Below are 220650 nucleotides of genomic sequence, written 5' to 3' on the forward strand. Positions count from 1 at the left end.
GCCAGATCGCGGTGGTGCCCAGGCCCTTGATGTAGTCGAGCCGCTGGGTGAGTCCCTTGAGGTCGCCGCCCTGGTAGAAACCCTTGTCCGTGGGGTCGTAGCCGGTCTCCAGCCGCGAGCCGGTGAGGCCGCCCCGGTCGTTGGAGGTGTCGCCGTTGGCGAAGCGGTCCGGCAGCACGAAGTAGAACTGCTCGCGGGTCAGGTCGTTCCTGGCCGGTTCCCGGGCGAGTTCCGCGTCCGAGGGCGGAGAGGGCGGTCTGGGCGCGGCGGACGCGGAGGCCGCCGGCACGACGGGCAGCAGCGCCGCGCACAGGGCGGCGACGGCTCCCCGCCGGAGGGTGGTTCGGGACACGGGCGGGTACTCCTCTTTCGGGGATCGGGCGGTGTGGAGCGGTGCGGGCCGGGGACGCTCACCCTCGCGTCCCCGGCCCGCCCGGTGTGGTTCAGCTGCGCCAGACGTCGGCGGTCAGGGCGACCTTGCCGGAGGCGGGCACCGTGGCGGTGCGGTTGGCGCCGCTCTCCCAGGTGACGTTGCCGCTCGCGTCCTTGCGGATGTACTTGTACTCGAACGACGTCCCGGCGGGCAGGCTGACGTCGAGCTTCCAGACGGGGTACGTCGCCGGGTCGAGCTTCAGGGCGCTGCCCGGGTTCCAGTTGCCGAGGGCGGACTGGTTGCCGGTGACGTAGATGTTCTGGCCGAGCTGGGTGGTGGCGTTGACGCCGAAGGAGGCACCGGCCTGACCGGTCCCCGGGTCCGGGGTGGTCCCCCCGCCGGAGCAGGTGCGGGCGTTGACGTGCAGGGCGACGGCGGTGTTCGCGCCCAGGGTGGCGGTGAACTGCCCCGACCCGTTGACGGTGACACCGTTGCCGGACTGGACGTCGCAGTAGTCACCCGCGGGCAGCGAGGTCTGGAACGTACGGCTCAGCGAGGAGCCCTCGTGGTTGATGGCGACGTACGCCTTGGAGCCCCGGCCGAAGGCGATCTGGTCGCCGCCGTTGTCCCACCAGTTCGACACGGCCTGGCCTCGGGCGGCGTTGCGGAAGCCGACCATCGAGGAGATCTCGCGCCAGGCGTGCTGGCACTTCCAGCCGTCGCTGTAACAGGCGTTGACCTGGCCGCCGTTGGGCGGGCCCGCGTCATGGCTGCTGAACTCGTAGCCGGAGTGGACGTCCGGGGAGCCGTAGGGGTAGGCGAGCATGAAGACGCTCGCCAGGGTGTAGTTGGCGCCGTCCTTGTAGCTCAGGGTGTCGCCGCCGCGCTCGGTGTCGTGGTTGTCGACGAAGACCGCCGACTTGCCCGACTCCATGAAGCCCCAGCCCTCGCCGTAGTTCTTCAGGTAGGCGAGGTTCTCGTTGTTGAAGACCTGCTTGAGGCCGCGGCCGTAGCGGAATTCCTGGACGTCGCCGCTGCCGAGGTACTCGGTGGGCGAGACGGCCTCGCCGGCCCCGTAGATGGCCTCGTGCTTCCAGTGCACGCCGGGGTTGCTGAGCCGGGACTTGATGTTGGCGAGGTCGCCGGCCGGGATGTGCTTGGCGGCGTCGATGCGGAAGCCGTCGACACCGAGGGAGAGCAGGTCGTTGAGGTAGCCCGCGATCTTGCCGCGTACGTAGTCCTCGCCGGTGTCCAGGTCGGCGAGCCCGACCAGTTCACAGTTCTGTACGTTGCCACGGTCGCCGTAGTTGTTGATCTGCGACTGGCAGTCGTTCATGTCGTTGACGGAGTAGGTGCCCGGGTAGTCGTACTTGCTGTACGAGGACCCGCCGGTGCCGGTGCCCGATCCGGCCGACATGTGGTTGATGACCGCGTCGGCGATGACCTTGACGCCCGCGCCGTGGCAGGTGTTGACCATGTTCGCGAAGGAGTTGCGGTCACCGAGCCTGCCGGCGATCTTGTAACTGACGGGCTGGTAGGACGTCCACCACTGGCCGCCCTGGATGTGCTCCTGGGGCGGCGAGACCTGGACGAATCCGTAGCCGGCCGGACCGAGACTGTCGGTGCATGCCTTGGCCACCGAGTCGAATTTCCACTCGAACATCACCGCGGTGACGTCCTTCTCGCCGGGCGGCGCGGCTTGGGCGGTCCCGGCGCCGAACCCGGCGGGGACAGCGAGGAGTGCGGCGCCCGTGGCGAGGGCGAGTGTGGCAGACAAGGGTCTGCGTGCCATGACGTTCCTCCTGCGGTGGGGGAAGTGCGGGGATGGCGGAGCAGCCTCACGTGGCAACGCGCCGTGCCGTCAAGGCTCATGAAGGTTCTTGCAGCAAGGATGCAAAACTGCGTGTGCGGCAGACCGTACGAGCCTGACCTGCCCCGGTCAACCCCCTGGACACGACGCGATTACGTCCCGGTCACATCCTCGAAATCCTGGAAAAAGAGTCCTGCAAGGTCTTACGCAAAATATTGCGGGGCTGTTAAGTTCGTCCCGACTCCGGCCCGGCCGGCCGGGGGTCCGGCACCCCGGGCCCCACGCGCCCGGCCGACCGGGCCGGTCACTGCGTGGAGAGGTCCGGAGGTCGCTTCCCCGCCGGCCCATCCCGGGCCGACTTCCGGACCTCTCCCGCGCGTTGCCCGTGCCGGACACCGGCGTCGGGAAGCTGCGGACACCCGGACACTCCCATATCGGGCCACTTCCTGCCCGTAACCTCCCGACGACGCCTCGGTGCGGGCGTCTCGTACGCTCTTCCGGTGCGTCGAGAGTGGGAGGCGAATGTGCGCGATGCTGTGGTGACCCCCGGAGGGGACCGGATCCGATGGGTGGAGCTGCCCGGACAGGAGCCCGCCCGTGTCCATGTGCACGGCCTCGGCGCCACCTCCCCCGCCTACTTCGCACAGGCCGCCGCCCACCCGCTGCTCACCGGCCGCCGGTCTCTGCTGGTCGACCTGCTGGGGCACGGCATCAGTGACCGGCCGACGGACTTCGACTACCGCCTCGAATCACACGCCGACGCGCTGGCAGCCGCCCTGACGCATGCGGGTGTCACCGGCGCGGAGTTGGTGGCGCACAGCATGGGCGGCTCCGTCGCCGTGGTCCTGGCGGCCCGCCACCCGCGGTTGGCGTCGCGGCTGGTCCTGGTGGACGCGAATCTCGACCCCGTGACGCCCGTACCCGGCGCCCCGGGGAGCAGCGGGATCGCCGCGCTCTCCGAGGCCGACTTCGTGGCGGGCGGGTGGCGGCAGATCCGCGACCTGGCGGGTCCGCACTGGTGGTCCACGATGCGTCTGGCCGGCCTGGAGGGCCTCCACCGCAGCGCCGTGCACCTCACCCGCGGCACCACTCCCACGATGCGTGAGCTGCTGCTGGAGCTGACCGTCCCCCGTACCTACCTGTACCCGGAGGCCGACGGCGCGCCCGCCGGGGCCGGGGCGCTCGCCCAGGCCGGTGTGCGGGTGGTCCCGGTCCCGGACTGCGGGCACAACATCATGCTGGACAACCCGGACGCGTTCGCACGGGAGACCGCCGCCGCGCTCTCGGCTTCGGCCTGAGGCCGCGGGGGCCGAGGTGGCGCCGCTCAGGCCCCGCCGGTCCGGAAGCGGCGCCGGTACTCGGTCGGTGTCGTGTCGAGCCGGCGGCGGAACGCCCTGACGAGGGTGTCCACGGTCCCGAATCCGCATGCGGACGCGACGCGTTCGAGGGTGGCGTCGGTGGATTCGAGCCGGCTCCGCGCCGCCTCGACACGGGCCGATTCGATGTAGGCGTGCGGAGTGGTGCCGAGGTCGGTCTTGAAGATCCGGGTGAGCTGCCGGTCACTGATGTGGGCGTATCCGGCGAGGTCCGCGACGGTGAGCGGCTCGCCGATGTTGCGCATGATGTGGTGGCGGAGGTCCTCGATACGCCGCGTCGTGGACAGCTGCTCCAGGGGAACGCTGAACTGACTCTGCCCGCTCGGCCGTTTCAGGTACATCACCAGTTGCCGCGCGACACTCAGCGCGACGGCTTCGCCGAGGTCGTCGGCGACGAGGGCGAGTGAGAGATCGAGGCAGGCGCTGATTCCCGCGCCGGTCCACACATCGCCCTCGCGGATGAAGATCGGATCGGCGTCGACCTCGACGGCCGGGTGGTCGGCGGCGAGCTGCTGGGCGGTCGACCAGTGGGTGGTCGCGCGCTTCCCGTCGAGCAGGCCGGCGGCCGCCAGGATGTGCGCTCCGACACAGACGGACGTGACCCTCCGGGTGCGGTCGGCGAGGCGCTTCACCCGCGCCACCACGTGGGGGTCGGTGAGCGGGTGCACGCGGCGGCGGCTGTCGATCTCGACCGCGCCGGGCACGATCAGGGTGTCGATGCGCTTCGTGGACAGCTCGTCGAACGTGACGTCCGGGAGGACGCGTACCCCGGCGCCGGTGGTGACCGGATCCAGGGTCTCGGCGGCGAGGACCACCTCGTAGGCCGCCGCTTCGTCCGACTCGCGTCGAGCGAGGGAGAACACCTCCGGGGGGCCTGTGACGTCGAGCAGGTCGACGCCGGGGAAGAGGACGACGACGATCAGCCGTCTGACGGTGCTCATGAGACTCCCGGGTCCGGTGAGGCCGATGTCGGTTTCTGCAGGTTAGACGACATTGCCGACACACGGTGAGGGCCCTAGCGTCGTAGGCACAGGTCATCGCACCGGTGAGCTGTTCTCCGACGTTCGACCCCAAGGTGGTTCCCCATGCCCAGAACGACGCTGCGCCGGCTCAACGGTCTCGACGACACCCCCGCGAAGCTCGCCGGGTCGACCCTGATCCTGATCGACTACCAGAACACCTACACGACCGGTGTGATGGAGCTGGACGGCTGGCAGGCCGCACTGGACGCCGCGGCCGAGCTGCTGGCGCGGGCCCGCCAGGAGGGCACGAAGGTCATCCATGTCATCAACGACGGCGGCGAGGGCACCCCGTACGACATCCGGGCCGAGATCGGCGGGATCCACCCCCAGGTCGCACCGGTCGACGGTGAGCCCGTCGTCGTGAAGCGGGCGCCGGACGCCTTCGTCGGTACGGACCTGGGCCGGCACGTCGACGCGGCGGGCAGCACCGATCTGGTCATCGCGGGGTTCATGACGCACATGTGCGTGGCCTTCACCGCCCAGGGCGCCTTCCTGCGCGGCAACCGTCCCACCGTCGTGGCCGACGCGGGCGCCACCCGGGCGCTGCCGATCGCCGGCACCGAACTGGACGCCCACCAGGTGCACTACAGCGCGCTCGCCACCATCGCCGACCTGTACGGGGTCGTCGTGCCGTCACATAAGGAGCTCACCTGAAGCGGCAGGTGGGGGGCCAGGGCGGAGCCACACAGGCGCCTGGGCGTGCTCAGTGGTCGCCGGTGTGCGGGCGCACGGGGCGTGGCAGTGGCTGACGCCAGTCGCCCAGCGTCGTAAGGAGGACCTGGCGGGCGAGATCGCGTATCTCGCTCCACGCCGGATCCGCGGACAGCGCGTCGGCCCAGAGGCCGGTCCGGCGGGCGGTATCGATCTCGCCGAGGCGGCGGCCCATGGCCCGGAAGGAGCGCAGGTCCTGGGGCGCGAAGGCTCCGCGCTCCGCCAGTCCTTCGGAGATGCGGCAGAGGAGCTCCAGCTCGTCGACGACGTCCTTAGTCTCCAGCTCACGCTCGCGCAGCCAGGCAAGCTGATCCGGGGCGTCGGCAGCGAGGAGCGCGGTGAAGCGCAGCACCCAGGTGCGCAGGTTCGCGTCACCGAGGTGGTTCATCCGTGCACGACCACGGTTATCGGACCGGTCCTTGCATGCAGATCGGCGGAGGGCTCCTCACCGAAGATCTCTTCGGCGGTGGTGGCATGGATGGCGCGGATCAACCACTGGCTCAGAAGTTCCGGATCGGTGCAGGCCGTGACCTTCTCGCGGGTTCCGTCGCTGATCTCGATGCCCCGCACGCCAAGGACGAGCAGGACGTCCTCAGCTCGGCCCTGCGCGCGGCCCTGTGCGCGGCCTTCGTCGCGGATTTCCTCGGAGAGCGGCGAGGTGTAGAAGGAGAGATGCACGGCCACCAGGTTCCTCCACTGTTGCACGGCAGGGCGGTTGCCCAGCCCTTGTGCGATGAATTCGACGAGTGGTTCGACGATCGATTCCGGTGCGTCGCGCAGGGCGACGGACATCGTCTTCAGTATGGCATCGACGTCCGGATTGTCGGCGTGTGTGATCGCCGAGAGCGTGGCGAGCGCCAGGTCCTTCCGGGCTTCCGCCACATTCGTGATGACGGGCATGTTGTGCGGCCCCGCCACGAGGGGGCGGGTGGTGACGGTCGGCCATTGAGGCCTTATGTCACCTGAGTGAGTGACGAAGCACGCATGGGGGCGGGTTGGGTCGGGAAGGGTCATTTCCCCGAGTTCTTTCGGAGGAGCGCCTCGCGGTGAACCGCGAGGCCAACTCGAAGTCCCGGCCCGGTAGGCGGCCGGTTCCGCCACGATGTTCGACGCCGGTTCCGGTCCTTTTGCTCACCGTGGGGGGTGCGGCAGCCGCACCGTGGCGGTCAGCCCGCCGGTGGGGCGGGGCGCGAGGTCGAGGGTCCCGTCGTGGGCGCGGACGATGCTGTGCACGATGGCCAGGCCGAGGCCGGCGCCGGCGTGCTCGTCGGTGCGTACGCGTTCCGTTCCGCGCCGAAAGGGTTCGGTGAGGGTCGGTACCAGTTCCGGTGGGAGCCGACGGCCCGTGTTCTCGACCCGCAGCACGCTCGTGTCGCCGTGCGCCTCGGTGTGGACCCTCACGGTGCCGCCGGTGGGCAGGTTGTGGACGACGGCGTTTTGGACGAGGTTCGTCACCATCCGCAGCAGGAGCTCCGCGGAGCCGCTGGTGCGGGCCGCTCCCCCGGTGACGTCCAGCGTGATGCGGCGGTGTTCGGCGAGGGGGAGCAGGGTCTCCGCCGCTTCTTCGGCGGTGAGGGAGAGGTCGACGCTCTCGCGGGTGAAGTTTCCGCGGTCGCTGCGGCCGAGCAGCAGGAGGGCCTCGGTGAGGTCGATCGCGCGCGTATTGACAGCCTGCAGGCGTTCGAGGAGTTCGCCGCGGTCCCGGGTGGGGTCCCTGCGGGCGACGTCGAGCAGTGCCTGCGAGATGGCCAGCGGGGTGCGCAGTTCGTGGGAGGCGTTCGCGGCGAACCGCTGCTGCTCGGCTACATGCGACTCGAGCTGTTCGAGCATGGTGTCGAACGCGTCGGCGAGTTCACGGAATTCGTCCTGGCGGCCTTCCATGCGGATCCGGTGGGCCAGTGATCCGTCCGCGGCCAGCCGCGCCGCGGCGGTGATCCGGTTGAGCGGTGCCAGCATCCGGCCGGCGAGGACCCATCCCCCGGCGAGGCCGATCACGAGCAGGAGGCCCATGGCCACGGCCGCGGCGGGGGCGAACATGCGCACGAGGAGGTAGCGGTTGGGTGAGATCCCGAGGAGGCCCTGGGAGTTGTCGGGGACGTAGCGGAGCAGGAACACCCACACCACGGCGAGCAGGAGCGCGCCGGCGACGGCGAGGAACCCGGCGTAGCTGAGGGTGAGTTTCAGCCGGGCGCTGAGACCTGGGCGTCTACGCATGCGGACTGCCGGGGGCGGTGGCGGCCGTACCGGTGTCGATCCGGTAGCCGACACCGGGCACCGTGGAGATGATCCCCGGTTCGCCGAGCCGTTTGCGCAGTGCGGAGACGGTGATGCGGACGGCGTTGGTGAAGGGGTCGGTGTTCTCGTCCCAGGCCCGTTCCAGCAGCTCCTCGGCGCTGACGACCCCGCCCTCGGCCGCGACGAGGACCTCCAGCACGGCGAACTGTTTGCGGGTGAGCGCGACATAGCGTCCGTCGCGGAAGACCTCACGGCGGAAGGCGTCGAGCCGCAGGCCCGCGATCTCGCGGACCGGGGGCCGGGCGTACGCGCGTCTGCGGTCGAGTGCCCTCAGCCGGAGGACGAGCTCCCGCAGCTCGAACGGTTTGGTGAGGTAGTCGTCGGCGCCGAGCTCGAACCCGGAGGCCTTGTCGTCGATCCGGTCGGCGGCGGTGAGCATGAGGATCGGGATGCCGCTGCCCGAGGCCACGATGCGCCGGGCGACCTCGTCGCCTGAGGGGCCGGGGATGTCGCGGTCGAGGACCGCGAGGTCGTACGAGTGGACGCTGAGCAGTTCCAGGGCGGAGTCACCGTCGCCGGCGATGTCGGCGGCGATCGCCTCCAGCCTCAGACCGTCACGGACGGCTTCGGCCAGGTAGGGCTCGTCCTCCACGATCAGTACGCGCATGTCCGAAGCCTAGGCAACGCACCGTATCGCCGACGTATGCGTGGAGGTGTGCACACCGGAAGTGTGCTTCAGCCCGCCCGGGTGGCCGCCGGCACGGGGCGGGGCCGGTCCGACGGCGCCTGCGCCGTGGTGCGCCACCAGCGGCGCGACGCCAGTCCGGCCAGCACGGCGCCGGTGGCGTTGACGAGTACGTCGTCCACGGAGGACACCCGGTCCAGCCGCAGCACGTACTGCGCGGTTTCGACGAGGACCGAGCAGCCCGCCCCGAGCGCGAGGATCCGCGGGACGGACGCCAGTGCGGCGAAACGCATCGGCGCGAAGAATCCCAGCGAGGCGAAGACCAGCAGGTTGCCGACGATCCCACCCGGACCCATCGTGACCAGGTCCCGCAGGGGAATCAGGCTCGTCCGTCCGGGGACGACGCCGGCTCCGGCGCCCGGCATCATGGTCAGCCAGACGAACGGCACCGTCCCGTGGACCATGCCGACCTCGGCCAGCGACATCCGCCACGCCGGCGTGCCGTCGGCTCCGCGCCGAAGCCGTGCCAGAGCCCGGACCACGAGCGCGGAGAGCGGCAGTGCGACCAGCGTCATGAGCACCACTCCGTTGAACGTGTCGAAGCAGCCGTGCCACCGTCCGGACATGCACGCCGGGGCGGACATCATGAGCGGCCGCCGCACGACGAACAGAGCGCTCGCCAGGCCGAGAGCCGCCAGCCCCAGGAGCACGACCGTGCGCGTGCGGCGGGGCGGTGGTGCCGGCAGGGATGCGTTGTCGTTCATGACCCCATTGGAGCGGGAGGGCCGTCGCGCCGGCGTATGCGGTTCTCGATACGCCCGCGATATACGCCCGTTCCCGGCACCGGGGAGCGCGAAGGGCCGGGTCCCCCCTCCGGACCCGGCCCCGCTTTCCGCGCCCGTTCAGGCGGCGCGCGCCGCCGCGGTGGACCCCCGGACCACCAGCTCCGGCTGGAACACGTACTCCGTGCGCTGCACGGGGCTTCCCGCGATCTCCTCCAGCAGCGCGCCGACCGCCGCCGCCGCCATCGCCTGCACCGGCTGGCGCACCGTGGTCAGTGGCGGGTCGGTGAAGGCGATGAGCTGGGAGTCGTCGAACCCGACGACGGAGACGTCGCGGGGTACGTCGAGGCCCCGCCCCCGGGCCGCCCTGACCACGCCGAGCGCCATCAGGTCGCTGCCGCAGACGATGCCGGTGCAGCCCGCGTCGAGCAGTGCGCCCGCTGCGACCTGGCCGCCCTCGACGCTGAACAGGGTGGAGCAGACGAGGAGTTCGGCATCGTCGCGGTCCAGGCCCAGCAGGGTGACGGCCGCGTCGACGAAGCCGTCACGCTTGCGGCGCGAGGGCACGTAGCGCTGCGGCCCGATCGCCAGGCCGACCCGCCGGTGGCCGAGCTCGGCGAGATGGCCGACGGCCATGCGTACGGCGGCCTGGTCGTCGGGCGAGACGAACGGGGCGCTGATGCGCTCGTTGTAGCCGTTGATCAGGACGAACGGCACACCCCGGTCGGTGAGCGCCGCGTAGCGCGCCGGGTCGGCCGAGGTGTCGGCGTGCAGCCCGGACAGGAAGACGATGCCGCCCACGCCACGCTCGACGAGCTGTTCGACGAGCTCGTCCTCGGTGGCGCCGCCGGGCAGCTGGGTGCAGAGCACGGGCGTGTAGCCGTGCCCCGCGAGCACCTGCTCCACGGACTGCGCGAACGCCGGGAAGATCGGGTTGGTGAGCTCGGGTGTCACCAGCCCGATCAGTCCGGCACTGCGCTGCCGCAGCCGTACGGGCCGTTCGTAGCCGAGGATGTCGAGCGCCGCGAGCACCCGCTGACGCGTGGTGTCCGCGACGCCCTGCTTCCCGTTCAGCACCCGGCTGACGGTGGCCTCGCTGACCGCGGCCTGACCGGCGATGTCGGAGAGCCGCAACGCCGGTCCGGTCCTGGGTGCGGGGACGGTCACACCGTCCACCACACCGTGGTGTCGGCGGGCAGCTCGGCCGTGTCGCCGTCGGCGGTCACCGGGCCGCTGGCGAGCAGCAGGGTGCCGGGGGCGGGGATCCGCACCGGCTCGCCCGTCGTGTTGACGGTGCAGACGAAGCCGGGACGGCCGAGGGCGAGCACGCCCTCGGGGGCGTCCAGCCACTCGACGTCCGTGCCGGCGCCGAGGCCCGGGTGCTCGCGCCGGGACGCGATCGCGGCGCGGTACAGCTCCAGCGTGGAGCCCTCCGTGCCGGTCTGCGCCTCGACGGAGAGCTCGCCCCAGCTGTCGGGCTGCGGCAGCCAGCTGCCTCCGTCGCCGAATCCGTACGAGCTGCCCTCGCGGGTCCACGGGATCGGCACCCGGCAGCCGTCGCGGAAGCCGTCCTGGCCCTCGGCGCGGAAGAAGGACGGGTCCTGGCGGGCCTCGTCGGGCAGGTCGGTGACGTCGGGCAGGCCGAGCTCCTCGCCCTGGTAGACGTAGGCGGAGCCGGGCAGGGCCAGCATCAGCAGGGTCGCGGCGCGTGCCCTGCGCAGGCCGAGCTCACGGTCGCCGGGGGTGCGGATCTGGGTGCCCAGGCCCGGCGGGTTGCCGAAGCGGGTGGTGTGCCGGGTGACGTCGTGGTTGGAGAGCACCCAGGTGGTGGGGGCGCCCACCGGACGCATCGCGTCGAGCGAGGAGTCGATGACGGTGCGCAGCTCGGCGGCGTCCCAGGCGGTCGACAGGTACTGGAAGTTGAAGGCCTGGTGCATCTCGTCGGGACGCACGTAGTTGGCGGTGCGCTCGACGGTGGGGGTCCACGCCTCGGCGACGAGAATGCGGTCGCCGGGGTACTCGTCGAGGATCGTGCGCCAGCTGCGGTAGATCTCGTGCACACCGTCCTGGTCGAAGAACGGCATGACATCGTTGCCCAGGAGCTTCAGCTGGTCGTGCGATCCGAGGTCCGGCAGGCCCTCCGCCTTGACGAGGCCGTGGGCGACGTCGACGCGGAAGCCGTCGGCGCCCATGTCGAGCCAGAAGCGCAGGATGGAGCGGAACTCGTCGGCGACGGCCGGGTGTTCCCAGTTGAAGTCGGGCTGCTCCGGCGCGAAGAGGTGCAGATACCAGTCGCCGGGGGCGCCGTCCGGGTCGGTGGTCCGGGTCCAGGCGGGGCCGCCGAAGATGGACTCCCAGTCGTTGGGCGGGAGTTCGCCGTCGGTGCCCTTGCCGGGGCGGAAGTGGTAGCGCTCGCGCAGGGCGGAGCCGGGGCCCTCGGCGAGGGCCCGCTTGAACCACTCGTGCTGGTCGGAGGAGTGGTTGGGGACCAGGTCGACGATGACGCGCAGGTCCAGGCCGTGAGCCTCGCGGATCAGCGCGTCGGCGTCGAGGAGCGTGCCGAACATCGGGTCGATCGCCCGGTAGTCGGCGACGTCGTAGCCCGCGTCGGCCTGCGGCGAGGCGTAGAAGGGGCTGAGCCAGACGGCGTCCACACCGAGGTCCCGGAGGTACGGGAGCCGCGCGGTGACACCCGCGAGGTCCCCCATGCCGTCGCCGTTGCCGTCGGCGAAGCTGCGCGGGTACACCTGGTAGATCACCGCGTCCTGCCACCAGCCGGTGCGGTGGCCCGGGGCGTCGTCGGACGTGCCGGTGGAGGGGGCAGCGAGGTGCTGGGTCATGTCGTCCCTGGGGTGTCTGGGGTGGGGGGCGGCGCCGGGACCGGGTCGGGGGGCCGGCGCCGCCGTGACGGGTGCGGTCGTACGGTCGTGCGGGACTGTGCGTCAGCCCTTCACGGCTCCGGCGGACATGCCGGTGACCAGGTGCTTCTGCGCGAAGAGGAAGACCAGCGCGGCCGGGATCGCGATGAGCACGGACGCCGCGGTCATCGGGCCCCACTGGGCTCCGTACTGGTTGACGAACTTCTGCAGTCCGCCGGCGAGAGTGAGGTTCTCGTCACCGACCATGAACGCGGAGGCGTACGCCACTTCGCCCCAGGCGGTGATGAAGGAGTAGAACGCCGTGACGGCGAGGCCGGGCTTGGCAAGCGGCAGGATGAGCCGCCAGAACGTGCCGAACGGGGTGAGTCCGTCGACCTGGCCCGACTCGTCGATCTCGCGCGGGATCGTGTCGAAGAAGCCCTTCATCATCCAGGCGCAGAACGGCACCGAGATGGTGAGGTAGGTGATGACGAGTCCGGCCGGCTGGTTGAGCAGGCCCATCGTCGACATGATGTTGTAGATCGGCACGATGAGGACGGCCACCGGGAACATCTGGGTGACCAGCAGGGTCCACATCAGCCCGCGCTTGCCGGGGAAGCGGAAGCGGCTGACGGCGTAGCCGGTGGTGGCGGAGACGAAGACACCGATGACGGTGGAGAGCCCCGCGACGATCACGGAGTTGGCGAACCAGCTCAGGAACTCGGTGTCCTTGATCAGGTTCGTGTAGTTCTCGAAGGTCGTCTCTTTGAAGAAGTCCGTGGTCGAGGCGAACTTCGCGGGCTTCAGCGAGGTCAGCAGGACCCACAGCACCGGGAAGACCGCGATCACCGACGTGACGATCAGGGTGAGGTGCAGGGCCAGGGAGGCGGCCGGCGAGCGGTCGCCGCGCTTGCGGGGCTTGCGGGCGCTGTGCCGGGCGGTGGTTGCCGTAGCGGTGGTCACCAGTTGTCTCCCTGCGTGCGGAGCACTCGCCGGTACACCATGGCGAAGAGCATCAGGAGTACGAGGATCAGCACGCCCCAGGTGGAGGACTGCGCGAAGTCGCGCGGGCTGATCTCGAAGGAGAATTTGTACGCCTGGGTCACCAGGATCTGGGTGGCCTCACCGGGTCCGCCGCGGGTCAGCAGGAAGATCACCGGGAACATGTTGAAGGTCCAGATGGTGGAGAGCAGGACCACCGTGGTGGAGACCGGGCGCAGTCCGGGCAGTGTGACGTGGCGGAAGCGCTGCCAGGCGGTGGCACCGTCCATCTCCGCGGCCTCGTACTGCTCCGAGGGGATCGACTGGAGCCCGCCGAGCAGGGCGACCATCATGAACGGCACACCGAGCCAGACGTTGACGGCGATGACGGAGAACTTGGCCCAGGTGGGGTCGTTGAGCCAGGGTATGCCGTCGATCCCGGCGCCGCCGAGGATCTTGTTGAGCAGCCCGTTGTTCTCGTTGTAGAGGAAGCGCCAGGCGAAGACCGACACGAAGCCGGGGATGGCCCAGGGCAGGATCAGCGCCATGCGGTAGGCGGAGCGGCCGACGATCCTGCGGTTGAGGATGTTGGCCAGGGCCATGCCCAGGCAGAAGGTGATGGCCACACAGGAGACCGTCCACACCAGCGTCCAGCCCAGCGTCCCGAGGAACTGGCTGCCGGTCAGGGCGTCGGCGTAGTTGTCCAGGCCCACGAACTCGTAGGTGGCGGGCATCTCGTTGACGCCGATGGACCGGGCGACGTTGCGCTCGTTGGCGTCGGTCAGCGACAGCCAGATACCGCGGACCAGCGGGTAGCCGATGATCACGCCGATCACGAGCACGACCGGGGCGACCATGGTCCAGGCGTACCAGTGGACCGAGAGGGCGCGCCGGAGCCTGCTCGGCGGCGGGGGGTTGCCAGTACCGCGGCTCCGGCCGCGGGCGACGTCGTCGCCCGCGGCCTTCGCCACCGACTGGCTGGTGTGGACAGCCATCAGTCGGCCTGCCTTCCTGAGTTACTTCCAGCCCTTGAGGAGCTTGCGGTAGGAGTCGCCGGTGGCCTTGGCCGCCTTCTCCGGCGTGGTCTGGCCGGTGAGGACCTTGGTGTACTCGACGTTCAGCGGGGCGAAGAGGCTGCCGGTCTCCGGGATCCAGGGACGCTCGACCGCGGTCTCGACGACCGGCTTGAAGAACTGGACGATCTCGCTGTCCACGGCCTCCTTCTTGGCGTACGCGGAGGTGCGGGTCGGCAGCAGGTTCAGCTCACCGGCGGTCTGGGCCTGGGACTCGACCGAGGTCATGTACTCGACGAAGGCGTAGGAGGCGTCCAGGTTCTCGGAGCCCGCGTAGACGCCCAGGTTGTGGCCGCCCTGCGGCGCACCCTGCCCGGCGGAGCCGGCCGGGACCGTGGAGATGCCGAGGTTCGCCTTGTCGGTGAACTCCTTGCCGGTCAGCGTGTCGGCCACGGCCCAGGGGCCGTTGATCATCATCGCGACCTCGCCGTTCTTGAACGACGACATCATGTTCTCCCAGCCGTCCGTGGCGTCGGTCTTGGCCGCCCCGGAGTCGACGAGGTCCTTCACGACGCCGAACGCCTTGGTGCCTTCGGCGTTGTCCACGGTGACGGTCTTCGAGTCGGCGTCGACCAGGTCGCCGCCCTCGCCGTAGAGGAAGGAGAGGAAGTAGTACGAGTCGTCGCCGCGCAGGTAGAGACCGGTCTTGCCGGTCTTCTCCTTGATCTTCTTGGCGATGCTCTTCAGGTCGGCGATCTTCGCGGGCGGCTCGACGCCGGCGTCCTTGAACATCTTCTTGTTGTAGAAGATGCCCATGGAGTCGATCACCTGCGGGACGGCGTACGTCTTGCCCTTGTACTTCGTCGACGCGGCGGCCTGCTCGAGGAAGTCGCCCTCGTCCTTCAGCGCCGCGGTGCCGTCCAGCGGGGCCAGGTAGCCGAGGTCGGCGAACTCGGGGGTCCAGGCGACCTCGGAGCGGATGACGTCGGGGGCGCCGGAGTTGGCCTGGGCCGCGTTCTTGAACTTGTTCTGCGCCTCGCCGAAGGGGACGTTGACGTACTTGACGTCGACCTTCGGGTGCTTCTTCTCGAAGCCCTCGGCGATCTTCTTGAAGACCTTGTCCTCGCTGCCGACGTTCGAGGTGTCCCACCACGTCACCGTGCCGGAGAGCTCACCCGAGCTCTTGCTGCCGCCGGTCTCGTCGTCGCTTCCGCAAGCGGTCGCCGCGAGCGCCAGGGTCGCGACCAGGGCGGTGGCCGTTATGCCACGTCGCATCTGAACTCCTTCAACTGCCGTACCGCTCCGTCGCGGCGCCGGGTCGACGTGAACGTAACAAGGATGAAAGACGACCGAAAGACTTTGCGGAAGATTTCTGCAAGCGCTGCTGATCGTTACATTGGCGTGTCCGCAAGGTTGCCGTCAACCCTCTTGACGGGAGCTCCTTCAGCCTGCCCACGCCTGGCCAGGCCCGTTGCGGCGGCTGTACGACGATCCGACCGGGTGGCCGGGACGGGCCCGCAAGGCCTTGCAAGATGTTGCCGCGGGGAGGGCTCCGACCGGTGACCGCCGGGGCGGATGGCCCGAATCCCGCGCATGGTGGGCAATCCGACACGCGCCCGGTACAGTCCATTGCCATGACCGCACGGCTTGCCGATATCGCAACTCAGGCGGGGGTCAGCGAAGCGACGGTCAGCCGCGTTCTGAACGGCAAGCCCGGTGTCGCTGCGGCCACCCGTGAATCCGTCCTCGCGGCGCTCGACGTCCTCGGGTACGAACGCCCCGTCCGGCTGCGCCGGCGCAGCGCCGGTCTCGTCGGGCTGATCACGCCCGAGCTGGAGAACCCGATCTTCCCCGCGCTGGCCCAGGTCATCGGCCAGGCGCTCACCAGGCAGGGCTACACGCCGGTGCTGGCGACGCAGACGCCGGGCGGCTCCACCGAGGACGAGCTCACCGAGATGCTGGTCGACCGCGGCGTCTCGGGGATCATCTTCGTCTCCGGACTGCACGCCGACACCTCCGCCGACATGCAGCGTTACGAGCAACTGCGCGCGCAGGGCGTCCCCTTCGTGCTGGTCAACGGCTTCTCCCCCAAGGTGCAGGCCCCTTTCATCTCCCCCGACGACCGGGCGGCAATGCGGCTGGCGGTGACACATCTGGTGGCGCTGGGGCATCAGCGCATCGGTCTGGCGGTCGGGCCCAAGCGCTTCGTGCCGGTGCTCCGCAAGATAGAGGGATTCCACGCCACGATGCAGGAGCAGCTGGACCTCACGGCCGATGCCGTGGAGGAGCTGATCCAGCACTCCCTGTACACGCTGGAGGGCGGCCAGGCGGCGGCCTCGGCGCTGATGGAACGCGGCTGCACCGCGGTGGTGTGCGCGAGCGACATGATGGCGCTCGGCGCGATCCGGGCGGCCCGCCGGCTGTCGAAGGAGGTTCCGCGCGACCTCTCGGTGGTCGGGTACGACGACTCGCCCCTCATAGCGTTCACCGATCCGCCGCTGACCACGATCCGGCAGCCGGTGACGGCGATGGGCCAGGCCGCGGTCCGCACCCTGCTGGAGGAGATCGGCGGCACGCCCGCACCGCACAGCGAGTTCGTGTTCATGCCCGAACTGGTCGTGCGCGGCTCGACCGCGTCGGGCCCGGGCCCCTCCCCGGCACGCCGGGCGGTCTAAAGTACTGGATGTGCGACCGGAACCCGACCGGAGGATCATCGGGCAGAGGGGGACGTATCTGGCAGACTCTGCGCCTATGGGTGAATCGCACGTGACCACACAGGAAGACCGCACGGCGGCCACCCCGTCACCCGTCGCGGACGGAACGACGGCGTCCGGTTCGACGCGGGCGATCATTCCCTCACGTTTGCGCCACCCCCGCCTCTCCCTCCGTGCGCTGCGCGCGCCGCGCCGCCCGCGTCTCTGGTTCGAGATCCTGCTGATCGCGGTGAGTTACTGGCTCTACTCGCTGGTGCGCAACGCCGTTCCGGAGCAGAAGGCCGCGGCCCTGCGGAACGCCGACTGGATCTGGTCGCTGGAGCACACCGTCGGCCTCGCCTTCGAGGAGACGGTCAACCAGGCCGTCAATTCGGTGACATGGCTGATCGTGTCGATGAACTACTACTACGCGACCCTGCACTTCGTCGTGACCATCGGTGTGCTCGTCTGGCTCTTCCGCCGCCATCCGGGCCGCTACGCCGCCACCCGTCTGGTTCTCTTCGCCACCACGGCGGTGGCCCTGCTCGGCTATTACGTCTTCCCGCTGGCGCCGCCCCGGCTGATGACGGGCGGCGGCTTCATCGACACGGTGATGCTGCACCAGACGTGGGGCTCGATGGCCTCGGGCAACTTCAAGCACATGTCCAACCAGTACGCGGCGATGCCGTCCATGCACATCGGCTGGTCCCTGTGGTGCGGTCTGACCATATGCGTCCTGGCGAAGGCCCCCTGGGCGCGCATCCTGGGCGCCCTCTACCCCGTGGCCACGCTGGTCGTCATCGTGGCCACGGCGAACCACTTCTGGCTGGACGCGGTGGGCGGGATGGCCTGCCTGGCGTTCGGTATCTCCCTCTCCTACGCCTGGTACGGCTCGCTGCCGCACCGGCTGCCCAAGCGGGTGGGGCGGCGTCCCTCCGCGAGCCGTCTGCGCGCCCTGCGGAGGCCGCCGTCGCGGGCGCCCGAGCTGAGCCCCCGGGCCGGCACCGGCACGGAAGCCGCAGGGCCCGGGGCCAGGGTGACGAGCCAGGCCGGCGACTGAGGGCCTGTGCCGGCCGTCGCGGGATGAGCGCCCCGGGCTCAGCCTTCCGGGGTCATCCCCCGGCGCCGTAGAACCGCTCCTCCACGACGGCCCGGGCCCGCCGGGTGATCCGCCGGTAGTCCTCCAGCATGTCCCCCACGTGCCCCGGCTCGTAGCCGAGATACCGGCCCACCGCCGCCAGCTCACGCGGGTTCGAGGGGAACGTGTCGCCGGGCCGCCCCCGCACCAGCATCACCGCGTTGCGCACCCGCGAGGCCAGCACCCACGCCTCGTCCAGCGTCTGGGCCTCCTCCGCCGGGATCAGCTCCGCCGCGCACGCCGCCGCCAGCGCCTCCCGCGTACGCGGGGTCCGCAGGCCGGGCTCCGACCAGCCGTGCTGCATCTGCATCAGCTGGACCGTCCACTCGACGTCGCTCAGGCCACCGCGCCCCAGCTTGGTGTGCAGCGTCGGATCGGCGCCGCGCGGCATGCGTTCGGACTCCATCCGCGCCTTGAGCCGCCGGATCTCCCGGACCGCGTCGTCCCCCAGCCCTTCCATCGGGTACCGCAGGGGGTCTATGAGGTCGACGAACGCGCGGCCCAGCTCCTCGTCCCCGGCCACCGGGTCGGCGCGCAGGAGCGCCTGGCTCTCCCAGATCAGCGACCAGCGCCGATAGTAGGCCTCGTACGACTTCAGGGTGCGGGCAAGGGGCCCGGTCTTCCCCTCCGGGCGGAGGTCGACGTCGATGAGGAGCGGCGGGTCGGCGGTCGGCAGCTCCAGCAGCCTGCGCATCTCCGTGACGACGGCGTTCGCGGCCCGGGCCGCCTCCTCGTCGCTCACGCCCTCCCGGGGTTCGTGCACGAAGAGGACGTCCGCGTCCGATCCGTAGCCCAGTTCGTGCCCGCCGAATCGGCCCATGCCGATGACGGCGAACCGGGTCGGCAGGGTGTCGCCCCACTTGTCACGGACGGCGGCGCGCAGCGCACCGGACAGCGTGGCGGCGTTGAGGTCGGTGACCGCCGATCCGACCCGGTCGACGAGGGCGCCCGGGTCGGGTTCGGCGGGGTTGTCCTCGGTGCCGTACGAGCCGATGATGTCGGCCGCCGTCGTACGGAACAGCTCCCTGCGCCGTACCCCGCGCGCCACGGCGACAGCCGCTTCGGCCCCGGGCGCCCGGCCGACCGCGGCCAGCACCTCCTGTTCCAGGTGGTCCCGGCCGCGCGGCTTCAGGCCTTCCGGGTCGCCGAGGATGGCGACGGCCTCGGGGGCGCGCATCAGCAGGTCGGGGGCGAGGCGGCCGGCGGAGAGGACCCGGGCGAGGTTCTCGGCCGCGGCCCCCTCGTCACGCAGCAGCCGCAGGTACCAGGGGGTCTTGCCGAGGGCGTCGGACACCTGGCGGAAGCCGAGGAGCCCGGCGTCCGGGTCGGCGGAGTCCGCGAACCAGCCGAGCAGCACCGGCAGCAGCGTGCGCTGGATCGCCGCCTTGCGGGAGACGCCCGACGAGAGGGCCTCCAGGTGCCGCAGCGCGGCCGCGGGATCGGCGTAACCGAGGGCCTCCAGGCGGACGACGGCGGCCTTGGCGCTGAGCCTGCTCTCGCCGGGGGCGAGCTGGGCGACGGCGTCCAGGAGCGGCCGGTAGAAGAGCTTCTCGTGCAGGCGGCGTACGACGGAGGCGTGCCGCCGCCACGCCCGGTTGAGCTCGGCGACCGGGTCCGTACGCAGTCCGAGGGAGCGCCCGAGCCTGCGCAGGTCGGCGTCTTCCTCGGGGACCAGGTGGGTGCGGCGCAGCCGGTAGAGCTGGATGCGGTGTTCCATGGCGCGCAGGAAGCGGTAGGCCTCGTCCAGCTGCGCGGCGTCGGCGCGCCCGACGTATCCGCCGTCGGCGAGGGCCCGCAGGGCCTCCAGCGTGGAGCCGGCGTGCAGGGTGCTGTCGCTGCGGCCGTGGACGAGCTGGAGCAGCTGGACGGCGAATTCGACGTCCCGGAGCCCGCCGGGGCCGAGCTTGAGCTCCCGGTCGACGCGGTCGACGGGGATGTTGTCGACGACGCGGCGGCGCATCTTCTGTACGTCGCCGACGAAGTTCTCCCGGTCGGCCGCCTGCCACACCAGCGGGGACACGGCCTCGACGTAGGCCGTGCCGAGTTCGGGGTCCCCCGCGACCGGCCGGGCCTTGAGCAGGGCCTGGAACTCCCAGGTCTTGGCCCAGCGCTGGTAGTACGCGAGGTGCGAGGTCAGGGTGCGCACCAGTGGCCCGTTGCGGCCCTCGGGGCGGAGGTTGGCGTCGACGGGCCAGATCGTGCCTTCGACGGTGGTGTCGGAGCAGATCCGCATCAGGTGGGCGGCGAGCCGGGTGGCGGCCTGCATGGCGCCGCTCTCCTCCGCGCCGTCGACGGGCTCGGCGACGAAGATGACGTCGACGTCGGACACGTAGTTCAGCTCGTGTCCGCCGCATTTACCCATCGCGATGACGGCGAGCCGGCACTGCGCGGCGTCGGAGGGCGCGGCGGCGCGGGCGATGTCGAGCGCCGCCCGCAGCGTGGCCGTCGCCAGGTCGGCGAGCTCGGCGGCGACCTCGGCGACATCGGTCGTCCCGCACACGTCGCGGGCCGCGATGGACAGGAGGGACCTGCGGTAGGCGACCCGCAGCGAGTCCGGGTCGACGGCGTCGGCGAGCATCTGCTCGAACTCGGGGATCCCGGGGTGCAGGTCGGTGGCCTCGTAGGTGACCAGCACCTGCCAGTCACGCGGGTGCCGTGCCAGGTGGTCCCCGAGCGCCTCGGAGGCTCCGAGGGCGCCGAGGAGCCGGTCCCGCAGCGGCTTGGCCGTGACGAGCGTGTCCAGCAGGATCTGCCGCTCGTCGGCCTCCTCGGCCTCGACGAGCCGTACGAGGCCGTTGAGGGCCAGATCGGGGTCGGCGGTCGCGCCGAGCGCCTCGAAGAGGACGGGATCGGCCCGTACGGACGAGAGCTCGGGCAGGTCGAGCAGCCGTTCGGCGGCGGACGGATCCGTGAAACCGTGCCGCAGCAGTCTGGTGAACGTACTGCTCCTGCGTCCCGGCAACGTCGTCATCCCGTGTCTCCTGCCGCCGATCCCACATGTCCGCCCTTCGAGCCTAAGGCCTTTCGTGTGGATCAGGCCGGGCGCGCGTGCCCTGGCACGCGCGTCTGCCGCGTTACCTCCGTCCTCCGCCTTGCGGCTGCACTCACCAGACCTCGCTCCCCCACCCCGCCTGATCCGAACGAAAGGCCTGACCCCGCACCGATGAATCCGGAGTGCGGGCGGAGTCCCCTGTACAGAGGCACGATCGACGAGAAGACCGCGCACACCGCCCTATCGCTCCTGGAGACCCGCAATGCCGGAGAAGGACACCACTGCCCCCGACACCGCCCTGGACCCGCACTACAGCAGCGAGGGCGCCACCGCCCGCCCCTGGGCGGAGGCGGTCGCGCTGCTGGAGGGCGCGGAGCTGTACTGGCTCTCCACGGTCCGGCCCGACGGCCGTCCGCACGTCACCCCGCTGATCGGCCTCTGGTCGGACGGCGCGCTGCATTTCTGCACGGGGCCCTCGGAACGCAAGGCGCGCAATCTGGACGCCAACCCGGAGGTCGTCCTGACCACGGGCGCGAACACGCTGAACGAGGGGTTCGACGTGGTGGTCGAGGGCCGGGCCGCCCGGGTGACGGACGAGCAGCGGCTCATCGCGCTGGCGGAGGCCTGGGAGGCGAAGTACGGCGCCGAGTGGCACTTCGGCGTCACGGACGGCATGTTCTCCAACGGGGCGGGCGGCCGTGCGGAGGTCTTCGCGGTGGCCCCCCGCACGGCCTTCGGCTTCGCCAAGGGCGACCCGTACGGCCAGACGCGCTGGCGCTTCGCCTGAGCCGGGCACGCTGCCCTGCTGGCGCCGCCTGGTCCTGCCCGCTAGCGGGGCCTGGTTCCGATGACGACGGTCGCGTACAGCTCCTCGGAGACGACGACGCGCGCGACGAGTCCGCCGCTCCCCACCGTCTCCTCGGCGCGCGCCGCCTGCCGCTCGCTCGTCTCCATCAGCAGACTGCCGCCCGGGGCCAGCCAGTCGGTGGCCTCGGCGACGACGCGCCGCATCACGTCGAGCCCGTCGCCGCCTCCGTCGAGCGCGACGCGCGGCTCGTGGATCCGCGCCTCGGCGGGCAGCAGCCCGACGTCGTCGGTCGGCACGTACGGCACGTTGGCGAGCAGGACGTCGACCCGTCCGCGCAGTGACCGGGGCAGGGGTTCGAAGAGGTCGCCCTCGTGGACGGTCCCGTGTCCGTCCACGTTGCGGCGGGCACAGCTCACGGCGGCGGGTTCGACGTCCGCGGCGTGGAGTTCGACCTCGCGCAGCGATGACGCGAGCGCCCTGCCGAGCGCACCGGTACCGCAGCAGAGGTCGACGACGACCGCCCGGTCGGGCGCGAGTGCCGCGGCCTGCCGTACGAGGAACTCCGTACGCCTGCGGGGCACGAAGACCCCGGGGTCCACGGCGATCCGCAGCCCGCAGAACTCGGCCCAGCCGAGCACGTGTTCAAGCGGCAGACCGGCTACGCGGCGTTCCAGCATGGTGGCGAGCTCGGCGGGGCCGGCCGCCGTGGAGAGGAGGAGTTCCGCCTCGTCCTCGGCGAAGACACAGCCGGCGGCGCGGAGCGTGGTGACGAGGGTGGAGAAGGTGAGCGGCGGAGCGAATTCCTGCATGGGGCGGAGCCTTTCGGGGTGACCGATGGGCGCTCCGCGATCGCTCAGGCCCGGTGGGCCACGCGACGGCGAGGGGTGAGCGCCCAGCCTGCTGAAGCGGTAATGGGTCTCACCTCCTGGGTCGGTCCAGTTCTCGGGAGGGGTCACACTACCGGAACGGCGCCGCGTGGCTCACCGTCCGCCCGCTCCTCTCGGGGGCAGGTGGGCACCGGGCGTGTGCCCGTAGGCACGGCGGAAGACGTCGATGAAGGCGCTGGCGGACGACCAGCCGCAGGAGTGCGCCACGGTGGTGACGGGGGTGCCTTCGGCGAGCAGCACCAGGGCACGGTACAGGCGTAGCTGTGTGCGCCACTGGGGGAAGGTCATGCCGAGGTCGCTCCTGAAGAGCCGGGACAGGGTGCGGTCGCTCGCGCCGATCTCCCGGCCGAGCGCGGCGAGTGTGCGCGGGTCCCCGGGGTCGGCGTGCAGGATCGCGCACAGGGCCAGCAGCGCGGGCGCGGTGGGGGTGGGCAGGTGCACGGGCGTCTGGGGCGAGGCGCGCAACTGGTCGAGCAGCACCGCCCGTAGGCGCCCGCGGGCCTGGCTCTCGTCATCGGGGGCACGGGTGTAGGCGAGGATCAGTTCGCGCAGCAGGGGAGCGACGGTCAGCACCGCGGGCCCGTCCAGGCCGAGCGGGTTCTCCGTCGCGGGCAGCCCGACCAGGTGGAGTTCGAGCCTCCCGTGGGCCTGATGGGCGTGGACGGCGCCGGCCGGCACCCAGACCGCCCGGTTGGCCGGCGCGACCCACGTTCCCGCTCCGGTGGTGACGGCCAGCACTCCTCGGGCCGCGTAGACGATCTGGTGGTCGTCGTGGCGGTGGGCGCCGATGGCGGCCCCTGGGGCGACCCACTGGCTGCGGGTGGGCGCGGTCGACTGGTGGCGGAATTCCTGCATCGGTCGGCAGATTATCGGAAGCGCGACAGCATGCTGCGCCGTGACGATGGCGAGGTGGCAGCGAAAAGAACGATCCTCCTGTTGTCGGTCGGGCACGGCTGCGTGGACGTCTACCAGGGCTCCGTGGCCGCGCTGATCCCCTTCTTCGTCGTCGAGAGGTCCTACAGCTACGCGGTGGCCTCCGGCATCGTGCTCGCCGCGTCACTGCTGTCCTCGGTCGCCCAGCCGCTGTTCGGTGTGCTCACCGACCGGTGGGCGCTCCCCTGGCTGCTGCCGGTGAGCACGCTCCTGGGCGGGCTGGGGGTCGCGCTGAGTGGCCTCAGCGGCTCGTACGCCCTGACTCTGGTGTTCGTCGCGGTGTCCGGCATCGGCATCGCGGCGTACCACCCCGAGTCGGCGCGCGTCGCACGGATCGCCTCCCTGGGCAGCCACACCGCGATGGGCTGGTTCTCCCTCGGCGGCAACATCGGTTTCGCCGCTGCCCCGTTCATGGTGACCGCCGCGATGGCCACCGGGGGCCTGCGCTTCACACCCCTGCTGGTCCTGCCGGCTCTGGTGGGCAGTGTCCTGTGCCTGCCCGTGCTTCGCGCCCTGACGAAGGCCGACGCGGCTGCGGAGAAGGGGACTTCGGCACAGCCGGTGAGCAGGGACCTCGACGACACCGGGTCGTTCGTCAAGCTGTCACTGGCGGTGGCCTGCAGGTCCGTCGCATTCATGGGCCTGAGCACGTTCATCGCGCTCTACGCCCGGCAGCGTACGGGCGGCGGGACGACGGCCGGGACAACCGCGCTGTCCGTGCTCTACCTCGGCGGAGCGGTGGGCACCGTACTCGGCGGGAGGCTCGCCACCCGGTTCGGCCGGGTCACCGTGGTCCGTGGCGCATACCTGATGAGTGTGGCCGCCGTCGCCGGTGCCGTACTCGTCCCCGGCCCGCCCCTCTACCTGTTCGTGGCCCTGGCCTCCGCCGGGCTCTACGTCCCCTTCTCCCTCCAGGTGACCCTCGGTCAGGACTATCTGCCGTCACGGATGGGCACGGCGAGCGGGATCACCCTCGGCCTGGCGGTCAGCGTCGGCGGCGTCGCAGGCCCCCTGATCGGGGCGCTGGCGGACGCCACGTCCCTGCGTACGGCGCTGATCCCGCTGATCCTCATGCCCGCCCTCAGCTATGCGATGGTGCATTCGCTCCGGGAACCGCCCGTCCACCGGCTCGCGGCGCCCCCGCCGGTCCGTCAGCGGCAGCCGTAGGTGGCTCCGCGAACCGCGTGGACGGACCTCACACGTCGGCGCCCCGGTCCGCTCACGCGGTCCGGGGCGCCGTTCGTACGGGTCGCTACGGGTCAGAGGTCCACGCTGTCGCGCAGCTTCGTCGGCGTCAGGAAGAGCGTCGCGATGACACCGACCACCGCGATACCTGCCGATACCAGGAAGATGTGCCCGGTCGCGTCACCGTACGCGGCACGCACCACTTCCTGGATCTCCGGCGGCATGGCGGCGATGTTCAGCGTCGAGCCGCCCGATGAGGAGGCGGCCGGATCGACGCCCAGCTTCGTCAGGCCCTCGGTGATCTTCGTGGCGACCTGGTTGGCGAGGACCGCGCCCAGCACGGAGACACCGATGGTTCCTCCGAGCGAGCGGAAGAAGGTGATCGCACCGCTGGCGGCGCCGAGTTCGCTGAACGGAACCGTGTTCTGGACCACGAGCACGAGGTTCTGCATCGACATGCCCACGCCGATGCCGACCGCCAGCATGCCCAGCGACACGATGACCAGCGAGGTCTCGTGGTCGATGGTGGACAGCCCCAGGAAGCCGAGCGTGAGCACGACGACGCCGGTGATGATGTACGGCTTCACCTTGCCCGTCTTGGAGACCAGGCGGCCCGCGACGGTGGAGGAGATGAGCACACCGAGCATCAGCGGGATGGTGAGCAGCCCCGCCTCGGTCGGCGAGTTGCCCCGGCCGATCTGGAAGTACTGGCCGAGGAAGACCGCACCGCCGAACATCGCCATGCCCACCGAGAGGCTCGCGATGATGGCGAGAGCGGGGTCCCGGCGGCGTACTACGTGGAGCGGGACGACCGGCTCCTTGACCCGTGCCTCGACGAGGACGGCCGCGGCGAGGATCAGGATGCTCGCGCCGACCATGACGCCGGTCTGCCAGGAGACCCAGGCGAAGTTGTTGTCGACGAAGGTGACCCAGAGCAGCAGCAGACTGACGCCGGCGGCGATGAGGGTGGCGCCCAGGTAGTCGACCTTCACCTCCGGGCGGCGGATCTCGGTGAGGTGCAGGGTGCGGGTCAGCATCACGAAGGCGACGACGGTGAACGGTACGGCGATGAAGAAGCACCAACGCCAGCCGAGCCACGAGGTGTCGGTGATGAATCCGCCGAGCAGCGGGCCGCCGACGGTCGCGACGGCCATGACGCCGCCGAGGTAACCGTTGTACCGGCCGCGCTCCTTGGGGCTGATCATCGCGGCGATGATCACCTGGACGAGGACCTGGAGTGCACCCATGCCGAGGCCCTGGATCACGCGGAAGCCGATGAGCTGCCCGGTGGACTGGGCGAAGCCGCAGGCGATCGACGAGATGACGAACAGGCCGATGGATATCTGCAGCAGCAGCTTCTTGCTGAACAGGTCGGCGAGCTTGCCCCAGATCGGGGTGGAGGCCGTTGAGGCCAGCAGGGTCGCGGTGACGACCCAGGTGTACTGCGACTGGGTGCCGTCCAGCGATCCGATGATCTGCGGGAGGGCGACCGAGACCACCGTGCTGCTGATCATCGCCACGAACAGCACGATCAGCAGCCCGCTCAGGGCGCGCATCACGTGGCGGTGATCCATGGGCACGGCCTCTGCGGGCGCGGCCGTTTGTGCGCTCACGCGCAACCTCCGGAAGATTCGAGAAGGAAGGGTGCAAGGAAAGGGGAAGCAGAGAGAGGAAGTCTTCATCCTACATGCACACTGGGCAATATTGCTCACTGTGCAAGTTTCCCGTCGGCGTAGATAATGGACTCATGGAAAGCCCTGTGGGACTGCGGGAACGCAAGAAGGCGGCCACCAGACAGGCCGTACACGAAGCGGCGATGCGGCTGACCGTCGAGCACGGCTTCGACCACGTGACGGTGGAGGCGGTGGCCGACGCGGCCGGCATCTCCCGCAGGACGTTCTCCAACTACTTCACCAACAAGGAGGACGCCCTCCTCTACGGCGAGGAGCAGCTCATCGGGTCACTGGTCCGCACCGTCCTGGACCGTCCCGCCGATGAGCCGGCCTGGACGGCGCTGAGAGCCGCGGTGACGGAGTTCTCGGAACGCGTCGCCCCCCCGGAGCGGGAGTGGGCCGTCCGCACGAAGCTGGCCATGCGCCACCCCTCGCTCCTGGCACGCCAACTCGCCAACCACGCAACACTGGAGCGGGACCTGGCGGACGCGATAGCCGTACGCCAGGGCCCCGGGAACGGCCCGGTCCGTCCGATGGTCCTGGCGGCCGCGTTCCTCTCCTCGCTGCGGATCGCGATGCGCATGTGGATCGAGGAGGACCTGGCACGGCCGCCGGGCGACGTGATCGACGAGGTCCTCGAAGAGATGGCGCGAAGCTTCGGCTGACAGGCCCGTGATGATCACGGGCGGGCCGCCGCACACGGCCCACGGGTCCGGGCGGCCCGGCTCAGATCACGACGCGGTAGTGGGTGGTCAGCCGGCCGTCGTCACCCAGGACGTGGAAGGCGAGGCCGGGAGGCTGCTCGCGGTCGGCGGGACTGTCACCCTCCCACGGCATGCGCAGCGTCCAGGTGACCGCCGGGCCCACGATCAACGGGCGCCCCGCGAAGGTGGAGGCCGCCGCGGTGTGGGCGTGCCCCGTGAGGACGGCGGAGACCCGCGGATGCGCGTCGAGCAGGGCCGCCAGGTCACCGGGACGTTCGAGCATGTTGGAGTCGGGCAGCGGGTGGTGGAGCTCGACGGGCGGCTGGTGGAAAGCGATCAGGGCCCGTGTGTCCTCGGGCAGTTCGGCGAGGGTGGTGTCGATCCAGGCGAGGGTCTGCCCGTCTAGGCGCCCCTCGTCGCGTCCGGGGATGGTGGAGTCGCACATCAGGATCGCGACGCCCCCGATGTGGTGCACCCGGTTGACCGGTCCGGCCTCGGGCGCCTCCCCCAGCAGGGCCTTCCGGTAGGCGGGACGCACGTCATGGTTCCCGGGGCACGGCAGGACCGGGAAGGGCGCGGCCAGGATCCGCGCGGCCTCCTCGTACTCCGCCTCCGTGCCGTGGTCCGCGATGTCCCCGGTGACGAGCACGGCGTCGACGGGGCGGGGCAGGGCCCGCAGGTGGTCCATGACGCGTACGGCGCGTCGGGTCGCCCTCTCGCTGCCGTCCAGGTGCAGGTCGCTGATCTGCGCGAGCAGCACGGTCACGTCTCCCCCTCATGGTTATTTCCAGTTATCCGTTAGGGACCATAGAGTGCGCGTGCCATCGCGATCAACAGGTACGGGCAGGAGCGGGACTTCATGGAGCGCTGGGCGGCACTGGAGCTGGCGAGCACGATCCGCCATGACGGCGAGGGCGGTGTGGCGGACGAACTGGCCACCGTCCAGGGCCTGGAGGACTGGCTCCGCCGGGGCCAGACGCTGCTGGACGGCCACACCCCCGCCGGCGAGGGGGCGGTGGACGAGGAACTCAGGCTCCGTGTCGTCGAGGTACGGCGCGCGGTGCGCGCCCTGTTCGCCCGCGCGGTCAGTCCCGCGCGCCCCAGCCCTCCGGACGCCCACCGGCTGATGCCGGCCGCCCGGGCGGTGGCACGCCTGAACGCGACGGCCGCACTCGTGCCGGTGGTCCCCCAGCTGGACTGGCCGCCCGAAGGCTCCCCTGACGCACGCCTGTCGGCCACGCGGGACGACCCGCACGCCACACTCCTCGCGGCCCTCGCACGGGCGGCGATCGAATTCCTCAGCGGCCCGCGGCGCGAACAGCTGCGCGCCTGCACGGCGCCTCGCTGCGTCCGCTACTTCGTGAAGAGCCACGGCCGCCAGGAATGGTGCAAGCCCTCGTGCGGCAACCGCGCCCGCGCGGCCCGCCACTACGACCGCCACCACCGGGCGTCCTAGGGCAAGGACACCTCGCCCTAGGACGCCGGCACCTCCTGGCGTCCTACGCGTGCAGCGAGCGCCTTGCCGGCGTACAGGTCTCAGCCCCGCCGCGCGGCACCGTCCGGCCAGACCACGTCCACGGGTACACCGACCCGCCCGGCCTCCTCGACCAGATCCGCCGTCCCGCCGCCGTTCCCGGACGGCGGAGTTCCGTCCCATACGGCGACGAGCCGGTCCGCCCGCTTCAGCAGCTCGGCGTTGGCGGCCTCGTACGCGGTGCGGTCGGCGATCTCGAACGGCAGGGTCACCACCTCCACGGCAGTCTCGTTGAGGTGGTCGTAGACCGCGGCGTCCTCGGGCCGCACCACGGCGGTGCGGTAGTCGAGGGACGGGACGACCACGACGAGCCGGCCGCCGATGGCGGAGACCTCCTCGGCGAAAAGCGAATCGGCCCCGGCGGCGATGCACGAGATTCCGGTGAGGTCACCGCTGTAGGGCCCCAGCACATCGCGCAGCGCGGCCCGCACGAGTGGCACGGTCTCCTCGGTCAGGTCGATGTGCCCGGTCACGGCCAGCGTGGTCATGCGACGCCCCTTCTCGGCTCGGCAGCGGCCGCGGGCCGTTCACTGCGCCCACGGTGTACGAGTACGGCTGCCCCGATCGCACCCTCGCACGCGCGGACGGCGTGCGACGAACCCCTCATCGGCCGGCCGCCGGGCTTGTCAGGCGGAGGCGAACAGGATCCCCATGCCCTCACTCTCCCGACCTTGCGTTCCTGCAGCGGGGGCTGACGATCTCGATCTCGTAGCTGTAGAACCACATACCTTTCCCCGTAGGCCGACCGAGATCGTGTCACCACGTCCCGGCACCGGCCACGGGTCTTCCGGGAGGCCTGCGGCCGCCCGCCGACGGGCCGTCGGAGAACGCACGGCCGTGGGCCGACGGTGTCGCACCGTCGGCCCACGGCCGTACTTGGAGGAACTAGGCCCCCGGACCAGGCTTCACAGCACCGGCAGCAGGTTCTTCAGCTCGAAGGCCGTGACCTCGCTGCGGTACTCCTCCCACTCCTGCTTCTTGTTGCGCAGGAAGAAGTCGAAGACGTGCTCGCCCAGCGTCTCGGCGACCAGTTCGCTCTTCTCCATCAGTGAGATCGCCTCGCCCAGGTTCTGCGGCAGCGGCTCGATGCCCATCGCGCGGCGCTCCGAGTCGGAGAGGGCCCAGACGTCGTCGTCGGCGCCGGCCGGGAGTTCGTAGCCCTCCTCGATGCCCTTGAGGCCCGCGGCGAGCAGCACCGCGTACGTCAGGTAGGGGTTGGCGCCGGAGTCGATGGAGCGGACCTCGACGCGGGCCGAGCCGGTCTTGCCGGGCTTGTACATCGGGACGCGGATCAGCGCGGAGCGGTTGTTGTGGCCCCAGCAGATGTACGAGGGGGCCTCGCCGCCGGCGCCCGCGGAGCGGCTGGAGCCGCCCCAGATGCGCTTGTAGGAGTTGACCCACTGGTTGGTCACGGCGGAGATCTCGGCGGCGTGCTTGAGCAGGCCCGCGATGAAGGAGCGGCCCACCTTCGACAGCTGGTACTCGGCGCCCGACTCGTAGAAGGCGTTGCGGTCGCCCTCGAAGAGGGAGAGGTGCGTGTGCATGCCCGAGCCCGGGTACTCCGAGAACGGCTTCGGCATGAAGGTGGCCTGCACGCCCTGCTCCAGTGCCACCTGCTTCATGACCAGGCGGAAGGTCATGATGTTGTCGGCCGTGGAGAGCGCGTCGGCGTACCGGAGGTCGATCTCCTGCTGGCCGGGGGCGCCCTCGTGGTGGCTGAATTCGACGGAGATGCCCATCGATTCGAGCATGGTGATCGCCTGGCGGCGGAAGTCCATGCCGACGTTCTGCGGGGTGTGGTCGAAGTAGCCGGAGCTGTCGGCCGGGGTGGGGCGGCTGCCGTCGACCGGCTTGTTCTTCAGCAGGAAGAACTCGATCTCCGGGTGGGTGTAGAAGGTGAAGCCCAGGTCTGAGGTCTTCGCGAGGATGCGCTTGAGGACGAAGCGCGGGTCCGCGAAGGAGGGCGAGCCGTCGGGCATCAGGATGTCGCAGAACATCCGGGCGGTCCCGGGGGCCTCCGCGCGCCACGGGAGGATCTGGAAGGTGGCGGGGTCCGGCTTGGCGATCATGTCCGATTCGTATACACGGGCGAAGCCCTCGATCGCGGAGCCGTCGAAGCCGATGCCCTCGTCAAAGGCCTGTTCGAGCTCGGCCGGGGCCACGGCGACGGACTTGAGGTAACCGAGAACATCGGTGAACCACAGCCGTACGAAGCGGATGTCGCGCTCCTCAAGCGTCCTGAGGACGAATTCCTGCTGCTTGTCCATAGCCACATCCTTGCAGTTCAGACGGTCCGTGCACCACCGCCCGGGGTAGGGGAGACACCTCAGTATCACGACCCGGGATTTCACCCAGATTACGCACACGGTGTGAGAGAGAGCACGCGGCCACCCACTACGATCGGCGCCCATGGTGTGCAAGGGCTGTAGCCGTCCGGCCACGGCCCGCCACAGCCGCGTTTTCCCGTTCCGCCCTCGTCCCTCCCGACCCCTTGGCAGAAGGACCCGACGTCATGAGCTTCGACCGCAGGAACCGCATAGAGCAGATGCGCAGTGCCGACCGTGCGCGCGACCGCCGCAACCGGGTCGTCGCCATAGGCCTGAGTGCCGTCGTGGTCGCCGGGCTGCTGGGTTTCGGCTCGTACATGCTCCTGGAGAAGTCCGAGGCGAAGGAGAAGACCGAGGAGGCCCGGGCGCAGGACTCGAAGCAGACCGAGCAGGAGAAGAAGGAGCTCGCCGCCGAGCCGATCGCGGGCGAGAAGACATGGGACGCGGCGAAGCTGAGCCGTGACCACGTCACGACCGACGTGAAGTACCCCATGGAGCCGCCGGTCGGCGGAAACCACAATCCGGCCTGGCTGAACTGCGACGGCGTCGTATACGAAAAGGCCGTCCCGAACGTCAACGCCGTGCACGCCCTGGAGCACGGCGCGGTCTGGGTGACGCACTCCGGAAAGGCGTCCGGGGACGACGTCGCCGCGCTCGCGTCCCGCGTCAAGAGCACCCCCTACTCCCTGATGTCCCCGTACGAGGGCCAGGCCGGGGCGATCATGCTGAGCGCCTGGGGCAAGCAGGTCACGGTGGACAGCGCCGACGACCCCCGGGTGGCCACCTTCTTCGCGAAGTACGTCCAGGGCGCGCAGACGCCCGAGCCGGGCGCGCCCTGCACCGGCGGGGTCGACGGGTGAGCCCGTCGCGCAACCGGCGTACGCGGTGGGTCGCGGGGTCCGCCGTGGCCCTCGCCCTGCTCTTCGCCGGCGCGGCGACGGTCGCCTCCGCGCGCGGCGAAGCGGAGGCTCCCGGGCCCCGCACGCCCTCGGCGCGGTCCGCGGACGCGGGCTTCGCGCGGGACATGGCCGTCCACCATCAGCAGGCCGTGGAGATGTCGTTCGTCGTGCGGGACGCGACGGGGGACGAGGACGTACGGCGTCTCGCGTACGACATCGCCAACACGCAGGCCAACCAGCGGGGCATGCTGCTCGGCTGGCTGGATCTGTGGGAGCTGCCGAAGACGGCGCCCGAGGGGCAGGGGCCGATGGCCTGGATGCCGGACGGCGGCCACAGCGGCCACAGCGGCCACGCCATGCAGGGCATGGAGGGCATGGATCACGACGGCGCCCTCATGCCCGGCATGGCGACCAGGACCGAGCTCGATCGGCTCCGCGCCGCCCGGGGCAAGCCGGCCGAGGTCCTCTTCCTGCAGCTGATGACCGACCACCACAAGGGCGGCGTCGCGATGGCCCGTGGCTGCGCCGAGCGGTGCACCGTGCCCGTGGAGAGGCGCCTGGCCCAGGGCATGGTCGAGGCCCAGCAGTCCGAGCTGGATCTGATGGCCGACATGCTCGCGGCGCGCGGGGCAGCGCCCCGTCCCTGAGCGCGGGACCGGCTCGGCGTACGCCCGAACGGGTGACAGCGTTCGCGTACGCCGGGCGGGCCCGCCATGGTGGAAGTACTCGGGGCCGTACACCAGTGCCCATCGGCACGCAGGAGGCAACCCCATGACCACGGCCAAGGACATCATGCACACCGGGGCCCACTGGATCCCCGCCCACGAGACGCTCGACCGCGCCGCCCAGATGATGCGTGACCACAAGGTGGGGGCGCTCCCCGTCTCCGCCAACGGTGAGCAGGACCGGATGGTCGGGATCATCACCGACCGCGACATCGTGATCGAGTGCGTGGCGTCGGGGCACGACCCGTCGAAGGTGACGGCGGGCGAACTCTGTGAGGGCACCCCGCGCTGGATCGAGTCGTCGGCGGACGTCGAGGCGGTGCTGGAGGAGATGCAGAGCCACCGCATCCGCCGGCTCCCGGTGATCGAGGACAAGAAGCTGATCGGCATGATCAGCGAGGCCGATCTGGCGCTCCACCTCTCGGACGAGCAGGTCGCCGGCTGGGCGGAGATGGTCTACGCCCGCGCCTGACGCCCCTGCTCCCGGGGCCGTACGCACCCGCCCCGCGCGCACCCCGCCGGCCCGGCCCCCCTCGCATGCCTGAGGAGCGCCGGGCCCTCGGGTGTCGGGGCGCCGGGCCCGTGGGTGTCGAGGCGTCTGGTGTCGAGCCCGCACCCTTATACCCGCCAGGGGTACGGTGCGCAATATGTCTGAAATGCCCACTCGTCGCGCCGTGCTCGGCGCAGGTATCGCCCTCGCGGGAACAGCAGGCCTCGTCTCCCAGGCCGTCGCGTCCCCGGCTCGCACCTCGCCCGTCCGCGCCCCCTCCCCCACGCGCGCCGCGGACCAGTACGTCACGCCCGACGGTCCGGAGGTCGTGGACGCCGAGACCCGGCGGGGCGCGGGCCCCCTGCGGAAGGTCTCGCTCACCGCCGCCGCGTCCCGCTTCGAACTGGGCGACGGCCTCACCGTCCCCACCTGGGCGTACGGGGACCGGCTGCCCGGCGAGGCGATCCGGATCACGGCGGGCGACACCCTGGAACTCGCCCTGGCCAACCATCTGACGCAGTCCACCACGATGCACTGGCACGGCCTCTCGATCCGCAACGACATGGACGGGGTGCCGGGGCTGACCCAGCAGCCCGTCAAGCCCGGCGCCGAGTTCACCTACCGCTTCGCGGTCACGCGTCCGGGGACCCACTGGATCCACCCGCACTCCGGGGTCCAGCTCGACCGTGGGCTGTACGCGCCGCTGATCGTCGACGACCCGAAGGAGCCGCTCGCCTACGACAAGGAGTGGATCGTCGTCCTCGACGACTGGCTCGACGGGGTGGACGGCTCCACCCCGGACGCGGTCCTCGACGAGCTCACCGAGGGGCGGGGCGGCAGCCACGACGCGGCCGGTCACGACAAGGCCGCGGCCACCGGGGGCGAGGGCCCCTCCCGCCTGCTGAAGGGAACGGACAGCGAACTGCTCGGCGGCCACGCGGGCGATGTCGACTACCCCCACTACCTGATCAACGGCCGCAGGCCACAGGCTCCTTCGGTCTTCGAGGCCCGGCCCGGCGACCGCATCCGGCTGCGTGTCATCAACGCCGGCGGGGACACCGCGTTCCGGCTGGCGCTCGGCGGCCACCGGATGACCGTGACGCACACGGACGGCTTCCCCGTGCGGCACACCGGGACGGACGCCCTGCTGCTCGGCATGGGCGAGCGTTACGACGTGCTGGTCACGGCCGGGGACGGGGTGTTCCCGCTGACCGCCCTCGCCGAGGGGAAGGGGGCGGCGGCCCTGGCCGTACTGCGGACGGGGGCGGGAGCGAATCCCCCGGCCACCGTGCGGCCCGAGGAGCTGACGGGCGAGCTGATCACGGCCGACCGGCTCGCCGCTGACGAGTCCGTGGCACTGGCGGAGCGCGAACCCGACCGGACCGTGCGGATCGCGCTCACGGGCTCGATGGAGGCGTACGACTGGGCCTTCGACGGCAAACGCTACGACCCCGCGGCACGGCGCCCCGTCCGGGCCGGGGAGCGGGTGCGCCTGGTCCTCACCAACCGCACCTCGATGTGGCACCCCCTCCACCTGCACGGCCACACGTTCGCGCTGGCCGGCGGGGACGCGCCCGGAGCCCGTAAGGACACCGCGGCGGTCCTGCCCGGGCGCTCGCTGACGGTCGACTTCGACGCGGACAACCCGGGGCTGTGGATGCTGCACTGCCACAACGTCTACCACGCCGAGGCGGGGATGATGACGGTCCTCGGCTACCTGCGCTGAGCCGCCCGGCCCGGCGCCGTCCGGAGGCGGTCCGCCGCCTCCGGACGGGAACGCCAGGACATCGCGTCAGTCAGACGATTACACTGGCGGGGTGCCTCAACTACGTCTCGCACTCAATCAGATCGACGCGACCGTCGGAGACCTCGCCGGCAACTCCGAGTCGATCGTCCACTGGACCCGGCACGCCGCCGAGCAGGGCGCCCATCTGGTGGCGTTCCCCGAGATGGCGCTGACCGGCTACCCCGTCGAGGACCTGGCCCTGCGGTCGTCCTTCGTCGAGGCCTCGCGGAAGGCGCTGCGCGCGCTCGCCGCCCGCCTCGCCGACGAGGGCTTCGGGGAGGTGCCGGTCGTCGTCGGCTACCTCGACCGCTCGGAGCACGCCGCGGCACGCTACGGCCAGCCCGCGGGGTCCCCGCGCAACGCCGCCGCGGTGCTGCACCGCGGGCGGGTCGCGCTGAACTTCGCCAAGCACCACCTGCCCAACTACGGCGTCTTCGACGAGTTCCGGTACTTCGTGCCGGGCGACTCGATGCCCGTCGTGCGGGTGCACGGCATCGACGTGGCGCTCGCGATCTGCGAGGACCTCTGGCAGGACGGCGGCCGCGTCCCCGCCGCGCGCGCCGCGGGGGCCGGGCTGCTGCTGTCCATCAACGCCTCCCCGTACGAGCGCGACAAGGACGACACCCGGCTGGAGCTGGTCCGCACGCGGGCGCGGGAGGCCGGATGCACGACGGCGTACCTGGCGATGATCGGCGGCCAGGACGAGCTGGTCTTCGACGGGGACTCGATCGTCGTCGACAAGGACGGCGAAGTCATCGCCCGCGCACCCCAGTTCGCCGAGGGCAGTGTGATCCTCGACCTGGACCTGCCGGCCGCGGCGGCGGATGCTCCGTCGGGGGTCGTGAACGACGGACTGCGGATCGACCACGTGGTGCTGAGCGAGAAGCCGCTGCCCGCCTACGAGCCGGAGCTGGCCGGCGGGTACTCGGAGCGGCTCGACGACGACGAGGAGCTGTACTCGGCGCTGGTCGTGGGCCTGCGCGCGTACGCCGCGAAGAACGGATTCAGCAGCGTCCTGGTCGGGCTCTCGGGCGGCATCGACTCGGCCCTCGTCGCGGCGATCGCCTGTGACGCGCTGGGGGCTCAGCACGTGTACGGCATCTCGATGCCGTCGAAGTACTCCTCGGACCACTCCAAGGGCGACGCGGCGGAACTGGCCCGGCGTACGGGGCTGAACTTCCGCACCGTACCGATCGAGCCGATGTTCGACGCGTACATGGGGTCGCTGGGGCTCACCGGCCTTGCCGAGGAGAACCTCCAGTCACGCCTGCGCGGCACGATGCTGATGGCCGTCTCCAACCAGGAGGGCCAGATCGTGCTGGCGCCGGGCAACAAGTCGGAGCTGGCGGTGGGGTATTCCACGCTGTACGGGGACTCCGTCGGCGCGTACGGGCCGATCAAGGACGTGTACAAGACGTCGGTCTTCCGCCTCGCGAAGTGGCGCAACCGCGCCGCCGAGGAGCGCGGGCAGACCCCGCCCATCCCGGAGGCGTCCATCACCAAGCCGCCGAGCGCCGAACTGCGCCCGGACCAGGTGGACACGGACTCGCTGCCGGACTACGACGTGCTGGACCGGATCCTGGAGCTGTACGTCGACCGGGACCAGGGCCTGGACGCGATCGTGGCGGCCGGGTTCGACGAGGCCCTGGTGACGAAGACGCTGCGGCTGGTGGACACGGCGGAGTACAAGCGGCGGCAGTACCCGCCGGGCACGAAGATCTCGCCGAAGGGCTTCGGCAAGGACCGCCGGCTGCCGATCACCAACCGCTGGCGCGAGTCGGGCTGAGGCGGGGCGGGGCGGCGGCCTCCGTGGCGGCTCAGCGGAGCAGGGCGCCCCGCAGGGTGATGCCGTGCCGCGTGCGCAGCCGCCGCAGCTCCCACATCGCCACGAGGGTGACGGACAGCGGGCCCCCCAGGGTGAAGGCCACCCGCACCGCGAGCGGCGCGCCGTCGTAGGCGCCCCGGAAGACGTCCAGGAGCGCGACCTCCCAGACGAGCAGCGTCGCGAGCAGCGGCGGGACGGTCTCGTGGAGGTCCGCCGTCCGGAAGACGTGCACGAGCGACTGCGCGATGCCGTAGAGCACGAAGGGTGCGAGCCACAACAGCCAGGCGCCCAGGGCGAACAGCAGCGCGACCCGCTCCGGTGACGCCGTCCAGTCCGTCTCCTCGGTGACGAGGCCCAGCCCGGTGATCAGTCTCGGCGCGGCGAGAGCGACGAACAGCGCGAGCAGCGCGCCGGCGGGCTTGCCCACGCGGCGCAGGAACACGGCCCGGTTGGGCGGGCGGGCCGCCGCGATGAATACGGCGACGGCGACCGGGAAGGTCACTGCCAGCACGATGAGGGTGGTGCGGATCTGGGCGAAGCGGTCGTCCACCACGGCGTCGGCGTCCGACGCCAGCCCGTAGGACAGCATCATCCACGTGAGGGCGGCGATGCCGACGACCGTCCGCACGACCTGCGCCTTCTTCACCGCCGGGTCGTGGACACGGTCCGGCCGGGACGGCGTGAACACCGCACGGCCCACGGCGATCGGGTTGAAGAGTCGTCCGAAGGTCAGCCGACGCGCCGGCCGGCCTCCCCCGTACGGATTCCACGGTGTGCCGCCCCCGTCTGCGCTCATCCCCCGGCCTTCCTGTCGCCAGCGTGTGGACCTCATCAGGAGAATACGCAGGCTTGAGGACGTGAAACCGCCTCTGTTCCGCTGCAGTTGCGCTGCGGTCGTGTACCGAAGGCGACCGGTGGTGCCTAAGGCATCTGCCCGATGCGGCCGCACCACCTCAGTCACCAGCATGGCCAGGAGCGCCCCGGCGGGGAGCGCGGGTCAGCGGGGGGAGCGGACGGTGGCATCGGTCGCGGTGGTACGGGATCGCACGGCCCGGCTCTGCCTCACGGGTCTGCTCGTGTCCGGGTTCGGCACGTCGGCGATGTGGCTGACCGCGGGTGTCTGGGTCAAGTCGCTCACCGGGTCGGACAGTCTGGCCGCCCTGACGGTGTGCGCGATGTGGGCACCGGTCCTCGTGGGCCCCTCGCTCGGGGCGGTGGCGGACCTGGTGCCCCGCAGGCTCCTGCTGATCACGGTGAACCTGGTGATGGCGGGGCTGATGGCCTCGCTCCTCCTCGTCGGCCCGGACCACCGGATCGGTGCGCTCTTCGCGGTCCTGCTCGCCTACGGCGTGAGCGGCGTGCTCCTGGACGCGGCGGAGGCCGCGCTGGTGGCCCGGGCGGTCGACGCCCGGCTGCTGGGCGACTTCAACGGGCTGCGGACGACGGTGAACGAGGGCATGAAGCTGCTGGCACCCCTCGCGGGCGCCGGGCTGTTCGCGCGCTACGGCGCGGTGCCCGTGGTCGTCCTGGACGCGGTGACGTTCGCCCTGGCCGCGCTGGTCTTCGCGCGGCTACGGGTGCGGGAGCCGGCCGGGGCAGCCCGGAAGAGGGCACGGCGGGGCGGTACGGCGGCGGGGATACGGCTGCTGCGCGGCTCGCCGGCCCTCCGGCCGCTGGTGTACGCCGGAGCGCTGACGATGCTGCTGGCGGGGCTCAACGGCGCGGCGGTGTACGCCGTCGTCGAGACGCTCGGCCGTCCGCCGGCGTACGCCGGAGTGCTGTACGCCTTCCAGGGCGCGGGCTCCGTGGCCGTCGGGCTGCTGGCCGGGCCCCTGCTGCGCCGGATGCCGGAGCGGGGCTTCGCGGGGGCGGGGATCGCGGTCTTCGCGGTGGCCGTGGGCGCACGGGCGCTGGGCGGAGACGCGGTGGCCCTCGCGGCGAGCGCGGCGATCGGAGCCGGGCTGCCCTGCGTGCTGATCGCCGCGATGACGGCGGTGCAGCGGGAGACCCCGGACGCGGTGCTGGGCCGCACGGCGGCGGCTGCCAACTCGCTGATGACGGTGCCGAACGCGCTGGCACTGGCGGGTGGCGCGGGACTGGTCGCCGTGGTGGACGTCCGGCTGCTGCTCGCGCTGACGGGGCTAGCGGGGCTGGTCACGGCGGCCCGGCTGGGCTCCGGCCGGGGCGTGTCCCGCTCCGGCCGGAGCCGTCGTAGCCAGTCGTAGCGTCAGGAGGAGTGCGTCTCCGCCGACTCGCGCGCGTCGGCGCGGGCGCCGGACGCCACCACGCGCGAGGTGCCCGGGGCCCGGTCGAGGAAGCCCGCCGTGACCGCCACGGCCAGACCGGCCACGGCCAGCACCGCGCCGACCAGGGCCGGAGAGGTCCAGCCCCAGCCCGCCGCGATGGCGACCCCGCCGAGCCAGGCGCCGCCCGCGTTGGCGAGGTTGAAGGCGGAGTGGTTGGAGGCGGAGGCCAGCGTGGGGGCGTCCTTCGCCTTGTTCATCACCAGCATCTGCAGCGGTGTGGTCGTCATGAAGCCGACGCCGCCGAGCAGCACCACCATGACCAGTGCCGCCCACTGCACGTGCACGGTGAAGGGGAAGACGACGAGGACGACGGCCAGGGCCCCCAGGGAGCCGTAGAGGGTGGGGCGCAGCGCCCGGTCGGTCAGCGGTCCCGCCGCCAGGGCGCCGAGCGTCATCCCGATGCCGAAGAGGGCGAGGACGAGCGTCACGGACGACTCGCCGAAGCCCATCGCCTCGGTCGTCATGGACGAGAGGTAGGAGTAGACGGCGAAGACACCCGCGAAGCCGAGGACGGCGGTGAGCAGGCCGAGGACGACCTGCCGGTTGCCGAGCGCGCTCAGTTCACGGCGTACGTTCTGGTGCGCCTCGACGGGAATCTGCGGGACGAGGCGGGCGAGGGCGGCCATCGCGGCCAGCCCGATGACGGCGACCACCATGAACGTGGCACGCCAGCCGAGGTGCTGTCCCAGCAGGGTGGCGGCGGGGACACCGACGATGTTGGCCACGGTCAGGCCGAGGAACATCGTGGCGACGGCGCGCGCCTGGCGCCCGTCGGGCACGAGGCGCGCGGCGACGACCGCGCCGACCCCGAAGAAGGCGCCGTGCGGCAGCCCGGCCAGGAAGCGGCCGGCCAGCAGCCAGCCGAAGTCGGGGGCGAAGGCGGAAGCGAGGTTGCCCACGGTGAAGACGGCCATCAGCAGCAGGAGCATCCGCTTGCGCGGGATCCTGGAGCCGAGGCCGGTGAGCAGCGGGGCACCGAGGACGACGCCGATCGCGTACGCCGAGACGAGGTAACCGGCGGTGGGTACGGACGTTCCCAGATCGTCCGCGACGTTGGGCAGCAGCCCCATCATCACGAACTCGGTGGTGCCGATGCCGAAGGCGCTCACAGCGAGGGCGAGCAGGGCCAGGGGCATGGAGAAGACCTTTCGGGCGGGGGTGACCACGCGGGCCGTGCGGCGGCCGGGTGGCGGGCGGTGTGTGCGGGAGCGTCGGCTTCGTTGCCGGGACGGGTTATGTATCCCGTCGGAACAAAGTCTCTCAGACGTTTTATGCCCGGACGTGAACACGCCGTTGCGTCGGGGTGTGATGTCCGCGTCACTCGGTGGGACCGGGCCGCCGCCCGCCGCCGCTCGGGCAGGGGGCACGCACGGCCCCCGCACACCGGGGAGCAGCAGCCCGGTCGGGGCGAAGTGGCCGGGGTGGTCGCAGGCGAACCGCGGTTCGTGGCCCTGCGCGCCCGGCCGCCGGGACGGCCCTGGTCGCCTTCGGCGCCGTGCTCCGGAGCCGGTGCGACGGCGACGGAGCGGACGACCCGGCCGCTCCCACCGGCCGGGCCTTCGGGGTCATCGCTCCGGCGCTGGACTCCTCCGGGCGCCGAGGCTCCCCCGTACGGCGTCCGAGGAGACCGACAGCACCCCCGCACCCGCGAGCGCCAGGCACATCAGCAGGGCGCTCACCCAGACCGGGGCGCGGAAGCCGAAGCCCGCGCCGAGGGCCAGGCCGCCCAGCCAGGGGCCGGCCGCGGCGCCCACGTTGAAAGCGGCCGTGGCGAAGGAGCCGGCCAGCGTCGGGGCGTCGGGGGCCAGGTGGAAGACCCGGGTGATCAGCGTCGTTCCCGTACCGAAGGCGAGCGCGCCCTGGAGCAGGACGAGGGTGAGGGCCGCCACCGGGTGGGCCGCGGTCAGGGCCAGCGCGGCCCAGCCGGCGGCCAGAGCCGTCATACCGAGCCCGATGACCGCGTGCGGGCGGGCGTCGGCCAGACGCCCGGCCAGGGTGACACCGGCGAACGAGCCGACGCCGAACAGCGCGAGCACCACGGGCACCCAGCCCGCGCCGAAGCCGGTGACCCGGGTGACCAGCGGTTCCAGGTAGGAGAAGGCGCAGAAGGTCGCCCCCTGCACGAGTGCCATCACCAGCAGGGTGAGCAGCAGCCGGGGCCGGGCCAGGGCGCGCAGTTCGCTCCGCGCGCTCACCTGCCGCGGTGCGGCGTCGGGCCGGCCGCCCGGGACGGCCACCAGCAACGCGACGGCGGCCGGTACGGAGACGAGGGCCACGGCCCAGAACGCCGAGCGCCAGCCCCACAGTTCACCGAGCGCCGCCCCCGCGGGCACACCCACCACGCACGCGACGGTGACCCCGCCCACGACCACGGCGGTGGCCCGCGCCCGCCGGTGCGGGCCGGCCATGGCCAGTGCGGTGACCAGCGCCACCGCCCAGAAACCGGCGTTGGCCAGCGCACCCGCGACCCGGGTGGCGAGCAGCACTCCGTAACTGGAGGTCAGCGCGCCGACGACATGGGCGGCGACGAAGACGCCGAGGAAGAACAGCAGCGCCCGGCGCCGGGGCCAGCCGCGGCCGGCCAGTGCGGTGAGCGGTGCGCCGACCACCATCCCGACCGCGAAGGCCGAGGTCAGCAGCCCGGCAGCGCCGAGCGAGACGTGCAGGTCACCGGCGATGCCCGAGAGCAGGCCGGAAAGCATGAACTCCGAAGTGCCCTGGGCGAAGACCGCCAGCCCGAGGACGTAGACAGCGAATGGCATGAGAAGGGAACCCCTTGTACGGAACCGTCGGAAGGACGAGCGGTGTGCAGGGGGATGCGGGCCGCGCCCGTCGCCGCGCGCGGAGGCGCGAGGACGGCGACACGGTGGAATGTCCGGTGTTCCTACAGGACATGAGAGCCGGCCCACACCGCCGCGGACGATCCGGCGGTGGCCGACGACGCGACGGGACGAAGCCCGGTGACCGCTGGGGTCGGAGGCTTACGGCGTCACGGACGGGGCCACCGGCGGACCGGCGGCCGGAGTCTGTCGGACTCGGGGCTGGACATGGGGGAGAGCGTACCGCGTCCGTCGGAAGCGGCGGCGCTCAGAGCTGCACGCGGGCGGCGATCGGGAGGTGGTCGCTGTCCGTGGCGGGGAGGGTCCAGGAGGCGAGGGGTTCGACGCCCCGCACCATGATCTGGTCGATCCGCGCCATCGGGAACGCCGCGGGCCAGCTGAAGCCGAAGCCGTCGCCCGCCGCGCCCTGGGTCGAGCGCATCTGGGAGGTGACCGCGTGCAGCGAGCGGTCGTTCATCGTGCCGTTCAGGTCGCCGAGCAGGACCACCCGCTCCAGCGGCTCGTCGGCGATGGCCTCGCCCAGCGCGTCCGCGCTGTCGTCCCGCTGGTTGGCGGTGAAGCCCGCGTTCAGCTTGACCCGTACGGACGGGAGGTGGGCGACGTACACCTTGACGGGGCCCTCGGGGGTCGTGACCGTGGCGCGCATCGCGCGGGTCCAGCCCAGCTTGATGTTGACCGGGCTGGAGTCCGTGACCGGGTACTTGCTCCACAGGCCGACGGTCCCCTGGACGGAGTGGTGCGGATAGCGGTCGGCGAGCGCGTCCTCGTACGCCGCCACCTTGCCGCCCGGCAGCTCCTGGAGGGCCACGACGTCCGCGCCGGAGCCCGCGACCTGCTGGGCGGTGCCCGCGGGGTCGGGGTTGCCCGCGTTGACGTTGTGCGTGGCGACGGTGAGATCCCCGCCGGTGCCCGACTTGTCGTCGAAGAGCAGGCCGCCGAAGAGGTTGAGCCAGACCGCGACGGGCAGGACGAGGGCGATCACCGCCGTCGCCGAACGCCGGACGAGACCGAGGATCAGCAGCAGCGGCACGAACACGCCGAGCCAGGGCAGGAACGTCTCGATGAGGCTGCCCAGGTTGCCGACGGTGTTCGGGATCTCGGCGTGGAAGACCATCACGACGGTCAGCAGCACCGAGCAGAGCGCCAGGATGATGCCGCGCCGCCAGATGCCCCGGTCGGAGGCCAGTCTGTGACGCAGGGCACGGAGCCGGGAGCCCGGCTGCGAACCCACGCCGGTGTCTTCGGTGTCCGCCCTGTACGCCTGCACCATTGCGCTCGTCCTCACTGCCTTGCCGTACACATCACCGCGCCTCACGACCCTAGGCGATGCGCGACGCGGTTCTCGCCGTCGACGACGGCCGTACTGCCATCAGGACGACCGGACCGGACCGGCGAGTTCCGGCCATGATGGCGGACGGGCGGCTTGTGACAGAACCCTCACACAGGAGCGGACGTCGGTTCCACGGCTGTGACCTGCGCCTTCGGCGAGTGCGGCGCGAGGCCCTGGAGGAGGGCCGCGATGATGCGGTCGGCGAGGTCCTCCGGCAGGGGCGCCTCGGGGCGGTGCACGGTGCGGACGAGCATGGGGCCCAGGAACAGGTCGTTCATGAGTTCCGCGTCGAGGTCGCCGCGGAGCTCCCCCGCGTCCACCGCCCGCTGCACGGCGGCCAGCATGGCGGCGCGTCGCGGGCCGAGGACGGTGGTCTGGTACTCGGTCCAGAGCCTCGGGTGCTTCTTCATCTGCACGAACACGTTGTGCAGGAGGGTGGAGGAGCGCTGCGCGAGACTCCGCGTACGCAGGGACTCCAGCATGATGCGCAGATCGTCCAGGCCGGCGGTCCCGGAGACGGTGGGGTCGGCGGGCTCCATGTCGCGCAGGACGTCGACGAAGAGCTCCTCCTTGCCGCTCCAGCGGCGGTAGATGGTGGCCTTGCCGACCCCGGCGGTACGGGCGATGCGCTCGATGGACAGCCCGTCCAGGGTCTCCCCCGCCTCCAGCAGCTCCACGACGGCGTCGAGGATCGCCCGCTCCACGGCCGCGCTGCGAGGGCGGCCCCGGCGCGGCTCCGCGTCCTGCCAGGGCGGGCCCGCCGGCCCCTCGGCCGGGTCCTGCGCCGGGTTGTGTGCCGCCTGCCGCACGTGGGCCGCCTCTCGCTGCGCCGTCCGCCGTTCACTGTTCGCCGTACGTCCCGATTCTCTCCGACCGGCCGGGGGGCGTGCGACTCCCCCGGCCGGAACGGCGGGTCAGGACCGGCGCGCCGGAACCTCGGTGGCCTCGGGCGTCCGGCCGGGGCCGGCCGGGTCCGGCTTCAGCCGCGCGTCCTGCCGGCCGGGCAGGAAGGCGGCCACCACCGCCGCGCCGATCAGGGCGACCGCCGCCGAGCCGAGGGCGGTGACGTGCATCGCCCCGATGAACGCGTCGTTCGCCGCGGCGATCAGCGGCTTCCCGGCCGGGCCCAGCTTCTGCGCGACGCCGAGGGTCGCCTCGATGGACTCACCCGCGACGTCCCGCGCGGCGGCGGGCACGCCGTCGAGGTGGCCCTCGATGTCACCGCGGTAGACGGTGGAGAGCACCGAGCCGAGTACGGCGATGCCGAGCGCCCCGCCGACCTGGCGGAACGTGTTGTTGATGGCGGAGCCCGAGCCCGCCCGCTCGCGGGGCAGTGCCTGCATCACGGCGACGGTGACCGGCGGCATGATGTGGGCCATGCCGGTGCCCTGGACGAAGAAGACCAGGCAGAGGACCCACAGCGGGGTGTCCGCGTCGAACAGGGCGAAGGCCGCGAGACCGGCGGCGACGAGGAGCATGCCGACGGTGCAGACCGCCCGTGCCCCGAACCGGTCGACGACCAGCCGGGCGCGCGGCGCGAAGATCATCTGTGCGGCGGCGAGCGGCAGGATCAGCAGTCCGGACTCCAGCGCGGTGTAGCCGCGCACGCTCTGCAGGTAGAAGGCGGAGAAGAAGGTGACGCCCATCAGCGCGAAGAAGACCAGGGCGATGGCGGCGACGGCGGCGGAGAAGGCGGGCTTGCGGAAGTAGGAGATGTCGATCGACGGGTGGGTGCTGCGCTTCTCGTGCAGGACGAAGCCCGCCAGCACCAGGAGACCGCCGATCAGCGGCGCGAGGACGGTGATGTCGGTGAAGGAGGCGAGTTCGCCGCCGCGGATGATGCCGTAGACCAGCAGGACCAGGCCGACGATGGACAGGACGACCCCGAGCGGGTCGACGCGGCCGGGAGCGGGGTCCCGGGAGTCGGGCACGAGGACGGCCATGGCGACGAGCGCGACGACCACCACGGGCACGTTGACCAGGAAGATCGAGCCCCACCAGAAGTGCTCCAGGAGCGCCCCGCCGGTGATCGGGCCGATCGCGATGCCGAGGCCGACGCTGCCGGCCCAGATACCGATGGCCTTGGGCTGCTCGTCACGCTCGAAGACGTTCATCAGGACGGCGAGGGTGGCGGGCATCACGAACGCCGCGCCGAGGCCCATCAGGGCGCGCCAGGTGATGAGTTCGCCGGGCGAGGAGGAAAGTGCGGCCAGGGCCGAGCCGATGCCGAAGACCAGGATTCCGGCCAGCAGGACCTTCTTGCGGCCGATGCGGTCGCCCAGCAGGCCGGCGGTGAAGAGCAGGCCGGCGAAGACGAGCGTGTAGGAGTTGATCGCCCACTCGAGCTCGCTCTGGGTGGCGCCGATCCCGGTCGGCGCGGGGCTCGCGATCGTCTTGACCGCGACGTTCAGGATCGAGTTGTCCAGAACGACGATGAGCAGGCTGAACATGAGGACGCCGAGGATGATCCAGCGGCGGCGGTGGACCGCCTCCGGGACGCGGGGCGCGGCGGCAGGGGCGCCGGACGGTATGGACATGGCTCAGACTCTAAACGAATTCCAATACGATACCGTCTCGTATTGGAAAGACTTTACCCGGCTGCCGGGCACCGTTCACCGGGCACGGTGGGCCCACTTCCCGGGAACGCTTCCGGGATGCCACCATGGGAGGGATCCGGGGACGCCGTCAGGGCGCCTCGAGATGACGAAGGAGCCGTTGGCCATGTCGCTTCAGGCTGCGCAGAACCAGTCCGCCACACCTCCCGCGGGCCCCACTCCCGGTGCCGGTAAGGCCCTGTACGGGGGGAAGAGCACCCGCCGCATCACCGTCCACGACATCACCGCCGCCAGCGAGCGCGGCGAGAAGTGGCCGATGCTCACCGCCTACGACGCGATGACCGCGTCCGTCTTCGACGAGGCCGGCATCCCGGTCATGCTCGTCGGCGACTCCATGGGCAACTGTCACCTCGGCTACGAGACCACCGTGCCCGTCACCATGGACGAGATGGCCATCCTCTCGGCCGCCGTCGTGCGGGGTACCAAGCGCGCCCTCATCGTGGCCGACCTGCCCTTCGGGGCGTACCAGGAGGGGCCGGTCCAGGCCCTGCGCAACGCCACCAGGCTGATCAAGGACGCCGGTGTCGGCGCGGTCAAGCTGGAGGGCGGCGAGCGCTCCCACGAGCAGATCCGGCTCCTGGTCGAGGCCGGGATCCCGGTCATGGCCCACATCGGCCTGACCCCGCAGTCCGTCAACGCGATGGGCTACCGCGTCCAGGGCCGCGGCGAGGAAGCGGCGCAGCAGCTGCTGCGCGACGCGAAGGCGGTGCAGGACGCGGGAGCGTTCGCCGTCGTGCTGGAGCTCGTGCCGGCCGAGCTGGCCGCCGAGGTGACCCGCACACTCCACATCCCGACCGTCGGTATCGGCGCCGGGCCCGACACGGACGCGCAGGTGCTGGTCTACACCGACATGGTCGGCCTGACCGGCGGCAAGGTCCCGCGCTTCACGAAGCAGTACGCGAACCTGCGTCAGGTGATGGCCGACGCCGCGAGGGAGTACGCCGAAGAGGTCGTCGGCGGCACGTTCCCGGCGGCGGAGCACACCTTCCACTGACGCCCTCACGACCACTGCCGCACCACCGACAGCCCGCCGACTTCCCCCATCGGCGGGCTGTCGCCTGCTGTCGGCCCGCCGTCAGCGACATGTCGGTGACGTGTCGGTGACTTGTCGGTGGCGGCTGGTCTGATGGTGTCCATGACGCGAAACGACAAGAACCGCAAGCACGGCAGGAACGCCGTCGAGGTGCGGGGGCTGGTCAAGCACTACGGCGAGACCAAGGCACTGGACGGTGTGGACCTCGACGTACGCGAGGGCACCGTCCTCGGCGTGCTCGGCCCCAACGGCGCCGGGAAGACCACCCTCGTACGCTGCCTGTCCACCCTGATCCTCCCCGACGCGGGGCACGCGGTGGTGGCGGGCTACGACGTGGTGAAGCAGCCCCGGCAGCTGCGCCGCACCATAGGCCTGACCGGGCAGTACGCCTCGGTCGACGAGAAGCTCTCCGGCTGGGAGAACCTCTACATGATCGGGCGCCTGCTCGACCTGCCCCGCAAGAAGGCCAGGTCCCGCGCCGACGAGCTGCTGGAGCGCTTCTCCCTCACCGACGCGGCGAAGAAGGCCGCGATGGACTACTCCGGCGGCATGCGGCGCCGGTTGGACCTGGCCGCCTCCATGATCGGCAGCCCGGCCGTCCTCTACCTGGACGAGCCGACCACGGGACTCGACCCCCGTACGCGCAACGAGGTCTGGGACGAGGTGCAGCGGATGGTCGCCGAGGGAGCGACCGTGCTGCTCACCACCCAGTACATGGAAGAGGCCGAACAGCTCGCCAGCGAGCTCACCGTCATCGACCACGGAAAGATCATCGCCCGGGGCGGTGTCGACGAGCTCAAGGCCAAGGTCGGCGGCCGCACCCTGCAGATCCGGCCCTCCGACCCCGCCGAACTGGCCGCGATGGCGCAGGCGCTGCGCGAGACCGGTCTCGACGGCGTCGCCGGCGCCCAGGCGGTCCCGGACGAGGGGCTGCTCTACGTACCGATCCTCAGCGACGAGCAGCTGACCGCCGTGATCGGCCTGCTCGGCACCCGGGGCTTCTCACTCGCCCATGTCGCCACCGCGCTGCCCAGCCTGGACGAGGTCTTCCTCGCCATCACGGGCGACAAGGCCACCGTCACCGACACGACTCCCCAGGAGGTCGCGGCATGAGCACGACGACTCTGACACCCACCCCCACCGACGCGGCCGCGTCCGCACCGGCCAAGGCCCTCCACGACGAGGGCCGGATCGGACTGCGGAACAACCTGCGGCACATCGGGGCGCTGGTGCGGCGCAACCTGCTCCAGATCAAGAAGGATCCGGAGTCGATGTTCGACGCGCTCCTGATGCCGGTCATCTTCGTGCTGCTGTTCGTGTACGTCTTCGGCGGCTCCGTCGGCAGCAGCCTGGGCGGCGACCGGCAGGACTATCTGAACTACCTGATCCCCGGCCTGATGGCGATGATGGGCATGAACATCGCCATGGCGGTCGGTTCGGGTGTCAACGACGACTTCCGCAAGGGGGTCATGGACCGGTTCCGTACGATGCCGATCGCCCGCTCCTCGGTGCTCGTCGCCAAGATCGTGGTCGAGCTCGGACGGATGACGGTCGCCACGCTGATCCTGCTGGGCATGGGCTTCGCCCTCGGCATGGAGCTCCATGGGTCGGTGCTCGGGCTGATCGGGGCGATCGCCCTGGCGGCCGCTTTCGGCGCCGCCATCATGTGGATCTTCATCCTGCTCGGACTGAGCATGAAGACGGCCCAGGCCGTCCAGGGAATGGGGATGCTCGTGATGATGCCGCTCCAGTTCGGTTCCTCCATCTTCGCCCCGACGCAGACGATGCCCGGCTGGCTCCAGGCGTTCACCGACTACAACCCGCTGTCCAACCTGGCGGACTCCGCGCGCGGACTGATGATGGGCGGCCCTCTCGGCAACTCGGTCTGGCTGACGCTCGGCTGGACCGTGCTCATCACCGTGGTGATGGCCCCGCTCGCGGTGGCCAAGTTCCGCAAGAAGTCCTGACCTCCACTCAGTCCGCGGACGCGTCGACGAGGGCGTTGGCCTCCTCCAGGGAGAGGCCGACGCCCTCGGCGTACGCCGCCTCGTAGGCGGCGTCCCCGAGAACGCCGCGGACCGCTTCCTCGGCCGCGGTGTAGTTGTCCCGCTCCATCGACGTCGGCACGTGCCCGTTCGGCAGCAGCGTCCTTCCGGCGGCCAGCAGCCGGGCCGCGTGGACGGCCCGGCGCTTCCCGCCGAGCCCGCCCAGCGCCCGCGCCACGGTGACCAGGTAGTGCACGTTCATCTGCGGCGCCACCATCTGCGACAACCGGTCGTCGGACCGTGCCAGCGCCTCCCGGCTCCGGGCCAGGGCGTCCGCGTACAGCCCCTCCTGGCTGTCCAGCCAGGCCAGACCGCCCAGCACGAACGCCTGGAAGAACTCCACCGAGGACACCACGTCGAACTCACCTTGCAGCGTGACGAGTTGTTCACGGGCCTCGGCGGTGCGCCCGTCCGCCCCCAGCAACATGGCCAGGAAGAACCGGGCGAACGCCGTCCCCTCGTGGCCCGCGTGCCGCCCCTCGACGAGCACGTCCCGGAAGATCACCTCGGCCTCCGGGCCGCGGCCGAGCTCCACCAGCGCGGCGGCGTACCGGGTGCGGAGCACCAGCACCTGGGACCTGGCACCGAGCTTCTCCGCGTAACCGATCGCGGCCTGGTAGTCCTCGGCCGCCCGCGCGAAGTCGCCCGTCTTCTCGTTGGCCTCGCCGCGTGAGGAGAGCGCCTCCGCCGCGCCCCAGTCGTCGCCGAGACGGCCGAAGATCTCCAGGCTCTCGTCGGCGTCCGCATGCGCCTCGCCCGCCCAGTCGGGGCGGTTGGCCAGCATGTTGGCCCGCACCTGGAGCGCGGAGGCCAGCTCCCACTCGTATCCGAACTCCCGGGACGCGCGGACCCTCTCGTTCAGCAGCACGCGCAAGTCCGAGATGTCCCCGGTGAACATGACGGCGAAGAACCAGAGCGAACCCGGACTGCGGCAGGTCTGCGGCTGCCCGGGCCGGTAGGTGGCGGCGATGACCCGCAGGCGCTCCATGCCTCTCGCGTTCATCCAGGCGTCCATCGCGTCGTCCATGCCGGCGAGCTGGACCAGCGCCACCTGACGCCGCGCCTCCTCCAGCAGCTCGGGGCCCATCGGCGGGGGCGCGTCGGTGCAGCGCTCGTGGAGGGAGGGCGCGGGGCGGGCGGGCCCGGCGAACGGGTCGGGGCCCAGCTCGGCGGCGGCCTCGGCCCACTGCAGTGCGTCGCTGCGCAGATCACGCATCTGCCAGTACCAGGCGAGCGAGAGCACCATGCAGAACGATTCCTGCTCGTCGCGGGCGGCGATGGCGCGCCGCAGGGCGGTGCGCAGATTCTCGTAGTCGCGCTGGAGCAGTTCGAGGGCGGCGAGCTGTCCCGCGCCCCGGAGTTCGGGGTCGGTCGTACGGGCCAGCTCCCGGAAGAACACGAGGTGCCGGCGTTCGACGGCGTCCCGCTCCCCCGCCTCGTCGAGCCGCTCGGCGGCGTACTCACCGACGGTCTCCAGGAGGCGGTAACGCATCCGGCCGTCCGCGGCGGGGGCGGCGACGACGAGGGACTTGTCGACGAGCGAGCCGAGCACCCCGGCGACGTCGTCCCCCGGCCGGTCCGCGCAGACGGCCTCGGCGGCGGCGAGTGTGCAGCCGCCGGAGAAGACCGACAGCCGGCGCAGGGAGGTGCGTTCGTCCTGGTCCAGGAGGTCCCAGGACCAGTCGACGACGGCCCGCAGGGTCTGCTGCCGAGGCAGTACGGTGCGGCTGCCGCTGGTCAGCAGACGGAAGCGGTCGTCGAGACGGTCGGCGATCTGACGGGGGGTGAGCATGCGCAGCCGGGCGGCGGCGAGTTCGATCGCGAGCGGGAGGCCGTCGAGGCGGTGGCAGATCTCCGCGCAGGCCGCCGCCGTCCGCTCGTCCGCGTCGACCCGGAAGCCGGACAGCGCGGCGGCGCCCCGCTCGGCGAGCAGGCGCAGCGCCATCGGGTCGGGCAGCGGGTCGACCGGCCGGACGAACTCGCCCGGTACGCCGAGTGGTTCGCGGCTGGTCGCGAGGACGGTGAGCCCCGGGCAGCGGGCCAGCAGATGGTCGGCGAGGGCCGCGGCCGCCTCGATGAGGTGCTCGCAGTTGTCCAGGAGCAGCAGCATGCGCCGCCCGGAACAGTGATCGGTGAGCCGGGCGAGCGGTTCGCCCGCGCCGCGCTCGACGGCGCGGAGCTCCTCGGAGCCGGCCCCGCGCAGCACGGTCTCGCGGCCGCCGAGCGCGGTGAGGACGGCCTCCGGCACCGCTTCGGGGTCGTCGACCGGCGCGAGCTCGGCCAGCCAGACGCCGTCCGGCCAGGCGTCGGGGTCGTCGACGGACTCGGCGGCCTCCTGGGACAGCCTGGTCTTGCCCGCGCCGCCGGGGCCCAGGAGGGTGACCAGCCGGGCCCGGGTCAGGTCCTCGCGCAGGTCGGCGATGTCCGCGTCACGTCCCACGAAGCTCGTGAGCCTGGCCCGCAGATTGCCCGGTCGCGCGGCCGGGGGCGCGGTGGGAGCGGGGGCCGGGGCGGGTGGGTCCTGGTGCAGCAGCCCGTCGTACAGGGCGCGCAGTGCGGGGCCCGGGTCCGTGCCGAGCCGGTCGGCGAAGAGGGTGCGCACCTCGTCGTACGCCGAGAGCGCCTGCGCGGTGCGTCCGGCGTCCCGCAGTGCCCTGATCCGGAGGGCCTGCAACGGCTCGTCCAGCGGGTGGTCGGCGCAGAGCCCGGCGAGTTCCGGCAGGGTCTCGTCGGCACGGCCCTGCGCGAGGTCGGCCTCGACGCGGGTCCGGCGCGCGTCCAGCCGCCTGGCCTCCCAGCGGGCCGCCGCCACGGCGCGGTCCGGCAGATCGGCGAGGGCGGGCCCGCGCCACAGGGCGAGCGCCTCGTCGAGGACGGTGGCGGCCTTCGCCGCGTCGCCGTCCCGCAGCGCCCGGGCGCCCTCGCCCGTGAGCCGCTCGAAGCGGTACAGGTCGACGGAGTCCGGATCGGCGGCGAGGCGGTAGCCGTTCGCCGCCGACTCGACCGCGTCCCGGCCCAGCGTCCGCCGGAGCCGGCCGACGAGCGCCTGAAGGGCGCCGGGGGCGTCGGCGGGCGGATCGCCGTCCCACACCTCGTCGACGAGCACCCCCGCCGCGACCGTCCGGCCGGGGCTGAGGGCGAGCACGGTGAGCAGGGCGCGCAGCCGCGCCCCGCCGAGGGTGACGGGCGTGCCGTCGGGGCGGAGAACGCGGGTGGTACCGAGGATGCCGTAGTGCACGCGCCCATTGTCCGTGAAGGCCCCGTCCTCCGGGGAACTGCCACCCACCCGTGAGACGTTCTCGCGGTGTCACCCGTACTCTCGGGGGCTCCAGCCGCCGTCCAGCCCCAGGAGTGCCGCCGATGACCACCGCGTTCCGCCGCCCCAGCGACCGGCGGGTCAGCCCGATCTTCCTCGGGATCGTCGCCGTCATGGCCGTGTCGGGCTGGGCGGTGTGGACGGGCTTCGCGGAGCAGACCGGCTTCGCGGTGTTCCTCTTCGTCACCGCGGCGTGGATCGTCTCGCTCTGCCTCCACGAGTACGCGCACGCGCGCACCGCGCTGCACAGCGGCGACATCTCGATCGGGGCGAAGGGCTATCTGACGCTCAACCCGCTCAAGTACACCCATGCCCTGCTGAGCATCGTGCTGCCCGTGCTGTTCGTGATCATGGGCGGCATCGGCCTGCCGGGCGGGGCCGTCTACATCGAGCGGGGCCGCATCAGCGGGCGCTGGAAGCACAGCCTGATCTCGGCGGCCGGCCCCCTGACCAACGTGCTGTTCGCGGTCGTCTGCACGGCGCCGTTCTGGCTGGGCGCCCTGGACGGTGTCCCGATGCCCTTCCGGCTCGCGCTGGCGTTCCTGGCGCTCCTCCAGGTGACGGCGGCGATCCTGAACTTCCTGCCGGTCCCGGGCCTCGACGGCTACGGCGTGATCGAGCCCTGGCTGTCGTACAGGATCCGGCGCCAGGTGGAGCCGTTCGCGCCCTTCGGGCTGATCGCGGTCTTCGCGCTCCTGTGGATCCCGGAGGTCAACGGATTCTTCTTCGACGCCGTGGACGCGCTGCTGCGGGGCCTGGGCGTCAGCGAGGTCGAGACCTACTGCGGGCTCGACACCTACCGCTTCTGGCAGGAGTGGTTCGGTGACCAGGACCCGGGCTGCGCGCTGATCCGCTAGCCGGCGACGGCTTCGGTGTCGGATTCCGCCTTGTGCCTGCGCAGGTAGAACCACGCCATGTTCGACGAGAGGCCGGCCAGCAGCACCCATACGACGCCGAGCAGGATGCTGCCCTGGACGAAGGAGACCACGGCCGCGGCGACGGCGAGGACGCAGACGATGCTGGCGTAGAGAGCGAGGCGGGGCATGAGGGCTGGTGCTCCTGTCCGGGGATGGTGCGCGGTCCCGTCCAGTGTCCCTCATGCCCGATTCGGCTCCGGGCGGGGCCTCACACGTCGGTGGTGCGCAGCCCCGCGTGTGCCTTGTAACGGCGGTTGACGGAGATCAGGTTCGCCACCAGCGACTCGACCTGGTGCGCGTTGCGCAGCCGGCCGGCGAAGATGCCGCGCATACCGGGGATACGGCCCGCCAGCGCCTGCACGGTGTCGGTGTCGGCGCGCGCCTCCCCCAGCACCAGAACATCGGTGTCGATCTCCTCGATCGTCTCGTCCTGGAGGAGCACCGCCGACAGGTGGTGGAAGGCGGCGGTGACCCGGGAGTCGGGCAGCAGGGCGGCGGCCTGCTCGGCGGCGCTGCCCTCCTCGGGCTTCAGGGCGTAGGCGCCCTTCTTGTCGAAACCGAGCGGGTTGACGCAGTCGACGACGAGCTTCCCGGCGAGCTCCTCCCGCAGCGACTCCAGCGTCTTGGCGTGGCCGTCCCACGGCACGGCGACGATCACGACGTCGCTGCGGCGCGCGCACTCCGCGTTGTCCGCGCCCTCGACGCCGTGGCCCAGCTCTGCTGCGGCGGCCTCGGCACGGTCGGCGGCACGCGAGCCGATGACGACCTTCTGCCCGGCGCGGGCGAAGCGGTAGGCGAGGCCGCGGCCCTGGGGGCCGGTCCCGCCGAGTACTCCCACGGTCAGGCCTGAGACATCGGGGAGGTCCCAGGGGTCCTTGGCGGGGGGCTTGGGGGCGCTGCCGGCGTCATTCGTAGTCATGGCGCCGACCCTACTGCCAGGTATCGAGGCGGGACCCTCACCCCGCGTCTGTGCGACGCGCATCACGGCGGGAGGTTCCCGTTCGGGTGGATCGCAGGCGATCGGGGGGCCGAGGGGCCGGGAGAGCGGCATGATGCCGGGCCATGGATGCCGTACGTGTCGCGTTGCTGCGTGAGGTGCTCGCCGGGACGGAGTGGCCGGCCGCGGCCCGGGGGTTCGCCCGGACCCTGCGGGCGTCGGTGGTGCCGCAGGGCGGCGGGCTGCTGCTGGTGGGTACCGAGGTCTACGAACCGTGGCACATGGCCGCGCACCTGGTGGACGAGTCCACGTGGTCGGGTCTGCCGCAGCTGAGGCCCACGCTCGTACGCCACCGGGTGGAGCCGGACGACCCGGTGCACCTGGCCGTCGGTCTGGGCCGGATCGAGACGGCCGGGCGCGGTGAGACGCTGCTCGTGGTGGCGCCCGAGCGGCCGGACGGCGGCCTGCTGGAGCGGGTGCACGACGCGCGGCGGGCGGGGGCGACGGTGCTCGCGCTGGACGGCGGCGACCCGGAGGTGCGGGGGCTCGCCCACGAGGCGCTGACGGTCTCCGACGGCGCCGAGGTCGACCTGGACACGGTCCAGCACCTGGTCAGCGCGGCCGCCGGGGAGAACGGCGCCCCGTCCCCCCGGGGCCGCCGCACGTTCCGCGACCGCCTCTCCCGCCTGGCCGACCAGCTGACGGCCCCGCCCCCGGCCCGCTGGTGAGGGGCCCGGCTGGGGGTGAATTCGGTTGCCGGGAGGACCGGGGCGGCAGAACATGACCCCCCGTGACCTCTCGTCTGCTGCCCGATCTCTCACCCTGGCGTTCCTCCGCCGACTTCCGGCTGCTGTGGATCCAGGGGCTGATCACCTACTTCGGCAGTTTCATGGCCCTGGTGGCACTGCCGCTCCAGATCAAGGACCTCACGGGGTCGCCGCTCGCCGTCGGGGCGATGGGCGCCGTGGAGCTCGTACCCCTGGTGGTCTTCGGGCTGTACGGAGGGGCGCTCGCCGACTCGGCCGACCGGCGCAAGGTCATCCTCGCCACGGAGGCCGGGCTCGGCCTGCTGGCCGTCGTACTGCTGGCGAACGCCCTCGCACCCGAGCCCGCGCTCTGGCCGCTGTACGTGGTGGCCGGCGGGGTCTCCGCGCTGGCGGGGCTGCAACGGCCCGCGCTGGACTCGCTGATGGCCAGGATCGTCCCGCACGGCCAGCAGACCGCCGCCGCCGCGCTGAACTCCCTGCGCTGGCAGGTCGGTGCGATCGCGGGCCCTTCGCTGGCCGGCGTGGTGGTGGCCTACGCGGGGCACGCCACCGCGTACGGCGTCACCGTCGTCACGTTCGGCGTCTCGGTGCTGCTCTGCCTGAGGCTGTCGTCGGCGCCGCCCGCCCATGACGCCGAGAAGCCGTCGCTGCGCGGGATCGCCGAGGGTGCGCGGTACGCCTGGAGCCGTCCGGTGCTGCTGGGGACGTACGCGATCGACCTCGCCGCGATGTTCTTCGCCTTCCCGAACGCGATCTTCCCGTTCCTGGCGGACGAGCTGGACGCGGAGTGGTCGCTGGGCCTGATGTATGCGGCCGGGTCCGTGGGGTCGTTGCTGCTGGGTCTCACCAGCGGCTGGACCTCACGGGTGCGTCGGCACGGGCTGTTCGTCGTGGGCGGCGCCGCGGTGTGGGGCCTGGCGATCGCGGCGGCGGGATGGTTCGGGAACATCTGGCTGGTGCTGTGCTGCCTGGGGGTCGCGGGCGCGGGCGACATGCTGAGCGGGCTCGGGCGCTCCACGATCTGGAACCAGACCATCCCCGACGAGCTGCGGGGCAGGCTCGCCGGTATCGAGGTCCTCTCGTACAGCGTCGGCCCTCAGCTCGGCCAGGTCAGGGCCGGCGCGATGGCGGGCTGGACGGGGACGAGGACCGCGGTCTGGTCGGGCGGTGTGGCGTGTGTCGCTTCGGTCGCGCTGCTGGCCGTGGCGCTGCCGAAGCTCCTCACGTACGACTCCGAGACGGACGAGGACGCCGCACGGCGGCGTGCCGTGGGCGTCCGCCCGGAGGAGACTCCGACGGCCTAGTCGGGCGCCTCGTCCGTCGGCCGGTCCGTGCGGTCGTGCCACTTCGGGTCGGTCTCCCACTCCAGGTTCCGCTCACGCGCCGTGTCCATCGCGCGCTGGGCCTCCCCCGGGGTGGCGTACGGGCCGAAGCGGTCCTTGCCGGGGCACTCGGGGCCCTCCTCGACCTTCTTGTGCTCCAGGCAGTAGTACCATTCGCCCGGTTTGCCCACCGTGCGCTTCTTGAACAGGGCCATCGCAGGATCCTTTCCTCTTTGCCATGGTGCCCCGAGGGCGCTGGTTAGACTCGCTGACATGTCTGGCCAGTCGCTTCTCGTACCAGGGGAGATCACTCCCGTCCGTTCCGTACCCGGAAAGATCCGGCGCCCCGAGTACGTGGGAAAGCCCGCCCCCACGCCGTACACCGGGCCGGAGATCCAGGACTCCGACACCGTGGAGCGCATGCGGATCGCGGGCCGTATCGCGGCGCAGGCGATGGAGGAGGCCGCGAAGCACATCGCGCCGGGGGTCACCACCGACGAACTCGACCGGGTCGCCCATGAGTTCATGGTGGACCACGGGGCGTACCCGTCGACCCTCGGTTACCGGGGCTTCCCGAAGTCGCTCTGCACCTCGCTCAACGAGGTCATCTGCCACGGCATCCCCGACTCCACCGTGCTGCGGGACGGGGACATCGTGAACCTCGACGTCACCGCGTACATCGACGGTGTGCACGGCGACAACAACGCCACGTACCTCTGCGGCGACGTCGACGAGGAGTCGCGGCTGCTGGTGGAGCGCACCCGGGAGTCGCTGAACCGCGCCATCAAGGCGGTGCGGCCCGGCCGGCAGATCAATGTGATCGGGCGCGTCATCGAGTCGTACGCGAAGCGGTTCGGCTACGGAGTGGTGCGGGACTTCACGGGGCACGGGATCAACAGCTCGTTCCACTCCGGTCTGATCATCCCGCACTACGACAGCCCGCACGCGACGACGGTGATGCAGCCCGGGATGACCTTCACCATCGAGCCGATGCTCACGCTCGGTACGCATGACTACGACATGTGGGACGACGGCTGGACCGTGGTGACGAAGGACCGGAAGCGGACCGCGCAGTTCGAGCACACACTGGTGGTGACCGAGACCGGAGCGGAGATCCTCACGCTTCCCTGACGCTCCACTTTTACCGACAGGGAGTCGGGAACCTGTTGACTTAGGTAAGCCTAAGCAGGAGGATCGGCGTATCGGTGCGCAGTGGCGTGTACAGCTGTTACCGGTTCCTACGTTTCTGTCCGGACTTCCCTTTCCCCTCGGTCCCCGGAGGCCCGCCTTGGACTCGACCGCCACCACCACGCCCTTCTCGACCCTCATCCGCACCGCTTCGCACGAGCAGCACACGGAGGCCGAGTCCTCGACCTTCATGAGCGACATGCTCGGCGGACGGCTCGGGGTGGACGCGTACACGCGCTACACCGAGCAGCTGTGGTTCGTCTACCGGGCGCTGGAGGACGGAGCGGAGGCCCTGCGCGAGGACCCGGTCGCCGGGCCCTTCGTCCGGCCGGAGCTGATGCGCACGGCCGCACTGGAACGCGACCTCACCCACCTGCGGGGCGAGGGGTGGCGCGAAGGGCTGGAGCCGCTGCCCGCCACCGCCGCGTACGCCGCGCGGGTCGCCGAGTGCGCCCGCGAGTGGCCCGCCGGGTACGTCGCGCACCACTACACCCGCTACCTCGGGGACCTCTCGGGCGGCCAGATCATCCGTGGGACCGCGGAGAAGACCTGGGGCTTCGACCGCAAGGGCGACGGGGTGCGGTTCTACGTGTTCGAGCAGATCCCCAACCCGGCCGCCTTCAAGCGGGAGTACCGGGAGCTGCTGGACGCGGTGGACGCCGACGACCTGGAGAAGCAGCGCGTCATCGACGAGTGCAAGCGCGCCTTCGCGCTGAACACCGCCGTCTTCCGTGAGCTCGGCGAGGTGTTCCCGCTCAGCGCGTAGTCAGGACGCGGACACGAGAAGGACGCGGCCCCCGATCTCCATCGTGCCGTCCGGCGCGGGCGCGGTGAGGATCTGGGAGCCGCGTCCCTGTGTGATGTTGAGGGCCCGGCCGAGTTCGGCGCTCAGCAGCATGGCCGCCGCACCGGTCGCCTCGTCCTCGTCGATGGTGTCGTCGCGGCGCGGGAAGGCCCGTGCGCGCACGCGCCCGGCGGCCTCGTCCTCCCAGGCCCAGACGTAGAGCCAGCCCTCGCCGGGCGGCGGCCCCGTCAGCGCCTCGACCTCGGCGACGGACGCATAACGCTCCAGCGTCCTCGGCGGCGCCCATTCCGGGCGGGCCGTGATCCAGGTGAACTCGCCGTCCTGGCGGGCCGTCACGTCCCCGACGGGCAGCTCCAGGACCTCCAGGTCGAGCAGCCAGGCCGCGCCGACGAGCGGATGCCCCGCGAACGGCAGCCGCAGCCCGGGGGTGCGGATGTCGACGGTGCCGCGCTCCGGATCGTCCACGAAGACCGTCTCGCTGAAGCCGAGTTTCCCGGCGAGCGCCTGCCGGGACTCGTTGCCGGGATACCTGCGCCCGTCGCGCACGACGCCCAGCGCGTTGCCGTGGCGGCCGTCCGGGCCGCAGAAGACGCGCAGTACGTCGATGCCGTCGGGTACCTCGAAGTCGTTCACCTCCGCATTCAAGCACCGTGCGCGGCCCACCGGCCCCGGGCGACGAAGCCGCCTGCGGCTCGGGGGCTCACGGCCCACGGACCGGAGCGCCGCCCGCCGTACCGAAAAGGCTTGCTTGACCCGCTCTTGACCTTCTTGTGGCCTTCTCATGAGAGCGCCGTGACCGGGGCGTTTCCGGCCTCGGTGAGTGAGACCTGAATCACGCGACCGAGGGGGACGGGCGAGGTAAGGCCCGGTTAAGTTAGGCCCGCCTCACCTACTTTTCGTCCGCACCACTTCCCGCTCTTTCACCCTTGTGGAGCCCCGCATGCGAGCCGTTCGTTCCTCTGTCGTCACCGCTGTCGCCACGGTGGCCGCACTGACCGCCGTCACGGGCTGCGCCGAGAAGAGCGACGGCAAGGGCGACGCCGCCGTCCAGGTGGTCGCCAAGGACGACTCCTGCGAGGTCTCGTCGAAGAAGATCCCGGCCGGCCACGTCGAACTCGCCGTGGAGAACAAGGGATCCAAGGTCACCGAGGTCTACGTCCTCTTCCCGGACGACCGGATCGTCACCGAGCGCGAGAACATCGGCCCGGGCACCAAGGCGAAGATCACGGCGGAGATCAAGGCCGGGACGTACGAGATCGCCTGCAAGCCCGGCATGAAGGGCGACGGTATCCGCCAGACGGTCGAGGTCACCGGAGGGCAGGCCGCCGCGCGCAGCCCCGAGATGGACCGGGCCGTGGCCGCCTACCGCACCTATGTCCAGGCGCAGGCCGACGAGACGCTGCCCAAGGTGAAGGTCTTCACCGACGCCGTCGCCGCGGGCGACGTCGAGGCGGCGAAGAAGGCGTACGCCGGCTCCAGGATCGGCTGGGAGCGTACCGAACCGGTAGCCGAGTCCTTCGGTGACATCGACCCGAAGGTCGACGTCCGCGAGGACGGCCTGGAGGACGGCCAGAAGTGGACCGGCTGGCACCGCCTGGAGAAGGCGCTGTGGCAGGACGGGAAGCTGGGCGCCGAGGAGAAGGCGCTCGCGCCCACTCTCCATGACGACCTGCTGGACTGGCAGAAGCGCGTCGGCCGGGCCGACATCACCCCGACCTCGATGGCCAACGGCGCCAAGGAGCTCCTCGACGAGGTCGCCACCGGCAAGGTCACCGGCGAGGAGGAGCGCTACAGCCACACCGACCTCGTCGACTTCAAGGCGAACGTCGAGGGCGCGGAGCAGTCCTACGAGCTCCTCAAGCCGATCGCGTCCAAGAACGACGCGGCGCTGACCGCCTCCCTGGACAAGCAGTTCGCGGCGCTGAACACCCTGCTGGACAAGTACCGCACGGACAAGGCCTCCTACGACTTCACCCCGTACGACAAGGTCGGCAAGGCGGACCGCAAGGAGCTCTCCGACGCCGTCAACGCGCTCGCGGAGCCGCTGTCCAAGCTGGCCGCCGCGGTCACGAAGTGAGCGGGGGCCCGATCATGACCGGGGACGAGGACTCCGACGGCGCCCCCGCCCCGTCGCGACGCGCGCTGCTCGGCTGGGGCGGTGCCGGGCTGGCGCTCGGCGCCGTGGCGGCGGGCGGTGCCGTCGCAGCGGTGCGTTCCGACGGGGACGCGGATCCGGCCTCGGACAGCGGCGCGGCGGTGCCCTTCCACGGGGTTCACCAGGCGGGGATCGCCACCGCCGTCCAGGACCGGCTGCATTTCGCCTCCTTCGACGTGACGACGGAGGACCGGGCCGAACTGATCGCCCTCCTCAAGGAATGGACCCGGGCCGCGGAGCGGATGACAGCCGGGCGGGCCGTGGGCGAGGGGGCGTACGGGGGGCCGGCGGAGGCCCCGCCGGACGACACGGGCGAGGCGCTGGGCCTCAGGCCGTCCCGGCTGACGCTCACGCTCGGTTTCGGCCCGTCCCTGTTCGACAGGGGTCGCTTCGGCATCGAGGGCCGGCGGCCCGAAGCGCTGGTGGATCTGCCGAAGTTTCCCGGCGACAACCTGGACGCCGCCCGCAGCGGCGGGGACCTGTGCGTCCAGGCGTGCGCGGACGACCCGCAGGTCGCCGTGCACGCCATCCGGAACCTCGCCAGGATCGGGATGGGGCGCGCCGCCATCCGCTGGTCGCAGCTGGGGTTCGGCAAGACGTCCTCGACGACGCCCGGCGCACAGACTCCGCGCAACATGATGGGGTTCAAGGACGGCACCCGGAACATCTCCGGCACGGACGACGCCGCGCTGAAGAAGCATGTGTGGGCGGACGGGACGGGAGACGCCGGGTGGATGGCCGGGGGCTCGTATCTGGTGGCCCGGCGCATCCGCATGCACATCGAGACGTGGGACCGGGCTCCCCTGCGGGAGCAGGAGGACATCTTCGGCCGCGACAAGGGTGAGGGCGCCCCGGTCGGCAAGGCCAAGGAGCGCGACGAGCCGTTCCTGAAGGCGATGCTGCCGACCGCGCACGTGCGGCTGGCGCACCCGGACACCAACAACGGGGCGACGATCCTGCGTCGCGGCTACTCCTTCACCGACGGTACGGACGGTCTGGGCAGGCTCGACGCAGGGCTGTTCTTCCTGGCCTACCAGCGGGACGTCCGCACGGGCTTCATCCCGGTGCAGCGCGGTCTCGCGGCCTCCGACGCGCTCAACGAGTACATCCAGCACGTGGGTTCGGCGGTCTTCGCCGTTCCGCCCGGTGTCCGCGACGGGGACGACTGGTGGGGCCGGGCCCTGTTCTCATGACCGACACCGTGGAAGGAACGGCATGTTCGGCAACTATCTGATCGGCCTGCGCGAGGGGCTCGAGGCCGGCCTGGTGGTCTGCATCCTCATCGCCTACCTGGTCAAGTCCGGCCGCCGCGACGCACTGCGGCCGGTGTGGATCGGCATCGCCATCGCCTGCGCCATCTCGCTGGGCTTCGGCGCCGCCCTCGAATTCGGCTCCCAGGAGCTGACGTTCGAGGCCCAGGAGATGCTCGGGGGTTCGCTCTCGATCATCGCCGTCGGGCTCGTGACGTGGATGGTGTTCTGGATGCGGCGTACCGCGCGGCATCTGAAGAAGGAGCTGCACGGCAAGCTCGACACCGCACTCGCGATGGGCACGGGCGCCCTGGTGGCCACCGCCTTCCTCGCGGTGGGCCGTGAGGGCCTGGAGACCGCCCTGTTCGTGTGGGCGTCGGTGCGGGCGAGCGGGGAGGGATCCTCGTCACCGCTGATCGGGGTGCTGCTCGGCATCACGACCGCGATCGTGCTGAGCTGGCTGTTCTACCGGGGCGCCCTGAGGATCAACCTGTCGACGTTCTTCACGTGGACCGGCGGCATGCTCGTGGTGGTGGCGGCCGGTGTGCTCGCCTACGGCGTGCACGACCTGCAGGAGGCCCGTTTCCTCAGCGGCCTCGAGAACAAGGCGTTCGACATCACGACCACGATTCCGCCGGACAGCTGGTACGGCACCCTGCTCAAGGGGGTCTTCAACTTCCAGGCCGACCCGACCGTTCTTCAGGTCACGGTGTGGGCGCTGTACCTCATCCCGACGCTCGTGCTGTTCCTCGCCCCGGTAGGGTTCAGGCCGTCAGTGCGGATGACGGAGCAGAAGGCGCAGAAGGCGACGGATGACAAGGCTGGGGCGGCTGGCGGCGGGGCTCGCGACGACGACGGTACTGGTCGTGACGGCGAGCGGCTGCGTGACGGTGCACGGTGAACTGGAAGTCGTGCCGGGAGCGACGAAGTCCGAGGCCGCGAAGGCCCTGGAGGACTTCCTCGTCGCGTACAACGAGGCGGACAAGGCGTACGATCCGGCGCTCGACGAGGACCGGGTGACCGGTTCGCTCGGCGCGATCAACCAGGCCGGTCTGACCGCACGGCAGAAGAACAGTCCGGAGGGCAACGCGGACCACGAGCCTCTGGTGCTGACCGACGCCTCCTACGTCATTCCCAAGAAGGCGGGCTGGCCGCGCTGGTTCGTCGCGGACACGGACTCCAACCGCGACCAGGACAGCGGGAAGCAGGACACCCGCTGGCTGCTGACGTTCGTCCGCACCGCGCCGGACGCGCTGTGGAAGGTCTCCTATCTGGCGGTCGCCTCCGCGTCCGAGATCCCGAAGTTCCGCAAGGACGCCGACGGCTGGGCCGAGCCCGTTCCCTCGGCGGACACGGACGCGGCGCTGGCGACCCCGCCGGCGGAGCTGAGCACCACGTACACGGGCTACCTCAAGGACGGTGCCCCGGACGTGTTCGCTCCGGGGTCGATGACCTCGGGCTGGCGGGAGGCGCGGAAGAACACCCGCAGGGCGGGCTTCTCCTACCAGTACGTCGACCAGGCGCTGGATTCCGGGACGTTCGCGCCGCTGGGTCTGACGACGGAGGACGGCGGGGCGCTGGTCTTCTTCAGCAGCAAGCACTTCGAGCGGCAGACGGCGGCGGAGGGCCTGCGGCCGACCGTCACGGAGGACGTGGAGGCGCTGCTGACCGGCGAGGTGAAGAGCACCCTCACCAAGGAACGGGTCTCCAGTCAGCTGGTCTACGTGCCCAGGAAGGCGGCGGGAGGCACGGACGGCAAGGTGCGCGTGCTGAACCGGCTGCCCGGTCTGATCGCGGCGCAGGGCTCCTGACGCGTCAGCCGTGGGACGGGTCCCGCCGGGCCGAGAGGCTGAGCCGTTCGGCGAAGGCTTCGACGAGGCCCCGGAGTGCGTCCGGGCGTTCGATGACGAACGGCCGGTCGATCGAGGCGAGCACGGCGGGCAGCCAGTCGAGCCGTTCCACGCGGAGTTCGACCCGGGACCAGTACTCGGTCTCCGGGTCCCCGTCTCCCGGGGAGGGTGGTTCCTCGACGATCGCGACGCCGGCGGGAAGCCGGGCGTGGATGTGCTCGGCCGTGCCCTGGACGCGGAGGGTCACCTCGTGCCGGTACGGCGCCGTGGCGAGCGCCGTCAGCACGCGTTTCGCCGGGTCGAGTCCCTCGGGTGGCTCGAACGAGCCCGGCAGGGTCCTCACCTCCGTGATCCGGTCCAGCCGGAACGTCCGGTCCTCGCACGCCGTGAGATCCGCGGCCGTCACGTACCACTTGCCCGAGTGGACGACGAGTCCATGAGGGTGCAGCATGCGTTCGCTGCGGCGGCCGTCCGACGAGGTGTAGCGGATCGAGACCGGCCGGTGGTGGTTCACCGCGTCGGCCACCGGGAGCAGGATCCCTGAGTCCGGGGCGAGCGCTTCGCCGGGCGGAGCGGTGAAGGCGAGGGAGCCGAGCACGGCGTCGAGCCTGAGGCGCAGCCGCTCGGGCAGCACCCGGCGGATCTTGGCCGTCGCCGTGTCGCTCGCCGTGCCGGTGGTGGAGGTCGCTCCGGCCCGTCGCCCCGCGACGAGGCCGAGCAGTACGGCGAGCGCCTCGTCGTCGCTCAGCATGAGCGGGGGCAGGCGGTGGCCGGGGGCGAGCCGGTAGCCGCCGTAGCGGCCGCGCACCGACTCGACGGGCACGTCGAGGTCGGTGAGATGGCCGATGTAGTGCCGCACCGTGCGCTCGTCGACGCCGAGCCGGTCCGCGAGTTCGGACGCGGTCCGGACTCCTCCGGACTGCAGGAGTTCCAGCAGGGCGAGCACACGGGCGAGAGGACGGGGCATGTCCGGAAGTCTCTCGCGGATACCGGGCGGGTTCCGCCCGGTATCGGTCGTAGCGTTCGGTCGGAAACACCGAACGACCAGGAGAAGACCCATGAACTTCGTCTCTGTCCGCATCATCACGGGCGACATCGTCCGCCTCGTCGACTTCTACGAACGTGTCACCGGAGTGGCCGCCGACTGGTCCACCGAGGACTTCGCCGAGATCAGGACCGCCTCGGCCACCCTCGCGATCGGCAGCACACGCACGGTCCCGCTGTTCTCACCCGGTTCCGCCGGCCCGGCCGACAACCGGAGCGTCATCCTCGAATTCCTCGTCGACGACGTGGACGGCGTGCACGCGAACCTGGCCGGGGTCGTGGAGGAGTTCGTCAAGGAGCCCACCACGATGCCGTGGGGCAACCGCTCGCTCCTGTTCCGCGACCCCGACGGCAACCTCGTGAACCTCTTCACCCCGGTCACGCCCGCCGCCGTCGCGAAGTTCGCCCGCCGAGGGCGGGTCGTCAGCGGCTGAGCGGCCAGGCCACCGCGTCGTGGTCGAGGTCGCTCGCGTCGGCCGTGTCCGCGTACTGCGCGCAGGCGTCGGTGAGCGTCTCGAGCAGGGTCAGAGGATCGGGGAGCGGGTTCTCAGGGCCACGGATCCAGTGCACGTCCACCTCACCGGGAAGCCGCGCGGGCGGCAGGAGGACATAGCTGCCGCGGCAGTGCCAGCGGAGCCCGGGATGCTCGTCCATGGTCTCGGGGTGGCAGTCCAGCTCGCAGGGCCACCACTCGTCCTCGTCGTCGGGGGTGCCACGGGTGGCGGTGAAGAAGAGCATCCGGTCGGTGCCCGACTGGGCCACCGGGCCTACGTCGATGCCTGCGGCGATGAGCCGGTCGAGGGCGGCGCGCCCCGCCGTGAGGGGCACGTCGAGGACGTCGTGGACCAGGCCCGTCGCGGTGATGAAGTTGGCCAGCGGCTGACCGGCGGCCCAGCGCTCGATCTGGGCGCTGTCCGTCGTGGACTGCGTCTGCCAGGCGAACGAGACGGGGTGCCGCGCCGGGGTCGGACAGCCGATGCGCTCGCACGAGCATCGGTATCCGGACGGGTGCGCCGCGGGTGAGATGGGCATTCCTGCCTCGGCGACGGCCAGGAGCAGCGCCAGCCGCGCCGCGTCGTCGGCTTCCGGCTGTGGTTTCGGCCGCCTGCGCAGCCACTGGGAAATCCTGCCCTCTGTGCCGCGATAGCGGCCGGAATCGGCGCCCATCTATCCCCTCACCTCAGCGGTTGTCCCTCCATGGTCCCACCATCCTGCTCCTCGGGTGGCCAGAGTTCCGAAGCGGGGGGCCCGGGCGGTTGCGCAGGGGTCGGCACACTCGTACGGAATGTCACGGAATGCGCCGTCGGGCTCATGGCTGGACCAGGAGCCCCCGCAGGGTGAGGTCGACGACCTGGTCCGCGTACGCGTGGGTGAGCGGAAGGGTCCTGAGCAGCCAGCGGTGGGTGAGCGGGGCGATCAGGAGCTCCAGCGCGATCCGTGGATCGATGTCCGCGCGCACCTGACCGGCCTCCTGGGCCGCTCGCAGGCGTGTGACGTACAACTGGAGCTGCGGTTCGAGCAGGTTTTCGACGAATTGTGCCCCGAGTGCGGGGTCGATGATCCCCTCGGCGGCCAGGGCCCGGGTGGGTGCCGCGCTCACCGGGTCGTTCAGCCCGTCGACCGTGGCCCGCAGGACCAGCTTGAGGTCGGCCGCCAGATCGCCGGTGTCGGGGATCCCGTACGCACCGTCCTCGCCGGCCTCGCCCAGCTCCTCCGAGCGGCGGGCGCTCTCCTCGAGGAACGCCTCCAGGAGTACGGCCGCCTTCGACGGCCACCAGCGGTAGATCGTCTGCTTGCCGACCCCGGCACGGGCGGCGATACCCTCGATCGTCGTCCTGGCGTAACCGATCTCGCCGACGAGCGCGAGCGCGGCGTCACAGATCGCTCGGTGGGAGCGGCCGCTGCGACGGCTGGAGTCCGGGGGCTTCTGAGCTGCCATCCGGCCATCCTAGAGCCGGACGGTCCGATACGTATCGTCTTGCCTGACCGAAACGTGCTCCCTCCCGGCGGGTGCGCGTCACCACACCTGGCCGCCCGCCCTCGCGAACCACCCGAACGGATCACAGCGCGACGGCCCGGCACGGCGCACCATGAACTCACGCACACACCCGTGCGCATCCCACCGTGCCGCGGCCGAACGCCGCCGTTCGCGAGGAGCCTGCATTGACCCGTGACGCCACCCCCCGTCGCTACCTGATGTGCGCCCCGTCCCACTTCGAGGTCACCTACTCCATCAATCCGTGGATGGATCCTTCGAAACCCGTGGATCTGCCCCTGGCCACCACCCAGTGGGAGGACCTGCGCGACCGCTACCGGGCCCTCGGCCACACCGTGGAGCTCCTCACCCCCCGCCCCGACCTGCCCGACATGGTGTTCGCCGCCAACGGCGCCACCGTGATCGACGGCAGGGTGCTCGGCGCCCTGTTCGCCTACCGGGAGCGGTACGCGGAGGCCGAGGCGCACCGGGAGTGGTTCCGGGCCAACGGCTTCACGGAGATCCATGAACCGGCCCATGTCAACGAGGGCGAGGGCGACTTCGCCGTGACCGCCTCGTACCTGCTGGCCGGGCGGGGCTTCCGGTCCAGTCCGCTCTCCCACGACGAGGCGCAGGAGTTCTTCGGGCGCCCGGTGATCGGCCTCGATCTGGTGGACCCGCGCTACTACCACCTGGACACCGCGCTGTGCGTACTGGACGACGCGGCGGACGAGATCATGTACTACCCCGGGGCCTTCTCGCGGGGCAGCCGGTCCGTGCTGGCCCGGCTCTTCCCCGACGCGCTGCTGGCCGAGGAGGCGGACGCCGCCGCACTGGGCCTCAACGCGGTCAGCGACGGGCGCCATGTGCTGCTCCCGCAGGCCGCGACCGGGCTCTTCGACCCGCTGCGGGACCGGGGCTTCGACCCGGTCCCGATGGATCTGGGCGAGCTGCTCAAGGGCGGCGGCAGCGTGAAGTGCTGCACCCAGGAGCTGCGGGCCTGATCCGGTAAGGCCTAATCCTGCTCGGGCGGCGGCCAGGCGTCGCCCCACGCGGTGTCCCGGGCGGCACGGTAGTGCGCGCCGTGCCGCTTGGTGACCGTGGCGCGGCTCAGGCCCTCGTCCCTGGTGCAGAGCTCCAGCAGCACCTGCCCCTTGCGGATCTGCGGCCTGCGGATGACCCGTGCGCCGACCGGGTCGGTGGCGAACCTGGTCGCCACGACGTAGCTGAACTTCTCGTCCTCGTGGCTGAGCGAGCCGCCCTTGACCTGCCGGTGCAGCGAGGAGCGGCTGACCCGCGCCGAGAAGTGGCACCAATCCGTGCCGCGCTCGACGGGGCACGCGTCGTCGTGCGGGCAGGGCGCGGCGACGCTCAGCCCCGCGGCGATCAGCCGGTCGCGGGCCTCGATGATCCGGTCGTAGCCGTCGGGGGTGCCGGGCTCCACGATGACCACGGCCTGCGCGGCGCCGGCGACGGCGTCCACCAGAGCGGCCCGGTCGGCGGGGGTGAGTTCCTTGAGTACGTAGCTGACGGTCGCCAGGTCCGTGGGGGCCGGCTCCAGCGCCGTCCCGATCCTCGCCCGCTCCCAGGCGGCGTCCCGCAGCGCGGGGATGCCGGAGGCCGCGGCCAGCTCCCGGCCGAGCGCGAGGGCCGGTTCGGACCAGTCCAGGACCGTGGTCCGCGGCCCGTCCCAGGCCCCGGCGACCGCCCAGCTCGCCGCGCCCGTGCCGCCCCCGAAGTCGGTGTGGGTGGCGGGCGCCCAGTCCGGCGCGGCCTCGCGGAGCGCGGCGAGGCAGGACCGTACGGCCTCGAACGTCGCGGGCATCCGGTAGGCGGCGTAGGCGGCGACGTCCGAACGGTCCCGCAGGATGGGGGCGTCGGTCGGGGTGGTCCCGCGGTAGCTGGCGATCAGCCGGTCGACGGCCTGCGCGGCCCGCGTCGGGGGCAGCCCGTCGAGCAGGGCGGCCAGCGCGGCACGCAGGGCTTCCGCGGTGGGGAGGGTGGCGTTCACCGCCGAATTGTAGGCGCAGTGGACCCGCCCTCCGCAGTCCGGTGGTCCGGCACGGAACCGGGACGTAACGGGTACGGAACCGAACTGCTCTTCGTCCGGGGCCCGTTGCTACGCTGACCGCGCCGCGTCGGGAATCGCTCAGGGATCGGCCGGCTCATCGGGGGGACCTTGAGGCAGAGAATCGTGCGTCTGGCGCTGGTGGGCGGGGTGCTCGTGCTCGCCCTGCTCCTGCTGACGGCCACCTGCCGGGGCGGCGGGGCCGGCACCGGGGGTGACGACGGGCCGGAGAAGCCCGTGAAGAGGAGCGCCGGACCCGCGACACGGCTGGACGTCCCCGCGGAGTACACGACGGGGCGCGGCTGGGAGGTCGTCGGCGCCGGACCCGACTACGCCGTCTCGCACACGACGGGCCGGCTGGCCTATCTGGTGGAGGCGCCCGGGCACCGTTACCGGCTGCGGACCCTGGACACGGAGACCGGCCGGGCCGGCTGGAGCGGCGAGGCCTGGCGGCCGCCGGACGCGCTGAACTTCCCGAAGCTGCTCACCGTCGCCAAGGACGACCGCCAGTTCTTCGTGGCCTGGTCCTACGGGAAGACGGGCGACGGTCCCGCACCCGAGGGGAGCCTCGTCTCCCTCGACGTGTACGACGTGGTGGACGGGGAACACCGGCGCGTCGAGGTGCCCTGGGCCGGTGCCCCGACCGTCACGGCGACCGGGCCCGGCGTGCTGATCAGCGACGGCCGGGCCAACAGCGCGGTCGTGGATCCGGTCAGCGGTGAGGTGTCGGAGATCGCCGCGTCGGCGGTGGGGTACCCGAAGGGCTGTACCGCCTGCAAGCGGCTCACCGAGGTGCGCGGGCAGACGGCGAAGGGTCTGCTGCTGAGCGGGGTACGCGAATTCTGGGTGCGGGGCGGCTGGTTCAGCAGGAGGACCGCGCCGAAGGGAGCGGACCCGGCGACCGGGGTGCCGACCTCCGTGGCCCCGGGCCTGATCCTCGCGCGGTGGCAGCTCGCCGAGGGGGCGAAGCGGGCCGGCACCCACCAGCTGTGGGCGGTCCACGACGCGGTGAGCGGGAAGCCGGTCGCCTCCGCCGAGTGCCACGCCCCGGCCATGGAGCCGGGGCGTTATCCACAAGCCGTCGTCTCACCGTCGGGCGGCTACCTGGTCGCGGGGAACCTGGCCTTCGACCTGGAGGAGAAGAAGGGGTTCTGCTTCGAGGAGGAGGACGGTTCGGCGCGGCTGACGTTCGCCTCGGTGACGGACGGCGGCAGCGCCTACGGCGCGACGACCGCACGGGACGCGGACGAGGCGCTGGAGGGCGACGGGACCGGCCCGGTCACGATGAGCTTCACGACCTGGTCCGTCAAGACGCTGCCCCCGAACACCCGGCTGCCGGAGATGGAGACCTCGGGCGTCGGCGTCTTCCGCTGGACGGACCGCAAGGACCGGCTGCACCTGCTGGGCTATCCCCGCGTGGGCTGAGCGGCCGGGACCCGCCCGGCCGCTCCCCCTTACTTCTCCAGCCGCTCCCGCGCGGCCCCCGTGTTCTGCCACGGCCGGCACAGCAGCAGGAAGCACAGCGCCGCGGACAGGGCGCAGACCACCTGGACCACGGCCATCGGCACGGCGGTCTTCTCACCGGCGATCCCGACGAGGGGCGAGGCGATGGCACCGATCAGGAACTGGGACGTCCCCAGCAGCGCGGAGGCGGAGCCGGCCGCGTGCCTGGTGCGCATCAGCGCCTGGGTGTTGGTGTTCGGCATCGCGAGGCCCATCGCGGACATGAGCACGAACAGCCCGACGGCCACCGGCACCAGGCCGACCTCGCCGAAGACCCCGGAGGTCATCAGCAGCAGCGCGACCGCCGCGACGGAGATGACGGCGAGGCCGAAGCCGAGCGCCTTGTCCAGGCTGACCCTTCCGACGAGCAGCTTGCCGTTGATCTGGCCGACGGCGATCAGCCCGACGGAGTTGATCCCGAAGAGCAGGCTGAAGGTCTGCGGGGACGCGCCGTAGATCTCCTGGACGACGAACGGGGACGCGCTCACGTAGGCGAAGAGCGCGGCGAAGGCGAGGCTGCCCGCGACCATGTAGCCGGTGAACACCCGGTCGGCCAGCAGCCCGCGCATGGTGCGCAGGGCGTCGCCGACACCGCCGGTGTGGCGCTGCGCCGCCGGCAGTGTCTCGTGGAGCCACTTCCAGACGACGAGGGTGAGCAGCACTCCGACGAAGGTGAGGACGACGAAGATGCCGCGCCAGTCGGTGAACTGCAGCACCTGGCCGCCGATCACGGGCGCGATGACCGGCGCGACTCCCGAGATCAGCATCAGGGTGGAGAAGAACCGGGCCATCTCGTCGCCGTCGTACAGGTCGCGTACGACGGCCCGGGAGATCACGATGCCGGCGGCGCCCGCCAGGCCCTGGAGGAGGCGGAAGCCGATGAGGAGTTCCGCGGTGGGGGCGACGGCGCAGATGGCGGTCGCGAGGACGTAGACGACCATGCCGAGGAGCAGCGGCTTGCGCCGGCCCCAGCGGTCGCTCATGGGGCCGACGACGAGCTGGCCGAGCGCCATGCCGGTGAGGCAGGCCGTCAGGGTGAGCTGGACCGTCGCGGCGGGTGCGTGCAGCGCGTCGGTGACCTCCGGGAGTGCCGGGAGGTACATGTCCATCGAGAGGGGCGGCAGTGCGGTGAGCCCGCCCAGCACGAGGGTGACCAGGAGTCCGGCCCGTCGTGCGGTGGTCGTCGCGGCGGCCGGGAGTCCCGGCGCGGTGGTCGTGGAAATGGCCGGGACACCCGCAGCGGTGGGGGTGGCGGTGGCCTGGGCGCTGAGTGCGGCGCCTTTGCTGCTCGTCGTCGGTATGTGCTCGTGTTCTTGCTGGGCCCGGCTCGCGCCGTTGTCCGGCATCCTCGTCTCCGCTTCGTTGAATCCACATCTATGCTCTCAGCTCAGCCGTAGTGGTCGATACCTTTTTGCGTGGGAGCGGGCGGGCATGAGTGGGACTGTGCGTTGGGGTGTACTGGCGACGGGCGGCATAGCCGCGACCTTCACCGGGGATCTGCTGGCGATGGAGGACTCCGGGGCCGAGGTCGTGGCCGTCGCGTCGCGGAGCGAGGCCTCCGCGAAGGCGTTCGCCGACCGGTTCGGGATCGAGCGGGCGTACGGCAGCTGGGCGGAGCTCGTCGCCGACGACGCCGTCGACGTCGTCTACGTCGCCACCCCGCACTCGGCGCACAGGGAGGCGGCCGGGCTCGCTCTGCGGGCCGGCAAGCACGTGCTGTGCGAGAAGGCGTTCACGCTCAACGAGCGTGAGGCGCGGGAGCTGGTGGATCTGGCCCGGGAGCGCGGGCTGTTCCTGATGGAAGCCATGTGGACGTACTGCAATCCGCTCATCCGCCGGATGACCGAGCTGGTGGCGGACGGCGCGATCGGCGAGATCCGCACGGTGCAGGCCGACTTCGGCTTCGCGGGCGACTTCGGCGCCGGACACCGGCTGCGCGATCCCGCGCTGGGCGGCGGCGCGCTGCTGGACCTCGGGGTCTACCCGGTGTCGTTCGCGCAGCTGTTGCTGGGCGAGCCGGACCGCGTGCAGGCGGACGCGCTGCTGTCCCCGGAGGGCGTCGACCTGAACACCGGGATGCTGCTGGGCTGGGACTCGGGTGCCACGGCGCTGCTGAGCTGCTCGATCGTGGGGAACCTGCCGACCGTCGCGTCGGTCACCGGCACGGCGGGGCGCATCGACTTCCCGCAGGGCTTCTTCCACCCGGAGCACTTCCTCCTCCACCGGGCGGGCCGGGAGCCCGAGAAGGTCGTCACGGGTCCGGGCCCCCAGGGCCTGACGGGCATGCAGTACGAGGCGGCCGAGGTGACGCGCGCGCTGCTGGCCGGCGAGAAGGAGTCCCCGCTGGTGCCGCTGGAGGGCTCCCTCGCCGTGATGCGGACGCTCGACGCGGTACGTGACCGTGTCGGCGTCCGCTACCCCGCGGACGAGCGCGCCTGACCTCGTGCGGGGCCGGGGGCCGGGTTACGCGGGGGTGAGCCCCGGGTTCCCGGCCTCGGTCACGAAGGAGGCGGCCGTGGTGACCGGCGCGCCGGGCGTGGTGACCGCCGACACCGTACGGAAGTCGGCACGCGCCTGCTCCGTGCCGAGGGTGACGAGCGCGTAGCCGCGGCGGCCGTTGTAGAACTTCATGTGCGGGTTGGCCTGGGTCAGGTTGTTCCAGTTGGCCGGCTTCTCCGAGCCGTCCTTGCCGCTGGCGATCGAGGTGGCCACGACCTCCGTGCCGACGGTCCGGGACGCCGGGTCGTCGAAGTCCTTCTTGAGGTCGAAGGCGTAACCGACGTGCACGTCGCCGGTCAGGACCATCAGGTTCTCGATCCCGGCGGCCTCCGCACCTTCCATGACGCGCTGCCGGGAGGCCGGGTAGCCGTCCCACGAGTCCATGGACAGCTTGTAGGCGTCGGTCGGCACGTCGCGCCGCCGGGCGAAGGTGACCTGCTGCGGCACGACGTTCCACCGGGCGTCCGAGGTCTTCCAGCCGTCGAGCAGCCAGCGCTCCTGGGCGGCTCCCGTCATGGTGCGCGAGGGGTCCTCGGACTCCGGTCCGGGGACCTTCCAGCCGTCGCCGTACGCCTGGTTGCTGCGGTACTGGCGGGTGTCGAGGATGTCGAACTGGGCGAGCCGCCCGAAGCGCAGCCGGCGGTAGAGCCGCATGTCGGGGCCGGTGGGGCGCTGCGGGGTGCGCAGTGGCTGGTTCTCCCAGTACGCGCGGTAGGCGGCGGCCCTGCGCAGCAGGAACTCCTCCGGGGGGACGCTGTTCTCGGGGGTGTCGCCCGCGTAGTTGTTCTCGGTCTCGTGGTCGTCCCAGGTGACGACGAAGGGGTGCGCGGCGTGGGCGGCGCGCAGGTCCGGGTCGGACTTGTAGAGGCCGTACCGCATGCGGTAGTCCTCCAGCGTCAGCGTCTCCCGGTTGTAGTGGTCCGGCAGGACGCGGTCGGTGTAGTTGCGGGCGCCGCCGACGGCGGTGACGGCGTACTCGTAGAGGTAGTCGCCGAGGTGGAAGACCACGTCGACGTCCTCGTCCGCGAGGTGCTGGTAGGCGGTGAAGTAGCCGTCGTGGTAGGCCTGGCAGGAGACGGCGGCCAGGGTCAGGGAGCTGTTGCGGGCGCCCCGTGCGGGTGCGGTGCGGGTGCGGCCGGTGGGGCTGGTCCAGCTGCCGGCACGGAAGCGGTAGTAGAAGTTCCGGTCGGAGTCGAGGCCGTCCACGTCCACATGGACGCTGTGGCCGAATTCCGGGTGGGCGGTGGCGGCTCCGCGCCGGACGATCCGCCGGAAGCGCTCGTCGCGGGCGATCTCCCAGCGGACCTCGACGCGCCGGGCGGGCAGCCCGCCGTCGGCCTCGTACGGGCGGGGCGCGAGTCTCGTCCACAGGAGTACGGATTCCGGCAGCGGGTCGCCGGACGCCACCCCGAGGGTGAACGGGTCCTCGGTGATCTTCCGCGCGTCGAGTTCGGCCGCGGCCGCCGTGCCCGCACCGGGCAGGTTCACCGCGAAGGCCAAGGCCGCGGCCGCACCGGTGACGGTGAGGAAGCGGCGGCGGCCCACACCGGATCCGAGCCGCTGCGCGGCGAGGCGCAGTTCGGCGGAATGGCCGTGCTGACCGGGCGTCCTGCTGAGCTGTGCGGGTGTCATATGCCCCTCCCCTGCCGGATGTTGTCAGAGGCATTGGAGTGCGGGGCGACGACCGGCCGTTGGCTGGTACACCACATCCTTATGGCGGTGTGATGAGCACCGGGTGCCGGCCGCCGCGAAACCTCCCGTACGCTGCCGGGCCATGAACGCTGAGCAGAGAATCGCTGTCGTCACAGGTGCGGGATCGGGGATCGGCAGGGCCGTCGCCGTCACCCTTACGGGTGCGGGCTGGACGGTGGCCCTGGCGGGCCGGCGGGCCGCCGCCCTGGAGGAGACGGCCGCCGCGGCCGGCCCGGGCGCCACGGTGTGCCTGCCCACCGACGTGAGCGACCCGGACGGGGTGGCGGCGCTCTTCACCTCCGTACGGGACCGCTTCGGCAGGCTGGACCTGCTCTTCAACAACGCGGGCACGTTCGGGCCGCGCGCGACACCCGTCGAGGACCTCGCGTACGAGGACTGGCGGACGGTGGTGGACGTCAATCTGACGGGGACGTTCCTGTGCGCACAGGCGGCGTACCGCCTGATGAGGGAGCAGGACCCGCAGGGCGGCCGGATCATCAACAACGGCTCCGTCTCGGCCCACGCGCCGCGTCCGCACTCCATCGCCTACACGGCGACGAAGCACGCGGTGACGGGCCTGACGAAGTCGTTGTCGCTGGACGGGCGGCCGTACCGGATCGCCTGCGGGCAGATCGACATCGGCAACGCCGCCACCGACATGACGGAGCGGATGAGCACGGGGATCCTCCAGGCCAACGGCGAGGTCGCCGCCGAGCCGGTCATGGCGGCGGACGACGTGGCCCGGACGGTCCTGCACATGGCGGAGCTGCCGCTGGAGGCCAATGTGCAGTTCGCGACGGTACTGGCGACAGCGATGCCGTACGTCGGCCGGGGCTGATCCGCTCAGGCCCACCGCAACCACGCTTGCCCGGACCACGCCGGAACTCGCTCCCGAATGACAGAGTTTGCGAGTTTCCCGCTCCGCGTCCGGGCAAGCGCGTGCTGCCCGTATGCTGCTGACCTTCACCAGATGCACACAGAAGGACCACACAGCATGCGCATACGCACCACCGCGCCCCTCGCCCTGGCCGCCGCCACCGCCCTGGCCGGCTCGCTCCTCGCCACGGCCCCGGCCTCGGCGGCCTCCCACCAGGGCGGTCTGCACCTCGGCAAGATCCAGTACGACAGCCCCGGCAAGGACACCCGGACGAACACGTCCCTGGTCGCCGAGTACGTGGACATCCACAACAACGGCAAGTCCAAGCTGCAGCTCAAGGGCTACAAGCTGAAGGACAACACCGGCTACACGTACACCTTCCCGAGCTTCGGCGTGGCCGCCGGGAAGACGGTCCGGGTCCACACCGGCAAGGGCAAGAACTCCGCGGCCCACGTGTACTGGAACCGTGGCTCGTACGTCTGGAACAACACCGGCGACAAGGCCCGGCTGATCAAGCCGAGCGGTGCGCTCCTGGACTCCTGCTCCTGGGGGAAGGGCACCGGCGTGAAGGTCTGCCACTGACCACTGTGAAGAAGGGGTCGCCGCGGCCGGGGGTCCGCCGAGCGGCCGGGGGTGGCGGTCCGGGGGGTCAGGACCCCGGGCCGCCACCCCGTGGAACCGTATGCATGAGCTTCGACGGCCGCCGGCGGGAATGCGCGGCGGCGCCCCCCGGTTGAGGTGCGGCATGAGCTCACACACCGCCGCCGGCGTCCTCCGCTACACAGCGTTCTCCGCCGATCCCGGCGGAGGCAACCCGGCAGGTGTCGTCCTGGACGCCTCCGGGCTCGACGACGCGGCGATGCTCGCGGTGGCGGCGGAGCTGGGCTACAGCGAGTCGGCCTTCCTCACCTCGCCGGACGGCCACGGCGGGTACACCGTCCGCTACTTCAGCCCGAAGGCCGAAGTCCCCTTCTGCGGCCATGCCACGGTGGCCGCCGCCATCGCGCTGGCCGAGCGGGACGGCCCGGGTGATCTGGTGTTCTCCACCCCCGCCGGTCCGGTCCCGGTCACCGTCGTCCGCGAGGGCGACGAGCTCCGCGCCACCCTCACCAGCGTCGAGCCGCACACCGTGGACGCCGCCCCCGAGGACGTGGCGGAGGCCCTGGCAGCCCTGGACTGGCAGGCCGCCGAGCTGGACGCCGCGCTGCCGGCCCGCATCGCCTACGCGGGCGCCCGCCACCTGGTGCTGGCCGCCGCGACCCGGGAGCGCCTGGCGGACCTCTCGTACGACTTCGCCCGGCTGGAAGCCCTCATGCGGCGGCTCGGCCTGACGACGGTCCACCTGGTGTGGCGGGAGTCCGCCACGGTCTTCCACGTCCGCGACCCGTTCCCGGTCGGCGGCGTCGTCGAGGACCCGGCGACGGGCGCGGCGGCCGCGGCGTTCGGCGCGTACGCCCGCGAGCTCGGCCTCGTCCCGCACGGCGCGGTCCTCACCCTGCACCAGGGCGCCGACATGGGCCGCCCCGGCACCCTCACCGTCGAACTGAGGCCGGGTGACGCACGGATCAGGGTGTCCGGGACGGGGACCCGTATCGGCTGAGTCCCGTAGCGGGGCTCAGCTCACGTACACGCCCGCCCGCGCCGCCACCGCCGCCGCCTCGGCCGCCCGGTCGGCGACCGCGTCGTCGAGGGGGTCGCCGCTGGCGAGCAGCCGGTAGTAGAGGGGCGCCGAAACCGCCCGGATCACCTCGCGGGCGTCGGTGCCCGGGGGCAGTTCACCCCGCTGCACGGCGGCGGCGACGCAGCCGGCCCACTCCTCGATGCGTACGGCGTAGAAGCGGTGCAGGGCCTCGGCCGTCCGGGCGTCGCACGTCGCCGCCGCGACGACGGCGGCGAAGAGGGGGCCTTGGCGCGCGTCGGTCAGCGTGCGCGCCACCAGCCGTGCGTTGGACCGGAGGTCCTCGTCCAGGGAGCCCGTGTCCGTACGCGGGACCGACTGCTCCGCCATCTCCGTCAGCAGGTCGGCGACCAGTCCCGCCGTGGTGGACCAGCGCCGGTAGACCGTCGTCTTGCCGACCTCGGCGCGGCGGGCGACGTCCGCGAGGTCGAGCCGGTCGAAGCCGTGCTCGACCAGCGCGTCACCGGCCGCGCGCAGCACGGCCTCCCGCACCCTGGCCGTACGACCGCCGGGTCTGACCGTGCCCGGCTCCACATCCCCTGCGTCCACGAGAGGCCTCCACTTCCGTCACCGGCCCGTGCCGGGAGACAGTACACACTAACGGGAACACAGGGCCGTTAGCTATCGGAGGCCCGCCGGGTGAGTCGGGTCTCGGTGGCGGGACGCGGGCGCGGCAGGATGGCGGCATGGCACCACCGCTGACCGTTCCCAGCATGACCGCCGGAGCCGACTTCGTCCTGCGCCCCTGGGAGATGAGCGATCTGCCCCTCGTCCGCGAGGCGGCGGAGGACGACTACATCCCGCTGGTCACCACGATCCCCACGCCCTACTCCGACGAGGCGGCCGAGGCCTACGTCCGGCGTCAGTGGGGCCGGGCAGCCGACGGGGACGGATATCCGTTCACCATCGCGCGCACCCGGGACCGGCGGCCGGTCGGCTCCATCGGGCTCTGGCTCGCGGACGCGGACGCGGGCCGGGCGACCCTCGGCTACTGGATGACGGCCCCGGGCCGTGGCCAGGGCGTCGCGGGAGCGGCCCTGCGCACGGTCACCACCTGGGCCCTGCACGAGCTGGGCATCCCCCGGGTGCAGCTCCTCATCGAACCCTGGAACACGGCCTCGGTGCGGACCGCCGAGAGCGCCGGCTACCGGCGCGAGGGTCTGCTGCGCGGCTGGCAGGAGATCGGGGGCCGACGCCGGGACATGCTGATGTACGCCCGGCTGAACGGTGACCGCCCCTCCGATGACCGGTCACCCACCGCGAGCTGAACACCGGACGTTACGATCACGGGCACCGCGGAGGTACCGCGGTGCCGCAAGCCACCGATGTCCCCGGGAGAGCCGAGCCTTGTCCGAACCGCGTATCGGCGTGTCCATCGTGACCATGGGAGACCGCCCGCAGCAGGTCGAGGCGCTGCTGGCGTCGGTGGCCATGCAGGACGCGCGCCCCTCCCGCGTGGTCGTCGTGGGCAACGGCTCGCCGCTCCCCGACTACAGCTCCTTCCCCGGCCTGACGGGGCCGGCCGGCGGCGTGACCGTGCTCGAACTCGACGAGAACCTCGGCTGCCCCGGCGGCCGCAACAAGGCCCTGGAGGTGCTCGCCGCCTTCGGTGACGTGGACGTGGTGATCGAGCTGGACGACGACGGCCTCCTGGTGGACAAGGACGTGTTCCGCAGGGTCCGGGAGCTGTACGCCGCGGACCCGCGTCTCGGCATCGTCGGCTTCCGCATCGCCGACGAACACGGTGAGACCCAGCGCCGGCACGTGCCGCGGCTCCGCGCCAAGGACCCGATGCGCCGGGGCCAGGTCACCGCGTTCCTCGGCGGCGGCCACGCGCTCTCCATGAAGATGCTCGCCGAGACCGGCCCCTGGCCGGCCGAGTTCTTCTTCACCCACGAGGAGACGGACCTGTCCTGGCGGGCGCTCGACGCGGGCTGGAAGATCCTCTACGAGCCCGGCCTGCTGCTCCAGCACCCCAAGACGTCCCCGGCCCGTCACGCGGTCTACTACCGCATGACCGCCCGCAACCGCGTCTGGCTGGCCCGCCGCAACCTGCCCCTGCCCCTGGTCCCCGCCTATCTCGGCACCTGGATCCTGCTCACCGCGGCCCGCACCCGCTCGGCCAGCGGGCTGCGCGCCTGGGCGGCCGGCTTCGCCGAAGGGGTGCGCACCGAGTGCGGCGAACGGAACCCGATGCACTGGCGCACGGTGTGGCGGATGACGCGTCTGGGCCGCCCGCCCCTCGTCTGACGGCTCGGCCCGTGCCGGCCTCCGCTCAGCCGGCGGCCGCCCACCGGTACAGCACGTCCGGCTCGTTCTCCTCGTTGCGTGCGCCGTCGTCGTACGCCTCGGCGACGAAACCGTGCCGCTCGTAGAAGGCGCGCGCGGCGGAGTTGCGCTGGAAGGTGTACAGACTGAGCACGCCGCGCGAGGCCTCCTTCACCCGTTCCAGAAGCAGCGTCCCGACGCCGCACCGCAGGATGTCGGGCCGCAGATAGAGCTGGTCGAGCTCGTCCCCGTCCAGCGAGGCGAATCCGAGCAGCTCCCCCTCCTCCCCCTCGGCCACCCACGCCCTGCGGCCGGGCAGCACGACATGGGTGATCCACGCGAGCGTGTCCTCGTCGCTGTGCACCCGCGGCAGGTACGGCAGCGCGGCGGCCCGTGAGGCCAGGAAGACCCGGGTCATCGCCTCCGCGTCCCCGGCGGTCGCCGCCCGCAGCCGTACGGATGTGTTCCGGTCCATGATCCGCTCCCCCGTATCGGTGAACGCACAGATATAGCAGGGGCGTCGGCCGCGACGGCGGGTTCCGCCGCCACACCGGGGCAAGCGTTGCATAATGCCGCCTTGAGGCACACCGACCGCCCGACCGAGGAGTCCAGCCATGGCTTTGACCCGCACCGAGCGTGAACTGTTCCTGGCCGAACCGCACATCGGCGCCCTGGCCGTGGACGCGGCCGAGGAAGGGCGGGCCCCGCTCACCGTGCCGATCTGGTACCAGTACGCGCCCGGCGGCGACCTGTGGATCATGACCGGGCGCGATTCCCGCAAGGGGACCGCCATCGCCCGGGCGGGCCGCTTCAGCATCATGGTGGAGCGCCTCACGCCCACCATCCGCTACGTCTCCGTCGAGGGCCCGGTCGTCTCCACGCTCCCCGCCACCCGCGAGCAGCTGGTCGAGATGTCCTCGCGATACCTCCCGGCCGAGAAGGTCGAGGGTTACGTCGACTTCGCCTGGAAGGAGCACGGCGCACAGGTGGTCATCCACATGCGCCCCCAGCGCTGGCTCAGCTCGGATCTGGGCCAGGTCTGAGCCTGCGGCGCACGGGCGTGGAGGCGATCGTTCCGGAAGATCTTCTTCGAAGCGATCTTGCGGCATAGATCGTTTAGGGTCTGGGCAGCATGAGGGCGCACATGATGAGCCATCAATTTGTGGCTCAAAACGTGCACTTCAAGTCAATGGGCGTCATTTTCGATCGCCCGGTCACGGGGCGGGGGCCTGTGAACTGTCTCAAGAGAGGACCCGCCACATGCCGCAGGACGTCACATTCGACCTCCCTTTCAAGACTCCGGTGAGCGAACACCTGGCGTACGCGCGGGAGCACCATCTGCGCTGGGTGTGGGAGATGGGCCTGGTACGCAGCCAGGCCGGCTTCGAGGAGTACCAGTCCTGGGACCTGCCGCAGGCGGCGGCGCGTACGTACCCCTACGCGTCGGCCGAGGACATGGTCGTCCTGATGAACTGGTTCTCCCTGGCCTTCCTCTTCGACGACCAGTTCGACTCCGGGAGCCCGGACCGCGCCGACCGCATAGCGGAGGTCGCGCGGGAGCTGATAGCCACACCGCTGCGCCCCGCCGGGACGCCTCCCCGCGTGCTCTGCCCGATCACCGTGGCCTGGGCCCAGGTGTGGGCCCGGCTCTCGGATGGCATGTCCCTGACCTGGCGGACGCGGTTCGCCGCCTCCTGGGGGCGCTTCCTCGTGGCCCACACCGAGGAGGTCGACCTGGCGGCCGGGGGCCGTGCGGGAACGCTCGGCATCGAGGAGTACGCGGAGTTCCGCCGTCGCACGGTGGGCATCCACCACAGCATCGACGCGGGTGAGCGCAGCCGCGGTTTCGAGGTGCCGGCGCAGGTGCAGGCGCACCCGCTGATGGTCAGGATGCGGGACCTCGCCGCGGACACGATCGGCTTCATGAACGACATCCACTCCTTCGAGCGCGAGAGGCGCCGGGGGGACGGTCACAACCTCATCGCCGTCCTGCACCGGGAGCGCGGCTGCACGTGGGAGGAGGCAGCCGCCGAGGCGTACAGGATGACGACGGCGTGCCTCGACGAGTACCTCGCGCTCGAGACGCACGTCCCGGGGATGTGCGAGGCGCTCGGCCTCGGCCCCGAGGAGCGGGCCCAGGTCCGGATGGGCGTGGAGGCCATCCAGCACTGGATCAGCGGCAACTACGAGTGGGCGCTGACCTCCGGCCGGTACGCCGCCGCGAAGGAGGGCCCGGCCGCCACGGCGGAACTGGCGGGCCGGGGATCGCTGGACGATCTGCTCACCGTCTGACACACGCGTACCCGCCGGCCGGAGGATCCGGCCGGCGGGTACGCGGGGCGTGGTCAGACCGCGGTGAACTCGACGGGGAGGGTGTCCAGACGCGCTTCCCAGGTGGAGGCGGTCGAGGTGAGTTCGCAGGCGGGTACGGACAGACGCAGTCCGGGCAGCCGGTGCAGCAGGGTGTCGACGGCGGTCTCGATGATCGCCTGGCCCATGTTCTGGGCGGGGCATTCGTGCGGGCCGCCGCTGAACGCGAGGTGCGACTGGTTGCCGTGTACGGAGACACCCGAGTCGGGGCGGATGTCCGGGTCGAGGTTGCCCGCGGCCAGCCCGAGCACCAGCAGGTCGCCCTCCTTGATCTGCGTACCGCCCAGCTCGACGTCCGCGGTGGCGAAACGCCCCGGGAGGACCGCCAGCGGCGGCGTGCTCCACATGACTTCCTCGACGACCTCGGAGACGGCCCGCTGGCCGCTGACGAGCCCCGAGAGGCGGGCGGGGTCGGTGAAGACCGCCTCCAGCACCCGGGCCAGCAGGTTGCTGGTCGTGGTGTGGGCGGTGATCAGCACCAGACGCAGGTGGCTGAGGATCTCGCCCTCGTCGAGTCCGGCGTCGTGCGCGAGCAGCCCGGTGGTGAAGTCGGGCCCGGGTTCGAGCCGCTTGCGCTCGGCGAGCTCCCCCAGGATCTCCATGATGCGGTCGTTGTGCGCGAGGGCGTCCGGTCCGCCCTTGATGACCTGGGCGCAGGAGACCGCGAGGCTGCGCCCCTCGGCGGCCGGGAGCCCGAACAGCCGCGTGAGCACGAGCATCGGCAGGTACTCGGCGTACTCGCCCACCAGGTCGGCACTGCCCTTCCCGGCGAACGCGTCGATCTGCTTGTTCGCGAAGTGCGTGACATGGCGCCGGATACCGCGCCCCGCGAGGGTGTCCAGGTTGTCGGTGACGGCCCTGCGCAGCCTGCGGTGCGGCTCGCCGTCCTGGGAGACGCAGTCCGGACGCCAGCCGAGCATCTGCATCAGCGGCGAGGTGTCCTCGACCTCCCCCTCCTTCCAGTCCCGCCAGATGCGCGAGTCCCGGCTGAACTGGAGGGGGTTGTCGAGCACGCGCCGGCTCTCGCGGTAGCCGAGGACCAGCCAGGCGCGGACGTCCCCCTCCAGGAGCACGGGAGCCACGGCTCCGTGTTCCTTGCGCAGCCGTCCGTAGATGCCCTGCGGGTCGAGCGCCGCGTCCGGCCCGTACAGCCGGGTCAGGTCGTCGGCGCCGCCGTGCATGACGGGGCAGCCCCCGGTGGCTTCCCCGTCGGCCGGGTGGTCGGTCATCGGGGCTCCAGAGCGGCGGCGGAGCGTGCCTTGAGGTGGCGTATCAGCGCGATCAGCACGTCCCGGCTGGAGTTCCGGTCACGGGCGTCGCAGGTCACGACCGGCGTGTGCTCCGGAATGTCCAGGGCGTCCCGGATCTCCTCGACCGGGTGGTCCTTGGAGTCGGGGAACACGTTCAGGGCGATGACGAAGGGCACGTCCTGCCGCTCCATCTCCTCGATGGCCCGGAAGCTGGACGCGAGCCGGCGGGTGTCCACCAGGACGACGGCCCCGAGGGCGCCCTTGAACAGGCCGTTCCACAGGAACCAGAACCGCTCCTGCCCCGGGGTCCCGAACAGGTACAGCACCAGCTCCTCGTTGATGCCGATCTTGCCGAAGTCGAGGCTGACGGTGGTCTCCTGCTTGTCCGCCACCCCGATCAGGTCGTCGACGTCCACGCTGGCCTGGGTCAGCGTCTCCTCGGTGGTGAGGGGCTTGATGTCGCTGACCGAGCGCACCAGGGTGGTTTTCCCGGTGCCGAATCCACCGGCGATCATCACCTTCACCGAGCGGGTGCCGCCTCCCGCCGCCTGCCGGTCGGGATGGTCAAAGCCTTTGAAGTCCACTGAGTACCTCCTCAAGGAGCGCGAGGTCGGGCCCGCGGCCGGCTCCTGACGCCGGGATCGGATCACGGGCTTCGACGCGGCCTGCGTCCAGCAGATCGGCCAGGAGCACCGCGAGAATGTTGAAGGGCAGTCCGAGGTGGGCGCCGAGTTCGGCCACCGACAGCGGATCGCGGCAGCGCCGGAGTATCTCCTCGTGCTCGTGCTGGAGACCGGTCCCGGCCGCGGCACGGGAGATGATGAGTGTCGCCACGTCCAGGGTCGACGCCGAACCACCCGGTCCGCTGCGCCCCCCGGTGAGGACGTAGTAGCGCTCGAGACCGGGCGGGTCCGTGGGCCGGCGGGGACCGCTCATCCAGGATTCTCCTCCAGGCGCGGACTCGTGCCGAGGAGCTCACCCATCCTCCGCGCCAGATCCCTCATCTGATGGCCGAGCAGGCCCTGGTCGAGCCCTTCCCTGGCCAGCACCCCGAGGTACGTCTCCACACCGGCCCGCACCACGAAGAGATGGCCGCCGTCGACCTCGATCATCGCCAGGCGGAGCTGTCCTGCGTACGTGGGGAATTGCTCGGCCACCGGCTGCGCGAGGGCCTGCAGCCCCGCGACCACGGCGGCGAAGCGGTCCACGTCGTCGGGGTCGTCGGCGCCGTAGGAGGTGATGGCCTTGCCGTCGCTGGAGGCCACGAGGGCGAAACGTATCTCCCGGATGCTCTCCGTGAGATCGCGGAGCGCCCAGCTCACGTCGGTTCCCTGTTGCGTCATGTGGACTAGTCGCTCTCTTCAGTGCGGTTGGACTCACGGCCGGCAGTCGTCTCGCGGGCGCCCGGGTCGGCGTCCGCGGTCGTCGCCCCTGGTGGAGCGCTTTCGCGCCCGGCCGTGGCGAAGGCGGCGAGACCGGCGAACGAGGCGTCCGGCGGCACGGCGACCACGGACTCCGTGGCCCGGTCGGCGCCGCCCGGCCTGGCTGTCGGCGTGTCCGCCCGCCTGCTCCTGCGTCGCGGCAGGCCGCCGGGCGTGGTCTCCATGGCGTCGATGACTTCGGTGCTTTCCACGGGCACGGCGGCCCGGGCCGGCTCGGGGACCGGCTCGGCCCTCTCCACGGCGGGCCTGGCCGGCTCGGTGACGGGGGCGGGCAGATGGCTGAAGTACTTGTGGGGAACCACCACGACCACCGAGGTGCCGAGCCACGGCGAGTCCGCGAAGGTGACCCGGATGCCGTAGCGGCGCGCGAGGGCGCCCACCACGCGCAGACCGAGGTTGGCGTCCTCCGAGATGCCGCCCAGGCCGGGCCCCTGCGAGGTACCCGCGATGGCCTGCTCGGCCTCGCGCTTGCGCTCGTCGCTCAGACCCTTGCCCGCGTCCTGGATCTCGATGCCGACGCCGTTGGGCACCTCCTTGCCGGAGACGACCACGGGCTCGGTGGGCGGCGAGTAGCGCGCCGCGTTGTCGAGCAGGTGCGCGAAGATCAGCGTGAGGTGGTCCACCAGACCGCCGTCGACGCCGAGTTCGGGCAGATGACGCACCTGGACGCGGTTGAAGTCCTTGATGCGTCCGATGCCGCCGCGGACCACACTGAGCAGTCGCTGCGGCTCCTGCCACTGGCGTCCGGGCCGGTCCGAACCACCGAGTACGCCGATGCTGGCGGCGAGACAGTCGGCGGGGCCGATCTCCTGGTCCAGCTCCATGAGGCCCTGGGCCACGGCGGGCAGCCGCCCGTGTTCGCCCTGCATCTCGTGGAGCCTGCCGCGCAGCCGGCCTGTCAGCACGTGGATCCGGCTGCCGATGCCGACCACAGCCTGCTCGGCGGACGTGGAGCGGTTCAGCTCCTCCTCCACGGCGAGCAGCGCGGTCCGCTGGACCTTGCGCAGCGCGGCGCGCAGCTCCGGGCTCGCGTCGGCCTCCTGCGCGGCCTCGGCCAGGATGTCGTCGATGGCCTCGCCGTCCCGGAGCCGTGCGACGGCTTCGGGGAGGTGGCTGTCGCCGAGCCTGACGACGACGGCCTGCTGGAGCGCGAGCCGCTCCTCCGTCGCGCGGGCCCGGTCGGCGATGCCGGCCTCGTACGCCTGGGTGTGCTCCGCGAGCCGGGCCTCGAAGGCGGCCGCCTGCTCGCTCAGCTGCGCCTCCAGGGCGGAGCGCTCGGCCGCGAATCTCTGTTCCCGGCCCCGCACATCCGCGTACAGCTGCTGGGAGTGCTCGGCCTGGGCCGAGCGGAATTCTTCGTTCGCGCGGCCGAGCCGGGCCCGGGTCCGCACGAGGAGCCGTACACAGACCGCGCCGGCGACGGTGACCGCGGCACCCGCGAACGTCGCGGGTATCTGGACCTCATCGGGTCCCGCCACTGCGGTGACGACGGTTCCGGCTCCTAAGGCCAGCGGCATCAGCCACCAGCCGTACCAGGCGACCGGTGTACGTGCCACCGGGGGTGGAGTGGCAAGTTCCATCTGCATCCTTCGAGAGCAACACAATCGAACAGGGGGGGGAATCGCGCACACGCCGACAACGCCGCACGCGGAGCGGGCAGCGCGGCGGCGGCCGAGTGAGTTCGAGTCAACTCGCCGCGCCGCAGGGGAGCCTATCGGGTTACGGACGCAAGTGATCAACTCCCCTCCGCATACCGGAAGGTACGGGATCGGCCTCCGGCCGGAACCCGACCGCGGCCGTGGCGCCGACGCGGATGAAGGCGTCGGCACGGGGTACGAAGCGGAGGAGGCGCGGACGGGTCCGCCCAGGGCGGGGAGAACCACGGAATGATCTGAAAGGGCCTCAGGTGCCGGGCGCCGGGCCTTCACCCGGGCCACGGAGGGAAGTTCGGGAGGGCAGGCGGCGGGGAAGAAGGGGCAGACTCCCCGCACCCCTCCGGGCACCCGGTCTGCCCCTGGGCCCGATGACACGGTGACGGGCGCGGCCCTACCGTCGACTGGTGGACCTATGGACTTCTTTGGAACCCGCGTCGACCACGGTGGATCCGGGCAGCAGTACGACCGTCCGGCTGCGGCTGCGGAACACCGGCGACGTCGTCGACGAGTACCGCTTCGAGCCCGTAGGCGGCATCGCCCCCTGGATGTCCGTGGAACCGCAGACGGTCCGGCTCTATCCGGGTACGACCGCGACGGTGGAGCTGACGATCGCGCCGCCCCGCACCCCCGACGCGACGGCCGGGCCGAATCCGTACGCGGTGCGGATCACACCGACCGAGCACCCCGAGGCCACCACGGTCCCCGAGGGCAACGTCACGGTCACCCCGTTCACCGAGCTCAGGGCCGAGCTGGTTCCTCCCACGGTCAAGGGGCGTTTCCGGGGCCGGCCCAAGCTGGCCGTCGACAACCTCGGGAACACCAAGCTCACCGCGTCGGTCAGCGGGAGCGACAACGGGGACTCCCTCTCGTACGACATCCGTCCGGGCAGCATCCAGGTCGAGCCGGGCCGCGCCGTCTTCGTCGACGCGACGCTGAAGCCCCGGCAGATCACCTGGTTCGGGTCGAAGGAACAACGGCCGTACACGCTGGCCGTCCAGAGGTCCGGGGCGCAGCCCGTCGACGTGGACGGCACCTTCGTCCAGCGGGGGTTCCTGCCGGGGTGGCTCGCCACGGCGCTCGGTATCGCACTGGCCCTCACCATCACGTTTGTCATCATCTGGCTCGCCTACAAACCGCAGGTACGCAGCCTCGCCACGGAGAAGGTCGCCGACTCGCCGGTCAGCACCCTGCCGCCGTCCGCTTCTCCCCCGGTCCAGCCGTCGCCGCAGGCCGAGTCGAAGGCGCCCACCGCTGAGCCCACACCGGAGAAGGAGGACACCGGCGCGGACGCGACGCAGGAGCCCGCCGGCGGCGGTGGCGGCGGCGCGGAGCCCGAGAAGGAGCCCGCCCCGGTGCCGGGTTCCCACATCATCAGCAAGGCCGCCGGGCGGTGCATCGAAGCCACGGGCCAGGTGAACGGCGAGGCCAGGGACGGCACGCATCTGACGGTCTGGGACTGCAAGGAGCGGGCCAACCAGAAGTGGGAGTTCCTCAACGACGGCACCGTTCGCTCGCTCGGCATGTGCATGGACGTGGCCTGGGGGGCCAAGGAGGACGGCACCGTGATCCAGCTCGCCCGGTGCAGCGGCAACCCGGCCCAGCAGTTCGTGCTGAGCGGCGAGGGGGACCTGGTCAATCCGCAGGCGAACAAGTGCGTGGACGCGAAGGACGGCGGCCGCGCCGACGGGGACGCACTGCGGCTGTGGACGTGCGCGGGAGTGCCTCATCAGAAGTGGCGGATCGAGGGCTGACCGCGCGCCGCTGCGGGCGAACGGTCCGTCCTCAGGTGGTGCGGTCGGCGTTGATCTTCACATGGCCCTCCGGTGAGGTCGCAGCCGTGGACGGTGACGACCGCCCTGCCGACGCGCTCGCCCTGGGCGTCGTCGCCGGCTCCGAGGTCCACCGGCCCGGCGGCGGTCGGCGATGACGACCACCGGGCCGTGCGGGGAGGTCCGGGACCGGCGAATCCGGTGCAGTCTGTTTACAGGCTCCGTCCCGACCGGTAAGCAGGCACCAGCACTGTGCGAAGTCGTCCGGTGCTGTTGGTAGTTGGTCGGTTCCGATACGGAGGACTGGATGAGACGGCGAAACCTACGTGCCGGCCCCATGGCGCTGATCTCGGCCACGGTCAGCGCCGCACTGGCTCTGAGTTCGGCCGGCCCGGCGAGCGCATTGTCTGACAACGTTGTCGGACCTCATTCCGGTCCTGCGGCCACGTCATGGACCGTGCAGCGCGGCGGGCCGACCGCAGTCGTCACCCTCGACCGGGCCGAGGGTTCGCTGGACTTCTCCGTCCGGCGGAACGGACGGACGGTCCTCGAACCCGCACCCGTCGGTGTGGTCACCGATCAGGCGGATCTGACCTCGGGGCTGCGCCTGCTGCACCGTGACAGCCGGACGGTCGACGAGAAGTACACGACGACCGTCGGCAAGCAGCTCCGGCGGTCCGTCCACATGAACGAGTCGCGGTTCGCCTTCGAGGGGAAGGACGGTGCACGCCTCGATCTGGTGGTCCGGGCCGGCGCCGACGGCGTGGCGTACCGCTATGTCCTGCCGGGCAGGGACGGCGTGACCATCGAGCACGAGGCCTCCGCCTTCCAGCCCCCGGCCTCGTCGCCGGCCTGGCTCAGCCACTACGCCGCCCCTCACGAGCAGCCCTACGACCGGACCACCGCGGCCTCCGCGGAGAGCGGCGAGTACGGCTACCCGGCGCTCTTCCAGGTGGGTGACCAGAACGTCGTACTCGCCGAGTCGGACCTCGACGGCCGGTACTCCGGGAGCCGTCTGGTGCACGAACAGGGCACCGGACGCTACGAGGTGGCGCTGGCCGACGAGGAGGTCCACGCGGACGGGCCGCTCACCACCCCGTGGCGCACCGCCGTCATCGGCGATCTCGCGACCGTCGCCGAGTCCACCCTCATCGACGACCTGGCGCCGCCGTCCCGGATCCGCGACACCTCCTGGATCGAACCCGGGAAGGTCGCCTGGTCATGGCTGGCCGGGTTCGGCGCGGCCCAGCGCAGCCTGGAGACGCAGGAGAAGTTCGTGGACCACGCCGCGGCGCACGGGTGGCAGTACGCCCTCGTCGACGACGGCTGGAAGACCACGGACTGGATGCCGCAGCTCATGGACTACGCGAAACAGCGCGGAGTGAAGATCCTGCTGTGGATGCACTGGACGGACCTCGACACCGCCGCCGAGCGTGACGCGCAGCTGGACAAGGTCAAGAGGTGGGGCGCCGCCGGCCTCAAGATCGACTTCATGGACTCCGACACCCGTGAGCGCTTCCAGTGGTACGACGACATACTCGAAGCCACGGCCGAGCGTGAACTCGTCGTCAACTTCCACGGCTCCACGATCCCGAACGGCATCCAGCGCACCTGGCCACAGGTGTTGTCGATGGAGGCGGTGCACGGCGCCGAGCAGGGCGACGTCCGGGCCGACAACATCGCGACGCTGCCGTTCACCCGTAACGTCGTCGGGTCGATGGACTTCACCCCGATGGGTTTCCAGTTCGGTCAGCGCAACACATCCGATGCGGCGGAACTGGCTCTGTCCGTCATATTCGAATCAGGTCTGCAGAACTTCGCGGGCAGCATCGCGGAGTACCGGGCCCGTCCCGAACTGACCCGATTCCTGGAGCAGGTACCGACGGTCTGGGACGAGACGGAGCTGCTGAAGGGCAGCGCGCCCGGCCGGAGCGCCGGCTTCGCACGACGCAGTGGCGCCCGATGGTTCCTGGGTGAGATGGCCGCGGGTGCGGCTCGTACCCACCAGGTGCCGCTGGACTTCCTGGGCGGCGGGAAGTGGCGCGTCGACGTGGTCCGCGACGGCTCGGACGGTCTGGTCCGGGAGAGCCGACTGCTCACCCGCCACGACACCCTGAAGGTGCCGGCTGCCGAGAACGGTGGGTTCGCCGCGATCGTCTGCCGTGCCGTGCCGGGCCGGTCCGGTTGCGACGAGCCCGTACGCCACGTCCCCTCGGGCACGCTGACCGTGGACCCGCAGCAGACCGCGGCGGACCCGGGCGCGGAGGTGGGGCTCGACGGCAGCTTCGCCATCGACGAGTTCGGTCCGGTCACCGACGTCACGCTCAGCGCGCAGGCCCCGGAGGGCTGGACCGTCGAGGGGCAGGGGGCGACCGCGGCCGAGCTGGCCACCGGTCAGCCGCTGACCGCGGACTGGCGGATCACCGTGCCGGAGCAGCCCGCCTACGGCTGGACGGAGATTCCGGTCACCGTCACCTATCGGGACCCGGCCGCGGGCGCGACGGCGCCGAAACTGAGCCTGCGGAGGCAGGCCCGTGTCTTCGTGTCACCCCCCGGCATCGACTACGTCAGCGATCTCCCCTTCTCGGATGAGAGCAACGGCTGGGGCCCGGTCGAGCGGGACACGTCCAACGGCGAGTCGGCCGAGGGCGACGGGGGCCCGCTGCGTATCGGCGGCCGGACCTACGACAAGGGGCTCGGCGCGCACGCGTCCTCCCAGGTGACGGTCGACCTGGGCGGTGCCTACGACCGTTTCAGCGCCGACGGCGGCATCGACGAGGAGAAGCCGGACAAGGGGTCCGTGGTCTTCGAAGTCATCGGCGACGGGAAGGTGCTGGGCACGAGCGAGGTCATGGGCCCGGATGACGCCGCCCATACCTTCGACATCGACGTCACCGGCGTGCAGCGGCTGACCCTGCGTGTGACGGACGGCGGCGACGGTAACGACTCGGACCATGCGGACTGGGCCGACGCACGGCTGCACATCGCCGCCGGTACGGCCCGCCGGTAATCGGACGGGCCCGGCAAAGGCGCTGTTCGTCGGTGGAGAACTGCCCGGGAGTGAGCCCCTTCGCGGACAGCGAGGGGGCCGTTCCGTCCATGCCGGTCAGGGGCGGAACCGCTGGTGGCGGCAGACGAGTCGGGCTGTACGCCGGGTTCTGTCGCCCGGTCGCCTCGCGGCGGCCGGGGAGACGGCCATCCATCTAGGACCGGCATTGCTGCCGGTCTCGTGCGGTCTACCCGCGAACTCGGGCGGGCAGCCCTCGGACGTTCGCGCAGGAGCACCGGGGTGCTCCCTCTTGACCTTGCTCCGGGTGGGGTTTACCTAGCCGCCTGAGTCGCCTCAGGCGCTGGTGGTCTCTTACACCACCGTTTCACCCTTACCGGGGACCGAGGTCCCCGGCGGTCTGTTTTCTGTGGCACTGTCCCGCGGGTCACCCCGGGTGGCCGTTAGCCATCACCCTGCCCTGTGGAGCCCGGACGTTCCTCGGGAGGATCCTGGGATCCTCACGCGGCCGTCCGCCCGGCTCGTCTGCCGTGGTGACCATGCTACCCGGCGGGGCCGGCGGTGAAGGCCGCGATGCCGGCCTCCCAGGCCGCCGAGAGGTCGGCGCCCGGGGGGAAGCGGCCGTTGAGCTCCAGGACCACCATCCCGTGGGCGAAGGCCCAGGCCGCGCGGGCGCGGTCCTCGTCGCCCCCGGCGGCACGGAACAGCGGGGCCGCCGCCGCGTCCGCCGCCCCCGTGGCGGGGAGGGTGCGGCCCATCGTGAGGAGGTAGAGGTGCGGATGGGCCAGGGCGTAGGTGCGGTAGGCGGTGGCGAGCGCGGAGAAGGAGCCCGGGGCCGCCGCCTCGGCTGCCGCCAGGACCCCGGCGGTCTCCCGGAGCATCTCGGTGGCCAGCGCCGCGACCACGGAGGACTTGTCCGGGAAGTGCTTGTACAGGGACGGCGCCTTGACGCCCACCCGGTCCGCCAGCCGGCGCATGGTGAGCGCTTCGGGGCCCTCCGCCTCCAGCAGGACGCGTGCGGCGGCGATGATCTGCCGGGGTCTGCCGGCCGCGCGGGCGGTGGCGAGGTCAGTCACGCAGGAGACCTTCCCTGGTACGGAGTCGCTACGCAGTCCGCAGCCGAGGACGTGATCGTACGAGATGCGGACAAGCCGCCCTCACTCGGGCGCGAACAGCACCTTCGACGAGCCGGGGCCGGCCTGGACGAGGCGGACCCGCAGCCGTTCGCCGAGGGGGAGAGGGGCTGCGGACTCGATCCGGGCGACGATCGCCGGGTCCTCGATGTGGACGGTGCCGACGGCCGGTCCGTTGTCCTTGACATCGATCACGTAGCCGTCGAAGACCTCGCCGACCTTGTCCGCGAGCAGCGCCGCCTCGACGAGGTCGACGCACTCGCGCTCCACGGTGTTCGCGCGGCGGGTGCCCTCGGCCATCTCCTTCGGCAGTCCGGGCAGCGCCTGGAGCACCCATTCCGGCGGCTGCCGCCCGGCGGCCGCGGCGAGGCACAGCTCGGCGGCGTAACGGTCGACGAGGCGGCGCAGCGGCGCGGTGCAGTGCGTGTAGAGCTCGGCGACGGCGGCGTGCACGGCGGGGGTGGGGAGGTCTCCGTGTTCGAAGACGGAGTAGCCGGCGCCGCGCAGGAGCGTGGTGCACTCCTGGAGGAACGCCGCGTGGCTGCCGTTCGCGGGGTCGAGGGAGCGCACCACTTCGGCGTACGGGACATGGTGCGGCCAGTCGATGTGCAGGGCTTCGGCGGAGCGCCTGAGCCGGGCGACGGCGCCGTCGGGGGCGACCGGCAGCGTACGGAGGATGCCGGTGCCCGAGTCCCGCATGAGCCTGGCGGCCGCCATGCCGGTGAGCAGGGAGATCTGGGCGTTCCAGCCGTCGGCGGGCACGGGCACGCGGTAGTCGAGGTCGTAGCCGCCGTCGCGTTCGATGATCTCCTGCTCGGGCACGTCGAGGGAGATGCCGCCCCGGGCGATCTCCTGCTGTTCGCGGAGCAGGCCGATGTCCTTGAGCAGGGCGAGGGGCTCCTCGGCCGTTCCCGCGTCGATCTGCCGCTGGACGCCCGCGTAGTCGAGCTTCGCGCGGCTGCGTACGAGGGCTCGGCGCACGTCGGTGGCGACCGTACGACCCTCGGTGTCGAGGTCGATCCGCCAGAGTGCGGCGGGGCGGGTCTCGCCGGGGAGGAGGCTGGCGGCTCCCTCGGAGAGCACCGGGGGGTGCAGGGGGACCTTGCCGTCCGGGAAGTACAGGGTGGTCACCCGCTGGTGGGCCTCGGTGTCCAGCGCTCCGCCGGGCCGGACGAAGGCGGCGACGTCGGCGATGGCGTAGTGCACGCGGAAGCCGCGCGGGCGCCGCTCCAGATGCATCGCCTGGTCGAGGTCGGTGGAGGCCGGCGGGTCGATCGTGAAGAACGGCAGGTCCGTGGCGTCCTGGTGGCCGGAGAGATCCGGGGACTTCGCCGCCTCCCCCGCCTCGGCGAGGACGGCGGGCGGGAAGCCGTCGGGCAGGCCGAGCTCGGTGCGCAGGGCACGCAGGGCCGCCCGCAGCGGGGTGCCGTCTGCGCCGGTCATGTGGAGGTGGCGGCGGGGCATGCCATCGAGCGTAGGCCGGGGCGGTGGGGTCGGCATCCCGGTCTCCGGGGCGGGCTGCGGGCGGGCCGGACCGTACCCTTGCCGGGGGCTCCCACGCGCCGCGGAGCCCTGTGCCGCGTGTGAAGGAGAACCCCGTGCTCGTGCTGTTGCCGCCCTCCGAAGGTAAGGCCGCTTCGGGGCGCGGGGCACCGCTGAAGCCGGAGTCCCTGTCCCTGCCCGGCCTCGCCGACGCCCGGGCCGCGGTCCTCGACGAGCTGGTCGAGCTGTCGATGGCGGACGAGGAGAAGGCCCGTGAGGTGCTGGGCCTGAGCGAGGGGCTGCGCGGCGAGATCGCGAAGAACGCGGAGCTGCGCACGGCCGGGACGCGGCCCGCCGGGGAGATCTACACCGGGGTGCTGTACGACGCCCTCGGCCTGGCCTCGCTGGACGCGGCGGCCAAGCGGCGTGCCGGGAAGTCGCTGCTGGTGTTCTCCGGACTGTGGGGCGCGGTGCGGGTGGGCGACCGGATCCCCTCGTACCGCTGCTCGATGGGGGTGAAGCTGCCGGGCCTGGGAGCCCTGAACGCCCACTGGCGCGCCCCGATGGCGTCGGTCATGCCGGAGGCGGCCGGGGAAGGGCTGGTCCTGGACCTGCGCTCGTCCGCGTACGCCACGGCGTGGAAGCCCTCGGGCGAGGTCGCCGAGCGCACGGCGAGTGTGCGGGTGCTCCAGTCCCAGCTGGTGGACGGGGTGGAGAAGCGGTCCGTGGTCAGCCACTTCAACAAGGCGACCAAGGGCCGGATGGTCCGGGATCTGCTGCTGGCCGGGGCCGCCCCGAAGGGCCCGGCAGAGCTGGTGGAGGTGCTGCGCGACCTCGGATACGTGGTGGAGGCGCGGGCCCCGGAGCGCGCGGGGCGGCCGTGGGCGCTCGATGTGGTGGTCACCGAGATCCACTGATCCACGCCCGGCACACAGCGGCGCGTTGCAGCATGCGCAACGCGCGTTGCGCAGTGTGCGGTTCTCGCGGCAGGATGGCCACCATGACCTCCTCCGCGCCCGCCGCCGTGTCCACCTCCGTCCTGGACCTCGCCCCCGTCGTCCCCGTCGTCGTGCTGGAGGACGCGGCCGACGCGGTGCCGCTGGCGCGCGCGCTCGTGGCGGGCGGGCTGCCCGCGATCGAGGTCACGCTGCGGACGGCCGCCGCACTCGACTCGATCCGGGCGATCGCCGCGGAGGTCCCCGACGCCGTGGTCGGCGCCGGCACGGTGATCTCCCCGGCGCACGTGACCGAGACCGTCGCGGCCGGAGCGCGCTTCCTGGTCAGCCCCGGCTGGACGGACGCCCTGCTGGACGCGATGAAGGCGTCGGGTGTGCCGTTCCTGCCGGGCGTCTCGACGACGTCCGAGGTCGTCGCGCTGCTGGAGCGCGGCGTCACGGAGATGAAGTTCTTCCCCGCCGAGGCCGCGGGCGGCACCGCCTATCTGAAGGCGCTGGCGTCCCCGCTCCCCCAGGCCCGGTTCTGCCCGACGGGCGGCGTCTCGCTCGCCTCCGCGCCGTCCTACCTGGCACTGCCCAACGTGGGCTGCGTGGGCGGCAGCTGGATGGTGCCCGGCGACGCGGTGGCGGCGAAGGACTGGGCGCGCGTGGAGCGTCTGGCCGCCGAGGCGTCGGCGCTCGGCGGCCGCTGAACCGTACTACCGCAGGTGCGAGGTGTCGTTGAGGAGCCTCAGCGACGGGTTCCCATCCGCGTAGTACGCCACCGTCGAGACGGACGCGGGCGAGAGCTCCATGCGGAACAGCGACTCGGGCGGGGCGCCCAGTGCGAGCCGGACCAGGGTCTTGATCGGGGTGACGTGCGTGACCAGCAGCACCGTGCGGCCCGCGTAACGGGCGATCAGCCGGTCGCGCGTCACGGACACCCGCTCCGCCACCTCGGCGAAGCTCTCGCCGCCGCCCGTGGGCGCCGCGTCGGGGGACGCCAGCCAGGCGGTGAGGTCGGAGCCGTGACGCTCCCGCACCTCGCCGAAGGTGAGCCCCTCCCAGACCCCGAAGTCCGTCTCGCGCAGGCCTTCCTCGATACGGACCTGAAGGCCGAGCCCGGCCGCCACGGCCTCCGCCGTCTCACGGCAGCGCCGCAGCGGGGAGCTCACGACCTCCTGGACGGTGCCGCGTGCGGCGAACGCCTCCGCCGCGCACGCGGCCTGGTGGCGGCCGGTCTCCGAGAGCTCCGGGTCGCTGCCGCCGCTCCCCGAGAACCGCTTCTCCGGGGTGAGGGCCGTCTCGCCGTGGCGGAGCAGGATGAAGGTGGCGGGCGCGCCCAGGTCGGGTACGCTCCCCCAGCCCACCTGCGGGGTCGCGGACGCGCTCTGCGGAGCCGCCTCCGAGGGGCGGGCGGCCGCCATGGCGGCGCGGACCCTCGCCGCCCCCGCCGCCGCGTCGCCGGGCGGTCCCGACCGGGGCGGCGGATCCGGGACGACCAGTGTGCGCACCGTCTCCACGTCGGCCGTCGAGGCCGCCGGGTCCCACTGCTCGCCCCGCTTGCCCGCGTCCATCGCCTCGTTGGCGAGCCGGTCGGCGTGCTTGTTCTCCGCGCGGGGGATCCACTCGTACGTGACCGAGGAGGCGGGCAGGACACGTCCGGCCTCGGCGGCGAGCGGCTTCATGCCGGGGTGCTTGATCTTCCAGCGGCCCGACATCTGCTCGACCACCAGCTTGGAGTCCATCCGGACACGGACCTGCACGTCCGTGTCCGGGAAGAGCTCCTTCACCGCCTTCAGGCCGGCGATCAGGCCCTTGTACTCGGCGACGTTGTTCGTCGCGACGCCGATGTACTCGGCCTTCTCGGCGAGGGTCCGGCCGTCGGCCGGGTCGACGACGACAGCGCCGTAACCCGCGGGTCCCGGGTTACCCCGGGAGCCACCGTCGGCCTCGACGACCAGCTGGCGGGGAGCGGACATTACAGGCCCGACTCCGAGGTGCGGACGAGGATGCGGTGGCAGTTCTCGCAGCGCAGCACTGTGTCGGGGGACGCGGCCTTCACGTCGTTGACCTCGGTGATGTTCAGCTCCAGGCGGCAGCCCTCGCAGCGGCGCTGGTAGAGCCGTGCGGCGCCGACACCGCCCTGCTGGGCGCGCAGCTTGTCGTACAGCTTGAGCAGGTCGGCGGGGACGGCACCCGCGACGACCTCGCGGTCCTTGGCCACGGTGGCGGCCTCGGCGTCGAGCTCCTGGGAGGCCGCGTCCCGGCGGGCGGTCGCGTCGTCGGCCTTGGCCTGCACCGCGCTCACGCGCTCGGTCAGTTCGGCGACGCGCTCCTGGGCGGACTCGCGGCGCTCCATGATCTCGAGGACGACGTCCTCCAGGTCGCCCTGGCGCTTGGCCAGCGAGGTGATCTCACGCTGGAGGCTCTCCAGGTCCTTCGGCGAGGAGACCGCGCCGGAGTCGAGCCGCTGCTGGTCGCGGACGGCGCGCTGACGCACCTGGTCGACGTCCTGCTCCGCCTTGGCCTGCTCGCGGGTGGTGTCGCTCTCCTCGGTCTGCGAGGCGACGAGCAGGTCGCGGAGCTGCGCGAGGTCGCTGTTGAGCGACTCGAGCTCGGCGTGCTCGGGCAGCGAGGTGCGCTTGTGGGAGAGCTGCGACAGACGTACGTCGAGTGCCTGGACTTCGAGGAGTCGGATCTGGTCGGCGGGCGCGGCGTTCAGTTGGGGGCTCCAGAAGAGTGGTGGGTGGTCCAGGGGTCGGTGACCTGCTTCGAGACATGGACCCGCAGGTCCCATCCGTGGCGGTCGGAAATTGCGTCGAGCTGCGCGGCGGCCTGTTCGCACCAGGGCCATTCGGTGGCCCAGTGGGCGGCGTCGACGAGGCCGAGCGGCGAGTGCTGGACGGCCTCGGAGGCCGGGTGGTGGCGCAGGTCCGCGGTGAGGAAGGCGTCCACACCGGCTGCGCGTACGGCGTCGAAGAGGCTGTCGCCGGAGCCGCCGCTCACCGCGACCCGGCGCACGGGTGCGTCGGGGTCGCCGGCCAGCCGGACGCCCTGCGCCGTGGCGGGCAGCCGGGCGGCCGCGCGGGCGGCGAAGTCGCGGAGGGTCTCGGGGTGGTCGAGCTCGCAGATCCGGCCGAGCCCGCGGCGCCCGTCGGGGTCGGTGGGGTCCGGCACGAGAGGGCCGGTGACCCGCAGGTCCAGGGCGCCCGCGAGGGCGTCGGAGACCCCGGGGTCGGCGGTGTCGGCGTTGGTGTGCGCGACGTGCAGGGCGATGTCGTGCTTGATGAGCCCGTGCACGACCCGGCCCTTGAAGGTGGAGGCCGCGACCGTCGTCGTACCGCGCAGATAGAGCGGGTGGTGGGTGACGATCAGCTGGGCGCCGAGGGTGCGGGCCTCGTCGGCGATCTGCTCGACGGGGTCGACGGCGAAGAGGACCCGGTCGATCTCCGCTCCGGGATCACCGCAGACCGTGCCGACGGCGTCCCATCCTTCGGCCCGCTCGGGAGGCCAGAGGGCGTCGAGCTCGGCGATGACTTCAGACAGACGGGGCACGTAGGAAAGGCTACCTGTCCGCCGTGGCCCGGCGCCCCTGGCCGCCGGGGCCCGGGCAGCGGGACCGGCGGCCAGGGGCGAATCGTTACAGGGCGAGGCCGTGCACCGTCACTCGACGGCCGTTCGCCATTACTCGACGAGGCCGTTCGCCGTCACTCGACGAGGCCGTTCGCCGTTACTTGACGAGGTCGGCGCGGAGGTCGTCGAGGACCAGGTTCGCGGAGGTGACTCCGAGGCCCAGGTACCAGGTCTCGTCGGAGACGTCCTTGGCCTGGCCGGCCTTCACCGCGGCGAGGTTCTTCCACAGCGGGTTGGCGCGGGCGGTGTCGCGCTCGGTGGCCTTCGCGTCACCGTAGACGCCGGTGAAGATCCAGTCGGCGTCCGCCTGGTCCATGTTCTCGGCGCTGATCTCCGCGGCGAGGTCGTCGATCTGCTGGTTCTTCGGCCGCGGCAGGCCCACGTCCTGAAGGATCGTGCCGATGAAGGAGGCCTTGGCGTAGAGCCGGATCTTGTCCGGCATGTAGCGGACCATGGAGACGGTCGGCTTGTCCGGGCCGATGTCCGCGCCGAGCTTCTTCGCCTTGGCCTCGTAGGCCGCGAGCTCGGACTCCGCCTTCGCGGTCCTGTCGAGCGCGGCGGCGTTCAGGAGGTAGTTCTCCTTCCAGGTGAATCCCGGGCGGATGGAGAAGACGGTCGGCGCGATCTTCGAGAGCTCGTCGTACTTGTCGGCCGCGCGCAGCTGGCTGCCGAGGATCAGGTCCGGCTTCAGACCCGCGATCGCCTCAAGATTGAGGCTGTTGATCGTCCCGACGCTCGCCGGGTTCCCCGCCTCCTTCTTCAGGTACGACGGGATGGCGTCGTCGCCCTCGGACGGGGCGTAGCCGACGGGCTTCACACCGAGCGAGACGACGTTGTCGAACTCGCCGACGTCCAGCACGACCACGCGCTTCGGCGCGGCTTCGAGCTTCGTGCTGCCCATGGCGTGGGTGAGCGTACGGGGGAACTCGCCGGCTTCGGCGTCGGTCCCGTACGCCGCCGTCTTCTTCGCGGCGTCGGCGAAGTCCTTGCCGCCCGTGGCGACGGCCGCCTTCTTGTCCGTGCCCGTGTCGCCGCCCGCCGCCCCGCCGGCCGTGTCGTCGCCGCCGCACGCCGAGAGGGAGAGGGCGGCCGCCACCGCGAGACCGATCGCGGCGGTGCCGCGGCGCCTGAAGGACATGTTCTGCTCCAGTTCGGGACATACACAGGAAATTCTTAGGAAAGGCTCACCTTAGCCCGCACGGAACCGGCAGCACAGCCGCCCCCGGCTCCGCAGGCGAACGGGGCCATCGGCACCCTTATGTGTGAAGTGGCGTGGCTCGTGTTGTCCGGTGGGGAGTGCGAAACCTAGCTTCGGTTGCCGGAGGTGACCGGACCATGACTGCCTGTGCCATCGAGGACGAGACCGCCGGAGCCGCGAGGACCACCGCGGCGGCCGGCCCCACACCCGAGGCCGCGGAGCCCGACGGGCCGGACGAGCCCGTGGAACCACTCGGCGCGGACGCCCCGGACGAGGGCGCGGATCCGGCCGGAGCGGGCACGCCGGACGACGACGCCGACCCGGGCGGGGCGCGGACCGGCCCCGAAGGGACCGCGGCACCCGCCGGATCCGGGCCGCACGGCACGATCGCCTCCGCCGGTACGGGCCCGCGCGGCGCTTCCGGCGGGGCGGCTCCCTCCGCCGGTACGGGCCCACGCGACGCTTCCGTACCGCCAGTTCCCTCCGCACCGCCGGTCCCGTCCGAGCCGCCCGCTCCCCCCGCCCCGTCGGCACCACCCGCGCAAGCCACACCCCGTGTGGACCATGCCGAAACGTCCCGCCCCCGGACGCCGTCGCGCCTCGTGCCGCCCACGCTCACCCTCGCCGCCGATCACGCGTACGCGGCGCGGCTGACCCCGGCCGGGGATGCCGAAGGGCCGGGCTGGTACCCCGAGCGCTGGACGCTCGACGGCCCGGAGCCCTACGCCGTGCCCCTCCCCCTGGACCAGCCGGAGGACGCCTCCTCCGACGTACTGCCGCTCTCGGACGGGCGGGTCCTGATCCGGCGGGAGGTGGAACCCGGCACGCACACGTTCTCCCTCCTCTACCCGACCGGGCCCGGCACGGGCGAGGTCTCGCTGGGCGCCCTCGACTGCCCGGAGCTCACGCTGCTCCCCCCGTCCCCGGACGGCATGAGCGCCTACGCCCTGCTCCCCGGTGAACGCTCCACCGAGGTCTGGCTGGTGGCGGGCGGCGCGTTCGGTCCCGAGCGTGTCGCCGATGTCCCGGGAGGCTGTTCGGGCGGCGTCTGGCTCGACCGCGAGGGCCGGCTGCTGGCCCTGGACCGGCAGATGCCGGGCGGCGGCCCGGTGAAGACGGTCGTCGTGGACCTGGAGCGCGGCGGGGAAGTGACCCCGCTGCTGCAGATCGCGCCGGAGAGCGACGACCGGCTGCTGATGGCCGACGCGGACAGCGGCCTGCTGCTGGTCCGGTCGGACGCGCCGGGCCACGACCGGCTCGGCTGGGGCGTGCTCGGCAGCTGCCTCCCCATGCGTTTCCCGGAGTGCCTGCGCCCACCGGACGGGACGCTGACGCCGTTCGCCGTGCAGCCCGGCCAGATGCTGATGCCGGAGAGCTGTGCGGTGGCTCTGCGGATCGACGGGGCGGCGGGCAGCTGGGTGGGGCTGTGGCGCCCGGCGGGGCGCCGGCTGCACCAGTTCGCGCCGCCCGGCGGATGGCTGGCCGGATCGGGCTTCTGGACCCGGGAGGGGGTGCTGCACCTCCCGTACTCGCAGGAGGGCGCCCCCTGTGCCGTGGCGCTGCTGGAGGCTCCCGCGGACGAGCCTCGCCCGGCCGCCACGTGCGGAACGAACACGTCCGACGCCACCCCGGCCCGCGGGGTGTGCACGCCCGTTCCCCTGGGGCAGGCGCCTCTCACCGGGCGTACGGCACCTGGATAAACTCGGCCCCGGGCTGCGCAGCCGTTCCGCGCGGAAGCCGACGGTGACCGTGCCGGGGGGCGGCGGGCTGCACACACGTAAGCGATTGCGACGGGGAGACTTCCCACATGTCTGAAGCCCGAACCGACACGACGCGTCCGCCCCAGGCGGACGCGGAACGGGCCGAAGCCGGCGGCTACGGAAAGCACCGAGGAGGCGCGTCTGCGGAGAGCGTGACCGCGCAGCCGCACGGCCGTCACCGCCGTCCCTCCGAAGGGAGGGGCAGCGCGGCGGCCTGAACCGCTCCGTACAGCAGGCGGGAGCCGTCGCAGCCACCCGGCTGCGGCGGCTCCCGGCATCACGGCGGTCGCGTCCCGCTCCCGACACCGCGCGCACCCAGGACATTTGTCATCGCGGAGTCCGTACACACGCCCCTGCCGCCGGGGCGCCCCGGTCCGTAGCGTCCTCGTCATGACACGGACAACGGGGACCAAGGGGAACGGACCTGCGGTGGTGTTCACCGCGGCGGTCAAGACGTTCGGCCGGGCGGGGAGCACCGTCCGGGCGGTCGACGGCATGGATCTCACGGTCGGGCGTGGCGAGACCGTCGCCCTGCTGGGCCGCAACGGCGCGGGGAAGTCCACGGCCATCAGTCTGCTGCTCGGCCTGAACGAGCCCGACTCGGGCACGGTGCGCCTCTTCGGCCGCACCCCAGGCCGGGCGGTCCGTGCCGGGCTGGCCGGGGCGATGCTCCAGGACGGCCGTCCGATCCCCCGGGTGACGGTGGGTGAGCTGGTCCACTTCGTCGCGTCCCTCTACCCGCGCCCGTTGCCCGTGGCCGACGCTCTGGCTCTCGCGGGAGTGACGGAGTACGCGGGCCGGCGCGTGGACAAGCTGTCCGGGGGTCAGATCCAGCGCGTCCGGTTCGCCGTCGCGCTGGCCGGCGGTCCCGAACTGGTCGTGCTGGACGAGCCGACATCGGCTCTGGACGTGGAGGCGAGGCGCGCGTTCTGGGCGTCGATCCGGTCCTTCGCCGAACGCGGTAACACCGTCCTGTTCTCCACGCACCATCTGGAGGAGGCCGACGGGAACGCCGACCGGATCGTGGTCCTGCACAAGGGCCGGGTCGTCGCGGACGGCAGCGGCGAGGTGATCAAGCGGTCGGCGGGCGGCGGTCTGGTCTCCGTCGACCTGGCGGGCCGCTCGGCCACGGGATTCGAGTCGTTCCCCGGCGTCCTGGGTGTCGAGGTGCGCGGGGGCCGGGCGCTGCTGCGTACGGACGACTCGGACGCGACGGTCGTCGAACTGGCGAGGATCGGCGCGGTGCGCGGTCTCCAGGTCGGCAGGGCCACCCTGGAGGACGCGTTCCTCTCGCTCACCGCCCCGACGGCCGACCAGGTGAAGGAGGCCGCGTGATGTTCCCCTACATCGCACTCGAGATCCGGCGGACCCTGCGTGACCCCACGTTCCTGATCTTCGGGACGGGCATGCCGGTGATGATGTATCTGCTCTTCACCAATCTCGGCGGGAGCGGCACCTACGACGGCTGGAAGGCCGCGTCGATGGTCGGCATGGCGGCGTACGGGGCGCTCGGCTCCGCCATGGCGATCGGCACGGGCATCGCGTCGGACAAGTCCCTCGGCTGGTTGCAGCAGTTGAGGATCACACCGCTGGACCCGTGGCGCGCGGTGACGGGCCGCGCGATCAGCGGTTCGGTGACGGTCCTGCCGACCGTCCTGACCGTGCTGCTGGCCGGGGCGCTCGTCAACGGGGTGCGTCTGGCGGTTTGGCAGTGGGGTGCGCTGGTGCTGCTGCTGTGGATCGGCGCGCTGCCGTTCACCCTGCTCGGCATCGGCAACGGCTACCGGCTCACCCCGCAGGGCACCGGTGTGGTCAACGTGGCCTGCCTGATGGGCTTCGCGCTCGTCGGCGGGCTGTGGTTCCCGCTCGGCGTGTTCCCCGGATGGCTGCGCGCCGTCGGCGGGTTCACCCCCGCGCACGGGTTCGCCGACCTGGGCTGGTCGACGATCGCCGGGCACGCCCCGGGGGCCGGGTCCGTGGCCGTACTGGGCGGGTGGCTGATGCTGTTCGGCGGTTACGCCGTGATGTCCTACCGTCGGTCGGCGAGGACCGTGTGAGTGGAGTGACCGTGTCCAGGAAGACGAAGAAGCGGATCGGACGGCCCGGCCCGCCCGGACCGTACGCCCTGCTGCCCACACTGCTGATGGGGCTCGGCGCGTTCTCCAACCTCCTCCAGGGCGAGACGTCGAACCCCTGGGTCGGCGGTCTCGGGCTGCTGGCCTTCAACTCCCTCTACATCTCGGTGGTGTTCCGGGGGTTCGACAGGAGGAGGCGGGAGAGCGTCACGTCCTACGCGCTGCTGGCGGCGATGGGTGCCCTCACGTTCGGTCTCGCGATCGCGTACGGCGGCAACTGGCTGCTGTTCTTCCCGTTGTTCGCACTGGCCTGCGGGACGATCCTGCGCGGCCGGCGGCTGGGCATCTGCCTGATCGTGCTGGCCGGGTGTGCGTGCGCGGTGGCCGTGTGGCGCGGCGACCACGTGTCGGAGCCCTGGACGATCGGCTACGGCACCCTCATCTCCGGGGGTGTGACTGCCGCGATCCTCACCCTGTCCGAGACGGTGACGGAGCTGCGCGCGACCCGTCAGGAGCTGGCCCGGAGCGCCGTCGAGCAGGAGCGGCTGCGCTTCTCGCGCGACCTGCACGATCTGCTCGGCCACACCCTGTCGGTGGTCGTCGTCAAGTCCGAGGCGGCCCGCAGGCTCGCGCCGCACGACATCGACGCCGCGCTCGGCCAGGTCTCCGACATCGAGTCCGTGGGCCGCCAGGCCCTCACCGAGATCCGTGAGGCGGTGACGGGCTACCGCCAGGGCAGCCTGGCCACCGAGCTGGACCGGGCCGGTCCGGTGCTGGCCGCCGCCGGGATCGAGCAGGCCGTCCACCGCTCGGGGCCGCCACCGGCCGCGCGGACCGACGCGCTGCTGGGCTGGGTGGCGCGGGAGGCCGTCACCAACGCCGTACGCCACAGTGGCGCGACCCGCTGCGAGTTCGTCCTCGACTCCACATCCGAACGGGTCCGGCTGACGGTGACGGACGACGGCGCCGGCGCCAGCGCCGGGCAGCCCACGGACCGGGCGGACGGTACGGGTCTGAAAGGACTGGCCGAACGGCTGACCGCCGCGGGCGGCTCCCTGAAGTCGGGCCCGGGCCCGGACGGCGGCTTCGTCGTGACGGCGGAACTGCCGGCCGAGGCATTGGACGGCCCCGGGGAGCGGGACTGCGGCTGAAGGGCGCGCCACCCGGCGAGGTGGTGGCGTCGGGCCTCCGGCGGTGTCCCGGCGGCCTACTCTGAGCCCGTGAACGAGATGCCGCAGGACCACCGCCCCACGGGGTCGGTACGCATCCTGCTCGCCGAGGACCAGGGCATGATGCGCAGCGCGCTCGCGCTGCTGCTCGGGATGGAGCCGGACTTCGAGGTGGTGGCCCAGGTGGCCGCCGGGGACAGGATCGTGGACGAGGCGCTCCTGTCACGCCCGGACGTGGCGTTGCTGGACATCGAGCTCCCGGGCCGCAGCGGCCTGGACGCGGCCGCCGATCTGCGTACGGAGGTGCCGGACTGCCGGGTGCTGATCCTGACGACGTTCGGCAGGCCGGGCTATCTGCGGCGTGCCATGGAGGCCGGAGCCTCCGGCTTCCTGGTCAAGGACGGCCCCGTCGGGGAGCTGGCGAAGGCGATCCGGCAGGTGCTGGGCGGCGAGACCGTCATCGATCCGGCGCTGGCCGCCGCAGCGCTGGGCGCGGGCCCGAGCCCGCTGACCCCACGGGAACGGGACGCTCTGAACGCCTCGGTGGACGGGGCGACGGTCGCCGACATCGCCGCGAAGCTGAGCCTGTCGGAGTCCACGGTCCGGAACTACCTCTCCTCGGCGATCGGCAAGACCGGCACCCGCAACCGCATGGAGGCGATGCGCGCGGCGCGCCGGGAGGGCTGGCTCTAGCTAAGGGCTGTCCCGTAATCCCTGGTGGATCAGCGCACGGCGTCAGATGCGGTGCATCGCAAGGCGGAGGAACGTTCGCATACTGGATGTATTCGGGCGTTCCGACAACGCAGCGAGGTGCCGTAGCTGTCGTCGTGCGCCCGCCAGGGATTACGGGACAGCCCTTAAGCCTCCGGGGAGTGCAGCGCCGCCGGCGTGGACTCCTTCCCCGGGCGGCTCCCGGCCCTCGTGCCCGGGCTTCCGCCGGTGCGCCGGTCCCGGCGGCCCGGCAGCCAGAGCAGCATCATCGCCGCCCCGCACACCAGCACCACGGCGGACGTGCGGAAGGCCAGCGCGTATCCGGCCGTGATCTCCGCCGTCCCCGTCGAACCCGCCGTACGGGCCGCCGCGACCGTGGAGAGCACGGCGAGGCCCAGCGCGCCGCCCATGGTGCGGGAGGTGTTGACCAGCCCGGAGACGAGTCCGGCGTCGCCGGGGGCCGCACCGGAGGTGGCGAGCGTGGCCAGCGGGGTGGAGGCCAGTCCGGCGCCGGCCATCATCAGGACGCCGGGGAGGCAGACCGCGGTGAGGTAGGAGCCGTGCACGCCCATGGTGGACTGCCAGCCGAAGCCCGCGGCGGCGATCAGGGTTCCGGCCACGGCCAGGGACTTGGCACCGGCCCGCGCCATGAGCGCGGGCGCGGCCTTCGCGCCGATGAAGACGGCGGCGGAGCTCGGTACGAGCGCGAATCCGGCCTCCAGCGGCGTGTAGCCCAGCACGTTCTGGGCGTAGACGGTCATGAAGTACCACATGCCGAACGTCGCCGACCCCAGCAGCAGCATCGACACGTTCGCCGCCGAGACGGCGCGCACCGCGAGCACCCGCAGCGGCATCAGCGGTGCGGCCGTCCTGGCCTCCACCAGGACGAAGACGCCGAGCAGCGCCAGGCCGCCCAGGAGGGGCACCAGGGTCGCGGCGGCGGTCCAGCCTGCGGCCTCGGTCTGCACGATGCCGTACGCCGTCGTCGCCAGGCCCGCCGTGACGAGCACCGCGCCGAGCAGGTCGACGCGGCGGCGGTCGCCCGCCCTGCCCTCGGCCAGCCACACCGCCGCGCCGGCGATGACGAGGACGCCGACCGGCACGTTGATGAGCAGCACCCACCGCCAGGAGAGGAGATCGGTGAGCACCCCGCCGATCAGTCCCCCGGCCGCTCCGCCGCCCGCGCCGACGGCCATCCAGGTGCCGATCGCCCTGGACCGCGCGGGGCCCTCGGGGACGGCGGCGGTGAGGATCGTGAGGGTCGCCGGGGACAGCACGGCGGCGCCGAGTCCCTGCCCGGCGCGGGCGGCGAGGAGCTGCCAGCCCTCCTGCGCGAGCCCGCCGGCCAGGGAGGCCGCGGTGAAGAGGGCGAGCCCGGTCAGGAACATCCTCTTGCGGCCGTATATGTCCGCGGCCCGGCCCCCGAGCAGCATGAAGCCGGCGAAGGCGATCGAGTAGGCGTTGACGACCCACTGGAGTCCCGGTGCGCTGAGGCCGAGGTCGGTGCGCATGGACGGCAGTGCCACATTGACGACGGACACGTCGAGGACGACCAGGAACTGCCCGGTGCAGGCGGCCGCGACCACGGCCCAGGTACGGGTTCTCGATCGTGCGGGCGGGGTGACGTCAACCATGGGTGTCATACTCGCAGGCGTCTCGTGCCCCGTACATCGGTTTCCGGGCCCCCTTCGGTCTCATCACCTCTCCGCCTCCTGGCGTAGGTCCTGCGCCGACTTCCCCGTTTTAACGCGGCGTTCACCGGAATATCGCAGGCACAAGGAAGCGTTCAACATGCACACACTTGGCGGTCGGCGCTGCCCGTCGGCGCGCTGCCGCATGCTCCATTTAGCTCGATCTTCTGCTTCTTCCCCTGCCCGGAGGCCACACGTATGCAACGGACGACGAACGGACAGCAAGCCGGGGCGCTCCCCGACCCGCGCAGGGTCAAGGGGGGCGGCGTCGTACCCGTTCTCGCGTTCACGGGGATCACGGTCGCGGTGATGCAGACCCTGCTCGTCCCCGTCATCAAGGACCTGCCGTCCCTGCTCGGCACCGATCCGGCGAACGCGACCTGGGTGATGACGGCCACCCTGCTCGCCGGGGCCGTCGCGACCCCGATCATGGGGCGGCTCGGCGATCTGAACGGCAAACGGCGGATGCTGCTGGCCAGCCTCGCCGTGATGGTGGTGGGCTCGCTCATCTGCGCGTCCACCGACAGCCTCGTGATCATGATCGTCGGCCGGGCGCTCCAGGGCTTCGCCATGGGCGCCATCCCGCTGGGGATCGGCATCATGCGCGACGTGCTGCCGCGCGAGAAGCTCGGCTCGGCGATGGCCCTGATGAGCTCGTCCATAGGCGTCGGCGGCGGACTCGCGCTGCCCGCCGCCGCGATCGTCGCCCAGCACGCCGACTGGCACGCGCTGTTCCTCGCTTCGGCCGGCCTCGGGGTGCTGGCCATGACCCTGACCGTCCTCGTCGTGCCGGAGCCGCCGCTGCGCGCGCCGGGGCGCTTCGACGTCGTCGGAGCCCTGGGCCTCTCCCTCGGCCTGGTCTGCCTGCTGCTGCCCGTGACCAAGGGCGGCGACTGGGGCTGGACCTCTCCCCTGACACTCGGCCTGATCGCCGCGTCCCTGGTGATCCTGGTGCTGTGGGGCCTGTTCGAGCTGCGCTCCCCGGCACCGCTGGTCGATCTCCGCACCAGCGCCCGCCGCGAGGTGCTGCTCACCAACCTCGTCTCGATCATGGTCGGGGTCGCCTTCTACGCCGTCTCCCTGGTCCTGCCGCAGCTGCTCCAGCTGCCCGCGTCGACGGGGTACGGCCTGGGGCAGTCCATGGTGGTGGCGGGGCTGTGCGTGGCGCCGCTGGGTCTGACCATGATGTTCGTCGCCCCGCTGTACGCACGGCTCTCCGCCCGCCGCGGGCCCAAGACCACACTGATCCTCGGCATGCTGGTCATCGCCGTCGGTTACGGGGCGGGGCTCGGCCTGATGAGCGCCGCCTGGCAGACGGTGGTCATCGCGGTCGTGCTCGGCGCGGGGATCGGGCTCGCGTACTCCTCGCTGCCCGCCCTGATCATCGGCGCGGTCGACGCGTCGGAGACGGGTGCGGCCAACGGCCTGAACACACTGATGCGGTCGATCGGCACCTCGCTGTCGAGTGCGGTGATCGGCATGGTGCTGGCGAACACCTCGGTGCGGATGGGCGCGGTGGACGTCCCCACCATGGAGGGCTTCCGGACCTCGTTCATGATCGCCACGGGGGCGGTGCTGATCGGCCTCGTGCTGGCGGCGTTCCTGCCGGCGCAGCGGAAGGCGCACCCGGTGCTGCTGGCCAGCAGCGCGGGCGACGCGCTCGCCGCGCCCGAGTCCGCGGCCGAGCCCGCCCCCGTGGCGGCACCGGTCAGCGCGCCGGGGCGTCGAACCTCGGCTCCGTAGCCAGCAGCCGGGACACGTCGGTTCCGGCCGCGAGCTCCTGCGGCCGGACACCACGCGTGAACAGCCGGGCGGGCCGCGCGCCCTGGACCGTCGCCGTCCCCTCCTGGACGCGGAGCCAGGAGCCCTCGCGCAGCCCGAGCACGGGGACGTCGTTCTCCTCGAGGAATTCGGTGAGCCGCTCCTCGCGGGTCTCGCCCTTGTGGGTGCTGTCCGGGTCCGGGTCCAGGTAGTGCGGGTTGATCTGGAACGGGACCAGGCCCAGCGCGTCGAAGGACGGCGGCTGCACGATGGGCATGTCGTTGGAGGTCCGGAGGGTGGGCGCGGCCATGTTGGTGCCCGCGCTGGCGCCCATGTAGGGCAGTCCGTCCCGCGCGGCGTCCCGCACCGCCTCGCGCAGGCCGGTGCGGTACAGGGCGTCGAGGAGCCGGAAGGAGTTGCCTCCGCCGATGAACACGGCGTCCGCGGCGGCGAGTTCGGCGAGCGGGTCGGCGCCCTCGTGGACGCCGCGCACGCCGATCCCGGACGGCTCCAGAGCGGCGCGGACGCGCGCGGTGTACGCGTCGTGGTCGGCCAGCGCGTAGGGCACGAAGGCCAGTCGCGCGTTCGCCGGAAGGAACGCCGTGACGGTGTCCAGGGCGTGTTCCAGATAACCGCGGCCGTACTGGGTGGAGTTGGAGAGCAGCAGCAGATTCACGGGTGTTCCTCGTGCGTAGGGGGCGGGATCGGCGGTCGGACAGGGCTCAGGCGGTACGGGGCCGTCCCGCGCGGGACTTCGGCCGCTGGGGCGGGTGCGTGAGCCGCTGCTCCAGCAGGTGGGCGGCGTGGCGCAGGGCTTCGAGCCGGTCCTCGGGGGCACCCCGGAAGCGGTCCTCGCCTCCGCCGAGGCTGAGGCTGCCGTAGGGCTCGCGGCGCAGGAACACCGGTACGGCGACGGTGGCGATGCCGGTGTCGTACTCGCCCACGGTCCACGCGTACCCCTGGGCGCGGACCTTCATGAACTCCTTCTCCAGCAGATCCGGGTCGGTGACGGTCCGGTCGGTGAAGCGCGCCATGGGGCGGCCCCGGAAGAGCCGGTGGCGCTGGTCGTCCGGCAGGTAGGCGTAGAAGGACTTACTGGTGGCCCCGGCGTGCGCCGGGTAGAGCTCACCGACCAGCGGGTAGTAGCGCAGCGGCCCGGCCTCGCCCTCCTCGGCGGCCACGCACCGCATGTGGAAGTTGTCCGGGAGGCAGAACAGGACGGTGTCGCCGGTGGTCCGGCGGAGCTCCTCCAGGACCGGGCCTGCCAGCAGCTCCAGTGACCCCGAGCGCTCCCAGAGCCGGCCGAGCCGCAGCACGGCGGGGCCGATGCGGTAGCGGCGGGTGACCGGGTCGGACACCAGGAAGCCTCGGCCCGCGAGCGTGGCCAGCAGGCGCTGGGCGACCGAGGTGTCCCAGCCGAACTCCTCGGCGACCTCGGTGACGCCCCAGTCGGGCCGGGTCCGCTCGAAGGCGAGCAGCACCAGGAGCGCCCGGTCGACGGTCTGCAGCGCCCCGGAGGGGGTCCGGCGGTCCGGATCGAAGTCGGCCATCAGCATCTCACCATTCAGACCTGAATTGCAGATAACGGGAAAGCATTGCGTTCCAAGGTAGCCGATCCCGAATGTTGCTCCAGCACCCCGCCCCGCGCTTCCCCGTAGGAGCGCCGGGCGGGTGTCCCGCACCGGAGAAAGGCCCCCCATGCTCAAGTACGTACTGGACATCGTCGAGCTGCTGGACGACCCGCAGGTCAGCGGCAAGTCCGTCGTCGGATACCTCGACTCCGTCGCCGGGGCCACGGGCTCGGCGGCCGAGGTCACGACGGTCACCGGCGACCGGGGGGCGACGGACTTCGTACTCGTCCGCATCCCGGGCACCCACGGGCGCACCTCGGGCGGCAGCGCCCGGACCCTCGGGGTCGTCGGCCGGCTCGGCGGCGTCGGCGCCCGGCCGGAGGTGACCGGGCTCGTGTCCGACGCCGACGGCGCGGCCTCGGCGCTCGCCACGGCCGCCAAGCTGCTGGACATGCGCCGACGGGGCGACGCGCTGCCCGGTGACGTGATCGTCGCCACGCACATCTGCCCGAACGCTCCGACCGAGCCGCACGACCCGGTTCCGTTCATGGGGTCCCCGGTGGACATCGCCACGATGAACCGGCACGAGGTCACCGGCGAGATGGAGGCCGTGCTCTCCATCGACACCACCAAGGGCAACCGGATCATCAACCACAAGGGTCTGGCCCTTTCACCCACGGTCAAGGAGGGCTGGGTGCTCCGGGTGTCCGAGCAGCTCGGGGAGCTGCTCGCCGTGGTGACCGGTGAGCCGTTGGTCACGTATCCCGTGACCACCCAGGACATCACCCCGTACGGTAACGGTGCACACCACATCAATTCGATCCTGCAGCCCTCCACCGCGACCGCCGCTCCGGTCGTCGGTCTGGCGGTCACCTCGGCCGCCGCGGTGCCGGGCTGTCAGACGGGCGCGAGTCACGAGACGGACATCGCGTCCGCCGCCCGGTATGCCGTCGAGGTCGCCAAGGCCTTCGGCGCCGGAACCCTGGACTTCCACGACGCGGTGGAGTTCGACAACCTCGTCACCCGCTACGGGTCACTCGCTCACCTGCAGACCTTCGGCCGCACCCCCCAGGAGTCCTGATGGCATCCGACAGCCGGTCCGCCGCCACGGCCCCTGAGACCAAGGCCATCGGCAGCGACGACTACTCCCTCTCCCGGGTGCCGCGCGACAAGCGCTTCGGCTTCTGGTCGATGCTCCTGCAGTGGCTGGCCCAGTCCGGGTCGATCTCGCAGTTCACGCTCGGCGCCACCATCGGTGTGGGCATGACCTTCGGGGACGCGTTCCTCGCCTTCACGCTCGGCGCGGTGATCCTGGAGATCGTCATCTTCGCGATCGGCATGGCCGGGATGCGCGAAGGCCTGGCGACTCCGATGCTGACCCGCTGGGTGGGCTTCGGCAGAAACGGTTCGGCACTGGTCAGCTTCGTCATCGCGGTCAGCCTGGTCGGCTGGTTCGGCGTCCAGAACACGATCTTCGGCGACAGCGTCTCGGCACTCGTCGGCGGCCCGTCGTGGATGTGGTGCGTCGTCGCGGGCATCGCCATCACCGCCCTGGTGATCTTCGGCTTCCGTTACATGGCCCTGTTCGCGAAGATCGTCACCCCGCTCTTCTTCGGCATGGTCGCCTGGTCGGTGATCACCACGCTCGACGACCACTCGCTCGGCGACCTGATGAGCTCGCCGCCGCCCGGTGAGACGATCCCGTTGGCGGTGGCCGCCACCGCGATCGCCGGCGGCTACATGACCGGCGCCATCGTCTCGCCCGAGATGACCCGCTACAACAGGAAGGGCTCGCACGTCTTCGTGCAGAGCGCCTCCTCCATGATCCTCTCCGAGTACATCGTCGGCATGGTCGGTGTGCTCCTCGGCCACCTGGTGAAGTCCAGCGAGGTCTCGCACATCGTGCTCTCCACCTCGGGCGCGTTCGGCGTGATCGTGGTCCTGATGTCCACCGCCAAGATCAACGACTGGAACCTGTACGGCTCCTCGCTCGGCGTCGTCAACTTCTTCCAGGTCGTCTTCGGCAAGCGGCTGCACCGAGGCGTCGTCACCGTCGCCCTCGGAGCCGCCGGCACACTCCTCTCCGCGGTCGGCATCATGACCCACTTCACGGAGTTCCTCTCCCTGCTGGGCGTGATGATCCCGCCCATCGGCGGCATCATCGTCGCCGAGTACTGGGTCGTGAAGCGGATGCGGCGGCCGTTGGACGAGACCCGTGAGGCCGAGATCCTCCCGCGCACCTCTCCCACCTGGGTGCCGATGTCCCTGGCCATCTGGCTCACCGCGTTCTGCGTCGGCAAGTTCTACGACGGCGGCATCCCCGCGCTCAACTCGCTGGCCACCGCCTTCCTCCTGTACTGCGTGCTCGGCCTGCTGGGCTGGGTCAGGCCGTACGGCACCTCCGCCCTGGACGACGACGCGCACACCCCCGCACCCGCCGCCCACGTCACCACCCCGACAGGAGCAGCATGAGCATCGTCCCCGCGTCCGAGCAGGCCCAGGAGGAGGTCGTCGGTCTCTGCGCCGAGCTGATCCGCTTCGACACCTCCAACCCCACCAGCGACGAAAGCGCCGCGGCGGACTGGGTGGTGGCCCGGCTCGCCGAGGTGGGCATCGAGTCCGTGCTGGTCGAGTCGGCCCCCGGCCGGGCCAACGTCATCGCGCGCGTCGCGGGCGCCGACGCGTCGCGGGGAGCCCTGCTGGTGCACGGCCACCTCGACGTCGTACCCGCCGACGCGTCCGAGTGGCAGGTGCCGCCGTTCTCCGGCGAGATCCGCGACGGCTATCTCTGGGGGCGCGGCGCGATCGACATGAAGGACACGGTCGCGGTCCTGCTGGCCACGGCCCGGCACTTCGCCCGGACCGGCACGCGGCCGGCCCGCGATCTGGTCCTCGCCTTCCTCGCCGACGAGGAGGCGGGCGGGAAGTTCGGCGCGCACTGGCTGGTCGAGCACCGCCCCGAGCTCTTCTCCGGGGTCACCGAGGCGATCGGCGAAGGGGGCGGATTCTCCTTCGCGATCGACGACACCCGGCGGCTGTACCCGATCGAGAACGCCCAGCGCGGCATGGCCTGGATGGAGCTCACCGCCACCGGCCGCGCCGGCCACGGCTCCTCCCCCAACGACGAGAACGCGGTCACCGACCTCGCCGAGTCCCTCACCCGGATCGGCCGCGAGACCTTCCCGATCCGCCTGATCGAACCGGTCCGCGCCCTGCTGGAGGAGGCCGCCCGCCTCTACGATGTGGAGTTCGACGAGGACGACGTCGAGGGCACCCTGTCCCGGCTGGGGCCGGTCGCGGACTTCATGCAGGTGGTGCTGCGCAACAGCGCCAACCCCACCATGTTCGACGCGGGTTACCAGACCAATGTGATCCCCGGGAAGGCGACCGCCCGCGTCGACGGCCGCTTCCTGCCGGGCCACGAGCAGGAGCTGATCGACACCATCGACCGGCTGCTGCTGCCGTCCGTCAGCCGCGAGTGGGTCAACCACGACATCGCGATGGAGACGACGTTCGACGGGCCGCTGGTCGAGGCGATGTGTGACGCGGTCCGCGCGGAGGACCCGGACGGCCACCCCGTGCCCTACTGCAACCCCGGCGGCACCGACGCCAAGGCCTTCACCCACCTGGGCATCCGCTGCTTCGGTTTCAAGGGGCTGAAGCTCCCGCACGACCTGGACTACGGCCGGCTCTTCCACGGCGTGGACGAGCGCGTCCCGCTGGAGGGCCTGCGCTTCGGCGTCCGGGTCATGACCCGGCTCTGGCAGAGCTGCTGACCTGACCGGCAGCCCCGCCAGGGGCCCCGACCCGGGCCCACCCCACCCGTACGCCCCCGCCGCTCCCCGCGCCGGGGGCGTACGGCACGATGGGACGCCGTCCGATCCACCGCCCCACCAGGAGGAACCCCGTGGCCGCCGAGTCCCCCGCCCGTCCCGCCCCGGAGGTTCTCGCCGCCTTCGAGGCAGCCAAGGGCTTCATGCCGGTCCACGAAGGGCTCGCCCTGTACGCCGCCGCCGTCGAAGCCGCCGCGCTCGGGCTCCCGCTCCTGGAGGTCGGCACCTACTGCGGGCGGTCCACGATCCTGCTGGCCGACGCCGCCCGCGCCGCCGGGCTGACGGCGCTCACCGTCGACCACCACCGGGGCAGCGAGGAACAACAGCCCGGCTGGGAGTACCACGACACGTCGGTGGTGGACCCGGAGATCGGCCTGATGGACACGCTGCCCACCTTCAGGCGCACCCTGCACCGGGCCGGGCTGGAGGAGCACGTGGTCGCCCTCGTCGGACGGTCCCCGCAGGTCGCGGCCGTCTGGGGCGGGGCGCTCGGCCTGGTCTTCATCGACGGCGGACACACCGACGAGCACGCGAACGGCGACTACGAGGGCTGGGCCCCGAAGGTCGCGGACGGCGGCCTGCTGGTCATCCACGACGTGTTCCCGGACCCGGCGGACGGCGGCCAGGCCCCTTACCGTGTCCACCAACGCGCCCTGGCTTCCGGGGCGTTCACCGAGATCTCGGTGACGGACTCGCTGCGCGTCCTGCGGCGTACGGGGACGGGGATCTGAGGGTCACGGATAGCATCGCGGACGTGCGTCACGAAGACTTCCCTCCCCCCACGCCCCGCCGCGGGCCCGTGCTGGCCGCCGCGGCGCTGGCCGGTGTCTGTCTGACCGCCGCGGGGTGCGGGGGCGACGGCGGGCAGGGCCCCGGGGCCGGACCGGAGAGCGCGTCCCGGTCCGCCGCGTCCTCGCCCGCGTCCACCCCCTCGACCCCGCAGCCGTCCGCCCCGGCCGCGACCCCGTCCACCGGGACCACCTCCGCGACGCCCGCCCCCCGGGGGCCGCTCACGGGCCGGACCGTGGTGATCGACCCCGGGCACAACCCGGGCAACCGCGACCACACCCGGGAGATCAACAGTCAGGTGGACATCGGCACCGGGCACAAGGAGTGCGACACCACGGGCACGGCGACCGACGCGGGTTACGCGGAGGCCGAGTTCACCCTCGACGTCTCCCGCCGGTTGCGCACGCTGCTGGAGGAGCGGGGCGCGAAGGTCGTGCTCACCCAGGACGGCGACCGCCCCTACGGCCCGTGCGTCGACGAGCGGGCGCGGATCGGCAACAAGGAGCGGGCCGACGCGGTCGTCTCGGTCCACGCGGACGGTTCCGCAACCGGGAACCGTGGATTCCACGTCATTCTCCCCGCAGCGGTGAACGGCGACGGCGCGGACACCGCGAAGATCGTTGCCCCTTCGCGTGAACTTGGAGTGCGGATTGCCGGGAATTTCGTACGCGTTACCGGAAGCGCGCCTTCCAATTACGTCGGCGACTCCACGGGGCTGGACACCCGGGACGATCTCGGCGGCCTGAATCTGTCGACCGTGCCCAAAGTGTTCATCGAATGCGGCAATATGCGTGATCCGAAGGACGCCGCCCTGCTCACCAGTTCGGGCTGGCGGCAGAAAGCCGCTCTCGGTATCGCCGAGGGCATCGGCAGCTACCTGAAGAGGTAGTTCTGCGGTGATGGTGGCGACATTGGGGGGATAGCCCGTCCGGGGCCCGGGCAGCACCACAACCCGCCCGGGCAGACGATAGATTCATCCGTACGATGGGGAGCCGCCCCCCGAGCTTCGCGCCGTAACCCGCCGATCGGGCGGCATCGACGACCGCCCCGACGAGACGACCGACTAAGGACCTTCACGTGAATATCCGCTCCCTCACTCGAGGCGACGGCGTGGTGATCGGAGCAGCGGTCGTGCTGTTCATCGCCTCTTTCCTCGACCTCTCCGGCTACGACTGCCCCTCGGACGTGGACTGCTCGGGCTACAGCGCGAACGCCTGGGACTCGCTGTCCATGCTGATGAGCATCTACCTGGCCGGCATCATCGGTGCCGCGCTGCTGATCGTCAGCCGCGCGATGCCGGGCCGCAAGGTGGCCGGCTTCGAACTCGGCCAGTTCGGCGCCGCGTTCACCGTGTTCTCCCTGTGGACCATGTTCTGGACGATCATCGACGCGGGTGACGCGGGCGCCGGTCTGATCCTCGGACTGCTGGCGGCCCTCGTGCTGGCCGGCGCCGCCGTGGCCACTCCGATGGTTCCCGCGCTCCAGGCCCCGCTGCTGGGCGCACCGCGCCCGGCGCCGGCCGTGCAGCCGGCGTACGGCCAGCAGCCCGGCCAGGGCTACGGCTACCCCGGCGGCCAGCAGCCGTTCGGCGCGCAGCCGGGCCAGCCCCAGCCGTACGGCGCCCAGCCCGGCCAGCCCGGCCAGCAGGCTCAGCCGGACCACCAGCAGCAGGCCGCGCCGCAGGCTTCGCAGGGCGGTGGGGCACCGGCCGGTGACTTCACCCCGTTCTGGTTCGCGGTCCCGGTGGCCCGCCCGCTGTACGGCGAGGACGGCGCCCCCAACCCGATCGCGGAGCTCGCACCGGGCACCTGGTACCTCGCGGTCGAGCAGCGTGGCCCCGGGCTCATCGCCCAGACGCAGGACGGCCGTCGTGGCGTCCTCCAGGACACCACGGGCATCCAGCGCGGCTGACCCGTCCGACGCGCGTGGCCCCCGTCCTCAAGGGCGGGGGCCACGCGCGTGTCCGGGCCTCTCAGCCGAAGGACGACCTCTCCAGCCAGAAGTCCAGCAGCCCCCGGTCCCCCAGGACCTCCAGGCCGCCCTCGTCCGGCTTCTGCCTGCGGTTGAACGCCAGCATCAGGCCGGTCAGCGGGCCGCGGAGGGCCACGGTCGCCTTCTCGTGGGCATGGCGCCAGGTGAAGCCCTCCTCGCCGAAGTCGATGAGCCACTCCGCGCCGGGGACATCCGTGGCGTGCAGGTGCAAGGACCGTCCGCCGCCGCGCAGTTCGGCTGCTTCCGGGTCGCCCTGCGTCTGGGCGTAGGCGACGATCTGGAGCCACTCGGTGATCGTGTCGGCGGCCAGGCCGGGTGACACCTCGAAGGCCGTGCCCGCGGCGAGGGCCGCGTCCGCACCGTGGACGGCGGTCTCGTGAGCCATGCGCCGGGCCCAGAAGGCGGTCCGGCGCTCCCACCCCCAGGTCCAGACCTCGGTGTCCGGGCCCGCCTCGCGCAGGGCGTCCACGGTCGCGGCGGCGCCCGAGGTCAGCCATTCCACGAGAGCGTCCGCGCCGTCACCGACCGGCCCCGAGGCGCCCGGGACCTGGTCATCCGGGATCGCGTCGGCGGTCCGGCTGCGGACGATCTCACCGGCCCAGCGGTGCGCACCTCCGACGTGGACGACGAGTTCGCGCAGGTTCCAGTCGGGGCAGGTGGGGACGCGCAGGGTCAGGTCGGCGTCCTTGACCAGCGCACCCAACCGGTCGGTCTGCACCAGGATCTCGTCGCAGTACCGCACGTGTGAAAGGAGGGTCATTCTCGCACCCTATGCGCGTACGGACATCCGTTCAGCTGGTTATCCGCCCAGCTGTGAGGTCGACGGGACCTTGTTCTTCACCTCGGCGCCCGCGCTCTTCCCGGCGTCCTTCACGCTGTTGATGACGCTTTCGAAGGCCCCCACGTCCCCGGCGCCCGCCTCACCCTTGCTCATTTTGGTGGCCACGCCCTTGAGCGAGGCGATCCCGGCGGTCAGCGGGGCGACGGCCTTCGACAGGAGCGGGTCGCCCTTGGCGTTCTTCACCGCGGCGTCGAGCCGGTTGTACGCGAAGGCGCCCGCCAGCCCTGCCTTGACCATGGCGAGGCGGCGTCCGTCCGCGCCCTTCTTGAACTTGCCGGCCCTGTAGGGCTTTACGATCCACTGGTACGCCGCCCCTGCCGCCAGGCCCGCGTTGGCCACGAAACGCGCCTTGGCGTACTTCTGCTTCTGCGCCGAGGTCGTGGGGCTCGGGCTCGCGGAACCGCTGGCGGCCTGGGTACCGCCGCCGTCGTCGTCCCCGCAGGCGGTGGCCCCCGCCAGGAGGGCGCAGGACAGCATCAGCGCCACGACGAGCCGGCGGAGCGGTACGGAACGGGGCACGACGAGCCTCCCTGACCAGGGTCATCACGGTGAGTGACGCGGTCCGGCACTCGTCGTCAGGCTCGCCCGTGCGGGCACGGGCCGCCACCCGGCGCACGCCGTACGGGTTTCACCCAGCGTAAAGCGGCAATCCGGAGAACATGTCTCCCAGAACAGGCACAGGAAGCAGCACCGCAGCACGCGTCATAGCCGTCGTCGCGGACATCATGGCCTTCATCATCATTCTGTGGATCCTGATGTACCTGCTCGACGCCAACCGGGGTAACGACCTGGTTCAGTTCGTCCAGGACTCGGCCCGCTGGCTGGCCGGCTGGTCGCACGACCTGTTCACCTTCGACGAGGCGTGGGCGCGCGTCGTCACGGGCTACGGACTGGCCGCCGTCGTCTACCTGTTCATCGGTCACGCCGTGGCGGGCCGGGTCCGCCGCTTCTAACCGACCCGGCAGCAGTCCGGTTCCAGCCCCGTCGGCAGCCGTTCGCCGCTGAAGACCGCGGTGGTCGCCTCGTCCCCCCCGAGCGCGGCCACCGCGAGCAGCAGTGATCCGGCCGTCCAGGTGGTGAGCTCCTCGGGCCATATGGCCCGTTCGCCCTCGAAGACGTACCCCGTCCAGTAGAGACCGCCCTCGGCCCGCAGGTGCTGGATCGACTGCAGGATCTCCAGGGCGCGGTCCGACTCCCCCGTCACCCAGAGCGCCAGGGCCAGTTCGCAGCTCTCGCCGCCCGTCACCCAGGGGTTGGGGAGCACGCAGCGCACGCCGAGTCCGGGGACGACGAAGCTGTCCCAGCCGTCCTCGATCCGCCGGGTCGCGGCGGCGCCGGTGACCGCGCCGCCGAGGACCGGGTAGTACCAGTCCATCGAGTAGCGGCTCTTGTCCAGGAAGCGCTCGGGGTGGCTGCGGATCGCGTGGCCCAGGGCCCCGGCCGCCAGCTCCCAGTCGGGCTGGGCCTCCTCGCGCTGCTCCGCCAGTGCCAGCGCGCAGCGCAGCGCCTGGTAGACGGAGGAGGAGCCGGTCAGCAGGGCGTCGCCGACGGGGGTGCCGTCGGGCTCCCGCTTCCAGCCGATCTCCCCGCCGGGCTGCTGGAGCCGCAGCACGAACTCGACCGCGGCGAAGACCGTCGGCCACATCCGGTCGACGAACGCGTCGTCGCCGGTGGCGAGGTAGTGGTGCCAGACGCCGACGGCCACGTAGGCGCAGAAGTTGGTCTCGCGCCCCAGGTCGGTCGGCCGGTCTGGGTCACCGTCGTGGTACGCGGCGTACCACGAGCCGTCCTCGTTCTGGTGGCGTGCCAGCCACGCGTAGGCGCGGGCGGCGGCCTCGTGCTCGCCGGCCGCGTCCAGCGCCATCGCGGCCTCGGTGTGGTCCCACGGGTCGAGGTGGTGGCCGCGGAACCAGGGCAGCGCCCCGTCCTCGCGCTGCACGGCGAGCAGCGCGGCCACGGTCTCGGCGGCCTGTTCTGCGGTGAGGACGCCCGGCAGGACGAGGTGTTCGGTCTGCTCCGGCGTGCTCACGCCTCGGCCTTCGGCAGGTGCGGCTTGGTCGCGTACGCCACGAAGCTCTTGCCGACGACCGGGTTGAGCAGCTGCTCGGCGACCCGGGTGGCCAGGGGCTTCGTCATGATGTCCCAGACCAGCAGCTTGTGGTACGCGCGCACCGGCAGCGCCTTCTCGTTGTCCACGCCGAAAGCGCACTTCAGCCACCAGTAGGGGCTGTGCAGCGCGTGTGCGTGGTGGGTGCCGTAGGGCTTGAGCCCGGCCTCGCGGATCTTGCCGAGCAGCTCGTCGGCCTTGTAGATGCGGATGTGCCCGCCCTCGACCTCGTGGTACGCGTCGGAGAGCGTCCAGCAGACCTTCTCGGGGCCGTAGCGGGGCACGGTGATCGCGATCCGGCCGCCGGGCTTCAGCACCCGGACCATCTCGGCGAGGACACCCTTGTCGTCGGGGATGTGCTCCATCACCTCGGAGATGATGACGACGTCGAAGGAGGCGTCGGGGAACGGCAGGTTGAGCGCGTCGCCCTCCATCGCGGTGGCGGTCGCTCCCGCGGGTGCCTCACCGGCCTCCTTCATCGCGGCGAACCACTTCGCGACCTCGCGGATCTCCTCGCCGTTCTGGTCGAGGGCCACCACCTGGGCGCCGCGCCGGTAGCACTCGAAGGCGTGCCGGCCGGCGCCGCAGCCCAGATCGAGCACCCGGTCGCCGGCGGCGAGCGGGAAGCGGGTGAAGTCGACGGTCAGCACGGGGGCCTGCCTTCGAGGTCGGAGGTACGGATTCCGGGAGCCACGGGGGTGGTCACCTGTGGGCCCCCCGGGCTGCGATCGACTGACGGTACAGCTCGACGGTGCCGAGGGCGGCCTTGGCCCAGGTGAAGTTGGCCAGCACCCGGGCGCGGCCGGCCTCGCCGAGGCGGGCGCGCAGCTCGCGGTCGCCGAGGAGCCGGCCGAGGGCGGCGGCCAGTGCGCCCGCGTCGCCGGGCGGCACGGCGAGGCAGGTCTCCCCGTCGGGCCCCGTGACCTCCGGGATGGCGCCGCCGGTGGTGGCCACCAGCGGGGTCCCGGTGGCCATGGCCTCGGCGGCGGGCAGCGAGAAGCCCTCGTACAGGGAGGGGACGCAGGAGATCTGGGCGCTGCGGACCAGGTCGACGAGTTCGGCGTCGCTGATGCCCTTGACGAACTCGACGGCTTCCTGGAGCCCGTGGCGCGCGATGGCCTGGGCGACGGGGCCGCGTTCGGCCCGCTTGCCCACGACCACGAGGTGCGCGTCCGGGTTCTCGGTGCGGAGCTTGGCGAGGGCCTCTACGAGGTGGACGAGGCCCTTGAGCGGGACGTCGGCGCTGGAGGTGGTGACGATCCGTCCGGGGACCTCGGCGACCGAGGGGTCGGGCGACCAGAGGTCGGTGTCGGCCCCGATGTGGACGACCTGGATACGGTCCCGGCGCACCCCGAGGTGCTCGACGATCTCCTGCTGGGACGAGCCGGAGACGGTGAGGACGGACGGCAGGCGGCGGGCGACGCGCTTCTGCATGCGGGTGAAGCCGTACCAGCGGCGCACGGCGAGGCGGCGGCGCACCGATCCGGCGGCGTCCAGGTCCAGCCGGCGGTCGACGGTGATCGGATGGTGGATCGTGGTGACGAGGGGCGCGCCGATGTCGCCGAGCAGGCCGTAACCGAGCGTCTGGTTGTCGTGCACGACGTCGAAGTCACCGCGCCTGGCGAGGAGGTGACGGCGTGCCCGCATGCTGAAGGTGAGCGGCTCGGGGAAGCCGCCGGTCCACATGGTGGCGACCTCGGCGAAGTCGATCCAGTCGCGGTACTCGCCGCGTCCCGGGGTGCGGAACGGGTCGGGCTGGCGGTACAGGTCGAGGCTCGGCAACTCGGTGAGCGGAACGCCCTCGTCGAGCACCGGGTAGGGCTGGGCGCCGATCACTTCGACGCTGTGGCCGAGCCGGGCCAGCTCGCGGCCGAGGTGGCGGACGTAGACGCCCTGGCCACCGCAGAAGGGGTTGCCCTTGTAGGTCAGGAGTGCGATGCGCAGGGGCCGGTCACCGTCGGTGCCCGACGTGTCGCCGCCCGCGAAGGGGCCCGTCTCTATGGCCTCAGCGGTCACACTCGGCCCCCTTCTCACTACGTTCGCCGGAGCGTAACCGGTCGCGCTAATCTAGAACAAGTTTCAGACTGGGCGGTTCAACCCGCACCGAATCTACCGGCAGGTAGCGTCGGCGTGACGGCCGGATCAGGTGATTCGCGCCACGACTGTCACCCTGGCATGCTGTGCGCGCCCGGAAACAGACGCCCGGCCGGACAGGGAACCGGTTCTCCCTTTTTGGATGGGGACAGATGACAGCCGAAGCCAGGCCTGCGGAGCCTCCCCTGACGGAACGCCAGGAGGCCCGCCGCCGGAGCATTCTGCGGGCCGGCGCCCAGCTCGCGGGGCGCGGCGGTTTCGAGGCCGTCCAGATGCGTGAGGTGGCGGACGCCGCCGGGGTCGCCCTGGGCACGCTGTACCGCTACTTCCCGTCCAAGGTCCATCTGCTGGTGGCGCTCATGCAGGACCAGCTCCGGCATCTGCGCGACGTGCTCCGCAGACAGCCGCCCGCCGGGGACGACGCCGCCGAGCGGGTCGCGGAGACCCTGATGCTGGCCTTCCGGGCACTCCAGCGCGAGCCCCATCTGGCGGACGCCATGGTGCGGGCGCTGACCTTCGCCGACCGGGGGGTGAGCCCGGAGGTGGACGCCGTGTCCCGGCTGACGACGGCGATCGTCCTGGACGCGATGGAGGTCGAGGACCCCACACAGGAGCAGCTCTCCGTGGTCCGCGTCATCGAGCACACCTGGCACTCGGCGCTGATCACCTGGCTGTCGGGGCGGGAGTCGATCGCACAGGTGAGGCGGGACATCGAGACGGTGTGCGGGCTGATCGACCTCCCGGCGGACACGCGCCGATAGGGCCTTTCGTTTGGATCAGGCCGGATCAGGGAGCGGGGCCTGGCGCCGTGTATCGCAAGGCGAAGGATTGAGGCAACGCGGAGCGTTGTTGATTGACGACAACGCCGCGAGGTGCGGTGCCAGGGCACGCGAGCCCGGCCTGATCAAAACGAGAGGGCCTAGGTGCCCATGTGCGGTGCCCACACCGGGACCCGCCCAGGTGAGGTTCCCTGCACCATGTCGACGGCGCCACGGTGTTCGTACGGTTCGGCCGACATCACCCGAACCACGCCGAGGAGCCGGTCCCCATGCGTCGCAGAGCCGTAGGCACCGTCCAGAGAAGAACCCTGACCGCGACCGCTCTCGGCGCCGCCGCCCTGCTCCTGGTGGGGTGCACCGCCGCCGGGCAGGCGGGCAGCGGGTCCGGGGCCGGCGAGGGCGGCGACGAGGCCGTGAAGGTGGGCCTCGTCTACTCCCGTACGGGACTGCTCGCCGCGTACGGGAAGCAGTACCGCGACGGGTTCATGGCGGGCCTCGACCACGCGACGAAGGGCACCGGCAAGGCGGGCGGCCAACCGATCGAGGTCACCGAGCAGGACGACGCGGGCGACCCCGGCAAGGCGGTCTCCGCCGCGAAGAACCTGATCGGCAAGGGCTACAAGGTGCTGGCCGGCACCACCGACTCCGGTGTCGCGCTCCAGATGGCCCCGCTGGCCGCGCAGAACAAGGTGCTGTACGTCAACGGCCCGGCCGCCACGGACGCGGTGACCGGGATCAACGCGTACACCTTCCGGTCCGGCCGGCAGTCCTACCAGGACATCCTGACCGCGGGCACCATGCTCGGCGACCCCGGGGGCAAGAAGGTCACCGTCCTCGCACAGGACTCGACCTTCGGCCAGGCCAACGTCGCCGCCGTCAAGGCGGTCCTGGGCGCCGAGGGGGCGAAGGTGGGCTCCGTGCTCGCCCCGCCCGGCGCCACGGACCTCACGCCGTTCGCCCGGCAGGTGAAGGCGGGCGGCCCCGACCTGGTCTTCGTCGCCTGGGCCGGCGCGACCGCCCCCGCCCTGTGGACCGCGCTGGACCAGCAGGGCGTGCTGAGCGCCGCCAAGGTCGTCACCGGGCTGGCCGGCACGGCGTCGTACCCGGTCTTCGGCGCGGCCGGCGCCAAGGTCTCCTTCCTCGCGCACTACTTCCCCGGCGCCGGCGGCGGCAACGCCGTGGAGAAGGCCATGCTCGACGGCGTCGAGAAGGCGGGCGGCACCCCCGACCTGTTCAGCACCGACGGCTTCACCGCGGCGCAGATGATCGTGCGGGCCGTCGAGGAGGGCAGTGCCACCGACACCGCCGCGATGGTGAAGGCCCTGGAGGGCTGGAGCTTCGACGGGGTGAAGGGCAGGCAGCAGATCCGCGCCGAGGACCACGCGCTGGTGCAGCCGATGTTCGTCGCCGGGCTCAACGGCTCCGGAGCCGCCGCGAGGCCCGAGCTGGTGAGCACCCTGCCGATGGACACGGTGGCCCCGCCCGCGAAGCCCTCGGCGGGCTGACCCGTGACGGTATCCGGCACCGCCACCGCGCGGGACGAGGGGGCGCGTACGGGCGCCCCGGTGCTCCGGCTGGACGGACTGGGGTGGCGCGTCGGCGGGGCGGCCATCGTCGAGGACGTCACGCTGGACGTCCGGGAGGGCGAGTTCCTCGCCTTCATCGGGCCCAACGGGGCAGGCAAGACCTCCCTGTTCAACCTGATCAGCGGGATCGTCACGCCCACCGCGGGCACCCTCGCGCTGGACGGCGCGGACCTCACCGGACTGCCCGTGCACACCCGTGCGCGGCGCGGGATCGGGCGGACGTTCCAGACGTCCAGCCTCTGGCCGCGGATGACCGTGGCCGAGCACGTCCGGCTGGCCGCGCAGGCCAGGAAGGGCGGTTCGCACCGGCTCTGGAGGCGCGCGTCCCCGTACACCGCCGAGGTGAACGGCGTGCTGGAGCGCACCAGTCTCGGCCACCGCGCCGGGGCGACGGCGGCCGAGCTCTCCCACGGCGAGAAGCGCAAGCTGGAGCTCGCGGTGCTGCTGGTGGGCGAGCCCCGGCTGATGCTGCTCGACGAGCCGATGGCCGGGGTGAGCGCCGAGGAGGTCCCGGCCCTCACGGAACTGATCCGGGCGCTGCACCGCGAGGAGGGCCGCACCGTGCTCATGGTCGAGCACCACATGGACGTCCTGCTGGGACTCGCGGACCGGCTGGCGGTGATGCACCACGGCCGCCTGCTCGCCCTGGACACCCCGGGCGCGGTGACCGCCGACCCGGTCGTCCAGCGGGCCTACCTCGGGGAGGGACTGTGACGCCGCCCGCACTGCTCCGGGTACGGGACCTGCGCGTCCTCATCGGCGGCCGGCACATCCTGCACGGGGTCGACCTGGACGTGGCACGCCACGGCGTGACGGCGCTCCTCGGCCGCAACGGCGCCGGCAAGACCACGACCGTACGCGGCGTACTCGGCCTGGTACCGCGCGCGGGCAGCGTGCTCCTCGACGGCGAGGAGACCGTGGGCCTGCCCACCCACACCCTGGTCCGCCGGGGCATCGGATACGCCCCCGAGGACCGGGGGGTCTTCGCGGGGCTCACCGTCGCCGAGAACCTGCGGCTCGCCGAACGCCGGGGCGCCGACGGGCCCGCGTACGGCCTGATCCACGAGCTCTTCCCCGAACTCAAGCTCCGCAAGAAGCAGTTGGCGGGGACACTCTCCGGCGGCCAGCAGCAGATGGTGGCCATCGGCCGCACCCTGCTCAACGGCAACCGGCTGATCATCGCCGACGAGCCCACCAAGGGCCTGGCCCCCAAGGTCGTCACCGAGGTCGCCCAGGTGCTGGAACGCGCCGCCGAGGCGGTGCCGGTGCTCCTGGTCGAGCAGAATCTCGCCGTCGTCCGCAGGCTCGCCGAGCACTGTGCGGTGCTCGCCGACGGACGGACGGCCCACCAGGGCGAGGCCGCCGCGCTGCTGGGCGACGCGGAGGCCACCCGGCGGCTGCTCGGCGTCGGCCGGGGACCGCTCGCCCCTCACACCGCGGAGGCGGATTCCTGATGTCCACCATCGTGCTGCTCACCATGACCGGACTCGGCCTGGGGGCGCTCTACTTCCTCATCGCGTCGGGCCTCTCCCTGATCTTCGGCCTGATGGACGTGCTCAACTTCGCCCACGGGGCGCTGCTCTCCATCGGGGCGTACGGCACCTGGTGGGCGGCGTCCGGGAACCTTCCCGGCGCCGGCCCGGGCGGCTGGGGCTTCGCCCTGGCCGTCCTGTTCGGCACCGCGGTGGGCACCCTCGCCGCCGTGGTGCTGGAACTGGCCGTCGTACGCCCCCTCTACACCCGGCCCCGGGAGCAGGTGCTCGCGACGGTCGGGGTGGGGCTTGCCGTGCCCGCCCTGCTGTCGGGCGTCTGGGGTTCGGACGCCCGGACCTTCCCCGGGCCCGAGGCCCTGTCCGGCACCTTCCGGCTGCTGGGCGCGGACGTGCCGGTCAACCGGCTGGTGCTCGTCGCGGCGGCCGCCGTCGTCCTGGCCGCGCTGCGGCTGTTCCTCGGCCGGACCCGGCACGGTCTGGTCGTACGCGCCGGGGTCGAGGACCGGGCGATGGTGACGGCGCTCGGCATCGACGTCCGCACGGCGTTCACGCTGGTCTTCGCGATCGGTGGCTGCGCCGCCGCGCTGGGCGGCGCGCTCGGCGGGCTGTACTTCGGCTCGGTCGATCCCCGGCAGGGCACCTCGCTGCTGATCTTCGCGTTCGTCGTCGTGGTCACCGGTGGCATGGGCTCGGTGACCGGTGCGGCCGTGGCCGCCGTCGTCATCGGCCTGGTCCAGCAGTTCGCCAACTACTACACCGCAGCGGGCCTCGGCGACCTGGCGGTCGTCGTCCTGCTCGCCGCGCTGCTGCTCGTCCGGCCGCGCGGACTGACCGGGAGGCTCGCGTGAGCACCGCCACCACACCCGCACCCGCCGCCGTGACCACGGCGCCCGGGCGTAACAGGCCCCGGCTGCCGCGCTGGTGGCCGGTCGCCGTCCTCGTGCTCCTGATCGCCGCGCCGTACAGCGCCCTGCCCGTCCCCGGACTGCTGGACGGCCCGCTCGGCAGCCCGGGCAGTCTGCAACTGCTGGCCACCTGCCTGCTGTTCGGCGCACTCGCCACCGGCTACGACCTGCTGCTGGGCCGGACGGGGCTGCTCTCCTTCGGGCACGCGCTGTACTTCGCGGCGGGCAGCTACGCCACGAACATGTTCCTGCTGGAGGCGGGCCTGCCGTTCGCCGTCGCCGCGGTCCTCGGACTGTGCTCCGGCACCGCGCTCGCCCTGGTGCTGGGCTCGGTGAGCCTGCGGGTCACCGGCATCGGCTTCTCCATGGTGACGCTCGCCTTCGCGCAGGCCGGCTCGATCCTCGTGTCCCGCAACCCGGGCGGCCTCACCGGTGGCGAGGAGGGCCGCGCCGCCCCGGCGGAGCTGCTGCCCTCGTGGCTCGTCGGCATCGACCACACCGCGAACCTGTACTGGATCGCGCTCGCCTACCTCGTCCTCACCCTCGGGGTCGTCCATTGGGCGGTGCGCTCCCCCACCGGCCGGGTCTGGGAGGGCGTCAAGGAGAACGAGCGCCGGGTGGAGGTGCTGGGCCTGAAGCCGTACGGGTTCAAGCTCACGGCGTTCGTCCTGGCCGGGGCGCTCGCGGCGGTGGGCGGACTCGTCCACCTGCTGCTGACCGGCGGTTCGACGCCCCAGACGACGACCTCGGACTTCACCCTGTCGCTGCTGGTGATGGTGGTGCTGGGCGGCTCGGGCACCCGCTGGGGCCCCATGGTCGGCGGCATCCTCTACACCTGGGCGGACCACCGGCTCGGCGACCTCGCCGGTTCGGGCGCGGTCGCCGATCTGCCCGCGGTCCTGCGCGTGCCGCTCTCCCAGCCGCTGTTCCTGCTCGGGGTGCTGTTCGTGGCCGTGGTACACCTGCTGCCCGGCGGCCTGGCCCGTCTCCCGTCCCGTCTGCGCAGGGCCCGTGAGGAGCACCGATGATCCCGTACGAGGAGATACGCGTCCCCGTCGCCGGCGGCGAACTGGCCGCCCTGCGCTGGCCCTCCCCCGATCCGGGCGCGCCGGTGGCCGTGGCCCTGCACGGCATCACGGCCAACGCGCTGTCCTGGGGAGCGGTGGCCCGGATGCTCGCCGGCCGGGCCACGCTGGTCGCCCCGGACCTGCGGGGCCGGGCCGGCAGCGCCGGGCTGCCCGGCCCGTACGGCATCGCCGCCCACGCGGACGACGCGGCCGCGCTCGCCGGGGCGCTGGGCCGGGGGCGGGTGGTGCTGGCGGGCCATTCGATGGGCGCGTTCGTCGCGGCGCTCGCGGCCGTACGTCATCCGGGGCTCTTCGGCCCCCTGGTGCTCGTCGACGGGGGGTTCGGCTTCCCCGCGCCGACGCATCTCTCGGCGGACGAACTGCTGACGGCCGTGATCGGGCCGGCCATGGACCGGCTCTCGATGACCTTCCCCGACCGGGACGCGTACCGCTCGTTCTGGCGTGCCCACCCCGCGTTCGGGGACTGGTCGCCGGAGGTGGACGCCTACATCCAGCGGGACCTGACGGGCGAGGAGCCGGCGCTGCGGTCGGGCTGCCGGCTGGAGGCGGTGCGCACGGACGGCGGGGGCCTGTTCGAGGAGGAGGTGCTCGCGGCCGTGCACGAACTCCCCGGGCCCGCCACCCTGTTGTGGGCCGAGCGCGGGCTGATGGACGAGGAGCAGGGGCTGTACGACGAGTCCCGGCTGGCGGCGGCGGGACAGCCCGGCACGAAGGTCGGGGCGGTGCGCGTCGAGGACGTCAACCACTACACGGTGCTGACGGGCGAGAAGGGGGCCGGCCGGATCGCCGACACCCTGCTGCGGGCGGCGCTCCCCCGCTGAGGGCGGCGGCCGGCCGGGGCTCAGCCCTCCCGGCCGCCCGACAGGAGGTGCAGCCGCAGGGCGAGCTGGAGCTCCAGCGCGCGGTCGGGCTCGTTCCAGTCGCGGCCCAGCAGGACCTGGATCCGGTCGAGGCGCTGCACCACCGTGTTCACGTGCACGTGCAGTTCGTCCTTGGCCCGGATCAGGCTGCCGCCCGCGCCGAAGTACGCCCGAAGCGTCCGTACGAGATGGGTGCCGCGCCGCTCGTCGTAGCGCAGCAGCGGGCCCAGGACCGCTGTCACGAAGCCGTCCACGTCCTTGGCGTTACCCAAAACGACGCCCAGGAAGCCGAGTTCACCGACGCCGGCCCCCTCGCCCTCGCGTCCCAGCACCCGCATGGCGCGCAGACAGCGGGCGGCTTCCGCGTAGGCGGCGGCGAGTTCGCGGGCGCCGCGCGCCGGGCCCGTACCGGCGACGGTGACGGGCTCCTGGACGAGGTGGCCGAGCTGCGCGGCCGCCGCGCGTGCGGCGGCGCCCGCCGGTGTGCCGTCGGCGCCGCAGTCGATCAGCAGCACGACGGTGCCCGCGTGTTCGGCGCTCACGCCGTGGATGTCGCCGCCGAACAGATACCGCATCGCGGCGCCGCCCAGCCTCTCCCTGGCGGACGCCTCGGCGACCAGCACCAGATGCGGCCGGTCCAGGTCGATGCCGAGTCTCCGGCCCCGCTCGGCAAGCCCGGCCGGATCGCGCTCCGGGTCGCCCAGCAGGTCGCTGATCAGTTCGCCCCGTATCCGGTTCTCGGTCTCGGCGACCGTGCGGCGCAGCAGCAGGAGCAGCCCGGTGACGACGGCGGCGCGTTCGAAGAGCCGCCGGTCGGAGTCGTCGAGCCGGTCCGGGCGGTGCAGCACCAGGCTGGCGAGGAGCTCCTGGCCGGCGAGCACCGCGCAGACCCACCGGCCGTCGCGGTGCACGGCGCGCGCCCCGTGCCGGGACTCGTCCGCGGTGCCGGCGAGCCACCCGGCGTCCATGCTGTCGGCGGCGAATCCGGTGCCGTCGGGCCGTACGGCGGCCAGCGGGCGCCCGCCGGGGTCGTGGATGGTGAGCGGGCTGTCGAGCAGTCCGGCGACGGACACGGCGACGTCCTTCACGTCGCCGCCGCGCAGCACCAGGTCGGTGAGCCGGTCGTGGGCCTCCTCGGCGCGCTGCATGGCGGCCGAGTGCGCACGTACGGCGGCGTTGGCCTCGGCCAGTTCCGCGTTGGCGCCGGCGAGTTCCGCGAGTGCGGTCCGGGTGTCGTCCAGGGCCCGGGCGGTGTCGATCGCGATCGCGGCGTGCGCGGCGAGCGAGCAGAGCAGGGCCACCTCGTCGGGGCTGAAGACCCGCGCGGCACGGTCGGCCGCGAAGAGCACCCCGATGACCTTTCCCGTGCCGCCCCGGCTGGAGCCGAGGAGCAGGGGGACACCGAGGATCGCGACGAGACCTTCGTCCAGCACACCGGCGTTGATGTTGCGGGTGTGGTGGAAGCGCTCGTCGGTGCGGTAGTCGGGGGTGGCGTACGGGCTGGCGGTCTGGGCCACCAGGCCGCCGAGCCCTTCGCCCAGTTCGAGCCGGAGCCGCTGGAAGAGCACGGACACCGATCCGTCGGTGACCCGCATGTAGGTGTCCCCGGCCTCCTCGTCGGGGAGCGTGAGATAGGCGGTGTCGGTGCCGAGCAGCATCCTGGCCCGCCGCACGATCGCCTTCAGCACATCGTCCAGGTCGCGGGAGGCCGCGAGGTCGCCGGCCGTGTCGAAGAGGGCGGTGAGCTGGAGTTCCCTGCGCCGGTGCTGGCGCAGGGCGCCCCGGATCCGCAGGGCGGTGGCGGCCGCCCGTTCCACCTCGGCCAGGTCGGCCGCGGGCACACCGGCGGCCCTCGCCTCCGAGGCGACGGCGCCGAGCTCCTCGGCGGGCGCGTCGTCGGCCAGCAGGTCGAGGAGGCGCGCCAGGAGGGGCGCGGCGGAGGGGGGCGGTTCAGACATGGGCGGCCATCGTTCTTCCGGCTTCCGTGGGCGGTCGGGCGTCAGTTGGCGGTCCAGCCGCCGTCCATCGTGAGGGAGCTTCCGGTGATGTGCGCCGTGCCGGGCCCGCACAGCCACAGGACGGCCCCGGCCACGTCGCCGGGCTCGATCAGCGACTTGAGGGCGCTGCGTTCCAGCAGCACCCGGCCCACCACCTCCTGTTCGGAGATGCCGTGGCTGCGCGCCTGGTCCGCGATCTGGTCCTCGACCAGGGGAGTGCGGACGTAACCGGGGCTGACGCAGTTGCTCGTCACGCCGTGCGGCGCCGCTTCGAGTGCGACCACTTTGCTGAGCCCCTCCAGTGCGTGCTTGGCCGAGACGTAGGCCGACTTGTAGGGGCTGGCGCGCAGGCCGTGCACGGACGAGATGTTGACCACGCGGCCCCAGCCGCGTTCGTACATGCCGGGGAGCGTGCGGCGCAAGATGCGGAACGGCGCTTCCACCATGACGCGGTGGATCAGCGCGAAGGTGTCCGGGGGGAACTCGTGCACCGGCGCCACGTGCTGCAGCCCCGCGTTGTTGACCACGATGTCCGCGTCGGCGGGCAGTCCGTCCACCGCCTCGGCCACGGAGAGGTCGGCCACCCAGGGCGTACCGCCGATCCGTGTCGCCAGGCTCTTGGCGGCGTCGCCCGCCTTGTCCACCACGTGCACATGGGCTCCGGCGGCGGCGAGTGCCTCCGCGCAGGCCAGTCCGATGCCGCTCGCGGCCCCGGTGACCAGGGCGGTGCGTCCGGCGAGAGCGGAGGGGGCGAGGGGGTCGTGCCGGGGGGTCAGGGAAGTCTGCATGGGCGTCACCGTAAGGACGTCGCGGTCCGCATCACACGGGGTCGGTGCACACACCCCGGGGCGGCCGCATGGTGGCGGAGTACATGGTGCGGGCCGGCGGGCCCCGCGCGCACCGGCGGTCCGGGACGCGGGCGCAAGAGGAGCGCCGCACACAGCGGCACGCGGCCGGTGGCCGCCTGCCACATGGGCGGCTCCGCCCCCTGCTCATAGGTTCCGGCAGCAGTTCCGCACGTCCGCCCGCACGTCCGACGAGGAGGCCCCACCGTGCGCCCACCGATCCTGCGACGCCTGCTCCGCCGCGTCGCCTCCGTCGCCGTCCTGACCCTGCTCGCCGCGCACCCGGTGTCCGCCGTGGCCGCGCCCGCGGCCCCGGCGGCCGCCGGTCTCCAGCAGGTCACCGGCTTCGGCTCGAACCCCGGCAATCTGCAGATGTTCGCGTACACCCCGGACAACGTCGCCGCGGGCGCGCCCCTGGTGGTCGCGCTGCACGGCTGCACCCAGTCGGCCAACGCGTACTACACCAACTCGGGCTGGACCAAGTACGCCGATCTGTGGGGCTTCGACGTCGTGTTCCCGCAGACCACGTCGGCGAACAACGCCCTGTCGTGCTTCGGCTGGTTCGACCAGGCCGAGAGCACCCGGGGCCGGGGTGAGGCGGCGTCCGTCGTGCAGATGGTCGAGTACGCGAAGCAGACGTACGGCTCGGACGGCCGCCGGGTCTACGTCACCGGCCTGTCGGCGGGCGGCGGGATGACCGCCGATCTGCTGGCCGCCTACCCGGACGTCTTCGCGGGCGGGTCCGTGGCCTCCGGGCTGCCCGCGCAGTGCGCGACCAGCCAGGCCGCCGCGTCGGGCTGCCAGACGGGCCCGCAGAAGCTCTCCCCCGCCCAGTGGGGCGACAAGGTGCGCAACTCCTACCCGGGCTGGACCGGCCCCTGGCCCCGGGTCGCGATCTGGCAGGGCACCTCCGACTACACGGTCTACCCGGCCAACGCCACGGCCCTGCGCGACCAGTGGACCGATGTCTGGGGCATCGGCCAGACCCCGTCCAGCGCCCAGAGCCTGCCCGGCAACACCACCCGGAGCGTCTACGAGGACGCGTCGGGGCAGCCCGCCGTGGAGACGTACTCCGTGTCCGGCATGGGACACGGCCTGCCGGTGAGCCCGGGGTCCGGCGCCGAGCAGTGCGGGTCGACGGCCGCGTACTTCCTGAACACCATCTGCTCGGCGTACCACACGGGCGTGTTCTGGGGGCTCGACAAGGACGCGCCGGGCGGTGGGGGCGGGCTGCCGGCCCCCGCCGGCCTGAAGGTCACCGGGGTCACGGACAGCAGCGCCTCACTGGCGTGGAACGCGGTCGGGGGCGCGGCCTCCTACGCGGTGCACCGCGACGGCGCGAAGGTGACCACGACCGCGTCGACGTCCTTCACGGACACCGGGCTGACCGCGGGCACCTCCTACCGCTACACCGTGACGGCGACCGACTCCTCGGGGGCCGCCGGGGCGGCCTCGTCCGCCGTGACCGCGACCACGTCCGGCGGCACGGACCCGGCGCGCTGCTTCACGGCGACGAACTACGCCCATGTGACGGCCGGCCGGGCCCACACCTCGGGCGGCCACGCCTACGCGAACGGTTCGGAGCAGGACATGGGGCTGTACAACGTCTTCGTCACCCACACCCTCAGGGAGTCGCCCGCCGGCCACTTCGTGATCGCCGACTCCGGCTGTCAGGCCGGATCCTCGTAGTCGTCCCTGATCTTCTCCGGGATCCGGCAGCCGTCCTCGACCGCGGTGAGGGACACGGTCCGCCCGGCGTTCTCCACCGCGTAGTACCGGGCGTACAGCTTCCAGCCCCGCTTGGCGAGGGTGCGGTAGGTGACGTCCTGCTCGGCATGGCTGGAGACGATCTCCCAGTCGTGCTGCCGCAGCCGCATCACCGTCGCCTCGAAGGCGCCGGCGGCGTCCGCCGCCGGCGCGTATCCCGTCCAGGGCGCGACGCAGCCGTGCCAGTCGCCCTTCGGCAGCCGGGCCGTGGAGGTGTCGCCGGGCGGCAGGCCCGCTGCCTCGGCGAAGCCGGCTATCTCGTCGGCGACCGTCGGCGTGGTGAACGGCGGGGTGGGGTCCGGAGAGGGAGCCGGCGCGCTCTCGCTGTCACTGATGAGGCCGCATCCCGTGGTCACCGTCATGAATCCGGCCGCCACGGCGGCGACGGCCGCCGTCCTTCGTCTGCGCACTGGTGCTTCCCACCGGTCGTCCCAACCCCACGGGCACGCGCCCGTGTGACCCCCGGCCGGAGTCTCGCATGGGGTCTGACCTGCTGGGAAGGCCCTTCGCCCAGGGAGTGCGGCTGTCCGCCCGGAGGGGTCCGGGAGCACCCCGGTAGAGTGGGCGGGTCGTCATCATGCCCGTACAGGGGAAAGCCGGTGCGAATCCGGCGCCGCCCCTTCCCCGAGCGCTCGGCCAGCTCGAGCAGGGGAGAAACCCCATTCGAGAGGCCCAGTCCGCCATGTCCGTACGCCGCCGCGCGGCAGCGCTCGCGATCACCGCCGTGCTCTGTGGAGCGGCCGCCCCGGTGGCGGTCGCCGCGCCGAGTCCGACCCCGTCCACGCCTGAACTTCCGGCCGGGCTGTACGGCACCGAGGACCCGACGTACGACGGGGTGTGGCGCCAGTCGCTCGCCTTCCTCGCCCAGAAGATCGAGCTGGTCACGCCCGCCACGCGGTCGGTGGACTGGCTCGTCGGCCAGCAGTGCGACAGCGGGGCCTTCCCCTCCTACCGCGACGCCTCCGAGCCCTGTGGCGCGAAGACGGTCGCGGACACCAACGCCACCGCGGCGGCGGTCCAGGCCATGGTCGAGCTGGCCGTGCACCGTGAGGTCGTGGACAACGGCGTCAGCTGGCTGAAGTCCGTGCAGAACGAGGACGGCGGCTGGGGCTACAACCCGGGCAGCCCGAGCGACGCCAACTCCACCGGCGTCGTGGCCGGGGCACTGGCGCGGGCCGGCGTGCCGCTCGCCGAGGTCACCAAGAAGGGCGGCAGGACGCCGTACACGGCGCTGCAGACCTTCGCGCTGCCCTGCGGGGGCGAGGACGGCGGGGCGTTCGCCTACCAGCCGGACAAGAAGGGCGAGCTCACCGCCAACGCGGACGCCACGGCGGCCGCGGTCCTCGGCGCGATGGGCAAGGGCATGGCCTCGGGGAACTACAACGCGGCGAAGGCGCCGGTCTGCGCCGAGGGCTCCGCCCTCACCCCCGAGCAGTCCGCGCAGAACGGCGCCTACTACCTCGCGAAGACCCTCGCCGGGTCGGGCCATCTGGAACTGCCGCCCATGCCGGGCGCCGAGGAGTCGGCGCCGCAGCCGGACTTCGGCAACACGGCCGACGCGGTCGTGGCGCTGTCGGCGGCCGGCCACAAGGACAAGGCGGCCGGAGCGGTCGCGTATCTGGAGAAGCACGCACAGGGCTGGGCGAAGGAGGGCGGCCCCGCCGCCACCGCCCAGCTGGTGCTCGCCGCCCACGCGACCGGCACCGACGCACGTGACTTCGGCGGGGTCGACCTCGTGAAGCAACTCAACGCGACGGGCCCCGCGCCCGCCGCGACGGCCGTTCCCTCGCCGACCGCGACGACCCCGGAGAAGCCGGCGGACACGAGCAGCGACGACGAGGGGCTCGGCCTCTGGTGGATCATCGGCATCGGTCTCGCCTTCGGCGCCGGGATCGGCTTCCTGCTCAGCGGACGCCGGAAGAACCAGCAGCTGTGAGGCCCCCGCTGCGGACGGCGGCGGTGCTCCTCCTCGTCGGCGCCGTCCTGGCCGTGCTGGGCGCGGGAAGCGCGCAGGCGGCCGGTTACCGCTACTGGTCGTTCTGGGAGAGCGACGGCGGGAAGAGCTGGACGTACGCCACCCAGGGGCCTTCCGTCGTCCGGCCGGACGACGGCGCGGTGCAGGGTTTCCGCTTCTCGGTGAGCGCGGATTCCCAGGACTCGGCGCAGCCGCGCCGCGCGCCCGATTTCGGGGCCGTCTGCGCGGACACCCCGGCGAAGGACGGCCTGAAGCGGATCGCGCTGGTGATCGATCCGGGCACGGCGGCGGACGCGCCGGACGGCGAGAAGCCGCCCGCGCCGCGTACCGCCTGCGCCCAGGTCGCACCGGACGCGAGTACGGCGGAGGCCCTCGCGTCGGTGGCGAAGCCCCTGCGGTACGACAGCGCCGCGATGCTCTGCGCGATCTCGGGCTATCCGCGGTCGGGCTGCGGTGAACAGGTCGACGGGGGCTCCGACGGTCCGGAGTCCAGCGTTCCGGCCACCGCTTCCACCGCCGGCGACGGCGGTGCGACGGGGGGCGGTTCCGAGGGCGGCGGCCCGTCGGTGGGTGTGCTCACCGGCGTCGGCGCGGTGCTCGTCCTGGGTGTCGCCGCTGTGCTGCAGGCCCGCCGCCGCCGATGACCCGCTCCACCGGTCCGGCCCGGCTCCGCCCTGCCCTGCGCGCCCCCGGGGCCACCCGGGGCAACGCGTTGCCGGCCGGGGCCTGGTGGCTGTGGGCGCTCGGGCTGGCGACCGCCGCGTCCCGTACGACCAATCCGCTGCTGCTCGGGCTGCTGGTGGGCGTGGCCGGCTATGTGGTGGCGGCGCGCCGCACGGACGCGCCGTGGGCCCGTTCGTACGGGGTGTTCATCAAGCTCGGGCTGGTCGTCGTCGGCGTACGGCTGGTGTTCTCCGTCGTCCTCGGCTCCTCGGTCCCCGGTACGCATGCCCTGTTCACGATGCCCGGGGTGCCGTTGCCCGACTGGGCGCAGGGGATCAGGATCGGCGGCCGGGTCACGGCGGAGCAGGTGGTGTTCGCGCTGTACGAGGGCGCGAAGCTGGCCACCCTGCTGATCTGCGTCGGGGCCGCGAACTCGCTGGCCAACCCGGCCCGGCTGCTGAAGTCGCTGCCCGGCGCCCTGTACGAGGTGGGGGTCGCCGTCGTCGTGGCGATGACCTTCGCGCCGAACATGGTCGCCGACGTGGCGCGGCTGCGGACGGCCCGCAGGCTGCGCGGCCGCCCGACCGGCGGGGTCGGGGCGGTGCTCCAGATCGGGCTGCCGGTGCTGGAGGGTGCGCTGGAGCGTTCGGTGGCCGTCGCGGCGTCGATGGACGCGCGGGGGTACGGGCGCACCGCGCAGGTCCCGCCCGCCGTCCGCCGCACCACCCATGTGCTGACGCTCGGCGGGCTGCTGGGCGTGTGCGCGGGGACGTACGGGCTGCTGGCCGCGCAGGGCGCCGTGCACGGGCTGCCGTTGCTGCTGGCCGGGCTGGTCGCGGCGCTGGCCGGGCTCAGGCTCGGCGGGCGCCGCTCGGTGCGTACGCGCTACCGGCCGGACCGCTGGGGCGTACGCGCCTGGCTCGTCGCCGCCTCGGGTGCGGCCGTCGCGGCGGCGATGATCTGGGCGGGCGCCGCCGCCCCGGACGCCCTGCGCCCGGGCGTCGTCCCGCTCACCGCCCCCGTACTGCCGCTGTGGCCGGCCGCCGCCGTGCTGATCGGGCTGCTGCCCGCGGTGGTGGCCCCGCTGCCGCCTTCCCCCTCGGACTCCAAGGAGCGCCCATGATCCGGTTCGAGAACGTCTCGGTGCGGTACGAGGGCGCGGAGCGCCCCGCCCTGTCCGGGGTCGACCTGACGATCCCCGAGGGCGAACTGGTGCTGGCCGTCGGCCCGTCCGGTGTCGGCAAGTCGACTCTTCTGGGTGCCGTGTCCGGTCTGGTGCCGCACTTCACCGGAGGGGTGCTGACCGGCCGGGTCACCGTCGGCGGCCGGGACACCCGGACCCACAAGCCGCGTGAACTCGCGGACCTGGTGGGCACGGTGGGCCAGGATCCGCTCGCCCACTTCGTGACGGACACCGTGGAGGACGAGTTGGCGTACGGCATGGAGTCGCTGGGCCTCGCCCCGGACGTGATGCGCCGCCGCGTCGAGGAGACGCTGGACCTGCTGGGGCTGGCGGAGCTCCGCGACCGGCCGATCGCCACGCTCTCCGGGGGCCAGCGGCAGCGGGTCGCGATCGGTTCGGTCCTCACCCCGCACCCCAGGGTCCTCGTCCTCGACGAGCCGACGTCCGCCCTGGACCCGGCGGCGGCCGAGGACGTGCTGGCGGTCCTCCAGCGGCTGGTGCACGACCTGGGCACGACGGTGCTGATGGCCGAGCACCGGCTGGAGCGTGTGGTGCAGTACGCCGACCAGGTCCTCCTGCTGCCCGCGCCCGGCGCCGCCCCGGTGATGGGCCCGCCCGCCGACATCATGGCCCTCTCGCCCGTCCGTCCGCCGGTGGTGGCGCTGGGCCGGCTCGTGGGCTGGGATCCGCTGCCGCTGTCGGTGCGCGACGCCCGGCGCCGTGCGGTGGACCTGCGGGAGCGTCTCGCCGAGGTGGAACCGCCGGCGCGCGAGGCCCCGGCTGCGGCCGCCGCGGTGGCTCCGCTGCCGGCTCCCCCCGCCGTCCGCCCCGGTCTCCTGGGCCGGCTGTTCGGCCGGCGTCCGGACGCGGCTCCTGCGGCTCCCCCGGTCCCCGGTCCCGTCGTCCGGGTCGAGGGGCTCGGGGTGCGGCACGGGCGGGTCCAGGCGCTGCGCGGGGTGACGCTGTCCGTCGCGCCGGGCGAGACCGTGGCCCTGATGGGCCGTAACGGCGCGGGGAAGTCGACGTTGCTGACGACCCTCGTCGGAATGACCGAGCCCACCACGGGATCCGTCCTGGTCGGCGGCCTGCACCCGTCCCGTACGGCGCCGCGCGACATGGTGCGCCGGGTCGGGCTCGTGCCGCAGGAGCCGCGCGACCTGCTGTACGCGGACACGGTCGCCGCCGAGTGCGCGGCGGCCGACTCCGACGCGGGCGCGCCCGGGGGCACCTGCCGGGCGCTGGTCTCCGAGCTGCTGCCCGGGGTGCCCGACGACACCCATCCCCGTGATCTCTCGGAGGGCCAGCGGCTCGCGCTGGCCCTCGCCCTGGTGCTCACCGCCCGGCCGCCGCTCCTCCTCCTGGACGAGCCGACGCGGGGGCTGGACTACGCGGCGAAGGGCCGGCTCGTCGGCGTACTGCGCCGGCTGGCCGCCGAGGGTCACGCGATCATCCTGGCCACGCACGATGTGGAGCTGGCGGCGGAGCTGGCCGACCGGGTGGTGATCCTGGCCGACGGTGAGGCCGTCGCCGACGGCCCGACCCGGCAGGTCGTGGTCTCCTCGCCCGCGTTCGCCCCGCAGATCTCGAAGATCCTGGCGCCACGGGAGTGGCTGACGGTCTCGCAGGTGCGCAGGGCTCTGGAGGCTCTCGCGTGACGGCCCGGTCCACGCGCCCGGTCCGGCTCGGTCCGCACGCCGTCGCCGCGCTCGTCCTGATCAGCGCGGTCGGGCTGGTCGGGTTCGGCTGGCCGCTGCTGGCGGGGGCGGACTCCGGTCTCGCCCACGCGCAGGACGCGCCGTGGCTCTTCGCCGTCCTGCTGGTGCTGCTCGTCGGGGTGGTCCTCGCGACGATCGCGGACTCCGGTCTGGACGCGAAGGCCGTCGCGATGCTGGGCGTCCTCGCCGCGGTCGGTGCGGCGCTGCGCCCGCTGGGCGCGGGGACGGCCGGCCTGGAGCCCATGTTCTTCCTGATGGTGCTGAGCGGCCGGGTGCTGGGGCCGGGCTTCGGCTTCGTGCTCGGCTCGGTCACGATGTTCGCCTCGGCGCTGCTCACGGGCGGGGTCGGGCCGTGGATGCCGTTCCAAATGCTCTCGATGGGCTGGTTCACCATGGGCGCGGGCCTGCTGCCCGGCCCGGACCGGCTGCGCGGCCGGGGCGAGCTGCTGATGCTGGCGGGGTACGGCTTCGCGGCGGCGTTCGCGTACGGCACGGTGATGAATCTGTACGGCTGGACCATCGTGCCGGGGCTCGGCTCGGGCATCTCCTTCGTCCCGGGCGACCCGCTCGCCGAGAACCTGGTCCGCTTCCTCGCGTACTGCACCGCCACCTCGGTCGGCTGGGACCTGGGCCGCGCCGTCCTCACGGTCGTCCTGACGGTGGCCGTCGGTCCCACGCTGCTGAGAGCCCTGCGCCGGGCCACCCGCCGCGCCGCGTTCGACGCGCGGGCGGACTTCGAGGCGCTCCCGGACTGATCAGTCGGCCAGTGCGTGCTGCGCGGCGAGCCTGACGGGGGCGTTCGTGGCGCCGTACCCGTCGTATCCGCCGACGCGCTCGACGAGTTCGAAGAAGACACGGCCGGTCGTCACGGTGTAGCAGTGCCGGAACTCGCCCTTCCCGTCCCGGTCGTAGAGGATGCCGAGTTCGCGGTAGGTGTCCAGCTCGCCCGGGGCGAACTCGTGGCGCGCGGCCAGGTCGTCGTAGTAGTTGGCCGGCACGGGCAGCATCCGGGCGCCGGCCGCGAGTGCGCGGCGGACGGTGGCGACGAGGTCGTCGGTGGCCAGGGCCACGTGCTGGGGGCGCCCTCCCCGGTCCGGGTCCTGGGTGGGGGACGCCCCCACGCCGAGGGCGATGCGCACGGTGCCGTCCTCGTTGCTGACGGCGCGGCTGCGCAGCAGGCCGTACGGGTCGGCGAGGTCGACGCTCGCGTGCGGCCGGAGACCGAGCACGCCGCGGTGGAAGAGGGTCGCCTCGTCGAAGTGGTGCCAGGGCTGGGTCAGCGCCACATGGTCGACGCGGGTGATCCCGGCGGGGGCGGGGGTGTGCGGGGCGGGCGCGAAGTCACCGGTCCAGCCTGTGTCCCCGGCGTGCTCGGTGCCCTCCTCCGTGTCGTCGGGGCAGTCGGTCACGCAGAAGAAGAACTCGGTGCCGTCGGGCGCGGCCACCGCGTCCAGCGGGGCGTCACCGGGGGCGCGGCGCCGGGGCAGGACGGGGGCGAGCAGCGACTCGGCCCGTGCGGAGGCACCCGCCGGGTCGGGGCTCTCCAGGCCCACCGCGGTGAGCGAGGGCTCCGGCCGGTGGCTGCCGGTGTCGGTGTTGAGCAGGATGCGGGCCTCGCCCTGTTCCCAGAGGTCCACCGGCTTACCGGAGTGCCTGGCCGTACGGGAGAAGCCCAGCGCGGTCAGCACGGGCGCGATCCTGGCCGTGTCGGCCGTGGCGATCTCGACGAAGGCGAAGCCGGTGGGGACGACCGGCGCCGGAGGCGCGGTCAGCCCGGCCGACTCCTGGAGCAGGGTCAGCGAGCGCAGGGCGTCCACCGCGGTGCGGCCCGCGTCCGCCTGGCGGAAGACGTCGTTGAACACCTCGAGGGAGAGGGGCCCGTCGTATCCGGCGCGGACGGCGGCCCGCACGAGACCGGTGACGTCGAGGTCGCCCTGGCCCGGGAAGCAGCGGTGGTGGCGGCTCCACTGGAGCACGTCGAGCGACATCTGCGGGGCGTCGGCGAGCTGCAGGAAGAAGATCTTGTCGCCCGGGACGTCCTCGATCCCCGCGATGTCGGAGCCCCGGGCCAGGATGTGGAAGCTGTCCAGGCAGACCCCGAGGGCGGGGTGGTCCGCGGCCTCGACGATGCGCCAGGCGTGCTCGTACGTGCTGACGTGGCGGCCCCACGCCAGCGCCTCGTACGCGACGCGGATGCCGGACTCCTGCGCGAGGTCCGCCAGCCGGCGCAGCTGCTCGGCGGCGAGGGCGTCGTCGTCGACGGCGTACGGCGACACGCTGGAGCAGACCAGGACGGTGTCGGCGCCGAGTCGGCGCATCAGCCGGAACTTGTGCTCGGCGCGCCGCAGGTTGCGGGCGAACTCGTCGGCGGGGACGGCCTCGATGTCGCGCATCGGCTGGAAGAGGTCGATCGTCAGACCGAGGTCGGCCGTCCGTTCCCCGATCTCCTCGGGGCTCAGCGGGCTGCCGATGAGGTCGTTCTCGAAGATCTCCACGCCGTCGAAGCCGGCGCGCGCCGCCGCGGTGAGCTTCTCGGTGAGCGTGCCGCTGAGCGAGACGGTGGCGATGGACGTACGCATGTCGGTCCTCCTGCTGGCTTCCTGCGGGCTTCCTGCGCGTTTCAGTGGGCGGACGTGAGGTCGGCGATGTCCGCGAGCATGCGGGCGGTGTCGGGTTCGCGGCCGGTGAAGAGCCGGAAGGCGTCGGCGGCCTGGTAGGCGGCCATGCCCCCGCCGTCGAGGGTGGGGCAGCCGAGCGCGCGGGCGGTGCGGACGAGCGTCGTCTCCAGCGGCCGGTAGACGACCTCGGCGACCCACAGCCCCGGGTGCAGCAGCTCCGCGGGGAGCGGGAGCCCGGGGTGGGCGGCCATGCCGATGGGTGTGGCGTTGACCAGGCCGTCGGCGCCCGCCGTCCGTGCCGCGATGTCCAGGAGGTCCGCCGCCACCGCCCGGCCCGGGCCGAAGTGGTGGTTCAGGGAGTCCGCGAGCGCGGCGGCCCGGTCGGGCAGGGCGTCCAGCACAGTGAGCCGGCCGGCGCCCAGGGCGAGGAGGGCGTGGGCGACGGCGGCTCCGGCACCGCCGGCCCCCAGCTGCACGACGCGCTCCAGCGGCGCGTCGGGCAGACCGCGTGCGAAGGAGGCGGCGAAGCCGGTCGCGTCGGTGTTGTGGCCGGTCGCCCGGCCTCCCTCGAAGACCACGGTGTTGACGGCGCCGAGCGCCTCGGCCTGCGGCGAGAGCGCGTCGAGGTGGGCGAGGACCTGCTGCTTGCAGGGGTGGGTGACGTTGAGGCCGTCGTAACCCATGTCGCGCGCGGAGCGGACCAGTTCGCCGGTCTTCTCCGGCGGGACGCCGAGCGTGCCGATGTCGATGAGGCGGTAGAGGTAGCGCAGGCCCTGCCGGTCCGCTTCGCGTTCGTGGAGCGCGGGGCTGAGGGAGGGGCCGATACCGGAGCCGATGAGGCCGACGAGATAGGAGTCCGGGCTCACCGGTTGTCCTCCAGGAGCTGGGCGAGGTGGGTGAGGGCCAGGGCGTATCCGTGGGCACCCGCCCCGCAGATGACGGTGTCGGCGACGGCCGAGACGTAGCTGTGGTGGCGGAAGGCCTCCCGCCGGTGGATGTTCGAGAGGTGGACCTCCACGACCGGCAGCTCCACGGCGGCGAGCGCGTCCCGCAGGGCCACCGAGGTGTGGCTGTAGCCGGCGGGGTTGATCACGATGCCCCGGTACGCGGTGCGGGCTTCGTGGACGGCGTCGACGAGCACCCCCTCATGGTTGCTCTGCCGGCAGTCGGCACGCAGCCCGAGGGCCGCCGCCGTGCTCCGGCAGAGCTCGTCGATACCGGCCAGGGTGTCCTTCCCGTACACCTCCGGCTCGCGCAGGCCCAGCAGGTTGAGATTGGGACCGTTCAGCACGAGGACCGGGAGGCCGGAGGGCGGGGCCGGGGTGTTCGGCATCGTTCACTTCCCGTAGATGCATCGACTTAATGTACGGACTGGTTAGTTAGTCATACCGAAAGACGGCCGCCCTGGGAAGACCCCGGGCCGAATCAGCCCCCTCGGGCACCCGCTCTAGAATCGCGAGCACGCACCGCCTGCCGCGAAGGATCCGGATGACAAGCACCGAAGGACCCGCCCAGCCCGCCGTGCGGACCCGTGACGCGGCGCGCACCAAGGACGAGATCCTCACCGTGGCGACGCGGGAGTTCGCCCGCATCGGTTACGCGGGCGCCCGGGTCGACGAGATCGCCGCCCGGACCCGCACCACGAAGCGGATGATCTATTACTACTTCGGCGGCAAGGAGCAGCTGTTCACCGCGGTCCTGGAGCGGGCGTACACCAGGATCCGGGAGGCGGAACAGCTGCTGGACGTCGAGCACCTCGATCCCGTGGCAGCGGTGCGCCGGCTGGCCGAGGTGACGTTCGACCACCACGAGGACCACCCGGACTTCATCCGCCTGGTCAGCATCGAGAACATCCACGAGGCCGAACACATCGCGGCCTCGGCCGAGTTGAGCCGCATCAGCTCCCCGGCGATCGAGGTCCTGCGCCGCATCCTCGACACGGGGCGCGCGTCGGGGCTGTTCACGGCGGACGTCGACGCCGTGGATCTGCACGCGATGATCAGCTCGTTCTGCTTCTTCCGCATCGCGAACAGGCACACCTTCGGCGCGCTCTTCGGCCGTGACCTGGTGGACACCGGACGGCGCGAGCACTACCGGACCATGCTGGGCGACATGATCATCGCGTACCTCACGGCCGACCGGGCGGAGTAGGGCCGGGGCCGCCCGCGGACCCCAGCGGTCAGGACCGGATTCTGCGCGAACCCTTGACAGGGACGACAACTGCTCGCAACATCCGTAGCCATCCGCAACTAACTACCTAGTGCGTTAATTAGCCGGGTCCGCTCGTCTCTCCCCGCACGGAACGTCCCCCGAAGGAGCCCCGACGTGACCGCTCACGCCCCTGCCCCCGCTCCCCCACCGCAGGCCCAGCCCCGTAAAGCGGCGCTCGCCGCCTGGATCGGCAGCGCCCTGGAGTACTACGACTTCTTCATCTACGGGAGCGCGGCGGCGCTGATCTTCCCCGAGGTCTTCTTCGACGAGTCCGATCCGGCCGACGCGACCCTGATGTCGCTGGCCACCTTCGGTGTCGCCTACGCGGCCCGGCCGGTCGGCGCGCTCTTCCTCGGACACGTCGGCGACCGGGTCGGCCGCAAGAAGATCATGGTCTTCACGCTGATGCTGATGGGCCTCTCGACGTTCCTCATCGGCTGTCTGCCCACCCGGGAGCAGATCGGCGGGGCGGCCCCCGTCCTGCTCGTCCTCCTGCGGATCCTTCAGGGCATCTCCGCGGCGGGTGAGCAGGCCAGCGCCAACTCGATGAGCCTGGAACACGCGCCCCAGCACCGGCGCGGCTACTTCACCAGCTTCACGATCAACGGGACGCAGGCCGGTCAGCTGATCGCGACCCTGGCGTTCATCCCGGTCGCCGCCCTGCCCGAGGAGCAGCTGCTCTCCTGGGGGTGGCGCATCCCGTTCTGGCTGAGCGTCGCCGTCGCGGTCACCGGTTACGTCATCCGGCGCACCCTGGAGGAGACCCCGGTCTTCACCAAGCAGGCGGCGACCGAGGGCGTGGCGAAGATGCCCCTGGCCGTGCTGCTGCGCGACCACTGGGCCGACGTCCTGCGGGTCGTCGCGGCCTCCGTGATCGCCACGGTCAGCACGATCTTCACCGTCTGGGCGCTGTCGTACGCCACGAGCGACGCCGTCGGCCTGAGCCGCACCGGCATGCTCTGGGTGGGCGCGCTGGCCAATGTGGTCGCCCTGTTCACCATCCCGCTCTGGGCACGGCTCTCCGACCGCGTCGGACGCCGGCCGGTCTTCCTCGTCGGCGCCGTGGGCAGCGCGGTGGTGATGCCCCTGTACCTGTGGGCGATCTCCACGGGCAGCTATCCGCTGGTGCTGATCCTCGGCGTGCTGGTCTTCGGCGTCGTCTACAGCGCGGCCAACGGCATCTGGCCCGCCTTCTACGCCGAGATGTTCCCCACCCGGGTCAGGCTCTCGGGCATGGCGATCGGCACCCAGACCGGCTTCGCCATCGCCGGCTTCGCCGTGGCGTTCGCCTCGCAGATCGCCGGGCCCGACGGCGACAACTGGGCCGGGGTCGCCGTCTTCGCCGCCGCGCTCTGTCTGCCGCCGGTCGTCGCGGCGCTCTCCGCCCGCGAGACGGCACATGTGGACACGGAACAGCTCGGGGAGCGCGGCGCCGTCGCCACGGAGTCCGGGGTGTCCGTCAAGGCCTGATCCCCCGCACGGCGCCGCCCCCGGCGCTGAGCCGTTCGAGTGGCGGACCCGCCGCCCCGGGCGGACCCTGGGGGGACGCGGCGATCCACGCCGAAGGGGTGCGGGGCCGGCTCGGGAGGGCCGCCCCGCACCCCTTCGGCCCGTGTACCGGTCCGGCCGGTGTCCGCCCTACGCCTTGCTGCCGGCCGGTTCGGGGGACGGCTCCCCGACCGCGTCCCCGGCGTCCCCGGCCTCGCGGTCCGGACGCCCGGCCGCACCGGGGGCGGCCTGGAGCCTGCGTGGCCCCGACAGGGCGTACGCCAGCCCGAAGCCCGCGGCCACCACTGCCGCGCCGCCGACCGCGTCCAGCACCCAGTGGTTGCCCGTCGCGATGATCGCGGAGACCGTGAACAGCGGGTGCAGCAGCCCCAGGACCTTCATCCACGCCTTCGGCGCGAGCAGGGCGATCACCACCCCGCACCACAGCGACCAGCCGAAGTGCAGGGACGGCATCGCCGCGTACTGGTTGGTCATCGCGGTCAGCGCCCCGAAATCGGGGCTGTCGAGGTCCTGCACGCCGTGGACCGTGTCGATGAAGCCGAGCCCCGGCATCAGTCGCGGCGGTGCCAGGGGGTAGAGCCAGAAGCCGACGAGGGCGAGGACCGTGGCGAAGCCGATGGTGCTGCGGGCCCAGCGGTAGTCCGGGGGCCGCCGCACGTAGAGCACGCCGAGGATCGCGAGCGGCACGATGAAGTGGAACGTCGAGTAGTAGTAGTCGAAGAAGTCCCGCAGCCAGGGGATGCCGACGACGGTGTGGTTGGCCCAGTGCTCGATGTCGATGTGCAGCCACTGCTCCGCGGAGTGGATCTGCCGGCCGTGCTCCTCCGCGGTGGAGCGCCCGGCGGTGGCCGCCAGCCGGACCTTCGCGTAGGCGGAGTAGACGACCCTGATGAGCAGGAGTTCCAGCAGCAGGTTGGGGCGGCTGAGCACGCGCCGCCAGAACGGCAGCAGCGGCACCCACGCGTGACGCGCCGGCACCGGCTTCGCGTAGTCCGTGGGGATCGGCCGCTGCCAGTAGGGCGAGGTGCGGGAGAGGAACGGCACGGCGCAGGCCGCGCCGAGCGCGGCGACGAGCAGGACGTTGTCGCGCACGGGAAGGACCACGCCGACGTTCGGCAGCAGCATCTTCCCCGGCAGGGTGAGGACGAGCACCACGACCGCCGGCCAGACCATCCGGTCCGAGGCCCGGGTGCCGGCCCGGCCGACCACGGCGAGCAGCACCCAGAGCAGCTGGTGCTGCCAGGCGGTGGGAGAGACGGCGACGGCCACGCATCCGGTGATCGCGACGGCCAGGAGCAGCTGCCCGTCCCGGGCGTAGTGCGCCGCGCGGCGCAGTCCGAGAAGGACGACGGCGGCGGCGAGGACGAGGAACAGGGCGATCTCGAGCGGGCCCTGGAGCCCGAAGCGCAGCAGCGCGCCGTGCAGCGACTGGTTCGCCAGGCTGTCGGGGCGGTCCCCGAGTCCGGCCCCCGCGAGATGGTGCACCCAGTACGCCCATGAGTCACGCGGCATCACCGCCCAGGCCAGCGCCGTGCAGACGGCGAAGGTGGCACCGCCGGTCGCGGCGGCCCTGCGTCTGCCGGTGAGCCAGAACAGGACGGCGAAGAGCAGGACGGCGGGCTGGAGGGCCGCCGCGACACCGGTCAGCACGCCCGGCAGGCGCTCACCCCGTACCGCGAAACAGGCGACGAGCACCAGCAGGACCGGCAGGATGCTGGTCTGGCCCAGGTGCAGGGTGCTGCGGACGGGCAGCGACACCATCAGCAGGGTGATCGCGACGGGCGCCGCCAGGAACGCGGTGCGCCGGCTCACCGGCGCGGGCAGGGCGCGGACGGCGACGAAGCCCAGCCCCACGACGAGCAGCAGCGAACCGAAGGTCCACACGACGCCGAGTGCCTGCTGGGCGGAGACCGTCAGCGGTTTCAGCACCAGCCCGGCGAACGGCGTCCCGGTGAACCGGCCCGGCTCGTACAGGGACCCCGCGATGTGCAGGACCCCGGTCGCGCCGGTCCAGGTCTCCAGATCGGTGAGGCGTTCACCCGGCGGCCGCCGGAGCACCACCGCCACCTGCCGTACCGCCAGGACGCCGACGAGCAGCCAGAGGACGGCTCTCGCCGTAGCGGCTCTCGCCCCCGGATCCGCCGCCGCGTCCCCCCGCACACTGCGCTCCACATCTGTCACGCTGCGCCGACCCTCCCGTTTCCGTGCACTGTCCCCTCGGCCCGGGTATGTGCGGATGAAGCCTCGCACTGCCCGACGAGACAGACACCATCAACCCCTACTTAGCCTGACCGTCACCACCGATTTGCCGAAAGAATGCCCGAATACGGCTGGGCGGTCCTCGGACGGCGCCCCTCGTCGGGCCGGGTCAGTCCTCGTACGCCGGGGTGTCCGCCTGCCAGCCCGCGAAGAGGGGGACGTCCGTGGAGCCGTCCAGGACGACGATCCCGAAGGGCCGGTCGAAGGCGATGTGCCGCCCCGGCCGCGCGGCCGACGTCCGCAGGGCCACGACCGTGACCGCCGCGGCCTCCACACCCTCCTCCGCGACCTTCAGCACGGCCTCCTGGACCACGTCGGAGATGAAGGCGGGCTGACGGGAGAGCCCCGAGAAGTCCGCCAGGGCCGGCGTGGTCGCGCGCCGTACACCGAGGGCGGGCAGCTGGTCGTCGACCTGAATGTTCGTACGCAGGGTGAATCTCGGAACGGCGACGGTCACCGCGTCGGCACCGAGCGGGACGCGCTCCTCACTGGGCGCCCACCCCGCGGGCAGGACCCGCGCCGCGCCCGCCCCCGGTTCCCCCAGGACCAGCCTGATCCGCGCCGGGGCCGCGCCACCCCGTTCCGTACGGCAGCGCAGCTCCACGACGTGCGCGCCCGCGACCGTCCACGCGTCCCGCACCGGAACGGACGCGTGCATCGTCGCTGCCGGGCGGGTCCTGCCCGCCTCGTCGGTGAACGGGGCCTCACGCGTGCGGTTCACCTCGAACGGGGTCTCCCAGAGCGCTTTCAGGGCCAGCGCGTCGACGAGCGCGAAGGACGCGCCGTCGAGCTCCATCGGCAGCCGTTCGATCAGGCCGCCGGTCCGCTCGCGCACCCAGGCGTCGATCTCGTCCTGGTCGACCGGCCCGAACGCGATGTCGGGGAGCGCGTCCATGTACTCCTGACGGAGGGTCATCCTGCTCCACACCCGGGTCGCCACGTTCAGCGCCTCGGTGCGCTCCCAGTCCCGCGCCGCCTCCGTCACCACGCCCGCGGCCTCCGGGCCCGCCACGCCGAGCAGGGTGCGCAGCTCGGCGGCCGTCTCCGTGCGGGCTCCCGCGGCGACGGCCGTCAGGGCCAGCCACAGTCCGGCGGGCGAGCACACGAAGCCGCCCCGACCGGGCCGCGCCAGCTCCCGTATCCACTGCTCCCCGAGCCGCTGGACGGCCGCCGTCGTGGTCGTGTCCCGCATGGTCACTGCCCCCTGAACGTATTAATGGTTCGTCATCCCGTCACACCCTGGACAGAATGTACGAATGACGTGGACCGTGACCCCCGAACACTTCGGAAGCCCCGAGGCGACCCTGCTGCGGCGGGACTACTACGACGAGGTGGCGAGCCGTTACTGGGGCCGTCCGGCGACCACGGCGGAGATCGACGACGGGCTGAGGGACGACGGCGTCGGCCGGCTCGCCCCGCCCACCGGGGAGTTCCTGGTGGGCCGGTACGAGGGCAAGCCGGCGAGCTGCGCGGGCCTGCGGCTGGTGGACGCGGCGACGGCGGAGCTGACCCGGGTGTACGTCCGGCCCGCCTTCCGCTCGACGGGCGGTGGCGGCCTGCTGCTCGCGGGCATCGAGAGCGCCGCGCGGGCGTACGGGGTGCGGAGGATCCGGCTCGACACGCGTGACGACCTGGTGGAGGCGCGCGGGCTGTACGCGAAGCACGGTTACGCGGCGGTCCCGGCCTTCAACCAGGGCCCCTACGCGGAGCACTGGCTCGCCAAGGAGCTCTGAGCCCCTCCGGGCGGGCCGTCAGCCCACCGAGTGGTCGCGGCGCGGTTCGGGCATGTGCGGCCGCTCCTTGCTCGACCCGCTCACCTCGGACGACAGCTCCGTCACCAGCCGGATCAGGTCGGTGGGCCGGTCCGGCCCCCACCAGTCGCCCAGGAGCTCGGCCAGCGACTCCTCGCGGGCGTGCGAGAGCTTGACCACGGCCTCCGCGCCCTTCTCGGTGAGCACCAGCTGCATGCCCTCGCGCCGGGCGAAGCCGTGCCCCTCCACCTGGCGGGCGGCCGAGGTGATCACTCTCAGCGGCACGGGGGCGACCTCGGCCAGCCGGCCGGGCTCGACGGTGCCGTGGCGTTTGATGCGCAGCAGCAGCCAGCTGGCGGCGGGCTGCAGGTCGTACCCGGCCTTCTCGGTGATCTTCTCGTAGATCTCCCGGCGCCCCTCACGGGTGGCGAGCACCGAGAGGGCGCGGGCGCATTCGTCGTACGAGGAGCGCTGGACCGGGTTGGAGGCCAGGGTCTCGCTGGTGTCGGGCGCCGTCACCGATCCGCGCAGGGGCTCCTCCTTGAGGAACCAGGCGAAGACGAACGCGACGAGGACGACGGGCACGGCGTACAGGAAGACGTCGGTGATCGCGGTCGAGTAGGCGCTCAGCACCGAGGGGCGCAGGTCGGCCGGGAGCCGGCCGATGGCCCGGGGGTCGGCGGCCAGGGCCCCGGCGTCGACACCGGGCGGCAGGGAACGGCCGCTGAGCGCCTCCTCGAGTTTGCCGGAGAGCCGGTTGGTGAAGATGGTGCCGAACACGGCCACACCGAAGGACGCTCCGATGGAGCGGAAGAAGGTCGCCCCGGAGGTGGCGACGCCGAGGTCCTCGTAGCCGACGGAGTTCTGCACGATCAGCACGAGCACCTGCATGACCAGGCCGAGCCCGGCGCCGAAGACGAAGAAGCAGAGGCTCATCGTCCAGGTGGAACTGTTCTCGGAGAGGGTGTGGAGCAGCAGCAGGCCGACCACGGTGAGGGCGGTGCCGGCGATCGGGAAGACCTTCCAGCGACCGGTGCGGCTGACGATCTGGCCGGAGCCTGTCGAGGTGATCAGCAGCCCGAGGACCATGGGCAGCATGTGCACACCGGACATGGTCGGGGTGATGCCGTGCACCACCTGGAGGAACGTCGGCAGGTAGGTCATGGCGCCGAACATGGCGAAGCCGATGACGAAGCTGATGACGGCGACGAGGGTGAAGGTCCGCTTCCGGAAGAGCTTCAGCGGCAGCACCGGTTCGGCCGCCCGGCGCTCGGCCGCGATGAACCCGACGAGCAGCACCACCGCGAGGACCGCGAGGACGATGATCTGCGGGGAGGCCCAGGCCCAGGTGGTCCCGCCGAGCGAGGCGACGAGGACCAGGCAGGTGGCGACGGAGGCGATGAGGAAGGTGCCCAGGTAGTCGATGGTGTGCTTGGTGCGGCGGACCGGGATGTGCAGGGCACCGGCGATGACGAGCAGCGCGATGACGCCGATGGGCAGGTTGATGTAGAAGACCCAGCGCCAGCTGAGGTGCTCGGTGAAGAAGCCGCCCAGCAGCGGTCCCAGCACGCTCGTCACCCCGAACACCGCTCCGAACAGGCCCTGGTACTTGCCTCGCTCGCGAGGGGCGACGATGTCGCCGACGATGGCCATCGACAGCACCATCAGTCCGCCGCCGCCGAGCCCCTGGAGGGCGCGGAAGCCGATCAGCTGCGGCATGTTCTGGGCCATGCCGCAGAGCGCGGAGCCCACGAGGAAGATGACGATGGCCGTCTGGAAGAGCTTCTTGCGCCCGTACTGGTCGCCGAGCTTGCCCCAGAGCGGGGTCGCGGCGGTCGCCGCCAGCATGTAGGCGGTCACCACCCATGACAGGTGGTCCAGGCCGCCCAGTTCGCTGACGATCGTGGGCAGAGCGGTGGACACGATGGTCTGATCGAGTGCGGCGAGCAGCATGCCGAGGAGCAGTGCGCCGATGGACACCAGGACGTTCCGCCGGGACCGCCCCTCACCTTCCGCCAGGGGTGGCGGGCTCAACTGCTGGGCCATGAGCATCTCCTCGGGTCCGCTTCCCCCTATCCTGTCCGCTCTGTGCCGTTATGGCCTGCCGAGCAGCGGTACGGCCGTTGGGCTTCCCCGTGGCGGCCTGCATAATCGCAGGCAGTTCGATGGGGAGGGGAACCCACAATGACCGGACATGTATGCCCGGAGTGCGGTGGCGAGCGGGGCGCGAGACCCGGGGCGGGGTGCGCCTGCGGTGCCCGTACGGCCGAGCGGGACGCCCGGGCGGCGGAGATCGCGGCGGCCGAGGACTTCGACCCGCTGCGGATCCGGCCGTATGTGACGCTGGGCGGCGACGACGCCCAGAACTCCGGCGCCCCGGCGGCGGAGACGACGATGCCGTTGTTCCTGGACGGCGCGGGAGGCGGAGTGCCGGGGCCCGGGGCCTCACCGGGTGCGCCGCCCGACGCGGTCACCGCGGACGAGACCCGTCGGCGTACGGCCGCGGCCTACGCGGGCGGCGGCCCCGACCCGGTGCAACCGCGCCGCCGGCGGCCGTTCGCCGTGGTCGCCGTGGGGGCGGCGGTGGCCGCGGTGGTGGGTACGGCCGCTTTCGCGAGCGGGCTGTTCGACGACGAGGACCGCCGGGACACGGCGCTGCCCGAGATCACGACGAGCGCGCCGGCCACGAGCGACGGTCCGGCCGCGTCGGTGTTGGCATCCCCGTCCGGGTCCCCCTCGGCCACGCCGTCCGGGTCCGCGTCGGCGTCGCCCTCGGCGTCCGCCTCACCGTCGAAGAGCCCGTCGGCTTCGCGTTCGGCCACCGCTTCGACGTCACCGTCGCCGTCCGTGTCCGCGACGAAGGCGCCCGCCCCCACGACGGCCACGGCGGCGCCGCCCGTCGAGGAGGCGTCGGGGAGCACGCTGCGGCGCGGCGACCGGGGCGCGGAGGTCTCGGAGCTCCAGCGACGGCTGCAGGAGGTCTGGGTCTACCGGGGGTCGGACGACGGCGACTACTCGGAGCGGGTGGAGGACGCCGTCGCCGAGTTCCAGAGGTGGGTGTCGGTCAAGGGCGATCCCTCGGGTGTCTACGGCCCGGAGACCCGCCGCGCCCTGGAGGCGCAGACGAGCGGCCGAGGGCGCCGGTCCTGAGCGTCCGGGTTCGGATCCCCCGTCGGCGCGGGCTCCACGACATCCCCGAGCGCGGGATTGGCGTTTCGGCGGACGTTTTTGTATCGTGGAGGAACAAAGTAGCCCCCGCTCGTTCTCCCTGACCGGCGGGCGGGGCTGCTTGTTTTCTTCACCGCAGCCACGAGCTGTTCCCCCGCGCTCTGGAGCATGCCGATGCCGGCCACCGTCCTCGAAGCCCGCGCCCTCCTGTTGGACATGGACGGCACCCTCGTGAACTCCGACGCGGTGGTGGAACGCTGCTGGCGCCGCTGGGCGATCGCACAGGGGCTCGACCCCGAGGCGGCGCTCAAGGTGGTCCACGGCCGCCAGGGTTACGCCACGATGGCCGCCCTGCTGCCGGACCGCCCCATGGAGCAGAACTACGCGGAGAACCGGATCATGCTCGCCGAGGAGACCGCCGACACGGACGGCGTCGTGCCCATCGGCGGCGCCACCGCCTTCATGGCCTCGATCGCCGGCCTCCCCCACGCACTGGTGACCTCTGCCGACGAGGCGCTCGCCCAGGCCCGGATGACGGCCGCGGCCCTGCCGGTGCCGGAGACCCGTGTGACCGCGGAGATGGTCGGCGCCAGCAAGCCCGACCCCGAGGGCTTCCTCAAGGGCGCGGCCGAGCTGGGCTTCGACCCTGCGGACTGCCTCGTCTTCGAGGACTCCGAGGCGGGCATCGCGGCGGGCCGTGCGGCCGGCATGCGCGTCGTGGGCGTCGGCCCGCGCGCGGCGGCGCTCTCCCCCGACGCCCATGTCGAGGACCTGACGCGACTCCGGGTGGAGGCGGGCGCGGACGGCTCGATCCGCCTGCACGTCGACCTCCCGTAACGCTTTTTCCGGTTCACCCTTCGAGGACGGCCCCGCCCGGCGCACAGCCCGAGCGGGGCCGCCCTCGTCTCACTCCCGGTGCAGCACCCCCCGGGCGATCAGCTCCAGCACCAGTGCGACGGCAACCGTCTGCACCGCCATCAGCGCCACCAGGACGAACAGCTGAACGGCGCCCGCCTCCACGGGTGAGGCGCCGCCCAGCAGCATGCCCACGAAGGCCCCGGGCAGGGTGACGAGCCCCACGGTCCGGGTCTGGTCCAGCCCCGGCAGCAGCGCGTCCGAAGCGGCGGGGCGGGCGATCTCCAGCCGGGCGTCCCGGTCGGGCAGACCGAGCGCCATCCCGGCCTCCACCTCCCCGCGCCGCACCTCGAGCTCGTCCAGCGCGCGGCGCCCGCCGAGCACGGTCGCGGTGAGCGCGCCCCCGATGAGGATGCCGGTGACCGGGATCAGGGCGATCCCCCGCGCCGGAAGGAGCCCGGTGAGCAGCAGCGCCACCACCACCGGCACGACGCCCGCAGCGATCGGCACGGCGGCCCACCACCAGGTGCGGTTACGGGTGATCCGCCGGCCCGCGGTGCGCACCGCGACCGCGAACATCAGCGCCAGGAAGCCGAGCAGGGGCCCCGGGGAGCGCACCACCCAGCCGATGAGCAGGGAGACGACGGCCAGCTGGACCGCGGCCCGCACCCCGGCGACGGCGATCTCACGCGACCTGCCCAGCGAGGCCCACGCGGCGACGGCGGCGGCGCACACCAGGAGCACGGCGAGGACGACACCGAGGGCGGGACCGACCGGAAGCAGCACGCGGCAACCCTAAGGGCTGCCGTACCGTCAACCTCCGTACTCGAACAGCCTTCGGACGGGACGTCAGACCGACCGTCCTACCTCTTGATGTGACGTGCGCATGTCGTCACTCTGTTACCTGGCGACCACCCCACCGAAACCCGGCGCCGCCACGATGGTCCGGCTCGACAGGTCGCCCGCCCGACAGCCCCCCACATCAAGGGAGTTCACATGTCCGGTATCTACGCGCGTCGCATAGCCGTCGTCGCCGCCTCGGCCGCACTCGCCGCCACCACCGGGCTCCTCACGGCCCCGACCGCCCAGGCCGCGATGCCCACCCCCGTCAGCGCCTCGACCGCCCGTACGTATCTGGGTCAGCTCACCGTCTCCACCGAGGGCTCCTCGTCCGGCTACAGCCGCGACAAGTTCCCGCACTGGATCACCCAGTCGGGGGCCTGCAACACCCGCGAGGTGGTGCTGAAGCGTGACGGCACCGGGGTCGTCCAGGACTCCGCCTGCGCCGCGACCAGCGGCAGCTGGTACTCGGAGTACGACGGCGCCACCTGGACCGCCGCGTCCGACCTGGACATCGACCACATGGTCCCGCTCGCCGAGGCCTGGCGTTCCGGGGCCAGCGGCTGGACCAACGCCCAGCGCCAGTCCTTCGCCAACGACCTGACCCGCCCTCAGCTCATCGCGGTCACCGACAACGTCAACCAGTCCAAGAGCGACCAGGACCCGGGTGAGTGGCTCCCGTCACGCACCACCTACCGCTGCACCTACGCCCGCGCCTGGGTGCACGTGAAGCACTACTACGACCTCACCGTCGACTCCACCGAGAAGAGCGCCCTGCAGTCCGTCCTGAACGGCTGCTGACCGCCCTCCCGCCCTCCTCCGTCGCCCCGTACCCTACGGAGCCATCGACGACGGCGACGCGAGGAGGGCACACATGGCCGGGCTACGCCTCGGACCACTGCTGAGGTACGTCGACTGGGAGTCCGGCTCCCGGGCGACCGTCTGGGTGGAGGCGACGAGGCCCTGCACGGCGGAGGTCCGCTGCGCCGACGGGGCGGGCGGGACCTCCCCCACGTTCGCCGTCCAGGGGCACCACTACGCCCTGGTGGTGGTGACGGGCCTGACCCCCGGTTCGGCCACCCCGTACGAGGTGCTGCTCGACGGCCACCGCGTATGGCCGCCCGAGGACTCCCGCTTCCCGCCGAGCACCATCAGCACGCCCGCCGTGGACCGGCCGGACGACATGGATCCGGTCCGGGTCGCGTTCGGGTCCTGCCGCTGGGCGGCCCCGCCCGCCCACGGGCACGACGCCATCGGCCCGGACGCGCTCGACGCGCTGGCCACCCGCCTCGCGGCCGACCCCGGCGCCGTACGCCCGGACGTCCTGCTGCTCCTGGGCGACCAGGTGTACGCGGACGAGACGTCGCAGGCCACGCAGAGACGGCTCGCCGCCCGGCGCGATCTCGACGAGGCTCCCGGCGCGGAGGTCGCCGACTACGAGGAGTACACCCACCTCTACGACGAGTCCTGGCGCGACCCGGACGTGCGATGGCTGCTCTCCACGGTCCCCAGCTGCATGATCTTCGACGACCACGACGTCGTGGACGACTGGAACACCAGCGCCGCCTGGGTCCAGGACATGCGCCGCACGCCGTGGTGGCACGAGCGCATCGTCAGCGGGCTCATGTCGTACTGGGTGTACCAGCACCTCGGCAACCTCTCCCCCGACGCCCTGGAGGCCGACCCGGTCTACGCGGCCGTGCGCGCCGTGCCGGACGGCACCGAGACCCTGCGCGACCACGCGGCGGCGGCGGACGCCGACCCCACGCTGACCCGGTGGAGCTATCGGCGTGTTTTCGGCCGAGTACGGCTGCTGATGGTGGACACCCGGGCGGCCCGGTCCCTCGAGGAGCAGCACCGGTCGATGCTCCGCGAGGGGGAGGAGAGGTGGCTGCGCGACGAGGTGCTCGCGGACCCCGGCGCGTACGACCACCTGCTGATCGGCACCTCGCTGCCCTGGCTCCTGCCGCCCCTCATACACGAGGCGGAGACGTGGAACGCCGCGCTGTGCCGGGGGGACCGGGGCGAACGCTGGGCGCGCCGCGGGGAGAAGGTGCGGCGTGCCGGTGACCTGGAGCATTGGGCCGCGTTCCCGGAGTCCTTCCGCCGCCTGTCGGAGCTGCTGAGGGAGGCGGGCAGCGTGCCGGACGCGCCCGCGACGGTATGCGTGCTCTCGGGCGATGTGCACCATGCGTACATCGCCGAGCCCCAGTGGTCCGGCCCCGCCCCGGACGGCACTCCCGCCGCACACGTCCTGCAACTGACCTGCTCTCCCGTCCACAACTCCATCCCCGGGTACGTGCGCGCCGGCTTCCGGTTCGGCTGGAGCCGGGTGGGCCGATGGCTCGGGCGCGCGCTGGCGCTCCACGGGCGGACGGGGAGCCCTCCGATGCGCTGGCGCAAGTCGGGTGGACCGTGGTTCGGCAATCAGCTGATGACCCTCACCCTGCACGGCCGGAAAGCTGCGCTGACATTGGTGCAGGCCAGAGCCAGGCCCACGGGGGCACAGCTCGAGACGGTTCTGGAGCGCTCCCTGACGTCGAACGAATGACCAATTTTCAGCCAGTCGACAGAATGTTGAACTTGCAAGCAATAGTGAGGTCACCCTAACCTGAGGGGCCCCGATCGGTTCACGTCCCCAGACCGAAGGAGCCCCACCCCCCATGTCCATACGTCTGAACCGTGCCCAGCCCTACGCACTCGGCCTTTTCCGCGTCGTCATCGGCTTTCTCTTCGCCTGCCACGGCGCCGCCTCGCTCTTCGGAGTCCTGGGCGGCTCCATGGGCGGCGGCACCGTCCCCGCCGGCACCTGGCCGGGCTGGTACGCCGCGGTGATCCAGCTCGTCGGCGGCATCCTGGTCGCGCTCGGCCTCGGTACCCGCATCGCCGCTCTCGTCTCCTCCGGCTCCATGGCCTACGCGTACTTCAAGGTGCATCAGCCCGAGTCGCTGTTCCCCCTGCAGAACGGCGGCGAGGCCTCGGCGGTCTTCTGCTGGGCCTTCCTGCTGCTGGTCTTCACCGGCCCCGGGGCCGTCGCCCTGGACCGGCTGTTCTCCTCGCGCGGCGGCTCCGCGAGCGAGAGCGAACCCGCTCGCGAGAAGGCCCGCGCCGTCTCGGTCTGACCCCACGCTCCCCACGCCCCGGCCCCCCTCCTCCCGAGGGGGGCCGGGGTCGTACGTGAGCTGCGCGACATCGGCCGTCGGGCCGGTGAATACCAGGTGAACCGGGTGACCAGCAGGCGTACGCTGTACAGCTGGCCCTGCCGCTCCTGCCGCTCCCCTGCGACGTCGCGGCGTTGACACGGACACGGGAACGGGGAGTAGAAAAGTGCTCGAGAGTGTGGGTGCGCTGACAGGCAGCCCATGGATCTACGCGGTGGTCGCCCTCTCGGTACTCCTGGACGTCTTCCTGCCCGTCCTCCCCAGCGGTGTCCTGGTGATCGCCGCGGCCACCGCCGCGGCCGCGAGCACGACCACGGTCACCGCCGCGGCCGGTGAGGCCACCCGGCACGTGCCCTCACTGCTGGTGCTGACCCTCTGCGCCGCCACCGCCTCCGTCCTCGGCGACCTCGTCGCCTACCGCCTCGCCTGGCGCGGCGGCGAACGCCTCGACCGCGCCATCGCCCGGTCCCGCCGCCTCACCTCCGCCCAGGAGCGTCTCGGCGCGGCGCTGAGCCGCGGCGGAGGGGCGCTGGTCGTCGTCGCCCGCTTCGCCCCGGCCGGCCGCTCCGTCGTCTCCCTGGGCGCCGGCGCCGCGCACCGCAAGGTCAAGGAATTCCTGCCCTGGTCGGCCGTGGCCGGAGTGGCCTGGGCGGTCTACAGCGTGGGCCTCGGCTACTTCGGCGGCCAGTGGCTGGGCGCGGGCTGGCTGGGCACGGCCGTCTCCGTCCTCGCCCTGTTCCTGGCGGGCGCACTCGCGGCGGTCGTCGTCCGCCGCCCCGCGCACGCCTCAGCCGCGCCGGTCGCCGGAGCCCCGGCCGGGACCTGAGGGCCCGGTCCGCTCAGACCCGGGCGGCGCCCCGGATCTCCAGACCGTCCAGCAGCCGCTGGGTGGCCTCGGTGATCTCTTCGACCGCGCGGTCGAAGACCTCCTGGTTGTGCGCGGCGGGCGCACGGAAGCCCGAGACCTTGCGCACGTACTGCAGGGCGGCGGCTCTCATCTCCTCCTCGGTGGCCTCTTCGGGGATGGACGGGGGACGAAGCGTCTTGATGCTGCGGCACATGTCTCCAGTGTGCGACGCGCCACTGACAACGCGCCCGGGGAACTAGGGTCGCGGCCCGTCCCCGAGCCGCTGGAGCGCCGGGACGGCGTAACTCCCGTCGAGAACCGCCCGGCCGGGGACGTGGAACCGCAGAAGCGGGCGGAAGCCGCCGGCCGGCAGCGGCAGCCAGTTCGCCGCACCGGCCGCGTCCGCCGGCGGATCCGCGGACAGGCGCAGCGTCAGCGACCCGTCGTCGCCGTGGACGAGCCCGGGTGTCCGGTCCCCGATCGCGTACCGGTCCGCGGCGTTCGCCACCAGGTGGCCCCCGGGGCTGTCGTACACGGTCAGCGACCAGAACGCCCCGACCGGTGGCGGCTGCGTGAAGTGCAGCGCATAGCTGTGCGCCCCGTCGAGCAGGCGTCCCCGGGAGTCACGGGACGTGTGGGCGTACACCGCCTCGTACCCATGGGGCAGCCAGCGTCCCCGCCGGGCCGCCACCGCCCTGACCAGGTACGACGCCTCCCGGTCGGAGATCTTCCACTCCGGTGAGCGGAGCGTGCCGACGCCGTGGTGGTCGAGGTTGTAGTCCCGCAGGTGCGGAATCATCCGCCAGGCACCCGGGACGCCCTCGGCCGCGACGGTGTGCGGGCGGGCCGCCTCCTCCACCCGCAACCTTCCCAGCGCGAGCCCCCGCCGCAGTGAGCGTACGAGGGTGGGCCCGGCCGACACGTACGGCGAGATCCCCTCCTCCAGGAGCCCCAGGGGCTGGAACCGGTCCTGGTAGGCGCGATCGGCGGCGGCGGGCGGGAAGTCGGCCATCCAGACCCGGAGCTCTTCGAAGAACCGCAGCTCGCCCGGGACCCCGGTCTCGGTCGCGGGAAGCCCGGTCCGGTGGGCCCGGTCGCCCAGGTGCGTGAGTGTGAGCTCCTGCTGGAGCGCCCTGACCCGGGGCATGTCCTCCGGTCCGTCGCAGGCGAGGCGGCCGAGGACGGAGACGACGGAGGTGGGGGCGTCGATCACCCCGGACACCACGTCGGGGACGGTGCCGGCCCATCCGGGCGGCACGACCATCCAGTCACCCTCGCCCGTGCCGGTGGCCCGGGTGCCGAGGTAGGCGAAGGCGTTGCCCCAGGCGTCGACGAACTGGAGGACGTAGTACGCCCCGCCGGTGTCCGGGACGTGCAGCCGGACGGGCCCTCCGGAGAGGTCGAGCTGGGCGAGGGCGTCGACGAGGTCGGCCGGGGCGTACGGGGTGTGGGTGCCGGGCGTGGCGGGCCCGTCGGCATGGGCGAAGTCGTTGAAGGGTGCGGGTCCCAGAGTCCCGCAGCCCTCCTGGAGACAGGCCTGGACGGCCGACAGCTGCCGGACGAGCGGGGATCCGTAGACGTACGCGTCGGCGGCCAGCGCCGTGACCGCGTCCGGCTCCGAGCCGCCTCGCCCCGGGTTCACGTCAGATGACCGGCTTCGCCCGGTGGGCGCACAGGGCCCAGATCACGAAGGTGTCGAGCGCGATGGAGATGATCGCCCACACCGGCTGGTACGGCAGCCAGATGAAGTTGGCGATCAGGTTCAGGGCCGCCAGCCCGACGCCCACGCCCCACGCCCAGGCCGCGCCTTTGAGGATGCTCCATCCGACGAGCACCAGGAGCACCCCGAGGATCAGGTGGATCCAGCCCCAGGCGGTGATGTCGAACTTGAACGTGTAGTTGCTGATGCGCGTGTACACCTCGTCGGAGGCGATGCCCGCGATCCCCTTGACGATGGCGAGGATGCCGTCGACGAGGAGCACGATCCCCGCGAACAGGACCCCGGTGGCCGCCCAGGGGCTGCCGGGTCCGGGGGCGGACGGGCGCGAGGAGCCGGGGGCTGACGCTGACTGGGCCATGGGATTCCTCCACTCGACGGGCCACGCCGCATCACGGCGGGCAGATCCGACCCTGTGCGACGGCCTCACCGGCCACGACCCGGACGCGCCCGTTCGGGTGACGGCCCTTCCTCGCTGTCCCGCCGTCCCGCTCAGGGTGCTCCCACGGTCACGACCTGACCGTGCGCGTCGACGGTGAGCACCACTCGCTCGACCTTGTTCGTCACTGCCAGGACCGCCCAGACGACACCCCAGAGGCAGCACGAGAAGACCGTCAGAAAGGCGTGCAGCACATGGTTGACCGGCTGCCCTCGCAGAAGTACGGCCTGGCTTCCGGACCGCGACTCCACCCGCCATCCGGTGGCGACCCGCCGGCTCACCACCCAGTCGAGGATCAGGCCCCGCTGCGTGTCGTCGGGTGTTCCCGCGCTCGCCCCGTAGTAGCCGGGGGGCGGTTCGAGTGACGCCTCGTGCCGGTGTGCTCCACGATGCTTCACGGGGCTCACCTCCAGGTTTCGAGGTCTCCGCCCCGCCACTCGATCAGCTCGGGCTGGTCCAGGTCGATCTCCTCGGCCCCCTGGGCGAGCCCCGCCCGCCGGAGGAACGAGGCCACGTCACCGCGCCCGTGCGCGAGCCCGACGATCTGGCCGCGCACGGTCACCCGCCGCCCACCGGTCGGTGAGGGCGGGTACACGATCACAGGCGGATGTCCGGACATGACTCCACGGTCCCCCGTGCCTCGTCGCCTCGCATCCCGGGACCTCCGGAGCGGACGGGGAGCGGCGCCGCAGCAGGAACGGCGTGGTCAGCAGCAGGACCGCCGCTGCGGCGAGGGCCGCCCGGGCGCCGACGACGGCGGCCGCCACCCCCGTACCGCCGCGCGCCGGCCCGCGGGCCGCCCCCGCCGCATCCCGGTCCGCGGCCCGGCCCCGGTCCACCCCCACGCCCTGGTCGCCGCCGGAGCAACCCCCATCCGGCGCTCGCGGCCCCGCGCGCGTACCTCGCGGCGGCACGACCCCAGGCGGAGGGCGAGCTGTGGAAGCCGGGCCGGTCCGGGACATGAGCCGACGGGGCCACGAACTACGTTTCGACAGACGCCTGTTGTGACCTAGGGTCACCGGTATGAGTGCAGCGGTAGCAGCCATGGTCGCCGCCGTCGTCGGCGTGCTCGGCACGCTCTTCGCCCCGTTGATGACGAGCTGGGTGACGAGGCGCCAGCGCACGGCGGACGAGCTGGCCGAGGAGAGGCGGAGGAACTTCGAGGACCGGCGCACCGCGTACACCTCGATGAACCGGGCGACCCGCCGTTTCCACACCCTCCTCAAGGACGCCCTGCACCGCGTGCGTGACGGGGTCTACAGCGACGACGACCGGGCGCGGCTGGAAGAAGCCCGGCGCGACTACCGTGACCGGTACGCCGAGGCCCAGATGATCGTCCCCGGTGTCGTCCTGGCCGCGTCCCGCGAGCTCAACGTGGTCCTCGCCGGGGTGGACGCCGCGCTCAAGCGCGTCGACCGCGGTCTGTCCCGCGAGGGCGAGACGGCCGGCCGGCTGCTCCTGGACCTCAAGACGGCTGATCCGCAACTCACCGCCATGCACCGCCTCATGCGCCAGGACCTCGGCATCTCGGACTGAGCGTGGTCTCCACCGCGCACCGCTCCACCGCGCACCGCTCCACCGCCCGCCGGAGCGCGTCCTGAAGTGCCGCTCAGCGGTGGGCGGCCGGCTCTAGGGTGGTGGTCGCGGAAGTACGCCGGCCGTCGGCTTCCCGGAGCCCCGGCACCGGGAGCGCAGGCCGGGTGGGCGGAACCGGACGCAGGGCGGAGAAAACGGTGACAGCAGGCAGCCGCGGGGTGCTGGGAGTCGTGGGCACGGCCACCGACGGAGTGGAGACGCTGCGCACCGGGCTGGTCGAGCCGGCCATCGCTCTGGGCTGGCAGGTGGCTGTGACGCTCACACCGAACGCCGGGCGATGGCTCCGGGCGAACGGGGAGTGGGACCGGCTGGAGTCGCTGACCGGCCTGCCGGTGCGGGACACGCCCCGCCTGCCCGCGGAGCCCCGCCCGCACCCGGTGGCCGACTGCTACGTCGTCGCACCCGCGAGCGCGAACTACGTCGCCAAGCTCGCGACGGGCATCGCCGACAACCAGGCCCTGACGCAGGTGAGCGAGGCACTCGGCACGGCCGGCGTCCCGGTGGTGGTGTTCCCCCGGATCAACGCCGCGCACGCGCGGCACCCGGCGTGGGAGGGGCACATCGGGACACTGCGCAGGGCGGGCGTCGAGCTGGTGTACGGGGCGGACGTCTGGCCCCTGTACGAACCGCGGCAGGGCCCGGAGGTACGGGAGCTCCCGTGGGCGGCGATCCTCGGACGCCCAGCTGTGGGCCCGCGTTGACGCCGGGCCTCCCTAGGATGGCCCGAAGTGCACGGGCCGACAGGCGGGGTGGGACATGGCAGGCCGGGTCACAGCGGTGAGCAGCAACGGGACGTACGCGTTCAGCAAGCCCAACCGCCCCTCCATCACGCTGCTCGCCGGCCTCGGCGTCGAGGGGGACGTCCACGCGGGCGAGACGATCCGCCACCAGTTCCGCATGACGTACGAGCCGGACCTGCCCAACCTGCGCCAGGTGCACCTGATGCACGAGGAGCTCTTCGACGAACTGGCCCTCAAGGGTTACGACGTGTCGGCGGGCAGGCTCGGCGAGAACATCACCACCCGCGATGTCGACCTGCTCGGCCTTCCGACGGGCACCCTGCTGCGCCTCGGCGCGGAGGCGGTGGTGGAGGTGACGGGCCTGCGCAATCCGTGCGCGAAGATCAACGACTTCCGACAGGGTCTGCTCGGGGAGATGTTCGCCATCGATCCGGTGTCGGGGGACTTCACGTTCAGGTCCGGCGTCATGGCCGTGGTGCGCCACGGGGGCCCGGTCCGTCCGTACGACGCGGTGGAGATCGAGCTCCCACCGGCCCCGCACCGTCCGCTGGAGCGCGTCTGAGCGTGGTGGCTCCTACGAGCTCGGCGCCGAGCCGGTCCGTCGCTCATGTCGCCCGCGTGCGAGGTGATGGGCCTCGCGCAGCAGTCGGCGCACCGCCTCGTCGGTCCGCCCGCCCGGATTCACCACCGCGAGCCAGCCGACGGAACCGTAGACCGGGTGTGCGATCACGGTGTCGGTGACGCTCGGGTCGCCCACCGGGGCCGGCTCGCGTGGCGCGTGGCCGGTCCATTCCTTGAACGTCTCCTTCCCGGCGGCGACGTTGACGCGGAAGGTGTCCGGGCGGTCCAGGCGGGACCGCTCGTCGCCCGGGTAGTTCTTCGTCACGATCGTCGCGAACGGTTGGGTCGCTTTCGGGGCGACGCCGTCGGGCGCGTAGAAGAAGAACGTGTCCCCCCAACTGATCTCGGGCGTTCCGTCGCCGGGCGCCGGCCTGACGGCCAGGACGCCGCCGAGGCCTTCCACGAAGTCGGTGATCTCGTCGATGTTCATGTGCTCAAGCGTTTCATTAAGGTGCTTGTGGAGGCTTTCGACGGGAATCCGGAGGAGCGGCGGGTGTCAACCCTCAAGTCGACGAACATGCGCACGGTCGATGTCGCGCGGCGGGCGGGGTACTCCGTCCAGCAGATCCGCAACCTCGAACGCGACGGAGTCCTGCCGCCGGCGACGCGTACGGCCTCGGGCTACCGGGTCCACGGGGAGACGCACGTCCACTCCGCGCTGGCCTACCGGGCGCTCGCCGCCGCCACGGGCCCGGTCGAGGCCAAACGGATCATGCGCGCTGTCCACGCACGCCCGTTGGGCGAGGCACTCGCGCTGCTCGACGCGGCACACGCCCGGCTCGACAGGGAGCGTACGGACCTGGAACTCGCCAAGGAGGCCGTGACGGCGATCTCCGCCGAGCTGATCGAAGACGTACGCCCGTCGGACTCGATGGGGGTCTCCGAACTCGCCGCCGCGCTCGGAGTGCGCCCGTCCACCTTGCGGCACTGGGACGCCGAGGGGCTCGCCGTCCCGGACCGGGTGCCTCCACGAGGGACGCGACGGTACGCACCCGCGCAGATCCGGGACGCGCGGGTCGTGCACCAACTGCGCGGCGCCGGCTACCGGATCGAGCCGCTCCGGGCCTTGATGCCGAGCCTGCGACGCGGGTCCGGCAGGGAGGAGGTCGCAGCCACGCTGACCGCCCGGGACGCGAGCATCGCGGCCCGCTCCCGCGCCCTGCTCGACGCCGCGGTACCGCTGGCCGCGGTACTGACACTCCGTCAAGACCCGGGCTAGCGCGGCCGCGCCACCACAGAGGGCCCGACACCGGACGGTGTCGGGCCCCCTGGGCGGTCAACTCCTGAGGCGTGCGCCTGGCCGGCGCCTCACCTCATGCGTCAGGCGTGCGAACCCGCCTTGCGACGGCGCACGACGAACACCGCGCCCGCACCGATGGCCAGGGCCGCACCGCTCGCGAGCGCGAGCTGCGAGGTGGCGGAGGACGAGCCGGTGGCGGCGAGGCTGCCGCCCGCCGGGCTGGCCGACCCGGCGCTCTGCGGCTTGAGGCCCGAGGTGTTCGGCTTGTTCGTGCTGGGCTTGGCGTCGTCGACCTTGCCGGGGTTGCTGCCCGCGGCGGCGATCATGAACTCGTAGCCCTCGAGGTCCGGGCTCCCGCCGCAGGTGCCGTTGTCGTTCCAGTAGTCACCGGCGACGAAGGTGACGCCGTTGCCCGCGGGGGCCGAGGCGTCGACCGTGAGGCGCAGCTTGATGTCGGCGTGGGCGCCGGCCTTCAGCGGGCTGATCTTCTCGATGTAGTTCTCGTTGTCGACGTTCTTCCACGTCGAGGACGAGGCGGTCGACCACTGCAGGTGCACCAGGTGGTCGAGGTTGTTGAGCCCGCTCCGGTCGGTCGCGTGGGCGTAGACGAACGGGAACACCTCGTCCATCGTCTTGTCGGTGCCGTTGGTCACCCGGAGCTTGAAGTTGACCTTCGTGCCGGCGACGACCGTGGACGGCAGGCCCGTGACGACCGTGGTGAGCTTGGCCTCGGGGACGCAGGTGTCGTCCTCCCCGCCGCCCTCGCCGCCCTCGGCCTCCTCTTCCTTGGCCTTGGCGAGCGCCGCGTCGGCGGCGTTCTTGTCGGCGAGCGCGGCCTCGGTGGCCTTCTGCAGCTCACCGATGGCCCGGGCTGCGGCGATCCGCTCCTCGGTGTACGCACCCGCGGCCTCCAGGGCCTTGGCGTCGGCGGCGGTCTTCGCCTCGTCGGCGGCCACGGCGGCGGTTTCCGCCTCGGTCACAGCGGCCGCCGCGGCGGTCCTCTGCTCGTCGGTGGCCGTGTCCGGAAGAGCCTCCACAGCGGCCTTCGCGTCGACGACAGCCTGGTCGGCGGCGGTCTTCGCGGCGGCGGCCTCTGTTGCCGCCTCCTTGGCTTCCTTGGCGGCCTTGGCGAGGAGAGAGGTCTCGTCGAGGGATTTCAGAGCCGCCACGGCGGCCTTCTCGGCCGCCACGGCGTCGTCGTACGCCGTCTGCGCTGCGGCGGCGGCCTTTTCCAGCTCCGCGACGGACGGCTTCTCCTGCGTCTGCGCCGCCGGCTTGTCGTCGGCGAACGCGGGGGTGACCGACAGCAGCAGCGCAGGCGTGGTCACCGCGGCGGCAACAGCTGTGGCAAGTATCTGGCGAATCTTCACTAGAGCCCTTCGAGGTCCGAAAAAGAGAGAAGGGGTCGCAGCGGAATGGGACACGCATACGCGACTTGAGGTGATCGTATGACCGGACGGGCGGTCTGCCGCCACACTTTCTTCACCTGCCCACACCGGTGATACCGCACGGGGCCAGACAGAAAAGACGAATGGGTGCAGTTGCTTTCACTCCCTGTGCTTTCACTGTGAGGAACGCCACACGCTCCTGCGCGCGTCCCTCCTAGACCGCCCGGATCGGCAAAGGCCCGCGCCGACGGCGGCGTTCGTCCTCGCCGCAGGCGCGACGCTACCGCCGGTAGTCAGCGGCCTCGGCCCCGAGTACGTCCAGAAGAGCCAGGGCCTCGGCGTCAGGGGACCCCTTGGGCGCGCTGTAGAGCACGAGGTGCTGATCACGGTCCGCGAGAGCGAGTGAGTCGCAGTCGACGGTGACCTCCCCGACGACCGGGTGACGGAAGGTCTTCGTGAGCATCGGCGCGGCCTGCACGTCGTGCCGCTCCCAGAGCCGGACGAAGTCGGGGCTTGCGTCGTGGAGTTCGGCGACGAGGCCGGTGACGTCGGGATCCTTCGGGTAGCGGGCGAGGGTCGCGCGCAGGTCCTTGACCACGTGGTGCCGGAACTCGGCCGCGTCGGAGACCCCGTACAGCGTCGCCCCAGGCGCTGCCTGTCCGAGGAACGCCCGGCGTGCGAGATTGCGGTCCTCGGGGGCGAGCCCCCCGAAGTCCTCCATGAGCGCGGCCGCGAGATCGTTCCACGCGAGCACCTCGAAGGCGGCGGACACGACGATGGCCGCCGTCTGCGGCAGCCGCTCGATGAGCGCGAGGATGCTCGGCCGGACGTCGCGCCGGTGCAGCCGGGTGCGGGTCGGCGCGGTGCCCGCGAGGACATGGAGATGGTCGGACTCGGCGTCGGTGAGCCGCAGCGCACCGGCGATCCCGGCGAGGACCTCGCCCGAGGGCCGCGGCGCCCTTCCCTGCTCCAGCCGGACGTAGTACTCCGTGGAGATGTGCGCGAGGACAGCGGTCTCCTCGCGGCGGAGCCCCGGTGTCCGGCGCCGCGGTCCGGAGGGAAGGCCGACGTCCTCCGGCCGGAGCCGCTCGCGGCGGCTGCGGAGGAACGCCCCGAGCTCCTGCTTGTCCATGACCCAAGTCTGCACAATGCGCGGGGTGGGATCCTGGTACAGCTTGTGCCTGCATCCGGCCCGGGGACCGGACCGACACTGCCGTCATGACGAACCACACCGACATCGCACCCATCGGCCTGCTCACCGGCAAGGTCGTGTTCATCACCGGCGCCAGCCGCGGCATCGGGGCGGCCGCGGCCCGGCTCTTCGCCTCCGAGGGCGCCTCCGTCGTGCTCGCCGCCCGCGGTACGGACGCCCTCGACCGCGTCGTCACCGAGATCCGCGCCGACGGCGGCGTCGCCGACGCCGTCACCCTCGACCTCGCCGACCGTACGAGCATCCGTGCGGCGGTCGACCGCGTCGAGGAGCTGCACGGACGGCTTGACGGCGCCTTCAACAACGGCGCGGCGATCCAGCAGCCCGGCCCGCTCGACACCACGAGTGACGAGGACATCGACGAGCAGTTCGCCGTGAACTTCCGCTCGCACTGGACCGCCATGACCGCCGAGGCGGCGCTCATGCGACGGAACGGCGGCGGGGCGATCGTCAACACCTCGAGCATCGGCAGCCGCCGCGCGAACCCCGCCCTCCCCGCGTACGGCGCCATGAAGCGCGCGCTGAACAGCATCACCGAGACCGCGGCTGTGACCTGGGGCCCTCAGGGGATCCGGGTGAACGGCATCACCCCCGGCGGCACCGCCACGGAGATGATCGACGCGTGGGAGGCCGTGTCCCCGGGCATCATCGAGCGCAACAAGGCGGCGACCCCTCTCGGGCGCATGGCCGAGCCCCGCGAGGTGGCCGAGGCAGCCGCGTGGCTGCTCAGCGACCGCGCCTCGGTGGTGACCGGCGCGATGGTTCCGGTCGACGGGGGCGCCGGCGCCTGAACGCTTCCCGGCAGACGCGGGGCGGGGGTTGACCCTGCCCCTGCGTCAGGGTTGGAACCTGGCCGCATGACGGAGAACAGCATGTCCCCGGCCCGGCTGGCCCCGCCGGTCGGAGGATTCCAGGAGATCGAAGGTCGCCGCGTTTTCGTACACCGGTCGGGCGTCGGCGGGCCCGCGGTGGTGTTCCTGCCGGGCGCCGGTGCGGTGGGCCTGGACTACTTCGGTGTTCAGCAGGGGGTTTCGCAGTTCACCACCGCGGTCGTCTACGACCGTGGCGGCACGGGCTACAGCGATCCCCTTCCGCTCCCCCGCACCGCCACCGCGGTCGCCACGGAACTGCGCGAGCTGCTGCGGGCCCAGGACGTAGCCGGCCCGTACGTTCTGGTGCCGCACTCCCTCGGCGGCTTCTACGCGCACCGGTTCGCGCAGCTGTACCCGCAGGACGTCGCCGGGCTGGTCTGGCTGGACGCCTTCCACCGCGACTGGGACGACTTCATGCCTCCCGCGGCGCGTCTGGCCGCGGTCGAGCGGATGGCACCTGCCCGGGAGCAGCTGGAACAGCTGCGCCCTGCGGTGCGCAGGATGACGGCCGAGTTGCTCGCGGACTACCCGGAGGACGTGCGGCGGGCCCTGGTCGACGCCAAGGGGAGCGGCGAATGGACCGGCTCCGGTATCGCCGAGCGCACCGGGCTGACCGCACTCGCCACCGAACTGCGAGCGGGACCAGGCCTTCCCGATGTCCCGTTGGTCGCGCTCACCGTGGTCGGCACCGACCCCGCCCAGCAGGTGCTGACGTCGGAGCGGACGCTGCGGGAGATGCATGACGGTCACACGCGCATGGACGCGGCCCTGGTGCGCGCGGTCTCGTACGGCGAGCAACGCGTCCTCTCCGACACCGTCCATCACCGGCTCTGCTTCGACCGCCCCGATGCCGTGGTGCAGGCGGTCCGCGACGTCATCGGCCGAACCGGCCACTGAGACACGGCCCCTAGACTCGGCAGGACCACGTCGTACGAAGCCCTGAGGAGGACGGTGCTCACGATCAGCCGGCTCGCGGCGACCGCCGGCGTGACCGTACGCGCCGTTCGTCACTACCACCACATCGGCCTGTTGCCCGAGCCCGAGCGGGACGCCTCCGGCTACCGCCGGTACAGCGCGCAGGCGGCGGTGGATCTCATCCGCATCAGGACCCTCGCCGACGCGGGTGTGCCCCTGGCCCGTATCGATGCGCTGCTGCACGCACAGCCGGCCGAGTTCGCCGCGGCGATCACCGGCATCGACGCGGAACTGCGGCACAGGATCGACCAGCTCACCGAGTACCGCCGCCGGATCGCCGAACTGGACAGCGGCGAACGGCTCGTCCTGCCCCCCGAGGTGGTCGCCGTTCTGGACCGGATGCGCGGCCTCGGGGTCAGCGAACGTCGGGTACTGCTCGAGCGCGACGCGTGGATCCTGATGCAGGCACTGGACCCGCAGGTCATGCCGGAGCGGATACGGGCCAAGAACGCCGGCCTGGACGACCCGGAGACGGCGCGGCTGTATCTGGCCTGTGATCAGTCGGTCGACTGGGATCCGGAGGATCCGCGCCTGGACCGGCTCATCGACGACCTGGACGCGTGGGAGATCGCACACGCACGGGACGGCGACCGGGCCGGCTACCTGACGTTGGTCTCTTCCCGGATCTCCGAGGCGTCACCGGCGTGGCGACGCATCATCGCCGCGCTGGCCCACCGCGCCGAGCAGCGTGGAAACCGGGGGCACGGCAGCTGAACGCATCGATCGCCGGGGAGGCGTGATGCCGGTCAGCGGCAACTGGACTCAGGCATGCAAGGTGGGCCGGTAGATGAGCTCCTGGGTGTGGCCGTCGAGCGTCCGGTGCTCGATCAATTCGAGGTCGAAGTCGGCCGCACCCCGGAAGACCGGGTCCAGCCCGGTCTGCCCGGTGATCACGGGGAAGAGAGTCACCTGGACGCGGTCGACCAGGCCGGCTGCCATCAGCGCCCGGTTCATCGACAGGCTGCCGTGCGAGCGCAACGGCACCTCGGACTCCTCCTTGAGCCGAGCGACGACGTCGACCGCGTCGCCCCTCGCAACGGTCGCGTCCGGCCAGTCGAGGGGCCCGGCCAGCGTGGTGGACACCACGGTTGCCGGCAGGCTCCGCATCCGTGTGACCCACGGGTCGTGCACCTCGGACTCCTCGCTGCTCGACGCCACCATCTGCGCGAACGCGCGATAGGTGTTGGCCCCGAAGACCATCCGCTGCTCCTCGCGGTACAGACCGAGGCGGTGGCCGAGGAGTTCGGGGCCTTGCTTGCCCCAGTAGCCCGTCCAGGTGCCACCGGCGGCCCCGAAGCCGTCGAGGCTGGAAAAGACGTCGAACGTGTAGGTGGCGGCCATGATGCTCTCCTCGGCTGCGATGGGTCGCGTATGTGGACAAAGACTGGAAACCACGGCGAAACTCATCGCTGCCGAAAGCCGGGAGGGGCGGATGTGGCCGCCCCGGGTGCGGCCCCAGGAATTGGCTCCGCACCCGGGAGGGGTTGAGGGTCAGCGCAACCGCCGGCACGGCGGAAGGGAAGAGGGCGCCCGGAAACGCCGGGACGTCACCGGGGACATCGACGGTTCGAACAGCCGCCATCCGCTCCGGACGCCCGGTGATCCACTCGTCACGGACTCTCGGTGAAACGGACGGACCAGGCGTAGCCACTCAAGCTGTCGTGCGGTACTCGCCGGACCTCTCTGACCTGGCAACTGTCGTGGGCGTACTTCAGGGCGAAGCGATCGTGGCGCTGCGTGTCGGTGAGGTCCTCCATGGAAAGAGGTGCTCCGACGACGAGGTCCTCGTGAAGGACTTCGTCCGTGGCGGCCCCGTTCGAGCAGGCCGAGCAATGATGCGTTTTCGGTAGGGCCATACGTCCAGTGTGCTCCTCACCCGGAGCCTCCGGCATTCGCAGCCGCACACGGCCGCGCTGCACAGCACCTCAAGGGCAGACGTTTCCGCCGAAGCGGGCGTGCCCCGTCACCACCCTGGAGGCTCCCTCAACCACAGGCGGGGACGGAGCAGGGCCGATCAAACGCTCCTGATGACGGATGGAGCCTCAACGCCATGCGTGGCGGATCTTCAACCGTCCGAACCCCATGGCTCCGGAGATCCGGATCTCCGGCCCACCGGGGCGGGAGCGCCGCGTGGTCCGGTAACGCGAGTCCTTCCACCCGGTCTGCAGATTCTCGAGGTCGACGACCGCGTCACGGGGCACCGTGATCTTGGCCTTGCCGGTGCCGAGTTGCAGCTCGATGTCGACCACCGAATGCTCGATGACCGCCCTGGACAGGTCCAGGTGCACCCTTCCGAATGCGGACTCGATCTTCAGGCTACGAGGGACCCGCCATGCGCCGCGCCGCCGGATCCGCCCGCCGGCGGCGGCGATCGTGGACGTGGTGACCGCCTTCTCTGCCGGGAGCGATGCCAGGGTCGACTCGAGCTCGCTGTGCGACGTGACGGTGAGCACCTGGTGCAGGCGTTCGTCCAGATCCTCGTGCGAGATGTGCCCGTCGGCGTAGGCCTCCTGCAAACGTCGCACGGCCATGTCACGGTCGTCGTCGCTGATGAGGGGCGGCCGGTTGTCCGGCATAGCGGTCACCGTTGCACTCTACTGCCGCGCCGACGATGCGAACGGACCAAAACCCATAACGGGCAAGGCATTTGACAGGTGGCTGACCACCCCTACGCCTTGCCGGATCACGGCTGACGCCGGCGGCCGGTGTCGCTCGTAACCGGGATCGCCCCGAGATGGCCGCGCTGTACGGTTCGGCCGGGGGTGACCATGGCAGGAACCCTGGGCTGCGCGTTCGTCGTCTTGCTCACGCTCTGCGCCGGTGTGGTCGTAGCGTGCCCATATTGGCCTCCTGCACCTGGGGACTGCCCGGCGGATCAGGGACGGACAGGGAGGCGGCGGACCGGGGATGAGCCGCCGGCAGGGACGGAGCCGCTCGTCGCCAGGACCTCGCCTGTGTCGGCGAACTCCCAGCGGGTCGCATGCTGCCCGTCCTCGAACGACCGATCGACGCGGACGACAGGGCGGCTCAACACGCTCTCGAACCAGCCCGCGCACCGCTCCGCGAGCTCTTCCACAGCGCCGGAGGCCCGGAAGAAGCCGTGCTCGGGCGACTCGTAAAGATTGAACAACTGGTCACAGACCCTTCCGGCCAGTACGTATGTACCGTGAAAGTGCACGGCCCACTGGCCGAGCACCAGTCGGCGCGCCTCGTCGAGAAGACTGATGTAGACGAGCAACGACGACTCGTCCTCGGGCCGTCCCACCTGGCTGGGAGCCCACGACACCCGCCAGTCGACGGTCCGGGCACGCAGGGCGGCCAGGAAGGCGAGTTCGGCCTCGCAGAAGTCCCAGGGCTCCTCGCCGCACTCCTCCGGGTCCTCGACCTCGAACCAGCTGTTGACGACCATGGAGCGATCCTAGAAGCACGGGGTGCCTGTGGATCTCTGGTGGATCCACAGGCGGATGGCACGGGCGCCCCGGGGCGGCCGTGCCTCGTCAGCGGTCTCGCCGCGCACCAAGTTCCTGGGTCGGTAGCGCGCCTGAAGGATTTCGGGCGACACCCGTCGACGTGTACCAGGGCGATGTGCCGTGAACGATGCTGGCCCCCCTGAACTCACGGACCGGGAGCGAGAACACGACCCGGAAGGTCCTTCCCACTGCCGCATCGATGGCGACGGTGTGCACCACGCGGAACCACTCAGAGGTCCCAACAAACGTTCTGGTGCTGCGGCCGGCGGAGCAGCTCTACCGGTGACAGCCCTTCGGCACTGTGCGAGGCTGATCTTCGGCAGGGGGAGGTCGGCATGAATAACGACTCGCACGAACGCGGCGACGGAGATCCCCACGGCACGGAAACGGTGCAGCCGGCGAACCAGCCGGGGTTCGCGCGGCCCCAGCCCGCGTCGGAGACTGCCCAGCCGCACGCGAACGCCACAGGGAAGAAGAATCCCGATGACTGGATCGCGCTCTCGTTCGCCGCGACGGCATACACGGCCTTCTTCGTAAGCCTGCTGGGCGCCTTCGTCTGGTTGTGTCTGACGTCCGGGGACTACGCGGGCAGCCTGTCCGGGCGCATCGTCTTCGTGTCGGTCGCGATGGCCCCGGCGGTACTCGCCTGCGGCGCCGTTGCATTAGCCGTCGGCTTCGTCGCACCCTTCCTCGTCGGCCTGGTGCGGGCCGGGGTGAGGCTGGTTCGTTGGGCTGGGCGGAAGATCACCGCACGTCCGGGCCGGCCGGCCGGTGCTGGTCCGCCGGGATAAGACTCGAGGACAGGTGGTCAGCCTCCGCAAGAACCGCGATTTCGCTCACGGTCCACCGGTCCGCCTCGCGCATAAAGCTGATCTCATCGGCACGCAGAACCATGTCTCCGTCGGCACAGGCCACGTGCTCGCTTCGTCGTGCCGCCGGCCGCCGCGCGGTCAGCCAAGCGCGTCGATCGCCTTCACCACCAGGGCCCGGGCGTCGGCCCCGTACACCGCTGTCCTTCGCATCTGCTCGAACGCCCTCACGTACAAACCGATCTCGCTGGGCTGAGTGATCCGCACCTGCGCCGACACCAGCTCGACAGACACGAGCGCATCGTCGTAGACGTGGAACGTCTCCCGCGGCCACTGCCCCCGCCCGCTCGTCGCCGTGGGAATGATCCCGAGCGACACCGCGGGCAGCGCGCCGGCGGACAGGAGGTGGCCGAGCTGGGCCGCCATGGCGTCGGCGTCCCCGATCCGGTAGTGAAGGACCGCCTCTTCCATGAGGAGGACGAATCGGTGACCACGCTCGTGGATAACGCGCGACCGGTCGACCCGGGCCCGGGCCGCTGCGGCGCTGTCGTCGACCGGCAGGTCCCGGAAGCGCGCCGACATGCCGAGCACGGCGGCGGCGTAGCCCTCGGTCTGGAGCAGGCCGGGGACGAGGGAGGAGGAGTACACCCGGAACAGCTCGGTCTGGTGGAAGAAGGCGACAGCGCTGTCCTGGAGCTGCTTCAGCCCACTGCGGGTCCGGTGCCGCCACTCGCTGTACATCGACTCGGCGTGCAGCGACTGTGCGATCAGGTCGTCGGCCTGATCTTCCGCGCCGAGGGTGCGGCACCACAGCCGGATATCGGTGGCGGTCGGCGCCGTACGCCCGTTCTCGATCCGGCTGGTCTTCGCATGGTGCCAGCCGCAGCCGCGCGCAAGCTCGACGACCGTGAGCCCCGCTCCCCTCCGCAGATCGCGCAGGCGTCTGGCGACAACCTCGCGTGCGGACTGTGCGGAGGAGGAGGGGAGCGTCATGTGAGTTGGCCTGTCCGGTGCTTCGTGTCAGCTGAGCGTGTACTGGTCGTGCGGTACGGCGCGTTCCCACACTGCCTCGAACGCCTCGGCGCACAGCTTCACCGCACCCGGGGCGTCGGTGAGTTCCGGGCCCTGCGACGAGCCGTCCCCAGCGAAATGGTTCCACTGGACGAGGCGGCCGTCGAAGAGCCAGAAGTCGTTGGCCGGCAGTGCTATGCCTGATGCCTGGCGGCGGGGCAGCCACCGCACCTGCTCACCAGCCGCCACGTTCGTGAACGTTCCGGAGTGCTCGTACTGGATGTACTCGCTGGCCGGCTCGGACACGATGCGCGCCCGCCGGATCTCTACGCCGCGGCCTACGGCCTCTGTGACGAGGTCGAGCCACGGCCGCCACCAGGACGCCCGGTCGGTCGGGTCATGGCGGTGGCCGGCACGCCAGTCGGCGAACGGGCCTGTCTCGTAGTCGACGGCGTAGACGTCGCGCATTTCAAGGTGCACGGCGGAGTGGGTGCAGCTCGCAAGGAGGTCATGGAAGCTTGGCGGCGGCACGTTCGACGGCATCGCAAGCCTCCCTGATCGTGTCGACCATCCTGGCCGGGATACGGATGACGGCCTCGGTGTCCGGAATACCGACGGCATGGCCGGGGAGTTCGAGGGCCGCACACTCTGCTTCGAGTTCGGGGCTGGGTTTCCACCCCTGGAGGACGAGTTCGTGATTCTCCAGGTCGGCCCAGACTGTCGGCGACTCATGGTCTCCGGTGTTCGGGTCGATCCCAACGAACAGTAACGACATGGCGCGCTCCGTCCATACGGTGTGCAGTTCTGTGCACAACGGTCGGACATCGAACCGACGTTGGTCAAGGGCGTGACGCGACCATGCCCCCGGTCGGGTTGTTGTCTGCACAGATCTGCACATGGATGGTGTGCGCGCAGAGCCCGTCTCTACGGTCAGCGATACCAACTGACTGCGACGGGAGGCAGACCCGTGATGACGATGAAGGTGTACCAGGTCGACCGGGGCTGCGTTGTGCGGGTACTACGCGAGGAGGCCCCGGTCGTCCCGGTGGTTACCGTCGAGGCGACGTCCGCATTGCCTCCATGTAGGTGCCCCCGTCACACCTCCACCCCGCCCGCACGCCAGTACCCGTGACGGCTGCCCCACCCCGGTCAGCCCTCGCACCGCCCTGCCGCGTCGGCAAGCACTCCGAATGCTCGGGGCCGGGCGAACTACGCCGACCGGGCGAACCGGCCTGGGAGCGGCCGCTCGAGGTACGGCGCTGTTCCTGCTCCTGCCACATCCGCTGATCCACCCCTTGGGCACACGATTGGAGAGCACGATGGTGATTACTCAGGACGACGGCAAGCACGGAGGCGGCAGCGCCCCGATCAAGCCGTGGACCCCGCCCCCGACCCCGCCGTCCCCCGACGGCGGCGGCCCATCGCACAACGGGGAATGACGTGCGCGCAACACGGAAGGCGCCCACCTACGCCGGGCTGGTGCAGGACCTCGCCGACCGGGGGCTGCTCAGCCCTCGGTGGCGGCAGGTCTTCGACGCCGTACCCCGCAGCCGGTTCATGCCCCCCGCCATCTGGCGGCAGCTACCTGACCGGTGCGAGCCGGTCACCGACCCGGACGAGAAACTGGCCCTGGTCAACTCCGACGAGCCGGTCGTAATCCAGCTCGACGACGGCGCCGAGGGCGGGCCTGGCGTCGCTACATCGTCGAACAGCCAACCCAGCATGGTCGCCCGGATGCTTGGCCTGCTCCACGCCAAGGACACCCACCGAGTGCTCGAGATCGGCACCGCTTCCGGCTACGTTGCGGCACTGCTCTCTGAACGACTCGGCAACGAGCAGGTCTACAGCATTGAGATCGACCCGGTCCTCGCCGAGCGGGCAGCCGCCGCTCTCGCCAATGCCGGATACCACCCGCACCTGCGCTGCGGGGACGGCGAACAGCCCTGGCCGGGCATCGGTCCGGTCGACGGACTGATCTCCACGTGTGCCGTCCGATACGTTCCACCCGCCCTGCTCCGGCAGGTTCGCCCGGGCGGAATCGTCGTCGCGCCGCTGGCGAGGGAGTTCTGGTCCGGCGCCCTGGTCCAGCTGTACGTCCATGACGACGGCACTGCGGTCGGCACGTTCTGCGGCGGCGCCTCGTACATGCCGATGCGATCGCACCGCGCAGTTGAGGCACACCCGGTCGACGAAACGACAGGGAGGAACCGCAGCGCAGGCCTGGATCCAGCACAGATCCTGTCACTTGGGTTCGCGCTGTATGCCGGCGCGCGGCTGCCCGGGGTTCGGGTGACACACGCCGAGACCGCAGACGGGGCCCGGGTATGGGCGAGCCGCGACGATGGCTCGGCCGCCACTGCGGCGACCGGCGAGGACGTCTGGCAGTACGGGCCCGGCTTCCTGTGGGAGGAGATCGAGCAGGCCTGGCACGAGTACGCCGTCTTCGGGCATCCCGACGCCTGCCAGTTCGGTCTGACCGTAACCGACCAGGGACAGCAGGTATGGCTCCGCGATCCCCGCTCCACCATCAACCCGAGCAGACGCCCGTGACAAACGCCGTGATTCTACCGCCGTCACCACGTGGCCCCGCCCCCAACCAGGGGCGGGGAGGTCTGCGTCGGACAGCAGAAGGCCGCTGGAAACCGCCGAGTGCCTTTTCATGGGGATGTGGACGCTATGTGGCCCCGATCATGGAAACGGCCCCTCGGTCCGTGTGGACCGGGAGGCCGTAACAGGCTCTCACCTGCTAGTTCCTACTGTGGGCGCGGACGGTTTCGAACCGCCGACGTCTGCTTTGTAAGCCTGGCACCGATCACAGCACTGTCTTGGCTGGTCAATAGCCGTACGAGAGCGCCAACCCTGTCAGCGCGTACCTGTACCGACTCGCACCCCGATTCACCGTGACTGACCGCTCGATCTGGCATGGATCTGGCACGCGCGGCGCGACCATGCAGCGACTCACGGTACGGCCGACAGTGACGTTGCTCGACGTCATCAATTCGTGATCTGGTCGGGTCGACCTTGCCGCCCGTAGACGGCCACTCAGCGCGACCGTTGCAGCTCGATTGCAATGGCCCGGCAGCTACGAACAAAATCTTCCGCAGCGGCAACGGATACTTCCTCCCTCGTGTGGACCGCACGGTTGCGCAGCTTGCGTAGTCGCACGTAGACGTCCAGTGCGTCACGAGACAGCCCCAGAGCTTCGATGGCTATTAGCCTGCGTTTGGTCGGCCCAACAAGGGGTGCACTTTGCCCCTCAGTCTCGATTCCGCGGGCCCACATCACTTCCTGGAAGCATGCTTCGAGTGCCTCCCATGCACGAATCACCGCAGCCCTGGGAGCAACGGCTGCTGTATGCATCGCCTTTCTGAATCGCTTCCCTGACACAGTCGACTCGAAGTCCGGCGGATCCAAGAGGAAGGGCATGCTCTGCAGCACCTCCATCACCCTCTGGCGTAGTCGTCGATCCTCCGACACCTGGTCACCGTGCCTTGCCTCTTGGTCAGGCTCTGAGTCAGCTTCGGGCTCGACACGGCTACCCTCCGCATCAAAGGAGGGGGCTGGCCTCGGCACCACCGCGACTGGGTCTGGGTCGCTGGCCGTAGACAGAGCAAGCTCTTCCGCGTCGTCGAGTACGTCTGCTGCCGCCGCGGCGAACTCGGCGCTTCCCGCCGGCGTCTCCACACGCGTCAATCGGCTCACCACGTCTCTGAGTTGGGCCCTCAAGGCCCAAAGAAGCGCAGCCGCGAACACCGGCCAAGCCAGGGCTTTGACGTACTCCAGAACGAGCTTTGCGATCTCCACGGCAGCATCTTGCCGCTCGCCCTTACAGGCGTGGGGGGAGCGCCCCGCGTTGTGACGAACGCGAGACACGCCGCCACCTGATCCACCACGGACCCCCGCGGCGAGGAGGTCCGTAGCAACGATGTCACCGTGGGATCGAAGCCCACGCCCACCGCAGATGGACGGCCCCCGATCAGACGACACGGTCGGGGGCCGTTCTCGTGCGTCCTGCCGTAGGTGTCCGTGGTCTCCCCCCTGATGCCCGGCCAGCCGGGCATCAGGGCACGGAAACCTTCTGATCCGTAGCTCTAGCCGGATCGGTCAGGGGCGGTCATACCGGCCGTTACGAGGGTCCGGAGAGACGGTGGCGTACGGGCTGGGTTGCTGTGGTTGCGGTACGCCGCTGCTGTACCGCGATCCGCAAGCAAAGGCGGGCGACATCACCGTTGCGACTCCAGTCAGAGCGGCGAATGGAGCTGCGCCACTCTTGTGCGTAGGTCTTCCCAACCAACTGTCAACGTCGCATAGTCCAGTGATGAAGCTGACCATCACGCTCCTGACCTTGGCTGGTGGGTTGCTGCCAGCTCTCGGAGTCCTTCGACTCTGGCGAAACGTCGACGGAAGGCGAAAGCGCCTCAGAGCCTTGTTCACGCGGGTGGAAGAGATCAAGAACGATCCCATGCTGTCGTCTGATGAGCGTTCGCGCCGACTAGAGCGTGAAGCTCCGACCGAGAGCACTTGGGCGGACGTTCTCCACATCAGAGAACGCATCGAACTGGCCAGTCTGGAGCAAGCGCCCGAGATCACTGTCCCTGCGGTGCTAGCCAGTGTCGGTCTTGCTTGCGCGACCGTTGCCGGTCTGCTGTCCACGTGGTTCGGCTGAGCTGCAAAGGGGGGGTGAAGCCTTAATGACCGAGTCAAGCGTGCCCGCCAGGGTCTAGAGCTTTTACTTGGAAGACCTGGTACGAGCCACGCGGGTGGCCTGGGGATTCGATGACCAGCCCGTTTGCTGACGGTTCGCCGCGAGTCCCCGTGGTTGCCCGTTGCCTACCGCCTCACCGGGCAGGCAACGGGCACGGGTTGACCGGCTTAAAGCACCGTCAGGACCACGCTGAGCAGTCCCGTCAGTGCTGTGATCACGGCCGCGATGTCACGAATGAGTGAGCCTCGGCGCGCGTCCCCACTTGCGCCAGAGGCAAGCTCGGGGCTAACCTCTGTACCCATCAACGTATGGCATAAGCAAGACGTTGACGGGTGTTGTGGCTTCTTGGACACGATGCCTCCAAAGGGGACGTTGGTTCTCCTGTTTGACCGAAGGCGCTTGACATCTCTGCCAGGGGAGCAAGCGTCCTATCGGTATGTAACGAGCGATCGTACAGCATCGTCGGGTTCAACCGCCGTTGCTTGATGGCTCGTTGTCACGCGAGGTCCGCCTTGGTCGGTTGATGACCGACTGGGCGTCACTCGCCCGCGGGCGTGCGGCCACTGCACGGCTTGTTCGCCAACTTGCAGCGGACTGCGGTGGGTTGATTCTTGCCGACCACGCCCCTTGAGCGCAACTTCACAGGTTGTGCACCCTGCGGGCCTAGGAATTTAAATTTCCGAGCCACTTCTCTTGGCTAAAACCTTAGAAGTGAAGGTTGTCGCCCTTCGTTTCCTCCCCGGCCACCCACCCCACCCACCACTCACCCCGGCTTCCATCCCGTCCGCCTTCGACCCACACACCGTGGAGCGGTCGTGGTGCAGGGCGTCAAGGTGGAGCGCGCCACTGTACGAACGACCTTGACGCCCTGGGCCGCGACTGCTCGGCTCTGCCTGGGTCGAAGGCGGACGGGATGGGAGCCCCACGACGCTCACCACGCTCCGGCCGGCACTCGCGAACGGCGCCATCACCATCCCAGTGCCGTAGCGCCCCCGCCGGAGGCACCCTCTTGAAGCCGCGGGCTTGGTTCTCGTCTCATGCCCTCCGGGGCCTATCCACTGCGGGCGCGCGTCGGCGGCGGCAGCGCCGAGCGGGCCGAAGGCAGGAGCGCGGGCGCCGCCAGAGCCCGGGGGCGGGCACCGGCGGAGCAGAGCGCAGCCGGGTGCCTTGATGAAGTAGAGAAAGTCTTACCGCGCAGCGTCCTGGGGTGCTTCGTCGCGTTCGGCGCGGAACTCGTCCAAGAGGCTGAAGAACATGTCCAGGGGCGCAATGCCCGCTGCTTCGGCTGCCCGTTCGATCTCGGTTGCCCAGCCCAGGGAGCTTTCGTAGCCGAGACGTAGTCGCGGCCAGAGCCACTCGTTGAACGGCCCGCCGGGTTCGAAGTCTGTCGTCGACGGAATCCCGTGGATCTCGCATGCGACTCGGTATCCGTACAGGATCGAGGCGAGGTGAGTGATGGATCGGCCCCGCACGTACATACCTGGCCGGAGACGCACGTCGTCAAGGTAGTCGTGCAGGTCCTTCAACTCGGACAAGGGTCTTGGCTTGGGGATTTCGGCACTGCTGGTCATGCCGATGTCTCCAGAAATCGTTGGCCGTCGTGGCTCCGCACGTGGGGGCCGGCCCCGTCCAGGGCATCGAGTAGGCGGATCGCGTAGACCTCGGACATGCGCTCGGTGATCTGCTCCGGCGTTAGCCAGTCAACCGCGGTGGATTCGGATGACGTGCGCTCGGCGCCCCCGGAAGGCTTGCAACGGAAGACCCGCGGACGCGCCGGCGCCCGTTGTGATGGAGATCCCGGGCCACTCACAGATCGCCGTCACGATGAACATCTACACCCACGTCTCCGATGACAACCGACGGGAAGCGATGGGCCATATGGATCGCCTCCTAAGGCGACGACGCTCGTCTTCACAGCGGATTACACAGAAGGGATATTCGGCCCGGGTTCAGCCTTGCGGCCATCCGGCCCCCAACGACCTTCGCTATACCAGCCTTCATCCACCGTCGACCGCTGCTCGACCGGGAATTTGCGCGCCACCCTTGCATCGAATTCACTGACGATCTTCATTGCACTTCGGGCGGTGCGGACATAATCAGGCATGGTTGTCGGATAGGCGCTACCCTTAACTAGCCCCTTTTCTCCGGTCAGTCGAATGAAGCGCTCATCCACACGGCTCCGCCTATGGACTATCAGATTTCGCAGTTGGACACCCTTCTTCAAGCTGGCCCAGTCATCCTCATCTTGATGCAAGTTCAGCCCTAGGCGCTTAGTGACGTACTGCGCAATATCATCCAGACCTTGGAAAGATAGCTGGGCAACGCGCTTTTCGGCAGCCCACGACACAAATTCAGCAATTGTTCCATGCTGGAGGACATCTTCCAACGTGACCTGCTCCTGGGACTTCAGGAGGTGGGGACAGGCTATGAGAACTTCTGATATTACATCGGAAACATAGACAAGGAAGTTCTCCACAGACCGCGTGACTCCGAATTCCGCCGAAACCGGAGTAAGTTCTTCGACGGTCTCTTTCATATATCTCGCCTGGGCATAGAATTCCGGAAAAAGCTTCTCCGGGTCTCCATCTGGAGCCACACGCGAGAAAGTGGATCCAATGCGACCCAGAAGCATCTCGTATTGCTCAAATATTAGGGGCGCTGACGCGGCATATTGCATGTCACGCGCATGCTGCGAATAGAATCGGCACGCCGCTTCCGTGGCGACCGTCGGCGTCCAGGTAAACCAGTCCCTCTGATCGCTCATACTCCCCCACCGATCAACGCCACGACGTTCAGATGTCGCGTTTAGATTAGGGGAAACCGCGCCCCTATAACCTAGGTTTAGCGGGCCGATCCCGCGTCTCTCGGCATCCGCTGGTCCTCGAACCCGAGCTGTGGGTGTGCCGCCCCGAGTGGACTGCCGTCACCTACTGCCGTCAACGCCCCCGCAGCGGTTCGCTGCGGGGGCGTTCTGGCTGGTGGGCGCGGACGGTTTCGAACCGCCGACATCTGCTTTGTAAGAACCCGTAAAACCACCCCGAGGGTTTCCGAGAACTTCCGAGACCTTCCGAGCGGTTCCCTGACCTGCGGAAACGAGAACTTCCGAGATCTTCCGAGATCCTCCGAGGGGGGATTGTGGCATCCATGTGGCATCGATGCGGCATCCGCCCTCACGAGACCGCCCGCAGCGCACGGCCCTTGACCAGCGCAGACCGCACTTCCTCCACCAACTCCGGACCCGCGTGCTGGTACAGCCACGTCACCCGGCCGCCCCGCTCGTGGCCCATGATGACTTGAACGTCCTTCTCCGGGACGCCCGCGTCCTTCAGCCTCGTGGCGAACGTATGCCGGAGGTCGTGGACCCGGGGCCAGAACTCCGTACGCCCCGTCTCCTCGTTCTTCACCAGCCGAGCCAGGCCAGCCGCCTTGATGGCGGGGATCCAGTGCCGGCGAAAGTTCGGACGGGTAAGCGCGCCGCTCTGCGGTCCGCGGAACACGAGCTCCTCGACGTGGAGATCCTCGCCGTCCCCGATCGGGGATTCGGTGGTGGCCGGCGCCCACTTGTCGAGCATCACCTGGGCCGCTGCGACGGCGGCCGGGGTGAGCGGGACGGTGCGGAACCCGGCGCGCGACTTCGGCGCCATCTTCCGCCGGATGCGCCCGCGGTCGTCGATGAGAACTTCCTTCACCTTCACCGTGGCGCTGCCGAGGTCCAGGTTGCAGGCCCGCAGGCCCGTGTACTCACCCCACCGCATCCCGGTCTCTTCGGCGAACACTACAAGGGGCCGGTAGTACTCGGTGAGCTCTTCCCGGATCAGGTCACACTGTGCCGCGGTGGGCGGGATCATCTCGTCCGGGTGCCTGGCCGGCGCCGGGGACACCTCGATGTCGGTGCAGGGGTTCACACTGATCCGCCTGTCGCGGAGCGCGGCGACCATCATGTGCCGAAGCAGCTCGAGGACCTTCTTCTGTGTGGCGTGACCCTTGACCTCGTTGGTGATCCAGTCCTGCACTTGCATCCAAGTGATGCTGTTGAGCTTGCGCTTCCCCCACTTCGGCTGCACGTGCACCGTCCAGGCGCTGAGCTTCCTGTTCTTCGTCGTGATGGACGTGACCTTCACGGTCGGCCACCAGATCGCGTACCAGTCGTCGACTGTGATCGCGCCCCGCTTCGGGTCCTGGTAGGTCCCCTCGCGCACCTGGGTACGCACCTTGTCCAGGTGCGCGATCCCTTCCTTTTGCGTCGGGAAGACCGGCCCCAACTGGCGCCCGTCCGGGTCCCGGTAGCGGGTCTGCCAGCTCCCGATGCAGTCGCGGCGCGGCCTCCGCGCCCCGTAGGTCTCCGGTGGGTACTTCTCAATGCACAGCTTGCAGCCGCAGCCCTTCTCTCGCAGCTGCCGCGGGTTCGCGCTGGCCTTACGCGCCATGATCCGCCCCCTCTGCCCGCAGGAAACGGACGGCGTCCGCGCGGGTGCTGAGGGTCTTCTGCCGGTGCTTCCCGTCCGCCGTCCGGTACCGGGCCCGCCACGGGCCGGAGCACGTGTCCCGGCGCGGGCGTGGCCCGTGCTGTGCGGTCGGGTACTCCTCGACGCAGTCGATGCAGCCGCACGTGCGGCTGCCGACCTGATAGGTCTCGCTACGCATGCTTCACCACCTGGTTGTCACTCCTCCGCTGCTCTGGAATGCGGGGGCTCAGGTCGAGCGGCTCCCCGCAGAAGCAGACTGCACCGAAAAGGGGCTGGACGATGGCCAGTTCGGTGAGAATCGCCCGCGCGGCGATGACAGCGTGTGCTGAATCCAGGCCGGGGGGAAGGGCGATCGTCTGGGTACCGGCGTCGAACGGCGGTACGGACCCGATCGGAGCGAAGCTGACGCGCATGCACATGTGAACCCCCGTGAACGCAGGTGGGACTGGAGACCTGCGACCGAAGGGGGAGGGCATCGGCCGTCGAACGACCGTACCTCTAGATGGTGGAATATGCGACTACTGTTGCGACAGTTGACGACCTGTCATGCACAGGGAGTGATCGGCTCCATTTAGCTGAGACTCACGACAGGGCGGAACGGTTGTGCTCATTCAGCGCGCGGAGTTCGAGCTCCTTGATTTCCTGCTGCTCAGCAGTGAGGCCGCGGAAAAGTTCCAGGAGACGCTCCTCGGCGGCCGGACTCAAGGGGCCCGGAGTTTTACGGCCGGCGGCTGCGAAGATCTGGTCTTCGGTGAACCGCGGGTAGGCCGCGGCGAGGGCGCGCAGGGCGTCTGGGCGCGGCTGTCGCTTGCGGTGCACCCAGGTGTTGACCGTGGATACGGACACGCCAACGGCTGTCGCGATCTGGCTGTCGTTCACGCCGTACTCGTCTTTCAGGCGCGCGAGCAGCTGAGCGAGGTCTTCGGTGGGGGTCGCATCCTCTGTGGCCACGGCCCCAAGGGTGCCCCGTTGTCTCTACTTTTCGCAAGTAAAAGTAGAACCATGGCGGGTATTGGTGCAGCGTGTGACCTCCCCGTCACGCGCCGATATCAGGCACCAGACTGCTGGCATATGCACACACCATAGAACAACCGTTCGAAGATCGGTACCCACTCCAGAGTTCTCGGAAGTTCTCGGAAGTTCTCGTTGACACGACTGCGACTGCGACTGTAGAACTGTCGCAGCACCTCACACCGAGGAGCCCACCCTCATCGACCAGCCCGAGGTACCCATGCCAAAGGTGACCCGCACCGACGAAGGCCAGCCACTCCGCGACGCACTGAAGCGGCAGCACCTGACCCTCGACGAACTCTCCGAGAAGACGAAGGCTGTCGACCCGGACGGGCGGGGAGTGAGCCCGGCGACCATCGCCCGACTCACCGGCCGAGGCACCACTGCCCGGGAGCGCACCGAACTCCGCACTGCATGGCTCATCACCGAAGCACTCGATGACCGCATGCATCGCCTGTTCAGTCGCATGCCCTCACATTCGACCGCGACAGTAGAAAGGTCAAGCTCCGATGCCGAAGAAGACTGAGCGCCTCACCGCCCTTCCGGCCGGACTCCTCCCCCTGCTCTCCCAGCCACAGCTGGAGACCTACTACGGCGTCTCCGACTGGCAGATCACCAAGTGGATCCGGCAGGGCATGCCGGTCCGTCCGTTCGCCGGCCGCCAGAAGCGGTTCGACCTCGCCGAGGTGGACGCCTGGATGGCCGAGCAGGACCCGGAGTTCGTCGACGCCGGCGCGACCACGCCGCAGCTGGTCGCCGCCTCCGCCTGACCCCCAGAAACCACAGGGGCGCCCGGCCATGCCCGGCCCGACGCCCCAACGGCAAACCCTCAACACACAGAGATCGAGGACACCGTGAGCATCAACCTTACCCGCCCGACCAGCACCGCCTCGGTGCAGCGCAGCAGCTTCATGGCCGCCCTGTCCCTGGCCGAGACGCTGCTCAGCGAGACCACCACCGTGCCGACGCACGTGAACGTCGAGGCCGCGCACTTCGCGCCCAACGACCCGATCATCAAGTTCTACTTCCACTGCAACCCGGCTGGTGCCCGGGAGTTCGCCAAGCAGTTCGGCCTGACGGTCAAGGTCGAGGAGCACCCTGCCGGAGGCGAGTACACCGAGGCCAACGCCCAGCGTGACGGCGTGAAGATCCAGGCGTGGGCGCTGCTCATCACCGAGAACATCGCGGCTGCCACGGACGCGCAGGTCGCGGCGTGAACGCCCGTCGGGTGAACGCTGCGGCCGGAGTGATCCTTGCCGCGCAGAAGACGAAGCAGACGGCGGCCGGTATCGCGGCGTCGTTGGAGGCGGCGGGTCTGTTGCAGTCGCCGGAGTCGGCGGCCGAGCTGGGCCAGCTGCGAGCCCGGGTGGCCGAGCCGGTGGCGCTCCCGGCCGAGGTGCTGGCGGAGGTCGTCGCTGGTGTGATCCGCGACTTCGACCGCGACTCGTGGGACGGCAGCCAGATCGCGTCGCTGCGTGCCGCCCTGTTCGAGTACCGCGACCGCGCGGAGTCCCCGGCCCCGGCCGCGCTGCGGAGGCCCATCATCGAGGCGTACCCCGGCGAACTGTTCATGTTCCGCGGCTTGGTCGGCGTGCTCCGGGTCGTCGCGCCGCGCGGCGACATGGCTGAGGTGCAACGACTGCTCGCCGAGCACGCCGCCGACGAGCAGGACGCGCACACCGAGGACGTGGCCCCGCAGGTGACCAAGCTGCGCGCGATCCTCGCCCCGTCTCTTGAGGACCCGCACGACAGTCCTCTGCACCGCACGTACGAGACGGGCCACGACCTGCCGACGGTGACGCCGTGACCGTCCTCGCCTGGGCCTGCCTGGCCACCAGCATCTACGCCGCGTCCCTCGTGCCGTTCCTGCTGCTGGTCGACGCCGACCACTTCACCCCGCGCTGTGTCCGCACCAGCGCCCGCCACACCGCCGACGCCCTGCGCCACCTGCCCCTGACCGGGGCCGCGCTCCTCATGCTCCTCGGAGGCACCCGATGAAGATCTTCCGTGCGATGCGGTTCTTCCGCTTCCTCACCACCGCCAGCCCCCGCCTCCTCGGCGGCGCATACTCCGGCCCCACCCGCGTCAACGTCTCGTCGGTCCCCGGCGGTGCGGTCCTCCACCTCGACGACCACCTCGTCCGCCTGGTGCTGGAGCTGGCCGAGCAGTTCGCCGAGGACCCCGAGGGCATCGGTGACCAGCTGCGCGAGATCGACGAACTGTCCGGCGCCCGGGCCGACTCGCACGCCCTGCACGAGCGGGACCAGCTGGTCGACGACCTGCTCGACCAGGTCGGCGGGACGCGGCTTCGGCTGTACGGGGACCAGGTGCGGCGCGTCGCGGAGCTGCTGCTCTCGTCGAACGGTGCGGGCACGGTCATCGCAATGCCCCGCCAGCGTGAGGCAGGTGCCGCATGAGCGCCTCGACCGCAGCCTCCGCCCTCGCCGCGCTGACCGACGACGCACCCTCGTGGCTGCCCCCGGTCGACCACTGGGAGATCGCCCTGGTCGACGGTCGGTGGATCGTCAGCGGCCAGCTCAACAGCAACCGCGACACCCTCGGCGAAGGCGGCGCGTACCGGCTGCTCGGCCCGATCGCCGAGCAGTCCGGCCAGCAGCTGGCCGACGACGGACAGCTGATCCGCGCATCGTTCGTGCACTTCAACGTGCAGTGTGACGTCTGGTTCCTCCGGTCGGGCCGCGCGTGGACTGTGCCCGCTCAGTGCGCTACGTGCCCCACCGAGCTGGCCGGTACTGGCACTTCGTACGTGCGGCTTGGCGAGGGCGACCGCGAGGCGCCCGTGATCTGCGTGCCGTGCCGTGACCGGATGCAGACGGAGTGGGTGGCCGGCGCCTCGGCCGCTGACGCCGACGCCCTGGCCAGGGTCAAGGACGCCCAGCAGACGGTCCGCGACCTCCGGCCTGGGGCCGACGCCGCCCGCCGCCAGATCGCCGCACGCGACGGAGGCACCGCATGAGCCCGCGCGCCTGGGGCTGGTCCCTCGCCGTATCCCTCTCCCTCTGGGCCGTCACCGCCACGGCCATCCTGCTCATCCTCGGAGGCCCCGCGTGATCACCACCATCACCCGCCGCGACTGGCTCGCCACCGCCATACAGGGCACCGCCACACCGGTCACCACGCAGCGGGCCGCCGAACTCCTCGCCGTCTCGCCGTGGCCGACGGCCGGCCGGAACACCGCGCGGAAGGACCTGCGGGCCCTGGCCGCGCGGGGTGTCCTCGTCGCCGTCGACGCCAACGGCCGCCGCACCTACGCCCCGAAGGGGGGCCAGCTGTGAGTGCACGCACCGAGATCCTCGCCGCTCTCCAGCGCGTGGGATACGACAAGATCGGAGCGGAGTCTCTTCTCGGCCGCGCCGACAAGGAGCCCCGCGAGACCCCGCCGGACCCGGACTTCCGCGAGACCCTCGCGGGCGGTCACGCCCTGATCGTCGAGTACGGCGACTGCGAGATGCACGGCTCGTGCCAGTGCGGCAAGCGCCTGGGAGTGACGACGCCGGACGCCAGCCTCGACACGTTCGTGTCGGGCTGGGAGCGGCACTGCATGACGGAGGTAACTCCGTGACGAACACCGCGCTGGCCGGGGCTCAGGCCCCGGCCGCCGGCCCGACCGTATCGGGCCCGCACCGCACGCGACTCAGCAGCGCGCCCCCCGCTGTGCGTGTACTCGACCTGTACTCCTGCTCCGGCGGCGCGGCATGGGGCTACAACGCCGCCGGCCTGGAGGTGGCCCGCGGGGTGGACATCGTCCACCGCCCGCGCTACCCGTTCCCGTTCACGCTGGACGACGCGATCCAGTGCCTGCTGGCACACGGGCGTGACTTCGACTTCATCCACGCCAGCCCGCCGTGCCAGAGCGAGTGCTCGCTGACCGTGGGCACCAACCGATCTCGCAAGTGGGGCGCCGGCAGCGACCACATCGACCTGGTGGGGCCGACCCGGCGGGCGCTGGACGAGATCGGTGTCCCGTACGTGATCGAGCAGCCCATCGGCAAGGCCAAGATCCGCAAGGACATCACCCTGTGCGGAGAGATGTTCGGCCTCGGGGTCATCCGCCACCGGGACTTCGAGCTCGGTTTCTGGGAGGCCCCGCAGCCCGCCCACATCCCGCACCGGGGACGGGTGCGCGGGTGGCGCCACGGCCAGTACCACGACGGCCCGTACGTCGCCGTGTACGGCGAGGGCGGGGGCAAGGGGACTGTCCGCGAGTGGCAGGACGCCATGGGCATCCACTGGACCGACGTGCGCAAGGAGTTGGCCGAGGCAATTCCGCCCGCGTACGCGCAGTACATCGGTGAGCAGTTCCTGGTACGGGCCCGGGAGCAGGTGGCCGCATGACGAACACTGCGCTGGCCGGAGCGATCGCCCCGGCCGCTGGCCGACGGGTCACCCCCACCGGCCGCCTCCTCCTCCCCGCCGACGCCGACCGCGCAGCCTGGCTCACCGCCCGCCGCAACGGACTCGGCTCCTCCGACATGGCCGCCGTCCTCGGCATCAGCCGCTACGGCAACGCCCTCTCCGTCTACCACGACAAGACCGGCGGCCTCCCCCTCGAAAGCGACGACTCCGAACCCGCCCTGTGGGGCCGGGCCATCGAGGACACCGTCGCCCGCGAATGGGCCCGCCGTAACCGCAGCGTGGTCCGCCGCGTGGGACTCGTCGCCAACGTCGACCGTCCGTGGCAGATGTGCACCCTCGACCGGCGCGTCCTCGAATGCCCACTCGCTGACGACCGCGAACGCTGCGCCGTCGAGATCAAGTGCCGGGCCGCGTTCAAGGCCGGACAGTGGCGCACCGGCTGCCCGGACGACGTCCTCGCCCAGACCCTGTGGCAGGCCGACGTCTGCGGCTACGACCACATCCACGTCGGTGTCCTCATCGGCGGCAACGACTACCGGCAGTTCGTCGTCCGGGTTGCCGACCACACACAGTTGATCGCCGACCTGCGGGCCGCCGGGGCCCGAGCGTGGCAGCAGATCACTGACCGGCGACCGCCGATCCTCCCGCACGACGCCGACCCCGAGGTGCTCCTCGACCTGTACGAGCAGCTGCACCACGACCGGGCCGGGATCATCGCCATCGACCGGGACGGCGACGCGCAGGACGCCCTGTCCGACTACCTCGACGCTGCCGTCGACGAGCGCGAGGCAAAGGCCCGGAAGAAGACCGCGCTCGCGTCCCTCGTCGGCGTCCTCGGCAGCGCGGACACCGCGATCCAGGGCGGCCACGTCGCCTTCTCCTACGACGAATCGACCCGAGAGCACGTCAACCGGGAGCGGCTCCGTGAGGAGTTCCCCGACGCCTACGCCGCGTGCGTGGAGGACCGGCCGTCGCGCCGCATCAACATCCCGAAGACCGTCCGAGAGGCACACCAGGCATGAGCACCCTTGCTGAGCGAGCGGCGGCCGCGGCCGGCCGTTCCGAAACCACTGATCCGACCGCCGTCACCCCGGCCCCCGAGTACACCCCGGCTCCGCTCACCGCCCCGGGCATCCCCGAGCCGGGCCCGAACGGGCCCGAGCAGGTCCCCGTGTGGGTCGCCTGGTCTCGCGTCATGGGCGAGGTTCGCGGCATCGACAAAGGCGACTGGTACGGCAAGCCGGGCGAACGCGGCAGCTACCAGTTCCGCGGCGTCGACTCCGCTCTCAACTCCTTCGGCCCGGCCTGCCGTCTGCACGGTGTCCTCGTCCTGCCGGTGCATGTGGAGACTGCCTACCGCGACGTGAAGACGTCCGGCGGGAAGCCGTCTCGCGAGTGCACCGCGACGGTCACGTACCGGATCTTCGGTCCGACCGGCGACAGCATCGAAGTCCAGTCCGCTGGTGAGTCGATGGACTCCGCGGACAAGGGCACGGCGAAGGCGCTGTCCACGGCTCTCCGATCGCTCCTCTTCCTCGGCGGTCTCGTCCCGACGAACGACGTCGACCCCGACGCATCGAACGTCGAGCGTGGCGAGGCACCGCCCAGGACTGCCGTCTCCTACCGGGACGAGATCCTCGAACAGAACACTTCACGTCAGCGGCTGGCGCAGATCAACTACGAGATCAAGCAGGCTGGTCTCTTCAACGCCAGCGTCGTCAATGAGGTCGGCGACGACGAGCAGCTCGGCGCGTTCCTGTACCGGATCGGCCAGGAGCGCATCGCGGGCGGTGCCGCATGACCTTCCTCAACGTACGGCGCATTGGTTGGGACACCGAGACCACTGGCGCCGACCCGACCGAGGCCCGCATCGTCACCGCGGCCCTCGTCGCCAAGGGCGGCGCCTCCCCCGACCACGTCCAGACCTGGCTCATCAACCCCGGCATCCCGATCCCCCCGGAGACCACCAAGGTCCACGGCATCACCGACGCCATGGTCCAGACCGCCGGCCAGAACCCGGCCGAGGCGCTCGAAGAGATCGCGACGACCATGCACAAGGCGATCGCCTACGGCATGCCGCTCGTGGCGTTCAACACCGCCTACGACTGGACAGTCCTCAACTTCGAGCTGTCCCGCAACGGGCTGCCGATGATGGGCGACCGCCTCGGCTCCACCCTCCCGACCCTCGTCGACCCGCACGTCATTGACCGCCAGGTCGACGAGTACGTCACGGGCTCGGGCATGCGGAAGCTGAAGCCCACCGCCGAGCGGTACGGGGTGGAGCTCACCGACTGGCACACCGCCGAGGCCGACGCCCTCGCCGCGCTGCTGATCGCCGAGGCGCAGTTCGCGAAGTACCCGCGGCTCAACGACCTCGGTCCGAAGCAGCTGTTCGCCGCGCAGAAAACATGGCGTGCCGAGCAGCAGGCCGGACTCCAGACCTGGTTCCGCACGAAGGCGACGCCGGAGCAGGGCGGCGCCCCCGACAAGGTCATCGACGGCTCGTGGCCGCTGATCCTGCCCGCGCAGAGTGGTGAAGCGTGATGTTCGGATCCCGAAACCGTAGGCACATTGCCGATCTCCAGGTCCGCGTCGAGGCCCTCGTTGAGCAGCGCAACGCTGCCGAGAGCGATGCGGCGGACTACCTCGGCGCGGCCAAGCGCACCGCCGCGCGCAACGTCCGCCTCTCCGAGCAGCTCGACGCTGTGACGGCCCCGCTCCGGGATGCCCTCACCTACACGGGCCGTATTGCCCGCCTGGCCCACGCGGTGGCCCGGCTGCGGCAGGACCTCGCCGCTGAGACCCGCCGCGCCGACCGGCTCCAGGCCCGTCTCGACGACGCGTGCGGCATCACCACCCCGGCCGTCGAGGCCGGATCGATGTGGCAACACCGCCGTTCGGATAAGCCGGTACCCACGAAGGGGGACCTGGTGTGACCGCCCCCACCCTGTTCGACCAGACCCCCGCGGCCGGGCTGACCATCGCCCGCCCGGCCGCGGTGTCCACCCGCCCCCTCGTCATCGCCCTCGACGTCGCGATCGGCACCACCGGCGTGGCCGGCACCGGCTGGACCGACCACGTCCACGCCAACGCCGCCACCCTCCACGGCCGGTTCCAGCAGCAGATGGACGGCATCACCTCGTTCATCCGCCACGCCGACCACGTCGTCATCGAGGGCGCCGCGTTCTCCCGCTCCCACCTCCAGGGCATGGACCAGCTTTCCGCGATGCGGTGGATGGTCCGCCATGAACTGTGGAACCGGGGCATCCCGTACGCCATCGTCCCGCCGGACAACCGGACCATCTACGCCACGGGCAAGGCGCGGTGGAAGGACGAGGAGACCGGCAAGAAGTACACCCCTGCCCAGGTCAAGGGCATGGTCCGTGACGCCGTCCACACCCGGTACGGCGTCGACTGCACCGGCCGGTGGCGGTACGACGAGGCCGACGCGTACGTCCTCCTCGCGATGGCGTACGACCACCTCGGCACGCCGCTCGCCGATGTCCCGCCCACCCACTCCCGCGCCGTCGCGGGCTGCGACTGGTCGGAGTTCACCAAGGCGGTGGCCCGATGAAGATCCGCGCCGATGTTGCTGAGCTGCTCTACGCCGGTCACTCCGACCACGAGATTGCCCGCCGACTCCACGTCTGCGAGCGCACCGCAGGAGAAGCCCGCCGCGCCCTGCGACTTCCCCAGCACAAGTCCGGCCCCAAGCCCACAAACAGCCCGGAGGACCTGTTCCACGCCCGGACCCGCCGGGTGGAGGGCGGCCACCTGAAGTGGACCGGCTACAGCACGAACGACGGCACGCCGTTCTTCCGCTGGAGGAAGCGCGGGTTCACCGCCTACCGCGTCGCGTTCGGTCTCCGCCACGCCCGGCCGCCCGTCGGCTACGTCCGGCCCGGCTGCGACTACCCGCACTGCGTCGCCCCCGACCACGTCGAGGACCAGCAGATGCGCAACCAGCTCAAGACCCAGATGGCAAGCATCTTCGGAGGTGCAGTGTGACCCGCTCCCCCCAACTCCAAGGCCTCTGCGCCGACGACCCTGACCTGTTCTTCCCCATCGGCAACACGGGCCCGGCGCTCGTACAGATCGAAGAAGCCAAGGCCGTCTGTCGCCGGTGCCCCGTCATGGAGCAGTGCCAGGAATGGGCCCTCGACACCCGCGAAGAGTTCGGAGTCTGGGGAGGCCTCGACGAGCGGCAGCGCCGCGCGGTCCTCCGGGCCCGGGCGCGAGGGACGGAGGTCCGCCCCCGCACCCCCCTGCCCAGCTTCTCCACGTGCCGTGAGGCGTACGACCACATGACCCTGACCGTTGGCGACCACACCGAGTGGACCGGCGGCGAGGTCCGGATCAACGGCACCCGCCGTACGGCAAATCAGGTCGCCTGGCGGGCCATTCACGACGGGGCAGCCCCAGTGGGACGGGTGTTCCCCGCGTGCAACCACCCGGACTGCGTGGCACACCTCACCGATCAGGTCACCCGCGGGGCCTCCACGGCACAGCTCGCCGCGTGAGCGCCTACCCGCTGCCCGGCGGCCGGCAGATCGACGGCGTCCTCACCACGTCCTTCGGCCGCCATCTGAAGAACGGCACCTGGGCCGAGCACCCCAAGGCCAAGTACGAGTGCCTGCTCTGCCAGACCACCGAGGGCCCCGTCGTTGGGGCGGCCGCCGTCATCGCGTTCAACCAGACCATCCGCATCACCCACCAGCACCACACCCAAGGAGCACAAGCCGCATGACCGAGCGCACCAACCCCGAGACCGGCGAGATCACCGAGACCGCGCCCGTCGCCGCGTTCCTCGCCAGCCACCTCAACGGCCGGACCGAAGAGGAGCTGTCCGCCGAGTTCCACACCCTGCTGGAGGCCGTCCGCGCGCACGGCAAGAAGGGCCAGATGACGATCACCATCGTCGTCGAACCCCCGGCCAACGGCGTCGAGTCCGCGCCGCTTCCGATCGGTGTCGAGTCCGCGGTGAAGGCCCCGAAGCCCACCGCGGTCAAGTCGCTGTACTTCCTCGACGACGACGGCCTGCCCGTCCGCGAGGACCCCCGCCAGATGGCCATGGACTTCCGCACCGCACCCGCCACCCAGACCTTCAAGGACGCCTGAACATGACCTACACCGAGCTCTCCTCCACCAACGGCGAAGCCCAGACCATCGTCGACACCGCGCTCCGCTCCGCCCCGCCGGCCGAGCTGGAACAGGGCAAGGTCTACGCCTTTCACACCCCCACCGGTGTCCACAAGGTCGACCTCACCGGCCCGGCCACCGCCCCCGAGCGGAAGATCGGCACCACCACCGTGCGCGACGCCGACAGCTTCCGCGCCTACTTCGACAAGCACGCCGACACCGACTCCGAGGTCTACGCCGACGCCGACCGGCTCACCATCACCGCCGTCCTCGACGCCCACCAGGCCGACGCCCCCCGCTTCGCCTCCCACGTCCTCAAGCTGTCCCTCCGCGAGACCGACACGTGGAAGCAGTGGGCCGCCCGCGACGGCAAGCTCATGGACCAGGAGACGTTCGCCGAGTTCCTCGAGGACCACCTGCCCGAGCTCCTCGAACCGACGGCCGCCGACATGCTGGAAATCGCCCAGTCGTTCCAGGCCACCAGCAAGGTCGAGTTCCAGTCCGCCAGCCGCCTCGCCTCCGGGCAGCGCCAGTTCCAGTACGTCGAGACCGGCACCACGAAGGCCGGGCAGAAGGGACAGCTCGCCGTCCCGGAGACCTTCACCATCGGCCTGGTCCCCTTCGAAGGATCCGAGGGCTACCGGCTCACCGCCCGCCTCCGGTACCGCATCGGCCAGAACGGGCTCCAGCTCGGCTACAAGCTGGAGCGCCCCGACGAGGTCCGCCGTACCGCCTTCGCCGACGTCGTCAACCGGATCGACGGCGACATCGAGCAGCCCGTCATGAACGGCACCCCGGCCGCCTGATGACCCAGCGCGCGAGCAGGAGGGGCGGCGCCGACTCCCGCTGCCCCTCCTGCTCCGCCCCCCTCATCACCCAGTGGGTCGGCAACACCCTCGCCCTCAAGGTCAGCACCGACGGGACGCCCCTCACCCCCGCCGAGCAGGCCGCGACCCGCACCCCCAACCGGCTCATCTGGTGCCTCAAGAGCAGCGACCGCACCCCACCGCGGCTCACCTGGATCCACACCCCGCACCCCGCCGACTGCCCCCACCCCCACGTCACCGACCACCAGTGCCCGCCGGCCGAGCCCACCACCCTCTTCTGAACCACAAGGAGCAGCCACCGTGGATGTTGTCCGCCACATGAACCCGCGCGACCAGGCGGACCACGACGGCCTCAACCTCAACACCCCCCACGACGACGAGGCCGAGGACCTGGTTATCGGCGTGATCATGCACAGCGCAGACGCGTACAACGACGTCTCCGCGACCGTGAACCGGGACGACATCTACCAGCCGTCCCGCCGCCTCATCTGGGACACCGTCGCCGGGCTCGTCGCCGCAGGCACACACCCCCACCCCGTTCTCGTCCGCGCCGAAATCGAGAAGCAGGGACGCCTCCGCGAGGTCGACCACGGCAACCTGATCATCAAGCTCGGCACCGACTACCTCCCCCCGCTCCTGCTGCCCGAGTTCACCAACCGCATCGCCGAGTCCGCCCGCCAGCGCCGCTTCGACCAGCACGCCAACGACCTCAAGCAGGCCGTCCGCAACGGCCAGAGCGCCGACGACCTCGACGCGCTCCTCCACGCCTTCCACCAGGGCGAGCAGCTCCGCGAGACCACCGGCCGCGGACCCGCCCACCTCGTCGCCGCCCTCCTCGACTGGGACGACTTCTTCGCTACCGACTTCGGCGAGATCCAGCTGCTCCCCGGCAAGCTCATGGGCCCCGGACAGCAGATCTCACTCCTCGGCGACGGCAAGGCCGGCAAGTCCCTGTTCTGCCAGGAGTGGATGTGGCGCATGGCCACCGGCCAGTCGTTCCTCGACGACGCCCCGCAGGACCCGGTCCGCATCCTGTACCTCGACGCGGAGAACGGGCAGGAGCAGGTCCAGGAACGGTTCCTGTCCTTCGGCGCCGGACCCCGCAACATGGGCGCCCTCCGGTACGCCAGCTTCCCCCCGGTCCGCCCCCTCGACACGGCCGGCGGCGGCGCGGACCTCATCGCCCTCGTGAAGGCCACCGGCGCTGAACTCGTCGTCATCGACACCGTGTCCCGCTTCATCAGCGGCGCCGAGAACGACGCCGACACCTGGCTCAGCCTCTACCGCCACACCCTGCTGCCCTTGAAGCGCGACCGCATCTCGAGCATCCGGCTCGACCACTTCGGGAAGGAGAAGGAGCGCGGCGGGCGCGGCTCCTCGGCGAAGACCCAGGACGTCGACCACGTGTGGGAGCTGTCCGCCCAGGGCGGCGGGAGCCTCTCCCTGAAGCGCACGCACACCCGTACCGGGATCGGGCCCGACGAGTTCTCCATCGTCCGCCAGGCCCGCCGTGACGGCGACAACTGGGCCCACGGCGGGACCCGCCACGTCCTCATGACGTACGAGCACACCGGGCAGTACACGCCGGGCTCGGACGAGGACATCATGCGGCGCCTCGACGCCCACGGAGTGGCCCTCGCCGCCGGTAACCGGATCGTCAAGGCGGCCCTCATGGAGCTGGAGATCCCGGCCGGCAGCGACAAGGTTTCCCGCATCGTCAAGGCCCGCCAGAACCGGGCCAAATCGGACGGCCCCAACGTTCCCCCGAGACGTTCCCCCGACCATGATCAACAAGCGTTCCCGGGGAACGTTCCCCGGAACGCGTCAAGGGACGGTAAAGCCCCAGGTCAAACGTTCCCCGGTAACACCGAGGGAACACCAGGAACGCCCCCCGTTCCCCACGTCCCCCCCTCGGAGAGGGGGGACGGGGAGGGAACGGCAGGAACAGAGGACAACACAAAGCCCCTCTGCACCATCTGCGAAACCCCCCTCAACAGCGACTGGGCCAACCGCGGATACGACACCCACCTCGGCTGCGACCCCACCACTGGCAGCCACCCCGACACCCCCCGACACCCCGCCGCATAACCCACCCCAACCGGCCCCCACACCAACCACCAGGAGCACCCATGACCGACCAGCCCTACACCCCCGCCGACCTCATCGCCGAAGCCGCCCGCCAGCACGCCACGCTCAGCGAGGACGCCGAGTTCATGTGCGTCGGCGAGATGATGCAGGACTCCGAAGTCGCCAGCCTCGCCCCGCAGCACACCGCCGAGGACATCGACGGGCAGCCCAACGACGCGGACGGCGTTACCTGGCAGCAGCTCCTGCCGCTTGAGGCCGACGCCTGCGAGGCCTACGACCTGGCGCAGAACCGGATCTACGACCTGATCCGTGGAGCAGCCGACGTATCCGCGTGGGCTGTGCAGCTCGGTGCCGACGGCCTCCAGCCCGAAGACCACACCCTGACCGTCGAAGGCGACGGCCGGCCGCTGGTCCGCGTCCACGTGGCGTTCGCCCCCGAGCTCAACGACGACGCGCGGGCGGCGTTCATCCTCGGTCTCGGCCGCGACCTCACCGAAGCGTTCTGAGCAGATGCCGATCCGTCCGGAGAATCGGGACCGGTACCCGAAGGACTGGCCGGCCATCAGCCTCCGCATCCGCACCGTCCGGGCCGCGGGGCGCTGCGAGTGCCTCGGCGAATGCGGGCGCGGCACCCACGCCGGGCGCTGCCCGAACGTCAACCGCGGCCTGGCGTACGGCACCGGGTCCCTCGTGATCCTCACCGTGGCGCACCTCGACCACACGCCCGAGCACTGCGACGACGACAACCTCCGGGCCATGTGCCAGGGCTGCCATCTGCACTACGACCGCGAGCACCACCGGCAGACCGCGGCCGCCACCCAGCGCGCAGCACGCGAGGCCGCCGGCCAACTCGTCTTCCCCGTCTGAGCACGGAGCAGGGCGGCCCGCTCGAATCGGGCCGCCCCACCCGCCCAGTGTCCACCACACACCCAGGAGACAACACCGTGACCGAGCTCATCGCCCCGCACCGCGCAGCGGAGATCAAGCGCGCAGCAGCACGCCACGCCGCCGGAATGCTCAAGGTCTCGCTCAACGAGTGGGCTCCCCAGGAGTACGCCTCCGGCGACGCCCGCAACGACGCCGAGGAGGAGCTGCTCCGCGACGAGATCGAGCGCATCGCCGCCGACCTTCGTGGCCGCTCTCTTGTCGGCACCCGCCAGCCGTGCATCGCCTGCAACGTCACGCACAAGGTCAAAGAGAACGGCACCGTCGGCCACCACCACGGCATGGACGCCGCTGGCTTCTCCACGGGCCGCACCTGCCCCGGCTACGGCCGTCCCCCTGCCACCGCATGACCCCCGCCGCCCCGGGGCGTGTTCACCCCACGTCCCGGGCCGGTCACCCCGCACACCACCCCACCCCGCACGAGGAGACACCGTGTACCCGACCCTCTTCACCACCCCCGGCGTCAAGGCCTTCGCCGAGCAGATCGACGAGGAGCGCCAGGCGCAGCTCCGGAAGTTCGGGGAGCAACACCACCCCGACGGCACCAGCAACGACCCGACGTCCCGCCTCCTGCGCGACTCCGCCCGAGTCCTGTGCGACTTCGCAGCGAAGCGAGGCGAGGTGACCTGGCGGCACATCCTCGACGAGGAGGTCCGCGAGGTGATCGCCGAGACCGACCCGGTCGCCCTGCGTACCGAGCTGCTCCAGGTCGCCGCCGTCTGCGCCGCGTGGATTCACGACCTCGACAGCCGCGGCACCGTGACCGCGCCCCCGGAGGGCGAGGCGGCGAAGGAGGCGCAGAGCGGCCCGTTCCCGCAGCAGGAGTGGCAGAAGACCCCGTGCCCCCGCTGCAAGGGCAAGCACCCCCGCCACTGCCCCGACTGCCCGAACGACCCGCCGTGCGCCGACCACGTCTGCTCGTGGCCCATCGACGAGGCGCAGCAGCCCACGGACGGACGGAACCTGACCGCCCGGTGGGACGAGGCGGCGGGCAAGCCCACGCCGCTCTGCCGATGCGGGTTCGTCCCGATCGCGTGCGATGCCGACCGGGCCCCGTGCGCACCGCCCGAGCAGCCCGCCCCCGCCGTGACCGAGGAGACGAAGGCCGAGGCACAGCGCACCCGCCCCACCCCGTTCGAGTGCAAGCCCGGCAACCAGTGCAACGCCTGCGCCGTCTGCTGGAGCTGACCCCGTGACCGCCCGCCCCATCGGTATCGAGGTCGCCTGCGACGGACCCGCCGGCCGCGACGACTGCCCCGACAACGCAGCGATCCGCGCCCAGATCACGTCCCGGACAGCACGGCAGCTACGCGCCGACGGCCGCCGGGACGGCTGGACCACCCGCCGCGCCCCCGGTCGGCTCCTCGACATCTGCCCGCCTTGCCGCGTCACCAAGGCGCAGCAGTGAACGGCCCGAACCTGGCACTGCTCCTCGCCATCCTCACCGCGCTGCTCATCCTCACCGCCCTCATCCGCAGCGCCGAGCAGTACCACCGCCGCCGCCACGCCGCCTGGATCGCCCACCAACGCGCCATCGCCGGCACGGAGCAGCAGGACCCGGCAGCCCTCGCCGCCGGCGCGATCCGCGAAGGCTGGACCGATCCCACCCGAGAGGACCCGAGCCGATGGCCGACCTTGTGACCGACGAAGCCCGCCTCTTCCACCTCGCCGACCGCGTCCGCCGCGGCGTCATCCTCCCCGCCGAAAGCGAGCAGCTCGCCGACGTAGTCCAGGCCATGACCCGCCGCGTCACCGAACTCACAGCTGAGCGCGACCAGTACGCCGCCGCGATCAAGCAGCTCATCGTCCAGGTGAAGTGGACCGCCCACATCTGGGCCACGACGCTGGCTGACACGCTCCCCACCGACGAGGTCACCCGGGCCTTGTCCTTCCTCTGTTCCCCCGTCCCGCTCCCTGACGACCTGCGTGACGACCTGTGGCAGCGGATCTCCGCCGCCTACTACGTGCGGTTCGAGAACGACGGGCACCCCGAGGACGCCACGGCCGCCGCCGACGTCGCCATGTCCGTGGTCCGGCCCGAGCTGGAGCAGCTGGCGCAGCGCATCGCCGAGCTGGCCGCCGGCCAGTGCACCGACTCCCTCGCCGTGTGCGAACGACACCACCGGCTCCCCGTCGACGGCTGCCCCTACCCGCGGTGCAGTGCCGCACGGAAACGAGAGGCCGACCATGCCTGAGCCCACCGACCCCAAGCAGCCCGCGTACGACGCCGTGTTCGCCTACCTCCGCAGCCAGCCTGTCGACTTCATGCCGCTCACCGTCGTCGACCGGAACGCCATGATCTGGCACGCCGTGCACGCCGCGCTCGACGCTGCGCCCGGCCCGGAGCAGCAGGGCAACCCCCGCGTCCAGGGCCGCTGCCCCGCCTGCGGCAACGGACGGCTCTTCCTTGGCTCCGGCGGCTACGTCACCTGCCCCCGCCTCAACTGCCCCGCACCCGACGCCGCCAGCACCCTCCTTGAGGAGAACGCCGGCACCACGACCGTCACCGTCGAGCCCGACCCGTCCGACCTCGTCACCCAGCTCGGCCGCATCGTGCCCGCCTGCTCCGAAGGCCGCCACTTCCCGCCCCACCCCGGCGACACCTGCGACGAGGTGGACGCGTTCATCACCGCCCGAGACCAGTGGATCACCAGCGTTCTGACCGACCGCTGGCTCTACGGCGACGGCACCGGGGCCCCACTCGGTCTCGTCGCTGCGGCGGACACCCGAGTGCCGGAGCCGACCCCCGTGGAGCGGGCGCTCGCCATCCTGCGCCCGCACCTCGCAGCCGAATCCCTGTACCGGAAGGCCTGACCCATGCACCCCCAAGATCGCGCCCGCACCGTCTGGTTCCACGGCAAACCGTATTGGTGGACCATCGAGGAGCAGCGCCTCGTCCTCCGGCCGGCGGACTGGATCCTCACCGTCCCACCCGAGCCGCCCCCGGCCCCAGTGCTCGCCGACCTCGTTCAATGGCTGGCCGCCCGGCTACAGGTCAAGTCCGATTGTCAGACCCCCATGTCACCCTGACCACAACCCAACCCCAGACCGGATAGGCACCACTCATGGCACAGGTCGACAAGCTCCTCGAACGCCTCGTCAAGCGCGTCAACGAACACGGCGCCTTCTTCGACATCACGATCTTCGTCGGCGGCGCGATGATCAGCGGCAGGCTCGCACCCCGCACCAGCTGGCTCGACGCCCACATCTCCATGTTCACCGTCTCGGCCGACACCGCGTTCGTAGACGACTTCGCCCAGGAGGGCGCAGCGCCCAACGCGGAGGAGTACCTCCACCTCAGCCAGGCCAAGAAGGTGTACGGCGACGCGGCGCTGCCGACGAGCGGCGGGGCGTTCCGGGTTCCGCTAACCGAGGTTCAGGGATGGATGCCCGGTCGGGCGTAGGCTGCCCAATTCTTTCGAAGTAGCGGGCGCCCGCCACCTGCCAGGTGACGGGCGTCCGTCATACCCACCCACACCAAGGAGTGCACATGACCTACGCCGATGACCCGCAGCGCCTTGCCCGACTCCTCCGTGACCTCGCCCGCGCCCTGGAGGATGCCGGCGTGAACCCGTCCGGGAGCAGCAGCTCCCGCCACCTCATGGACGATGCGCGCAGCGCAGCCCGCGAGCTCGAAGGCCCGGACGAAAGGAGGAAGCCGGGGCGCGTCGTCGGTTTCTGAGACCAGGGGCCGAGCGGTCAGGCCGTGTCCCACTCGTGGGCGCGGCCTCCCCGCCACTCCACCCACTCCGGATCATCGAGCAGCAGTTCCGGATCCAGGAGCCCAGCTCCCTCGAGGAATACGAGCAGTTCATCGTCCGAGTACGCCAGCCCCAGGATGCGGCCGCGCACCGTGACCCGGCGGCCACCTGTGGGCGACAGCTGGTGCACGACGATCGGGGGATGCTCCATCCCCCCACCCTGCACCGGGTCCGCGGTCACAGCACGCCGAGCTCGGTGTCCGGCCGGCACTGCTGACACGCCATGCCAGAGTCCGCGGCGAGCAGGCGCAGCGCCTCGTCGCGGGTGATCGGTGAGGTGCGTTTGCCGCTCATCCGGCACCACCCCTGATGCACGGCGACGATCCGCCGGCCGACGCCGATGCCCTGCTCGACGATCCAGTCCGGTGGTGGGGGCGGGGCGTGGCGGGCGGCGATCTCGGCCTGGCGCTGTTCCTCGTCGGCGATCCACTGGCGGGTGCGCGCGAGGTCCCCCACCTGGACCCGTTCCAGGAAGCGGAGCAGGTCGAGCCGCGAGACTGATTCGTTCACGTGTTCGAGTCTACGGCGGGGCGCCCGGGCAGCGCGAAGCCCCCGACCGATGCGGCCGGGGGCTTGACTGCGTGCACTACTCGTTGGTCGGCGCCTTCGCGCGCGGCCGGTCCCTACCGGATCCGGTGTAGCCCCGCTCGATGTCCTGCACCGTCGCCAACGAGACCTTCAATGCGGCAGCGATCTTCCGATAGGACACCGGCGGATCCTGTGCACGCATGTCGAGCACGACCTCCCGCCGTATCTCCCGCCATCGCTTTCCCCGCTCCGCCTGGTCGGCCATCACCTCGCCGATCGCCCGGGCGCGCTCCTGCGGGTCGGCCATCGCCTCCACCGCATCCATGGCGTTGATCACGCGCTGAGCCTCCTCGGTCACACCCGGCCTCATCTCGTTGGGCGGGCCGCTTGCCCGGAGTGTACGGGGCCCCGTACAGTCTGGGGAAGTAGCCCAGCTACGAACGCACAACGGCCCCGGCCGGCGCTGGAACGCCACATGGCCGGGGCCGGTCATCCCCTGCTTCACCAGGAGGACAACCGTGAACGATCGTATCCGCGCCGCCGCCTTACCGGCAGACCACACGGCCCACGAGGAATTGTTGCACCGGCTTACCACGATGCCGAGCCTGGCCGCGCAGCTGCTCCTCGCCGCCGCCGCGCACCTCGCCAAGGTCAAGGACGACCAGCCCCTCACCATCGCCGGATGGGGCCGCGCCCTCGCCCTTGCCGACTCCCGGACCCTGTCCGGCTACCCGCAGACCGTCGCCGAGAACGCCGGCCACCGCGCGATGCGCGCCCTCTCCGCGGACCTCTGGGCCACCACTCGCACCCGCGGCGAGTGGGCCGTGATCCTGCGCGACACGGCGAGGACCGTCTGATGGCGAAGAAGCAGGCACAGCCTGCCGCCCCGGACCGTCAGCCGAACAGCGTCATCGCCGAGCCCGCCACGGTCGCCGCCTGCCGCGAGGACTACGCGAAGGGCGCAGCTGCTCGCGACGCCATGGGCAAGGCGGCCGCCCGCACCCGTCGCTGATCACCCCCGACCGGCCGGGCCCGCCACCGTGCGGGCCCGGCCTCTTCGCTCCTGGAGGAGCAGCGTGACCACAGACCAGCTCACCACCTGGGCGGTCGACCACCCATGGCCGGCCGCTGGCATTACCGGGGCCGTGCTCCTCACCGTGCTCGGCGCAGCGTGGGCCACCATCCGTACGGTCCGCTCCTGGACGTGGCCGCCGGCCCCCGTCCTCGTTGCCGCGGCCGGGGCTCTCGTGTGCACTGCGTACTCCGGTGACACCTCGTGGCGGTTCGCTGGGGAGCGCCTCGGCATGGCCGACAGCACCGAGCGCGCCGTGATGTTCGCGGCGGGGGAGCTCGCTCTCCTCGCGTGCGCCGTAATGGCCCGGGCGAACAAGGCGGCCACCGCCACCGACGAGCAGGCCGGGACCGCGGGTGTGCCCGGTGTTCTCGTCTGGGTCATCACCGGCGTACAGGTCATCCCCTGCTACGCCACGTCCGGCATGGTCGGCGGGACCGTCCGCGCGATCATCGGGCCCGTCCTCGCCGGGCTGCTCTGGCACCTGGCCATGGGCCTGGAGATCCGCGTCGTCCGGCCCGACGCCCTGTCGGCCGGGCTGCCCGCGATGATCGGCCGGGAGCTCCGGGAGCGGCTGCTGTCCCGCCTCGGCCTCGCGGTCCGGGACCGTACCGCGGAGCAGATCACCCGCGACCGGGCGACGGCGCGCGCGGTGCGCCTGGCTGCGCTCCTCGAACTTCGGCCGAAGGGGTGGCTCGCGTCGCGGCGTCGCCGCCGCCTGGCCGCCGCGGTCGCCCGCTCCGGGGCCGGCACGAACGAGGCGCAGCGCCAGCAGCTGCTCCAGCTGCTCGCCGCCCGCCGTACCTCCGGCCTGCTCTCCACCCTGGAGCTGGACTCGCCGTGGACGGGTACCCCCGTACCCGCCGAGCCGTACCCGCGTACCCCGCTCGGCGTCACCGGGGCGCAGCTCCGTGCGATGGACCCGTTCGACGTGGTGCGCCAGGTGCACTCCGCGCACCCGGAGGTGGAGCCATCCGCCCTCGCTGCGCTGTGCACGGAGTACGGGGTACCCGTTTCGGAGACGCAGGTACTCATGGCGCTGCGCCCGGCCCGACAGCGCCTGTTCTCCGACGCCACCGCACCCCCGGCGCTGGAGGCCGCGGCCGAGGTACCCGAGCAGGTACCCGCCCCTGGCCTGGAGCTCCACCTCGTGGCGACGCCCGAGGTACACCCCGAGGTACGCCACCGGGTACCCGTCGCAGCTGCCGACGCCCGCACCCCGCGCATCGACGTCCGCATCCCCGCCGAGGACGAGCAGGCCGAGCCGGAGCACACCGCCGTACCCGACCCGGAGTACCCCGTACCTGGCACACCCGAGTACCCCGTACCCGACGAGGACGAGGTACCCGACGAGGACGTACCCGAGGGCGACCGAGACGTACCCGACCCCGACCCGCTCATCGCCCGGGCCCGGGCCGAGTACGGCACCGAGGTACCCGGGGTGCGCGCCCTCAAGGCGGCGTACGGCGTCGGGCAGAAGCGCGCCCAACGCATCCGCGACGCCCTCGGGAACAGCTGATGTTCGCCCTCTACTTCCTCGCCGCCACCTGCTTCGCCCTAGCCGGCCTCTGCGCCGTCGCGCTCCGCGAGGTCCCCCGCATCACCGGCACCGCCGCCCTCATCGTCACCCTCGCCGCCCTCGGGCTGGCCATCACCCGCTGAGGAACCTCCATGGCCGAGACACCGATCACCCCGACCCGGATCATCCCGGCCGGCGCCCCGCTGCCCGACCGCGGACCGCTCCCAGGCGAGATGCCCCCATGGTGGAAACCGCCCACCCCACCGACTCCGCCCCCACCACCGACCACCCCGCCGCCCCCACCGGCCCCTGCTCCGCTGCCGGTCCCGGCGCCGCAGGTCCACGTCCACGTCGTCATCCCCTACGAAGAGCCGCCCGAGCCGACCCGCCGCGAACGCCTCTGGGCGTGGCTGCGGACGATCGGCCGGCCCTGGCAGGTGTGCGGCGCGCTGCTCCTGGCCGTCGTCCCCGTCCCCGGCCTCGGGCACAGCGCCGCGAGCATCTGGGCGTACGGCGTTGGCGAGGCCCGCGCCGAGTGGGGAGCGCAGCAGGGCTACGCCCTCGCCGCCGTCCCCCTCGCCTGGGCTGTCCTGCGGGCCGTCAAGCACGGCCCGTCGCTCCGGCGCCTCTGGCTCGGAGTCATCGGCACCTTCGGCCTGATCGGTGCCACCGACCTGTTCGACATCGTCACCCTGCTCACTGGAGTCACCCGATGAACGCCGCAACCGGCCTCAGCCTCGCTGGAGTCGCCACCGCCCTCGTGATCATGTGGGCGAACTTCCGCCCCTGGTGGAAGGGCGGCCGCGACCCCAAGGCCCTCATCCCGTACGGCGCAGGATGGCTGCTGGGCTCCCTCGCCACGGTCTGCGCCGGGGGTGCGCTCGGCTGGGGCGCAGCAGGAATCACCGGGCTGCTCTCCAAGGGCGGCGACACCGCAGTCGGCAGCCTCGTCGGCACCGGGGCCGCCGCCCTCGCCTCCAGCCGCATGGGATCGCTCACCCCCGCGGGCGGCATCGTCGTCTGCGTCGTCCTCGCCGGGGTGATCCTCCTGCACCGGGCATCCGGCAAGCAGGACCGGCGCCGCATCATCGGCGGCATCATCACCGGCGCCGTGCTCGGGTTCCTGCCCGGCGTCGCCGCCCAGCTCGGATGGCTCCCCGACACCGCGAACATGATCGGCGCATGGGGCGAGTCCCTTGGCACCAAGGGCAGCCTGTGAAGCGGGCCGCGGTCATCTGGGCCGCCCGTACCGCGACCGCGCAGCGCCTCGCCAACGGCAGCAGCGCCCTCCTTGCCCGAATCGGCAGCCGGACCGCCGCCTGGATCCGGGCCGGCCGCCGCGACGACCTCACCGGCCTGGCCGCCGCCCTCGGCTGCATCACCCGCACACTCATCGTCGCCGGTGGGGCGTACGCCCTGTGGCGCATCGTCCGCGCCGCCCCCGCGCTCCTCTGGGCCCTGGTCCCCGTGTGGTGCTGGGCAGCCCTCCGGACCGCTCCCCGCCCGGCCACCGAGCCCGCTCTGGAGGAGGCCCCCGAGGAGCCTCAGCCCGACCCCCGCGACGCCGTCCTTCAGCTGCTGTACGAGGCTCTCGGCGACCGGCCCGCCATGTACCTCTCCGACCTCCTCCAGCACCTCCAGGAGAAGGGCCACGGGAAGGGCTGGACGGTGGCCGGACTGAGGGCCCGCCTGGAGGCCCTCAACATCCCCGTGGAGATGCGGCTCAAGACCGGCGGCAGAAACGCGAGCAGGGGCATCGTCAGGGCCCAACTCCCGCCCCTCCCCGATGGCCAGGAGACGGTGCCGTCTCCCGCCTCGTCTCCCGCTGCCTGACCTGCACGTCTACCAGTTCATCTACCGGCATCTACCCACGATCTACCGGCGGATCTACCACCGGTCTACCCACCCAGGAGGACCCGATGAGCGACTACGACGACATGACCAACGCCGACGTGATGAGCGCCGACGAGATCGCCGAGTACGACCAGCACGACGAGGCCGTCCTCGACGCACAGGACGAAGAGCGCTGGGCCGCCGAGGAGAACTGACCCATGGACACCACCGAGATCACCCGCCGCATGGAAGAAGCCGTACTGGCCGAGGAGCGCGGTCAGTACGACCAGACGATCCGCCTCTATGACCGCCTCGGCAAGGACATTCAGGCCCGGTGCGGGCGCTTCGACTCCCGGGCGATTGACGCGTTCGAGGGCATGGCCCGCTCCATCCACAAGAGCACCAGGACCGCGTAACCCCCGGGGCCGGCCGACTCACTGCCAGGCGAACGGCCGGCCCCGGGCCACCCATCCCCATCACAGAGACAGGACCACGATCATGGCACTGAAGAAGACCATCAGCATCGGCGAGCTGAAGAAGAAGAACGACGCGAGCCAGGCCGCCCGTACGGCTGAGAAGAGCGAACCCAGCCCCACCGGCCAGCAGCAGACGGGACGATGACCCCATGGCCGACATCCAGCTCCCCGACGACATGGCCGCGTACGGCGGCATCCTCATGGACACCCGCCCCTGGCTCTACGCCGACGCCGCCGCCGACGCACTGCGCCGCCTCCACCACTGCACCGACGAGACCGACGTAGAGGGCTGGGAGACCCCCGCCGACGGGTACCGCGTCGTCGGCCACCTCGTCACCCTGATGCAGCGCATCCCCGACCTGCTCGCCGACGTTGAGTACCTGATCGCCGGACACGACCAGGCCATCGAGGCCGCCGGCGCCGCCGACACCCCGACAGAGCTGCGCGCGCTCTACGCCGAGATCAGGGGAGCGCAGACCGCTGCGCGGGAGACCATCGCGGCACTTGGCCGCGTTCATGCCCAGCTTGGCCGCATCAAGTCGAAATCCAAGCAGGGATGAAACCCCGCCGTGCGGACCGCCCCGCCCGGGAACTGTCCGCGTACGCCTAAGACCCCCGGCCCGATGCCCCGTTGCCCACCGCAGCGGGGCATCGTTGCGAGAGGATGACCCCGTGGACGACACCATCACCATCCGCTGCACCACTGCCATCGACGGCTGCCAGTACACCTGCACCATGCCCGTACCCCGGGCCCTGTGGGACGACTCCAGCGAGGAGTGGCGCAGCGAGTTCCTCGATACCTGCCGCGACAGGACCGCGGTCTATGTCCGGCATGAGACCGGAGTTGAGCTGACCGAGCAGCAGACGGCCGGCATCGCCGTCGCCCTGGACCGTGACGAGGAGAGCGAGGTGCTGGCGCGGCTCGTGACAGTGACGTTGTTCGGCGGCCCGCTCGACGGTGAGACTGTGGCGGTGGACTTGGCCGACCCGGAGCCGGGCATCGGGATCATCGCGGCGGGCTGCTCATACCCTGGTGGCCGGTCCTGGTACGAGCCGGGTGCAGACGGTCGGTGGGCATGGAAGCACGACATCCCTTGGGGGAAATGTGATGGATGACCTGGTGCAATTCCTCCGCGCACGCCTCGACGACGACTCTGCAGCCGCGAGGGCCGCATCGTGGGATGAGGACGGCGACCGATGGGACACGCAACACCAGGGGCAGTGGTCCGTCATCGATCACACAGACGATGGAGTCATCGAGGTCCCCCCGCACGCGGCCAACGATGCTGGAGTAGCCCAGCACATGGCCCGCCATGACCCGGCCCGTGTCCTGCGTGAAGTGGAGGCCCATCGGCTCCTGCTGAAGCGGTACGACGAGCCGGAGACCAGCCCCGACCTGCCCGACTCCATGAACAAGCTCACCAGCGGCGTGCAGCGACAAGTCCTCGCCGACGTGTTCCGCGTATTGGCCCTGCCGTATGCCGACCACCCCGACTACCAGGAGACGTGGAAGCCATGAGCCCCTTCAAGGCCACCGTCACGCCCGAGCAGCAGGCCGCGACGCAGGCCCGTGTCACCGAAGTCTGGGCCCCGTTCACCGCAGCGATGCAGGCAGCCGGTCCCGTGATGGCGCACGCTGCCCGTGAGGCCTGCGCGTCCTTGGCCCGGGTGGCCGCTCCGGCTGGGGCAGACCCGGCGGCAAGTCCCCGCCCGTAGACTCATCGCATCATCAGTCACCTACCCAGGTGGTTGCTTCACTGGCCCCGCCGGACTGCGCCCGGCGGGGCCGGCTGCTCTCCCGCGGCTTCACCATTCCTTCACTCTGCAACCTTCGGTCCCGCATGATGTCCCCGACAAGCACCCGCCCTTGGGGGACCCATGAACCGCACCACCACCGCCGCCATCACGGCCGGCATACTCCTCGCCACGCTCACCGCATGCAGCGGCAGCAGTACCGAGGACAAGCCCACCACCCCGGCCACCACCGCTGCGGCCACGCCGACACTCGATGCAGCTGCGGCAACGCAGCAGTGCGTTGACGCCATCGCCGAGACCATCAGCAACCGCGCCGTGGACTTTGACCCGGAGAACGACTCGGACCCGAAGCCGCCGGAGTGCGACGCCGTCCCGGAGGACGAGTACCTCGACGCCTACATGGACGGGCTGAATCAGTCCAACCGAGATGCTCTCCAGGACCGTCAGGAGCAGCGCGACAAGGAGGCCGAGCAGGATCAGTAGACCGGCCCGGCCTGCGCAATGGCCCACTCCACACGGCTCCATCCGCCACCACGGAGTGGGCCATTGGCCTACCCTGAGCGGGAAGGGAGGCACCAATGGTGCAGGACGACAGCCCCATGGAGCGGCTTCGCAACGGCAAGGGCAGGTTCGACCGGAGCATCACCTCGGTGGAGCGCGACGCTGCAGCGGCCGGCCTCCGGGCCGACGGCAAGACGTACAAGGAGATCGCAGCCGAGCTGGGCTACTCCGACAAGGGCGAGGCCTGGCGCGGTGTCCAGAAGGCCAAGGCCGATGTAGCCCGCGAGCCGGTGGCCAAGCTGATCCAGACCGAGGCGGCGCAGCTCGACGCCCTGTACGTCGCTGCCCTCGAAGTCCTGGAGCGGGATCACGTCATGGTGTCCCACGGCCGGATCGTGAAGGACGACGACGGTGAGCCGCTCCTCGATGACGGGCCGAAGCTCAACGCGATCCGTGAACTCCGGGCGCTCCGTGAGTCGTACCGGAAGCTGTTCGGGACCGACGCCCCGTCCAGGGTGAGCGTGGACGCGCAGCAGCTCGGCGCCGAGATCAGCGCCCTGTTCGACCGGGTCGACGGCGATGACAGCCCCAGCGCCTGACCTGGAGCACCTGCGCCACCAGATCGACCAGCTGGTGCGCGCCGGTGACACCCGGCAACTCAAGGTCGTACGGGACCAGCTGAAGAACCACATCGACAAGCGGGCCCTCGCGAAGCGCACCCGCGAGTACGGGACTGCCCCGGTCCGCTGGGTGCAGGAGCGCCTCAAGCAGACGGTGTGGTCGAAGCAGCGCGAGATCCTTGCCGCCGTCCGGGACCAGAGGAAGACCGCGGTACGGTCCGGACACGGCGTCGGCAAGAGCTGGACCGCCGCCCTGGTTGCCTGCTGGTGGCTCGACACCCACCCGCCCGGCGAGGCCTTCGTCGTCAGCACGGCCCCGACGTTCTCCCAGGTGCGCGCGATCCTGTGGCGGTACATCCGCAAGCACCACCGCACTGGCAACCTGGCCGGCCGCGTGAACCAGACCGAGTGGCTCATCGACGACGAACTCGTCGGGTACGGCAGGAAGCCCGCGGACACCGACGAGGACGGGTTCCAGGGCATCCACGCCCGGTATGTGCTCGTGATCCTCGACGAGGCGTGCGGCATCCCGGAGCAGCTGTGGGTGGCTGCCGACGCTCTGGCGACCGGCCCGGACTGCCGGATCCTTGCGATCGGCAACCCCGACAACCCGGCCTCCCATTTCCGGAAGGTGTGCACCCCGGGGTCCGGCTGGCACCAGATGAGCATCAGCGCGTTCGACTCCCCGAACCTCACCGGCGAGGACGTCCCCGACGAGATGGCCGCGGCCCTCGTGTCCCGCGAGTGGGTCGAGGAGAAGGCCACCGAGTGGGGTGTCGACAACCCGATCTACCGGGCCAAGGTCCTCGGCGAGTTCTCGACGGACGCGGCGAACCAGGTCGTCCGCCAGTCCGACGTCGCCAACTGCCGGGCCGCGACCGACCGCAGACCGAAGGCGGAAGAGCTGGAGCCCGTCGAGCTCGGTGTCGACGTTGGCGGTGGCGGGGACGAGACCGTGATCCGGGAGCGGCGCGGCCGGCGCGCGGGCCGCGAGTGGTCCGCGCACACCGACCGGCCGGAGGTGATCGCACCGCTGATCATCCGCGCGATCAAGGAGACCGGGGCCACCGCCGTGAAGGTCGACTCGATCGGCATTGGCTTCGGGGTGATCGGCGAACTCCGCAACGCGGCCACCCGCGGCGAGCACTCCGCACTCATCGTTGCGGTGAACGTCGGCAGCGCCGCCTCGGAGCCTGACAAGTTCATCAACCTGCGCGCCGAGATCTGGTGGTCACTCGGGCGTGGTCTGTCCGAGTCGGGGGGCTGGGACCTGGCGATGATGGACAACGCCGACACCACGGTGGCGCAGTTGCTGGAGCCCCGGTGGGACACCGACCCCAAGGGGCGGATCCGGGTGGAGAAGAAGGACGAGATCCGTAAGCGGCTCGGGCGCAGCCCGGACAATGCCGATGCCCTGCTGCTCGCGTACTACTCCGCGGGCCGCCCCCGAGTGAGGTGGCTGTGATGCCGAAGAAGTTCCTGTCCATGGTGGCCAGCACCGGCCCAAGGTTGAAGAAGTTGCGGCCGACCGCCATGACCACCGCAGGATTTACGCTAATCTCGGCAGGAAGCTGGAGTATCTTCGGTCAAGGTGTTGGTCTGATCACCGGAGGAATCCTCACCGTCGTCCTCCAGTGGTGGGTCGACAGCGACTGACGGGCAGCGAGGAGGGGGCCATGGGCAAGACGCTTCTTGGCTCCCTCACCGCCCTCGCACGTCGCACCGTCGTCGACACCCCCGTCCCCTTCGCCAGCCGCGGCGCAGAGCGCGCCCTCCCCTTCATGCGCCCCGCCGGCATGGAGCAGCAGATGCGGGCCATGGGCTCGGTCGGCACCCTGTTCTCCATCGTCAACCGCACGTCGAACGCGACGGCGATGGTCGAGTGGAAGCTGTGGCGGAAGGCGAAGAGCGGCAAGAAGGAAGACCGCGTCGAGGTCACCTCGCACGCGGCCCTTGACCTGTGGTCCAAGCCCAACCCGTTCATGCCGCGGCAGGAGTTCGTCGAGACGTTCCAGCAGCACGTCGACTTGGTCGGCGAGGGCTGGTGGGTCATCGCCCGGCATCCGGGGTCCACGATCCCGCTGGAGCTGTGGCCGGTCCGCCCGGACCGTATGACCCCGGTGCCGTCACAGACGTCGTTCCTCGCCGGGTACATCTACACCAGCCCCGACGGCGAGCAGGTCCCCCTCGGCCTCGACGAGGTCATCTTCCTCCGCATGCCGAACCCCCTGGATCCGTACCGCGGGATGGGCCCGGTGCAGTCGGTCCTCGCCGACCTCGACGCCACCCGCTACTCCGCAGAGTGGAACCGCAACTTCTTCCTCAACTCGGCCGAGCCGGGCGGCATCATCGAGGTGCCGACGCCGCTCAGCGACCCTGACTTCGACCAGCTCCGCGACCGGTGGAACGAGCAGCACCGCGGCGTCGCGAACGCCCACCGTGTGGCGATCCTGGAGCACGGGAAGTGGATTGACCGGAAGCTGTCGCAGCGCGACATGCAGTTCGTCGAGCTCCGCTCCGTGTCCCGCGCCGTGCTCCGTGAGGCGTACGGCATCAGCGCGTTCGCGCTCGGCGAGGTCACCGACATCAACCGCGCCACCGCCGAAGCGTCCAAGGCATGGTTCGCCGACCAGCTGACCGTGCCGCGCCTGGAGCGCATCAAGGCCGCCCTCAACTACGACCTGCTGCCCCTGTTCGGCGCGACCGCCACGGGGCTGGAGTTCGACTACGAGAGCCCGGTGCCGGCCGACCCGGAGACCGAGGCGGCGCAGCTCACCGCGAAGGTGAACGCTGCGAAAGCCCTTATCGACGCCGGCCTTTCCTCCGACTCAGTTCTCGCCGCGATGGGCCTGCCCGCGATCGAAGCGTCACCGGCGTCCGGCGGAGACGGGACGATCACCCCGCGCGAGCTCGGCGACATGATCCAGTCGATCTACCTGGGTGTCGGCTCCGTCATCACGTGGGAAGAGGCCCGCGACATCCTCAACCGGGCTGGCGCCGGGCTGAACCTGACGACGCCGCAGCCGGAGAACTCCCCCAGGCGGGGAGCAGCCGCGTTCGCGGACCTGGCCGCGCAGATGCTCGCCGAGACGACCGCCGTCGACGACACAGAGATCGACGCCGCGATGCGGTGGGTTGTCGTGGCCGAGGACGACGACAACACCTGCACCCCGTGCGCCGAGAACGACGGGCGCCTCTACCGGAACCGTGAGCAGGCCTACGCGGACTACCCCGGCGGCGCGGGCTACGTGCACTGCGTCGGCGCGGAACACGGCAACGACTGCCGGTGCAAGGTCGTCAAGCGGCGCGCTGGAGGCAGCGAATGAGTGGAGACCCCATGCCCCTGATCGCGGCCGTCGCCCGGCCGGACCACCTGACCGCCCGCGCGCAGGCCCATGCCCCGCGCGCCTGGTACGAGATCCGCAACGCCGCAGACTCGGACGAGGCGGAGCTCCTCATCTACGACGAGATCGGCGGCTGGTTCGGCAACACCCCCGGCGAGATCGTCGACGAACTCCGTGCGGTCACCGCCCCGAACCTCCGCGTCCGGATCAACTCGCCGGGCGGGTCCGTGTTCGACGGCATCGCCATCGCCAACGCAATCCGCCTGCACCCCGCGACCGTCACCGTGCAAGTCGACGGCATCGCCGCCTCGGCCGCGTCCGTGATCGCGATGGCCGGGGACCGGATCGTCATGACCCCCCAGTCACAGCTGATGATCCATGACGCGTCCGGCATGTGCTTCGGCAACGCAGCGGACATGACGGAGATGGCCGTACTGCTGGATACCCAGTCCGACAACATCGCCGACGCCTACGCCGAGCGCGCGGGCGGCACCCGCGAGGAGTGGCGGGAGCGGATGCGCGCGGAGTCCTGGTACCTCGCAGCGGAGGCGGTCGCTGCTGGCCTGGCCGACGAGGTGCTGCCGTCCCGTAAGGCGGCCGAGGAGCCGGAGCCTGCGCTCACGAACTCCTGGGATCTGTCGGTGTTCCGGTACGCCGGCCGCGACGAGGCGCCCGCTCCTGCGACCGGCGGACTGGTGACGGCCTCCCTCGCGACTGTCGGGGAGGGGCCCGTCTGTGACGGCGCGGCCCCGCCCGCGCGCCCGGTGCCCGGCCCTCCGCCCGCCCGGGAGGAGTACCAGGGTGAACACGGCCCCGAGAGCCTGACGTTCGCCGCCGGGTCCGTCCTCACCGCCGACATGGTCGCCCTGCTTCACGCGGCAACGGCCCCCGCCCCGGCCGAGCCGGAGACTCCGGCCATCGACAACCGCATCACCGAGCCGGAGCCCACCGAGGCCCCGGCCGACCCCGACTCCGCAGTGGCTCCCGCCGCCGCGGCCGACGAACCCGAGTGGGCCGCGACTGTGGCCCACCTGATGACTCCGCCGCCCAGCGCGGACGACGAGTTCACCCGCCTGAAGGAGGCACTGCTGTGACCACCACACTCACGGTTCCGCGCACCAGCAACGAGCTCGCCGAGATGCTCGCCGACCCGAAGCAGCTGTCCGAGGTGATGGCGTCGAAGGAGACGCTCACCGAGTTCATCACCGCGTACGGGCAGGCGCAGCAGGGCGACGGCACCGAGCTCAACCGCCTGGTGGCCGAGGAGACCCAGAAGGTCTTCGCGCAGATGCTGAAGGACAACGGGATGGAGAAGGGCGCGATCGAGCGCCCCAACCTCGACCCGCAGGCCAAGCGCAGCGGCAACATGCTCACCTCGCACCAGCAGGCCACCGCCTACAACCCGGCCGCTGCCGGCGCTTCGGTCGACAAGCACTTCCGCAACAACCTGGAGTACGTCTCCAGCATCTGGCACAAGAACACCACCGCCGAGGCTGCCGAGAAGGTCGCGCTGCTCCGTAACGCCGCCTCGTCGGTGTCGCCGGCCGACGGTGGGTTCCTCGTCCCGGAGACGCTGCGCGCGCAGCTGATGCAGATCGCGCTGGAGCAGAGCATCGTTCGCCCGCTGGCGACCGTCGTCCCGATGGACTCGGCCCGAGTCCCGATGCCGATCATCGACTCGACGTCGAACCAGGGCTCGGTGTTCGGCGGGATGATCGCCTACTGGGGTGAGGAAGGGGCGATGCTCCAGGACTCCAACCCGAAGTTCGGCCGGGTGGAGCTCGACGCGAAGAAGCTCACCGGGCTCAGCGCGGTCCCGAACGAGCTGCTCCAGGACTCCATCGTGTCCTTCGCCTCCCTCATCGAGACCCTGTGGCCGCAGGCCCTCGCGTTCTCCGAGGACCAGGCGTTCATGGCCGGCAACGGGGTCGGCAAGCCGCTCGGCTTCCTCGGCGCGAAGAACAAGTCCGCGGTTGCCGTGACCCGCGGCACCGCCTCGAAGATCTCGTACGTCGACATCGTCAACATGTACGCCCGGATGCTCCCGAGCAGCCTCTCCAACGCCGTGTGGATCTGCTCCCCGGACGCCCTGCCGCAGCTGCTCCAGATGTCCCTGGACGTGGGCACCGGCGGCAACTCGGTGTTCGTCGTCAACGCGTCCGCGGCCATGCCGATGTCCATCTTCGGCCGCCCGCTGATCATCAGTGAGAAGGCCGGACAGCTCGGCGCCCGCGGCGACCTCGCCTTCGTCGACCTGGCCTACTACCTCATCGGTGACCGTCAGACCATGACCGCCGACTCCAGCACCGACTACCAGTTCGGCTCGGACAAGACGACCTTCCGGATCATCCAGCGCGTCGACGGCCGCCCGTGGCTCCAGTCGGCCATCACCCCGGCCAACGGCTCCACGAACAAGCTGTCGCCGTTCGTCGAGCTCGCAGCCTGACCCCCACCCCCGGCCGGCGTCGGCAGTAACTCCCCGACGCCGGCCACCACCCGGGCCGGCAGCGTCGCCCCGGCAAGGCAACAGACGACAGGAGAACCTCATGGCTCAGAAAGCCCTCGGCCGGCAGTTCAACGCCCTGCCCCTCGCCGACAACAAGTGGGTGTCCCTCTCGGACGCGGACGGGGTGGCGTTCGTCTGCTACCTCGCCGCCGCCGCAGGCGACACCTACACCCTGACCCAGGCGCAGGACGGGTCCGGCACCGGGGCGAAGGCCCTGGCCTCCATCACCGAGTTCCATACCAGCACCGGTGACGGCACGGACACCTGGACGCGCCGCACCCAGGCCGCAGCGTCCACGGTCGTCACGGCGGCCGCCGCCACGCAGAACGCCATGGTCGTCGAGGTCGAAGGCACGGCCCTGGACGATGGGTTCAGCCACGTACGCCTGACGTCGACCGGCGCCGGTGCGGTGACCGCCCTGGCCCGCGACCTCAACGTGCAGCGGGCCCCCGAGAACCTCCCGGCGATGTCGTCATGATCCGTGGCCGGACCCGTGCTGACGGGGCTGTCGAGTTCTACGACAGCGTGTCCGACGAGGTGGTGGTCACCATCTCCTCCGAGGGCATCGAGGGAGGCGGCGGGGCTGCTGTCGCGTGGGACGACGTCACCGGGAAGCCGGCCACGTTCCCGCCGACGATCGGCACCACGGCGTCCACGGCGGTGGCGGGCAACGACACCCGGCTGACGGCTGGTGCTGCTGGTACGGCCACGGTCCGGGCGATCGGGTCGACGGCCACCACTGCGGCGGCCGGGAACCACGTCCACACCGCGACGCAGGTGACGGCGACGGCGATCAGCCCGGGGTCGGCGACGACGGTGCAGGGGATCCTCGCCGAGCTCGCCGCCCGCATCACTGCACTGGAAACCCCCTGATGGCGCTCTTGGTGTGCCGGGGCTGCACGGCCGCGTACTCGGTCGGTGCGCCCCGGTGCCCGCAGTGCGGCAGCACGGAGCAGCGAGAGGAAGGCGAGGACATGCCGAAGATCACGGTTCATGGCGGTGCGACCAATGCGGACGCGCCCGAGCCCGAGGGTGGTGAGGACGTATCAGCTGGGAGCAGCTCGCAGACATCGTCCGAGAAGGAATCGCGCTCGCCCAAGAGGAGCGCAGCCGCCCGCCCGAAGCCTGCCCCCAAGACGGGGAACCGCTCCGAGAAGGGCCAGACGGACAGCTCTTCTGCCCCTGGGACGGATGGCGACCAGACGGGTCCTACGTCGGACGCCGGTGACGCCTGATGTCGCAGACACCGAGCCTTGGCCGAGTCGTCCTGGTGCTCGTCAACCCGATCACGAACAACGGCGCTGACGCGGCCCCCGCCACCATCACCCGCGTGTGGGAGCAGCAGCCGGACGGCAGCAGCCTGGTGAACCTCAAGGCGCACCTCGATGCACCGACCTCCTCGAAGTGGCTCACGTCAGTCCGTCTCTTCGACACCGAGGAAGCCGCGCAGGCCCACGACGGTGAGGCCGCCTACTGGCCGCCCCGCACTGCCTGACCACCCACCAGTCCGACCACCGAAGGAGGTGACAGAGGATGACGCTTCCCACCTACGCGACCCGCGAGGACGTCAAGGCAGCCCTCGACGTCAAGGCGACCGCCCGCGCCGACCGGCAGATCGACCGCGCCCTGCGCACCGCATCGCGCGGCGTGGACGCCCTCTGTCGCCGCCGCTTCTACCCGGAGCTGGCGTCCCGCTCGTGGGACTGGCCCAGCGCGCAGCGGGCCCGCCCGTGGCGCCTGTGGCTCGATGAGAACGAGCTGATCACCGTCTCCGAGGTGACGACCGGCGGCGAGGTCGTGCAGGCCGAGGCGGTGTTCCTGGAGCCGAACGCGTACGGCCCGCCGTACAACCAGGTCCAGTTGGACATGGCGAGCAGCGTTCCGGGCTGGATCGGCGGGGACACCCACCAGCGCAGCATCACCATCACCGGGCTGTACGGGTACCGCGACGACGAGACCACCGCCGGGGCCACCACGGGCGCCCTCGACACCACGGCGACCGCCCTGCCCGTGGACGCCGCCACCTCCGCGGCGGTCGGTGTGGGCAGCCTGCTACGTCTCGACACGGAGCGGGTCATCGTCACCGGCCGCCGCCAGACGGACACCGGGCAGACCCTCACTTCGGACATCGACGCACAGGCGAAGACGGTCCTCATCCCCGCCACCGACGGCACTGAGTTCGCGGTCGACGAGACAGTCCTCCTCGACGGCGAACGCCTCCTCGTTGTCGACATTGCCGGGGACGCGCTCGTCGTACGCCGCGCCTGGGACGGGTCCACGATCGCCGCCCACACCGCCGGGGCCGCCATCTACGCCCCGCGCACCCTGGTCCTCGCGCGCGGGGCCCTCGGCACCACGGCGGCAGCGCACGCCAACGGGGCCACCGTCCACCTCTTCGACCCGCCGGCGCTCGTTCACCAGCTGTCCCTGGCCGAGGCGATCAACGTCCTCCTCCAGGAGAACGCCGGATGGTTCCGTACGGCGACCGGCGGCAGCACCTCCCGTGAGGCGACCCTCGTCGCGCTCACCGCGCTGCGCACCCAGACCTACGACGCGCTCGGCCGCAAGGCCCGACTGCGGGGGGTGTGACGTGCCCGACTTCCAGATCCGCGTGAACATGAACCGGTCGGGTCCGATCCGCGACGGCCGGTTCCAGCGCGCGGTCGGCGAGTACTGCAACGACCTTCAGTACGCCGTCGCCCTGCACGGTGAGGACCTGGTGCAGCAGCGCCTCCGCCAGGTCCTGCGCAACCCCACCGGCTACTTCCAGTCCCGCATCACCGTCGAGCGGGGGCGCGGCGGCTACATGGTCACCGACGGCGGTGTCATCTACGGCCACTGGCTGGAGGGCACCGGCTCCCGGAACTACCCCGTCACCCGCTTCCGCGGCTACTCCACGTTCCGCCGGGTCAAGCCCCTCGTCGACCGTGACGCCAACCGGATCGGCCGGGAGCTCCTGAACCGGTACCAGTCGAGGGGGCTCCTGCGATGAGCCTGCCGATCACCGACATCACCGACCGCGTCGTCTCCCACGCCCTGGGGCTCGGCCTGTTCGAGACGGTCAACCAGGCCGAGCCGAAGAACGCCCCGGGCAACGGGCTTACCTGCGCGATCTGGACCGAGCGCATCGGGTTTGTCCGCTCGTCCGGCCTGGCCTCCGGCAGCGCGCGCCTGGTGTTCACCGTGCGGATCTACTCCAACATCAACGCCGCCCCGGACGAGGCGATCGACCCGGAGATGCTCAACGCCGTCGACCAGCTGTTCGCCGCGTACTCCGCGGACTTCACCCTCGGCGGCCTGGTGCGGCACGTCGACCTCCTCGGCGCGTACGGCGTCCCCCTGGAGGCCGTGGCCGGATACCTGCTCGTCGAGGGCGGCGAGTACCGCGTGATGACGATCGTGCTCCCCCTCGTGGTGAACGACCTCTGGACGGAAGGAGAGGAAGCATGAGCAAGCAGTCCGGTCTCGGCGACTACCTGTACATCGGCGGATACGACGCCTCCGGCGACATCGGCGCCGTCAACAGGGTCGGCGGCGGCCCCGTCGCCCTCGACGTCACCGCGATCAACAAGGCCGCCATGGAACGCATCGGCGGCCTGCGGGACGGCGGCATCGACTACACCGCGTTCTTCAACCCGGCGCTCGGCGGTACACACGCCAAGCTCGCAGCCCTCCCCACCACCGACGTCCTCATGACGTACGTACGGGGCGCCACCCTCGGCGGCCCGGTTGCGAACTGCATCGCCAAGCAGCTCAACCACGACGGCACCCGCGCCGACGACGGAGCGTTCACCTTCGCAGGCAGCACCCAGTCGTCCGCCGGATCCGGACTGGAGTGGTGCGAGGGACTCACCGCCGGCCGCCGTACGGACACCACTGCAACGAACGGGGCCACGGTCGACCTCCTGACCGGGCCGACCGCGTTCGGCCTCCAGGCCTACCTCCACGTCTTCGCGCTCACCGGCACGAGCGTCACCGTCACCATCGAGCACTCCGCCGACGGCTTGTCCTGGTCTGCTCTCACGGGTGCAGCGTTCACCGCCGTGGCAGCAGCACCGGCCAGCCAGCGCATCCAGACCAGCCGCACCCAGACCGTGCAGCGCTACCTCCGAGCCATCACCACCGGCACCTTCACCAACGCGGTATTCGCCGTGTCCGCCGCCCGCAACCCTGTAGGGACCACGTTCTGATGCAGCCCTTGAACCGGGTAGACCGCGGGCTCCTGGCCCCCGGCGCCTACCAGACGTACACGATCGACCAGCCCCCGGACACGCTCGCGCGCGCCGCGTGCGAGGAGGCCGGATGCGTGGCGTGGGCCCGCGGGTGGCAGTCGACGATCGACGAGTCGACCCCGCTCGGCCAGCAGCAGGCCGCCTACATCCGCACCCAGTCGGGGCGGACATTCCGGGAGCAGCGCACCGGCGCCGGCCTGACGGTTTTCACCTTCGAGGCCCGGCAGCGGTGCTTCACCGACCACAAGACCCGTCCGCAGCTCTTCGCCGTGCGCGATGGGGACTGGCGCGGCAATCCCACCGGCCGTGTCCGCCAGCACCAGCGGCCGGCGGACTGGGTGGAGGACTTCGGCGAGCATCAGCTCCGCCTGATCGACCAGCAGCAGAGGGGATAGGGCCATGGCCAAGGAATCAGGGATCGGGTGGACGACGTGCAGCGTCGATGACGCGACGGGTACTCCGCAGGACATCCGGAACGACGTCACGAACCTCCAGTTCGCCACGCCGCGCGCGGTGCAGGACGTCACCGGTATCGACAAGGCCGCGATGGAGCGGCTGCTCCTGCTCGCCGACTTCAGCGTGACGCTCAACGGCGTCTTCAACGACGCGGCCGGCAAGAGCCACGCCGTGTTCAAGACGGTGCCCAGCACGTCGGTCTCCCGCACGGTGACCCTCGCCGTGTCCGGGCAGAGCCTGGTGAACGAGTGCCTGTTCACCGACTATCCCTTGACCCGCTCGGACAGTGGCGAGCTCACCTGGGCTGTGCCCGGTGTCCTGTCCGACGGCACCGTCCCGACCTGGACGGGGGCCTGACATGCCGGGCTACAGGCACAAGGCGAAGCGCATCAACGTCTCCTTCGCGGAACCGCACGAGTTCGCCGGGTTCGAGGCCGTCCTCCGCGGCAAGAGTCTGGCCGGGTTCCTGGACCTCCAGGGCATCGGCGAGGTCGACAAGAGCTCGCTCGGCGAGCAGTTGCGGGAGATGAGCCTGTCCCTCATCTCCTGGAACCTCGAGGACGAGGAGACCGGCGCCCCGGTCCCCGTCACCCCCGAGGCGGTCATGGCGCAGGACCAGGACCTGATGATCGCGCTGGCCGCCGCATGGATGGACGGGCTGGCCGGGGGCATCAAGGGCCCTTTGGAGCCGAGCTCGACCGATGGGCAGCCGTCCCTGGAGGCGTCGCTGCCGATGGAACCGCTGTCCGAAAGCCTCGCGAGCTGATCCACGCGGAGACCGTCCTCGGCCTGTGCGAGCGCTTCCACTGCCTGCCCAGCGCCCTCCTGGCCGAGGACGCCTCCCTGTACGGGCTGCTCCTCATCGAGCAGCGCGGCAACCCGAAACGAACCGACGACAAGCTGGGAGGTGGTGACGTATGGCCGATGACGTGAACATCGTGGTCCGCGTCCGTGACGCCACCGCGTCCGGCATCGCCGGGGTGAACCGGTCCCTCCAGCGCCTGGAGAACGGCACGAAGGACATGGACCGCTCCTTCGGCAGCTTGGTCGGCACGGCGATCAGTCTCGCGCCGGCGCTCATCCCGATCGCTGCGTCTGCCGCGCCGCTCGTCGCCGGAATGGGCGCGGCCACGATCGCGGTCGGCGCTTTCGGCGCGGCAATCATCCCGCAGATTCAGGCCATGTCCGAGGCGGCCGAGGCGGAGAAGAAGTACACCGACGCCGTCGACAAGCACGGCGCAGCGTCGGCCGAAGCAGCGAAGGCGGAGACCGCGTACCTCGACGCTATCGCGGACATGCCCCCGGCCACCCGGGAAGCGGCCGCCGCCCT

The 220650-nt window shown here is 71.5% G+C and carries 241 protein-coding genes, 1 other RNA gene and 4 pseudogenes (2 of these 246 cut by a window edge); 152 read left to right on the top strand and 94 right to left on the bottom strand.

Annotated features, from left to right (window positions below):
* Together pulA and ACIP63_RS02335 are read right to left on the bottom strand one after the other, a co-directional pair.
* On the bottom strand, positions 1–352 hold the start of the coding sequence (gene pulA, locus ACIP63_RS02330; protein ID WP_401510615.1) for a pullulanase-type alpha-1,6-glucosidase. The gene continues 4955 nt to the left of window position 1, outside the view; only the first 352 of its 5307 coding nucleotides appear in the window; the start codon lies at positions 350–352; the stop codon falls past the left edge of the window.
* A gap of 91 nt (positions 353–443) precedes the next feature.
* The gene (locus ACIP63_RS02335) at positions 444–2165 is read right to left on the bottom strand and encodes a carbohydrate-binding module family 20 domain-containing protein (protein ID WP_401510616.1); all 1722 of its coding nucleotides are present in this window, start codon (positions 2163–2165) and stop codon (positions 444–446) included.
* A gap of 542 nt (positions 2166–2707) precedes the next feature.
* Here ACIP63_RS02335 and ACIP63_RS02340 point away from each other — a divergent pair.
* Positions 2708–3481, top strand: a complete 774-nt coding sequence (locus ACIP63_RS02340) for an alpha/beta fold hydrolase (RefSeq protein ID WP_401510617.1) — start codon at positions 2708–2710, stop codon at positions 3479–3481.
* Positions 3482–3507: 26 nt separating this feature from the next.
* Here ACIP63_RS02340 and ACIP63_RS02345 read toward each other — a convergent pair whose 3' ends face one another.
* Positions 3508–4500: a GlxA family transcriptional regulator gene (locus tag ACIP63_RS02345; RefSeq protein ID WP_401510618.1), complete on the bottom strand. Its 993-nt coding sequence runs from the start codon at positions 4498–4500 to the stop codon at positions 3508–3510.
* Positions 4501–4644: 144 nt separating this feature from the next.
* Here ACIP63_RS02345 and ACIP63_RS02350 point away from each other — a divergent pair, with 144 nt between their 5' ends.
* The gene (locus ACIP63_RS02350; RefSeq protein ID WP_401510620.1) at positions 4645–5235 is read left to right on the top strand and encodes an isochorismatase family protein; all 591 of its coding nucleotides are present in this window, start codon (positions 4645–4647) and stop codon (positions 5233–5235) included.
* A gap of 49 nt (positions 5236–5284) precedes the next feature.
* On the opposite strand, the gene ACIP63_RS02355 is transcribed toward ACIP63_RS02350, so the two are convergent.
* The 10 genes and pseudogenes from ACIP63_RS02355 to ACIP63_RS02400 all read right to left on the bottom strand — a co-directional run bounded on the left by ACIP63_RS02355 (position 5285) and on the right by ACIP63_RS02400 (position 15121).
* Entirely contained in the window at positions 5285–5680 is a 396-nt protein-coding gene (locus tag ACIP63_RS02355; protein WP_401510622.1) for a hypothetical protein, read from the bottom strand.
* Positions 5677–6243: pseudogene (locus tag ACIP63_RS02360) on the bottom strand (hypothetical protein); the annotation flags it as partial. The gene ACIP63_RS02355 and the pseudogene ACIP63_RS02360, both read right to left, overlap by 4 nt.
* A 180-nt stretch (positions 6244–6423) precedes the next feature.
* Positions 6424–7506: a sensor histidine kinase gene (locus ACIP63_RS02365; RefSeq protein ID WP_401510624.1), complete on the bottom strand. Its 1083-nt coding sequence runs from the start codon at positions 7504–7506 to the stop codon at positions 6424–6426.
* Positions 7499–8194 (bottom strand): response regulator transcription factor, encoded by a 696-nt coding sequence (locus ACIP63_RS02370; RefSeq protein ID WP_401510626.1) that lies wholly within the window; start codon positions 8192–8194, stop codon positions 7499–7501. The genes ACIP63_RS02365 and ACIP63_RS02370 overlap by 8 nt, the downstream gene beginning before the upstream one ends.
* Positions 8195–8262: 68 nt before the next feature.
* Entirely contained in the window at positions 8263–8976 is a 714-nt protein-coding gene (locus ACIP63_RS02375) for a VanZ family protein (RefSeq protein ID WP_401510628.1), read from the bottom strand.
* 138 nt (positions 8977–9114) lie between these two features.
* Positions 9115–10173 carry a LacI family DNA-binding transcriptional regulator gene (locus ACIP63_RS02380; protein WP_401510629.1) on the bottom strand — a complete coding sequence of 353 codons (1059 nt, stop codon included), beginning with the start codon at positions 10171–10173 and terminating at the stop codon, positions 9115–9117.
* Positions 10158–11834, bottom strand: coding sequence for a glycoside hydrolase family 13 protein (locus ACIP63_RS02385; RefSeq protein ID WP_401510631.1), 1677 nt, complete (start codon positions 11832–11834; stop codon positions 10158–10160). Before ACIP63_RS02385 ends, ACIP63_RS02380 begins: the two co-directional genes overlap by 16 nt.
* A gap of 102 nt (positions 11835–11936) precedes the next feature.
* Positions 11937–12815: a sugar ABC transporter permease gene (locus ACIP63_RS02390; protein ID WP_401510633.1), complete on the bottom strand. Its 879-nt coding sequence runs from the start codon at positions 12813–12815 to the stop codon at positions 11937–11939.
* Positions 12812–13828 carry a carbohydrate ABC transporter permease gene (locus tag ACIP63_RS02395; protein ID WP_104785003.1) on the bottom strand — a complete coding sequence of 339 codons (1017 nt, stop codon included), beginning with the start codon at positions 13826–13828 and terminating at the stop codon, positions 12812–12814. The genes ACIP63_RS02390 and ACIP63_RS02395 overlap by 4 nt, the downstream gene beginning before the upstream one ends.
* Before the next feature lie 21 nt (positions 13829–13849).
* Positions 13850–15121, bottom strand: coding sequence for an extracellular solute-binding protein (locus ACIP63_RS02400; protein ID WP_401510635.1), 1272 nt, complete (start codon positions 15119–15121; stop codon positions 13850–13852).
* Between the two features lie 359 nt (positions 15122–15480).
* Here ACIP63_RS02400 and ACIP63_RS02405 point away from each other — a divergent pair, with 359 nt between their 5' ends.
* Together ACIP63_RS02405 and ACIP63_RS02410 are read left to right on the top strand one after the other, a co-directional pair.
* Complete coding sequence (locus ACIP63_RS02405; RefSeq protein WP_401510637.1) at positions 15481–16521, top strand: LacI family DNA-binding transcriptional regulator; 1041 nt, start codon at positions 15481–15483, stop codon at positions 16519–16521.
* 76 nt (positions 16522–16597) lie between these two features.
* The gene (locus ACIP63_RS02410; protein WP_401510639.1) at positions 16598–17599 is read left to right on the top strand and encodes a phosphatase PAP2 family protein; all 1002 of its coding nucleotides are present in this window, start codon (positions 16598–16600) and stop codon (positions 17597–17599) included.
* Between the two features lie 52 nt (positions 17600–17651).
* Here ACIP63_RS02410 and ACIP63_RS02415 read toward each other — a convergent pair whose 3' ends face one another.
* Positions 17652–20648: a bifunctional [glutamine synthetase] adenylyltransferase/[glutamine synthetase]-adenylyl-L-tyrosine phosphorylase gene (locus ACIP63_RS02415; RefSeq protein WP_401510641.1), complete on the bottom strand. Its 2997-nt coding sequence runs from the start codon at positions 20646–20648 to the stop codon at positions 17652–17654.
* A gap of 283 nt (positions 20649–20931) precedes the next feature.
* On the opposite strand from ACIP63_RS02415, the gene ACIP63_RS02420 reads away from it, so the two are divergent.
* Positions 20932–21456 (top strand): pyridoxamine 5'-phosphate oxidase family protein, encoded by a 525-nt coding sequence (locus ACIP63_RS02420; protein WP_401510643.1) that lies wholly within the window; start codon positions 20932–20934, stop codon positions 21454–21456.
* 41 nt (positions 21457–21497) lie between these two features.
* On the opposite strand, the gene ACIP63_RS02425 is transcribed toward ACIP63_RS02420, so the two are convergent.
* Both ACIP63_RS02425 and ACIP63_RS02430 read right to left on the bottom strand, forming a co-directional pair.
* Positions 21498–22286 (bottom strand): putative protein N(5)-glutamine methyltransferase, encoded by a 789-nt coding sequence (locus ACIP63_RS02425; protein WP_401510645.1) that lies wholly within the window; start codon positions 22284–22286, stop codon positions 21498–21500.
* Between the two features lie 171 nt (positions 22287–22457).
* The gene (locus ACIP63_RS02430) at positions 22458–23219 is read right to left on the bottom strand and encodes an AraC family transcriptional regulator (protein ID WP_401510646.1); all 762 of its coding nucleotides are present in this window, start codon (positions 23217–23219) and stop codon (positions 22458–22460) included.
* Between the two features lie 54 nt (positions 23220–23273).
* On the opposite strand from ACIP63_RS02430, the gene ACIP63_RS02435 reads away from it, so the two are divergent.
* Positions 23274–24464 (top strand): MFS transporter, encoded by a 1191-nt coding sequence (locus ACIP63_RS02435; RefSeq protein WP_401510648.1) that lies wholly within the window; start codon positions 23274–23276, stop codon positions 24462–24464.
* A 92-nt stretch (positions 24465–24556) separates the two neighbouring features.
* Here the strand turns inward: ACIP63_RS02435 and ACIP63_RS02440 are convergent, their stop codons facing one another.
* A complete protein-coding gene (locus tag ACIP63_RS02440; RefSeq protein ID WP_401512235.1) occupies positions 24557–26056 on the bottom strand; it encodes an MDR family MFS transporter in 1500 nt (499 codons plus the stop codon).
* A gap of 173 nt (positions 26057–26229) precedes the next feature.
* Here ACIP63_RS02440 and ACIP63_RS02445 point away from each other — a divergent pair, with 173 nt between their 5' ends.
* Entirely contained in the window at positions 26230–26820 is a 591-nt protein-coding gene (locus ACIP63_RS02445; protein WP_401510650.1) for a TetR/AcrR family transcriptional regulator, read from the top strand.
* A 61-nt stretch (positions 26821–26881) separates the two neighbouring features.
* Here ACIP63_RS02445 and ACIP63_RS02450 read toward each other — a convergent pair whose 3' ends face one another.
* Positions 26882–27619, bottom strand: coding sequence for a phosphodiesterase (locus ACIP63_RS02450; protein ID WP_401512237.1), 738 nt, complete (start codon positions 27617–27619; stop codon positions 26882–26884).
* A gap of 99 nt (positions 27620–27718) precedes the next feature.
* Here ACIP63_RS02450 and ACIP63_RS02455 point away from each other — a divergent pair, with 99 nt between their 5' ends.
* Complete coding sequence (locus ACIP63_RS02455; protein ID WP_401510652.1) at positions 27719–28315, top strand: CGNR zinc finger domain-containing protein; 597 nt, start codon at positions 27719–27721, stop codon at positions 28313–28315.
* Between the two features lie 80 nt (positions 28316–28395).
* Here the strand turns inward: ACIP63_RS02455 and ACIP63_RS02460 are convergent, their stop codons facing one another.
* Both ACIP63_RS02460 and glnA read right to left on the bottom strand, forming a co-directional pair.
* Positions 28396–28881, bottom strand: a complete 486-nt coding sequence (locus ACIP63_RS02460) for a hypothetical protein (protein WP_401510654.1) — start codon at positions 28879–28881, stop codon at positions 28396–28398.
* Between the two features lie 417 nt (positions 28882–29298).
* Positions 29299–30660 (bottom strand): type I glutamate--ammonia ligase, encoded by a 1362-nt coding sequence (gene glnA / locus ACIP63_RS02465; RefSeq protein ID WP_351271829.1) that lies wholly within the window; start codon positions 30658–30660, stop codon positions 29299–29301.
* Between the two features lie 245 nt (positions 30661–30905).
* Here glnA and ACIP63_RS02470 point away from each other — a divergent pair, with 245 nt between their 5' ends.
* From ACIP63_RS02470 to ACIP63_RS02490, 5 genes are all read left to right on the top strand, one after another.
* Positions 30906–31580, top strand: coding sequence for a DUF3105 domain-containing protein (locus ACIP63_RS02470; RefSeq protein WP_401510656.1), 675 nt, complete (start codon positions 30906–30908; stop codon positions 31578–31580).
* A complete protein-coding gene (locus ACIP63_RS02475; RefSeq protein ID WP_401510657.1) occupies positions 31577–32266 on the top strand; it encodes a DUF305 domain-containing protein in 690 nt (229 codons plus the stop codon). Before ACIP63_RS02470 ends, ACIP63_RS02475 begins: the two co-directional genes overlap by 4 nt.
* Positions 32267–32390: 124 nt before the next feature.
* Positions 32391–32816 carry a CBS domain-containing protein gene (locus tag ACIP63_RS02480; protein ID WP_401510659.1) on the top strand — a complete coding sequence of 142 codons (426 nt, stop codon included), beginning with the start codon at positions 32391–32393 and terminating at the stop codon, positions 32814–32816.
* Positions 32817–32991: 175 nt separating this feature from the next.
* The gene (locus tag ACIP63_RS02485; RefSeq protein ID WP_401510661.1) at positions 32992–34560 is read left to right on the top strand and encodes a multicopper oxidase family protein; all 1569 of its coding nucleotides are present in this window, start codon (positions 32992–32994) and stop codon (positions 34558–34560) included.
* Between the two features lie 91 nt (positions 34561–34651).
* Positions 34652–36406, top strand: coding sequence for an NAD+ synthase (locus tag ACIP63_RS02490; RefSeq protein WP_401510663.1), 1755 nt, complete (start codon positions 34652–34654; stop codon positions 36404–36406).
* Positions 36407–36437: 31 nt separating this feature from the next.
* Here the strand turns inward: ACIP63_RS02490 and ACIP63_RS02495 are convergent, their stop codons facing one another.
* Entirely contained in the window at positions 36438–37241 is an 804-nt protein-coding gene (locus ACIP63_RS02495) for a hypothetical protein (RefSeq protein ID WP_401510665.1), read from the bottom strand.
* Positions 37242–37461: 220 nt separating this feature from the next.
* Here ACIP63_RS02495 and ACIP63_RS02500 point away from each other — a divergent pair, with 220 nt between their 5' ends.
* Positions 37462–38670, top strand: coding sequence for an MFS transporter (locus tag ACIP63_RS02500; RefSeq protein WP_401510667.1), 1209 nt, complete (start codon positions 37462–37464; stop codon positions 38668–38670).
* Between the two features lie 2 nt (positions 38671–38672).
* Here the strand turns inward: ACIP63_RS02500 and ACIP63_RS02505 are convergent, their stop codons facing one another.
* The 5 genes from ACIP63_RS02505 to ACIP63_RS02525 all read right to left on the bottom strand — a co-directional run bounded on the left by ACIP63_RS02505 (position 38673) and on the right by ACIP63_RS02525 (position 45458).
* Positions 38673–39887: an MFS transporter gene (locus ACIP63_RS02505; RefSeq protein ID WP_401510668.1), complete on the bottom strand. Its 1215-nt coding sequence runs from the start codon at positions 39885–39887 to the stop codon at positions 38673–38675.
* A gap of 429 nt (positions 39888–40316) precedes the next feature.
* Positions 40317–41513 carry a Cmx/CmrA family chloramphenicol efflux MFS transporter gene (locus ACIP63_RS02510; RefSeq protein ID WP_401510670.1) on the bottom strand — a complete coding sequence of 399 codons (1197 nt, stop codon included), beginning with the start codon at positions 41511–41513 and terminating at the stop codon, positions 40317–40319.
* Positions 41514–41838: 325 nt separating this feature from the next.
* Positions 41839–42861, bottom strand: a complete 1023-nt coding sequence (locus ACIP63_RS02515) for an endonuclease/exonuclease/phosphatase family protein (protein ID WP_401510672.1) — start codon at positions 42859–42861, stop codon at positions 41839–41841.
* 167 nt (positions 42862–43028) lie between these two features.
* On the bottom strand, positions 43029–43730 hold the full coding sequence (locus ACIP63_RS02520) for a TetR/AcrR family transcriptional regulator (protein WP_401510674.1): 702 nt from the start codon (positions 43728–43730) through the stop codon (positions 43029–43031).
* 105 nt (positions 43731–43835) lie between these two features.
* Entirely contained in the window at positions 43836–45458 is a 1623-nt protein-coding gene (locus ACIP63_RS02525; protein ID WP_401510676.1) for an MFS transporter, read from the bottom strand.
* Positions 45459–45642: 184 nt separating this feature from the next.
* On the opposite strand from ACIP63_RS02525, the gene panB reads away from it, so the two are divergent.
* The 3 genes from panB to ACIP63_RS02540 all read left to right on the top strand — a co-directional run bounded on the left by panB (position 45643) and on the right by ACIP63_RS02540 (position 48536).
* Positions 45643–46530 carry a 3-methyl-2-oxobutanoate hydroxymethyltransferase gene (gene panB / locus ACIP63_RS02530; RefSeq protein WP_401510678.1) on the top strand — a complete coding sequence of 296 codons (888 nt, stop codon included), beginning with the start codon at positions 45643–45645 and terminating at the stop codon, positions 46528–46530.
* Between the two features lie 132 nt (positions 46531–46662).
* On the top strand, positions 46663–47682 hold the full coding sequence (locus ACIP63_RS02535; protein WP_401512239.1) for an ATP-binding cassette domain-containing protein: 1020 nt from the start codon (positions 46663–46665) through the stop codon (positions 47680–47682).
* Positions 47679–48536 carry an ABC transporter permease gene (locus ACIP63_RS02540; RefSeq protein WP_401510680.1) on the top strand — a complete coding sequence of 286 codons (858 nt, stop codon included), beginning with the start codon at positions 47679–47681 and terminating at the stop codon, positions 48534–48536. The genes ACIP63_RS02535 and ACIP63_RS02540 overlap by 4 nt, the downstream gene beginning before the upstream one ends.
* 7 nt (positions 48537–48543) lie before the next feature.
* Here the strand turns inward: ACIP63_RS02540 and ACIP63_RS02545 are convergent, their stop codons facing one another.
* Positions 48544–51852: a BTAD domain-containing putative transcriptional regulator gene (locus ACIP63_RS02545; RefSeq protein ID WP_401510681.1), complete on the bottom strand. Its 3309-nt coding sequence runs from the start codon at positions 51850–51852 to the stop codon at positions 48544–48546.
* 122 nt (positions 51853–51974) lie between these two features.
* Between ACIP63_RS02545 and ACIP63_RS02550 the strand changes: the two genes are divergently transcribed.
* Positions 51975–52787, top strand: coding sequence for a site-2 protease family protein (locus tag ACIP63_RS02550; RefSeq protein ID WP_401510683.1), 813 nt, complete (start codon positions 51975–51977; stop codon positions 52785–52787).
* Here ACIP63_RS02550 and ACIP63_RS02555 read toward each other — a convergent pair.
* Both ACIP63_RS02555 and npdG read right to left on the bottom strand, forming a co-directional pair.
* Positions 52784–52975 (bottom strand): hypothetical protein, encoded by a 192-nt coding sequence (locus ACIP63_RS02555; RefSeq protein WP_401510685.1) that lies wholly within the window; start codon positions 52973–52975, stop codon positions 52784–52786. The genes ACIP63_RS02550 and ACIP63_RS02555 overlap by 4 nt on opposite strands.
* 80 nt (positions 52976–53055) lie before the next feature.
* Entirely contained in the window at positions 53056–53766 is a 711-nt protein-coding gene (npdG, locus tag ACIP63_RS02560; protein WP_393765178.1) for an NADPH-dependent F420 reductase, read from the bottom strand.
* Between the two features lie 143 nt (positions 53767–53909).
* Between npdG and ACIP63_RS02565 the strand changes: the two genes are divergently transcribed.
* Both ACIP63_RS02565 and ACIP63_RS02570 read left to right on the top strand, forming a co-directional pair.
* Complete coding sequence (locus ACIP63_RS02565; protein ID WP_401510687.1) at positions 53910–54512, top strand: hypothetical protein; 603 nt, start codon at positions 53910–53912, stop codon at positions 54510–54512.
* Positions 54513–54574: 62 nt separating this feature from the next.
* Positions 54575–55855 (top strand): MFS transporter, encoded by a 1281-nt coding sequence (locus tag ACIP63_RS02570; protein ID WP_401510688.1) that lies wholly within the window; start codon positions 54575–54577, stop codon positions 55853–55855.
* Here the strand turns inward: ACIP63_RS02570 and ACIP63_RS02575 are convergent.
* A complete protein-coding gene (locus ACIP63_RS02575) occupies positions 55852–56088 on the bottom strand; it encodes a hypothetical protein (protein ID WP_356707425.1) in 237 nt (78 codons plus the stop codon). The two genes, ACIP63_RS02570 and ACIP63_RS02575, sit on opposite strands and share 4 nt — an antisense overlap.
* A 58-nt stretch (positions 56089–56146) precedes the next feature.
* Here ACIP63_RS02575 and map point away from each other — a divergent pair, with 58 nt between their 5' ends.
* A complete protein-coding gene (gene map / locus ACIP63_RS02580; protein WP_401510691.1) occupies positions 56147–57004 on the top strand; it encodes a type I methionyl aminopeptidase in 858 nt (285 codons plus the stop codon).
* A gap of 157 nt (positions 57005–57161) precedes the next feature.
* Entirely contained in the window at positions 57162–57827 is a 666-nt protein-coding gene (locus tag ACIP63_RS02585) for a heme oxygenase (biliverdin-producing) (protein WP_401510693.1), read from the top strand.
* Here the strand turns inward: ACIP63_RS02585 and ACIP63_RS02590 are convergent, their stop codons facing one another.
* On the bottom strand, positions 57828–58499 hold the full coding sequence (locus ACIP63_RS02590) for a PhzF family phenazine biosynthesis protein (protein ID WP_401510695.1): 672 nt from the start codon (positions 58497–58499) through the stop codon (positions 57828–57830). It abuts the gene before it with no gap.
* A gap of 307 nt (positions 58500–58806) precedes the next feature.
* Here ACIP63_RS02590 and efeO point away from each other — a divergent pair, with 307 nt between their 5' ends.
* Genes efeO through ACIP63_RS02610 form a run of 4 tightly spaced genes read left to right on the top strand, consistent with a single transcriptional unit; the run spans position 58807 to position 63082 of the window.
* The gene (gene efeO, locus ACIP63_RS02595) at positions 58807–59943 is read left to right on the top strand and encodes an iron uptake system protein EfeO (protein ID WP_401510697.1); all 1137 of its coding nucleotides are present in this window, start codon (positions 58807–58809) and stop codon (positions 59941–59943) included.
* 14 nt (positions 59944–59957) lie between these two features.
* Positions 59958–61214 carry an iron uptake transporter deferrochelatase/peroxidase subunit gene (efeB, locus tag ACIP63_RS02600; RefSeq protein ID WP_401510699.1) on the top strand — a complete coding sequence of 419 codons (1257 nt, stop codon included), beginning with the start codon at positions 59958–59960 and terminating at the stop codon, positions 61212–61214.
* A 22-nt stretch (positions 61215–61236) separates the two neighbouring features.
* Entirely contained in the window at positions 61237–62172 is a 936-nt protein-coding gene (efeU, locus tag ACIP63_RS02605) for an iron uptake transporter permease EfeU (RefSeq protein WP_401510701.1), read from the top strand.
* On the top strand, positions 62084–63082 hold the full coding sequence (locus ACIP63_RS02610; protein WP_401510704.1) for a hypothetical protein: 999 nt from the start codon (positions 62084–62086) through the stop codon (positions 63080–63082). The genes efeU and ACIP63_RS02610 overlap by 89 nt, the downstream gene beginning before the upstream one ends.
* A gap of 4 nt (positions 63083–63086) precedes the next feature.
* On the opposite strand, the gene ACIP63_RS02615 is transcribed toward ACIP63_RS02610, so the two are convergent.
* Complete coding sequence (locus ACIP63_RS02615; RefSeq protein WP_401510706.1) at positions 63087–64088, bottom strand: helix-turn-helix transcriptional regulator; 1002 nt, start codon at positions 64086–64088, stop codon at positions 63087–63089.
* Positions 64089–64179: 91 nt separating this feature from the next.
* Here ACIP63_RS02615 and ACIP63_RS02620 point away from each other — a divergent pair, with 91 nt between their 5' ends.
* Positions 64180–64599 carry a VOC family protein gene (locus ACIP63_RS02620; RefSeq protein WP_401510708.1) on the top strand — a complete coding sequence of 140 codons (420 nt, stop codon included), beginning with the start codon at positions 64180–64182 and terminating at the stop codon, positions 64597–64599.
* On the opposite strand, the gene ACIP63_RS02625 is transcribed toward ACIP63_RS02620, so the two are convergent.
* Together ACIP63_RS02625 and ACIP63_RS02630 are read right to left on the bottom strand one after the other, a co-directional pair.
* Positions 64589–65332: a bifunctional DNA primase/polymerase gene (locus ACIP63_RS02625; protein WP_401510710.1), complete on the bottom strand. Its 744-nt coding sequence runs from the start codon at positions 65330–65332 to the stop codon at positions 64589–64591. The two genes, ACIP63_RS02620 and ACIP63_RS02625, sit on opposite strands and share 11 nt — an antisense overlap.
* Before the next feature lie 142 nt (positions 65333–65474).
* On the bottom strand, positions 65475–66104 hold the full coding sequence (locus tag ACIP63_RS02630; protein WP_401510712.1) for a TetR/AcrR family transcriptional regulator: 630 nt from the start codon (positions 66102–66104) through the stop codon (positions 65475–65477).
* A gap of 185 nt (positions 66105–66289) precedes the next feature.
* Here ACIP63_RS02630 and ddaH point away from each other — a divergent pair, with 185 nt between their 5' ends.
* Positions 66290–67144, top strand: coding sequence for a dimethylargininase (ddaH, locus tag ACIP63_RS02635; RefSeq protein ID WP_401510713.1), 855 nt, complete (start codon positions 66290–66292; stop codon positions 67142–67144).
* Between the two features lie 11 nt (positions 67145–67155).
* On the opposite strand, the gene ACIP63_RS02640 is transcribed toward ddaH, so the two are convergent.
* Positions 67156–68151 (bottom strand): small ribosomal subunit Rsm22 family protein, encoded by a 996-nt coding sequence (locus ACIP63_RS02640; protein ID WP_401510715.1) that lies wholly within the window; start codon positions 68149–68151, stop codon positions 67156–67158.
* Between the two features lie 183 nt (positions 68152–68334).
* Between ACIP63_RS02640 and ACIP63_RS02645 the strand changes: the two genes are divergently transcribed.
* A complete protein-coding gene (locus ACIP63_RS02645) occupies positions 68335–69633 on the top strand; it encodes a hypothetical protein (RefSeq protein ID WP_401510717.1) in 1299 nt (432 codons plus the stop codon).
* Positions 69634–69662: 29 nt separating this feature from the next.
* On the opposite strand, the gene ACIP63_RS02650 is transcribed toward ACIP63_RS02645, so the two are convergent.
* A complete protein-coding gene (locus ACIP63_RS02650; RefSeq protein ID WP_401510718.1) occupies positions 69663–71057 on the bottom strand; it encodes a Bcr/CflA family multidrug efflux MFS transporter in 1395 nt (464 codons plus the stop codon).
* Between the two features lie 85 nt (positions 71058–71142).
* On the opposite strand from ACIP63_RS02650, the gene ACIP63_RS02655 reads away from it, so the two are divergent.
* On the top strand, positions 71143–72150 hold the full coding sequence (locus tag ACIP63_RS02655) for a Gfo/Idh/MocA family protein (RefSeq protein WP_401510720.1): 1008 nt from the start codon (positions 71143–71145) through the stop codon (positions 72148–72150).
* Between the two features lie 24 nt (positions 72151–72174).
* Here ACIP63_RS02655 and ACIP63_RS02660 read toward each other — a convergent pair whose 3' ends face one another.
* Complete coding sequence (locus ACIP63_RS02660) at positions 72175–73842, bottom strand: alkaline phosphatase D family protein (protein WP_401510722.1); 1668 nt, start codon at positions 73840–73842, stop codon at positions 72175–72177.
* Positions 73843–73984: 142 nt separating this feature from the next.
* On the opposite strand from ACIP63_RS02660, the gene ACIP63_RS02665 reads away from it, so the two are divergent.
* The 3 genes from ACIP63_RS02665 to ACIP63_RS02675 all read left to right on the top strand — a co-directional run bounded on the left by ACIP63_RS02665 (position 73985) and on the right by ACIP63_RS02675 (position 76379).
* The gene (locus ACIP63_RS02665; RefSeq protein ID WP_401510724.1) at positions 73985–74740 is read left to right on the top strand and encodes an SDR family oxidoreductase; all 756 of its coding nucleotides are present in this window, start codon (positions 73985–73987) and stop codon (positions 74738–74740) included.
* A 156-nt stretch (positions 74741–74896) separates the two neighbouring features.
* On the top strand, positions 74897–75361 hold the full coding sequence (locus ACIP63_RS02670) for a lamin tail domain-containing protein (protein WP_401510726.1): 465 nt from the start codon (positions 74897–74899) through the stop codon (positions 75359–75361).
* 163 nt (positions 75362–75524) lie between these two features.
* Positions 75525–76379, top strand: coding sequence for a PhzF family phenazine biosynthesis protein (locus ACIP63_RS02675; protein ID WP_401510728.1), 855 nt, complete (start codon positions 75525–75527; stop codon positions 76377–76379).
* Positions 76380–76394: 15 nt separating this feature from the next.
* Here the strand turns inward: ACIP63_RS02675 and ACIP63_RS02680 are convergent, their stop codons facing one another.
* Positions 76395–77006 carry a TetR/AcrR family transcriptional regulator gene (locus ACIP63_RS02680; protein ID WP_401510729.1) on the bottom strand — a complete coding sequence of 204 codons (612 nt, stop codon included), beginning with the start codon at positions 77004–77006 and terminating at the stop codon, positions 76395–76397.
* A 137-nt stretch (positions 77007–77143) separates the two neighbouring features.
* Between ACIP63_RS02680 and ACIP63_RS02685 the strand changes: the two genes are divergently transcribed.
* Complete coding sequence (locus tag ACIP63_RS02685) at positions 77144–77725, top strand: GNAT family N-acetyltransferase (protein ID WP_401510730.1); 582 nt, start codon at positions 77144–77146, stop codon at positions 77723–77725.
* A 79-nt stretch (positions 77726–77804) separates the two neighbouring features.
* Positions 77805–78707 carry a glycosyltransferase family 2 protein gene (locus ACIP63_RS02690; protein ID WP_401510732.1) on the top strand — a complete coding sequence of 301 codons (903 nt, stop codon included), beginning with the start codon at positions 77805–77807 and terminating at the stop codon, positions 78705–78707.
* A 25-nt stretch (positions 78708–78732) separates the two neighbouring features.
* Here ACIP63_RS02690 and ACIP63_RS02695 read toward each other — a convergent pair whose 3' ends face one another.
* Positions 78733–79200 (bottom strand): GNAT family N-acetyltransferase, encoded by a 468-nt coding sequence (locus ACIP63_RS02695; RefSeq protein WP_401510734.1) that lies wholly within the window; start codon positions 79198–79200, stop codon positions 78733–78735.
* Positions 79201–79339: 139 nt separating this feature from the next.
* Here ACIP63_RS02695 and ACIP63_RS02700 point away from each other — a divergent pair, with 139 nt between their 5' ends.
* A complete protein-coding gene (locus ACIP63_RS02700) occupies positions 79340–79768 on the top strand; it encodes a pyridoxamine 5'-phosphate oxidase family protein (protein ID WP_401510735.1) in 429 nt (142 codons plus the stop codon).
* 217 nt (positions 79769–79985) lie between these two features.
* Positions 79986–81017 (top strand): 7-epi-alpha-eudesmol synthase, encoded by a 1032-nt coding sequence (locus tag ACIP63_RS02705; RefSeq protein ID WP_401510737.1) that lies wholly within the window; start codon positions 79986–79988, stop codon positions 81015–81017.
* Between the two features lie 53 nt (positions 81018–81070).
* Here the strand turns inward: ACIP63_RS02705 and ACIP63_RS02710 are convergent, their stop codons facing one another.
* From ACIP63_RS02710 to ACIP63_RS02730, 5 genes are read right to left on the bottom strand one after another with little or no spacing between them, the layout of a single operon-like run.
* On the bottom strand, positions 81071–82324 hold the full coding sequence (locus tag ACIP63_RS02710; protein WP_401510739.1) for a cytochrome P450: 1254 nt from the start codon (positions 82322–82324) through the stop codon (positions 81071–81073).
* Complete coding sequence (locus ACIP63_RS02715) at positions 82321–82929, bottom strand: GTP-binding protein (RefSeq protein WP_401510741.1); 609 nt, start codon at positions 82927–82929, stop codon at positions 82321–82323. Before ACIP63_RS02715 ends, ACIP63_RS02710 begins: the two co-directional genes overlap by 4 nt.
* The gene (locus ACIP63_RS02720; protein WP_383567003.1) at positions 82910–83281 is read right to left on the bottom strand and encodes a DUF742 domain-containing protein; all 372 of its coding nucleotides are present in this window, start codon (positions 83279–83281) and stop codon (positions 82910–82912) included. Before ACIP63_RS02720 ends, ACIP63_RS02715 begins: the two co-directional genes overlap by 20 nt.
* Positions 83278–83688, bottom strand: coding sequence for a roadblock/LC7 domain-containing protein (locus ACIP63_RS02725; protein ID WP_356707453.1), 411 nt, complete (start codon positions 83686–83688; stop codon positions 83278–83280). Before ACIP63_RS02725 ends, ACIP63_RS02720 begins: the two co-directional genes overlap by 4 nt.
* 5 nt (positions 83689–83693) lie before the next feature.
* Positions 83694–85367 (bottom strand): ATP-binding protein, encoded by a 1674-nt coding sequence (locus tag ACIP63_RS02730; RefSeq protein WP_401510744.1) that lies wholly within the window; start codon positions 85365–85367, stop codon positions 83694–83696.
* Between the two features lie 479 nt (positions 85368–85846).
* Here ACIP63_RS02730 and ACIP63_RS02735 point away from each other — a divergent pair, with 479 nt between their 5' ends.
* The 3 genes from ACIP63_RS02735 to ACIP63_RS02745 all read left to right on the top strand — a co-directional run bounded on the left by ACIP63_RS02735 (position 85847) and on the right by ACIP63_RS02745 (position 90221).
* The gene (locus ACIP63_RS02735) at positions 85847–87193 is read left to right on the top strand and encodes a ricin-type beta-trefoil lectin domain protein (RefSeq protein WP_401510746.1); all 1347 of its coding nucleotides are present in this window, start codon (positions 85847–85849) and stop codon (positions 87191–87193) included.
* A 50-nt stretch (positions 87194–87243) separates the two neighbouring features.
* A complete protein-coding gene (locus tag ACIP63_RS02740; protein ID WP_401510748.1) occupies positions 87244–87369 on the top strand; it encodes a hypothetical protein in 126 nt (41 codons plus the stop codon).
* 299 nt (positions 87370–87668) lie between these two features.
* Positions 87669–90221 (top strand): glycoside hydrolase family 97 catalytic domain-containing protein, encoded by a 2553-nt coding sequence (locus ACIP63_RS02745; protein ID WP_401510750.1) that lies wholly within the window; start codon positions 87669–87671, stop codon positions 90219–90221.
* A gap of 121 nt (positions 90222–90342) precedes the next feature.
* Here the strand turns inward: ACIP63_RS02745 and rnpB are convergent.
* The 3 genes from rnpB to ACIP63_RS02760 form a co-directional block, all read right to left on the bottom strand.
* Positions 90343–90742: RNase P RNA component class A (gene rnpB / locus ACIP63_RS02750), an RNA gene on the bottom strand.
* An 18-nt stretch (positions 90743–90760) separates the two neighbouring features.
* On the bottom strand, positions 90761–91294 hold the full coding sequence (locus tag ACIP63_RS02755) for a TetR/AcrR family transcriptional regulator (RefSeq protein ID WP_401510752.1): 534 nt from the start codon (positions 91292–91294) through the stop codon (positions 90761–90763).
* Between the two features lie 81 nt (positions 91295–91375).
* On the bottom strand, positions 91376–92815 hold the full coding sequence (locus tag ACIP63_RS02760; RefSeq protein WP_401510753.1) for an RNB domain-containing ribonuclease: 1440 nt from the start codon (positions 92813–92815) through the stop codon (positions 91376–91378).
* Between the two features lie 134 nt (positions 92816–92949).
* Here ACIP63_RS02760 and yaaA point away from each other — a divergent pair, with 134 nt between their 5' ends.
* A complete protein-coding gene (gene yaaA / locus ACIP63_RS02765; RefSeq protein ID WP_401510755.1) occupies positions 92950–93750 on the top strand; it encodes a peroxide stress protein YaaA in 801 nt (266 codons plus the stop codon).
* A gap of 83 nt (positions 93751–93833) precedes the next feature.
* Entirely contained in the window at positions 93834–94481 is a 648-nt protein-coding gene (gene eda / locus ACIP63_RS02770) for a bifunctional 4-hydroxy-2-oxoglutarate aldolase/2-dehydro-3-deoxy-phosphogluconate aldolase (RefSeq protein ID WP_401510757.1), read from the top strand.
* Between the two features lie 6 nt (positions 94482–94487).
* Here eda and ACIP63_RS02775 read toward each other — a convergent pair whose 3' ends face one another.
* From ACIP63_RS02775 to ACIP63_RS02790, 4 genes are all read right to left on the bottom strand, one after another.
* Positions 94488–95750, bottom strand: a complete 1263-nt coding sequence (locus tag ACIP63_RS02775; protein WP_401510759.1) for a bifunctional RNase H/acid phosphatase — start codon at positions 95748–95750, stop codon at positions 94488–94490.
* Positions 95750–96493 (bottom strand): zinc ribbon domain-containing protein, encoded by a 744-nt coding sequence (locus ACIP63_RS02780; RefSeq protein WP_401512241.1) that lies wholly within the window; start codon positions 96491–96493, stop codon positions 95750–95752. The genes ACIP63_RS02775 and ACIP63_RS02780 overlap by 1 nt, the downstream gene beginning before the upstream one ends.
* On the bottom strand, positions 96490–97326 hold the full coding sequence (locus tag ACIP63_RS02785) for a Nif3-like dinuclear metal center hexameric protein (RefSeq protein WP_401510761.1): 837 nt from the start codon (positions 97324–97326) through the stop codon (positions 96490–96492). The genes ACIP63_RS02780 and ACIP63_RS02785 overlap by 4 nt, the downstream gene beginning before the upstream one ends.
* Before the next feature lie 175 nt (positions 97327–97501).
* On the bottom strand, positions 97502–98542 hold the full coding sequence (locus ACIP63_RS02790) for an ABC transporter substrate-binding protein (protein ID WP_401510762.1): 1041 nt from the start codon (positions 98540–98542) through the stop codon (positions 97502–97504).
* Between the two features lie 197 nt (positions 98543–98739).
* On the opposite strand from ACIP63_RS02790, the gene ACIP63_RS02795 reads away from it, so the two are divergent.
* From ACIP63_RS02795 to ACIP63_RS02815, 5 genes are all read left to right on the top strand, one after another.
* Positions 98740–100302 carry a hypothetical protein gene (locus tag ACIP63_RS02795; RefSeq protein WP_401510764.1) on the top strand — a complete coding sequence of 521 codons (1563 nt, stop codon included), beginning with the start codon at positions 98740–98742 and terminating at the stop codon, positions 100300–100302.
* Positions 100303–100791: 489 nt separating this feature from the next.
* The gene (locus ACIP63_RS02800; RefSeq protein ID WP_401512242.1) at positions 100792–101697 is read left to right on the top strand and encodes an ABC transporter ATP-binding protein; all 906 of its coding nucleotides are present in this window, start codon (positions 100792–100794) and stop codon (positions 101695–101697) included.
* Positions 101697–102419, top strand: a complete 723-nt coding sequence (locus ACIP63_RS02805) for an ABC transporter permease (RefSeq protein WP_401510766.1) — start codon at positions 101697–101699, stop codon at positions 102417–102419. Before ACIP63_RS02800 ends, ACIP63_RS02805 begins: the two co-directional genes overlap by 1 nt.
* 5 nt (positions 102420–102424) lie before the next feature.
* A complete protein-coding gene (locus ACIP63_RS02810) occupies positions 102425–103588 on the top strand; it encodes a histidine kinase (RefSeq protein ID WP_401512244.1) in 1164 nt (387 codons plus the stop codon).
* A gap of 78 nt (positions 103589–103666) precedes the next feature.
* Positions 103667–104299 carry a response regulator gene (locus ACIP63_RS02815; protein WP_401512246.1) on the top strand — a complete coding sequence of 211 codons (633 nt, stop codon included), beginning with the start codon at positions 103667–103669 and terminating at the stop codon, positions 104297–104299.
* 164 nt (positions 104300–104463) lie between these two features.
* Here the strand turns inward: ACIP63_RS02815 and ACIP63_RS02820 are convergent, their stop codons facing one another.
* Positions 104464–105960: an MFS transporter gene (locus ACIP63_RS02820; protein ID WP_401510768.1), complete on the bottom strand. Its 1497-nt coding sequence runs from the start codon at positions 105958–105960 to the stop codon at positions 104464–104466.
* A gap of 246 nt (positions 105961–106206) precedes the next feature.
* Between ACIP63_RS02820 and ACIP63_RS02825 the strand changes: the two genes are divergently transcribed.
* On the top strand, positions 106207–107751 hold the full coding sequence (locus ACIP63_RS02825) for an MFS transporter (RefSeq protein ID WP_401510769.1): 1545 nt from the start codon (positions 106207–106209) through the stop codon (positions 107749–107751).
* Here ACIP63_RS02825 and pepE read toward each other — a convergent pair.
* The gene (gene pepE, locus ACIP63_RS02830) at positions 107717–108445 is read right to left on the bottom strand and encodes a dipeptidase PepE (protein WP_401510770.1); all 729 of its coding nucleotides are present in this window, start codon (positions 108443–108445) and stop codon (positions 107717–107719) included. The genes ACIP63_RS02825 and pepE overlap by 35 nt on opposite strands.
* Positions 108446–108491: 46 nt before the next feature.
* On the bottom strand, positions 108492–109319 hold the full coding sequence (locus tag ACIP63_RS02835) for an IclR family transcriptional regulator (protein ID WP_401510772.1): 828 nt from the start codon (positions 109317–109319) through the stop codon (positions 108492–108494).
* Positions 109320–109467: 148 nt separating this feature from the next.
* Here ACIP63_RS02835 and ACIP63_RS02840 point away from each other — a divergent pair, with 148 nt between their 5' ends.
* From ACIP63_RS02840 to ACIP63_RS02865, 6 genes are all read left to right on the top strand, one after another.
* Positions 109468–110421, top strand: a complete 954-nt coding sequence (locus ACIP63_RS02840) for a DUF1177 domain-containing protein (protein WP_401510774.1) — start codon at positions 109468–109470, stop codon at positions 110419–110421.
* Positions 110421–111812: a cytosine permease gene (locus ACIP63_RS02845; protein ID WP_401510776.1), complete on the top strand. Its 1392-nt coding sequence runs from the start codon at positions 110421–110423 to the stop codon at positions 111810–111812. Before ACIP63_RS02840 ends, ACIP63_RS02845 begins: the two co-directional genes overlap by 1 nt.
* Positions 111809–113116: a M20/M25/M40 family metallo-hydrolase gene (locus ACIP63_RS02850; protein WP_401510777.1), complete on the top strand. Its 1308-nt coding sequence runs from the start codon at positions 111809–111811 to the stop codon at positions 113114–113116. Before ACIP63_RS02845 ends, ACIP63_RS02850 begins: the two co-directional genes overlap by 4 nt.
* Positions 113117–113247: 131 nt before the next feature.
* Positions 113248–113904, top strand: a complete 657-nt coding sequence (locus ACIP63_RS02855; protein WP_401510779.1) for a class I SAM-dependent methyltransferase — start codon at positions 113248–113250, stop codon at positions 113902–113904.
* Positions 113905–113927: 23 nt separating this feature from the next.
* Positions 113928–114851, top strand: a complete 924-nt coding sequence (locus tag ACIP63_RS02860; RefSeq protein ID WP_401510781.1) for an N-acetylmuramoyl-L-alanine amidase — start codon at positions 113928–113930, stop codon at positions 114849–114851.
* A 188-nt stretch (positions 114852–115039) separates the two neighbouring features.
* A complete protein-coding gene (locus ACIP63_RS02865; protein ID WP_401510783.1) occupies positions 115040–115873 on the top strand; it encodes a hypothetical protein in 834 nt (277 codons plus the stop codon).
* A 61-nt stretch (positions 115874–115934) separates the two neighbouring features.
* Here ACIP63_RS02865 and ACIP63_RS02870 read toward each other — a convergent pair whose 3' ends face one another.
* Together ACIP63_RS02870 and ACIP63_RS02875 are read right to left on the bottom strand one after the other, a co-directional pair.
* A complete protein-coding gene (locus ACIP63_RS02870) occupies positions 115935–116714 on the bottom strand; it encodes a maleylpyruvate isomerase N-terminal domain-containing protein (RefSeq protein WP_401510785.1) in 780 nt (259 codons plus the stop codon).
* 39 nt (positions 116715–116753) lie between these two features.
* Positions 116754–117314: a hypothetical protein gene (locus tag ACIP63_RS02875; protein WP_401510786.1), complete on the bottom strand. Its 561-nt coding sequence runs from the start codon at positions 117312–117314 to the stop codon at positions 116754–116756.
* A gap of 140 nt (positions 117315–117454) precedes the next feature.
* On the opposite strand from ACIP63_RS02875, the gene ACIP63_RS02880 reads away from it, so the two are divergent.
* Positions 117455–117748, top strand: coding sequence for a hypothetical protein (locus ACIP63_RS02880; RefSeq protein ID WP_401510788.1), 294 nt, complete (start codon positions 117455–117457; stop codon positions 117746–117748).
* Here ACIP63_RS02880 and ACIP63_RS02885 read toward each other — a convergent pair.
* From ACIP63_RS02885 to ACIP63_RS02895, 3 genes are read right to left on the bottom strand one after another with little or no spacing between them, the layout of a single operon-like run.
* Entirely contained in the window at positions 117745–118824 is a 1080-nt protein-coding gene (locus tag ACIP63_RS02885; protein ID WP_401510790.1) for a prenyltransferase, read from the bottom strand. The two genes, ACIP63_RS02880 and ACIP63_RS02885, sit on opposite strands and share 4 nt — an antisense overlap.
* Positions 118821–119552 (bottom strand): class I SAM-dependent methyltransferase, encoded by a 732-nt coding sequence (locus tag ACIP63_RS02890; protein WP_401510792.1) that lies wholly within the window; start codon positions 119550–119552, stop codon positions 118821–118823. Before ACIP63_RS02890 ends, ACIP63_RS02885 begins: the two co-directional genes overlap by 4 nt.
* A 52-nt stretch (positions 119553–119604) precedes the next feature.
* Positions 119605–120918 carry a glycosyltransferase family 4 protein gene (locus ACIP63_RS02895; RefSeq protein WP_401510794.1) on the bottom strand — a complete coding sequence of 438 codons (1314 nt, stop codon included), beginning with the start codon at positions 120916–120918 and terminating at the stop codon, positions 119605–119607.
* A gap of 230 nt (positions 120919–121148) precedes the next feature.
* On the opposite strand from ACIP63_RS02895, the gene ACIP63_RS02900 reads away from it, so the two are divergent.
* The 7 genes from ACIP63_RS02900 (at position 121149) to ACIP63_RS02930 (ending at position 127668) form a co-directional block, all read left to right on the top strand.
* Positions 121149–121757: a TetR family transcriptional regulator gene (locus ACIP63_RS02900; protein WP_401510796.1), complete on the top strand. Its 609-nt coding sequence runs from the start codon at positions 121149–121151 to the stop codon at positions 121755–121757.
* A 287-nt stretch (positions 121758–122044) separates the two neighbouring features.
* A complete protein-coding gene (locus tag ACIP63_RS02905) occupies positions 122045–123280 on the top strand; it encodes a substrate-binding domain-containing protein (RefSeq protein WP_401510797.1) in 1236 nt (411 codons plus the stop codon).
* Positions 123281–123283: 3 nt separating this feature from the next.
* Entirely contained in the window at positions 123284–124075 is a 792-nt protein-coding gene (locus ACIP63_RS02910; protein ID WP_401510799.1) for an ABC transporter ATP-binding protein, read from the top strand.
* Positions 124072–124815 carry an ABC transporter ATP-binding protein gene (locus ACIP63_RS02915; RefSeq protein WP_401510801.1) on the top strand — a complete coding sequence of 248 codons (744 nt, stop codon included), beginning with the start codon at positions 124072–124074 and terminating at the stop codon, positions 124813–124815. Before ACIP63_RS02910 ends, ACIP63_RS02915 begins: the two co-directional genes overlap by 4 nt.
* On the top strand, positions 124815–125702 hold the full coding sequence (locus ACIP63_RS02920; protein WP_401510803.1) for a branched-chain amino acid ABC transporter permease: 888 nt from the start codon (positions 124815–124817) through the stop codon (positions 125700–125702). Before ACIP63_RS02915 ends, ACIP63_RS02920 begins: the two co-directional genes overlap by 1 nt.
* Positions 125699–126787 carry a branched-chain amino acid ABC transporter permease gene (locus tag ACIP63_RS02925; protein ID WP_401510805.1) on the top strand — a complete coding sequence of 363 codons (1089 nt, stop codon included), beginning with the start codon at positions 125699–125701 and terminating at the stop codon, positions 126785–126787. Before ACIP63_RS02920 ends, ACIP63_RS02925 begins: the two co-directional genes overlap by 4 nt.
* Positions 126784–127668, top strand: coding sequence for an alpha/beta fold hydrolase (locus tag ACIP63_RS02930; protein WP_401510806.1), 885 nt, complete (start codon positions 126784–126786; stop codon positions 127666–127668). The genes ACIP63_RS02925 and ACIP63_RS02930 overlap by 4 nt, the downstream gene beginning before the upstream one ends.
* A gap of 20 nt (positions 127669–127688) precedes the next feature.
* On the opposite strand, the gene ACIP63_RS02935 is transcribed toward ACIP63_RS02930, so the two are convergent.
* Complete coding sequence (locus ACIP63_RS02935; RefSeq protein WP_401510808.1) at positions 127689–129665, bottom strand: helix-turn-helix domain-containing protein; 1977 nt, start codon at positions 129663–129665, stop codon at positions 127689–127691.
* Between the two features lie 41 nt (positions 129666–129706).
* The gene (locus ACIP63_RS02940) at positions 129707–130492 is read right to left on the bottom strand and encodes a 3-hydroxybutyrate dehydrogenase (protein WP_401510810.1); all 786 of its coding nucleotides are present in this window, start codon (positions 130490–130492) and stop codon (positions 129707–129709) included.
* A gap of 264 nt (positions 130493–130756) precedes the next feature.
* Between ACIP63_RS02940 and ACIP63_RS02945 the strand changes: the two genes are divergently transcribed.
* Positions 130757–132238, top strand: a complete 1482-nt coding sequence (locus ACIP63_RS02945; protein ID WP_401510812.1) for a PHB depolymerase family esterase — start codon at positions 130757–130759, stop codon at positions 132236–132238.
* Here the strand turns inward: ACIP63_RS02945 and ACIP63_RS02950 are convergent.
* Entirely contained in the window at positions 132220–132726 is a 507-nt protein-coding gene (locus tag ACIP63_RS02950) for a hypothetical protein (RefSeq protein WP_401510814.1), read from the bottom strand. The two genes, ACIP63_RS02945 and ACIP63_RS02950, sit on opposite strands and share 19 nt — an antisense overlap.
* Positions 132727–132998: 272 nt before the next feature.
* Between ACIP63_RS02950 and ACIP63_RS02955 the strand changes: the two genes are divergently transcribed.
* The 5 genes from ACIP63_RS02955 to ACIP63_RS02975 are packed head-to-tail and all read left to right on the top strand — an operon-like array spanning position 132999 to position 138607.
* On the top strand, positions 132999–134252 hold the full coding sequence (locus ACIP63_RS02955) for a prenyltransferase/squalene oxidase repeat-containing protein (RefSeq protein ID WP_401510816.1): 1254 nt from the start codon (positions 132999–133001) through the stop codon (positions 134250–134252).
* A complete protein-coding gene (locus tag ACIP63_RS02960) occupies positions 134249–134935 on the top strand; it encodes an SCO2322 family protein (protein ID WP_401510818.1) in 687 nt (228 codons plus the stop codon). Before ACIP63_RS02955 ends, ACIP63_RS02960 begins: the two co-directional genes overlap by 4 nt.
* Positions 134932–136077, top strand: coding sequence for an energy-coupling factor transporter transmembrane protein EcfT (locus tag ACIP63_RS02965; RefSeq protein ID WP_401510820.1), 1146 nt, complete (start codon positions 134932–134934; stop codon positions 136075–136077). Before ACIP63_RS02960 ends, ACIP63_RS02965 begins: the two co-directional genes overlap by 4 nt.
* Positions 136074–137792, top strand: coding sequence for an ABC transporter ATP-binding protein (locus tag ACIP63_RS02970; protein WP_401510822.1), 1719 nt, complete (start codon positions 136074–136076; stop codon positions 137790–137792). Before ACIP63_RS02965 ends, ACIP63_RS02970 begins: the two co-directional genes overlap by 4 nt.
* Positions 137789–138607 (top strand): ECF transporter S component, encoded by an 819-nt coding sequence (locus ACIP63_RS02975; protein WP_401510824.1) that lies wholly within the window; start codon positions 137789–137791, stop codon positions 138605–138607. Before ACIP63_RS02970 ends, ACIP63_RS02975 begins: the two co-directional genes overlap by 4 nt.
* On the opposite strand, the gene ACIP63_RS02980 is transcribed toward ACIP63_RS02975, so the two are convergent.
* From ACIP63_RS02980 to aroQ, 3 genes are read right to left on the bottom strand one after another with little or no spacing between them, the layout of a single operon-like run.
* Positions 138608–140431, bottom strand: a complete 1824-nt coding sequence (locus ACIP63_RS02980) for a bifunctional sugar phosphate isomerase/epimerase/4-hydroxyphenylpyruvate dioxygenase family protein (protein ID WP_401510826.1) — start codon at positions 140429–140431, stop codon at positions 138608–138610. It abuts the gene before it with no gap.
* Between the two features lie 41 nt (positions 140432–140472).
* Positions 140473–141336 carry a shikimate dehydrogenase gene (locus ACIP63_RS02985; RefSeq protein ID WP_401510828.1) on the bottom strand — a complete coding sequence of 288 codons (864 nt, stop codon included), beginning with the start codon at positions 141334–141336 and terminating at the stop codon, positions 140473–140475.
* Positions 141333–141803: a type II 3-dehydroquinate dehydratase gene (gene aroQ / locus ACIP63_RS02990; protein ID WP_401510830.1), complete on the bottom strand. Its 471-nt coding sequence runs from the start codon at positions 141801–141803 to the stop codon at positions 141333–141335. The genes ACIP63_RS02985 and aroQ overlap by 4 nt, the downstream gene beginning before the upstream one ends.
* Positions 141804–141958: 155 nt before the next feature.
* On the opposite strand from aroQ, the gene ACIP63_RS02995 reads away from it, so the two are divergent.
* Entirely contained in the window at positions 141959–142621 is a 663-nt protein-coding gene (locus tag ACIP63_RS02995) for a TetR family transcriptional regulator (protein WP_104785160.1), read from the top strand.
* A 174-nt stretch (positions 142622–142795) separates the two neighbouring features.
* Positions 142796–144151, top strand: a complete 1356-nt coding sequence (locus tag ACIP63_RS03000) for an MFS transporter (protein WP_401510833.1) — start codon at positions 142796–142798, stop codon at positions 144149–144151.
* A gap of 168 nt (positions 144152–144319) precedes the next feature.
* On the opposite strand, the gene ACIP63_RS03005 is transcribed toward ACIP63_RS03000, so the two are convergent.
* Together ACIP63_RS03005 and ACIP63_RS03010 are read right to left on the bottom strand one after the other, a co-directional pair.
* The gene (locus tag ACIP63_RS03005) at positions 144320–146371 is read right to left on the bottom strand and encodes a bifunctional glycosyltransferase 87/phosphatase PAP2 family protein (protein WP_401510835.1); all 2052 of its coding nucleotides are present in this window, start codon (positions 146369–146371) and stop codon (positions 144320–144322) included.
* A 187-nt stretch (positions 146372–146558) separates the two neighbouring features.
* Complete coding sequence (locus ACIP63_RS03010) at positions 146559–147641, bottom strand: serpin family protein (protein WP_401510837.1); 1083 nt, start codon at positions 147639–147641, stop codon at positions 146559–146561.
* 64 nt (positions 147642–147705) lie between these two features.
* Between ACIP63_RS03010 and ACIP63_RS03015 the strand changes: the two genes are divergently transcribed.
* Positions 147706–148182 (top strand): GNAT family N-acetyltransferase, encoded by a 477-nt coding sequence (locus ACIP63_RS03015; RefSeq protein ID WP_401510839.1) that lies wholly within the window; start codon positions 147706–147708, stop codon positions 148180–148182.
* Between the two features lie 18 nt (positions 148183–148200).
* On the opposite strand, the gene ACIP63_RS03020 is transcribed toward ACIP63_RS03015, so the two are convergent.
* On the bottom strand, positions 148201–150252 hold the full coding sequence (locus ACIP63_RS03020; RefSeq protein WP_401510841.1) for a DHA2 family efflux MFS transporter permease subunit: 2052 nt from the start codon (positions 150250–150252) through the stop codon (positions 148201–148203).
* A gap of 132 nt (positions 150253–150384) precedes the next feature.
* Here ACIP63_RS03020 and ACIP63_RS03025 point away from each other — a divergent pair, with 132 nt between their 5' ends.
* Together ACIP63_RS03025 and ACIP63_RS03030 are read left to right on the top strand one after the other, a co-directional pair.
* The gene (locus tag ACIP63_RS03025; protein WP_401510843.1) at positions 150385–151350 is read left to right on the top strand and encodes a peptidoglycan-binding protein; all 966 of its coding nucleotides are present in this window, start codon (positions 150385–150387) and stop codon (positions 151348–151350) included.
* A gap of 192 nt (positions 151351–151542) precedes the next feature.
* The gene (locus ACIP63_RS03030; RefSeq protein ID WP_401510845.1) at positions 151543–152205 is read left to right on the top strand and encodes an HAD-IA family hydrolase; all 663 of its coding nucleotides are present in this window, start codon (positions 151543–151545) and stop codon (positions 152203–152205) included.
* 69 nt (positions 152206–152274) lie between these two features.
* On the opposite strand, the gene ACIP63_RS03035 is transcribed toward ACIP63_RS03030, so the two are convergent.
* Positions 152275–153009, bottom strand: a complete 735-nt coding sequence (locus ACIP63_RS03035) for an ABC transporter permease (protein WP_401510847.1) — start codon at positions 153007–153009, stop codon at positions 152275–152277.
* 210 nt (positions 153010–153219) lie between these two features.
* Here ACIP63_RS03035 and ACIP63_RS03040 point away from each other — a divergent pair, with 210 nt between their 5' ends.
* From ACIP63_RS03040 to ACIP63_RS03055, 4 genes are all read left to right on the top strand, one after another.
* The gene (locus tag ACIP63_RS03040; protein ID WP_401510849.1) at positions 153220–153864 is read left to right on the top strand and encodes an HNH endonuclease family protein; all 645 of its coding nucleotides are present in this window, start codon (positions 153220–153222) and stop codon (positions 153862–153864) included.
* 73 nt (positions 153865–153937) lie between these two features.
* Positions 153938–155614 carry an alkaline phosphatase D family protein gene (locus ACIP63_RS03045; protein ID WP_401510851.1) on the top strand — a complete coding sequence of 559 codons (1677 nt, stop codon included), beginning with the start codon at positions 153938–153940 and terminating at the stop codon, positions 155612–155614.
* Positions 155615–155726: 112 nt separating this feature from the next.
* Positions 155727–156185, top strand: coding sequence for a DoxX family protein (locus tag ACIP63_RS03050; RefSeq protein WP_401510853.1), 459 nt, complete (start codon positions 155727–155729; stop codon positions 156183–156185).
* Between the two features lie 205 nt (positions 156186–156390).
* The gene (locus ACIP63_RS03055) at positions 156391–157050 is read left to right on the top strand and encodes a DedA family protein (RefSeq protein WP_401510855.1); all 660 of its coding nucleotides are present in this window, start codon (positions 156391–156393) and stop codon (positions 157048–157050) included.
* 13 nt (positions 157051–157063) lie between these two features.
* Here the strand turns inward: ACIP63_RS03055 and ACIP63_RS03060 are convergent, their stop codons facing one another.
* The 5 genes from ACIP63_RS03060 to ACIP63_RS03080 form a co-directional block, all read right to left on the bottom strand.
* Positions 157064–157285: a DUF2277 domain-containing protein gene (locus tag ACIP63_RS03060; RefSeq protein WP_104785181.1), complete on the bottom strand. Its 222-nt coding sequence runs from the start codon at positions 157283–157285 to the stop codon at positions 157064–157066.
* 42 nt (positions 157286–157327) lie between these two features.
* On the bottom strand, positions 157328–158713 hold the full coding sequence (locus tag ACIP63_RS03065) for a DUF1254 domain-containing protein (protein ID WP_401510858.1): 1386 nt from the start codon (positions 158711–158713) through the stop codon (positions 157328–157330).
* Between the two features lies 1 nt (position 158714).
* Complete coding sequence (locus ACIP63_RS03070) at positions 158715–159149, bottom strand: hypothetical protein (protein WP_399228820.1); 435 nt, start codon at positions 159147–159149, stop codon at positions 158715–158717.
* A 131-nt stretch (positions 159150–159280) separates the two neighbouring features.
* On the bottom strand, positions 159281–159625 hold the full coding sequence (locus tag ACIP63_RS03075) for a hypothetical protein (RefSeq protein ID WP_401510860.1): 345 nt from the start codon (positions 159623–159625) through the stop codon (positions 159281–159283).
* Positions 159626–159630: 5 nt separating this feature from the next.
* Positions 159631–159846: a hypothetical protein gene (locus ACIP63_RS03080; RefSeq protein ID WP_362942189.1), complete on the bottom strand. Its 216-nt coding sequence runs from the start codon at positions 159844–159846 to the stop codon at positions 159631–159633.
* Positions 159847–160250: 404 nt separating this feature from the next.
* Between ACIP63_RS03080 and ACIP63_RS03085 the strand changes: the two genes are divergently transcribed.
* From ACIP63_RS03085 to ACIP63_RS03095, 3 genes are all read left to right on the top strand, one after another.
* Complete coding sequence (locus ACIP63_RS03085) at positions 160251–160763, top strand: hypothetical protein (protein WP_401510862.1); 513 nt, start codon at positions 160251–160253, stop codon at positions 160761–160763.
* A 197-nt stretch (positions 160764–160960) separates the two neighbouring features.
* Positions 160961–161524, top strand: a complete 564-nt coding sequence (locus tag ACIP63_RS03090; protein ID WP_401510864.1) for a flavoprotein — start codon at positions 160961–160963, stop codon at positions 161522–161524.
* Positions 161525–161579: 55 nt separating this feature from the next.
* Entirely contained in the window at positions 161580–162125 is a 546-nt protein-coding gene (locus ACIP63_RS03095; protein ID WP_401510866.1) for an MOSC domain-containing protein, read from the top strand.
* A gap of 12 nt (positions 162126–162137) precedes the next feature.
* Here ACIP63_RS03095 and ACIP63_RS03100 read toward each other — a convergent pair whose 3' ends face one another.
* Complete coding sequence (locus tag ACIP63_RS03100; protein ID WP_401510868.1) at positions 162138–162614, bottom strand: DUF6194 family protein; 477 nt, start codon at positions 162612–162614, stop codon at positions 162138–162140.
* A 63-nt stretch (positions 162615–162677) separates the two neighbouring features.
* On the opposite strand from ACIP63_RS03100, the gene ACIP63_RS03105 reads away from it, so the two are divergent.
* Positions 162678–163403: a MerR family transcriptional regulator gene (locus ACIP63_RS03105; RefSeq protein WP_401510870.1), complete on the top strand. Its 726-nt coding sequence runs from the start codon at positions 162678–162680 to the stop codon at positions 163401–163403.
* A gap of 101 nt (positions 163404–163504) precedes the next feature.
* On the opposite strand, the gene ACIP63_RS03110 is transcribed toward ACIP63_RS03105, so the two are convergent.
* The gene (locus ACIP63_RS03110) at positions 163505–164794 is read right to left on the bottom strand and encodes an LAETG motif-containing sortase-dependent surface protein (protein ID WP_401510872.1); all 1290 of its coding nucleotides are present in this window, start codon (positions 164792–164794) and stop codon (positions 163505–163507) included.
* Positions 164795–165092: 298 nt separating this feature from the next.
* Complete coding sequence (locus tag ACIP63_RS03115; RefSeq protein WP_401510874.1) at positions 165093–165944, bottom strand: helix-turn-helix transcriptional regulator; 852 nt, start codon at positions 165942–165944, stop codon at positions 165093–165095.
* 86 nt (positions 165945–166030) lie between these two features.
* Between ACIP63_RS03115 and ACIP63_RS03120 the strand changes: the two genes are divergently transcribed.
* From ACIP63_RS03120 to ACIP63_RS03130, 3 genes are all read left to right on the top strand, one after another.
* The gene (locus tag ACIP63_RS03120; RefSeq protein WP_401510876.1) at positions 166031–166813 is read left to right on the top strand and encodes an SDR family NAD(P)-dependent oxidoreductase; all 783 of its coding nucleotides are present in this window, start codon (positions 166031–166033) and stop codon (positions 166811–166813) included.
* Between the two features lie 66 nt (positions 166814–166879).
* Positions 166880–167791, top strand: a complete 912-nt coding sequence (locus ACIP63_RS03125) for an alpha/beta fold hydrolase (protein ID WP_401510878.1) — start codon at positions 166880–166882, stop codon at positions 167789–167791.
* A 54-nt stretch (positions 167792–167845) separates the two neighbouring features.
* Positions 167846–168583, top strand: a complete 738-nt coding sequence (locus ACIP63_RS03130) for a MerR family transcriptional regulator (protein WP_401510880.1) — start codon at positions 167846–167848, stop codon at positions 168581–168583.
* 48 nt (positions 168584–168631) lie between these two features.
* On the opposite strand, the gene ACIP63_RS03135 is transcribed toward ACIP63_RS03130, so the two are convergent.
* The 3 genes from ACIP63_RS03135 to ACIP63_RS03145 all read right to left on the bottom strand — a co-directional run bounded on the left by ACIP63_RS03135 (position 168632) and on the right by ACIP63_RS03145 (position 171278).
* Positions 168632–169210 carry a dihydrofolate reductase family protein gene (locus ACIP63_RS03135; RefSeq protein WP_401510881.1) on the bottom strand — a complete coding sequence of 193 codons (579 nt, stop codon included), beginning with the start codon at positions 169208–169210 and terminating at the stop codon, positions 168632–168634.
* 701 nt (positions 169211–169911) lie between these two features.
* On the bottom strand, positions 169912–170445 hold the full coding sequence (locus ACIP63_RS03140) for a DUF1707 domain-containing protein (RefSeq protein WP_401512248.1): 534 nt from the start codon (positions 170443–170445) through the stop codon (positions 169912–169914).
* Positions 170446–170744: 299 nt separating this feature from the next.
* Entirely contained in the window at positions 170745–171278 is a 534-nt protein-coding gene (locus ACIP63_RS03145) for a hypothetical protein (protein WP_401510883.1), read from the bottom strand.
* Between the two features lie 396 nt (positions 171279–171674).
* Here ACIP63_RS03145 and ACIP63_RS03150 point away from each other — a divergent pair, with 396 nt between their 5' ends.
* Positions 171675–172130 carry a hypothetical protein gene (locus tag ACIP63_RS03150; protein ID WP_401510885.1) on the top strand — a complete coding sequence of 152 codons (456 nt, stop codon included), beginning with the start codon at positions 171675–171677 and terminating at the stop codon, positions 172128–172130.
* Positions 172131–172289: 159 nt separating this feature from the next.
* On the opposite strand, the gene ACIP63_RS03155 is transcribed toward ACIP63_RS03150, so the two are convergent.
* Genes ACIP63_RS03155 through ACIP63_RS03165 form a run of 3 tightly spaced genes read right to left on the bottom strand, consistent with a single transcriptional unit; the run spans position 172290 to position 173934 of the window.
* Positions 172290–173141, bottom strand: a complete 852-nt coding sequence (locus ACIP63_RS03155; protein ID WP_401510887.1) for a helix-turn-helix domain-containing protein — start codon at positions 173139–173141, stop codon at positions 172290–172292.
* Positions 173142–173168: 27 nt separating this feature from the next.
* A complete protein-coding gene (locus tag ACIP63_RS03160; protein ID WP_401510889.1) occupies positions 173169–173702 on the bottom strand; it encodes a DUF6879 family protein in 534 nt (177 codons plus the stop codon).
* Positions 173668–173934 carry a hypothetical protein gene (locus ACIP63_RS03165; RefSeq protein WP_401510891.1) on the bottom strand — a complete coding sequence of 89 codons (267 nt, stop codon included), beginning with the start codon at positions 173932–173934 and terminating at the stop codon, positions 173668–173670. Before ACIP63_RS03165 ends, ACIP63_RS03160 begins: the two co-directional genes overlap by 35 nt.
* Before the next feature lie 704 nt (positions 173935–174638).
* On the opposite strand from ACIP63_RS03165, the gene ACIP63_RS03170 reads away from it, so the two are divergent.
* Positions 174639–175709, top strand: coding sequence for a methyltransferase domain-containing protein (locus tag ACIP63_RS03170; protein WP_401510893.1), 1071 nt, complete (start codon positions 174639–174641; stop codon positions 175707–175709).
* A gap of 492 nt (positions 175710–176201) precedes the next feature.
* On the opposite strand, the gene ACIP63_RS03175 is transcribed toward ACIP63_RS03170, so the two are convergent.
* Positions 176202–176963, bottom strand: a complete 762-nt coding sequence (locus tag ACIP63_RS03175) for a hypothetical protein (RefSeq protein WP_401510894.1) — start codon at positions 176961–176963, stop codon at positions 176202–176204.
* A 514-nt stretch (positions 176964–177477) separates the two neighbouring features.
* Here ACIP63_RS03175 and ACIP63_RS03180 point away from each other — a divergent pair.
* Positions 177478–177825 (top strand): hypothetical protein, encoded by a 348-nt coding sequence (locus ACIP63_RS03180; RefSeq protein ID WP_401510896.1) that lies wholly within the window; start codon positions 177478–177480, stop codon positions 177823–177825.
* Positions 177826–179051: 1226 nt separating this feature from the next.
* On the opposite strand, the gene ACIP63_RS03185 is transcribed toward ACIP63_RS03180, so the two are convergent.
* A complete protein-coding gene (locus tag ACIP63_RS03185) occupies positions 179052–179435 on the bottom strand; it encodes a hypothetical protein (protein WP_401510898.1) in 384 nt (127 codons plus the stop codon).
* A pseudogene (locus ACIP63_RS03190) lies at positions 179432–179626 on the bottom strand (NUDIX hydrolase); the annotation flags it as partial. The gene ACIP63_RS03185 and the pseudogene ACIP63_RS03190, both read right to left, overlap by 4 nt.
* Before the next feature lie 20 nt (positions 179627–179646).
* On the opposite strand from ACIP63_RS03190, the pseudogene ACIP63_RS03195 reads away from it, so the two are divergent.
* Positions 179647–179769: pseudogene (locus ACIP63_RS03195) on the top strand (site-specific integrase); the annotation flags it as partial.
* Positions 179770–179785: 16 nt separating this feature from the next.
* Here the strand turns inward: ACIP63_RS03195 and ACIP63_RS03200 are convergent.
* The 5 genes from ACIP63_RS03200 to ACIP63_RS03220 all read right to left on the bottom strand — a co-directional run bounded on the left by ACIP63_RS03200 (position 179786) and on the right by ACIP63_RS03220 (position 183281).
* Positions 179786–180628, bottom strand: coding sequence for a hypothetical protein (locus tag ACIP63_RS03200; protein ID WP_401512299.1), 843 nt, complete (start codon positions 180626–180628; stop codon positions 179786–179788).
* Between the two features lie 406 nt (positions 180629–181034).
* A complete protein-coding gene (locus tag ACIP63_RS03205) occupies positions 181035–182291 on the bottom strand; it encodes a tyrosine-type recombinase/integrase (RefSeq protein ID WP_401510900.1) in 1257 nt (418 codons plus the stop codon).
* Positions 182281–182508 (bottom strand): hypothetical protein, encoded by a 228-nt coding sequence (locus tag ACIP63_RS03210; RefSeq protein ID WP_401510902.1) that lies wholly within the window; start codon positions 182506–182508, stop codon positions 182281–182283. Before ACIP63_RS03210 ends, ACIP63_RS03205 begins: the two co-directional genes overlap by 11 nt.
* Positions 182501–182743, bottom strand: coding sequence for a hypothetical protein (locus tag ACIP63_RS03215; protein ID WP_401510904.1), 243 nt, complete (start codon positions 182741–182743; stop codon positions 182501–182503). The genes ACIP63_RS03210 and ACIP63_RS03215 overlap by 8 nt, the downstream gene beginning before the upstream one ends.
* Before the next feature lie 169 nt (positions 182744–182912).
* The gene (locus ACIP63_RS03220; protein WP_401510905.1) at positions 182913–183281 is read right to left on the bottom strand and encodes a helix-turn-helix domain-containing protein; all 369 of its coding nucleotides are present in this window, start codon (positions 183279–183281) and stop codon (positions 182913–182915) included.
* 280 nt (positions 183282–183561) lie between these two features.
* Between ACIP63_RS03220 and ACIP63_RS03225 the strand changes: the two genes are divergently transcribed.
* The 32 genes and pseudogenes from ACIP63_RS03225 (at position 183562) to ACIP63_RS03380 (ending at position 200399) form a co-directional block, all read left to right on the top strand.
* Positions 183562–183867, top strand: a complete 306-nt coding sequence (locus ACIP63_RS03225) for an XRE family transcriptional regulator (RefSeq protein WP_401510907.1) — start codon at positions 183562–183564, stop codon at positions 183865–183867.
* On the top strand, positions 183851–184111 hold the full coding sequence (locus ACIP63_RS03230) for a hypothetical protein (RefSeq protein ID WP_401510909.1): 261 nt from the start codon (positions 183851–183853) through the stop codon (positions 184109–184111). The genes ACIP63_RS03225 and ACIP63_RS03230 overlap by 17 nt, the downstream gene beginning before the upstream one ends.
* Before the next feature lie 84 nt (positions 184112–184195).
* Entirely contained in the window at positions 184196–184558 is a 363-nt protein-coding gene (locus ACIP63_RS03235) for a hypothetical protein (RefSeq protein ID WP_401510911.1), read from the top strand.
* Positions 184555–185148: a hypothetical protein gene (locus tag ACIP63_RS03240; protein WP_401510913.1), complete on the top strand. Its 594-nt coding sequence runs from the start codon at positions 184555–184557 to the stop codon at positions 185146–185148. Before ACIP63_RS03235 ends, ACIP63_RS03240 begins: the two co-directional genes overlap by 4 nt.
* Complete coding sequence (locus ACIP63_RS03245) at positions 185145–185339, top strand: hypothetical protein (protein WP_401510915.1); 195 nt, start codon at positions 185145–185147, stop codon at positions 185337–185339. Before ACIP63_RS03240 ends, ACIP63_RS03245 begins: the two co-directional genes overlap by 4 nt.
* Entirely contained in the window at positions 185336–185758 is a 423-nt protein-coding gene (locus ACIP63_RS03250) for a hypothetical protein (RefSeq protein WP_401510916.1), read from the top strand. Before ACIP63_RS03245 ends, ACIP63_RS03250 begins: the two co-directional genes overlap by 4 nt.
* Entirely contained in the window at positions 185755–186318 is a 564-nt protein-coding gene (locus tag ACIP63_RS03255; RefSeq protein ID WP_401510918.1) for a hypothetical protein, read from the top strand. The genes ACIP63_RS03250 and ACIP63_RS03255 overlap by 4 nt, the downstream gene beginning before the upstream one ends.
* 91 nt (positions 186319–186409) lie before the next feature.
* Entirely contained in the window at positions 186410–186637 is a 228-nt protein-coding gene (locus ACIP63_RS03260; protein WP_401510919.1) for a hypothetical protein, read from the top strand.
* Positions 186634–186924 (top strand): hypothetical protein, encoded by a 291-nt coding sequence (locus tag ACIP63_RS03265; RefSeq protein WP_401510920.1) that lies wholly within the window; start codon positions 186634–186636, stop codon positions 186922–186924. The genes ACIP63_RS03260 and ACIP63_RS03265 overlap by 4 nt, the downstream gene beginning before the upstream one ends.
* Before the next feature lie 92 nt (positions 186925–187016).
* Positions 187017–187697: a DNA methylase gene (locus ACIP63_RS03270; protein WP_401512249.1), complete on the top strand. Its 681-nt coding sequence runs from the start codon at positions 187017–187019 to the stop codon at positions 187695–187697.
* Positions 187694–188740, top strand: a complete 1047-nt coding sequence (locus ACIP63_RS03275; protein WP_401510921.1) for a YqaJ viral recombinase family protein — start codon at positions 187694–187696, stop codon at positions 188738–188740. Before ACIP63_RS03270 ends, ACIP63_RS03275 begins: the two co-directional genes overlap by 4 nt.
* On the top strand, positions 188737–189519 hold the full coding sequence (locus ACIP63_RS03280; RefSeq protein ID WP_401510923.1) for a hypothetical protein: 783 nt from the start codon (positions 188737–188739) through the stop codon (positions 189517–189519). The genes ACIP63_RS03275 and ACIP63_RS03280 overlap by 4 nt, the downstream gene beginning before the upstream one ends.
* On the top strand, positions 189516–190262 hold the full coding sequence (locus ACIP63_RS03285; protein WP_401510924.1) for an exonuclease domain-containing protein: 747 nt from the start codon (positions 189516–189518) through the stop codon (positions 190260–190262). The genes ACIP63_RS03280 and ACIP63_RS03285 overlap by 4 nt, the downstream gene beginning before the upstream one ends.
* Positions 190262–190654, top strand: coding sequence for a hypothetical protein (locus tag ACIP63_RS03290; protein ID WP_401510925.1), 393 nt, complete (start codon positions 190262–190264; stop codon positions 190652–190654). The genes ACIP63_RS03285 and ACIP63_RS03290 overlap by 1 nt, the downstream gene beginning before the upstream one ends.
* Entirely contained in the window at positions 190651–191292 is a 642-nt protein-coding gene (locus ACIP63_RS03295; protein ID WP_401510926.1) for a hypothetical protein, read from the top strand. Before ACIP63_RS03290 ends, ACIP63_RS03295 begins: the two co-directional genes overlap by 4 nt.
* Positions 191289–191726 carry a hypothetical protein gene (locus ACIP63_RS03300; RefSeq protein WP_401510927.1) on the top strand — a complete coding sequence of 146 codons (438 nt, stop codon included), beginning with the start codon at positions 191289–191291 and terminating at the stop codon, positions 191724–191726. The genes ACIP63_RS03295 and ACIP63_RS03300 overlap by 4 nt, the downstream gene beginning before the upstream one ends.
* Positions 191723–191956, top strand: a pseudogene (locus ACIP63_RS03305) (WhiB family transcriptional regulator); the annotation flags it as partial. The gene ACIP63_RS03300 and the pseudogene ACIP63_RS03305, both read left to right, overlap by 4 nt.
* A gap of 278 nt (positions 191957–192234) precedes the next feature.
* The gene (locus ACIP63_RS03310) at positions 192235–192465 is read left to right on the top strand and encodes a hypothetical protein (RefSeq protein ID WP_401510928.1); all 231 of its coding nucleotides are present in this window, start codon (positions 192235–192237) and stop codon (positions 192463–192465) included.
* Entirely contained in the window at positions 192462–192836 is a 375-nt protein-coding gene (locus ACIP63_RS03315) for a hypothetical protein (RefSeq protein WP_401510930.1), read from the top strand. The genes ACIP63_RS03310 and ACIP63_RS03315 overlap by 4 nt, the downstream gene beginning before the upstream one ends.
* A 2-nt stretch (positions 192837–192838) precedes the next feature.
* Positions 192839–193663: a YfdQ family protein gene (locus ACIP63_RS03320; RefSeq protein WP_401510931.1), complete on the top strand. Its 825-nt coding sequence runs from the start codon at positions 192839–192841 to the stop codon at positions 193661–193663.
* Positions 193663–193965, top strand: a complete 303-nt coding sequence (locus tag ACIP63_RS03325) for a hypothetical protein (protein ID WP_401510932.1) — start codon at positions 193663–193665, stop codon at positions 193963–193965. The genes ACIP63_RS03320 and ACIP63_RS03325 overlap by 1 nt, the downstream gene beginning before the upstream one ends.
* A 19-nt stretch (positions 193966–193984) precedes the next feature.
* A complete protein-coding gene (locus ACIP63_RS03330; protein ID WP_401510933.1) occupies positions 193985–195772 on the top strand; it encodes an AAA family ATPase in 1788 nt (595 codons plus the stop codon).
* Between the two features lie 41 nt (positions 195773–195813).
* Positions 195814–196278, top strand: coding sequence for a PAS domain-containing protein (locus tag ACIP63_RS03335; protein ID WP_401510935.1), 465 nt, complete (start codon positions 195814–195816; stop codon positions 196276–196278).
* 4 nt (positions 196279–196282) lie between these two features.
* Positions 196283–196639, top strand: a complete 357-nt coding sequence (locus ACIP63_RS03340; RefSeq protein WP_401510937.1) for a hypothetical protein — start codon at positions 196283–196285, stop codon at positions 196637–196639.
* A gap of 77 nt (positions 196640–196716) precedes the next feature.
* Positions 196717–197067 carry a hypothetical protein gene (locus ACIP63_RS03345; RefSeq protein ID WP_401510938.1) on the top strand — a complete coding sequence of 117 codons (351 nt, stop codon included), beginning with the start codon at positions 196717–196719 and terminating at the stop codon, positions 197065–197067.
* An 82-nt stretch (positions 197068–197149) separates the two neighbouring features.
* Positions 197150–197905, top strand: coding sequence for a hypothetical protein (locus ACIP63_RS03350; RefSeq protein WP_401510939.1), 756 nt, complete (start codon positions 197150–197152; stop codon positions 197903–197905).
* Positions 197906–197909: 4 nt separating this feature from the next.
* Positions 197910–198125 carry a hypothetical protein gene (locus tag ACIP63_RS03355; protein WP_401510940.1) on the top strand — a complete coding sequence of 72 codons (216 nt, stop codon included), beginning with the start codon at positions 197910–197912 and terminating at the stop codon, positions 198123–198125.
* Positions 198122–198358 carry a hypothetical protein gene (locus ACIP63_RS03360; protein ID WP_401510941.1) on the top strand — a complete coding sequence of 79 codons (237 nt, stop codon included), beginning with the start codon at positions 198122–198124 and terminating at the stop codon, positions 198356–198358. The genes ACIP63_RS03355 and ACIP63_RS03360 overlap by 4 nt, the downstream gene beginning before the upstream one ends.
* Positions 198343–198912: a hypothetical protein gene (locus tag ACIP63_RS03365; RefSeq protein WP_401510943.1), complete on the top strand. Its 570-nt coding sequence runs from the start codon at positions 198343–198345 to the stop codon at positions 198910–198912. Before ACIP63_RS03360 ends, ACIP63_RS03365 begins: the two co-directional genes overlap by 16 nt.
* Positions 198905–199531 carry a hypothetical protein gene (locus tag ACIP63_RS03370; RefSeq protein ID WP_401510945.1) on the top strand — a complete coding sequence of 209 codons (627 nt, stop codon included), beginning with the start codon at positions 198905–198907 and terminating at the stop codon, positions 199529–199531. The genes ACIP63_RS03365 and ACIP63_RS03370 overlap by 8 nt, the downstream gene beginning before the upstream one ends.
* Before the next feature lie 251 nt (positions 199532–199782).
* On the top strand, positions 199783–200121 hold the full coding sequence (locus tag ACIP63_RS03375; RefSeq protein WP_401510946.1) for a hypothetical protein: 339 nt from the start codon (positions 199783–199785) through the stop codon (positions 200119–200121).
* An 86-nt stretch (positions 200122–200207) separates the two neighbouring features.
* Complete coding sequence (locus tag ACIP63_RS03380) at positions 200208–200399, top strand: hypothetical protein (RefSeq protein ID WP_401510948.1); 192 nt, start codon at positions 200208–200210, stop codon at positions 200397–200399.
* A gap of 17 nt (positions 200400–200416) precedes the next feature.
* On the opposite strand, the gene ACIP63_RS03385 is transcribed toward ACIP63_RS03380, so the two are convergent.
* The 3 genes from ACIP63_RS03385 to ACIP63_RS03395 form a co-directional block, all read right to left on the bottom strand.
* Positions 200417–200629: a hypothetical protein gene (locus ACIP63_RS03385; RefSeq protein WP_401510949.1), complete on the bottom strand. Its 213-nt coding sequence runs from the start codon at positions 200627–200629 to the stop codon at positions 200417–200419.
* Between the two features lie 26 nt (positions 200630–200655).
* On the bottom strand, positions 200656–200988 hold the full coding sequence (locus ACIP63_RS03390; protein WP_401510951.1) for a DUF6233 domain-containing protein: 333 nt from the start codon (positions 200986–200988) through the stop codon (positions 200656–200658).
* Positions 200989–201064: 76 nt separating this feature from the next.
* Positions 201065–201364: a hypothetical protein gene (locus ACIP63_RS03395; protein WP_401510954.1), complete on the bottom strand. Its 300-nt coding sequence runs from the start codon at positions 201362–201364 to the stop codon at positions 201065–201067.
* Between the two features lie 160 nt (positions 201365–201524).
* On the opposite strand from ACIP63_RS03395, the gene ACIP63_RS03400 reads away from it, so the two are divergent.
* The 32 genes from ACIP63_RS03400 to ACIP63_RS03555 form a co-directional block, all read left to right on the top strand.
* Positions 201525–201863: a hypothetical protein gene (locus tag ACIP63_RS03400; RefSeq protein ID WP_401510956.1), complete on the top strand. Its 339-nt coding sequence runs from the start codon at positions 201525–201527 to the stop codon at positions 201861–201863.
* Positions 201863–202018 (top strand): hypothetical protein, encoded by a 156-nt coding sequence (locus ACIP63_RS03405; RefSeq protein WP_401510958.1) that lies wholly within the window; start codon positions 201863–201865, stop codon positions 202016–202018. The genes ACIP63_RS03400 and ACIP63_RS03405 overlap by 1 nt, the downstream gene beginning before the upstream one ends.
* 64 nt (positions 202019–202082) lie before the next feature.
* Positions 202083–203597, top strand: coding sequence for a hypothetical protein (locus tag ACIP63_RS03410; RefSeq protein ID WP_401510960.1), 1515 nt, complete (start codon positions 202083–202085; stop codon positions 203595–203597).
* Positions 203597–203740 carry a hypothetical protein gene (locus ACIP63_RS03415; RefSeq protein WP_401510961.1) on the top strand — a complete coding sequence of 48 codons (144 nt, stop codon included), beginning with the start codon at positions 203597–203599 and terminating at the stop codon, positions 203738–203740. The genes ACIP63_RS03410 and ACIP63_RS03415 overlap by 1 nt, the downstream gene beginning before the upstream one ends.
* 9 nt (positions 203741–203749) lie before the next feature.
* The gene (locus tag ACIP63_RS03420; RefSeq protein WP_401510963.1) at positions 203750–204313 is read left to right on the top strand and encodes a hypothetical protein; all 564 of its coding nucleotides are present in this window, start codon (positions 203750–203752) and stop codon (positions 204311–204313) included.
* Positions 204310–204816: a hypothetical protein gene (locus ACIP63_RS03425; protein ID WP_401510965.1), complete on the top strand. Its 507-nt coding sequence runs from the start codon at positions 204310–204312 to the stop codon at positions 204814–204816. The genes ACIP63_RS03420 and ACIP63_RS03425 overlap by 4 nt, the downstream gene beginning before the upstream one ends.
* Entirely contained in the window at positions 204813–205430 is a 618-nt protein-coding gene (locus ACIP63_RS03430) for a hypothetical protein (protein ID WP_401510968.1), read from the top strand. The genes ACIP63_RS03425 and ACIP63_RS03430 overlap by 4 nt, the downstream gene beginning before the upstream one ends.
* A gap of 86 nt (positions 205431–205516) precedes the next feature.
* A complete protein-coding gene (locus ACIP63_RS03435) occupies positions 205517–205645 on the top strand; it encodes a hypothetical protein (protein WP_401510971.1) in 129 nt (42 codons plus the stop codon).
* A gap of 3 nt (positions 205646–205648) precedes the next feature.
* Positions 205649–205846, top strand: a complete 198-nt coding sequence (locus tag ACIP63_RS03440; protein WP_401510972.1) for a hypothetical protein — start codon at positions 205649–205651, stop codon at positions 205844–205846.
* Between the two features lie 82 nt (positions 205847–205928).
* Positions 205929–206051, top strand: coding sequence for a hypothetical protein (locus ACIP63_RS03445; RefSeq protein WP_401510975.1), 123 nt, complete (start codon positions 205929–205931; stop codon positions 206049–206051).
* 4 nt (positions 206052–206055) lie between these two features.
* Complete coding sequence (locus tag ACIP63_RS03450; protein ID WP_401510978.1) at positions 206056–206466, top strand: hypothetical protein; 411 nt, start codon at positions 206056–206058, stop codon at positions 206464–206466.
* Between the two features lie 112 nt (positions 206467–206578).
* Positions 206579–207022: a hypothetical protein gene (locus ACIP63_RS03455; protein WP_401510981.1), complete on the top strand. Its 444-nt coding sequence runs from the start codon at positions 206579–206581 to the stop codon at positions 207020–207022.
* Positions 207015–207425, top strand: a complete 411-nt coding sequence (locus ACIP63_RS03460) for a DUF6221 family protein (protein ID WP_401510983.1) — start codon at positions 207015–207017, stop codon at positions 207423–207425. The genes ACIP63_RS03455 and ACIP63_RS03460 overlap by 8 nt, the downstream gene beginning before the upstream one ends.
* On the top strand, positions 207422–207622 hold the full coding sequence (locus ACIP63_RS03465) for a hypothetical protein (RefSeq protein WP_401510986.1): 201 nt from the start codon (positions 207422–207424) through the stop codon (positions 207620–207622). The genes ACIP63_RS03460 and ACIP63_RS03465 overlap by 4 nt, the downstream gene beginning before the upstream one ends.
* A gap of 162 nt (positions 207623–207784) precedes the next feature.
* A complete protein-coding gene (locus ACIP63_RS03470; protein WP_401510989.1) occupies positions 207785–208144 on the top strand; it encodes a hypothetical protein in 360 nt (119 codons plus the stop codon).
* A 95-nt stretch (positions 208145–208239) separates the two neighbouring features.
* The gene (locus ACIP63_RS03475; RefSeq protein WP_401510991.1) at positions 208240–208761 is read left to right on the top strand and encodes a hypothetical protein; all 522 of its coding nucleotides are present in this window, start codon (positions 208240–208242) and stop codon (positions 208759–208761) included.
* The gene (locus ACIP63_RS03480) at positions 208742–210247 is read left to right on the top strand and encodes a hypothetical protein (protein WP_401510993.1); all 1506 of its coding nucleotides are present in this window, start codon (positions 208742–208744) and stop codon (positions 210245–210247) included. Before ACIP63_RS03475 ends, ACIP63_RS03480 begins: the two co-directional genes overlap by 20 nt.
* Positions 210247–210438, top strand: a complete 192-nt coding sequence (locus ACIP63_RS03485) for a hypothetical protein (RefSeq protein ID WP_401510996.1) — start codon at positions 210247–210249, stop codon at positions 210436–210438. The genes ACIP63_RS03480 and ACIP63_RS03485 overlap by 1 nt, the downstream gene beginning before the upstream one ends.
* 20 nt (positions 210439–210458) lie before the next feature.
* Entirely contained in the window at positions 210459–212108 is a 1650-nt protein-coding gene (locus ACIP63_RS03490) for a phage portal protein (protein WP_401510998.1), read from the top strand.
* Positions 212105–213220, top strand: a complete 1116-nt coding sequence (locus ACIP63_RS03495; protein WP_401511000.1) for a head maturation protease, ClpP-related — start codon at positions 212105–212107, stop codon at positions 213218–213220. Before ACIP63_RS03490 ends, ACIP63_RS03495 begins: the two co-directional genes overlap by 4 nt.
* On the top strand, positions 213217–214572 hold the full coding sequence (locus ACIP63_RS03500; RefSeq protein WP_401511003.1) for a phage major capsid protein: 1356 nt from the start codon (positions 213217–213219) through the stop codon (positions 214570–214572). Before ACIP63_RS03495 ends, ACIP63_RS03500 begins: the two co-directional genes overlap by 4 nt.
* 100 nt (positions 214573–214672) lie before the next feature.
* Positions 214673–215110, top strand: coding sequence for a hypothetical protein (locus tag ACIP63_RS03505; RefSeq protein ID WP_401511006.1), 438 nt, complete (start codon positions 214673–214675; stop codon positions 215108–215110).
* Complete coding sequence (locus ACIP63_RS03510) at positions 215107–215505, top strand: hypothetical protein (protein ID WP_401511008.1); 399 nt, start codon at positions 215107–215109, stop codon at positions 215503–215505. The genes ACIP63_RS03505 and ACIP63_RS03510 overlap by 4 nt, the downstream gene beginning before the upstream one ends.
* A 361-nt stretch (positions 215506–215866) precedes the next feature.
* A complete protein-coding gene (locus ACIP63_RS03515; protein ID WP_401511011.1) occupies positions 215867–216127 on the top strand; it encodes a hypothetical protein in 261 nt (86 codons plus the stop codon).
* Positions 216128–216165: 38 nt separating this feature from the next.
* On the top strand, positions 216166–217221 hold the full coding sequence (locus tag ACIP63_RS03520) for a hypothetical protein (protein ID WP_401511013.1): 1056 nt from the start codon (positions 216166–216168) through the stop codon (positions 217219–217221).
* Between the two features lies 1 nt (position 217222).
* Positions 217223–217624 (top strand): hypothetical protein, encoded by a 402-nt coding sequence (locus tag ACIP63_RS03525; protein WP_401511016.1) that lies wholly within the window; start codon positions 217223–217225, stop codon positions 217622–217624.
* On the top strand, positions 217621–218082 hold the full coding sequence (locus tag ACIP63_RS03530; RefSeq protein WP_401511018.1) for a hypothetical protein: 462 nt from the start codon (positions 217621–217623) through the stop codon (positions 218080–218082). Before ACIP63_RS03525 ends, ACIP63_RS03530 begins: the two co-directional genes overlap by 4 nt.
* On the top strand, positions 218079–218822 hold the full coding sequence (locus tag ACIP63_RS03535) for a hypothetical protein (RefSeq protein WP_401511021.1): 744 nt from the start codon (positions 218079–218081) through the stop codon (positions 218820–218822). The genes ACIP63_RS03530 and ACIP63_RS03535 overlap by 4 nt, the downstream gene beginning before the upstream one ends.
* A gap of 8 nt (positions 218823–218830) precedes the next feature.
* Positions 218831–219259 (top strand): hypothetical protein, encoded by a 429-nt coding sequence (locus ACIP63_RS03540; protein ID WP_401511024.1) that lies wholly within the window; start codon positions 218831–218833, stop codon positions 219257–219259.
* 4 nt (positions 219260–219263) lie between these two features.
* Complete coding sequence (locus ACIP63_RS03545; RefSeq protein ID WP_262346714.1) at positions 219264–219677, top strand: hypothetical protein; 414 nt, start codon at positions 219264–219266, stop codon at positions 219675–219677.
* Position 219678: 1 nt separating this feature from the next.
* Positions 219679–220086 carry a hypothetical protein gene (locus ACIP63_RS03550; protein WP_401511026.1) on the top strand — a complete coding sequence of 136 codons (408 nt, stop codon included), beginning with the start codon at positions 219679–219681 and terminating at the stop codon, positions 220084–220086.
* A 256-nt stretch (positions 220087–220342) separates the two neighbouring features.
* Positions 220343–220650, top strand: partial view of a hypothetical protein gene (locus ACIP63_RS03555; RefSeq protein ID WP_401511029.1) — the 5' end (the start) only. 2119 nt of this gene lie beyond the right edge of the window; the window shows 308 of its 2427 coding nt (coding positions 1–308); the start codon lies at positions 220343–220345; the stop codon falls past the right edge of the window.

Origin of the sequence: Streptomyces sp. NPDC088746 (genome assembly GCF_044751065.1) — a bacterium.
Lineage (GTDB): Bacteria > Actinomycetota > Actinomycetes > Streptomycetales > Streptomycetaceae > Streptomyces.

Coding starts and splice junctions, on each gene's coding strand:
- npdG (WP_393765178.1), bottom strand. CDS start 53,766: ATGACTACGAATGACGCCGGCAGCGCCCCCAAGCCCCCCGCCAAGGAC.
- ACIP63_RS03225 (WP_401510907.1), top strand. CDS start 183,562: ATGCCAAAGGTGACCCGCACCGACGAAGGCCAGCCACTCCGCGACGCA.
- ACIP63_RS03470 (WP_401510989.1), top strand. CDS start 207,785: ATGAACCGCACCACCACCGCCGCCATCACGGCCGGCATACTCCTCGCC.
- ACIP63_RS02445 (WP_401510650.1), top strand. CDS start 26,230: ATGGAAAGCCCTGTGGGACTGCGGGAACGCAAGAAGGCGGCCACCAGA.
- ACIP63_RS03380 (WP_401510948.1), top strand. CDS start 200,208: ATGACCTACGCCGATGACCCGCAGCGCCTTGCCCGACTCCTCCGTGAC.
- ACIP63_RS02510 (WP_401510670.1), bottom strand. CDS start 41,513: ATGCCATTCGCTGTCTACGTCCTCGGGCTGGCGGTCTTCGCCCAGGGC.
- ACIP63_RS03125 (WP_401510878.1), top strand. CDS start 166,880: ATGACGGAGAACAGCATGTCCCCGGCCCGGCTGGCCCCGCCGGTCGGA.
- ACIP63_RS03550 (WP_401511026.1), top strand. CDS start 219,679: ATGCCGGGCTACAGGCACAAGGCGAAGCGCATCAACGTCTCCTTCGCG.
- ACIP63_RS03140 (WP_401512248.1), bottom strand. CDS start 170,445: ATGCCGGACAACCGGCCGCCCCTCATCAGCGACGACGACCGTGACATG.
- ACIP63_RS03505 (WP_401511006.1), top strand. CDS start 214,673: ATGGCTCAGAAAGCCCTCGGCCGGCAGTTCAACGCCCTGCCCCTCGCC.
- ACIP63_RS03100 (WP_401510868.1), bottom strand. CDS start 162,614: ATGAACATCGACGAGATCACCGACTTCGTGGAAGGCCTCGGCGGCGTC.
- ACIP63_RS03385 (WP_401510949.1), bottom strand. CDS start 200,629: ATGGAGCATCCCCCGATCGTCGTGCACCAGCTGTCGCCCACAGGTGGC.
- ACIP63_RS03275 (WP_401510921.1), top strand. CDS start 187,694: ATGACGAACACTGCGCTGGCCGGAGCGATCGCCCCGGCCGCTGGCCGA.
- ACIP63_RS02345 (WP_401510618.1), bottom strand. CDS start 4,500: ATGAGCACCGTCAGACGGCTGATCGTCGTCGTCCTCTTCCCCGGCGTC.
- ACIP63_RS02335 (WP_401510616.1), bottom strand. CDS start 2,165: ATGGCACGCAGACCCTTGTCTGCCACACTCGCCCTCGCCACGGGCGCC.
- ACIP63_RS02930 (WP_401510806.1), top strand. CDS start 126,784: ATGATCCCGTACGAGGAGATACGCGTCCCCGTCGCCGGCGGCGAACTG.
- panB (WP_401510678.1), top strand. CDS start 45,643: ATGTCGCTTCAGGCTGCGCAGAACCAGTCCGCCACACCTCCCGCGGGC.
- ACIP63_RS02480 (WP_401510659.1), top strand. CDS start 32,391: ATGACCACGGCCAAGGACATCATGCACACCGGGGCCCACTGGATCCCC.
- ACIP63_RS03515 (WP_401511011.1), top strand. CDS start 215,867: ATGTCGCAGACACCGAGCCTTGGCCGAGTCGTCCTGGTGCTCGTCAAC.
- ACIP63_RS02815 (WP_401512246.1), top strand. CDS start 103,667: ATGCCGCAGGACCACCGCCCCACGGGGTCGGTACGCATCCTGCTCGCC.
- ACIP63_RS02440 (WP_401512235.1), bottom strand. CDS start 26,056: ATGGATCACCGCCACGTGATGCGCGCCCTGAGCGGGCTGCTGATCGTG.
- ACIP63_RS03025 (WP_401510843.1), top strand. CDS start 150,385: ATGACCGGACATGTATGCCCGGAGTGCGGTGGCGAGCGGGGCGCGAGA.
- ACIP63_RS02710 (WP_401510739.1), bottom strand. CDS start 82,324: ATGACCGACCACCCGGCCGACGGGGAAGCCACCGGGGGCTGCCCCGTC.
- ACIP63_RS03490 (WP_401510998.1), top strand. CDS start 210,459: ATGGGCAAGACGCTTCTTGGCTCCCTCACCGCCCTCGCACGTCGCACC.
- ACIP63_RS03010 (WP_401510837.1), bottom strand. CDS start 147,641: ATGCGGGACACGACCACGACGGCGGCCGTCCAGCGGCTCGGGGAGCAG.
- ACIP63_RS03290 (WP_401510925.1), top strand. CDS start 190,262: ATGTTCGGATCCCGAAACCGTAGGCACATTGCCGATCTCCAGGTCCGC.
- ACIP63_RS03475 (WP_401510991.1), top strand. CDS start 208,240: ATGGTGCAGGACGACAGCCCCATGGAGCGGCTTCGCAACGGCAAGGGC.
- ACIP63_RS02455 (WP_401510652.1), top strand. CDS start 27,719: ATGGAGCGCTGGGCGGCACTGGAGCTGGCGAGCACGATCCGCCATGAC.
- ACIP63_RS02655 (WP_401510720.1), top strand. CDS start 71,143: ATGAGTGGGACTGTGCGTTGGGGTGTACTGGCGACGGGCGGCATAGCC.
- ACIP63_RS03095 (WP_401510866.1), top strand. CDS start 161,580: ATGGCAGGCCGGGTCACAGCGGTGAGCAGCAACGGGACGTACGCGTTC.
- ACIP63_RS02410 (WP_401510639.1), top strand. CDS start 16,598: ATGGGTGAATCGCACGTGACCACACAGGAAGACCGCACGGCGGCCACC.
- ACIP63_RS02350 (WP_401510620.1), top strand. CDS start 4,645: ATGCCCAGAACGACGCTGCGCCGGCTCAACGGTCTCGACGACACCCCC.
- ACIP63_RS02550 (WP_401510683.1), top strand. CDS start 51,975: ATGACCACCGCGTTCCGCCGCCCCAGCGACCGGCGGGTCAGCCCGATC.
- ACIP63_RS02575 (WP_356707425.1), bottom strand. CDS start 56,088: ATGGCCCTGTTCAAGAAGCGCACGGTGGGCAAACCGGGCGAATGGTAC.
- ACIP63_RS03510 (WP_401511008.1), top strand. CDS start 215,107: ATGATCCGTGGCCGGACCCGTGCTGACGGGGCTGTCGAGTTCTACGAC.
- ACIP63_RS03165 (WP_401510891.1), bottom strand. CDS start 173,934: ATGTCGTTACTGTTCGTTGGGATCGACCCGAACACCGGAGACCATGAG.
- ACIP63_RS02555 (WP_401510685.1), bottom strand. CDS start 52,975: ATGCCCCGCCTCGCTCTCTACGCCAGCATCGTCTGCGTCCTCGCCGTC.
- map (WP_401510691.1), top strand. CDS start 56,147: ATGTCTGGCCAGTCGCTTCTCGTACCAGGGGAGATCACTCCCGTCCGT.
- ACIP63_RS02620 (WP_401510708.1), top strand. CDS start 64,180: ATGAACTTCGTCTCTGTCCGCATCATCACGGGCGACATCGTCCGCCTC.
- ACIP63_RS03050 (WP_401510853.1), top strand. CDS start 155,727: ATGTCCATACGTCTGAACCGTGCCCAGCCCTACGCACTCGGCCTTTTC.
- ACIP63_RS02650 (WP_401510718.1), bottom strand. CDS start 71,057: ATGCCGGACAACGGCGCGAGCCGGGCCCAGCAAGAACACGAGCACATA.
- ACIP63_RS03200 (WP_401512299.1), bottom strand. CDS start 180,628: ATGAGCGATCAGAGGGACTGGTTTACCTGGACGCCGACGGTCGCCACG.
- ACIP63_RS02905 (WP_401510797.1), top strand. CDS start 122,045: ATGCGTCGCAGAGCCGTAGGCACCGTCCAGAGAAGAACCCTGACCGCG.
- ACIP63_RS03160 (WP_401510889.1), bottom strand. CDS start 173,702: ATGCCGTCGAACGTGCCGCCGCCAAGCTTCCATGACCTCCTTGCGAGC.
- ACIP63_RS02565 (WP_401510687.1), top strand. CDS start 53,910: ATGGATGCCGTACGTGTCGCGTTGCTGCGTGAGGTGCTCGCCGGGACG.
- ACIP63_RS03250 (WP_401510916.1), top strand. CDS start 185,336: ATGAAGATCTTCCGTGCGATGCGGTTCTTCCGCTTCCTCACCACCGCC.
- ACIP63_RS03335 (WP_401510935.1), top strand. CDS start 195,814: ATGACCGACCAGCCCTACACCCCCGCCGACCTCATCGCCGAAGCCGCC.
- ACIP63_RS02825 (WP_401510769.1), top strand. CDS start 106,207: ATGCAACGGACGACGAACGGACAGCAAGCCGGGGCGCTCCCCGACCCG.
- ACIP63_RS03180 (WP_401510896.1), top strand. CDS start 177,478: ATGAAGCTGACCATCACGCTCCTGACCTTGGCTGGTGGGTTGCTGCCA.
- glnA (WP_351271829.1), bottom strand. CDS start 30,660: ATGGACAAGCAGCAGGAATTCGTCCTCAGGACGCTTGAGGAGCGCGAC.
- ACIP63_RS03280 (WP_401510923.1), top strand. CDS start 188,737: ATGAGCACCCTTGCTGAGCGAGCGGCGGCCGCGGCCGGCCGTTCCGAA.
- ACIP63_RS03320 (WP_401510931.1), top strand. CDS start 192,839: ATGACCTACACCGAGCTCTCCTCCACCAACGGCGAAGCCCAGACCATC.
- ACIP63_RS03415 (WP_401510961.1), top strand. CDS start 203,597: ATGTTCGCCCTCTACTTCCTCGCCGCCACCTGCTTCGCCCTAGCCGGC.
- ACIP63_RS02695 (WP_401510734.1), bottom strand. CDS start 79,200: ATGGACCGGAACACATCCGTACGGCTGCGGGCGGCGACCGCCGGGGAC.
- ACIP63_RS02920 (WP_401510803.1), top strand. CDS start 124,815: ATGTCCACCATCGTGCTGCTCACCATGACCGGACTCGGCCTGGGGGCG.
- ACIP63_RS02670 (WP_401510726.1), top strand. CDS start 74,897: ATGCGCATACGCACCACCGCGCCCCTCGCCCTGGCCGCCGCCACCGCC.
- ACIP63_RS03285 (WP_401510924.1), top strand. CDS start 189,516: ATGACCTTCCTCAACGTACGGCGCATTGGTTGGGACACCGAGACCACT.
- ACIP63_RS02355 (WP_401510622.1), bottom strand. CDS start 5,680: ATGAACCACCTCGGTGACGCGAACCTGCGCACCTGGGTGCTGCGCTTC.
- ACIP63_RS02790 (WP_401510762.1), bottom strand. CDS start 98,542: ATGTCCTTCAGGCGCCGCGGCACCGCCGCGATCGGTCTCGCGGTGGCG.
- ACIP63_RS03405 (WP_401510958.1), top strand. CDS start 201,863: ATGGCGAAGAAGCAGGCACAGCCTGCCGCCCCGGACCGTCAGCCGAAC.
- ACIP63_RS03060 (WP_104785181.1), bottom strand. CDS start 157,285: ATGTGCCGCAGCATCAAGACGCTTCGTCCCCCGTCCATCCCCGAAGAG.
- ACIP63_RS02660 (WP_401510722.1), bottom strand. CDS start 73,842: ATGACACCCGCACAGCTCAGCAGGACGCCCGGTCAGCACGGCCATTCC.
- ACIP63_RS03445 (WP_401510975.1), top strand. CDS start 205,929: ATGGCACTGAAGAAGACCATCAGCATCGGCGAGCTGAAGAAGAAGAAC.
- ACIP63_RS02995 (WP_104785160.1), top strand. CDS start 141,959: ATGACAAGCACCGAAGGACCCGCCCAGCCCGCCGTGCGGACCCGTGAC.
- ACIP63_RS03365 (WP_401510943.1), top strand. CDS start 198,343: ATGGCCGACCTTGTGACCGACGAAGCCCGCCTCTTCCACCTCGCCGAC.
- ACIP63_RS03545 (WP_262346714.1), top strand. CDS start 219,264: ATGGCCAAGGAATCAGGGATCGGGTGGACGACGTGCAGCGTCGATGAC.
- ACIP63_RS02805 (WP_401510766.1), top strand. CDS start 101,697: ATGTTCCCCTACATCGCACTCGAGATCCGGCGGACCCTGCGTGACCCC.
- ACIP63_RS02700 (WP_401510735.1), top strand. CDS start 79,340: ATGGCTTTGACCCGCACCGAGCGTGAACTGTTCCTGGCCGAACCGCAC.
- ACIP63_RS02505 (WP_401510668.1), bottom strand. CDS start 39,887: ATGCCCCTGGCCCTGCTCGCCCTCGCTGTGAGCGCCTTCGGCATCGGC.
- ACIP63_RS02535 (WP_401512239.1), top strand. CDS start 46,663: ATGGTGTCCATGACGCGAAACGACAAGAACCGCAAGCACGGCAGGAAC.
- ACIP63_RS03085 (WP_401510862.1), top strand. CDS start 160,251: ATGAGTGCAGCGGTAGCAGCCATGGTCGCCGCCGTCGTCGGCGTGCTC.
- ACIP63_RS02900 (WP_401510796.1), top strand. CDS start 121,149: ATGACAGCCGAAGCCAGGCCTGCGGAGCCTCCCCTGACGGAACGCCAG.
- ACIP63_RS03340 (WP_401510937.1), top strand. CDS start 196,283: ATGCCGATCCGTCCGGAGAATCGGGACCGGTACCCGAAGGACTGGCCG.
- ACIP63_RS03135 (WP_401510881.1), bottom strand. CDS start 169,210: ATGGCCGCCACCTACACGTTCGACGTCTTTTCCAGCCTCGACGGCTTC.
- ACIP63_RS02375 (WP_401510628.1), bottom strand. CDS start 8,976: ATGAACGACAACGCATCCCTGCCGGCACCACCGCCCCGCCGCACGCGC.
- ACIP63_RS03030 (WP_401510845.1), top strand. CDS start 151,543: ATGCCGGCCACCGTCCTCGAAGCCCGCGCCCTCCTGTTGGACATGGAC.
- ACIP63_RS03300 (WP_401510927.1), top strand. CDS start 191,289: ATGAAGATCCGCGCCGATGTTGCTGAGCTGCTCTACGCCGGTCACTCC.
- ACIP63_RS03040 (WP_401510849.1), top strand. CDS start 153,220: ATGTCCGGTATCTACGCGCGTCGCATAGCCGTCGTCGCCGCCTCGGCC.
- ACIP63_RS03215 (WP_401510904.1), bottom strand. CDS start 182,743: ATGCGCGTCAGCTTCGCTCCGATCGGGTCCGTACCGCCGTTCGACGCC.
- ACIP63_RS03425 (WP_401510965.1), top strand. CDS start 204,310: ATGAACGCCGCAACCGGCCTCAGCCTCGCTGGAGTCGCCACCGCCCTC.
- ACIP63_RS02630 (WP_401510712.1), bottom strand. CDS start 66,104: ATGGCAGCTCAGAAGCCCCCGGACTCCAGCCGTCGCAGCGGCCGCTCC.
- ACIP63_RS03420 (WP_401510963.1), top strand. CDS start 203,750: ATGGCCGAGACACCGATCACCCCGACCCGGATCATCCCGGCCGGCGCC.
- ACIP63_RS03435 (WP_401510971.1), top strand. CDS start 205,517: ATGAGCGACTACGACGACATGACCAACGCCGACGTGATGAGCGCCGAC.
- ACIP63_RS02955 (WP_401510816.1), top strand. CDS start 132,999: ATGTCCGTACGCCGCCGCGCGGCAGCGCTCGCGATCACCGCCGTGCTC.
- ACIP63_RS03530 (WP_401511018.1), top strand. CDS start 217,621: ATGAGCCTGCCGATCACCGACATCACCGACCGCGTCGTCTCCCACGCC.
- ACIP63_RS03045 (WP_401510851.1), top strand. CDS start 153,938: ATGGCCGGGCTACGCCTCGGACCACTGCTGAGGTACGTCGACTGGGAG.
- ACIP63_RS03460 (WP_401510983.1), top strand. CDS start 207,015: ATGGATGACCTGGTGCAATTCCTCCGCGCACGCCTCGACGACGACTCT.
- ACIP63_RS02400 (WP_401510635.1), bottom strand. CDS start 15,121: ATGCGACGTGGCATAACGGCCACCGCCCTGGTCGCGACCCTGGCGCTC.
- efeU (WP_401510701.1), top strand. CDS start 61,237: ATGTTCGGCAACTATCTGATCGGCCTGCGCGAGGGGCTCGAGGCCGGC.
- ACIP63_RS03150 (WP_401510885.1), top strand. CDS start 171,675: ATGAATAACGACTCGCACGAACGCGGCGACGGAGATCCCCACGGCACG.
- ACIP63_RS03535 (WP_401511021.1), top strand. CDS start 218,079: ATGAGCAAGCAGTCCGGTCTCGGCGACTACCTGTACATCGGCGGATAC.
- ACIP63_RS03450 (WP_401510978.1), top strand. CDS start 206,056: ATGGCCGACATCCAGCTCCCCGACGACATGGCCGCGTACGGCGGCATC.
- ACIP63_RS03315 (WP_401510930.1), top strand. CDS start 192,462: ATGACCGAGCGCACCAACCCCGAGACCGGCGAGATCACCGAGACCGCG.
- ACIP63_RS03015 (WP_401510839.1), top strand. CDS start 147,706: ATGACGTGGACCGTGACCCCCGAACACTTCGGAAGCCCCGAGGCGACC.
- ACIP63_RS02730 (WP_401510744.1), bottom strand. CDS start 85,367: ATGGAACTTGCCACTCCACCCCCGGTGGCACGTACACCGGTCGCCTGG.
- ACIP63_RS03465 (WP_401510986.1), top strand. CDS start 207,422: ATGAGCCCCTTCAAGGCCACCGTCACGCCCGAGCAGCAGGCCGCGACG.
- ACIP63_RS02845 (WP_401510776.1), top strand. CDS start 110,421: ATGGCATCCGACAGCCGGTCCGCCGCCACGGCCCCTGAGACCAAGGCC.
- ACIP63_RS02485 (WP_401510661.1), top strand. CDS start 32,992: ATGTCTGAAATGCCCACTCGTCGCGCCGTGCTCGGCGCAGGTATCGCC.
- ACIP63_RS02415 (WP_401510641.1), bottom strand. CDS start 20,648: ATGACGACGTTGCCGGGACGCAGGAGCAGTACGTTCACCAGACTGCTG.
- ACIP63_RS02720 (WP_383567003.1), bottom strand. CDS start 83,281: ATGAGCGGTCCCCGCCGGCCCACGGACCCGCCCGGTCTCGAGCGCTAC.
- ACIP63_RS03440 (WP_401510972.1), top strand. CDS start 205,649: ATGGACACCACCGAGATCACCCGCCGCATGGAAGAAGCCGTACTGGCC.
- ACIP63_RS02840 (WP_401510774.1), top strand. CDS start 109,468: ATGCTCAAGTACGTACTGGACATCGTCGAGCTGCTGGACGACCCGCAG.
- ACIP63_RS02795 (WP_401510764.1), top strand. CDS start 98,740: ATGACTGCCTGTGCCATCGAGGACGAGACCGCCGGAGCCGCGAGGACC.
- ACIP63_RS03485 (WP_401510996.1), top strand. CDS start 210,247: ATGCCGAAGAAGTTCCTGTCCATGGTGGCCAGCACCGGCCCAAGGTTG.
- ACIP63_RS02725 (WP_356707453.1), bottom strand. CDS start 83,688: ATGACGCAACAGGGAACCGACGTGAGCTGGGCGCTCCGCGATCTCACG.
- aroQ (WP_401510830.1), bottom strand. CDS start 141,803: ATGCCGAACACCCCGGCCCCGCCCTCCGGCCTCCCGGTCCTCGTGCTG.
- ACIP63_RS03185 (WP_401510898.1), bottom strand. CDS start 179,435: ATGACCAGCAGTGCCGAAATCCCCAAGCCAAGACCCTTGTCCGAGTTG.
- ACIP63_RS03115 (WP_401510874.1), bottom strand. CDS start 165,944: ATGGACAAGCAGGAGCTCGGGGCGTTCCTCCGCAGCCGCCGCGAGCGG.
- ACIP63_RS02685 (WP_401510730.1), top strand. CDS start 77,144: ATGGCACCACCGCTGACCGTTCCCAGCATGACCGCCGGAGCCGACTTC.
- ACIP63_RS02935 (WP_401510808.1), bottom strand. CDS start 129,665: ATGTCTGAACCGCCCCCCTCCGCCGCGCCCCTCCTGGCGCGCCTCCTC.
- ACIP63_RS02970 (WP_401510822.1), top strand. CDS start 136,074: ATGATCCGGTTCGAGAACGTCTCGGTGCGGTACGAGGGCGCGGAGCGC.
- ACIP63_RS02365 (WP_401510624.1), bottom strand. CDS start 7,506: ATGCGTAGACGCCCAGGTCTCAGCGCCCGGCTGAAACTCACCCTCAGC.
- ACIP63_RS02470 (WP_401510656.1), top strand. CDS start 30,906: ATGAGCTTCGACCGCAGGAACCGCATAGAGCAGATGCGCAGTGCCGAC.
- ACIP63_RS03230 (WP_401510909.1), top strand. CDS start 183,851: ATGCCGAAGAAGACTGAGCGCCTCACCGCCCTTCCGGCCGGACTCCTC.
- ACIP63_RS02705 (WP_401510737.1), top strand. CDS start 79,986: ATGCCGCAGGACGTCACATTCGACCTCCCTTTCAAGACTCCGGTGAGC.
- ACIP63_RS02610 (WP_401510704.1), top strand. CDS start 62,084: ATGACAAGGCTGGGGCGGCTGGCGGCGGGGCTCGCGACGACGACGGTA.
- ACIP63_RS03480 (WP_401510993.1), top strand. CDS start 208,742: ATGACAGCCCCAGCGCCTGACCTGGAGCACCTGCGCCACCAGATCGAC.
- ACIP63_RS03120 (WP_401510876.1), top strand. CDS start 166,031: ATGACGAACCACACCGACATCGCACCCATCGGCCTGCTCACCGGCAAG.
- ACIP63_RS02835 (WP_401510772.1), bottom strand. CDS start 109,319: ATGGCCGACTTCGATCCGGACCGCCGGACCCCCTCCGGGGCGCTGCAG.
- ACIP63_RS02430 (WP_401510646.1), bottom strand. CDS start 23,219: ATGCAGGAATTCCGCCACCAGTCGACCGCGCCCACCCGCAGCCAGTGG.
- ACIP63_RS02965 (WP_401510820.1), top strand. CDS start 134,932: ATGACCCGCTCCACCGGTCCGGCCCGGCTCCGCCCTGCCCTGCGCGCC.
- ACIP63_RS02615 (WP_401510706.1), bottom strand. CDS start 64,088: ATGCCCCGTCCTCTCGCCCGTGTGCTCGCCCTGCTGGAACTCCTGCAG.
- ACIP63_RS02775 (WP_401510759.1), bottom strand. CDS start 95,750: ATGTCCGCTCCCCGCCAGCTGGTCGTCGAGGCCGACGGTGGCTCCCGG.
- ACIP63_RS02385 (WP_401510631.1), bottom strand. CDS start 11,834: ATGACCCAGCACCTCGCTGCCCCCTCCACCGGCACGTCCGACGACGCC.
- ACIP63_RS02495 (WP_401510665.1), bottom strand. CDS start 37,241: ATGAGCGCAGACGGGGGCGGCACACCGTGGAATCCGTACGGGGGAGGC.
- ACIP63_RS03070 (WP_399228820.1), bottom strand. CDS start 159,149: ATGGCCCAGTCAGCGTCAGCCCCCGGCTCCTCGCGCCCGTCCGCCCCC.
- ACIP63_RS02395 (WP_104785003.1), bottom strand. CDS start 13,828: ATGGCTGTCCACACCAGCCAGTCGGTGGCGAAGGCCGCGGGCGACGAC.
- ACIP63_RS03020 (WP_401510841.1), bottom strand. CDS start 150,252: ATGCTCATGGCCCAGCAGTTGAGCCCGCCACCCCTGGCGGAAGGTGAG.
- ACIP63_RS03370 (WP_401510945.1), top strand. CDS start 198,905: ATGCCTGAGCCCACCGACCCCAAGCAGCCCGCGTACGACGCCGTGTTC.
- ACIP63_RS02425 (WP_401510645.1), bottom strand. CDS start 22,286: ATGCAGGAATTCGCTCCGCCGCTCACCTTCTCCACCCTCGTCACCACG.
- ACIP63_RS02540 (WP_401510680.1), top strand. CDS start 47,679: ATGAGCACGACGACTCTGACACCCACCCCCACCGACGCGGCCGCGTCC.
- ACIP63_RS02820 (WP_401510768.1), bottom strand. CDS start 105,960: ATGACACCCATGGTTGACGTCACCCCGCCCGCACGATCGAGAACCCGT.
- ACIP63_RS02850 (WP_401510777.1), top strand. CDS start 111,809: ATGAGCATCGTCCCCGCGTCCGAGCAGGCCCAGGAGGAGGTCGTCGGT.
- ACIP63_RS02675 (WP_401510728.1), top strand. CDS start 75,525: ATGAGCTCACACACCGCCGCCGGCGTCCTCCGCTACACAGCGTTCTCC.
- ACIP63_RS02405 (WP_401510637.1), top strand. CDS start 15,481: ATGACCGCACGGCTTGCCGATATCGCAACTCAGGCGGGGGTCAGCGAA.
- ACIP63_RS03145 (WP_401510883.1), bottom strand. CDS start 171,278: ATGGTCGTCAACAGCTGGTTCGAGGTCGAGGACCCGGAGGAGTGCGGC.
- ACIP63_RS02420 (WP_401510643.1), top strand. CDS start 20,932: ATGCCGGAGAAGGACACCACTGCCCCCGACACCGCCCTGGACCCGCAC.
- ACIP63_RS03520 (WP_401511013.1), top strand. CDS start 216,166: ATGACGCTTCCCACCTACGCGACCCGCGAGGACGTCAAGGCAGCCCTC.
- ACIP63_RS02515 (WP_401510672.1), bottom strand. CDS start 42,861: ATGGTGCAGGCGTACAGGGCGGACACCGAAGACACCGGCGTGGGTTCG.
- ACIP63_RS02980 (WP_401510826.1), bottom strand. CDS start 140,431: ATGCGTACGTCCATCGCCACCGTCTCGCTCAGCGGCACGCTCACCGAG.
- ACIP63_RS02460 (WP_401510654.1), bottom strand. CDS start 28,881: ATGACCACGCTGGCCGTGACCGGGCACATCGACCTGACCGAGGAGACC.
- ACIP63_RS02870 (WP_401510785.1), bottom strand. CDS start 116,714: ATGACCCTCCTTTCACACGTGCGGTACTGCGACGAGATCCTGGTGCAG.
- ACIP63_RS03080 (WP_362942189.1), bottom strand. CDS start 159,846: ATGTCCGGACATCCGCCTGTGATCGTGTACCCGCCCTCACCGACCGGT.
- ACIP63_RS03495 (WP_401511000.1), top strand. CDS start 212,105: ATGAGTGGAGACCCCATGCCCCTGATCGCGGCCGTCGCCCGGCCGGAC.
- ACIP63_RS02760 (WP_401510753.1), bottom strand. CDS start 92,815: ATGCCCCGCCGCCACCTCCACATGACCGGCGCAGACGGCACCCCGCTG.
- ACIP63_RS02665 (WP_401510724.1), top strand. CDS start 73,985: ATGAACGCTGAGCAGAGAATCGCTGTCGTCACAGGTGCGGGATCGGGG.
- ACIP63_RS03205 (WP_401510900.1), bottom strand. CDS start 182,291: ATGGCGCGTAAGGCCAGCGCGAACCCGCGGCAGCTGCGAGAGAAGGGC.
- efeO (WP_401510697.1), top strand. CDS start 58,807: ATGCGAGCCGTTCGTTCCTCTGTCGTCACCGCTGTCGCCACGGTGGCC.
- ACIP63_RS02880 (WP_401510788.1), top strand. CDS start 117,455: ATGTCTCCCAGAACAGGCACAGGAAGCAGCACCGCAGCACGCGTCATA.
- ACIP63_RS02525 (WP_401510676.1), bottom strand. CDS start 45,458: ATGTCCATACCGTCCGGCGCCCCTGCCGCCGCGCCCCGCGTCCCGGAG.
- efeB (WP_401510699.1), top strand. CDS start 59,958: ATGACCGGGGACGAGGACTCCGACGGCGCCCCCGCCCCGTCGCGACGC.
- ACIP63_RS02940 (WP_401510810.1), bottom strand. CDS start 130,492: ATGCAGACTTCCCTGACCCCCCGGCACGACCCCCTCGCCCCCTCCGCT.
- ACIP63_RS02625 (WP_401510710.1), bottom strand. CDS start 65,332: ATGGGCGCCGATTCCGGCCGCTATCGCGGCACAGAGGGCAGGATTTCC.
- eda (WP_401510757.1), top strand. CDS start 93,834: ATGACCTCCTCCGCGCCCGCCGCCGTGTCCACCTCCGTCCTGGACCTC.
- ACIP63_RS02370 (WP_401510626.1), bottom strand. CDS start 8,194: ATGCGCGTACTGATCGTGGAGGACGAGCCCTACCTGGCCGAAGCCGTC.
- ACIP63_RS03255 (WP_401510918.1), top strand. CDS start 185,755: ATGAGCGCCTCGACCGCAGCCTCCGCCCTCGCCGCGCTGACCGACGAC.
- ACIP63_RS03155 (WP_401510887.1), bottom strand. CDS start 173,141: ATGACGCTCCCCTCCTCCTCCGCACAGTCCGCACGCGAGGTTGTCGCC.
- ACIP63_RS03210 (WP_401510902.1), bottom strand. CDS start 182,508: ATGCGTAGCGAGACCTATCAGGTCGGCAGCCGCACGTGCGGCTGCATC.
- ACIP63_RS03375 (WP_401510946.1), top strand. CDS start 199,783: ATGGCACAGGTCGACAAGCTCCTCGAACGCCTCGTCAAGCGCGTCAAC.
- ACIP63_RS03325 (WP_401510932.1), top strand. CDS start 193,663: ATGACCCAGCGCGCGAGCAGGAGGGGCGGCGCCGACTCCCGCTGCCCC.